The 166,169-nt window shown below is 72.4% G+C and carries 146 protein-coding genes, 3 tRNA genes, 1 other RNA gene and 1 pseudogene (1 of these 151 only partly in view); 80 read left to right on the forward strand and 71 right to left on the reverse strand.

Annotation, left to right across the window (positions count from 1 at the left end):
• The 3 genes from ACZ7KX_RS10925 to ACZ7KX_RS10935 all read right to left on the reverse strand — a co-directional run.
• Nucleotides 1–829 carry the 5' portion of a hypothetical protein gene (locus ACZ7KX_RS10925; protein ID WP_470326182.1) on the reverse strand. The gene continues 698 nt to the left of window position 1, outside the view, so the window shows 829 of its 1,527 coding nt (coding positions 1–829); it begins with the start codon at nucleotides 827–829; the stop codon falls past the left edge of the window.
• 204 nt (nucleotides 830–1,033) lie between these two features.
• Nucleotides 1,034–2,548: a GT4 family glycosyltransferase PelF gene (gene pelF / locus ACZ7KX_RS10930; RefSeq protein WP_470326183.1), complete on the reverse strand. Its 1,515-nt coding sequence runs from the start codon at nucleotides 2,546–2,548 to the stop codon at nucleotides 1,034–1,036.
• A 111-nt stretch (nucleotides 2,549–2,659) separates the two neighbouring features.
• Entirely contained in the window at nucleotides 2,660–5,008 is a 2,349-nt protein-coding gene (locus ACZ7KX_RS10935; RefSeq protein ID WP_470326184.1) for a hypothetical protein, read from the reverse strand.
• A gap of 447 nt (nucleotides 5,009–5,455) precedes the next feature.
• Here ACZ7KX_RS10935 and ACZ7KX_RS10940 point away from each other — a divergent pair, with 447 nt between their 5' ends.
• Entirely contained in the window at nucleotides 5,456–6,310 is an 855-nt protein-coding gene (locus tag ACZ7KX_RS10940; RefSeq protein ID WP_470326185.1) for a tyrosine-protein phosphatase, read from the forward strand.
• A 114-nt stretch (nucleotides 6,311–6,424) separates the two neighbouring features.
• Here ACZ7KX_RS10940 and ACZ7KX_RS10945 read toward each other — a convergent pair whose 3' ends face one another.
• From ACZ7KX_RS10945 to ACZ7KX_RS10980, 8 genes are all read right to left on the reverse strand, one after another.
• Complete coding sequence (locus ACZ7KX_RS10945; protein ID WP_350519721.1) at nucleotides 6,425–7,330, reverse strand: RNA polymerase sigma factor SigF; 906 nt, start codon at nucleotides 7,328–7,330, stop codon at nucleotides 6,425–6,427.
• Nucleotides 7,331–7,474: 144 nt separating this feature from the next.
• Nucleotides 7,475–8,314, reverse strand: coding sequence for an RNA polymerase sigma factor SigF (locus ACZ7KX_RS10950; RefSeq protein ID WP_396545244.1), 840 nt, complete (start codon nucleotides 8,312–8,314; stop codon nucleotides 7,475–7,477).
• A gap of 307 nt (nucleotides 8,315–8,621) precedes the next feature.
• Complete coding sequence (locus ACZ7KX_RS10955) at nucleotides 8,622–8,915, reverse strand: Dabb family protein (protein WP_470326186.1); 294 nt, start codon at nucleotides 8,913–8,915, stop codon at nucleotides 8,622–8,624.
• Nucleotides 8,916–9,044: 129 nt separating this feature from the next.
• Nucleotides 9,045–9,209, reverse strand: coding sequence for a hypothetical protein (locus ACZ7KX_RS10960; RefSeq protein WP_350519723.1), 165 nt, complete (start codon nucleotides 9,207–9,209; stop codon nucleotides 9,045–9,047).
• 450 nt (nucleotides 9,210–9,659) lie between these two features.
• Nucleotides 9,660–9,749, reverse strand: a tRNA-Ser gene (locus ACZ7KX_RS10965).
• Between the two features lie 66 nt (nucleotides 9,750–9,815).
• Nucleotides 9,816–10,394 carry a nucleoside deaminase gene (locus ACZ7KX_RS10970; RefSeq protein ID WP_470326187.1) on the reverse strand — a complete coding sequence of 193 codons (579 nt, stop codon included), beginning with the start codon at nucleotides 10,392–10,394 and terminating at the stop codon, nucleotides 9,816–9,818.
• A gap of 26 nt (nucleotides 10,395–10,420) precedes the next feature.
• Nucleotides 10,421–10,978, reverse strand: a complete 558-nt coding sequence (locus ACZ7KX_RS10975; protein WP_396545186.1) for a tRNA adenosine deaminase-associated protein — start codon at nucleotides 10,976–10,978, stop codon at nucleotides 10,421–10,423.
• Nucleotides 10,979–11,269: 291 nt separating this feature from the next.
• Nucleotides 11,270–11,506 carry a hypothetical protein gene (locus ACZ7KX_RS10980; RefSeq protein WP_350519726.1) on the reverse strand — a complete coding sequence of 79 codons (237 nt, stop codon included), beginning with the start codon at nucleotides 11,504–11,506 and terminating at the stop codon, nucleotides 11,270–11,272.
• Between the two features lie 163 nt (nucleotides 11,507–11,669).
• Between ACZ7KX_RS10980 and upp the strand changes: the two genes are divergently transcribed.
• The gene (gene upp / locus ACZ7KX_RS10985; RefSeq protein ID WP_350506235.1) at nucleotides 11,670–12,305 is read left to right on the forward strand and encodes a uracil phosphoribosyltransferase; all 636 of its coding nucleotides are present in this window, start codon (nucleotides 11,670–11,672) and stop codon (nucleotides 12,303–12,305) included.
• A 78-nt stretch (nucleotides 12,306–12,383) separates the two neighbouring features.
• Here the strand turns inward: upp and ACZ7KX_RS10990 are convergent, their stop codons facing one another.
• Both ACZ7KX_RS10990 and ACZ7KX_RS10995 read right to left on the reverse strand, forming a co-directional pair.
• Nucleotides 12,384–13,073, reverse strand: coding sequence for a LytR C-terminal domain-containing protein (locus ACZ7KX_RS10990; RefSeq protein WP_396545182.1), 690 nt, complete (start codon nucleotides 13,071–13,073; stop codon nucleotides 12,384–12,386).
• 268 nt (nucleotides 13,074–13,341) lie between these two features.
• Nucleotides 13,342–13,638 (reverse strand): type II toxin-antitoxin system VapB family antitoxin, encoded by a 297-nt coding sequence (locus ACZ7KX_RS10995; protein ID WP_030061387.1) that lies wholly within the window; start codon nucleotides 13,636–13,638, stop codon nucleotides 13,342–13,344.
• Between the two features lie 255 nt (nucleotides 13,639–13,893).
• Between ACZ7KX_RS10995 and ACZ7KX_RS11000 the strand changes: the two genes are divergently transcribed.
• Nucleotides 13,894–15,477, forward strand: coding sequence for a helicase HerA-like domain-containing protein (locus ACZ7KX_RS11000; RefSeq protein WP_470326188.1), 1,584 nt, complete (start codon nucleotides 13,894–13,896; stop codon nucleotides 15,475–15,477).
• Nucleotides 15,478–15,481: 4 nt separating this feature from the next.
• Here ACZ7KX_RS11000 and ACZ7KX_RS11005 read toward each other — a convergent pair whose 3' ends face one another.
• Together ACZ7KX_RS11005 and ACZ7KX_RS11010 are read right to left on the reverse strand one after the other, a co-directional pair.
• On the reverse strand, nucleotides 15,482–16,648 hold the full coding sequence (locus ACZ7KX_RS11005) for a hypothetical protein (RefSeq protein ID WP_470326189.1): 1,167 nt from the start codon (nucleotides 16,646–16,648) through the stop codon (nucleotides 15,482–15,484).
• Nucleotides 16,649–16,737: 89 nt separating this feature from the next.
• Nucleotides 16,738–17,403 (reverse strand): rhomboid family intramembrane serine protease, encoded by a 666-nt coding sequence (locus ACZ7KX_RS11010; protein WP_470326190.1) that lies wholly within the window; start codon nucleotides 17,401–17,403, stop codon nucleotides 16,738–16,740.
• An 83-nt stretch (nucleotides 17,404–17,486) separates the two neighbouring features.
• Here ACZ7KX_RS11010 and ACZ7KX_RS11015 point away from each other — a divergent pair, with 83 nt between their 5' ends.
• Nucleotides 17,487–18,005, forward strand: a complete 519-nt coding sequence (locus tag ACZ7KX_RS11015; RefSeq protein ID WP_470326191.1) for a YbhB/YbcL family Raf kinase inhibitor-like protein — start codon at nucleotides 17,487–17,489, stop codon at nucleotides 18,003–18,005.
• Between the two features lie 6 nt (nucleotides 18,006–18,011).
• Entirely contained in the window at nucleotides 18,012–18,914 is a 903-nt protein-coding gene (locus tag ACZ7KX_RS11020) for a hypothetical protein (protein WP_470326192.1), read from the forward strand.
• Nucleotides 18,915–18,925: 11 nt separating this feature from the next.
• Here ACZ7KX_RS11020 and ACZ7KX_RS11025 read toward each other — a convergent pair whose 3' ends face one another.
• Nucleotides 18,926–19,903, reverse strand: coding sequence for a helix-turn-helix transcriptional regulator (locus ACZ7KX_RS11025; RefSeq protein ID WP_470326193.1), 978 nt, complete (start codon nucleotides 19,901–19,903; stop codon nucleotides 18,926–18,928).
• A gap of 111 nt (nucleotides 19,904–20,014) precedes the next feature.
• On the opposite strand from ACZ7KX_RS11025, the gene ACZ7KX_RS11030 reads away from it, so the two are divergent.
• Nucleotides 20,015–21,493 (forward strand): MFS transporter, encoded by a 1,479-nt coding sequence (locus ACZ7KX_RS11030; RefSeq protein ID WP_350519733.1) that lies wholly within the window; start codon nucleotides 20,015–20,017, stop codon nucleotides 21,491–21,493.
• Between the two features lie 105 nt (nucleotides 21,494–21,598).
• Complete coding sequence (locus ACZ7KX_RS11035; protein ID WP_402802787.1) at nucleotides 21,599–21,820, forward strand: KTSC domain-containing protein; 222 nt, start codon at nucleotides 21,599–21,601, stop codon at nucleotides 21,818–21,820.
• Between the two features lie 172 nt (nucleotides 21,821–21,992).
• Here ACZ7KX_RS11035 and ACZ7KX_RS11040 read toward each other — a convergent pair whose 3' ends face one another.
• Nucleotides 21,993–22,637: an HhH-GPD-type base excision DNA repair protein gene (locus tag ACZ7KX_RS11040; protein ID WP_350519735.1), complete on the reverse strand. Its 645-nt coding sequence runs from the start codon at nucleotides 22,635–22,637 to the stop codon at nucleotides 21,993–21,995.
• Nucleotides 22,638–22,900: 263 nt separating this feature from the next.
• Here ACZ7KX_RS11040 and ACZ7KX_RS11045 point away from each other — a divergent pair, with 263 nt between their 5' ends.
• From ACZ7KX_RS11045 to ACZ7KX_RS11060, 4 genes are all read left to right on the forward strand, one after another.
• Nucleotides 22,901–23,248 carry a DoxX family protein gene (locus ACZ7KX_RS11045; protein ID WP_470326194.1) on the forward strand — a complete coding sequence of 116 codons (348 nt, stop codon included), beginning with the start codon at nucleotides 22,901–22,903 and terminating at the stop codon, nucleotides 23,246–23,248.
• 317 nt (nucleotides 23,249–23,565) lie between these two features.
• Nucleotides 23,566–26,037: a terpene synthase family protein gene (locus tag ACZ7KX_RS11050; RefSeq protein ID WP_470326195.1), complete on the forward strand. Its 2,472-nt coding sequence runs from the start codon at nucleotides 23,566–23,568 to the stop codon at nucleotides 26,035–26,037.
• A gap of 145 nt (nucleotides 26,038–26,182) precedes the next feature.
• On the forward strand, nucleotides 26,183–26,980 hold the full coding sequence (locus ACZ7KX_RS11055; protein WP_470326196.1) for a VOC family protein: 798 nt from the start codon (nucleotides 26,183–26,185) through the stop codon (nucleotides 26,978–26,980).
• A 43-nt stretch (nucleotides 26,981–27,023) separates the two neighbouring features.
• The gene (locus tag ACZ7KX_RS11060; protein ID WP_470326197.1) at nucleotides 27,024–27,536 is read left to right on the forward strand and encodes a DinB family protein; all 513 of its coding nucleotides are present in this window, start codon (nucleotides 27,024–27,026) and stop codon (nucleotides 27,534–27,536) included.
• A gap of 91 nt (nucleotides 27,537–27,627) precedes the next feature.
• Here the strand turns inward: ACZ7KX_RS11060 and ACZ7KX_RS11065 are convergent, their stop codons facing one another.
• The gene (locus tag ACZ7KX_RS11065; RefSeq protein WP_470326198.1) at nucleotides 27,628–28,392 is read right to left on the reverse strand and encodes an ArsR/SmtB family transcription factor; all 765 of its coding nucleotides are present in this window, start codon (nucleotides 28,390–28,392) and stop codon (nucleotides 27,628–27,630) included.
• A gap of 64 nt (nucleotides 28,393–28,456) precedes the next feature.
• Between ACZ7KX_RS11065 and ACZ7KX_RS11070 the strand changes: the two genes are divergently transcribed.
• Both ACZ7KX_RS11070 and ACZ7KX_RS11075 read left to right on the forward strand, forming a co-directional pair.
• Nucleotides 28,457–29,884 carry a cytochrome P450 family protein gene (locus ACZ7KX_RS11070; RefSeq protein WP_470326199.1) on the forward strand — a complete coding sequence of 476 codons (1,428 nt, stop codon included), beginning with the start codon at nucleotides 28,457–28,459 and terminating at the stop codon, nucleotides 29,882–29,884.
• A 110-nt stretch (nucleotides 29,885–29,994) separates the two neighbouring features.
• Nucleotides 29,995–30,768, forward strand: coding sequence for an isocitrate lyase/PEP mutase family protein (locus tag ACZ7KX_RS11075; protein ID WP_470326200.1), 774 nt, complete (start codon nucleotides 29,995–29,997; stop codon nucleotides 30,766–30,768).
• Nucleotides 30,769–30,827: 59 nt separating this feature from the next.
• Here the strand turns inward: ACZ7KX_RS11075 and ACZ7KX_RS11080 are convergent, their stop codons facing one another.
• Nucleotides 30,828–31,613, reverse strand: coding sequence for a TetR/AcrR family transcriptional regulator (locus tag ACZ7KX_RS11080; protein ID WP_470326201.1), 786 nt, complete (start codon nucleotides 31,611–31,613; stop codon nucleotides 30,828–30,830).
• A 286-nt stretch (nucleotides 31,614–31,899) separates the two neighbouring features.
• On the opposite strand from ACZ7KX_RS11080, the gene ACZ7KX_RS11085 reads away from it, so the two are divergent.
• Both ACZ7KX_RS11085 and ACZ7KX_RS11090 read left to right on the forward strand, forming a co-directional pair.
• A complete protein-coding gene (locus ACZ7KX_RS11085; protein WP_470326202.1) occupies nucleotides 31,900–33,420 on the forward strand; it encodes an MFS transporter in 1,521 nt (506 codons plus the stop codon).
• A 187-nt stretch (nucleotides 33,421–33,607) separates the two neighbouring features.
• Entirely contained in the window at nucleotides 33,608–34,318 is a 711-nt protein-coding gene (locus ACZ7KX_RS11090; RefSeq protein ID WP_470326203.1) for a helix-turn-helix domain-containing protein, read from the forward strand.
• A gap of 30 nt (nucleotides 34,319–34,348) precedes the next feature.
• On the opposite strand, the gene ACZ7KX_RS11095 is transcribed toward ACZ7KX_RS11090, so the two are convergent.
• From ACZ7KX_RS11095 to ACZ7KX_RS11115, 5 genes are all read right to left on the reverse strand, one after another.
• Nucleotides 34,349–34,753: a VOC family protein gene (locus ACZ7KX_RS11095; RefSeq protein ID WP_470326204.1), complete on the reverse strand. Its 405-nt coding sequence runs from the start codon at nucleotides 34,751–34,753 to the stop codon at nucleotides 34,349–34,351.
• Between the two features lie 150 nt (nucleotides 34,754–34,903).
• On the reverse strand, nucleotides 34,904–35,218 hold the full coding sequence (locus tag ACZ7KX_RS11100) for a hypothetical protein (protein ID WP_470326205.1): 315 nt from the start codon (nucleotides 35,216–35,218) through the stop codon (nucleotides 34,904–34,906).
• Nucleotides 35,219–35,454: 236 nt separating this feature from the next.
• A complete protein-coding gene (locus tag ACZ7KX_RS11105) occupies nucleotides 35,455–36,660 on the reverse strand; it encodes a hypothetical protein (protein WP_470326308.1) in 1,206 nt (401 codons plus the stop codon).
• Nucleotides 36,661–36,863: 203 nt separating this feature from the next.
• A complete protein-coding gene (locus ACZ7KX_RS11110) occupies nucleotides 36,864–37,268 on the reverse strand; it encodes a carboxymuconolactone decarboxylase family protein (protein ID WP_470326206.1) in 405 nt (134 codons plus the stop codon).
• A complete protein-coding gene (locus ACZ7KX_RS11115; protein ID WP_470326207.1) occupies nucleotides 37,265–37,930 on the reverse strand; it encodes a class II aldolase/adducin family protein in 666 nt (221 codons plus the stop codon). Before ACZ7KX_RS11115 ends, ACZ7KX_RS11110 begins: the two co-directional genes overlap by 4 nt.
• 141 nt (nucleotides 37,931–38,071) lie before the next feature.
• On the opposite strand from ACZ7KX_RS11115, the gene ACZ7KX_RS11120 reads away from it, so the two are divergent.
• Nucleotides 38,072–38,455 (forward strand): MerR family transcriptional regulator, encoded by a 384-nt coding sequence (locus ACZ7KX_RS11120; RefSeq protein ID WP_350519753.1) that lies wholly within the window; start codon nucleotides 38,072–38,074, stop codon nucleotides 38,453–38,455.
• A gap of 178 nt (nucleotides 38,456–38,633) precedes the next feature.
• On the opposite strand, the gene ACZ7KX_RS11125 is transcribed toward ACZ7KX_RS11120, so the two are convergent.
• The gene (locus ACZ7KX_RS11125) at nucleotides 38,634–40,166 is read right to left on the reverse strand and encodes a serine hydrolase domain-containing protein (RefSeq protein ID WP_470326208.1); all 1,533 of its coding nucleotides are present in this window, start codon (nucleotides 40,164–40,166) and stop codon (nucleotides 38,634–38,636) included.
• 88 nt (nucleotides 40,167–40,254) lie between these two features.
• Nucleotides 40,255–40,884 carry a TetR/AcrR family transcriptional regulator gene (locus ACZ7KX_RS11130; protein WP_470326209.1) on the reverse strand — a complete coding sequence of 210 codons (630 nt, stop codon included), beginning with the start codon at nucleotides 40,882–40,884 and terminating at the stop codon, nucleotides 40,255–40,257.
• Between the two features lie 113 nt (nucleotides 40,885–40,997).
• On the opposite strand from ACZ7KX_RS11130, the gene ACZ7KX_RS11135 reads away from it, so the two are divergent.
• From ACZ7KX_RS11135 to ACZ7KX_RS11155, 5 genes and pseudogenes are all read left to right on the forward strand, one after another.
• Nucleotides 40,998–41,660, forward strand: a complete 663-nt coding sequence (locus ACZ7KX_RS11135) for a hypothetical protein (protein ID WP_470326210.1) — start codon at nucleotides 40,998–41,000, stop codon at nucleotides 41,658–41,660.
• 473 nt (nucleotides 41,661–42,133) lie between these two features.
• On the forward strand, nucleotides 42,134–43,330 hold the full coding sequence (locus ACZ7KX_RS11140) for a PP2C family protein-serine/threonine phosphatase (RefSeq protein ID WP_470326211.1): 1,197 nt from the start codon (nucleotides 42,134–42,136) through the stop codon (nucleotides 43,328–43,330).
• Between the two features lie 155 nt (nucleotides 43,331–43,485).
• A pseudogene (locus ACZ7KX_RS11145) lies at nucleotides 43,486–43,779 on the forward strand (DUF5994 family protein); the annotation flags it as partial.
• A 249-nt stretch (nucleotides 43,780–44,028) separates the two neighbouring features.
• Nucleotides 44,029–44,274: a hypothetical protein gene (locus ACZ7KX_RS11150; protein WP_470326310.1), complete on the forward strand. Its 246-nt coding sequence runs from the start codon at nucleotides 44,029–44,031 to the stop codon at nucleotides 44,272–44,274.
• Between the two features lie 43 nt (nucleotides 44,275–44,317).
• Nucleotides 44,318–44,569 (forward strand): hypothetical protein, encoded by a 252-nt coding sequence (locus tag ACZ7KX_RS11155; RefSeq protein ID WP_470326212.1) that lies wholly within the window; start codon nucleotides 44,318–44,320, stop codon nucleotides 44,567–44,569.
• A gap of 44 nt (nucleotides 44,570–44,613) precedes the next feature.
• Here the strand turns inward: ACZ7KX_RS11155 and ACZ7KX_RS11160 are convergent, their stop codons facing one another.
• The 3 genes from ACZ7KX_RS11160 to ACZ7KX_RS11170 form a co-directional block, all read right to left on the reverse strand.
• Nucleotides 44,614–45,192, reverse strand: a complete 579-nt coding sequence (locus tag ACZ7KX_RS11160) for a DUF5994 family protein (protein ID WP_470326213.1) — start codon at nucleotides 45,190–45,192, stop codon at nucleotides 44,614–44,616.
• 210 nt (nucleotides 45,193–45,402) lie between these two features.
• Entirely contained in the window at nucleotides 45,403–46,671 is a 1,269-nt protein-coding gene (locus ACZ7KX_RS11165) for an ATP-binding protein (RefSeq protein WP_470326214.1), read from the reverse strand.
• A 187-nt stretch (nucleotides 46,672–46,858) separates the two neighbouring features.
• Nucleotides 46,859–47,230 carry a DUF5994 family protein gene (locus ACZ7KX_RS11170; protein WP_470326215.1) on the reverse strand — a complete coding sequence of 124 codons (372 nt, stop codon included), beginning with the start codon at nucleotides 47,228–47,230 and terminating at the stop codon, nucleotides 46,859–46,861.
• Between the two features lie 332 nt (nucleotides 47,231–47,562).
• On the opposite strand from ACZ7KX_RS11170, the gene ACZ7KX_RS11175 reads away from it, so the two are divergent.
• The gene (locus tag ACZ7KX_RS11175; protein WP_387752406.1) at nucleotides 47,563–47,988 is read left to right on the forward strand and encodes a CBS domain-containing protein; all 426 of its coding nucleotides are present in this window, start codon (nucleotides 47,563–47,565) and stop codon (nucleotides 47,986–47,988) included.
• On the opposite strand, the gene ACZ7KX_RS11180 is transcribed toward ACZ7KX_RS11175, so the two are convergent.
• The 7 genes from ACZ7KX_RS11180 to ACZ7KX_RS11210 all read right to left on the reverse strand — a co-directional run bounded on the left by ACZ7KX_RS11180 (nucleotide 47,925) and on the right by ACZ7KX_RS11210 (nucleotide 55,663).
• Nucleotides 47,925–48,317, reverse strand: a complete 393-nt coding sequence (locus tag ACZ7KX_RS11180; protein WP_470326216.1) for a DUF6296 family protein — start codon at nucleotides 48,315–48,317, stop codon at nucleotides 47,925–47,927. The genes ACZ7KX_RS11175 and ACZ7KX_RS11180 overlap by 64 nt on opposite strands.
• A gap of 19 nt (nucleotides 48,318–48,336) precedes the next feature.
• Nucleotides 48,337–48,741 carry an STAS domain-containing protein gene (locus ACZ7KX_RS11185; protein WP_470326217.1) on the reverse strand — a complete coding sequence of 135 codons (405 nt, stop codon included), beginning with the start codon at nucleotides 48,739–48,741 and terminating at the stop codon, nucleotides 48,337–48,339.
• 91 nt (nucleotides 48,742–48,832) lie between these two features.
• Nucleotides 48,833–49,189: a MarR family transcriptional regulator gene (locus ACZ7KX_RS11190; RefSeq protein ID WP_470326218.1), complete on the reverse strand. Its 357-nt coding sequence runs from the start codon at nucleotides 49,187–49,189 to the stop codon at nucleotides 48,833–48,835.
• 121 nt (nucleotides 49,190–49,310) lie between these two features.
• A complete protein-coding gene (locus ACZ7KX_RS11195) occupies nucleotides 49,311–49,754 on the reverse strand; it encodes an ATP-binding protein (protein WP_470326219.1) in 444 nt (147 codons plus the stop codon).
• Nucleotides 49,755–50,305: 551 nt separating this feature from the next.
• On the reverse strand, nucleotides 50,306–53,032 hold the full coding sequence (locus tag ACZ7KX_RS11200; protein ID WP_470326220.1) for an ATP-dependent DNA helicase: 2,727 nt from the start codon (nucleotides 53,030–53,032) through the stop codon (nucleotides 50,306–50,308).
• A gap of 517 nt (nucleotides 53,033–53,549) precedes the next feature.
• Entirely contained in the window at nucleotides 53,550–54,887 is a 1,338-nt protein-coding gene (locus tag ACZ7KX_RS11205) for a hypothetical protein (RefSeq protein ID WP_470326221.1), read from the reverse strand.
• A gap of 14 nt (nucleotides 54,888–54,901) precedes the next feature.
• Complete coding sequence (locus tag ACZ7KX_RS11210; protein WP_470326222.1) at nucleotides 54,902–55,663, reverse strand: hypothetical protein; 762 nt, start codon at nucleotides 55,661–55,663, stop codon at nucleotides 54,902–54,904.
• Between the two features lie 18 nt (nucleotides 55,664–55,681).
• Between ACZ7KX_RS11210 and ACZ7KX_RS11215 the strand changes: the two genes are divergently transcribed.
• A complete protein-coding gene (locus ACZ7KX_RS11215) occupies nucleotides 55,682–56,554 on the forward strand; it encodes a glycosyltransferase family 2 protein (RefSeq protein ID WP_470326223.1) in 873 nt (290 codons plus the stop codon).
• Here the strand turns inward: ACZ7KX_RS11215 and ACZ7KX_RS11220 are convergent.
• Nucleotides 56,551–57,558 (reverse strand): NAD-dependent epimerase/dehydratase family protein, encoded by a 1,008-nt coding sequence (locus ACZ7KX_RS11220; RefSeq protein WP_470326224.1) that lies wholly within the window; start codon nucleotides 57,556–57,558, stop codon nucleotides 56,551–56,553. The two genes, ACZ7KX_RS11215 and ACZ7KX_RS11220, sit on opposite strands and share 4 nt — an antisense overlap.
• A 40-nt stretch (nucleotides 57,559–57,598) precedes the next feature.
• Nucleotides 57,599–57,724: a hypothetical protein gene (locus tag ACZ7KX_RS11225; protein ID WP_470326225.1), complete on the reverse strand. Its 126-nt coding sequence runs from the start codon at nucleotides 57,722–57,724 to the stop codon at nucleotides 57,599–57,601.
• Between the two features lie 502 nt (nucleotides 57,725–58,226).
• Between ACZ7KX_RS11225 and ACZ7KX_RS11230 the strand changes: the two genes are divergently transcribed.
• Together ACZ7KX_RS11230 and ACZ7KX_RS11235 are read left to right on the forward strand one after the other, a co-directional pair.
• Nucleotides 58,227–59,633, forward strand: coding sequence for a hypothetical protein (locus tag ACZ7KX_RS11230; protein WP_470326226.1), 1,407 nt, complete (start codon nucleotides 58,227–58,229; stop codon nucleotides 59,631–59,633).
• A gap of 23 nt (nucleotides 59,634–59,656) precedes the next feature.
• Nucleotides 59,657–60,232, forward strand: coding sequence for a GNAT family N-acetyltransferase (locus tag ACZ7KX_RS11235; protein ID WP_470326227.1), 576 nt, complete (start codon nucleotides 59,657–59,659; stop codon nucleotides 60,230–60,232).
• 770 nt (nucleotides 60,233–61,002) lie between these two features.
• On the opposite strand, the gene ACZ7KX_RS11240 is transcribed toward ACZ7KX_RS11235, so the two are convergent.
• On the reverse strand, nucleotides 61,003–62,553 hold the full coding sequence (locus ACZ7KX_RS11240; RefSeq protein WP_470326228.1) for a DnaB-like helicase N-terminal domain-containing protein: 1,551 nt from the start codon (nucleotides 62,551–62,553) through the stop codon (nucleotides 61,003–61,005).
• A gap of 257 nt (nucleotides 62,554–62,810) precedes the next feature.
• Between ACZ7KX_RS11240 and ACZ7KX_RS11245 the strand changes: the two genes are divergently transcribed.
• The 3 genes from ACZ7KX_RS11245 to ACZ7KX_RS11255 all read left to right on the forward strand — a co-directional run bounded on the left by ACZ7KX_RS11245 (nucleotide 62,811) and on the right by ACZ7KX_RS11255 (nucleotide 65,193).
• A complete protein-coding gene (locus ACZ7KX_RS11245; RefSeq protein WP_470326229.1) occupies nucleotides 62,811–63,332 on the forward strand; it encodes a helix-turn-helix domain-containing protein in 522 nt (173 codons plus the stop codon).
• A gap of 330 nt (nucleotides 63,333–63,662) precedes the next feature.
• A complete protein-coding gene (locus ACZ7KX_RS11250; RefSeq protein ID WP_470326230.1) occupies nucleotides 63,663–63,962 on the forward strand; it encodes a helix-turn-helix domain-containing protein in 300 nt (99 codons plus the stop codon).
• Between the two features lie 10 nt (nucleotides 63,963–63,972).
• Complete coding sequence (locus ACZ7KX_RS11255) at nucleotides 63,973–65,193, forward strand: tyrosine-type recombinase/integrase (RefSeq protein ID WP_470326231.1); 1,221 nt, start codon at nucleotides 63,973–63,975, stop codon at nucleotides 65,191–65,193.
• A 156-nt stretch (nucleotides 65,194–65,349) separates the two neighbouring features.
• Here ACZ7KX_RS11255 and ACZ7KX_RS11260 read toward each other — a convergent pair whose 3' ends face one another.
• The 3 genes from ACZ7KX_RS11260 to ACZ7KX_RS11270 all read right to left on the reverse strand — a co-directional run bounded on the left by ACZ7KX_RS11260 (nucleotide 65,350) and on the right by ACZ7KX_RS11270 (nucleotide 67,732).
• Nucleotides 65,350–66,651: a GNAT family N-acetyltransferase gene (locus ACZ7KX_RS11260; RefSeq protein WP_470326232.1), complete on the reverse strand. Its 1,302-nt coding sequence runs from the start codon at nucleotides 66,649–66,651 to the stop codon at nucleotides 65,350–65,352.
• The gene (locus tag ACZ7KX_RS11265; RefSeq protein WP_470326233.1) at nucleotides 66,648–67,448 is read right to left on the reverse strand and encodes an HNH endonuclease; all 801 of its coding nucleotides are present in this window, start codon (nucleotides 67,446–67,448) and stop codon (nucleotides 66,648–66,650) included. The genes ACZ7KX_RS11260 and ACZ7KX_RS11265 overlap by 4 nt, the downstream gene beginning before the upstream one ends.
• A gap of 199 nt (nucleotides 67,449–67,647) precedes the next feature.
• Nucleotides 67,648–67,732, reverse strand: a tRNA-Ser gene (locus ACZ7KX_RS11270).
• A gap of 108 nt (nucleotides 67,733–67,840) precedes the next feature.
• On the opposite strand from ACZ7KX_RS11270, the gene ffs reads away from it, so the two are divergent.
• The 10 genes from ffs (at nucleotide 67,841) to ACZ7KX_RS11320 (ending at nucleotide 78,025) form a co-directional block, all read left to right on the forward strand.
• Nucleotides 67,841–67,937, forward strand: an RNA gene (gene ffs, locus ACZ7KX_RS11275) — signal recognition particle sRNA small type.
• A 77-nt stretch (nucleotides 67,938–68,014) separates the two neighbouring features.
• Nucleotides 68,015–70,180 (forward strand): DNA polymerase III subunit gamma and tau, encoded by a 2,166-nt coding sequence (locus tag ACZ7KX_RS11280; RefSeq protein ID WP_470326234.1) that lies wholly within the window; start codon nucleotides 68,015–68,017, stop codon nucleotides 70,178–70,180.
• Nucleotides 70,181–70,337: 157 nt separating this feature from the next.
• Nucleotides 70,338–70,676, forward strand: coding sequence for a YbaB/EbfC family nucleoid-associated protein (locus ACZ7KX_RS11285; protein ID WP_148644036.1), 339 nt, complete (start codon nucleotides 70,338–70,340; stop codon nucleotides 70,674–70,676).
• 241 nt (nucleotides 70,677–70,917) lie between these two features.
• Nucleotides 70,918–71,517 carry a recombination mediator RecR gene (recR, locus tag ACZ7KX_RS11290; protein ID WP_350575393.1) on the forward strand — a complete coding sequence of 200 codons (600 nt, stop codon included), beginning with the start codon at nucleotides 70,918–70,920 and terminating at the stop codon, nucleotides 71,515–71,517.
• A complete protein-coding gene (locus ACZ7KX_RS11295) occupies nucleotides 71,510–72,172 on the forward strand; it encodes a DUF5063 domain-containing protein (protein WP_470326235.1) in 663 nt (220 codons plus the stop codon). The genes recR and ACZ7KX_RS11295 overlap by 8 nt, the downstream gene beginning before the upstream one ends.
• Before the next feature lie 387 nt (nucleotides 72,173–72,559).
• Nucleotides 72,560–73,840: an aspartate kinase gene (locus ACZ7KX_RS11300; RefSeq protein ID WP_350519761.1), complete on the forward strand. Its 1,281-nt coding sequence runs from the start codon at nucleotides 72,560–72,562 to the stop codon at nucleotides 73,838–73,840.
• A 28-nt stretch (nucleotides 73,841–73,868) separates the two neighbouring features.
• Nucleotides 73,869–74,939 carry an aspartate-semialdehyde dehydrogenase gene (locus ACZ7KX_RS11305; RefSeq protein ID WP_470326236.1) on the forward strand — a complete coding sequence of 357 codons (1,071 nt, stop codon included), beginning with the start codon at nucleotides 73,869–73,871 and terminating at the stop codon, nucleotides 74,937–74,939.
• Nucleotides 74,940–75,216: 277 nt separating this feature from the next.
• Nucleotides 75,217–75,762, forward strand: coding sequence for a SigE family RNA polymerase sigma factor (locus tag ACZ7KX_RS11310; RefSeq protein WP_350519763.1), 546 nt, complete (start codon nucleotides 75,217–75,219; stop codon nucleotides 75,760–75,762).
• A 244-nt stretch (nucleotides 75,763–76,006) separates the two neighbouring features.
• Nucleotides 76,007–77,095, forward strand: coding sequence for a hypothetical protein (locus ACZ7KX_RS11315; protein WP_470326237.1), 1,089 nt, complete (start codon nucleotides 76,007–76,009; stop codon nucleotides 77,093–77,095).
• 129 nt (nucleotides 77,096–77,224) lie between these two features.
• Nucleotides 77,225–78,025 carry an SURF1 family protein gene (locus tag ACZ7KX_RS11320; RefSeq protein WP_470326238.1) on the forward strand — a complete coding sequence of 267 codons (801 nt, stop codon included), beginning with the start codon at nucleotides 77,225–77,227 and terminating at the stop codon, nucleotides 78,023–78,025.
• Nucleotides 78,026–78,084: 59 nt separating this feature from the next.
• Here ACZ7KX_RS11320 and ACZ7KX_RS11325 read toward each other — a convergent pair whose 3' ends face one another.
• The 4 genes from ACZ7KX_RS11325 to ACZ7KX_RS11340 form a co-directional block, all read right to left on the reverse strand.
• Entirely contained in the window at nucleotides 78,085–78,819 is a 735-nt protein-coding gene (locus ACZ7KX_RS11325; protein ID WP_470326239.1) for a hypothetical protein, read from the reverse strand.
• Nucleotides 78,816–80,678 carry a S9 family peptidase gene (locus tag ACZ7KX_RS11330; protein WP_470326240.1) on the reverse strand — a complete coding sequence of 621 codons (1,863 nt, stop codon included), beginning with the start codon at nucleotides 80,676–80,678 and terminating at the stop codon, nucleotides 78,816–78,818. Before ACZ7KX_RS11330 ends, ACZ7KX_RS11325 begins: the two co-directional genes overlap by 4 nt.
• Nucleotides 80,679–80,896: 218 nt before the next feature.
• Nucleotides 80,897–82,426 (reverse strand): MFS transporter, encoded by a 1,530-nt coding sequence (locus ACZ7KX_RS11335; RefSeq protein ID WP_470326241.1) that lies wholly within the window; start codon nucleotides 82,424–82,426, stop codon nucleotides 80,897–80,899.
• A gap of 139 nt (nucleotides 82,427–82,565) precedes the next feature.
• On the reverse strand, nucleotides 82,566–82,943 hold the full coding sequence (locus ACZ7KX_RS11340) for a nuclear transport factor 2 family protein (protein ID WP_402802813.1): 378 nt from the start codon (nucleotides 82,941–82,943) through the stop codon (nucleotides 82,566–82,568).
• Nucleotides 82,944–83,217: 274 nt separating this feature from the next.
• Here ACZ7KX_RS11340 and ACZ7KX_RS11345 point away from each other — a divergent pair, with 274 nt between their 5' ends.
• The 5 genes from ACZ7KX_RS11345 to ACZ7KX_RS11365 all read left to right on the forward strand — a co-directional run bounded on the left by ACZ7KX_RS11345 (nucleotide 83,218) and on the right by ACZ7KX_RS11365 (nucleotide 91,317).
• Nucleotides 83,218–86,046, forward strand: coding sequence for an ATP-binding protein (locus tag ACZ7KX_RS11345; protein ID WP_470326242.1), 2,829 nt, complete (start codon nucleotides 83,218–83,220; stop codon nucleotides 86,044–86,046).
• Nucleotides 86,047–86,803: 757 nt separating this feature from the next.
• Nucleotides 86,804–87,883 carry a hypothetical protein gene (locus tag ACZ7KX_RS11350; protein WP_470326243.1) on the forward strand — a complete coding sequence of 360 codons (1,080 nt, stop codon included), beginning with the start codon at nucleotides 86,804–86,806 and terminating at the stop codon, nucleotides 87,881–87,883.
• Between the two features lie 245 nt (nucleotides 87,884–88,128).
• Complete coding sequence (locus ACZ7KX_RS11355; protein WP_470326244.1) at nucleotides 88,129–88,689, forward strand: hypothetical protein; 561 nt, start codon at nucleotides 88,129–88,131, stop codon at nucleotides 88,687–88,689.
• A gap of 76 nt (nucleotides 88,690–88,765) precedes the next feature.
• A complete protein-coding gene (locus tag ACZ7KX_RS11360; protein ID WP_470326245.1) occupies nucleotides 88,766–90,367 on the forward strand; it encodes a helix-turn-helix domain-containing protein in 1,602 nt (533 codons plus the stop codon).
• The gene (locus ACZ7KX_RS11365; protein WP_470326246.1) at nucleotides 90,337–91,317 is read left to right on the forward strand and encodes an NAD-dependent epimerase/dehydratase family protein; all 981 of its coding nucleotides are present in this window, start codon (nucleotides 90,337–90,339) and stop codon (nucleotides 91,315–91,317) included. Before ACZ7KX_RS11360 ends, ACZ7KX_RS11365 begins: the two co-directional genes overlap by 31 nt.
• 1 nt (nucleotide 91,318) lies before the next feature.
• Here the strand turns inward: ACZ7KX_RS11365 and ACZ7KX_RS11370 are convergent, their stop codons facing one another.
• Nucleotides 91,319–91,741, reverse strand: coding sequence for a winged helix-turn-helix domain-containing protein (locus ACZ7KX_RS11370; RefSeq protein ID WP_470326247.1), 423 nt, complete (start codon nucleotides 91,739–91,741; stop codon nucleotides 91,319–91,321).
• A gap of 949 nt (nucleotides 91,742–92,690) precedes the next feature.
• On the opposite strand from ACZ7KX_RS11370, the gene ACZ7KX_RS11375 reads away from it, so the two are divergent.
• From ACZ7KX_RS11375 to ACZ7KX_RS11455, 17 genes are all read left to right on the forward strand, one after another.
• Nucleotides 92,691–92,957, forward strand: a complete 267-nt coding sequence (locus tag ACZ7KX_RS11375) for a hypothetical protein (RefSeq protein WP_470326248.1) — start codon at nucleotides 92,691–92,693, stop codon at nucleotides 92,955–92,957.
• A complete protein-coding gene (locus ACZ7KX_RS11380) occupies nucleotides 92,954–93,331 on the forward strand; it encodes a WhiB family transcriptional regulator (protein WP_470326249.1) in 378 nt (125 codons plus the stop codon). The genes ACZ7KX_RS11375 and ACZ7KX_RS11380 overlap by 4 nt, the downstream gene beginning before the upstream one ends.
• 131 nt (nucleotides 93,332–93,462) lie before the next feature.
• A complete protein-coding gene (locus ACZ7KX_RS11385; protein ID WP_470326309.1) occupies nucleotides 93,463–94,365 on the forward strand; it encodes a hypothetical protein in 903 nt (300 codons plus the stop codon).
• Nucleotides 94,362–94,736, forward strand: coding sequence for an RRQRL motif-containing zinc-binding protein (locus ACZ7KX_RS11390; RefSeq protein WP_470326250.1), 375 nt, complete (start codon nucleotides 94,362–94,364; stop codon nucleotides 94,734–94,736). The genes ACZ7KX_RS11385 and ACZ7KX_RS11390 overlap by 4 nt, the downstream gene beginning before the upstream one ends.
• Before the next feature lie 79 nt (nucleotides 94,737–94,815).
• Complete coding sequence (locus ACZ7KX_RS11395) at nucleotides 94,816–94,983, forward strand: hypothetical protein (protein WP_470326251.1); 168 nt, start codon at nucleotides 94,816–94,818, stop codon at nucleotides 94,981–94,983.
• A 17-nt stretch (nucleotides 94,984–95,000) separates the two neighbouring features.
• A complete protein-coding gene (locus ACZ7KX_RS11400; protein WP_470326252.1) occupies nucleotides 95,001–95,546 on the forward strand; it encodes a hypothetical protein in 546 nt (181 codons plus the stop codon).
• A gap of 20 nt (nucleotides 95,547–95,566) precedes the next feature.
• Entirely contained in the window at nucleotides 95,567–96,187 is a 621-nt protein-coding gene (gene traA, locus ACZ7KX_RS11405; protein WP_470326253.1) for a plasmid transfer protein TraA, read from the forward strand.
• 125 nt (nucleotides 96,188–96,312) lie between these two features.
• Nucleotides 96,313–98,373 carry a plasmid transfer protein TraB gene (gene traB / locus ACZ7KX_RS11410; protein ID WP_470326254.1) on the forward strand — a complete coding sequence of 687 codons (2,061 nt, stop codon included), beginning with the start codon at nucleotides 96,313–96,315 and terminating at the stop codon, nucleotides 98,371–98,373.
• A gap of 229 nt (nucleotides 98,374–98,602) precedes the next feature.
• Nucleotides 98,603–98,794, forward strand: coding sequence for a hypothetical protein (locus tag ACZ7KX_RS11415; protein WP_470326255.1), 192 nt, complete (start codon nucleotides 98,603–98,605; stop codon nucleotides 98,792–98,794).
• A 30-nt stretch (nucleotides 98,795–98,824) separates the two neighbouring features.
• Entirely contained in the window at nucleotides 98,825–99,256 is a 432-nt protein-coding gene (locus ACZ7KX_RS11420; RefSeq protein WP_470326256.1) for a hypothetical protein, read from the forward strand.
• A 13-nt stretch (nucleotides 99,257–99,269) separates the two neighbouring features.
• Complete coding sequence (locus tag ACZ7KX_RS11425; RefSeq protein WP_470326257.1) at nucleotides 99,270–99,581, forward strand: hypothetical protein; 312 nt, start codon at nucleotides 99,270–99,272, stop codon at nucleotides 99,579–99,581.
• A 181-nt stretch (nucleotides 99,582–99,762) separates the two neighbouring features.
• A complete protein-coding gene (locus ACZ7KX_RS11430) occupies nucleotides 99,763–100,353 on the forward strand; it encodes a hypothetical protein (protein WP_470326258.1) in 591 nt (196 codons plus the stop codon).
• A complete protein-coding gene (locus ACZ7KX_RS11435) occupies nucleotides 100,350–101,114 on the forward strand; it encodes a DNA methylase (protein WP_470326259.1) in 765 nt (254 codons plus the stop codon). Before ACZ7KX_RS11430 ends, ACZ7KX_RS11435 begins: the two co-directional genes overlap by 4 nt.
• A 184-nt stretch (nucleotides 101,115–101,298) precedes the next feature.
• Nucleotides 101,299–102,168, forward strand: a complete 870-nt coding sequence (locus ACZ7KX_RS11440; protein ID WP_470326260.1) for a bifunctional DNA primase/polymerase — start codon at nucleotides 101,299–101,301, stop codon at nucleotides 102,166–102,168.
• Nucleotides 102,169–102,248: 80 nt separating this feature from the next.
• Nucleotides 102,249–103,508 (forward strand): DUF3631 domain-containing protein, encoded by a 1,260-nt coding sequence (locus tag ACZ7KX_RS11445; protein ID WP_470326261.1) that lies wholly within the window; start codon nucleotides 102,249–102,251, stop codon nucleotides 103,506–103,508.
• A gap of 172 nt (nucleotides 103,509–103,680) precedes the next feature.
• Nucleotides 103,681–104,019, forward strand: coding sequence for a DNA-binding protein (locus ACZ7KX_RS11450; RefSeq protein ID WP_470326262.1), 339 nt, complete (start codon nucleotides 103,681–103,683; stop codon nucleotides 104,017–104,019).
• Between the two features lie 62 nt (nucleotides 104,020–104,081).
• Complete coding sequence (locus ACZ7KX_RS11455) at nucleotides 104,082–105,605, forward strand: tyrosine-type recombinase/integrase (RefSeq protein ID WP_470326263.1); 1,524 nt, start codon at nucleotides 104,082–104,084, stop codon at nucleotides 105,603–105,605.
• A 116-nt stretch (nucleotides 105,606–105,721) separates the two neighbouring features.
• On the opposite strand, the gene ACZ7KX_RS11460 is transcribed toward ACZ7KX_RS11455, so the two are convergent.
• The 6 genes from ACZ7KX_RS11460 to ACZ7KX_RS11485 all read right to left on the reverse strand — a co-directional run bounded on the left by ACZ7KX_RS11460 (nucleotide 105,722) and on the right by ACZ7KX_RS11485 (nucleotide 115,673).
• Nucleotides 105,722–105,795: transfer RNA gene (locus ACZ7KX_RS11460), tRNA-Pro, on the reverse strand.
• A 99-nt stretch (nucleotides 105,796–105,894) separates the two neighbouring features.
• Complete coding sequence (locus ACZ7KX_RS11465) at nucleotides 105,895–106,839, reverse strand: metallophosphoesterase (RefSeq protein WP_470326264.1); 945 nt, start codon at nucleotides 106,837–106,839, stop codon at nucleotides 105,895–105,897.
• 311 nt (nucleotides 106,840–107,150) lie between these two features.
• Entirely contained in the window at nucleotides 107,151–107,522 is a 372-nt protein-coding gene (gene panD, locus ACZ7KX_RS11470) for an aspartate 1-decarboxylase (RefSeq protein ID WP_350628587.1), read from the reverse strand.
• A gap of 112 nt (nucleotides 107,523–107,634) precedes the next feature.
• On the reverse strand, nucleotides 107,635–108,894 hold the full coding sequence (locus tag ACZ7KX_RS11475) for a beta-ketoacyl-[acyl-carrier-protein] synthase family protein (RefSeq protein ID WP_470326265.1): 1,260 nt from the start codon (nucleotides 108,892–108,894) through the stop codon (nucleotides 107,635–107,637).
• A complete protein-coding gene (locus tag ACZ7KX_RS11480; protein ID WP_396545038.1) occupies nucleotides 108,891–109,109 on the reverse strand; it encodes an MbtH family protein in 219 nt (72 codons plus the stop codon). The genes ACZ7KX_RS11475 and ACZ7KX_RS11480 overlap by 4 nt, the downstream gene beginning before the upstream one ends.
• A gap of 114 nt (nucleotides 109,110–109,223) precedes the next feature.
• Nucleotides 109,224–115,673, reverse strand: a complete 6,450-nt coding sequence (locus tag ACZ7KX_RS11485) for an amino acid adenylation domain-containing protein (protein ID WP_470326266.1) — start codon at nucleotides 115,671–115,673, stop codon at nucleotides 109,224–109,226.
• Nucleotides 115,674–116,164: 491 nt separating this feature from the next.
• Here ACZ7KX_RS11485 and ACZ7KX_RS11490 point away from each other — a divergent pair, with 491 nt between their 5' ends.
• The gene (locus tag ACZ7KX_RS11490) at nucleotides 116,165–116,557 is read left to right on the forward strand and encodes a hypothetical protein (RefSeq protein WP_470326267.1); all 393 of its coding nucleotides are present in this window, start codon (nucleotides 116,165–116,167) and stop codon (nucleotides 116,555–116,557) included.
• A gap of 56 nt (nucleotides 116,558–116,613) precedes the next feature.
• On the opposite strand, the gene ACZ7KX_RS11495 is transcribed toward ACZ7KX_RS11490, so the two are convergent.
• Nucleotides 116,614–118,233 (reverse strand): AMP-binding protein, encoded by a 1,620-nt coding sequence (locus tag ACZ7KX_RS11495; RefSeq protein WP_470326268.1) that lies wholly within the window; start codon nucleotides 118,231–118,233, stop codon nucleotides 116,614–116,616.
• Between the two features lie 276 nt (nucleotides 118,234–118,509).
• On the opposite strand from ACZ7KX_RS11495, the gene ACZ7KX_RS11500 reads away from it, so the two are divergent.
• The 4 genes from ACZ7KX_RS11500 to ACZ7KX_RS11515 all read left to right on the forward strand — a co-directional run bounded on the left by ACZ7KX_RS11500 (nucleotide 118,510) and on the right by ACZ7KX_RS11515 (nucleotide 133,438).
• On the forward strand, nucleotides 118,510–124,830 hold the full coding sequence (locus ACZ7KX_RS11500) for an amino acid adenylation domain-containing protein (RefSeq protein ID WP_470326269.1): 6,321 nt from the start codon (nucleotides 118,510–118,512) through the stop codon (nucleotides 124,828–124,830).
• On the forward strand, nucleotides 124,827–131,342 hold the full coding sequence (locus ACZ7KX_RS11505) for an amino acid adenylation domain-containing protein (RefSeq protein WP_470326270.1): 6,516 nt from the start codon (nucleotides 124,827–124,829) through the stop codon (nucleotides 131,340–131,342). Before ACZ7KX_RS11500 ends, ACZ7KX_RS11505 begins: the two co-directional genes overlap by 4 nt.
• 144 nt (nucleotides 131,343–131,486) lie before the next feature.
• Nucleotides 131,487–132,545 carry a guanitoxin biosynthesis L-enduracididine beta-hydroxylase GntD gene (gene gntD, locus ACZ7KX_RS11510; RefSeq protein WP_470326271.1) on the forward strand — a complete coding sequence of 353 codons (1,059 nt, stop codon included), beginning with the start codon at nucleotides 131,487–131,489 and terminating at the stop codon, nucleotides 132,543–132,545.
• A gap of 116 nt (nucleotides 132,546–132,661) precedes the next feature.
• A complete protein-coding gene (locus tag ACZ7KX_RS11515) occupies nucleotides 132,662–133,438 on the forward strand; it encodes an SDR family NAD(P)-dependent oxidoreductase (protein WP_470326272.1) in 777 nt (258 codons plus the stop codon).
• 103 nt (nucleotides 133,439–133,541) lie between these two features.
• On the opposite strand, the gene ACZ7KX_RS11520 is transcribed toward ACZ7KX_RS11515, so the two are convergent.
• A complete protein-coding gene (locus tag ACZ7KX_RS11520; protein ID WP_470326273.1) occupies nucleotides 133,542–135,278 on the reverse strand; it encodes an acyl-CoA dehydrogenase family protein in 1,737 nt (578 codons plus the stop codon).
• A 202-nt stretch (nucleotides 135,279–135,480) separates the two neighbouring features.
• Here ACZ7KX_RS11520 and ACZ7KX_RS11525 point away from each other — a divergent pair, with 202 nt between their 5' ends.
• Complete coding sequence (locus ACZ7KX_RS11525) at nucleotides 135,481–136,497, forward strand: ferritin-like domain-containing protein (protein ID WP_470326274.1); 1,017 nt, start codon at nucleotides 135,481–135,483, stop codon at nucleotides 136,495–136,497.
• 44 nt (nucleotides 136,498–136,541) lie between these two features.
• Nucleotides 136,542–137,801, forward strand: a complete 1,260-nt coding sequence (locus tag ACZ7KX_RS11530; RefSeq protein ID WP_470326275.1) for a beta-ketoacyl-[acyl-carrier-protein] synthase family protein — start codon at nucleotides 136,542–136,544, stop codon at nucleotides 137,799–137,801.
• A gap of 179 nt (nucleotides 137,802–137,980) precedes the next feature.
• Here the strand turns inward: ACZ7KX_RS11530 and ACZ7KX_RS11535 are convergent, their stop codons facing one another.
• Entirely contained in the window at nucleotides 137,981–138,316 is a 336-nt protein-coding gene (locus ACZ7KX_RS11535; RefSeq protein WP_470326276.1) for an acyl carrier protein, read from the reverse strand.
• 303 nt (nucleotides 138,317–138,619) lie between these two features.
• Between ACZ7KX_RS11535 and ACZ7KX_RS11540 the strand changes: the two genes are divergently transcribed.
• Nucleotides 138,620–139,195 (forward strand): hypothetical protein, encoded by a 576-nt coding sequence (locus tag ACZ7KX_RS11540; RefSeq protein WP_470326277.1) that lies wholly within the window; start codon nucleotides 138,620–138,622, stop codon nucleotides 139,193–139,195.
• A 92-nt stretch (nucleotides 139,196–139,287) separates the two neighbouring features.
• Here ACZ7KX_RS11540 and ACZ7KX_RS11545 read toward each other — a convergent pair whose 3' ends face one another.
• The 3 genes from ACZ7KX_RS11545 to ACZ7KX_RS11555 all read right to left on the reverse strand — a co-directional run bounded on the left by ACZ7KX_RS11545 (nucleotide 139,288) and on the right by ACZ7KX_RS11555 (nucleotide 143,059).
• Nucleotides 139,288–140,301 (reverse strand): class I SAM-dependent methyltransferase, encoded by a 1,014-nt coding sequence (locus tag ACZ7KX_RS11545; RefSeq protein ID WP_470326278.1) that lies wholly within the window; start codon nucleotides 140,299–140,301, stop codon nucleotides 139,288–139,290.
• 67 nt (nucleotides 140,302–140,368) lie between these two features.
• Nucleotides 140,369–141,538: a class I SAM-dependent methyltransferase gene (locus tag ACZ7KX_RS11550; RefSeq protein WP_470326279.1), complete on the reverse strand. Its 1,170-nt coding sequence runs from the start codon at nucleotides 141,536–141,538 to the stop codon at nucleotides 140,369–140,371.
• 213 nt (nucleotides 141,539–141,751) lie between these two features.
• A complete protein-coding gene (locus tag ACZ7KX_RS11555) occupies nucleotides 141,752–143,059 on the reverse strand; it encodes a helix-turn-helix domain-containing protein (RefSeq protein WP_470326280.1) in 1,308 nt (435 codons plus the stop codon).
• A 565-nt stretch (nucleotides 143,060–143,624) separates the two neighbouring features.
• Between ACZ7KX_RS11555 and ACZ7KX_RS11560 the strand changes: the two genes are divergently transcribed.
• Nucleotides 143,625–144,077, forward strand: a complete 453-nt coding sequence (locus ACZ7KX_RS11560) for a GatB/YqeY domain-containing protein (protein WP_350519790.1) — start codon at nucleotides 143,625–143,627, stop codon at nucleotides 144,075–144,077.
• Between the two features lie 186 nt (nucleotides 144,078–144,263).
• Here the strand turns inward: ACZ7KX_RS11560 and ACZ7KX_RS11565 are convergent, their stop codons facing one another.
• Complete coding sequence (locus ACZ7KX_RS11565; RefSeq protein ID WP_470326281.1) at nucleotides 144,264–146,591, reverse strand: transglycosylase domain-containing protein; 2,328 nt, start codon at nucleotides 146,589–146,591, stop codon at nucleotides 144,264–144,266.
• 423 nt (nucleotides 146,592–147,014) lie between these two features.
• Between ACZ7KX_RS11565 and ACZ7KX_RS11570 the strand changes: the two genes are divergently transcribed.
• Nucleotides 147,015–147,338: a WhiB family transcriptional regulator gene (locus tag ACZ7KX_RS11570; protein WP_030240986.1), complete on the forward strand. Its 324-nt coding sequence runs from the start codon at nucleotides 147,015–147,017 to the stop codon at nucleotides 147,336–147,338.
• A gap of 163 nt (nucleotides 147,339–147,501) precedes the next feature.
• Here the strand turns inward: ACZ7KX_RS11570 and bagB are convergent, their stop codons facing one another.
• Together bagB and bagA are read right to left on the reverse strand one after the other, a co-directional pair.
• A complete protein-coding gene (gene bagB / locus ACZ7KX_RS11575) occupies nucleotides 147,502–148,671 on the reverse strand; it encodes an ATPase BagB (protein WP_470326282.1) in 1,170 nt (389 codons plus the stop codon).
• On the reverse strand, nucleotides 148,668–149,756 hold the full coding sequence (gene bagA, locus ACZ7KX_RS11580; RefSeq protein WP_470326283.1) for an ATPase BagA: 1,089 nt from the start codon (nucleotides 149,754–149,756) through the stop codon (nucleotides 148,668–148,670). Before bagA ends, bagB begins: the two co-directional genes overlap by 4 nt.
• 213 nt (nucleotides 149,757–149,969) lie before the next feature.
• Here bagA and ACZ7KX_RS11585 point away from each other — a divergent pair, with 213 nt between their 5' ends.
• The 5 genes from ACZ7KX_RS11585 (at nucleotide 149,970) to ACZ7KX_RS11605 (ending at nucleotide 152,710) form a co-directional block, all read left to right on the forward strand.
• Nucleotides 149,970–150,128: a DUF4177 domain-containing protein gene (locus ACZ7KX_RS11585; RefSeq protein ID WP_094743074.1), complete on the forward strand. Its 159-nt coding sequence runs from the start codon at nucleotides 149,970–149,972 to the stop codon at nucleotides 150,126–150,128.
• On the forward strand, nucleotides 150,125–150,592 hold the full coding sequence (locus tag ACZ7KX_RS11590) for a RidA family protein (protein WP_350519794.1): 468 nt from the start codon (nucleotides 150,125–150,127) through the stop codon (nucleotides 150,590–150,592). Before ACZ7KX_RS11585 ends, ACZ7KX_RS11590 begins: the two co-directional genes overlap by 4 nt.
• Nucleotides 150,593–150,655: 63 nt before the next feature.
• On the forward strand, nucleotides 150,656–151,522 hold the full coding sequence (locus ACZ7KX_RS11595; protein WP_470326284.1) for an NUDIX hydrolase: 867 nt from the start codon (nucleotides 150,656–150,658) through the stop codon (nucleotides 151,520–151,522).
• Between the two features lie 149 nt (nucleotides 151,523–151,671).
• Nucleotides 151,672–151,845 carry a hypothetical protein gene (locus ACZ7KX_RS11600; protein WP_350519796.1) on the forward strand — a complete coding sequence of 58 codons (174 nt, stop codon included), beginning with the start codon at nucleotides 151,672–151,674 and terminating at the stop codon, nucleotides 151,843–151,845.
• Nucleotides 151,846–151,879: 34 nt separating this feature from the next.
• Nucleotides 151,880–152,710: an MBL fold metallo-hydrolase gene (locus ACZ7KX_RS11605; protein ID WP_470326285.1), complete on the forward strand. Its 831-nt coding sequence runs from the start codon at nucleotides 151,880–151,882 to the stop codon at nucleotides 152,708–152,710.
• 143 nt (nucleotides 152,711–152,853) lie between these two features.
• Here ACZ7KX_RS11605 and ACZ7KX_RS11610 read toward each other — a convergent pair whose 3' ends face one another.
• Nucleotides 152,854–153,528 carry a Crp/Fnr family transcriptional regulator gene (locus ACZ7KX_RS11610; protein ID WP_030240972.1) on the reverse strand — a complete coding sequence of 225 codons (675 nt, stop codon included), beginning with the start codon at nucleotides 153,526–153,528 and terminating at the stop codon, nucleotides 152,854–152,856.
• Between the two features lie 183 nt (nucleotides 153,529–153,711).
• Nucleotides 153,712–154,728: an ArsR/SmtB family transcription factor gene (locus tag ACZ7KX_RS11615; protein WP_470326286.1), complete on the reverse strand. Its 1,017-nt coding sequence runs from the start codon at nucleotides 154,726–154,728 to the stop codon at nucleotides 153,712–153,714.
• 112 nt (nucleotides 154,729–154,840) lie between these two features.
• Here ACZ7KX_RS11615 and ACZ7KX_RS11620 point away from each other — a divergent pair, with 112 nt between their 5' ends.
• A complete protein-coding gene (locus ACZ7KX_RS11620) occupies nucleotides 154,841–155,665 on the forward strand; it encodes an isocitrate lyase/PEP mutase family protein (protein WP_470326287.1) in 825 nt (274 codons plus the stop codon).
• 58 nt (nucleotides 155,666–155,723) lie between these two features.
• Here the strand turns inward: ACZ7KX_RS11620 and ACZ7KX_RS11625 are convergent, their stop codons facing one another.
• Nucleotides 155,724–156,341, reverse strand: a complete 618-nt coding sequence (locus tag ACZ7KX_RS11625; protein WP_470326288.1) for an RraA family protein — start codon at nucleotides 156,339–156,341, stop codon at nucleotides 155,724–155,726.
• Nucleotides 156,342–156,434: 93 nt separating this feature from the next.
• The gene (locus tag ACZ7KX_RS11630) at nucleotides 156,435–157,223 is read right to left on the reverse strand and encodes an alpha/beta fold hydrolase (RefSeq protein WP_350519801.1); all 789 of its coding nucleotides are present in this window, start codon (nucleotides 157,221–157,223) and stop codon (nucleotides 156,435–156,437) included.
• 187 nt (nucleotides 157,224–157,410) lie between these two features.
• Between ACZ7KX_RS11630 and nth the strand changes: the two genes are divergently transcribed.
• The 4 genes from nth (at nucleotide 157,411) to ACZ7KX_RS11650 (ending at nucleotide 161,229) form a co-directional block, all read left to right on the forward strand.
• Entirely contained in the window at nucleotides 157,411–158,307 is an 897-nt protein-coding gene (gene nth / locus ACZ7KX_RS11635; RefSeq protein ID WP_470326289.1) for an endonuclease III, read from the forward strand.
• Nucleotides 158,304–159,038 carry an NUDIX hydrolase gene (locus tag ACZ7KX_RS11640; RefSeq protein WP_470326290.1) on the forward strand — a complete coding sequence of 245 codons (735 nt, stop codon included), beginning with the start codon at nucleotides 158,304–158,306 and terminating at the stop codon, nucleotides 159,036–159,038. The genes nth and ACZ7KX_RS11640 overlap by 4 nt, the downstream gene beginning before the upstream one ends.
• An 82-nt stretch (nucleotides 159,039–159,120) precedes the next feature.
• The gene (locus ACZ7KX_RS11645; RefSeq protein ID WP_350519804.1) at nucleotides 159,121–160,305 is read left to right on the forward strand and encodes a MarP family serine protease; all 1,185 of its coding nucleotides are present in this window, start codon (nucleotides 159,121–159,123) and stop codon (nucleotides 160,303–160,305) included.
• Between the two features lie 219 nt (nucleotides 160,306–160,524).
• Nucleotides 160,525–161,229, forward strand: a complete 705-nt coding sequence (locus ACZ7KX_RS11650; RefSeq protein ID WP_350519805.1) for a metal-dependent hydrolase — start codon at nucleotides 160,525–160,527, stop codon at nucleotides 161,227–161,229.
• A gap of 64 nt (nucleotides 161,230–161,293) precedes the next feature.
• Here the strand turns inward: ACZ7KX_RS11650 and ACZ7KX_RS11655 are convergent, their stop codons facing one another.
• The 5 genes from ACZ7KX_RS11655 to ACZ7KX_RS11675 form a co-directional block, all read right to left on the reverse strand.
• Nucleotides 161,294–161,503, reverse strand: a complete 210-nt coding sequence (locus tag ACZ7KX_RS11655; RefSeq protein ID WP_470326291.1) for a hypothetical protein — start codon at nucleotides 161,501–161,503, stop codon at nucleotides 161,294–161,296.
• Between the two features lie 155 nt (nucleotides 161,504–161,658).
• On the reverse strand, nucleotides 161,659–162,765 hold the full coding sequence (locus ACZ7KX_RS11660; protein ID WP_470326292.1) for an alpha/beta fold hydrolase: 1,107 nt from the start codon (nucleotides 162,763–162,765) through the stop codon (nucleotides 161,659–161,661).
• Between the two features lie 91 nt (nucleotides 162,766–162,856).
• Nucleotides 162,857–163,333, reverse strand: coding sequence for a phage holin family protein (locus ACZ7KX_RS11665; RefSeq protein ID WP_470326293.1), 477 nt, complete (start codon nucleotides 163,331–163,333; stop codon nucleotides 162,857–162,859).
• Between the two features lie 323 nt (nucleotides 163,334–163,656).
• The gene (gene nhaA, locus ACZ7KX_RS11670) at nucleotides 163,657–165,132 is read right to left on the reverse strand and encodes a Na+/H+ antiporter NhaA (protein WP_470326294.1); all 1,476 of its coding nucleotides are present in this window, start codon (nucleotides 165,130–165,132) and stop codon (nucleotides 163,657–163,659) included.
• Between the two features lie 404 nt (nucleotides 165,133–165,536).
• On the reverse strand, nucleotides 165,537–166,169 hold a 633-nt coding region (locus ACZ7KX_RS11675), incomplete at its 5' end, for an AMP-binding enzyme (RefSeq protein WP_470326295.1).

The following is a 166,169-nucleotide window of genomic DNA, read 5'->3' on the forward strand; positions in this document are numbered from 1 at the left end:
CGAGCAGCACGACCGTACGCACCGCTTGCGGGACGTCCGTCGCCAGCACCACGCCCGCGCCGACCGAGGCCGGGGCCAGCGCCAGCAGCAGGAACTTCTCCCGCCCGAGCACCAGCAGCACGGTGGCCGCCGCCAGGTAGCAGGACTGCCCGGCGGCGAAGCACAACGCCCCGAGCGGCCCGCCCACCACGTACGCGGCAGCGGCCGCGATCAGCGCGCCGAGCGGTGCGCCGACCGCCAGGCAGACCGCGGCCTCCCGGCGGCGCAGCCGGCTCAGCCAGCGGTACGCGCGGTGCGCCAGGGCCTGGTTGAAGCCCCAGCTGACCAGCGTGGCGATCGACAGCGCGAGCATGCCCGAGGGCAGGCCGAAGCGCATCCGGGTGGTCGCGAACAGGTTGGCGCCGAGCAGGTAGCCGAGGCCGGGCAGGGCGAACACCAGGCCGCGCACCACGCAGCGCCAGGGGTCGGCCCGCCAGGGGTTGGCGAACTCGGAGCTCGGGCCGGGGTAGCGGCGCTCGACCTTCTCGAACAGCTCCTCGGCGACGGTGAACGCGTCGGGGCGGCCGTACAGCAGCGCCGCCTGCTCGTCCGAGAGACCGTCGGACTCCAGGAAGGCCGCGATCTCGTACGGGTGGACGGCGTCGGCGCAGACGTCCCGCAGGCGCTCGGCGAGTTCGTCGAGCGGGTCCGCGGAGAGGCCGAGCTGCTGCTCGGGCCCGGGCTCGGGGTCCGTCGGGGCGGGACGGCGGAGCTTGAGCGGCAGCGTGCGCAGCTGCATCGTCCGCTCGGAGCCGCCCTCGTCCGGAACCAGTCTCAGAGGACCGCTCATGCGTCCACCTCGCAGCGCTCGGCGGCCGCTTCGCGGGACACGCACCTCTTGATGGTTCTCTCTCCCCCAGCCTTCGGCCGGGGGTACCCCCACCGCTCGCTCACGCGCCCACCTCGCAGCGCTCGGCGGCCGCTTCGCGGGACGCGCACCTCTTGATGGTTCTCTCTCCCCCAGCCGTCGGCCGGGGGTACCCCCACCGCTCGCTCACGCGCCCACCTCGCTCGGCTCGGGCCGGGAGGAGGCCAGCTGCTGGCCCCAGTCGGGGCTGGGGGCCTGGTCGGTGACGGCCACCATGCCGCCGGGCATCCAGCGGGAGGTGCCCAGGAGTTCGGTGTAGATGCCGCGGAAGCCGTCGATGTTCTGGCGCAGCGTGAACTGCTCGATCACCCGCAGCCGGGCCCCCTCGCCGAGCCGGGCGCGCCGTTCGGCGTCGCGCAGCAGCTCGATCGCGGCGGCCGCCATCGGCTCGGGCTCGCGCGGGGGGACGACCAGACCGGTGTCGCCGACGGCCTCGCGGACGCCGCCGACGTCGGTGGAGACGGTCGCGCGGCCGCAGGACATCGCCTCGATCAGGGTGAACGGGAAGCCCTCGCTGATGCTGGAGAGCATGACCACGTTGCCCGCCGCGTACGCGTCGGTGATGTCGGCGACGCGGCCCTCGAAGGCCACCGACTCGGCTATGCCGAGCTCGGCGGCCAGGGCTATGCAGCGGTCCCGGTACGCTTCGCCGCCCTTGGGAGTGCCCCCGAAGAGCCGCAGTCGCGCCTCGGGGATCTCGCGGTGGACGATGGCGAAGGCCCGGATCAGCGTCTCCAGGTCCTTGATCGGGTCGACCCGGCCGGCCCAGCTGAGGGTCGGGGTGTCGGGCTCGGGGCCGGCCGGCGGGAAGGCCGCCGGGTCGACCCCGTTGTAGACGGTGCGGATGTGCGCGGACGGCGTGCCGCCGCGCTCCTCCCAGCGCCGGTTGTACCGGTTGCCGGGGGTGACCAGCGCGGCCACCCGGTAGCTCTCCTCGGCGAGCATCCGGTAGAAGCCGAGCAGCAGCGCCTTGACCGGCCAGCGGTACGGGCCGGTGCGGTAGCCGAGGTAGCGCTCGCGCAGGTAGATGCCGTGCTCGGTGAGCAGAAACGGTACGCCGTACTGCTGGGCGGCGATCAGCCCGGGCAGGGTGGCGAGGCCGCCGCTGGCCGCGTGCGCGACGCCGTCCTTCGGCGGCTCGACCGCGAGCGGCCGCAGGGCGTGCTCCAGCAGGTCGGTCGCGTTCAGCGCGTCGTGCAGGGTGGGCCGGGAGACGGCGGTGGGCAGGTAGTCGCGGGTCCACACGTGCTGCAGGGTGCGCAGGGCGCGTTCGCTGCGCAGCGCCGGGCTGAGCAGCCCGCGCCGGGCGAGGTCGGCGAAGCCGTACAGCTCGGTGCCGAAGTGCGTGGTGTAGACCGGGTCGAGGATGGAGTGCAGGAAGCGCTCGTACGCGTTGAGGAAGCGCCGCAGCTCCTTGCCGCGGGGTGCCCTGGCCTCGGAGGCCGGGCCCCACAGCGGAGCGGTCGTGACCGACTTGACGTTGGCGGGCAACTCCCAGGCCAGCGCTTCGTGGCCGGTTCCGGTGACGGCGATGACGTCGAAGTCGACGTCCGGCATGCCTTGAACGAGCTGGTCGCACCAGACGCTCACGCCGCCGTGCTGGTGCGGATACGTCCCCTCGGTGAGCAGGGTGACGCGCATTCCTGTCCCCCCTCCTGTTCTTGCGTAGGTTCCGGCCTGGGTGGCCGGAACGGGAGCCGTGGCGGGGTCGGGCCGGTCGCCCGGTCCGACCCCGCCGGCGGGTGTTACGGGTTACCGCTTGCCGGAGCGTCCGGCGGTGCTGCTCGGCGTGGCCGTCCCCCCGGAGGCCTTGCCGCTGTTCGCCGCGCCCTTGCCGCCGTGACCGTTGTTATCAGTGGTCACGCCCTTGCCGGGCACCGGGGTCCCGCTGCCGGGCACCAGGGACGGCGCCGGCTTGCGGGTGATGTCGCTCGGGCCCACCGGGACCGGAGTGGCGACGCCCTGCGGGACGACCTTCTTGTCCGCCGGCACCGCGGCCGGGACGGACTTGGCCGCGACGCTCGGCGCCACCGCGGCCGGGGCGGCCGGAGCGGACGGGAGCTGCAGGGTGACGTTGCTCTGCAGGGAGCCCGGGGACACCCAGCCGGAGAGCGTACCGGCGTAGGACGAACCGAACCCGGTCGATCCGATGACCAGCTTCTGAGAAGTGCCGGTCGGCATGGTGGCCTGGACCTGAACACCGGACGGCGCGCTGACCGTGACGGTGTTGCCGACCCGGTAGGCGGTGACCTTGCCGGCGGCGACGGCCGCGTTCCAGGCCGCGCGCTTCTGGAACTCCTGGCCGATCTCGCGCTCGCCGAGGTTCACGATCGGGGTGTTGTCGGCGTGCAGCGACCGGTAGGTGCCGAGGATCTTCTCCAGCACCGGGTAGAGGATCTTGTCCTCGGACAGGTTCGACTGGTGGATGAAGTGCGGCCGCGGGTCGTTGTTCAGCACGTGGCCGAGGTCGATCCGGGCCTCCAGCGGAACGATGTACGACTGGAAACCGGTGTTGACGTCCAGCGGCGCCGGCAGGCAGGTCGAGTTGGCGTTGTTCTCACAGACGCCGCTGCCGCCGTTGGCCGCGCTGGTGTAGATCCAGTTGTACTCGTCGGTCTCCTCCTTCGCCGTGCCGGCGTTGTAGAAGACGTTCATCGGGTACCGCGGCACGGTCAGCGTCGAGGAGCCGACGGCCCGCTGGGCGGGCTCGCGGGAGGCGTCGCTGCCGGTGAACTTGATGCCGTTGGCGGCCAGCGCCGGGGCCAGGTACGGGTTGTCGCTGGTCTCCTGCGGAGCGGTCAGCAGACCGGAGTGCTCGCCGGTGACCAGGACCTGCGGGTCGACGTTCAGGCCGTTGGTCTTGGCCCAGTCGAAGTTGTTCTTGATCTGGCTGGAGACGGTGTTCTGGTCGGTCCAGACCGTGTTGCCCGCGGCGTCCTTGGTGCACTTCCACGGCACCACCGAGACGTCCTGGACGCAGCCCAGGTACGGGTGGGTGTACGTGTGGTTGACCCAGCGGTAGCTGTTCTGGTCGGCGATCATCTGGCTCGCCGTGGGGTCCACGGTGGTCTCGTGGTCGGCCTTCCAGTCCTCGCTGCCGCCACCGTTGAACACCATGTCCAGGGTGAAGTTGTTGGCGGTCTGCCACTGCTTGAGGTACTGGGCGTCCGCCTGGGTCATCCGGATCGGGTTCGCGGTGTCCGGGGTGCCGGGCGGGCAGGTGACGTCGCCGGGGGTGCACTTCAGCGTGGTGTCCCAGCGGTCGTCGGCCAGGAAGACGTCGTCGACGTGGGCCGCGAAGTAGTTGCGGTCGTAGCCGAGGTGGACGCCCTGGGTGATCCAGTCGACCATGCCGCGGGCGAGCAGGCGGTACTGCTGCTGGTACTGGTTGTAGACGAACGTGACGACCAGTTCCTTGCGGCCGTCGTGGGTGTACTCGCCGACCAGCGACCCGCGCGAGGTGTCGCCGGGTATCGGCGCGTCGACCAGCGGGACGAAGGAGGCACCGGCCGGGAGGCTCGCGAGCGGGGTGGCGAGGTAGCCGTAGCTCTCGCTGACGCTCGGGTCGTTGTCCTCGAACGGGACGCTGCCCTTGAGGTACCCGAACGATCCCGACGTTCCGGCCGCGGTGGTGGCGCCCTGGAATCCGTCGAGAGTGCCGACGAATCCGGGATTCTGCGCGTAGTTCAGCCCCACCGCCGGACTGGCCCACGTGTACGCGTCGATCTGACGGACGTTGAAAGCGGCTTCGTAGCTCGCGATGGCCGTCATCTCGGCCGCGCTGTTGGGGAAGGGGTTTTCGTTGGGCAGCACGATGCCCTGGAACTTCCCGCGCGGCTGGCCGTTCACCGTGTCGCTCAGGAAAGCCGCGTTGATCACGGGACGGTTGGGGTCATTGAGGCTGACGACCTTGTACGGCGTGCCCTGGCTCTTGAGCTCGGCGGTGATGGCCGCGACCGAGGGACCGCCGTCGTCGACGACCAGGATGGTGAGGTCGATCCTGGGCGGCGTGGTGTCGCCAAAGGCCAGGGTGGTCTGCAGGCCGCCGGCCAGCAGGACTGCCGCCGCGCACGCGGCGACTCTTCGGGTCGCTCGACCCATGGTTGATCCTCCCCTTGGGCCAGGCAACGCGCTGCTCGGCGCTCGCCTGCCCGTGTAGCTGTTCGCGGGCAGCAGGCTGCCCGGCGCCCATCCTGGTCGAGGGTCGGCCGTGCGAGGGACCAAATGGGCGAGAGTGCAGCGAACCTGTTACCAACGTTCATGGCGTTGCCATGAAGGCGCTGATTGTGACCGGAACCGGACCGGTGACGCAAATAATGAATTGAAAATGAAAAACCGGAAGCTGAGCGCTACAGGTGGTTACCGACGGTGTGGCCCGATGGGGTGGGTGGGACACCTACACTGTCGTCGTTGCGCATGACACTCTTGCACATCTCCCCGGTCCATTGGGCAGGTTCATGCAATATCGGGCACCGCTGTGCCATGTGACAGTCCGAATATGCAATGGAGGCGCGCGTGACCGATCGGCAGACCCGGCCCGGAAGAATCGTGAACGCACGGAATTCGGTGCCGGAGGGGGGCGGAACGGAGTCGGTCGGGCGCAGCCTCGGTCTGCGCGGCGCGGTGAACGCACGGGATCTGGGCGGTTACCGGGCGGCCGACGGACGGGTCCTGCGCCGCGGAGTGGCCCTGCGCAGTGACGGCCTGAACCACGTCACCGCCGAAGACCTCGGCCCGCTGGCCGAGTTGGGCCTGCGCCGGGTGGTGGACCTGCGCAGCATGGACGAGGTCCGCGAGGCCGGCCGCGACCGGCTGCCCGATGGGGTGGCGCTGCACCACTTCCCTTTGCTGGCAACGGACTTCGACATCTACGTGATGATCAGGAATGCGCTGTCCGACGCCGGCGCGCAGCGGCAGCGGGCACTGCTCGGCGACGGCCGGGCGGGCGCGATGATGACCGGCCTGTACCGATGGTTCGTCACGGACCGGGTGGCGCGCGAGCGCTTCGCCGCCCTGCTGCGCCTGCTGGCCGCCCCGGAGGGGCCGCCGCTGCTGTTCCACTGCTCCGCGGGCAAGGACCGCACCGGCTGGGCCGCCGCGCTCCTGATGACGGCCCTGGGGGTGGACCGCGCGACGGTCCTCGACGACTACCTGCTCACCAACGAGCGCTCCGCGGCGGTCGTCGAGCGCGTGCTGGGCGACTTCGCGGCCCGCGGCCTGATGCGCGAGCCCGAGCTGCTCCTGCCGGTCTTCCGGGCCGACCGTGCCTACCTGGACGCCGCCTTCGCGGAGATCGAGGCCGGCTGGGGCGGCTTCGACCCGTTCTGGCGGGAGGGGCTCGGGCTGGACGACGACGTGCTGGCCGGACTGCGCGTCAACCTGCTGGACGGCAGCGACAGCTGAGGGGACCGATCGACCCGTGTCGATCGGCCCCCTGCTCGGCCTCCGTCGATCGGCCCCTGCTGGGCCCCCTGCTCGGCCTCCGTCGATCGGCGTCCGCCGGTCGGCCCGGTCCGGTCAGCCCTCGTTGATCAGGCCCTCGCGGAGCCGGGTGAGCGTCCGGGTGAGCAGCCGGGAGACGTGCATCTGCGAGATCCCGATCTCCTCGCCGATCTGCGACTGGGTGAGGTTGCCGAAGAACCGCAGCATGATGATCCGGCGCTCGCGCGGCGGCAGCTTGGCCAGCAGCGGCTTCAGCGACTCCCGGTACTCGACGCCCTCCAGCGCGAGGTCCTCGTAGCCGAGCCGGTCGGCCAGCGGGCCGTCGCTGTCCTCCTCGCCGGAGCCCGAGTCGAGCGAGCTGGCGGTGTACGCGTTGCCGACCGCGAGGCCCTCGACCACGTCCTCCTCGCTGACGCCCAGGCAGGCGGCCAGCTCGGCGACGGTGGGGGAGCGGTCCAGCCGCTGGGACAGCTCGTCGCCGGCCTTGGTGAGTGCCAGGCGCAGCTCCTGGAGCCGCCGCGGCACCCGGACCGACCAGCTGGTGTCCCGGAAGAAGCGCTTGATCTCGCCGACCACGGTGGGCATCGCGAAGGTGGGGAACTCCACCCCGCGCTCCGGGTCGAAGCGGTCGATCGCCTTGATCAGGCCGATGGTGCCGACCTGGACGATGTCCTCCATCGGCTCGTTGCGGCTGCGGAAGCGCGCCGAGGCGTACCGGACCAGCGGCAGGTTGAGCTCGATCAGGGTGTCGCGGACGTACGTGTGCTCCGCGCTGCCGGGCTCCAGCGCGGCCAGCCGCAGGAACAGCGAGCGGGAGAGCGTCCGGGTGTCCAGCCCGGAGCCGGCCGGCGGCTCCGGTGCCGCGTCGGGGCCGGGCGGCCGGACGGATTCGACCCGCTGCCGCGGGACCAGGTCCTCGGCGACGGCCGTGCCGTTGGCGTGACCAGCGTGGATCTCCGCAGTGCCCAGCTCTCCGGACATGCACCCACCCCCTTGTGACTGACGGTTGAACGGGGGCCCTCGCACGGAGGTTCCCGGCGGGGCCCTCCCCCCTCCATACCGGAACACGGTGCACGGCAAACCCGAACGTCGCAAGATGTCACGCGGGGGTAACGCGCTGCAATCTCACTCTTCCCAGGAGTTGCCGGTCCGAAGCCGGTTGAGGATCCGGGAGAGCAGCCGGGAGACGTGCATCTGGGACATCCCCAGCTCGGTGCTGATCTGGGACTGGGTGAGGTTGGCGAAGAACCGCAGCATCACGATCCTGCGCTCCCGCTCGGGGAGTTGGACCAGCAGGTGGCGGACCATGTCGCGGTGTTCGACCTCGGCCAGCGCGGCGTCCTCGTAGCCGAGCCGGTCGAGCAGGGCGAGCCCGCCCTCGTGTTCCTGGGCGGCCTCCAGGGAGGCCGCGTTGTAGGCCCGCCCGGCGTCCAGGCAGGCCCGGACGTCCTCCTCGGGGATCCGCAGGCTGGCGGCGATCTCCGGCACCTTGGGGGCCCGCCCGTGCAGCACCGTCAGCTCCTCCATCGCGCCGCTGACCTGGACCCACAGCTCCTGGAGCCGGCGCGGGACGTGCATGGTGCGGACGTTGTCCCGGAAGTAGCGCTTGATCTCGCCCAGGATCGTCGGCAGCGCGTAGGTGGGGAACTGGACGCCGCGGCTGGGGTCGAAGCGGTCGATCGCGTTGATCAGGCCGATGGTGCCGACCTGGACGACGTCCTCCATCGGCTCGCTGCGGCTGCGGAAGCGGGTGGCCGCGTAGCGGACCAGGGGGATGTTCACCTCGATCAGGGCGGCCCGGACGCGTTCCCGCTCGGGGGCGTCCGGGGGCAGCTCGGCGAGCCGTTCGAACAGCACCCGGGTCAGCGTCCGGACGTCCACGACGGGCCGCCCGCCGGGGCCGCGCAGCCCGTCCGGGCGGAGCTCGCCGGCCGGGCTGATGATCGCAGCCAGCACCTCGTCCACGGACACGTCACCCCTCCCAAAGTCGACAACGGCGGGCCCTGCGGATCGGGTGTCGCGGCTGGTTCATCACCTCGCCATGTCCGGCAAAACCGGTCATAGCATCACAAGGTGGGCGCAGGTCGGGCAAGCACCCGGTGGAGGTGTGTTGGTAGGCCGTTCGACCCGTGCCCGGCCGGCCGGCGGGGAACGGCGGGGATCGTTCCGGGACGGAGCAAGGCGCCCCGCCCGGAGGTCGGACGGGGCGCCGCGGTCCGTCCGGGGGAAGGGCCCGTGACGGGCTCCGGACGGGGCGGGGTCGGACGGGTGGTCAGACCTCGATGTCGGCGATCACCCAGGTCGCGAACTCGCGCCACAGGGTCGCCGCGGCCTGGTGGGCCGGGTGGGTCAGGTAGGCCTGCAGGGCGTCGCGGTCCTCGACCAGGCTGTTGATCGCGTAGTCGTACGCGATGTCCCGCTCGGTGGTGTTCCAGTCGCACTCCCACTCGCGCAGCTCGGGGATGACCGAGCCGAGTTCGGAGAAGGCCTTGGCGCCGGCGAGCGCGCGCTCGTCGTCCTTGCTGACGCCTTCGTTGAGCTTGAACAGGACCAGGTGCCGGATCACGATTGCCGCTCCTCGCGGACGGGGGTGGGGTCCCGCCCACCGTAGCCGGTGCACCGGTGCCGCCGGACGGCCGTCCGCCGGTCGGGCGCGGGCCGGGTGCCCGGGCAGGTCACCCCGGGTCGGGCCGGTCTACTTGATCAGGCCGGTCATGAAGGTGCCGACCGCCTTGGCCGCGTTCGAGATGCCCTCGAACCCCAGCTGGACGAGCTCGGCGGAGCGGGCCGGCGACGTGATGATCGAGTAGAGCACGAAGACGAGCAGGAGGACCATGCCGATCTTCTTCGCCTGCGCCATCGGGTGACCTTCCTCCCAGCGGTGGGCCGCCGTCATCCGGTCCCCGAGCGGCCTGCAGGGGGCAGCTTATCCACCCGGACGGGCTATCAAGTGTGCGACGCGTTCGGCCGGCGGGACGAAGGTCCCCGCGAGTGGGGCCTTTCTCCGGGTGCCCGGCCGCGAGCCGGGCGGCAGGATGGATGACGTACCGAGGATCTGGCAGGAATCCCCGGTGCGTGGATCCGGAGCTCCCCGCTGTGGGACCGGCCGCCGCGGCTTCCCCCCCGACGCGGTGCCGGTTGTGGGACTCCGCCGGGGGAGCGGTCAGTCCCCCCGAGCCGCTCCCCCCTCCAGGCTCCGTACGGACCGGGCGTCGGTGGTCGTCGGCCCGGTGTACGGGGCCGCTTCCGTGTCCGAGGGTGCGCGGAAACGCCGAGGGCCCGTCCGGATCGGACGGGCCCTCGGGCTTTCTGGCGGTAGCGGTGGGATTCGAACCCACGGTGGAGTTGCCCCCACACACGCTTTCGAGGCGTGCTCCTTTGGCCGCTCGGACACGCTACCGAGGGGAACTCTACCGGACGGGTGGCTCGGGAACGAAATCCGTACCGGGAGGGCAGTCGGACGGGCTCAGCGGTGGGTGTCGAAGAAGGCCCGCAGCTGCTCGCCGCACTCGTCGGCGAGGACGCCCCAGATCACCTCGGGGCGGTGGTTGAGCCGGCGGTCGCGCATCACGTCGAAGAGCGAGCCGGCCGCGCCGGCCTTCTCGTCGAGGGCGCCGTAGACCACCCGGTCGATCCGCGAGAGCACGATGGCGCCGGCGCACATCGTGCACGGCTCCAGGGTGACGACCAGGGTGCAACCGCTGAGCCGCCAGTCGCCCTCCCGTCGCCCGCCGCCACCCGTGGCCGACGCGCTGCGCGCGCCCCCTCTCAAGGCGGCGGCCGCCTGCCGGATCGCGACCACCTCGGCGTGCGCGGTCGGGTCGCCGACCGCCTCGCGCTCGTTGTGGCCGCGTCCGATCACCTCGCCGTCCGGGCCCAGGACGAGCGCCCCGACCGGGACGTCCCCGGTGGCCGGCGCCAGGGCGGCCTCGGCCATGGCGAGGCGCATCGGCGCCGCCCAGCGGTCGCGGACCGGGTCGGGGCGGACGGGGGCGGGCAGTGGGGGGACGTGCGGGACGGTCAGGGCGGTGGATGCGGGCTGCATGGCATCCAGTGTCGGGCATCCGGCCGCTACCGGACGGCCTCCAGGACCTCACCGCAGCCGAGGGCCTCGGCGATCTCCTCCAGGGCGTCGCCCGGCACCGCGCCCTCGCCGCTGAGGGCGAGCAGTTCGTCGGAGGCCAGGCCGAACTCGGTGAGCAGGTGGGCGTCGCCGAGCGGGCCGACCGGGACGCCGCCGCGGGGCTCGGCGTCCTCGTCGTCCTGGGCCTGCGCCTCCGCTTCCTCGTCCAGCAGGTGGTCCAGGTCGCCGAACTCGCTCTCGCCGGCCTGGTCGACCAGCTCGTCGGTGAGGACGGAGCCGTACGAGCTGCGGGCGGCGGCGGCGCCGTCCGACACGAAGATCCGCGGGTCGTCCTCACCGTCCACGCGGACGACGGCGAACCAGGAGTCCTCCTGTTCGATGAAGATCAGGACGCTGTCGTCGTCCTGCGCGGAGTTGCGGGCCAGGTCGGCCAGATCGGCCAGGGATTCGACGTCGTCGAGCTCCGTCTCGCTCACATCCCACCCGTCCTCGGTGCGAGCAAGCACTGCAGCGAAGTACGCCACCAGGGACACTCCCAAGATCATCGGTCTCGGCTGTCGGCGCGCCGGGCAACGCGGAATCTGGCCGCCCCCGCGCCAGAGGCGGTCCGCTTGTTCGGACCGTCCCATCGGAATCGTGACAGAAAGCCCGCCCTCGCGGGGGGTGTTCGGCAGCGCGTCTTTGCAGGTCGTGTCGGAAGGGCCGGGCGGCGGAGGGCCGAGTCGTGGCGGGACGGTCCGAAGCCGGTCGAAATTTGCTCCGAACGCCCGCCGGGGCCGATCGCGCCCCGCCTCCGGCCCGTCGCGAGCCCTGCCGCGGACCCGCTCGGAGGCCCGTCAGATCCGGAAGGTTCGCATCCGCATCGCCTCGCGCATCCGCCGTTCCTTGGTCCGGCGGGGCTGCACCCGCTCCCGCAGTTCGCGCGCCTCGGTGAGCTCGCGCAGGAAGACGGCCCGCCGCTTGCGGCGCTCCGCCTCGGTCTCCGGGGGGTCGTCCGGCGGGCCCGCGCGCCGGCCCGCCCCGCCGACGGGCTCGTCCGCCGAGCCGTCCCCGGCCTTCGGGTTGCTCGTCATAAGACGTGACATTCCCAGAACGGCCCGGTTGATACCACAGCAGCCGCTTCCGTCCGGACATTCACCCCGCGTCACGGCGTGTCACGGGTTCGTCACCCGGTCCGGCACCCGGGTCGGGCCCGGCATGTCGTACAGGCGTCCAGACGCGGGCTAACCTCGGTACATGCGTCTCCACGTCGTCGACCACCCCCTGGTCGCCCACAAGCTCTCCACCCTGCGCGACGAGCGCACCGACTCGCCGACCTTCCGTCGCCTGACCGACGAGCTGGTGACCCTCCTCGCCTACGAGGCCACCCGGGACGTCCGCACCGACGAGGTGGAGATCACCACGCCCGTGGCGGTCACGCTCGGTACCCGGCTCAGCTACCCGCGCCCGCTGGTGGTGCCGATCCTGCGGGCCGGCCTCGGCATGCTGGACGGGATGACCCGCCTGCTGCCGACCGCCGAGGTCGGCTTCCTCGGCATGGTGCGCAACGAGGAGACCCTGGAGGCCTCCACGTACGCCACCCGGATGCCCGACGACCTCTCCGGCCGCCAGGTCTACGTGCTCGACCCGATGCTGGCCACCGGCGGCACCCTGGTCGCCGCCATCAAGATGCTGATCGAGCGCGGCGCCACCGACGTCACTGCCGTGGTGCTGCTGGCCGCCCCCGAGGGCGTCGAGGTGATGCGCCGGGAGCTGGCGGACCTGCCGGTCACCGTGGTCACCGCCGCCCTGGACGAGCGGCTCAACGAGAACGGCTACATCGTCCCCGGCCTCGGCGACGCGGGCGACCGGCTGTACGGCACCGCGGGCTGAGTCCCCGACGGAGAACGGACCCATGGGAAGGGCCCTGCGGCAGCGCGCCGCAGGGCCCTTCCGTGTCCGTACCGGGCGTCAGCAGCTGCCGGCCGCCGTGGGGGTGGGGGAGGGCTTGGTGGCCAGGGCGAGGGCGGCGGCCGCCTGGGTCTCGTCCAGCAGGGCGTTGTAGCTGTCGCCGATGACGAAGTCCACGGTGGCGTCGGTGCGGGCGTCCGCGGTGACGGTGGCGCCGGCGATCTGCGAGCCGACCAGGGTGCCGGCCCCGGCGCCGGTCGGGCCGGCGATCACCTGGGCGGTGCCCGGCACCTTCTTGTCCAGCTCGGCCGGGGCGTTGCCGACCTTGCCGATGACGAAGCCGCGCTTCTTGAACTCCTCGGCGGTCCGCCCGGCCAGGCCGGCCTTGGTGGTGGCGTTGTAGATGTTCACGGTGACCGCGGTGGGCTGCGGGACGGCGTGCGGGTCGCCCTGGGCGGCGGCGGGCGCGCCGGAGGCCGCGGGGGCGCCCGGCGTCGCGCCCGGCGTGGGGGCGGCCAGCGGCTTGCCGGAGGAGGTCGCGCACGCCTGGGCGGAGGAGTTCTTGTTCCGGCCCGTGAAGATGTCGTAGAGCTGCACGCCGCCGAGGCCGATCAGGGCCAGGGCGAGCAGGCCGGCGAGCGCGGCGATCACCTTGCGGCTCTTCTTCGGGGGCCGGCCCAGCCGCGGGTAGGAGTTGCCGGTGACGCGGTACTGCTTCCCCTTGAGGCCTTGGGGAGTCAACATGCTCATGGTTTGTCTCCCCCTCGTACCGGGGCGGGGTCGGGATGACGGGTCGGCCGGGTAGGGGCGTCCCCCGGGTGCGGGCGGATCCCCTGGTCGCGGCCGTAGTCAGCAGCGTAGTGCCGTACAGCTGCGAAGGTACTAAATGATCATCATCTGGAGTACCCCGGTACCCGAATGGGGGTACCGGGGTACGCGCGGACCGCCCACCGCCGGGTGGCGAGGGGGCGGTCCGGAAGCCTGCGGCGGGTCCGACGGGGCCGGTGCCGGGGGCCCGTCACTCCATTTCGAGGACGCGGGCGTGCAGCACCTGGCGCTGCTGCAGCGCGGCCCGTACGGCCCGGTGCAGCCCGTCCTCCAGGTAGAGGTCGCCGTGCCACTTCACCACGTGGGCGAAGAGGTCCCCGTAGAAGGTCGAGTCCTCGGCCAACAGGGTTTCGAGGTCGAGTTGGCCCTTGGTGGTCACCAGCTGGTCGAGCCGCACCGGACGCGGGGCGACGTCAGCCCACTGTCGGGTGCTCGTCCGGCCGTGATCCGGGTACGGCCGCCCATTGCCGATGCGCTTGAAGATCACACGGAAAGCCTACCGTTTGGGCGGCGAATGACGCAGCAGCCGCGACGCCGCCACGCGCACCGGTGTGAACTGCGGGTGGACGAATGCGGCTGTTTGATGGGAAATGTCGCGAACATCGCCCGGTGTCGACCGGTTCGAGTCGATCGGGTTCCGGTTCCGGTGGCGAAGCGTTCCGATGCGATCCGATGCGATCCGATGCGTGCCGGTGCGTGGCGACGCGTGCCGATTGGTTCCGATCCGCCCAGGAGTGTGCCGATGTCCTCCGCCCCCACCCCGCAAGCCGTCCGGGAGATCGCCGACGGGTACGCCTTCACCGGGCCCGCCCTCGACCTCGGCGCGGTGCTGCTGGACGGCACCGCGTACCCGGACGCCCAGGTGCGCATCCCGCTGGGCGTGCTCAACCGGCACGGGCTGGTCGCCGGGGCCACCGGCACCGGCAAGACCAAGACCCTCCAGCTGATCGCCGAACAGCTCTCCGCGCAGGGCGTGCCGGTGTTCCTGGCCGACATCAAGGGGGACGTCTCCGGCGTCGCCGCGCCGGGCACGGCGAGCGAGCGCACCACCGCCCGGGCCGCCGAGGTCGGGCAGCAGTGGGCGGCGCAGGGCCGCCCCGCCGAGTTCTACGCGCTCGGCGGGCAGGGCACGGGCATCCCGATCAGGGCCACCGTCACCAGCTTCGGACCCCTGCTGCTCAGCAAGGTGCTGGACCTGAACGAGACCCAGGAGTCCTCGCTCAGCCTGGTGTTCCACTACGCCGACGGCAAGGGCCTGGAGCTCTACGACCTTAAGGACCTGACCGCGGTGATCGCCTTCCTCGCCTCGCCCGAGGGCAAGGAGGAGCTGAAGACCCTCGGCGGCCTCTCGGCGGCCACCGCCGGGGTGATCCTGCGGGCGCTCACGGTGCTGGAGAACGAGGGCGCCGGGCAGTTCTTCGGCGAGCCCGAGTTCGACACCGCCGAGCTGCTGCGGACCACGCCGGCCGGCGAGGGCGTGGTGTCGGTGCTGGAACTGCCCGCGGTGCAGGACCGGCCGCGGCTGTTCTCCACCTTCCTGATGTGGCTGCTCGCCGACCTCTACCAGGAGCTGCCCGAGGTCGGCGACCTCGACCGGCCGAAGCTGGTGTTCTTCTTCGACGAGGCGCACCTGCTGTTCAAGGGCGCCTCCAAGGCCTTCCTGGAGGCGATCACCCAGACCGTGCGGCTGATCCGCTCCAAGGGCATCGGCATCTTCTTCGTGACCCAGACCCCGCGGGACGTCCCGTCCGACGTGCTGGCGCAGTTGGGCAACCGGGTGCAGCACGCGCTGCGCGCCTTCACCCCGGACGACGCCAAGGCGCTCAAGGCCACCGTCTCGACCTTCCCGCGCTCCTCTTACGACCTCGGCACGGTGCTGACCTCGCTCGGCACCGGCGAGGCGGTGGTGACCGTGCTGTCCGAGAAGGGCGCGCCGACGCCCGTCGCGGCGACCAGGCTGCGGGCGCCGCAGTCGCTGATGGGACCGATCGAGGCGGGGGCGCTGCGGGCGGCCGTGGACGGCTCGCCGCTGACGGCGCGCTACCGGGACGCGGTCGACCGGGAGTCGGCGTACGAGAAGCTCGCGGCGCGGGCGCCCCGGCCGGAGGCGGCGTCGACGGAGCCCGAGCGCTCCGGGGCCGGGACCCGTGGGACGCATGAGGCCGACGGGTCCCGGAAGGCTTCGGGGGACAAGGAGGGTGTGGGCGGGCTGCTCGGGTCGCTGTTGAGCAATCCGACCGTGAAGTCCTTCGCCCGCTCGGCGGGGCGCCAGCTGGGGCAGGAGATCTCGCGCAGCCTGTTCGGGACGTCCAAGCGGCGGCGGTGACGGCTCAGCCGCGGAGGGCGGCGCCGATCCGGTCGAGGGAGGACAGGCGCATCAGGCCGTAGTGGTAGAACCCGACCTCGGGGACGCCGAGTCCGCGCAGCAGGGAGACCTTGGCGGCGAGGTTCTCCGCGCCGTCGCAGTCGGAGGACATCGGGCGCAGGATCACCGCCAGGTCCTGCTGGCGGACGCCGTGCAGGGCGAAGGCGGCGACCTTCTCCCGGACGGCCTCCGGCGTCGTGGCGTAGCCGAGCGTCTCGATCCGGTCGGCGGCCCGGGCGAGGGCGGGCAGGTCGATCCCGGCGAGCCAGCCCTTGCCGGGGCCGCCGCCGTCCATGAAGCTCAGCCGCATGCCGTGGCGGCGGGCCTGCTCGGCCAGGTCGGCGGCGAGCGAGGTGACGGTGGCGGCGGAGGCGTCCACGTACGCGGCGAAGGCGCCGTCGGCGAGGGCGCTCAGGTCGGCGGGCTCGGCGGCGGCTGATTCGTCGGCCAGCCGGCGGCGCAGCTCGGTGCGGACCGCCTCGGCCGCCTCCTCGGCCGGGACGCCGGCGGCCGTGGCGGCGGCGCGGCAGTGCGGGCAGAAGCAGACCCCGAGCAGGGCCTCGGCGACGGGGCCCAGCTCCTCGAAGTAGCGCTCGTGGTGGTAGCCGTGGCGCAGCCCGTGGAAGTGCAGCGACTCGGCCCGGATCGCGTCCACGCCGTACCGGGCCTGTTCGGCGACCAGGGTCAGCGCGTACTCGCGGACCTCCGGGTTCGCCGGGCAGAGCTCGGTGAGCAGGCGGTCGCCGAAGACGTTGGCCGGGGCGCAGTCGGGGTGGGCGAAGCCGAGCCGGTCGTTGTGGCAGAAGACCGTCCAGGCGTGCAGCTTCAGGCCGCGGCGCTGGGCCTGCGCGGCGGCCTCGGCGAAGGGGTCGCGCTCGCCGATGGCGGTGGACGGGGTGGGTGCCAGTCGGCGGCCCCGCCAGGCGGCCGGGTCGGGGCGGAAGTACGCCGCGCCCGGCTCCAGGTAGCGGATCACCCGGCGGGGGTTGTGCGGGAAGACGTCACGGGCCGCGTGGTAGACCGAGGCGAGGGTGACGCCGCCGACCCCGGCGCGGTCGGTGAGGTTGCCGAAGAAGGTGTCGGGGCCCTCGTCGAGCAGGTCGGTGGCGAAGGCGAGGACGGACGACTCCACGGTGCGGCTCCGGGGCTGGGGGCAGGTGCGCCGTTCACGCTAGCCGCAGGGGTGGGATTGGTCTATACCTGGCAGGGCCGGCCGGTGGCTCAGATGCCCAGGTCGTCCAGCTGCTTGAGCAGGGCGGTGCCGGGGCTGTTCGGAGCTGCAGCTGGGGCCGGAGCCGGGGCGACGGGCCCGGGGGTCCGGTTGCGGAGCAGGACGGCGGCGGCCAGCCCGCCGATCAGCCCGCCCAGGTGGCCCAGCCAGCTGACGCCCTGTGCGACCGGCAGCACGCCGATCAGCAGGGAGGAGTAGAGCACCGCGACCACGACGCCGACGACCGCGTCCAGCACCTTGCGGTCGAGGAGCCCGCGCAGCACCACGTAGCCGAGGTAGCCGTAGACCATGCCGCTCGCGCCGGCCGTCACGGTGTTCGAGCTCTCCAGCAGCCAGACCGTCAGCCCGCCGGACACCATGATCACCAGGCTGGCCAGCAGGAACTTCTGCATGCCGCGGACGGCGGCCAGGAAGCCGAGCACGAACAGCGGCCAGGAGTTCGCCTCGATGTGCTCCCAACTGAAGTGCAGGAAGGGCGAGGTGAACATCTCGGGCAGGTCGCCGAGCTGCTCCGAGCGCAGGCCGAACTCCCGCGACAGCCCGTAGTCGTCCAGCCAGTTCAGCACCTGCACCGACCAGATGACGGCCTGGATGCCGAGCATCGTCAACAGCGCGGTGCGGGAGTCGGAGAGCAGACGGGTCATCCGGGTGGCCATGACCCGACTGTACGGGCCGCCGGATCGGACGTGCACCCCATTACAGTGACCGGTGTCATTCCGACTGCGAGAGGTGACCACCCATGAGCAAGCGTCCACCGCTGCCCTACGAGTTCCTGCCGCAGGTGCCGTCCTTCGAGCTGAGCAGTCAGGACGTCACCGAAGGCGGCACGCTGGCCCGGGAGTTCATCCACGCCGGCGGCAACCTCTCGCCGCAGCTGGCCTGGTCGGGCCTGCCGGAGGGCACCCGGAGCATCGCCGTGACCTGCTACGACCCGGACGCGCCGACCGGCTCCGGCTGGTGGCACTGGATCGCCCTCAACCTGCCCGCCGACACCGCCGGGCTGCCGCGCGGCGCCGGATCCTCGGACGACGGCCTGCCGGGCGCGGCCTCCTTCCACGGCCGCAACGACTTCCCGGGCAACAAGTACGACGGCGCGGCCCCGCCGCCCGGCGCCCCGCACCGCTACGTCTTCGCCGTGCACGCCCTGGACGTGGAGAAGCTGGACGTCTCCGCCGACACCCCGGCCGCCCAGATCGGCTTCCACCTCACCTTCCACACCCTCGGCCGGGCGCTGCTGACCGGCGAGTACGGGGTCTGAGGCCCGGTGTCGACACCCGATCGTCCGGTCGAGGTCTGGCGGCTGCCCGAGGAGGAGCGGCGGGCCGGGCGCAGGGCCCTGACCTGGACGGTCGGACCGGACGGCGAACTGGCCGTCCTCGTGGTGCCGGAGCCCTACGCGGCACCGCCCGGCGCCTGGCCCGCCGTCCGGCTGCCGTTCGACGGCGAGGTGGTGGTGCAGGGCCGGCACGGCGAGTGGCGGGTGCCGCTGGCCGCGGTCCCGGCCCCGCCGGACCACCTGGCGCTGCTGCCGGGCAACCGGATCCTGCTCGGCGGGGCCCGGGCCGACCGGGACGGCGAGGAGTGGTTGCCCAACGCGGTCGTGCACGGCCCCGACGGGACGCCGGACCGGGACCTCCTCCTCGGCGACGACATCGGCGTGCTGGTCACCGACCGGGACGGCCGGATCTGGATGGCGTACGGGGACGAGGGCGTCCACGGCGACCACCCGATGGCGATCCCCGGGCTGCTGGCCGCGGACTCCAGGGGCCGGCCGGTGTGGAGCCCCCGGGACCGCCCCCAGGACCGGCTGCCGGACCACCCGCTGGAGGGCCTGGCCGGCGCCACCGAGGGCCGGTACGCCTGGCTGGCCTGGTACCCGAGCTCCTCGGGCAGCCACCTCACCCGGATCGATCCGGTCGACGGCTCGTCCACGACGGTGCCCTGCCCGGTGCGGCTGCCGGCCGGGTTCGCGATCCGCGGCCGGGAGGGGGTCTTCCTCTCCCAGGGGGGTGAGCTGACCCGGCACCTGCTGGTCGGCAAGACGTGGAAGCGGACCGGCGGGCAGAAGCTCCACCTGCCCGGCGGGGCCGGTCCCGGCCCCGCCCACGGCCGGGACGGGACGCTCTGGTTCCGCAGCGGCAACGGCTGGTACCGGGTCGGGGTCTGAGCCCTCCCCCCTTACCTTCCCTCCTGGGTCTCCTTCCCGGCCGCGTGGGCGGCGCGCGCCGCCAGCCTGCGCAGGTGCTCGCGAAGCTCCGGCGGCTCGTGCACCCGGAAGGCGCGGTCCAGCGACAGCAGCCGCACCGCCGTCCACTCCAGGGAGTCGGAGCGGGACCGCAGCCGGCAGCTGTGCTCGTCGATCGGCTCGATCTCGGAGTCGCCCGGCCTGAAGCGCTGCCGGACCAGCGCGGCCGGCGCGTGCACGGTGGCGACCACGGTGCCGCTCGGTGACGCGGGGCGCAGCTTGGCCGCCACGTACGCGGCGGCGTCCTCGGCGGGGAGCGGGCGCGGGGTGAAGCGTGCTCCGGTGGCGAAGGGCTCGCTCAGCCGGTCGACCCGGAACAGCCGCCAGTCCTCGCGGTCCAGGTCGTAGCCGACCAGGTACCAGCGGCGGCCGACCGAGACCAGCCGCTCGGGCTCGACCAGCCGCCTGGTGCCGGTGCCGTCGTAGGCGCGGTAGGCGAAGCGCAGGCGTTCGTGGTTGGTGACGGCGCCGGCGATCAGGGTGAGGTCGTCCGGGTCGACGGTCGGGCCGTCCCCGGTGAGCAGCGGGACGGTGGCGTTGTTGAGCGTGCCGACCCGGTGCCGCAGCCGGCCCGGCAGCACCTGGAGCAGTTTGCCGAGGGCCCGGACCGAGGCCTCCTCGATGCCGACCACGGCGTGCCCGGCGCCCGCCCGCAGCCCGACCGCGATGGCCACCGCCTCCTCGTCGTCCAGCAGCAGCGGCGGCATCGCCGTGCCCGCGACCAGCCGGTAGCCGCCGACCGCGCCCATGGTGGCCTGCACCGGGTAGCCGAGGTCGCGCAGCCGGTCGATGTCGCGCCGGATCGTCCGGGGGCTGACGCCGAGCCGCTCGGCGAGTTCGCTGCCGGGCCACTCGCGCGGGGTCTGCAGCAGGGACAGCAGGTTCAGCAGCCGGGCCGGGGTGTCGGTCATGCCGTCCAGCATGCCGGATGAACTGGGACAGCTCCTGACCTACATGGCCGTTACCGTCGTGGGCGTCGAGAAGAAGCGGTCAGAGCGAGAAGTCGAGTCGAGGAGTACGGAATGAGCGCGGCGGGAGCCGACCGGCGGAGGTGGATCGCCCTGGCGATCGTGATGGTGGCCTCCTTCATGGACCTGGTGGACGTCACCATCGTCAACATCGCCATCCCCAGCATCCAGGCGGACACCGGCGCCTCCTTCAGCGCCGTGCAGTGGGTCACCGGCGGGTACGCGCTGGCCTTCGCGATCGGGCTGATCACCGGCGGGCGGCTGGGCGACATCCACGGCCGCAAGCGGCTGTTCCTGATCGGGATCGGCGGCTTCACCGTGGCGTCCGCGCTGTGCGGGCTGGCCTCCGGGCCGGAGATGCTGGTCGCGACCCGGCTGCTGCAGGGCGGGACGGCGGCCCTGATGGTGCCGCAGGTGCTGTCGATCATCCACGCGACCTTCCCGGCGGAGGAGCGCGGCAAGGTGTTCGGCATGTTCGGCGCGGTGGTCGGACTGGGCGCCGTGTCCGGTCCGATGATCGGTGCGCTGCTGACCGAGTGGGACCTGTTCGGCCTGGCCTGGCGGCCGATCTTCCTGATCAACCTGCCGGTCGGCATCGCAGGCCTGCTGCTCGGCCGCCGCTTCATCGACGAGTCGAAGGCCGACCAGGCGCTGAAGCTCGACCTGGTGGGCGTGCTGCTGGCCAGCCTCGGCCTGCTGATGCTGATCTACCCGCTGACGCACGGACGGGAGGCCGGGTGGCCGCTCTGGGGGTACCTGTCGATGGCCGGCAGCCTGCCGGTGTTCGCGCTGTTCGTGGCGTACGAGAAGGTCAAGACGCGGCGGGACGGCTCGCCGCTGGTCGAGCTGGCGCTGTTCCGGGTGAAGTCCTTCGCCGCCGGGATCTGCGTGCAGCTGGCCTTCGGCGTGGCACTCGGCATCTTCTTCCTGGTCTGGACGCTCTACATGCAGGTCGGCCTGGGCTGGAGCCCGCTCAAGGCCGGTGCGACCGGCATCCCGTTCTCGCTCGCGGTCTCCACCGCGGCCGGGCTGTCGGTGCAGAAGCTGGTGCCGCGGTTCGGGCGGAAGGTGCTGCAGGCGGGCGCGCTGGTGATGGCGGCGGGCGTGCTCACCTACATCTGGGAGGCCGACCGGTACGGCACGGCGATCTCGCCCTGGCAGATGGCACTGCCGCTGGTGGTGATGGGCCTCGGCATGGGGCTGATCGTCGCGCCGATCACCGACGCGGTGCTGGCGGAGGTGCCGCGCGAGCACGCCGGCTCGGCCTCCGGGCTGATCAACACCGTGCAGCAGGTGGGCAACGCGCTCGGGCTCGGCCTGGTCTCGGTGGCGTTCTTCGGGGCGATGGACGACGTGGTCGCGCCGGAGGCGGTCGGGACGGCGTTCGGCGGGGCCTTCGTGCACGCGCTGTGGTGGGTCGCGGGCGTGCTGGCGGCGGTGTTCCTGCTGATGTTCGCGCTGCCGCGGCGGCGCAAGGCGCTCGACGCCGGCGCCGCGGGCGCGGTGGAGGAGCGGGAGTCCGTCCTGGTCTGAGGGCCGGTCGCTGATCCGCCGCCGACCCGACGGACGGAACGCACCCGGAGCGAGGGCCCCGGTCGCACTGCGCGACCGGGGCCCTCGTCGCACACTGGGAGGGCCATGGACCGTACGGCGGTGGACTCCTCGGTGCTGCGCTCGGTCGGGTACGACCCGGCGGCTCGGCTGCTGGAGCTGGAGTTCACCGGCGGTCCGGTGTACGAGTACGCGGGCGTACCGGCCCGGGTGCACCGGGAGCTGTTGGCCGCGGAGAGCCACGGGCGGTACTTCGTCCGACGGATCCGCGGCCGGTACGCCTACCGGCGGTCGGCGACCGGCCGGTAGCTGCTGCCGTCCCGGAGGCGGACGTCGGAGGGGCGGGCCGGGAGACGGTCCCGGCGGGCTGCCCTGCGGGGGACGGTGATCGGGCGCCGGCCCTGCGGTCCGGAGGTCCGGCGTGGGTTCGGCGGTCCGGCGGTCCGGTTCGGCGGCTGCGGTCGCGTCGGGGCTACCGGTTTCAGCGCGCGCCGGTCGGCGTGGGCGCGGCCGTCGAACGGGTGGTGGTGCGCGGCTTGGCCGCCGCCTTGGCCTCCTTCGCGGCGCGCTTCACCTCCTGCTTGAACTCCCGCACCAGGACGAGGGAATCGGGGCCGGTGATGTCGGCGACCGAACGGTGCGCGCCCTCCTCGCCGTACGCGCCGGCCGCCTCGCGCCAGCCCTCGGGCCGTACGCCGTACTGCTTGCCGAGCAGGGCGAGGAAGATCTGGGACTTCTGCTTGCCGAAGCCGGGCAGCGCGTTGAGGCGGCTGAGCAGCTCCTTCCCGGTGCGGACGTTCTTCCACAGCGCGGCGGCGTCGCCGTCGTACTGCGCGACGAGGAACTGGCAGAGCTGTTGGACGCGTTTGGCCATCGCGGCGGGATAGCGGTGGACGGCGGGTTTCGCGGAGAGGAGCGCGACGAACTCCTCCGGGTTGTAGGTGGCGATCTCGTGGGCGTCCAGGTCGTCCCGGCCGAGGCGCTGGGCGATGGTCAGCGGGCCGGTGAACGCCCACTCCATCGGCACCTGCTGGTCCAGCAGCATGCCGACGAGCGCGGCGAGCGCACTCCGTCCGAGCAGTTCGTCGGCCTCGGGCTGCTGTGCGAGCCGAACGGTGACGTTCATGGGCTTGCCCTCCTCGGAGTTGACGTCGGGTCGGCGCCCAGTCTGGTGGACGTGCGGGGGGCGGAGGCGGTCAACACGCCCGTATCGTGGGAAGTCTTGGTGTTCCAGGCCTTGGCATGCCTGCTTTGTTCGTTGGCGGAGCGGTTGTTGGGGGTCTTCGGGGCGTGGCGCGGAATATTTTTTGCCCGCGTCTGTCACATCCGTCGGTGGCGTCGGGTCAGAGGGGTGTCGAACCGAACAGCCATCGAGTGGGGAGCACTTCAATGTCCGTCGCCTACACCGTCGTCACCGTCCTCGGCGCCCTCATGGTCGGCTTCTCGGCCTACTCGGTCTTCGCCGGCGCCGAGTACGTCGTCAAGCCGCTCGCCGACTACGGCGTCCCGCGCGCCTGGTGGACCTGGCTCGGCGTGGCCAAGGCGGCCGGCGCCCTCGGTCTCCTGGTCGGCCTCGCCGTCCCGGCGATCGGCTACGCGGCCGCCGTCGGCGTGATCCTCTACTTCCTCGGCGCCGTCCTCACCGTCGCCCGCGCCCGGGCCTACGCCCACATCCCCTTCCCGCTCATCTACCTCGCCCCGGCGGCCGCGTCGCTGGCCCTGGGACTGGCGGCCTGAACGAGGGGGCGGCGCCACGGGGGCGGGCCGATCGCGGCCCGTCCCCGTGGAGTTGGGGCGGGTGGTGCGGGTGGGGAGCAGGGGCGCGGGTGGGTGTGGGTGCGCTCGGCCGGGCGGGTGGTTCCGGCGGGATCGGGTGGACTCGTGGGGCGGGGCCGTACGTACGATCCGGGGCCGGGCCGATGCTCGGGCGGCGGGTCGCGCTGGGGTTCGAGTGACTTGGTCATCTCATATGACTGTTCTTGTTGTGCCGGTGCGGCGTCCCGGTCGCGGGTCATTCTTGGTCCAATCGACGCGTCCAGAAAGGCTCGCCCGCCGTGACCCAGCCGTTCGAACTGCCGTCCTTCTACGTGCCGCACCCGGCACGCCTCAACCCCCACCTGGACGACGCACGGGCCCATTCCACCGGCTGGGCCCGGGAGATGGGCATGTTGGAGGGTTCCGGCATCTGGGAACAGGCCGATCTGGAGGCCCACGACTACGGGTTGCTCTGCGCCTACACCCACCCCGACGCCTCCGCCGAGGCGCTGTCGCTGGTCACCGACTGGTACGTCTGGGTCTTCTTCTTCGACGACCACTTCCTCGACATGTACAAGCGCACCAACGACCGCGAGGCGGGCAAGGCGCACCTGGACCGGCTGCCGCTGTTCATGCCGGCCGACCCGGCCGACCCGGCCGCCGAGATGCCGGAGCCGCAGAACCCGGTCGAGGCGGGCCTGGCGGACCTCTGGCGGCGCACCGTGCCGGCGATGGGCGAGGACTGGCGGATCCGGTTCGCCCGGAGCACCCGCAACCTGCTCGACGAGTCGCTCTGGGAGCTCGCCAACATCGACGCGGGCCGGGTGGCCAACCCCGTCGAGTACATCGAGATGCGCCGCAAGGTCGGCGGTGCGCCGTGGTCCGCGCAGCTGGTCGAGTACGCCGCCGGTGCCGAGGTGCCGAAGGAGGTGTCGGGCTCGCGCGCGCTGCGGGTGCTGATGGACGCCTTCTCCGACGGCGTGCACCTGCGCAACGACATCTTCTCGTACCAGCGGGAGGTGGAGGACGAGGGCGAGCTGAGCAACGGCATCCTGGTGCTGGAGCGGTTCCTGGAATGCACCACCCAGGAGGCCGCCGAGGCGGTCAACGACCTGCTCACCTCGCGGCTCCAGCAGTTCGAGAACACCGTGTTCACCGAACTTCCGGTGCTGTTCGCGGAGACCGGGCTCGACCCGGAGGGCGTCGCGAAGGTCATGGCGTACGTCAAGGGCCTGCAGGACTGGCAGGCCGGCGGGCACGAGTGGCACATGCGCTCCAGCCGGTACATGAACGGCGGTGGGGCGTCGGCGGGTTCGGCCGGCGAGGTGGCGCCCGGGTCGGGCGGAGCGCTGCCGGGGCTGCCGGGGCTGCCCGGTTCGGGGAACTGGTGGGACCAGTACGCGATCGGCGGGATCGGCACCTCGGCGCTGGACATCCTGCGGAGCGGTGCGACGGCGGGAGCGGACGGCGGCGCGGCGACCGCCGGTGCGGCGGACGGGGCGGTGAAGGGTGCGGTGAAGGGCGGGGCCCGCCCGGCCGAGCGGCGGGCGCGTTCGCTCGGGTACGTGCCGTTCCAGGCCGTCGGCCCCTCCGTGCTGCCGGAGTTCAGGCTGCCGTACGCCCTCTCGCTGAGCCCGCACCTGGACGGTGCCCGGGAGCGGGTGGTCGAGTGGGCCGAGCGGATCGGCCTGCTGGCGGCGGACCCGGCGATCCCCGGATCCGGCATCTGGGACGCCGCGTCGATGCGCGACCACGACCTCGCGCTCTGCGCGGCCGGCATCCACCCCGACGCCGGAGTCGAACAACTCGACCTCAGCTCCGCCTGGTTGGCCTGGGGCACCTGGGCGGACGACTACTACCCGGCGGTCTTCGGCCCCACCCGCGACCTGGCCGGCGCCAAGCGCGCCAACGAGCGGCTGGCACTCCTCATGCCGGTGGACGGCACCCGCGCCCCCGAGCCCGCCAACGCCCTGGAGCGCGGTCTCGCCGACCTCTGGGAGCGCACCGCCGGGCCGATGACCGTCGAGGCGAGGACCCGGTTCCGGGCGGCCGTCGAGTCCATGACGGAGAGTTGGGTCTGGGAGCTCGGCAACCGCATCCAGAACCGGATCCCGGACCCGGTGGACTACCTGGAGATGCGGCGCGCCACCTTCGGATCCGACCTCACCACCAGCCTCAGCCGCCTCGGCCACGGGCAGCAGGTCCCGTCCGACGTCCACCGGCACGGCTCGGTGCGCGCGCTGGAGAACTCGGCCATGGACGTCGGGGCCATGGTGAACGACCTCTTCTCGTACCGGAAGGAGATCGAGTACGAGGGCGACCTGCACAACCTCGTCCTGGTGGTGCAGAACTTCTTCGACTGCGACTACCCGTCGGCGGTCCGGATCGTCGACGACCTGATGCACTCGCGGCTGGGGCAGTTCGAGCACGTCGCGCAGAAGGAACTCCCGGTCATGTACGAGGACTTCGGGCTGGACGCCGAGGCGCGGAAGCTGCTCGACGGGTACGTGAAGGAGCTGGAGGACTGGCTCGCGGGCGTCCTGAACTGGCACCGGGAGTGCCGCCGTTACGGCGAGGAGGACCTTCGGCGGCACTTCGGCGCCGACCGGGACCTGGTGGCGGCGACGGAGGCCCGGCGGGTGGCGGCGGGGGCTCCGGAGACGGCGGTGGCGGGCTCGGCCGGGGCGGCGGGCGTGGTGCCGCTCGGACCGACCGGCCTGGGCACGGCGTCGCTGCGACTGTCGCCGACCGGGGCGGCGCCGGGGCACTGAGCGGGTCGTGGCGGCAGGCGGACATCCGGCTGCACCCGGGCGGGGCCATCCCGCGCGGGTGCGCCGCGTCGTGGCTAGGCTGGCGAGTCGGGGGCCGGCGTGCGTCTTCCGGCGTGCGCACTTCGCCGCACACGGAGGCAGAGATATGGCTGCGCTACCTGAGGGCACACCCTGTTGGGCCGACGCGATGTTCACCGACGTGGAGGGCGCGAAGGCCTTCTACGGCGACGTGCTGGGCTGGACCTTCGGCGAGAGCTCGTCGGAGTTCGGCAACTACACGCAGGCGTACTCGGACGGCAAGGCGGTCGCCGCGGTCGTCCCGCCGATGCCCGGCCAGGAGGCCCAGTCCGCCTGGTGCCTGTACCTCGCCTCGCCGGACGCCGGAGCCACCGCCGCGCGGATCCGCGCCAACGGCGGTGAGGTCGTCATGGGCCCGATGCAGATCGGCGACTTCGGCACGATGGTGATCGCCAAGGACCCGGGCGGCGTCGTGTTCGGCGTCTGGCAGGCCGGGCGTCACGAGGGTTTCGAGAAGCAGGGCGAGCCCGGGGCGTACAGCTGGGCCGAACTGGTGACCCGCGAGCCCGCGAAGGCGGACGCATTCTTCCCGGCGGTCTTCCCGTATGGCGTGAAGAAGATGGACTCCGAGGAGTTCGACTACCGGATGTTCCAGGTCGGCGGCCGGCCGGTGCTCGGCCGGATGGGCGCGGAGGGTGACTTCCTGCCGCCCGAGGCGCCCTCGTACGTCAGCGTCTACTTCGCCGTGGACGACACCGACGCCGCGATCGAGCGGCTGACGGCGCGCGGCGGCAAGGTGTACTTCGGGCCGATGGACAGCCCGTTCGGCCGGTTCGCGGCGGTCGGCGACCCGCAGGGCGCGGCGTTCGGGCTGATCGACCTCGGGCGGACGAGCGGCGAGCCGCCGAACACGGTGGACGTCTGATGGCGGCGGACCGGCCGGGGAAGCGCTCGCCGGGGTGCGCGGGATGAGCGAGCGCGAGGACTTCATCGAGACGCTGGACAAGCACCGCGAGCTGCTGCGCCGCACCGTGCGCGACCTCACCGACGCGCAGGCGGCCGAGCGCACCACCGTCAGCGAACTCTGCCTGGGCGGTCTGATCAAGCACGTGGCGGCGGTCGAGGCGCGCTGGGCGCGGTTCATGACCGGCGGCGCGGAGGCGATGCGGGCCGGGGGCGAGGACCCGGGCCGGGCCGGCGGTGCCGAAGCGTGGGCGGACCAGTTCCGGATGGCGGAGGGCGAGACGCTGGCCGGACTGCTCGCCGAGTACGAGCGGGTGGCGCGCGGGACGGACGAGCTGGTCCGCACCGCGCCCGACCTCGACCTCGCCCACCCGCTGCCGCCGGCTCCGTGGTTCGAGCCGGGAGCGACCTGGTCGCTCCGGCGGGTGCTGCTGCACATGGTCGCCGAGACCGCGCAGCACGCCGGGCACGCCGACGTCATCCGGGAGTCGCTGGACGGGGCGAAGTCGATGGGGTGAGGGCCTGAGTGCCGCCGTGCTGCCGCAGGAGGGGGCGATCGAGCAGCGTTCCACGGCGGGGTGTTCACAGCGGCCGGAGTAATGCGTCGGTTCAGGGGACGTCGACGCCGAGCAGTTCACGCAGCGCCCGGCCGCCGTCCGGAGTGACCCGCAGGGCCCGGCCGGAGCCGATCCGCTCGACCCAGGCGCGGTCCAGGGCGGTCCGGCAGAGGGCCGCGCCCAGCGCCCCGCCGAGGTGGCTGCGGCGCTCCGTCCAGTCGAGGCAGCTGCGCACCACCGGGCGGCCGCCCCGGCGGCCCGCGCGCGACGGCAGCTCGATCGCCTGCGCGGCCAGCCAGTCCCGGCCGCGCTCGGTGAGGGCCGGCCCGGCCTCGTCGGCGACGAGGCCGCGCGCCAGCAGCGCGTCGGCGACGGCCACGCCGAGACGGCCGGCCAGGTGGTCGTAGCAGGTCCGGGCGCGGGCCTCGGCGCTCAGCCGGGTGGCCTCGCCCAGGCTGCGGGGTGCCGAGGTGTCGCGGCCGCCGGATTCGGCGAAGGAGGTCAGGTCCTCCAACAGCGTCGCCACGGCGGGCGTGGCCAGCCGGACGTAGCGGTGCCGGCCCTGCCGTTCCTCGGCCAGCAGCCTGCCGGCGATCAGCCGCGACAGGTGCTCGCTGGTCGTGGACGGCGCGACGCGCGCGTGGCGGGCCAGCTCGCCGGCCGTCCAGGCGCGGCCGTCGAGCAGGGCGGAGCAGAAGGCGGCGCGAGTGGGGTCGGCGAGCAGGGCGGCGAGGGCGGCGAGCGCCGCGCCGCCGTGGTCGGAGCGCCGGGTCGCGCGGCCGGTCGGGGGAGGGGCGGGGTGCGGTTGCGCGGGCATGCCTCCATGGTCGCTCCGGCACAGTTCGGCGGGGGCCGAAACGAGCCGGGGCCACGATGACGGCATGAGCGAACCGACGGTGATCTCCGGCTCCGCAACCATGACCTTCTCCCGCTACGACGACGTCACGGCGGCCCTGGCCGACCCGGCGCTGGTCCCGCTGCCCGCGGCGCCAGTCGCCCCGGGCGGGCCCGCCGGGGTGGCCCGGCTGCGGGCCGCCGTCGCCCGGTTCAGCTCGGGCGAACCGCACGTCCGGCGTCGGGCGCTGGTGCTCGCCGACCTGGAGCGGCTGGACCCGGCCGCGCTGCGGGTGGCGGCGGCGGGCGGTTTCGAACCGGACGTACGGCTGCGGGTGGTCCGGGTGCTGGCGGCGGCCTTGGGCCTGGCCGATCCGGAGGCCGTGGCGCGGGACGTCCTGACGGTCGCCCGGTCGTACTTCGCCGACGCGCCGGACGATCCGGAGGCGGACGCGGCGGTGGGCCGGCTGCTGCCCGCGATGTCGGGCACGGTGTGCGGTCCGGAGGGCCCGTGCGATTCCGAGCGCCCGCACGATCCGGAGGGCGCGTGCGGCGGGGAGGCCGTGTGCGGCGCGGACGAGGAGACGGCCGCCAACCGGATCGGGCTGCTCGTCCAGGCCTGCGACGCGACCGCCGCGCTGGTCGAGCGCGTCCGCCGGAACGGGGGCGGACCGGTCGGCGCGCTGCGCGAGGACCCACGGCTGCGCGAGGACCCGCCGGTGCGGGTGATGCGACGCGTCGCCGCCCGGGCGACCGGAGTCGGCGGGGCCGCCGTACCGGCCGGGACGCACGTGGTGCTGGACGTCGCGGCCGCGCAGGCGCAGGCGCCGGAGGGCGTGCTGCTCACCTTCGGCGCCCCGCCCCGGATCTGCCCGGGCCGGGCGCACGCACTGGCCATCGCGGAGGGCATTGTGTTCGGGGCCTCCGATCCTGCCGACCCGGATCTGGTGGGCGCCGACTCCGCGAGCCCCGACGCGGCGGTCGGGCAGGGCCTCGGCAAGGCCGAACTAGCCTCACTCGTACCGGAGATGGTCGACAGGGTGCTCGCCCTGGCCGCCACCTGGACGGCCTGGGACGGGCAGCCGATCGTGAACGAGGACGGCCGAACCTACGCGCCGCACAAGGCGGTTCGCCGCGTCACCGACCATCTCGTCGACCACCTGGCCGAGTTGGACGCCAGGCTGGCCGGCGAGCCGACCGAACCCGACCACTGGCACGCCTCCGGCGTCACCACTCCGGCCGACCTCGCTCCGTTCACCGCCGCCGACCTGGACGAGGCCCGCAGCCGTCTCACCCGGCTGGCCGGGATCTGGTCCCGCCGGGTGGCCGCGCTGCCGGACGCCGCCCTGGACGATTCGCCGGGCACGGGCTGGAGCTTCCGGCGGATCGTCTGCCACGTCGCGGGGTCCGGGTACTACGCGGACTCGGTGGGGGACCTCGGGCGGTCGGCGGCGGAGGCGGTGGGGCAGGTATGACCCCGGGTCGGCCGCACCACCCCGGGCCGCCGCAGCGCCCCGGCACGGACGAGCACGTATGCACAGCACCTCGGAGAACCGGAGGACACGTGAACCACGGAGACCACGCCATGACCCCCTTCGCCGCCCTGCACCACCGCCCCGGCCGCCCCCTGCTGCTCCCCAACGCCTGGGACCACGCCTCCGCCGCCGCCCTCGCCGCCGCGGGCCACGTCGCGATCGGCACCACCAGCCTGGGTGTGGCGGCCGCCGCCGGGCTGCCCGACGGCGCGGCGGCGACCCGCGCGGAGACCGTACGGCTGGCGCGGCGGCTCGGGCGCGACGGTTTCCTGCTCAGCGTCGACGCGGAGTCCGGCTTCAGCGACGACCCGGACGAGGTCGCCGTGCTGGCCGTCGAGTTGGCGAAGGCGGGGGCGGTCGGCATCAACCTTGAGGACGGTCGGGCGGACGGCACGCTGGCGCCGGTCGCCGTCCACGCGGCGAAGGTCGCGGCGGTGAAGGCGGCGGTGCCGGAGCTGTTCGTGAACGCCCGTACCGACACGTACTGGTGTGCGCAGGACGACCCCGAGCCGGAGACCCTCCGGCGCCTGGAGGCGTACCGGCGGGCGGGCGCGGACGGCGTGTTCGTCCCCGGGCTGGCCGAACCGGCGGCGATCGCCCGGGTGGTCGGTGCCGTCGCCGCCCCGCTCAACATCCTCTGGACGCCGAACGGCCCGGGCCTCGCCGAGTTGGCCGCGCTCGGGGTGGCCCGGGTCAGTCTCGGCTCGCTGCTCTACCGCTCCGCGCTGGCGGCGGCGGTGGCCACGGCGGCTGCCGTGGCCGCGGGCGAGCCGGTCGGTCCGGTGCCGGGCTACGCGGAGGTGCAGGCCCTCAACGAGTGCTGATCCGGGGGGAGTCGGCGGCCGGCCGCCCCGGTGCCGCGCGGTCGGAGCCCGGCTGCCCCTCAGGCCCGGCCGGTGCGGTCGGCGGCCCGGGCCGCCCAGGAGGCCTCGATCCCGTCCAGGATCAGCCGGACTCCGCTGAGGAAGGCGGTGTCCCGGCCGGCCGCGATCTCCTGGTCGACCTGTGTGGTGTACAGCCGGTGCAGCCGCGGGTGCTCCTTGGTGGCCTCGATGACGGCGGGCAGGAGCTGCTCCATCCACTCCTGCTCCTCCCGGCCGCGCTTGGCGAGCGCGCTCAGCCAGGCGGCCTCCACGGTGGCCGCGCCGATGGTGTAGCCGATGACGACACCCATCGCCTCGTTGGCGTCGGAGAGGTCGAGCCCGGACGTCTCCAGCAGCGTCAGGAAGGCCTCGGACAGGCGCATCCAGCTGGGGCCGAAGTAGACCATCCCGACGTCGCCGATCACCGAGACCATCCAGGGGTGGCGCAGGATGACCGCGCGCACGCCCTCGGCGCACCCCTCGACGGCCGCGCGCCAGACCTTGGGGTCGTCCCCGGGGGTGGCGGTGGTCTCCGGCAGCGGGAGCTCGGCGAAGACCTGGTCGACGGCGAGCGCGAGCAGTTCCTCCTTGTTGGCGACATGGGTGTACAGCGAGGTCGCGCCGGCGTTGAGGCGGGCGCCGAGCTTGCGCATGCTCAGCGCCTCGATGCCGTCGCTGTCCAGGAGGGCGAGGGCCTCGGTCACGATCTGCTCGCGGCTGAGGGCCGGCTGCTCCCGGCGGGGTCGCTGGGGTCGGGTCCACAGCGTCGGGATGCCCGACGTTCCGTCCTCCGGCTTGGCCGCCATCGGCCCTCCTCGTCACTCGTGATCGCTCGCCGTCGCCCGTCCTGGCTCCGTGGGCTTCAGCATAAGTGGCGCCGCACGGCGTTCGGCGTTGCGTACGGTGTTCGGTCTCCGTACAGTGTTCGGAGCGGCGCACACCGTACCCGTGGGGACGGAGAGCGGTGTGCCCGCACGACTTCCGCCCGCACGACTTCCGCGTGCACCGACTTCCGCGTGCACCGACGCCGCGCGGCCGTGTTCAGGAGGTCCTAGCTGTTCGAGAAGTCCGAGAGTTTCAAGGGGGAACGCGGTGGAACGGAATCCGCGACGCTGGCTCATCCTGGTCGTGCTCTGCCTCAGCAGCCTGGTGCTGGTGATCGACAACATGGTGCTCACGGTGTCGATCCCGCCCATCGCGGAGGACCTCGGGGCCGGCGCGCAGGACATCCAGTGGATCATCGACTCGTACATCCTGGTCTTCGCCGGCCTACTGCTCACCTCGGGCAGCCTCTCCGACCGCTTCGGGCGGCGGAAGGTGATGATCGTCGGACTGGCGCTGTTCGGCGCCGCCTCCCTGGTCGCGGCCGTCGCCGACAGCCCCGGCCAGCTGATCGCCGGCCGCGTCCTGATGGGCGTCGGCGGCGCGCTCGTCATGCCGAGCACGCTCTCCATCCTGATCACCGTCTTCGACGACGACGAGCGGCCGAAGGCGATCGCGGCCTGGACCGCGGTGGCCATGGTCGGCCTGGTCGGCGGGCCGGTGCTCGGCGGCGCGCTGATCGCGCACTTCTGGTGGGGCGCGGTCTTCCTGCTCAACGTGCCGGTCGCGGCCGTCGCGATCCTCGCCGCGGTGCTGCTGATGCCGGAGTCCAAGGGGCCGTGGCGCCGGCCCGACCTGCCGGGCATGGTGCTGTCCATGGTCGGCATGACGGCGCTGGTCTGGTCGATCATCGTGCTGCCCCGCGACGGCCTCAGCAGTCCGGGCACGCTCGGCGCGCTCGTCGTCGCCGTGGCCGCGCTGGCCGGGTTCGCCGTCCGACAGGTCCGCACCGACGCGCCGATGGTCCCGCTCAAGCTGTTCCGCAACCGGGTGTTCACCGGTGCCAGCCTCTCGCTCGTCCTGCTGACCTTCGCCACCGGCGGACTGATGCTGGTGCTCACCCAGTACCTGCAGTTCGTGCTGGAGTTCTCGCCCACCGACACCGGGCTGGCCTTCATCCCGCTGGCCGTCGCCTCGCTGGTGTTCAACGGGATCGGCGCCGCGCTCGGCAAGAAGGTCCCCGCGCGGGTGCTGACGGCGGTCGGCATGCTCGTCATCGCGGGCGGGTTCGGCCTGCTGGCCACCCTGTCCGTCGGCGACGGCTTCACCAAGGTCGCCCTGGCGATGCTGGTGCTGGGCGTCGGCTCCGGCCTCGGCATGCCCGCCGCCGCCAACGCCCTGATGAGCGCGATCCCCGGAGAGCACGCGGGCGTCGGCTCCGCACTCAACGACACCATCCAGCAGTCCGGCGCCGCGCTCGGCGTCGCCGTTCTCGGAACCGTGCTCTCCAGCACCTACACCGGCGCGATGCCCGACGCCGCCCCCGCCGCCGCGCGCCACGACATCACCGGGGCGCTGGCCGTCGCGGGCTCCACGGGGGACGGCGGGCTGGCGGCGGTCGCCCGCGAGGCGTTCAACACCGCCACCTCCACCACCTTCACGGCGGGCGGCATCGCGGTGGTGGCGGCCGCGGCGCTCACCCTGGTGCTGATGCGCGGGGGCAGCGGGGCGACCGCTTCCGCCGGGGAGACTGCGGAGCCGGCGGCCGAGGCGGCCGAAGCGGTCGGCTGAGCCTCCGGTGCCCTGCCGGGGTGCCTGGGCGCGCTGTCCGGCCGGTCCGCCCTGACGGCCTCGACGGCCTCGACGGACTCGGCTGCCTCGTGCGGCCGGGGCCGTCGGCGTGCGGTCCGTCGTCCGTCCGGTCGTCCGGTCGGCCGCGCCGGGACGCTCCCCGGCGCGGAGGCGTAGCCTTCGCCCCATGGCCCCCGAGTACGCGGAGCGCACGTCCCGGCTGCCCGGCGCGGTCGTGTGGACGAAGCAGGCCCTCGTCGGGCGTGCGGGTGCCGGCGCGGCCGGGCTCGTGCTGCCCGACGGCTGCATGGACCTGCTGTGGACGGAGGGACGGCTGCTCGTCGCCGGCCCGGACACCACGGCCTTCCGCCCCGGCCCCGGGCTGCGCGGCCCGTGGGCGGGCGTGCGCTTCCGCCCCGGCGCAGCACCCGCGCTGCTCGGCGTCCCCGCGCACGAGCTGCGGAACCGCAGGGTCGACCTGGCCGACCTGTGGCCCGGTGCCGAGGTCCGGAGGCTCACCGAACGGATCGACGCGGCACCCGACCCGGCCGTCGCGCTGGAGTCCCTGGCCGTGCGCCTGGCGGCCGCGGCACCGCCCGAGGACCCGCAGGTCAGGGCCGCGGTCGCCGCCCTCTCGGCCGGGCGGACCGTCGCGGCGACGGCCGAGGCGGTCGGCCTCGGCGCGCGGCAGCTGCACCGCCGCTCGCTGGCCGCCTTCGGCTACGGTCCCAAGACGCTCGCCCGCATCCTGCGTCTGCAACGCGCCCTCGCGCTGGCCCGCCGCGGCGTCCCGCTGGCCGACACGGCGGCCCGGACGGGCTACGCGGACCAGGCCCACCTGTCCCGTGACGTACGGGAGTTGGCGGGCGTGCCGGTGACGTCCCTCCTGGGTTCCTAGGGCCCGCTCACGTGGGTTCCCAGGGCCCGCTCACGCCAGCGGCGCGAGCAGGTCCACCCCGTTGCCGTCCGGGTCGTGCACCACGGCGTACCGCTGGCCCCAGAAGGCGTCCCACGGCTTGAGCTCCCCGTGGTACCCGGCGGTGGTCAACTCCTCGTACAACGCGTCCACGTGGGCGGGGCTCCCGCAGCGGAACGCCAGTGCCGTGCGCCCGCCGCCGGTCGGTGGCTGCCAGGCCGGGTGGAACGAGCGGATGGTGGACTCGGCGTCGAGCACCAGGAGCAGCCCGCCGGGCAACTCGGCCTCGACGTGCGGCTCGTGCTCGACGCCCGCGGGGAACTCGATGCCGAGCCGCCGGTAGAAGGCGATCGACGCGGCCACGTCGGAGACGGCGAGCCCGATGAAGGCGAACTGCGGTGCCGGTGTGCTGGTCATGCCCGCCACGCTAGGCGGCGCAGGTCCACCGGGTCTTGAAGGAATCGGACACCCGTGGGCGCGCCGCAGAGGTGGTCGACCCCCGGTAGGAGATGCAGAAAGCGCCGGGCCCGATCGGTGCTCGATCGGGCCCGGCGCTCACGTGTGGCGTCAGGCGGCCGCGTTGACCTGCTTGACCAGGTCGACTGCGGCCGCGAGGCCGAGGCCGGGAACCGCGCGGCGCAACTCGCGGATCGCGACGACCTCCTTGGCGCGCGGGTCGATCCCGGCCTGCTCCAGCAGGCCGGTGGCCCACTTCGCCTTCAGCTGCTGCTCGGTGCCGCCCATGCCGTCGAGGACCGACAGGGCACGCTCCAGACCGGGACGCTCCTCGGCGGTGGCGGCGGCCAGGGCCTCATGCAGGGCGGTGCGGGCGTCGTCCAGCTCGCGCAGGACGATCACATGGGTCTCACGGGAAGAAAACATGATCAACTCCTTGTACCGGGCAACCTACCAGACTGGCCGTCAGGCGGCCGGGGCGGCGCACTCCCCCGTCCGTGAGCGCGGCGAACCGCCTCCCTTGAACGCGCAGTCGGCCGTCCGGACCCATGTGCGCGACGAGGCCCCGGCCGTGTGGAGCCGGAACCTCGTCGTCATGGTGGCCGTGCCGTGCCGTGCCGTTGCCCCGTTCCCGCGCCCCGGCCCGGGTGCGGGTCCGGTGCTCAGCCGCCGCCGTAGGTGGCCTGGGTGACCGCGAAGACGTTGCGTCCGCCCGCGGGTTCCTGCAGCGACCAGAGCAGGTCGGGGTCGGTGGTGTCCTCCCAGTAGGAGAGGCTCTCGCCGCCACTGACCCAGGCGAAGGTCGCGGGGCCCGCGGTCGGGGTCCAGTAGTAGAGCTTCTTCTGCCCCGAGGAGTTGAACCACCACCGGCCGTTGTGGGACGCCACGCCGTTGAGGTTGTACCAGGGCAGTTGGAGGGCCTGAGCGGCGGTCGTGGTCGCGGCGAACGTCGTCGCCCCGGCCGCGAACGGGAAGCGCACCGCCCTCGGCGGGCGGTTGGGGTAGTCGGTGCAGTCCGCCTGGCAGGTGTACTCCGTCATCACGATCGACTTGCTCACCCGGTCGAGGGAGACCGACGACCACACCAGGTCCTTGCCGGGGGGCGTGTGCGAGGTGATCGTGCCGACCTGGGGCAGCACGTAGGCGTAGTTGTGGGCGTAGTAGACCGTGCCGGACTGGCGGCCGATCTGGTCGGCGGTGCCGCCGGAGTCGGTGTTGAGGATCTTCCGCATGTCGAAGACGCGCATGCCGCGCCCGGTGTCGGCGACGTAGAGGTAGTCGCCGTACCACGAGACGCCGCCGGCGTGGATCGGGATGTCCTTGAAGTCCGGCGCCGCGGCGGTGCCGGTCGGCTCCACCAGGAGGATCTTCCGGTACGTGTTGGGGTAGGTGGCGTCCCAGTCGGCCAGGGTGATCCGGCTGCGCTGCTGGGCGCCGTTGCAGCCGTCCTTGGTGTACCAGCTCACCAGTACGAGCTGGTGGCCGTCGTAGTTGCCGCTGTTCGCGGTCCCCACGGCGTCCCGGCTCGTCGTGATGCCCTGCGGGAAGCTCTGGCAGTCGGAGTCGTCGCCGTCGTCGAACCGGAAGCCGGTGGACAGGCCGGCGACGGAGAAGGACGAGGGGAGCGCCTGCCGCTGGTGGTTCGCGTTCTCCATCACCGTGTGCACGGCGGAGGTCCCCAGCGTCGTGACGAGCGCCGAGTTCAGCGCGTCGTACCGGTGGTAGTCCGCGGTGAGGGTGTAGTCGGACGCGGGCAGGGCCGTCGGCGCCGCAGCCGCCGCCGCCGGCGACGCGCCCGCGAGGGTCCCGCTGACGAGCAGGCCGGCCGCGAGTAACGCCCGCGCGGCGGTCCTGACGTGACGCAACATCAAGGTGTGCCTCTCCAGGTGAACGGATCAAAGGGGTCATTCACGCTAGGCGCGCATTGAGCATGTCCGCAACACCCGGTGGACGGTGGGCTCCGGCCCTCAGCGGGCAGTGCGTCGGTACTCGGCGGCGGCAGACGCGCCACCAGCCCGGCCTGCGGGCGGGCGGGGACTTCACGCGTCCCGCGTCGCCCGTGCGCGGGTGGTCAGCCGTCCTGGCCGTGGTCGTCCGGCAGGAGCTCGACGATGATCTCGATGCCGAGCGCGTAGGCCGGCGTGCCCGAGGTGATGAGCGCGGTCTCCGCGACTCCGATGAGGTCGGCGATTCCGGCGCCCGCGTGGAGTGCTCCCCGGGCGTGGATCCGGGCCGGTTCCGCCCGGCCGAGGGCCAGCAACTGCCCGAAGTGGACCAGCTGTTGGACTCGACCGCCGAGTGGGCTGTCGGCCAGCACGATGTGGCGCAGGGCCGTGAACGCCTCCTCGGTGGAGAGCCGCCCGAAGGACTGGGCCACCCGCAGACGGTCCTCCACCGCGGGAGGGACCGCTCCGAGCGTTGTGCGGTAGCGCTCCCGCAGGGCTTCGGAACGCTCGGCGAAGGTGAGGTCGGTCATGACGAGACCCGTGCGATCGAAGCCCGGACGGCCTCCAGGGCGCCCTCGGGGAAGTCCACGGCCCCGCCGATCGCCGCAGCGGCGATCTCGGCCTCGGCGCTCTCCTCGATCGCCACCACGAGGTGGCCGGCGGCCGCCGCGTCCGGGCCGAACACCAGCAGCCCGTGGTTGGCCAGGAGGACCGCGGACGTCGTCGGGCGTCGCTCCAGGACGTCGGCGATGCCCCGTACCGACACGTCCGACCCGCGCGGCCCCCAGGGCACCACCGGTACTTCCTCGGGCTGTCCGAAGCGGAGCATCGGCTCGGTGCGGCACGGCAGCGGCCGGTGGGCCACCGCGAAGGCGGTCGCGGCGGGCGAGTGGGTGTGGATGATCGCGCCCACGTGCGGGCGGGCGCGGTAGACGACGCTGTGCATGGTGATGATCTCGGCGCTGACGGAGCGCAGTTCTCCTTCCAGGACCTGCCCGTCGAGACCGATGGTCGCCAACTGGTGGGGCTCCAGGTCGCGGACGAACCCCGGGGTCAGCAGGAAGCGGTCGGCGTCGAGCCGGACACTCAGGTTGGCGTGCCCGGAGTGTGACATCACCCCTGCCACGAAGAGCTGCCGGGCGGCTTCGACGAGCTGGTGGGCCAGGCTCTTCACTGCGGGCGCGTCTGTCATCTCTTCGTCTCCGATTCCCTGTCGGCGGCGGCCGGTTCGCCGCCGCTGCACGTGTCGCCCACTCTGTGACTTGAACTAAGGTTCAAGTCAAGCCTCGGCCCGGCACGCCGGGACGACGACGGGGAGAGGAGTCGCCGGAGCATGCGCATGACGATCGGCCGGCTCGCCGAGATGACCGACGTTCCGGCGTCGGCCATCCGGTTCTGGGAGCGCCACGGCCTGCTGCCGGCGCCCGAACGCGAGAGCGGGCAGCGGCGCTATCCGCCGCAGGCCGCGGAGCGGATCGTGCTGCTGCGCAAGTTCCAGCAAGCCGGGCTGAGCCTGGCCGAGGTCAGGGAGTTCCAGCAGGACCAGCCGCGCAGGCAGGCGATGATCCGCGCCAAGGTCGCCGAGATCGAGCAGCGCATGGTCGATCTCGACCACGCCCACCAGCTCCTGACCCACGCCCTCCAGTGCGGCGAAACGGACATCGTCAGCTGCCCGACCTTCCGGGAGCAGATGGCGACGTGGAGCCCGTCCGGCTGACGTCGATCGACGGCACCGGGCGCATCGGCGCCTGCTCCGGTTGTCCGGGGCGGTGGGCCGGAGGGGCGGGCAGGGCCGCACGGCGGCCGGCTGCTCCTCGACGGGTGGGGCGGGGCGGCGAAGGCCCGGACCGTCCGAGACGGTCCGGGGCTTCGATCATCGCGGAGGGTGAGTGGGATCAGGCCGTCCTGGCGGTGGCGCGGACGCCGAAGTGGACGTAGCGGGTGCCGTCGGGGAGGGCGTAGAAGACGACGGGGATCCAGGCGTCCTTGTCGTTGCGGCGGCCGGCGAAGACGGTCTTGGCGGGGGTGTCGGAGACGGGGGTGAGGTGCCAGACGAGCGGGTCGAAGGTGCCGGCGAGGCCTTCGACACCTTCGTAGCGCAGGCTCAGTACGCCGCCGCCGCCGCCGTCGTCGCTGCCGCCGCTGGCAGGGGCGGTGATCGTCATGAGGAAGCCCTCGCGCTTGTAGCGGCCGATGAAGGGCTCGGTGTCGACGGTCGGGGGGTTGTCGCCCGGCCCGAACGCGGGCATCGCGACTCCGGCGAGCTCGGCGCTCAGTTCGCGGCAGAGGGCCTCGTGGACCTTCGGTGCGGCGCCTCCGCCGTTGGTGAGCAGGGCGATGGCGAGGCCCTTCTCGGGGATGGCCCGCAGGTAGGCGAGCTGGCCGAAGGTGCTGCCGTCGTGGCCGAAGCCGCGGGCGCCGTCCCACTCGAACAGGCCCCAGCCGAGGCCCCAGTGGGCGCCGAGGAACCACTGGTCGGGCATCTCGACCTCACGCGTGAGCATCGCCTCCACCGCCGCGGCGGAGAGCACCCGGGTGCCGTCGGGCGCGGTTCCGCCGTCGATGAACATCCGGGCGAAGCGGACCACGTCGGCCGCCGTGGCGCTGATGCCGCCGTACGGTCCGGCGGAGCGCGGCAGCATGTTCCACAGCGGGGTGGGCACCGGCTCCTCGCCGGGCTCGCCCATGTGCCCCATCGCGGCGCGGAAGCGCAGCACCTCCTCGGGCAGCGTCATGGTGTGCCGGAGCCCGAGCGGCTCGCAGATGAGTTCCCTGAGCGCCTCGTCCCAGGTCAGGCCGGTGATCACCTCCACGATCCGGCCGAGGACGTTGTAGGCGGTGCTGGAGTAGGACATGGTGGCGCCGGGCGGGTTGGTGAGGCCGACGTCGCGCGTGCCGTCGACGTAGCGGGCCAGGCAGTCGTCGCCGCGGCCCGTGTCGTTGACGTGGTCGCCCTCGATCCCGCTGGTGTGGTTGAGCAGTTGACGCGGCGTGATGGTGCGGGCGGCCTCGGCGTCGGCGAGCGCGAATTCCGGCAGGACGGCGACGACCGGCCGGTCCAGGTCGAGCTTGCCGGCGTCGGCGAGGGCCAGGACCAGAGCGGCGGTGTAGCCCTTGCTGACCGAACCGATCTGGAAGACGGAGTCGGTGGTGGTCTCGACCCCGGTGCCGGTGTGCAGGATGCCGCCGGCCAGCTCGTGGATCTCACCGTCGGCGAGGACGGCCAGCGCGGCGCCGGGGATGCGGTGCGTGGCGAGCAGTTCGTCGAGCCGGCGCTGCCAGTGGGCGGTGTCGAACGCCCGCGCGGCACCCGTCCTGCCCAGTGCCCGGTCGACGGCCCGCGCGGCCTCCCGGTTGGTGCGGTCCACGAGCTTCGCGACCTCGCGGTCGACGCTGTCCGAGAACTCCTTGTACACGTCCTTCGACACGGTTTCCCTCCCCGGTGACGGGTGGCGCGATGGTGCCCCACCTTTTCGAACATCGTTTGAAACGATCTCGAAGTGATCCCGGTTCCCGTCATTCGAGGACGGTCGCGAAGCCGGCGCAGAGTAGGTGGACGCTCTGCGCGAACTTCTCGTCCTGGCTCAGGCGCGGGATCAGCGGGCCCGTGATCAGCGGGAACTGCTCGCACAGCTCGGCGTAGAGCTCGGCGGTGACGGTCGGCGGGGTGGCGGGCTGGTTCTGCTCCTGGAGGACGAAGCCGGTGACGTGGCTGAGCAGGGTGTCGGCGGCGATGCCGCACCGGCCGGCGGGCAGGCCGGCGTCGAGGAGGGTGCGCAGGAGGCGCTCCATCAGGGACAGGGCGCCGGTGCTGAGCATGCCCGGGCTCTCGGCGAGGAGTTGGGCGCCGCCGGCGTGCTGCTTGATGCTCAGGCGCAGCGCGGTGGCCTGGGCCTCGATGCGGTCCTGCCAGGTGGCGTCGGGCGGGAGGGCGGCGAGGGCTTCGGTGCCGGTGTCGTGGGCCCGGCGGCAGACGCGGTCGGCCATCAGGGCGAGCAGCTCGTCCTTGCTGCGCACGTGGTAGTAGAGGCTGCCCGCGTGGGCGTCGAGGCGGTCGGCGACCTGGCGCATGGACAGGTTCTGGTAGCCGACCTCGGCGAAGACGGCCATGCCCGCGTCGACGATGCGGTCCTTGGTGAGCTTCATGCGATCCACCGTACAACGCTTTTCCAACACCGTTCGAAAACTGTGCTAGCTTTGCGTCATCAGGTTTTCGAACGGCGTTGGAAAAGGCGCCGCAACCGGGGGGAGGGGCCGACATGGGGGCGATCGTCTTCAACGTGACCACGGCCGCGCTGATGGTCATGATGGTCAACTGCGGGCTCGGCGTGGTCGGCCGCGACACCCTGCGCGGACGGCCGCTCCCGTGGGCGGCGATCGCCCTGACCGCGGTCGCCGTCGGCGGCGTGCTGCTCCAGCTGGTCTGGTCCGGTGCCATGGACGCGCTGGACGCCGACCCCGCCAAGTCCGGCTGGTGGCGCGAGTTCACCTCGGTGTTCATGCAGAACGGCGGCCTCTTCGGCGGCCTGTGGAACCTCGTCACCCTCGCCGCCGTCGCCGCACTCGCCCAGTGGTACTGGGGCGGCCCGCTCACCCTCGCCTTCTTCCTCACGGGCATCCTGCTGCCCGGCCGCCTGGACACCCTGCTCGGCCTCGGCGACGGCCCCAGCACCGACCCCCGCAACTTCGCCGGCAGCTCCGGCGCCACCTACTTCCTCGGCGCCACCCTCGCCCTCGCCTTCCTCACCCGCACCCGCCTGCCCAAGGAGATCGCCCTGGCGGCCGGCGTCCCGGCGCTCGGCCTCGCGATGTGGATCGCCCAGGACAACGGCCACGGGCTCGTCTCCGTCTACGGATTCGCCCTCGGCGGAGCGGTCTGGGTGGCCCGGCGCCTGGTCCGCCCCGCCGGACGGGCGGCCTGACCCGCACCGCCGTGGCCGCCCGCGACACGACGGGGGACGCCGACCGGTTTCCCCTGCCGGATCGCCGGGCGGCCTCGGAGTCCCCGGCGGACCGCATCCCCTAACACGACGAAGGCCCCGACCGGCGAACCGGTCGGGGCCTTCGTGAAGGCGGAGGATACGAGATTCGAACTCGTGAGGGGTTGCCCCCAACACGCTTTCCAAATGTTCGTCCGGCTGTCCGAAGAGGTCCGCGTCTGTCCTGACCTGCGGCGGAGCGATCCGTCAGTCGATCTCTGAACGGGGCCGGACGGGGGTGAATGCAACCAGAACTGCAACCGCTGTCGGCCGTGCTGCGGGGCAGCCCGAGGTCATGACCGGGGGCGCAACGCGCTGCCGTCGGGCGTAATGGAAGGACCGGTTCGGCGAACCGCGCCGGGGTCCGGGGTCGATCGCGCCCGCGCCGGTGGTGCGCGGGCAGGGAGGACGCGGCGGTGAGCAGCGATGGCGAGGGCCGACCGGGCCGGGTGGGAGGACTGGGCGAGTACTTGCTGGGGGCGTTGCTCGATCAGGTCCATGAGCTGCCGCCCCGGCTCATCGGTCCGTTGGTCGCCGAAGCGGCGGCGAGGGTCGGCGGTCGTGGCCCGGTGCTCCTGCTGCAGGACTACGGCCAGCTGGCCCTGGTGCCGCTGCCCGGTCAGGGGCTGGCCGCCGGGGAGCCGGTGCCGGTCGACGGGTCCCCCGCGGGTGCGGCCTTCCTGAGCGGTGCCCCCGTCGAGGAACCGCTGGCCGATGGGGTGCGGGTGTACCTGCCGTTGCTGGACGGCGGTGACGAGGTGGGGGTGCTGGCCCTCACGCTGGACGCCGTCGATGACGACGATCGGCTGTTCTTGTGGCGCCTCGCCGCGCTGGTCGCCGATCTGCTGGTCACCAAGAGCGGCTACACCGACCGGATCTTCCAGGCCCGGCGCCTGGAACCGATGACCGTGGCGGCGGAGATCCAGTGGTCGCTGCTGCCGCCGCTGTCGATGACCGTCCCGCGGGTCGCGGTGGCGGGCATCCTCGAGCCCGCCTACCGGGTGGCCGGCGACAGCTTCGACTACGCGCTCAACGACGACGTGCTGCACGTGGCCACGATCGACGCGATGGGCCACGGGCTGGACGCCGCGACCATGGCGACCGTGGCCATCGGCGCGTACCGCCACGCCCGGCGCGCCGACATCGGACTGGCCGAGATCTACGCGTTCATGGACCGGGCCGTCGCCGAGCAGTTCGGCCCCGACCACTTCGTCACCGCGCAGATGATGCGGCTGGACACCGGGACCGGGCACCTGCAGTGGGTGAACGCCGGCCATCCCCGGCCGTTGCTGATCCGCGACCACGTCGTCGTCGAGCGGTTGGAGAGCGCCACCACCCTGCCGGTCGGGTTCGGCGGCGAGCAGCCGGTGATCAGCGAGCGGGCGCTGCGGCACGGTGACCGGGTGCTGTGCTTCACCGACGGCCTGGTCGAGGAGCGCGAGCCCGGCGGGGAGCAGTTCGGGGAGGACCAGCTCATCGACTGGGTCAACCGCGTCGAGCGCTCGCAGGTCGGGGTGCGGGCCGTGGTGCGCGCGCTCTCCCACGTCCTGAAGGAGAAGCGGGGCGGGCGCACGAGCGACGACGCCACCCTGTTTCTGATCGAGTGGCGCTGAGAGGGACCACGCTGGGCCGGCTCTCGTACCGCGCCGGGTCGGTGCGGTGCGGGCGGAGTACCGTGGGGATATCGGGGCGGCCCGAGCCGCCGCTCCCCGACGGTCGGCGCTCGCTCGGCGGGGTCGGCGTGCGTCCACGGAACAGGTGGCGAGCCATGTCGGACGAAACCGGTGCCGCGCGCCCAGGACTTCTGCCGGACCGGTTCCGGCAGGCCGCGAAGCCGGGGACAGTCCTGTTGCGCCTGGAGACCACCCGGTCGCGCGAGGGGGTGCTCGACGGCGCGTGGTGGCCGCGTTCACGGGATGTCGAAGCCGAACTGCCCGGTCCGGTCAGGGCGTTGACCGAACACCTCGGCCCCGTGGCGAGCGTCGCGCTGGACGCTGAAGCCTGGGACGACGTCCCAGCACGGCTGGTCGTAGACGGCCGGTCGGTGCACATCGACCGGTACCCGGTCGGCGACGACCCGGTGATCGTCACACGGGGCGACCACGATCACTTCAGCCTGCTCGCCCCCCGCGGGCGAGCCGCGAGGCGGCCCTGGCCGCGATGGCACGTGCGGTCGAGGCCGGTGGAACCGACTCCGCGCGGCAGATCCTCATCACCACCGGCATCGGCTCCGAACCACCAGGCGAGGAGTCCTGATGGCCGGGCTCGCGGGCCGGGCTCCTCGGGCAGACAGGAAGGGTGGAACGCGGAGATGTCCGTCTACGTGAAACTCTCGGTCGAGGCCCGGGCGCCGGCGGAACCGTCGAAGGGGCCGCTGGACCTGCAGTACGAGGACGGTGCGGACGGCGTCACCTTCGAGTACGACCTGCATCCGAGCGGCGCGCTGCGCGTCCTGCGGGTCTTCGAGGACACGCCGTACCGGATCGAGGTCTGCTTCGGCCCCGGGGCGTGGCTCCAGGTCGTGGGCAACTACCTGCGAAGCGGCGCCGAGTACTGACGGCGCCGAGTACTGGGCGGGAACGTCGGCACGGGAGACCAGGATGCGGCACTACCGATGGGTTCTGGAGACGCAGGACGACGACGGCCGCTGGTCCCGGCAGGACGGCACAACCATGCAGGATCCGCTGGAGTACGACGGGCCGCCCCAGCAGGCGGCCAACCACCTGCGGGACGTGTTCGTGCGCACGCTCTCCCGGCCCGCGCCCGGCCCCCGGGCGATCAGGATCCGCCTCTGGGACGGGGACGCCGCCGTCGGCCCGCCCCAGGCCGAGGCCGAGTGGTCACGCGAGTGACACACCCGGCCCTGCGGCCGTAGCGGGCACCGCCCGTTCCGTCGCTACGCGGCCACCGGCCAGGAGGCGGCCCGGCTGCGGGCGACATCCGCCCGTCTGCTGGCCTCACCGGCACCGTCGGAGGGGACGACTGCTGATGGCAGGAAGTCGGAACCGGGCCTCTGCCGCTGTGCGCCGCCGCCCGTCTCCACGGTGAGGAGACCGCTCGCGGCCATGGTGTTCGCGGGGCTGGCGGCTTCGGCCATCAGCCGGGCGGCACCGACGGCATCCGTCTCCGGCGGGACGACCAGCAGGTTCAGCCGACGCGGGGCGTACGAGAACACCGCGATCGTGTGCTCGTCCTGTTCGGTGGTGAACCAGCCCGCGTGGACGGTGTGCCCGGCGACCGGGATCCGGCGGGGGACGACGGGCCACTGCGCGGGGTTCACGGTGATCCGGGTGACCCGCCCCCACCGCTCGTCGATCTCGGCGGCCAGGGCGGGGAGTTCGAGAAGAAGATCACGCGAGCGCGGCCACCAGGCTCCGTCCAGGCGGCCGGGCCGCACGCCACTGGGCGTGAGGGAGAGCCGTGCCGAGGAATCCGGGGCGGCGGGCGCCGTCGCACGATCGAGGGTCGTGGTCATGATCAAGGACCTGTCCCCGGGCCCGGCCCACGAGGTCGGGTCCGGCATTGCGGTTCGCCGGAGACGACGCCAGTATCCGGTGCCGGCATGCGAAGTGCCTTCGGTGATGTCCAGGCTACTCCGCGTTCCGCCCGGACGCGGCGTCGTCGCGGTGGTCGGGTCCGATGCCCGGCACCTTCGGACGGACACCCCGCAACGGCGAGGTGTCCATCAGACGCGCCCGTAGCGGACCGCCTGGTCGGCGAACTCCCGGGCCATTTCGTCGGAAACGGTCGGACGGGTGCGGTGGATGGCGTCCAGGTAGTCCTGGGTACTGGGCTGGATCCGCTCCCCGGTGTCGAGCGTGCGCTCGAACGCGCTCTGGGCGACGGCCATGGCGACCTGCCTGATGTCGGCGGGAGTGAAGCCCTCGCTGGCCCCGGCGAGGACCGCGGTGTCGGCGGCGGTACCCGTTTTCGCCGTGTAGCCGGCCCACAGCACGTCGCGGGCCACGGAGTCGGGTGGCCCGACCGGCAGGACGTAGTCGAACCGGCCGTGCCGCAGGAACGCCGGGTCCAGGGCGGTCACCGAGTTGGTGGCGCAGACGAGCAGCCGGCCGTCGCGGTCGCGGAACCGCACGATCGACTTGAGGAGTTCGTTGACCACGCCAACCGACGCGGGGGCGGCGAGGCTGCGCGTACCGGCGACCTCCTCGACCTCGTCGATGAAGAGCAGCACGTGGTCGAGCTGCGCCACCTCCTCGAAGCGGCGGCCGAGACCGGTGGCCAGCCCGTCCTCGGATGCGAGCCGGGAGGGGAAGAGCTCGACGAACGGCCAGCCCAACCGGCCGGCCACGGCCTTGGCGAACGTGCTCTTGCCCGTGCCCGGCGGACCGAACAGCACCACCGCGCGGGGTGGTTCCACCCCGTGGGCGTCCGCCAGCTCGGGATTCGCCAGGGGCAGCACCAGGCGCCGTTCGATGAGCCGCTTCTCGTCGGCCATGCCCGTGAGCTGCTCCCAGAGGCTGGCTTCGGGCATGACCGCGCCGAGCACCGCCAGGACCGCCGCGCCCTGAGCACTCACGACCTCCGACTTCTCGAAGTACGTGAGCCCCCGGTGGGGGTGGAATCCGGAGTTGACCAGTGCGGTGGCTCCGGTCTCCTCGTCGGGCAGCAGCGCCGCGACGATCCTGGCACCGGCGTCCCGCAGACGGTGCTCCAATGCCGACAGCAAGGCGGAGCCGATGCCCAGGTTCCGCCAGGCGGGGTGCAGGGCGATGCGCAGCACCCACGCCCGGTCGCCGTCCACCCGGCCCACCGCCGCGCCCACGAGATGCCCGTCGGCCACCACGACGACGCTCGGATTCCGTGCCTGCAGAGCGGCGACCACGTCGGAGAGCCGGAAGACGGCGGCCTGGCCCGTGGTGGTGCTCTCGGCGTCGATCCGGACCACCGCTTCGAGGTCGTCCGGCGTGAAGTCCCGGACATGCCACACGGCCATACGCCGCCTCGAACGTTGCGCGCCCCTTGGATCCATCATCGGCCGACCCCGGTGCGGCCGCCTGCCCGGACGAGGGGCGGCGGCCGCTCAATGCCGGAGACCCGGTACAGGCGACAGGTCCCCGCTCCCCGCCGCGTCGACCCGGAGTGGTCCGGTGCGCGGCGGTGTCGGCGTGTGTCCGGGTTGCTCAGCCGAGCAGGAGTTCTGCCGCCGGGGTGTGGTTTCCGGTTGCTGAGGCTCCGGTCATCGCCGAGGCGGCCGTTGCCGACTTGGTGCCGGGCGGTACCACCAGGAGTAGGAAGTGGTCCTGGAATCCCCGGGTGACGCTGATCGTCGCGTCGCTGCCGGTGAACCAGTTGATCCTGACCGTCAGGCCGTTTGCCGCCACGGACCGGGGCACGCCGTCCCAGGCCGAGGTGTCGAGGCCGACCCGGACGATGCGCCCGAAGTGGGCGCCGAGCGCGGTGATCAGGTCCGGCAGTTCGGCGAGGACGTGGTTCGAGCGGGGCCACCAGGCGCCGTCGAAGACGCCCTCCCGGGACATCGTCGGTTCCAGCACCAGGCGAGGCAGAAGCGGGGCGCCGGGCGCCGTCCACGGCCCAGGAGAGGAAGAGGTGGGGAAAGGAATCGGCATCATGCGAAGCCGCCCGTCCGGTCCGCGAGGGACCCGTCATGACCCAGGGCGACGTCGACGCTGATGCCGGTGTGCGATATGTCCTCGGTTGTCTCCCAGGCTACTCCGCAGCGGTCTGCTCCGGTCCGCTCGCCACCGGAGTAGGGTCGTAGGCATCCAGGGCATCACGCATTCCGGTACCCGTTCCGGCCTCGTTCTGGGTGAAGGAAACTCGGCAGCCCCCCAGAGGGCAGCCGGAGACGGGAACGGTGAGCACCGTGACCACCCACTCCCCGCAGTCGGTACGGCCCGGCCACGGCCTCACGGTCGCCGACGCCATGGACCCCTGCGACTACCAGATAGCCGACGACAGCACCGTTGACCAGGCCGACGACGTCCTTCGCGGCGCCCACCTCGATTACCTGCTGGTCCGCGACCACGACGGCCGGTGCGAGGGGCTGGTCACCCGCACCGGACTCCATCCGTTCCTGAACCGATCCTGGTACACCGGACGGACCGCGATCAGTGCCACCACCCACCAGCGCGGCCCGTTCGCCTGGCCGACCATGGGCCTGGCCCTGGCCGCGATCGCCATGCGGGTCAAGCGCCTGGCGGTCTGGCCCGTCGTCGACGAGGACGGCTACATCCTCGGTGTCCTCATGGCTGACCGTGTCACCAGCCTCCTCGCGGGCAAGGCTGCCTGAGGCTGAGTGCCCGCGTTCGAGAGTCCTGGGTTGTTTGCGCCGGTCAGGAATCGAGCATGGTGACAGGTCGGGCCACGCCCGGAGCGAAGCCGCGGCGAGGTCAGGGCAGTGGCGTGCAGGCAGGTGTGCCGTCCCTGACCGGTCGGCTCGGCGAGCGGTCGGGCCGTCTCCCCGATGATCTCTACGCGGAGGGTGCCTGCCTTGTCCGCGTAGACCGGGGTCCCGTCCGCGGTCACCTCGTCCGTGGCATGAACGACGACGACCTCGAGCGGACTGTGCCTTCCGGGCACACCCGGAAGGGTCACCGCGTAGCGAGACGGAGTGTCCATCCGAAGCTCCTCACCCGACCTACCTGGCGCCTGCCAGGGCGGCGCGCACACTGCTCCGGACGGCGAAGAGTTCGTCGGTGCCGGTGATCTCCAGCAATCGCATGGTCTGGGGCGGCGGGGCGGCCAGCACCATCTCCACTCCTGCGGCCCTCGCGTCCATACGGGCGGCGAGCAGGGCGTTGAGGCACACGGAGTAGCAGAAGGTCTGGCCGGCCAGGTCGATGACCAGCCGGGGTGGGCGGTCCTGGAGAGCGCGGGAGAGGGCGTCGTTCAGCTTGCGGCGGTCTTCCTGGTCCGCTTCGCCGTCGAGGCAGACGATCACGGCCGTCCCGGGGAGCTTCGTGGTGGTGATCCGCAGGTGCGGGGTGGGAACGCGCGGGGGGTCGGGGCAGTCGTGCCGGGTGGATCCGATGGGGTCGGGCACTGGACTCACCGCCTCAACGGGAGGGGTGGTGGCAGGGCGGCCGGGACGCGCACAAGGTGCGGCGGGGTACGGGAGACGGGTTGGCGCGGGGTCACGGATGCTCATCATGATGATCACCGGTGGTGGTCGCAGGCTGGTGGCCGGCGTCGGGGGCGAGATCGGCGAACAGGGCCAGCAGCCCGGCGATCTCGTGGTGGCCCTCGGCGGGATGACGGAAGTGCGTGCCGCGAACTACCTGGTAGCGGTTGCGGCGTCCGTGCCGGGAGTGGGTCAGGTAGCCGGCCTTCTCCAGGTCCGTGACGATCGCCCGCGCGGCCCGTTCGGTCATGCCGCACATCGTGGCCAGGTCCCGCAAGCGGACGTCCGCGTCCCGCGAGATCATCAACAGCACACGCGCGTGCTGCGTCAGGAACGTCCAGCTCGTTCGCGGCTCTCGCTCATCCGACATACCACAAGTATGAACCGGGATTCCGCTTTTGCAATGCCTGACTTGAGGATCGGCCGACGGGCCACACCGTGGAACGCGGGGTCGAGTTTTCGCCCGCCTGCCCGTGTCACGGCGCGGGGTTTCAAGGCGATGGTGGTGGTTGTTCGGAGGGGACGAGGAGTTCGGCCCATACGGCCTTGCCGCCGTCGTTCGGGAGGGCGCCCCAGCAGAGGGCGAGGCGGTCGACGATGAACAGGCCATGGCCGCCGACCCGGGTCGGCTGGTGTGCGCCGGGATCGGGCAGCGCGGTACCGGAGCGGGGGTCGGTGACGGTGATGCGCAGGCACGGGCCGTTCTGGTCCAGATCCAGTGCGAGTGGGCCCGCCGTGTACCTGGCGGCGTTGGTGAGCAGTTCCGAGACGATGAGCTGGACGTCGTCGCCGAGAACGGATGGGGCGAGATGCCAACCGGACAGGGTTTGGCGGGTGAACGCCCGACCTTCGCTGACGGGGGACGCTCCACTTCCGGCGGTGAAATCCAGATGGCAGTGACGGCGGACTGCTGCTGGGCCGAGGTGACTCTCCACGGCGGTTCGCCTGCTTCCCATTGCAGCTCCTCGAACCATGCGGCTACCCGTTTAGGTGGGGATCATGTGCGTGGCAGCGGTCGGGCCTCCGGGGCTGCGGTGCCGCCAGGGTGGTCCGAAGTAGTTGCTCACCCGGTGCCGACGAACTGAGACCGGAACTGAGACCATGACACGAAGAAGGCCCCGACCAGATTCCCGGTCGGGGCCTTCAACTGCCTTGCTAGGCAGAGGCGGAGGATACGAGATTCGAACTCGTGAGGGGTTGCCCCCAACACGCTTTCCAACTGTTCGTCCGGCTGTCCGAGGACGGTCGGAGAGGTCCTGACTTGGGGCGGAGCAGCCTGTCGGCTGACTTCCGAACGGCGATGGACGAGGGTGAATGCAACCAGAACTGCAACCAAGCCAGCGTCGATCGCCGCTGGTCGTGGGCGACGGCTTCGCTCAGTGCGGTTCAGTGCCCGCCTATCGTGACCTTGATCGCTGCGATCCGACCGAGCGCATCGAAGGTGAGGCCAGCAATCGACTGTTGGCCTCTGTTTCCAACCCCGTGGCTATGGTAGCTGGCGCGTCTTACCTCGCTTCGGTCGCTTCTCAACAGGGGCCAAACCTCGGCGGATCTTCATCAGATGCTCGTCTTTCGTGTTCTCGCGTACTGCGAGACGACTCAGGATTCGATGCTGTGTCTCTGGAGTCCAGAACACTTCAAGACGTTCCCGAGCGCGGGTGATCGCGGTATAGAAGATGCTATGGGAGATGCTTTCCTCGTTGGCGTCCGTGATAACAACCTTGACTGACTTGTACTCAACGCCCTGTGCTTTGTGGATCGATACGGCGTAAGCGATCTGAAACGGAACCATGGTAGTGACCGAGTCATCGTCATCGTCACTGTCGCCACGTTCGAAGACATCGAACTGGACCGTCGAGTCTCCTGCCCAGCGCAAACCTGAGAAAATTGCCTCGGCTTCAGTGAAATCCCGTTCGAGATTCACATCGAAAGTGATACGGCCGGGCGTGCGAATGATCTTGACGATCCTGCCCTTCAAGTTATTGAAGATGACCGGGCTGAACCGATCGGACTCGTTGAAGAGTACGGGATCGCCGACCTTGTACGTAGACTCGCTCCACGCCACGGCTGGATTCGGGTTGCTCGCCTGTAGGAACCGGTTGACGTTGTTGATGCCGTAAAGGCCGTCATAGTTCAGGCAGAGTACGATCTCATCGTCGCTTCGATGCTGAAACAGCGAGTCTCCCAGAACCGTAGAGTAGCCATTCTTGGAGAGTGACTCTTCGATGCGGTCGTCCAGGTTCCGCACCCTGTCCCATAGTGTGAGAAGGCTCTGATCGGTCGTCCTGAAGGGCTCTGTAAGTTCGAAGACGGACTCGCTCGGGATGTACGACCGGATGATGCTGAACCAGTTGCCAAACTCGATCGACTCGATCTGGTAGACATCGCCAACGAGTACGAGCAGATCGAAGGATGTCTTCTCAAGTACATCGAGCAGGCTTGCGTTGCTTACTGTGCTGCACTCATCGATCACCAATACGTCGTACTTTGCGCCGAGCGACGTACCTTTGCGCACGTGCTTGCTGATCGTGCTGAACTCGACGTTCGGCGCTTGTACTCGCCTCTTCAGATTGTCGACGGCCGGATTAGTGTGTGCCAAGAATAGCTTCCGGGCGCCACTGAAGTAGTTTGCAATGTGATTCACCATCGTGGACTTTCCAGTACCGGCTGCGCCGTAGACGAGGGCGATCTTCGAGTGCTCAAACAATTCCGTCAGTGCCTTGGCCTTCAAAGGGTCATCGATGGCACCTGGGTTCGCATCAATCCATGCCTGTACATCGCTGCTGTGTTGAGAGACGCCACTGGCAGACATCTTTCGGAGTTCGTTGATGATCGAGACCGTGTCATCCTCGTATCCGACGATAAAAACGTGCCCATTTTCATGAGCCAGCTTCCGCGGCTTGTGCCGTTCAGTGGGTGGCAGCATCCGATTGTGGCGCGCGATCAGATCGTCGACGTCACCGAGGTCCTCCAGCTCGGCTGCCGGCGTATAGATCACGCCGCGCTGCTCGACGTTGCTCCGGACTCGTCTGGCCAGCAGCTCGTGAGGTCGGGTCCTCGCGTCCAGACTCTCGGTAAGGTCCCCAAAGCGCGGGTTGTGTCCGCGCGGTGATGTGCAGAACGGCATCGTGTCGAAGGGCCTGCAACTCCAGGAAACGCGCAGCCCGGAGAGTGCAGAACACTGGTCAGCATCGAACTGTGCCTTGATGACACGATTGTTCATCCGCAGCATGAGGTACCGCAACAGACGAGAACCTGGCTGGTCGTTGCGAACGAGTGATCGTGCACGGTCAAGAATGGGGAAGATAACCGCATCTCGTTGGGCTCCGGTTAGCACCCAGGAGCGGAACGAGCCGTATGCTGCGTCGGTCATATCCATGAGATCAAGCAGACTTGATCGTGTTGTCGTGAGGTACCGCATCAGGTTTCGGTACTCGGAATTCGACGCTCTGACCTTGCCGTGAGAGGCGTCGAAGAGGCGAGCGAAATTGTCGAACTCGCACGGCCGGATTGACACCTCCCATGAGCGGATCAGCGTGATCGGCATCGTCTGTCCGAGGACCTCGATCGTGTCGCTGGCCAGCTCCAGGCTAGCCGCATATTTGTCGGTGACGTCGATTTCGGTGAACCCAATGATGCGATCGAACTTACTCGTCCGATTGTGGGCGAGATAAAACGTCACTTCGTAGTAGATGCGGCCGGAGATGAAGAAGGGGCGAGAACTGTGAATGTAGTACCGCTCGCGACGTGCGCTTGAGGACGTTACCGTCTTTTGCTGCTGGATGCGGGCGGCAATCCTCTCGTAGTACTCATGCAATGAGGGGTCGAGATCGATTGGAAACTGTTCGATGCTGTGCAGGATTTTGATTCCGAGGAGATCCTGTGCCAGGTCGCGTGTGCGGAGCAGGTACTCGTAGTACTTCAGCATCAACCGCTCAGACGGATCGCGATCCAGCGTGTAGTGCGAGACGCTGGCCTGGAGCAATCCATGGAATCTGCTCAGGAGCCTGAACTTGGCGAGCGCTCTGACAGCATCCAAGGCCGGCCCGACCTGGTTGTAGTGAAACTCAGTCGAGCGATCGCCGAGGTGCGCCCAGACAGCAAGCCCCTCGACGAGATTCCGGAGCTGCCCCAACACGTTCTGCGAGAGGAAGCCCCGGTCGCCTGCTAGGTTGGCTAGGTTTTGGCAGATCACGCTGTCGGCGCTCTTCACTTGCTGTTCTACTGACGCCATCGTTCCCGCTCCACTCCCCGAAGGCTCGCGCCTCACCTGTGATCGGGGTGAGAAGTCCTGGCTGCTCCCGCCCCGGGCGTTGCCGAGGCGGACCGGGCAGCATGCACGAAGGCGGTCTGGCTGCCGCTGAACAGCGGACCCGGCCCCGGTCCACATCATCAGGCAACAATGGAACCACTCAAGAGCCCACAAGCGGGCCTTTTTTAAGATTGTCCGGCCTGATGTGCTGGCTCCTGACCTGACCTGTACATTCCCGGGTGAACTCCCCGCCGTGCCTGCTAGTTCCGGGCCAAGGTCTTCCTGGAGAAGGTTGGTCTGGCCAGACACCGGTCATCTCCACGACGGTCGCGCCGAACAGTCGGAGTTCAAGCTCCAGCTCCCGCCCGGTGGCCTGCCGGTGCAGCGCCGACCTGCATTTAGTTCGCGGTGAGCGCGAGTTCGCTCCAGGGCAGCAGGTGCTCGCGAGCCTGGGACGAGCCTTGAGACGCCGCTGGGATCAGTGCGCCGAGGTCTGCCGCAGGTGTCCGGCGGCCTTCCCCGTCTGGTCCCTGCGCATTGCCGTCATGGATAGCTCGGCGAGGCGGGGGAGGAGGGTGGAGTCGAGCTGCTCGATCGGGTGCAGCAGGCCGCGTTCGCAGGTCTCTGCCGTCCATACCGTGTGGCTGGCTCGCGGGTAGGCCGTGTTGATGCCGATCTCGCCCTTCGGGATTGTGCCGTTAAAGGGTGCCGGGATGCCCTCGGTGTTCCAGTAGGCCCATGCTTCCAGGGCCTTGGCCTGTTCGAAGGCGAGGTAGAGCTGCGGGTAGCGGTCGATGATCCGCATCTCGCGGAAGATGAGCTGGCCCAGCAGGCACGGCGCGGTTGCGGCGAAGGTGTCGAAGTCCAAGTTGTGGAAGGTGAAGGATGCTACGTCCTGGGCGGGCGCGAGCGCCACGGTCGCGAACAAGTGTGACAAGCGCTGCCTGGTGAAGCGGGCCACTCCGGACGCCAGGCCGGCATCGATCTGCCCGACGAGTTGGAGGAGGCGTTCGTGTCCCGGGTTGAAGCGGGACAAGTCAAAGAGCTGGTCCATGCCTTGGACCGCGGAGAAGGCGAGCCGCTTGTAGAGGCGGTTGTTCATCTCCCCGAGCTGGGCGTACGCCTTTGTCTCGGAGGTCGTGGAGTGGAGCATCAGGTACTCGGACAGAACCTCGAAGTAGAGGTAGCCGAGGAACGGAAAGGCGGGCACGGTGGCGGTGAGTTGGTCGATGAACTCGGCTTCCGGCGTCGGCTTACCTGCGGCGTTGGCGAGAAGGGTGTCGAGTAAGGGGGCCGCTGCGCGGATCCGCTTTTGCACCGCCCGGCGGAGCTGGGCGTCCTCGGCCTCGGTGAGGAAGCTGCGGTGGGTGAGGTAGGTCCGCAGGTGGATGGCGCCCAGCCGGAGGTAGTCGATGCCCTTGGGCGGTACGGGAGCGTCGGGTGTGATCTCGAAGACCAGGGTGCGGGTGTGCTTTTTGGTCTCCAGCAGGTAGCTGCCCAGATTGTGGGGGCGTAGGCCGTCGGGCTCGGGGGTGAGGGGCGCGCAGTAGAGGGCGGCCACGAGGCAGCCGCTGGAGGCGTAGAGGTGTCCGCTGGCGCGGATGGCGTCGAGGGCGACGGTGGTGTGCATCAGGTGGATGGGGCGGCCGGAGACGAGCGTCTCGGTCATGGCGTTGCCGCGTAGGAGCCAGCCGTTGGGGGTGTCGTGTTCGAGGTGGGATCGCCAGTCGGCTTCGGTCTCGGTGAGGCCGACGGGTCCGGGGCGGGTGGGGGTGGTGGTGTGGTCGGTGTGGGCGTTATCCCATTCGGCGTGCATGGCGCGGCCTCCTTCTAGCAGGTGGGGTCGAGGATCTGGCGGGCGTGGATGAGCGCTCCGCGGTTGCTGGCGCCGTCGAGGCGGGCCTGTTCGCTGCGGACGACCAGGTCGTGGGCGACGGCGTGGAGCCAGGCGGGCGGCACGAGCCGCAGGTGGGACGGGTCGGGCCACCAGCGGGCGAGGGGGAGCCGGTAGCGGTCCAGGCAATCGGCGGCCTTGAGTAGGTCGATCAGGTGCGGTGCTCGCTGGTAGACGCGGTTCTGCTGCACGGTGAAGCGCTCGTACGGCACGTCGTGGAGGCTGATGGCGGCAGCGGCCTGCGTGAGGGCGTCCTGCGGCAGCTCCCGGCCGACCAGGCCGGTGACGGCGGCCTGGTTGCGGGTGAACCATGCAGCTGCCCGCCGGCCGTGGCCGGGATCGTCCCGGTCGTTGTGGCGCTGGCAGTCGTGGACGGCTGCGGCGACGCACAGCGCGGCTCTGTGGTCGCGGTCGAGCCCGTACTCCTGGGCGAGGATCGACGAGAGCAGCGAGACTCGGGCGTTGTGACGGACGCCGTGGATGGAGTCGGCGCACCGGGGCTCCGTGAACCAGGTGACGTCCGGTACCAGCATGAGCGGCGGGTGTGGCAGGGTGGGCGGCGCGGCGGAGACCTCGGGCCGCATCCCGGCGATCCAGGTCAGTGTGGATTGGTCCATGACCTGGTGGTCCGGAAGCATCCGGTTCTCGGCGAGTTCTCTGAGCGACGCGGCGCCCGAGCGGTGTGTTCGCTGGGCCATGTCTGTTTCCTCGAAGGGATGGGTTCGGTGGGCTTGAAGCTGGGCGTGGCGGTTCTGACCATGGGCACGCGGCCGAAGGAACTGGCCGAGCTGCTGGCCTCGGTGGAGATGCAGACCGTCCCGGCCGCGAGGGTCGTGGTGGTTGCCCAGGGTTGCCCCCTGCCGGAGCTACCGGCGTGGGTGGAGGGCGTCGAGCTGGCCGAGAACCTCGGAGTGACCGGCGGCCGGAACGTGGCGCTGGAGCATCTGCGTGACGTGGACGTGGTGATCGACCTGGATGACGACGGCCTGCTGGTTGCCGACGACGTGTTCGCGAGGATCGAGGCCCTCTACGAGGCCGACCCCCAGCTGGGCATCGTGTCCTTCCGGATCGCCGACGAGACTGGGCTGACCCAGCGCCGCCACGTTCCCCGGCTGCGGGCCGGCGATCCGATGCGCGGTGGCGAGGTGACCACCTTCCTCGGTGGCGGCCATGGGCTGTCGACAAAGATGCTGGCGCAGGTCGGGGACTGGCCGGACGAGTTCTTCTTCGCGCACGAGGAGACCGACATGGCCTGGCGGGCGCTCGACGCTGGCTGGAGGGTGCTGTACGCGCCGGAGCTGCTACTGCAGCACCCGCGGACCAGCCCGACCCGGCACTCGTTTTTCTACCGGGTGAACGCCCGCAACCGCGTGTACCTCGCGCGCCGTCACCTGCCCGCTGCGCTGGTGCCGGTCTACCTCGGCGTGTGGGTGGCGCTCACCGTCGCCCGTACGCGGAACGCGGCCGGTCTGAAGGCGTGGTTCGCGGGCTTCGCCGAGGGCTGGCGCACACCGTGCGGTCGGCGCAAGCCGATGCGCTGGCGCACCGTGTGGACCATGGCCCGGCTCGGCCGGCCCCCGATTATCTAGGCCGCAGCCGCCCGGCGCATCCACTCCGGGATCGCGCTGGGGTTCGCCCGCAGCCAGGCTACGTAGCGGGCGACGCCCTCCTCGATGGTGGTGGTCGGCCGCCAGCCCAGCAGCTCCTCCATCCGCTCGACCGAGGCGTACCCGCCCTCGGGGTCGCCGGGTGGCATCGGTGTCTCGACGAGCTGCGTGTCGGGGTAGTGGGCGCGGACCAGTTCGGCGACCTGCCGGATCGAAGTCCCGGTGCCGGTGCCGATGTTGACCGTCTCGTTGTGCGCGCGGGGCGAGGTCAGCGTGTGCAGGGTGCCGGTGGCGATGTCGTCGACGTGGACCAGGTCACGGATCTGGTGGCCACCACCGTTGAGCTGCAGCGGCAGGCCGAGCGCCGCCCGCATGGCGAACCAGGCGACCACCCAGGAGTGGCTGTTCTCCTTCACGATCTGCGGTTCGCCGTAGACCGAGAAATACCGCACGATCGCGTAGGAGTGGCCGGCCTTTCCGAGCATGGCAGCGGTCTGGTACTCGCCCCAGACCTTGCTGTTCCCGTACACCGACACCGGTGAGACGGCCGCGTCCTCGACGAACTTCGGACTGCCGTTGCCGTAGACGCTGGCCGAGGAGACGAACACCATGCGTTGCACCCGGGTCGAGGCGGCGACGGCGTCGAGAACGTGCTGTGTGCCGATGATGTTGGAGTCGATGGCGTCCAGCGGCCGGCGCGTGCAGGCGGCGACGTCGGCCAGCGCAGCGGCGTGGATCACATAGTCGCATTCGGTGATCACTCGGTTCATCAGGCCCGGTTCGGCGATGTCGCCGACGATGAAGTCCGGGTTGAACGTGTCGATGCCGAAGCGCTCGCGGTACACCTCGGGCGGGTAGGCGTCGAGCTTGCACACCGAGATGGCGCGTGCGCCAAGTTGGCGGAGCCGGCCCGTGATGCGGCTGCCGATCAGGCCGCCGGCCCCGGTGACCAGGATGGTCTTCCCGGCGAGCTGTTCAAGGGACATGAGGTGCTCCCTCCTGTAGTGAGCGTGGAGTGTGGGCGAATCAGTTAGCGCGGTGCTGCGGGCAGGCGCAGTCGGGCCAGACCTCGATCCGGGCGACGTACTCGTCGGGGCCCGGGTTGGCGGCGATCACGCCGGAGTCGTCGTAGCGGGTGCCGTCCTGCGCCACCCTGAACGTGCGGATGGTCAGACCCGGACGGCGCCTGACGCGAGCGGCGCGGCCCTCTTCAGCAGTTGCGCTCGCCTCGCTATCCGCCGAGGGCCGCGCTTCCGCCGTTCGTCGGGTCGTGACGTTGTCCATCGGATCCCTCCCATTGCCGGCCGCGGGTCGGTGCGCCGGTGGTGCTGGACGGGGTGATCGGCAGGTGTTTCAAGCCGCCCCGATCTCACTCTTCGCTGTCAGCTGTGCGCGGATTGCGAAGTGCCGTCAGCATGGCGGCGGGCGGCCACGCATCGATACGACGTCGCTGCCGTCATGGCCGCGTCGTCGCCGGGCGCTGGTTGGCGTGGTCGACGACGTGGTGCGTCATGACCACCGTCATGGCTGCCGTCATCTGGCCTGAGAGTCCTCCGGACGGGTTTCCTGTGGACCAGCCACGGCTATCGTCAGAGCAGACGAACGGGGACGGAGGGGATCCGCGGTGGCCGAAACTCCCACGCTCTTAAGGGTCTTGACGCTGCAGCGCCACTGGCAGGTCTACGAGACCTTCCGCCTTCGGTTCGAGGCAACGGCGAACTCGGCCGCCGAGCAGGAAAACGACCCCCGGCTCCGGGGCCTGTCGGTCTCCAAGCGGCAGTTCGAGCGCTGGTACGGCGGCGCGGTGAAGACTCGCCCCTACCCGGACCAGTGCCGGGTGCTGGAGGCGATGTTCGGCGTCAGCGTCGACGTGCTCCTCGCGCCTGCACCGGCCGCTTCCCTGCCGGCGCCTGCGGTCGCCGGCTCGTTCGTCGTCCCGTCGCCACGGTCGGGCCCTGTCCTTCTCCCATCCGAGCAGGCAGCGGTGCCGCCTGCCGGCGGCCCGTCCAGCAGCGAGACCCGCTTCGACGCGGGCACGATGGAATTGGAAAGGCAGGTCGCAATGGCGGCTCGTCGTGCACTTCGGTTCACCGCGATGGCGGAGGGTAGCAGCATCGGCCCGGAGACCCTGGGACAGATCCACGACGAGGTACGGCGGCTGACCGTCGCCTACCCGAAGCTGGCGCTGCCGACCCTGCTCGGTGACCTGGTCGAGGTCCAGGACCTCACCTTCCGGCTGCTGGAGCACGGCCGCGTCAAGCCGCTGCAGGCTCGGGAGCTGTACCTGCTCGCCGGGATCACCTCCGGCATGCTCGCCAAGGCCAGCCACGACCTGGGCAACCCGAACGCGGCGATGATGCAGGCCCGCACCGCCTTCGTCTGCGCCGACAACGCCGACCACCACGCCATGCGCGCCTGGGTCCGCTCGCTCCAGTCGCTCATCTCCTACTGGGCGGGCCGCCCCGGCGAGGCCGCCGACTACGCCGCCCTCGGGCAGAGCGCGGCCGGCGACGTCCGCGGCACCACCAGCGTCTGGCTGGCCTGCCTTTCCGCCCGCGCCCACTCCCTCCTCGGCGACGGCGAGGCCACCCGCACCGCCATCCAGCAGGCCGAGGACGCCCGCGCGGCCGCCGAACCCGACGACCTCGACGCCTTCGGCGGCATCATGACCTTCCCCGTGCCCCGCCAGCTCTACTACGTCGCCGAGGCCACCGTGCAGCTCGGCGAGGACGCCGCACTCGGCGAGAGCCAGTCCGAGGCCGCCGTCGCCGCCTACCGCGACGCCTCCGAGGACGACTGGGCCTTCGGCGACGAGGCCGGCGCCCAGACCGACCTCGCCCTCGCCCGCATCGCCCGAGGCGAGGTCGAAGGTGCCGTTGAGGCCGTCCGCCCGGTACTCGACCTCCCCATCGAGCAGCGGAACTTCGGCATCGTCAGCAGCGCTCAACGCGTCCACGCCGCGCTGAGTGCCGATGGCCGTCGCAACGGCATCGTGGGCGTCAACCTGCAGCAAGAGATCGAGGCATTCACCGCCACCCCGACCTCGGTCCTCGTCCGGTGACCCCACGGATAGGCTCCGCAGCCATGACCCCAGTCCACCTGGCCGGCCCCCGCCTGGCACTGCGCGAAGTCGAACCCGAGGACACCGACGCCCTCCTGGCCATCTACGGCGACCCCGAGGCCACCCGGCACCTCAGCTTCGAACCCCGCACCCGCGACCAGGTCCAGGCGATCACCGCCCGCTCCATCGCCTCAGCGAACGCCACCCCACGAACCGAGTACTGCCTCGCCATCACCCGGCTCGGCGAGCACCAGCTGATCGGCTACGCCCGTCTGGCCACCGAGCCCCAGCAGGCCGCCACCATCGGCTTCGCCCTCCATCCCGCCGAGTGGGGCAAGGGCCTTGGCACGGAGACCGTCCACCTGCTGTGCGCCCTCGGCTTCAACGTCCTCGGCCTGCACCGCATCTGGGCCGCCCGCTCCCCGCTCAACGAGGCCTCCGCGCGCACCCTGCTGAGGGCCGGCATGACGGAGGACGGGCGGATCCGCGACCATGTCTTCGTCCACGGCGCCTGGCGCGACTCGATCACCTACTCGATCCTGGAGCACGAGTGGCCACCGAACGGCGTGCTGGGTGCCGTCGCCGATCGCGAGAGCTGAGCCCCCGGGGATCTGTTCCTGCGGGCCCGGCAGCGCAGCGCCTCCGCGATCTCCCCGCTGGCGCTTGACTCCGGGACCTGCCCTCGCACCCCTGGGCGAGGGCAGATGCGTGCGGCGGGCGGTAAGACCGTCCTATGCGACAACTTGCTCCGTCAGGAGCGGGCCGGGGTAAGGATGACTTACCCCACAACTTGCTCCGGTTTCCGGTGGTCTGACTTGGGTTCGGTCACAGGTGATCTCTTGCGGCCAGGAGCTGCCGATGCGCTGGCAGTGCTGTTCCTGGCCTTATGCAGAGCAGGTCAGGGGACGTTACGGCGTGCGGTGGAAGCTCGGAAATCTGCTTGAAGGCAGGGCGTTCACGGCGGGGCGTACACGCGAGCCCCCTTCTAGAGGGGGGCTCGCGCGTGAACGCTGGGTCGCGTGGACGGTGTGTACGCCTTCGTGATCGCTCTGCCTGCGGTTTCTTCGTCGAGCGTGGACGGTGTGAGCGGCTCTCGCAGGGTCCTGTGCGGAAGGCGTGCGTGGACGGTCCCGTGTGCGGTCCACGCCCGGCAGGTGCCCCGTGGTGGCGATCGTCTGCCTGTTCACCGGAGGGCTGGTTGCGACGGTTGGCGCTGCCCGCTGGCCGACGCGGTCACCCCGGTCAGTCCGGTCGGTCGCAGCCACCGGGGTGACCGGAGCTCCGGTCACTGCGGTCGGTCAGTACGACGGACTGACCGGAGACTCGGTCACTGCGCTGTCCCCGGTCACTCCTGTCGCTGCGGCGGCTGTCAGGAGACGGCGGTGATGTGCCGGGCGGAGGGGCGGTAACGGGCCTGCTGGCCGCCCCCGGCGCCGCCGGCGGTGCCTTCGGCCTTGACCGCCAGCCCGCTCTTGACCAGGCGGTCAAGGTGGCGGCGGGCCTTCTCGATGTCGGCGCGGTCGGGGTTGGCCTCGCCGGTCAGGGCAGTCGCCAGGTCACGGGCGGTCAGACCGTCTGTGGCGGCGCGCAGGAGGGTGACCGGGTCCAGGGTCGGCTCGACGTAGGTGGTTCCGCGCTGGTGGTCGTGGACGACTGGTAGCGGGCCGATCTCGCCGGTCACGGTCTTGAGGTGGTGAATGGTGACCGCCGGGTCACCGGCCTCTCCAGCGATGAACAGGACACTGCCCGCTCCGGCGGTCAGCCAGGTCGAGCCGTACACGCGGTCCAGGGTGGGGCGCTGGCCGCGTGGCGCGTCGGCGGTGGCCTTGCGCTGGTGGTGGAGCTCCATGATCTGGACGCCTGCGCGCAGGGCCCGCATGCGGGCGTTGTTGAAGGCGACGGCCAGGGAGTCGTCCACGAGGGTGCTGACCGCGTCCTTGAGGCTGTCGATGACGATGGTGTCGGCGTGGTGGGCGGCGGCGAGTTCGGCGAGGAGATCGGGTTCCTTGTCGAGGGTGGCGGGGAGCGGTCCTTGCCACACGGCGAGGCGGTCGCGCAGGTGGGCCTCGTCGGCAGGCAGGATGCGGCGGGCCATGGCGCGGGCGATCTGCTGGGGGCGGTCCATGGCGAGGTAGAGGACGCGTTCTCCCTCTGCGACGGGGAGGTCGAGGACGGCGGCTTGGAGGCCGAGGCGGGCGAGGACGACCTGGTGGGCGATGGTGGTCTTGCCGACGCCGGGCGCGCCGACGATCATCAGGCTCTCGCCGGAGGCCCAGGCGGTCTGTTCGCGGGTGCCCCACAGAGGTTCCTTGTCCGCGCCGGTTTTGGTGACGAAGTCCCAGCCGTTGACGATGTAGCGAGACAGGCGGCTGTTGCCGGAGGCCAGGGCGCGTTCGCGCTCGGCGCGGATCTCGGCCTCGACGGTGGTGCGGATCTCGTCTGGGTCGGCGCCCGGAGTCAGCGCGTGCTGGACCGTGCGGATGCCGGTGGCATGCAGGGTCCGCAGTTGGGCGTCACGACGCACGATCTGCGCGTAGTGGTCGGCGTTGTCGGCCGAGGGCGGCGCGACGGCGACGAGCTTGTGGAGGTACGACGCGCCCCCGATGCGGGAGAGATCTCCCGATCCCCGCAGGTGGTCGGTGAGGGCGATGGGGTCAGTGGGCGCGTCCTCGGCGCGCAGGGCCAGGATCGCGCGCCAGATGGTCTCGTGGGCGGGCCGGTAGAAGTCGCCCGCGTCCAGAGCGCCGCGGACCTTCTCCACCGCCTGGTGGTTCAGCATGCAGGCACCGAGGACCGCCTGTTCGGCGTCGACGTTGTGCGGTGGTTCCCCGAGGGCGGGGCCAGCGTGAGCGTTCGACGCGTCGCCCCGTCGCCGGTCGTTGGATGACGGCTTTGACGGCGGGGCCGTAGGCTTGTCCACAGCGGTGTCCTCACTCGGAGGCGCTGGGCGGCTACCCGGTTCCTCCGTTGTCGACTGTTCCAGGGATGGGCGGTTTCGAGGTTCTGCTTCGGCCCTCGGCGTTCGTAGCGCCGGGGGCCTTTGTGTTGTCGCGACGCGGGGTGGCTGGCCCGGCATCGCGATGCGGTTCGGCTTAGTTGCGTTTCGCTTTGCATCACGTTAACGTCGTGCTCGACGCATTGCAAATGGGCTTAACGACGATGCATGGAGGGTTGACCGTGGCTGACGAGGACCGGCGACAACGGCTGGAAGGGGAGGAGAACGTCGCCCGGCGGATCAAGATGGAGCGCGAGGCGCGTGGGTGGAGTACCGCCACGCTCGCCGATCGCCTGACCGAGGCCGGCTACCCGCTCAACCAGTCGGCGGTGTGGCGCATCGAGAGCGGCGAGCCGCGCCGTAGGGTCAACCTGGACGAGGCCATCGGCTTTGCCAAGGTCTTCGACATCTCCCTGGACAACCTGGTCGGACCGCCCGAGATCGCCGCCAACGCCCACGTGAAGCGGCTGCTGGCCGAGTTCGCCGAGAGCTGGCAGAAATCGGTCGCCGCCCGCAAGGAGATGGACCGCGCCCGCGAGGCGCTCGACTCCTACGGCCGTGCCCACCCGAACCTCGAAGAGCTCATCAGAGCGATGATCACTCGGGTCGTGACGGATGCGGTCGGTGACGACTACCGCTCGCCGAACTTCCCGCCCGGCTCGCCCGGCGCTGAGGGTCTTGCCGACCCGGGAACCGAGGCATAGCCAGAGCACCCTAGGGCATGCTCCGGCCGCCCGAGAGCGCCTGCTGCATGCCGCTGGTTCCGCACGTCAGTCCCTTCGCCGATCCGATGATGACCGGAATCATGCCGGGTGACCGGCGGTTTGGTGCGGCCGGAATCTGCGGCTAACGTCCCGTCCCGCCGGTCCGAACACAGGCTTCGCCAGCCCGTGAACCCTCATCAGCCATGCCCTCCGCAGTCCCTCGGTGCTACGAACGCCGGGGGTGCTGTACGGACCCGAACCCAATCGCCCATCCCTGGAACATCGACAACGGCGGCGCATAGCCGAAAGCGCCGCTGGGATAGGACACCCATGTCCGAAACACCGTTCGAGCTTTCCCAAGTGGCTCATGCCCTCGGTACCACCGAGAACGTACTCCTCCGCCTGATCGCTGATCAGGACAGTTCTGCGGCTGACCCCACTCTGGTCGCGCTCACAGTCGAGGAAGCTGCCCGCCGACTCGGTATCGGGCGTACGAAGATGTACGAGTTCGTCGCCTCCGGCGAGATTCCCTCCGTGAAGATCGGAAGTCTCCGCCGGATACCCGCCGAGGCGGTGGGCGCGTTCCTCGCGAAGCGCCTCCGCGCCGCCGGCCTCGACCTTGCGGCCTAAGGGAGCGGACATGACGAACTCCCGTCAGCCCAACGGAGCCTCATCCATCCACCAGGCCAAGGACGGCCGTTGGCACGGCTACGTCACTGTCGGTGTCAAGGACGACGGTCGTCCTGACCGCCGTCACGTCACCCGTAAGACACGAGGTGACGTCACCAAGGCGGTCCGAGAGCTGGAACGTCAGCGCGACTCCGGCGCGGTGCGAAAAGCCGGTCAGACCTGGACGGTCAAGACCTGGCTCACCCACTGGGTCGAGAACATCGCCGCTCTGCACGTCTCCGAGAACACCATCGACGGCTACCGCGTAGCCGTGAATCACCATCTCATTCCCGGCCTCGGCGCTCACCGCCTCGAGAAGTTGGAGCCAGAGCACCTGGAGCGCTTCTACAAGAAAATGCGGGACAACGGCAGTGCCGCCGGCACCGCGCACCAGGTTCACCGCACATTGCGCGCGGCGCTCAACGAGGCGAAGCGACGTCGGCACATCACCGAGAACCCGGCGACGATCGCCAAGGCCCCGCGGTTGGAGGAAGAGGAAGTCGAGCCGTACTCGGTCGAGGAGGTGCAGCGGCTTCTCCTCGAAGCGGAGCGCCAGCGGAATGCCGCCCGGTGGGTGATCGCCCTGGCCCTCGGCCTGCGGCAGGGCGAGGTGCTGGGCCTGCAATGGACCGACGTCGACTTCGAAGCCAGCGTCATCCGCGTGCGGCGTGGACGGTTGCGGCCCCGCTACCAGCATGGTTGTGGTGACCGATGCGGGCGTAAGCCGGGCTACTGCCCGCAGAAGATCAGCATCCGTCGCGAGACCAAGGACACCAAGTCCCGGGCGGGCAGGCGCCCGATCGGTGTCCCCGACGAGCTGATGAAGCTGCTTGTGCGGCACAAGGTCGAGCAGGACCGAGAGCGGCGGCTCGCCCGCGACCTGTGGGAGGAGAAGGGGTACGTCTTCACCTCTCCGACTGGCCAGCCGCTGAACCCCAACACCGACTACCACCGGTGGAAGGACCTCCTAAAGGCGGCGAACGTCCGCGATGGGCGGCTTCACGATGCCCGGCACACTGCCGCGACCGTCCTGCTGATCCTGGGCGCCCCCGACGCGATCATGGGGTGGGAGCCTGGCAAGTCCGCTCGGATGCGACGGCGGTACCAGCACCTGACGGGCCCCATCCTCAAGGACACCGCCAACAAGATCGGCGGCTTGCTCTGGTCTGGTGTCTCCGGGAGGACTGAATAGAGCCGACCCAAGCGGAGCCGTGCCCTTGGCTGATGTCCAGTGGAGGGCACGGCTCCGCTTCGGTCCGTTTGGCGTTATCGCAGACCGCGCGGCACGGTCGCTGGCGCGGAGTCGCCGCTCCCGCCGGGGCCTGTCACCGGGATGTCGCTTGCGAGGTCAGCTGACCCAGATGCCCTCGGGTGAGATCCGGCGTGCGAGGCGCCGACCAGCGTCGCTGACTGGAGTCGACCAGGACACATCGGTGGCCGCGCACCCGGAGTCGTCTGCGAGGGTTTGTACGAGCGTTGCGCCAACGCCCTTTTGGCGGTAGGAGTCTGCCACCCAGATCAGGTCGATGCACGGACGTAGGGTGTCGTCCTGGTCGCCGTACTCCGACTCGTCGAGCAGGTCCCAGCGGCGGTGCTCGCTGACGTCGTGGGTCGTCAGGTAGCCGATGACGTATCCGTTGGCCTGCAGCAGGTATGCGCGTACGTTGTCTGGGGTCTGCTCAGGTTCACCAAGGTGCGACCACGAGTTGACGTCGTAGCCGTTCTCTCTCTGAGGCATCCGCCCCACCTGGTAGGTCAGCTTCCGCCAGGCGATCGGCGATTCGGTCGTCACCACCGCCAGGTCGCCCCACCACTCCAGGTTCTTGGGTGCCCGAACGCCGATCGCCCACATCGCATGGTGGGCGGCGTGTTCATTCCCGCCGTCCTCAGGAGCTCGCAGGGCCAATCCGCAGGGGCATTTGCTGCCACTCGGCGTCTGTACATGCCGGAATTGGACAGGGGCCGCGCGGTAACTGAGGTTCTGTCCTCTGCTACCCACCCATGGCCGGTCAGGCGCGTCCTCTGGCTCGACATATCCGGTCCATCGGTCCACCCAGTCGGGGTGCTGCTCGGGAAACAGCTCCCGCTTTTGCTTCTCGGCGAGCGGCAGTGTCGGGCGAACCCACACACTGCCTGGGGCTGCCCGACCGTTGCGGCGTACTCCGTGCCGCTTGGCCTTGCCGCGCAGGAACCGCAGAAACACGCCAGGTGGTGCGGAAAAGTCGACGCCGCGGACCAGTTCCCGCTCGCCGGGGGCGAGCCAGTCCTCGATGGGAAGTGCCAGTCGGTCGGCGAGGGCGTGAAGTCCGCTGTAGTCGTGGTTGAGCTCGGCATCGCGCAGTGCTTCGGCTGCCGCTCCAACCTGGGCGAAGGGAACAGTCAGACTGACCCAACCTGGTCCGCTGCTCCACGAGAGCATGCCCAGGTACCCGTCGTACCTGAGTCGATCGACGGAAGTGTTCTGCGCCCTGGCAACGGCCTCTGTATAGGTGGCGGGTAGATCTGGGGTGTCTCCCCGCCAGTTCAAGGCATCGACGTACCCATCGCGGTCGAGTTCGACCGTGGCGTACCAACGGTGGGCCCGGACATTGATCTTCCGAGAGCCGGGGTCGCGTCGATCGGGGTCGAGGTAGATCGTTCGCTCAGTCATGCGCTCTGCTCCTCGTCAGGTACTCCCGTGCTCGGCTGCTTGTTGGGATAGGGCCTACCGCTCCCGTCCGTGATCGTGGCGTGCGAAGCTGGCTGGACCTCGACGCGGAGCATGGGCCAGGGCGTGCCCTCCTGACCGGAGCCATCGATCAAGAGCATGTGGCGTACGAAGGCGCCCACCAGGAAGTTGTGCTCGGCGAGTCTGCTCAGGTAGCTCTGCAACCCCTTCTCGGCGTCGCGGTTCTCGCGCACACTGTGCAGCCCGGCTGCGATGTCGCAGTAGTCCTGGACCGCGTCCAGGAACTCCAGAATGAGGTCTTCATCCTCCTCGGGGAGACCGTCTGGCAGCGCGTACTCGAAGGTGACGCTGGACTTGATCATGTTCCACAACGGGTTGCCGCGGGTGATCAGCTTCAGGATCCGAGGTTGCGGGAACTCTGGGTCGGGCACCAACTTCAGCCGGCCTGGCGTTGTCTCGCCGAGCGAGCGCATCCATGCGGCGTGCTTGGCCTTGATCTCGCGCAGTCGATCCACCGTGAAGTGGCCTGGCTGGTCATCGATTTGCTTGTGATGCTTGCTACACAGCAGGACCATGTTCGTATGGCTGTCGATGGATGCGTCGTCCAGCAAGCCGGCTCTCGGTCCGCCCTTCGAGCGGGCGACTATGTGGGCCTCCTCGCCGAAGACCGAGGGGTCGTCGCAGTCAGTCCCGGGTGTCACCACCTGCGCCCGGCAGATCGCGCACCTGCCGCCTGCTTCACACCAGATGATCTTGCGGGTCTTTTCGGACACGGCCATGGATTGCACCCTGCCAGAGGAGTGGTTCCCAGCGGGCGCGAATGCGATGGCTCGGTCAGAGAGGCCGTCAGTCGGATGCGGTCGTGCGGCCGCCCCATCCGGTGGATCCCGGCAACTGCAACCAAAACTGCAACCACGAGACGACGAAGGCCCGGACCGCTGAGCGGTCCGGGCCTTCGTTTGCCCAGGTGGGCAGAGGCGGAGGATACGAGATTCGAACTCGTGAGGGGTTGCCCCCAACACGCTTTCCAAGCGTGCGCCCTAGGCCTCTAGGCGAATCCTCCGAGGGAGAGCTTAGTACATGTTTCGGGGTGGTCGCGACCACCTATCCCGCAGGCCGGGGGGTGGGGGTGGCCTGTGGATCGTCGGGGCCGGAATCCGGTAGTGTGGGGGTCAGCCCCTCGTGTGGCGTCATCTCTCTGAACCCCCCCAGGGCCGGAAGGCAGCAAGGGTAGGAGGGCTCTGGCGGGTGCACGGGGGGTCTTTGCGTTCCCCGGGCCCGTGGGCGCGGGGTCGTGGGGTGCGGGGCGACGCGTTTGTCGGTCCGTCCCGATATCGTCGGTGGTGTGTCCCTAGCCCTGTACCGCCGCTACCGCCCCGAGACCTTCGCGGAGGTCATCGGGCAGGAGCACGTGACCGCTCCGCTCCAGCAGGCCCTGCGCAACAACAGGGTCAACCACGCGTACCTGTTCAGCGGGCCGCGAGGCTGTGGCAAGACGACGAGTGCGCGCATCCTGGCCCGCTGTCTCAACTGCGAGCAGGGGCCGACGCCCACGCCCTGCGGGGAGTGCCAGTCCTGCCGGGACCTCGCGACCGGCGGGCCCGGCTCGATCGACGTGATCGAGATCGACGCCGCCTCGCACGGTGGTGTGGACGACGCGCGCGAGCTGCGCGAGCGGGCCTTCTTCGCGCCGGTGCACAGCCGGTACAAGATCTTCATCCTGGACGAGGCGCACATGGTGACCTCGGCCGGCTTCAACGCGCTGCTCAAGGTGGTCGAGGAGCCGCCGGAGCACCTCAAGTTCATCTTCGCGACCACGGAGCCGGAGAAGGTCATCGGGACGATCCGGTCCCGGACGCACCACTACCCGTTCCGGCTGGTCCCGCCCGGCACGCTGCGCGACTACCTCGCGGAGGTCTGCGGCCGCGAGGGCATCCAGGTCGAGGACTCGGTGTTCCCGCTGGTGGTCCGGGCCGGGGCGGGCTCGGTGCGTGACTCGATGTCGGTCATGGACCAGCTGCTGGCCGGGGCCGCCGAGGGCGGCGTGACGTACCAGATGGCGACCGCGCTGCTCGGGTACACCGACTCCGCGCTGCTGGACGAGGTGGTGGACGCCTTCGCCGCGCACGACGGGGCGACGGTGTTCCAGGTGATCGACCGGGTGGTCGAGGGCGGGCACGACCCGCGCCGCTTCGTCACCGACCTGCTGGAGCGGCTGCGCGACCTGGTGATCCTGGCCACCGTGCCGGACGCCGGGGAGAAGGGGCTGATCGACGCCCCGGCCGACCGGGTCGCGGTGATGCAGGCACAGGCCGACGCGTTCGGCGCGGCCGAGCTGAGCCGGGCCGCGGACATCGTCAACACCGGGCTCACCGAGATGCGCGGCAACGCGGCGCCGAGGCTGCAGCTGGAGCTGATCTGCGCCCGGGTGATGCTGCCCGGCGCGTACAGCGACGAGCTGTCGCTGCAGGCGCGCCTGGACAAGCTGGAGCGGCGGGCGACGGCGGGCGGGTTCGCCGCGCCGATGGCGGTACCGGGAGCGGTAGCCGGGGCGGCTCCGCCGGGCGTGCCGGCGGCCGTACCCGCCGCCGCGCCCGCGATGGAGGCGCCGGTGGCGGCTCCCGTGCAGGCCGGGCCCGTGGCGGCGCCGGTGCAGGCTCCGCCGCCCGCGGCCGCGCCCGCCGCGCCCGCCGGGCCCGCGCCAGGGGCGTGGCCGATCCCGCGCAGCTTCCCGCCCGCCGGTGGCGGTGCCCCCGCCCAGGCTCCCGCCGCGCCGGTGGCTCCCGCCGAGCCGCAGCCGCAGGCCGCGCCGGTCCCGGCTCCGGCCGCTGCTCCGGTGCCCGCGCCGGCCCCCGCCCCCGTGGCGGCGGTTCCCGGCGGGCAGCCGTCGGCCTCCGCGCAGCAGGGCGCGGCGCAGGTCCGGCAGCTGTGGCCGCAGATCCTGGAGGCGGTGAAGAACCGCCGCCGCTTCACCTGGATCCTGCTCAGCCAGAACGGCCAGGTGGCCGGGTTCGACGGCAGTGTGCTCCAGGTGTCGTTCATCAACGCCGGCGCCCGGGACAGCTTCGTCGGCAGCAACAGCGACGACGTGCTGCGCGCCGCGCTGGCCGACGCGCTCGGCGTGGACTGGCGGATCGAGTGCATCGTCGACCCGTCCGGCGGTGCCGGGGCCGCCCCGAGCGGTGGTGCTCCCGGGGGCGCCCAGGGCGGTGGGGGCTGGGGAGCCCCGGCTCGTCCGGCCGCCGCCGCGCCGGCAGTGACGGCGCCCGCTCCGGCGCCCGTGGTGGCGCCCGCGCCGGTGCAGGCTCCGCCCGTGCGGTCGGCCCCCGTGCAGGCCCCGCCGCCCGCCGCGGTTCCGCCGACCCGCCCGGTGCAGTCGGTGGCCCCGGAGGACGACATCCCGGAGGAGGACGACCCGGACCTCAACGAGGAGGCGTTCTCCGGCCAGGAGCTGATCATCCGCGAGCTGGGTGCGACGGTGCTGGAGGAGATCCACCACCGGGGCGGCTGAGCCGCCGGGCACCCTGGCCGCCGAGCCGGCTGAGTCGCCGAAGCAGCCGGGCCGCGGGGGCAGCCGAGCCGTCGAGGCACCCGAGCAGGACGCAGCACGTAGGCTCGGCGGTGACGTACGACTCACCGCAGACAGCCGTGACAGCAAGGAGAGAGCCGTGTTCCCCGGTGGTGGCCAGCCCAACATGCAGCAGCTGCTGAAGCAGGCGCAGAAGATGCAGCAGGATCTCGCGAAGGCCCAGCAGGAGCTGGCCGAGGCGAAGGTGAACGGTTCGGCGGGCGGCGGCCTGGTCGAGGCGACGGTGACCGGCGCCGGTGAGCTGGTGGCGCTGACCATCGCCCCGGCCGCGGTCGACCCGGAGGACACCGAGACCCTGGCCGACCTGATCCTGGCTGCGGTCCGGGACGCGAACCAGACGGCGCAGAAGATGCAGGCCGAGCGCATGGGCCCGCTGACCCAGGGCCTCGGCGGCGGCATCCCCGGTCTGCCGTTCTGAGCCCACTGCTCCGAGCCCACTGCTCCGAGCCCGGACTCCGGGCTCACCGCTTCGGGCTCACCGCTCCGAGCCTGCCGTTCCGGCCCCGCTGCTCTGAGTGACCGGGCCGGAAGGGTCTGAAGTTCAGACGACAGACCCATGTGATTTATGTGGGAGTCGGGCGTCGGGCGCTGTGTCCGACGCCCGATTCGTTGGATGATGGCACCGGAGCACCACCGACCATCCGAAGGAAGGCGCGACGTTGTACGAGGGCGTGGTTCAGGACCTGATCGACGAACTGGGCAGGCTGCCCGGCGTCGGGCCCAAGAGCGCCCAGCGGATCGCCTTCCACGTGCTGCAGGCCGACCCGACGGACGTGCGCCGACTCGCGCACGCGCTGCTGGAGGTCAAGGACAAGGTCCGCTTCTGCGTGGTCTGCGGCAACGTCGCGGAGGCCGAGCAGTGCCGGGTCTGTCTGGACCCCCGCCGCGACCTCGCCGTCATCTGCGTGGTCGAGGAGCCCAAGGACGTCGTCGCCATCGAGCGCACCCGTGAGTTCCGCGGCCGCTACCACGTGCTGGGCGGCGCGATCAGCCCCATCGAGGGCGTCGGCCCGGACGACCTGCGCATCCGCGAGCTGCTGTCGCGCCTCGCGGACGGCACGGTCACCGAGCTGATCCTGGCCACCGACCCCAACCTGGAGGGGGAGGCGACCGCCACCTACCTGGCCCGGCTCTGCAAGCCGATGGGCCTGAAGGTGACCCGTCTGGCGAGCGGCCTGCCCGTCGGCGGGGATCTGGAGTACGCGGACGAGGTCACCCTCGGCCGCGCCTTCGAAGGGAGACGACTGCTCGATGTCTGACCGGACGATCAACCCGCAGCACACCCACGCCCACGGCTCGGAGCCGGACGACTTCGCCGTGCAGATCGCCGACTCGGTGGAGAGCTTCGTGCTCGCCGTCACCGAGGTCGCCAAGGGCGACGAGCCGGGCAGCGCGGTCTCGCTGCTGCTCCTGGAGGTCTCGCAGCTGCTGCTGGCCGGCGGCCGGCTGGGCGCCATCGAGGACGTCGTCCCGGAGGACCGCTTCGAGCCCGACGCCGGTCCGGAGCCGGACGGCGAGCAGCTGCGCGAGCGGCTGGCCGAGCTGCTCGCGCCGATCGACGTCTACCACGAGGTCTTCGACCCGTACGGCCCGCCGGAGAAGCCCAACGCCTTCCGGATCTCGGACGACCTGGCCGGTGTGGTCAGCGAGCTCCAGCACGGGCTGACGCACTACCGCGAGGGCCGGGTCAGCGAGGCGCTGTGGTGGTGGCAGTTCTCGTACCTCTCCAACTGGGGCACGACCTGCACCGCGGTGCTGCGGGCGCTGCAGTCGTTGATCGCGCACGTCCGGCTGGACAGCCCGATGGGCGCCGCGCTCGACGGTGCGGACACCGACGACGACGGGCTCACCGACGAGCAGCTGGAGCAGCAGGCGGGCGACCTGATGGCGGCCGAGCTGGGGCTCCAGCGCTGAACGGGTGAGGCGCTGAACCGGTGAGGCGCGGACGGAGCGCGGTGCCGAGGAGGTGCGGCGGTGAGGCCGCGAGCGGACGGAAGGGCCGGGCCGGGGCGGGTGGCGTCGATTGTGACGAATGCCTCAGCGATCCGCCCGGAAAGGAAATCCGGCCGGATCGCCGTCCGCGGATCCGCGTTTCTCCGGGCCCGTACCGGATCGCCCGCAGACCTGCCTGTCCGGCCACCCACCCCGCCGGTCACCTGCTGAAACAGGTGTCTCATCATATGGAAAGCGCCGGTCGGAGCACCCCTGCTCGGTAGACTGGCGCCGACCGCACACCCCCCTCCCCCCGGGGGGTGCGGGGGCCCGGAGCCCCCGGAAGACGACACGAGTCGAGGAGCGCACGTGGGCCTTGTCGTGCAGAAGTACGGCGGCTCATCCGTTGCGGATGCCGAGGGCATCAAGCGCGTGGCCCGTCGAATCGTTGACGCCAAGAAGGCCGGCCATGAGGTCGTCGTCGTGGTGTCCGCGATGGGCGACACGACGGACGAGCTCATCGAACTCGCGGAGCAGGTGTCACCGATCCCTGCCGGCCGTGAGTTCGACATGCTGCTGACCGCCGGGGAGCGCATCTCCATGGCGCTGCTGGCCATGGCGATCAAATCCCTGGGTCACGAGGCCCAGTCCTTCACGGGCAGTCAGGCCGGCGTCATCACCGACTCCGTCCACAACAAGGCGCGCATCATCGACGTGACGCCGGGCCGCATCCGCACCGCCCTGGACCAGGGCAACATCGCGATCGTGGCCGGCTTCCAGGGCGTGTCCCAGTCCAGCAAGGACATCACCACGCTGGGCCGGGGCGGCTCGGACACCACCGCCGTCGCCCTCGCCGCCGCCCTCAAGGCCGAGGTCTGCGAGATCTACACCGACGTGGACGGCGTGTTCACCGCCGACCCGCGCGTGGTGAAGAAGGCCCGCAAGATCGACTGGATCGCCTACGAGGACATGCTGGAGCTGGCGTCCTCCGGCTCCAAGGTGCTGCTCGACCGCTGTGTGGAGTACGCCCGGCGCTACAACATCCCGATTCACGTACGCTCGTCCTTCTCGGGTCTCCCCGGGACGATCGTCAGCAACGACAACCCGAACAAGCCCGAAGGGGGCGAGATGGAGCAGGCCATCATCTCCGGAGTCGCCCACGACACCTCCGAGGCCAAGGTGACCGTCGTCGGCGTGCCCGACAAGCCGGGCGAGGCCGCCCGGATCTTCCGCGCCATCGCCGACGCCGAGGTCAACATCGACATGGTGGTGCAGAACGTCTCCGCCGCGTCGACCGGCCTGACCGACATCTCCTTCACCCTGCCCAAGACCGAGGGCCAGAAGGCCATCGACGCGCTCGGCCGGGTCAAGGAGGGCATCGGCTACGAGTCGCTGCGCTACGACGACGCGATCGGCAAGATCTCGCTCGTCGGCGCAGGCATGCGCTCCAACCCGGGCGTCACCGCGACCTTCTTCGAGGCGCTGTCCGCCGCGGGCGTCAACATCGAGCTGATCTCCACCTCGGAGATCCGCATCTCGGTGGTCACCCGCGCCGATGACGTGCCGGAGGCCGTCCGCGCCGTGCACAGCGCCTTCGGCCTGGACAGCGAGACGGACGAGGCCGTCGTCTACGGCGGCACCGGGCGATGACCCGGGAGCGGAGCGGGAGCACCGGGCGATGACCCGGCGGCCGAACCTCGCCGTCGTCGGCGCCACCGGCGCGGTCGGCGAGGTGCTGCTCGGCCTGCTCTCGCTCCGTCAGGACGTCTGGGGCGAGGTCCGACTCGTCGCCTCCCCGCGCTCGGCCGGGCGCAAGCCGGTCGTGCGCGGCGAGGCCGTCGAGGTCGTCCCGCTGACCGAGGAGGCCTTCAGCGGGATCGACGTCGCCGTGTTCGCCGTCCCGGACGCGGTCTCCGCCCAGTGGGCGCCGATCGCGGCGGCCAAGGGCGTCGTGGTGGTCGACGACTCCGCCGCCTTCCGCACCGCCGAGGACGTGCCGCTGGTCGTTCCCGAGGTGAACGCGGCCGCCCTGCGGATCCGCCCGCGCGGCATCGTCGCCAGCCCGGCCAGCACCACCCTGGCGATGATCGCGGCGGTCGGCGCACTGCACGCCGAGTACGGGCTGGCCCAGCTCGTGGTCGCCTCCTACCAGGCCGCCGACGGCGAGGGCCGCGCCGGGGAGGCGGCCCTGCGGGAGCAGACCGCGCTGGTGGCGGGCACGGATGTCGGCCGGCAGACCGGCGACCTGCGCGCGGTGATCGCCGACCACGGGCCGTTCGCCGCCCCGCTCGCACTCAACGCCGTGCCCTGGACCGGCGGACTGCGCGAGGGCGGCTGGGCCGCCGAGGAACTGGGCATCCGCGACGAGTCCCGCAAGATCCTCGGCCTGCCCGCCCTGAAGGTCTCCGCGACCTGCGTCCACATCCCGGTCGTCCGCACCCACGCGCTGGCCGTGCACGCGCGGTTCGAACGGGAGGTCACCCAGGAGCACGCGCAGGAGATCCTGCGGGACGCGCCCGGCGTGGTCCTCTACGACGACCCGGCGGCGGGCGAGTTCCCGACGCCGAACGACGTGGTCGGGACCGACCCGGTCTGGGTCGGGCGGGTGCGCCGGGCCCTGGACGAGCCGGACGCGCTGGACCTGTTCCTCTGCGGGGACAACCTGCGCAAGGGGGCGGCGCTCAACCTGGTGCAGATCGCCGAGTTGGTGGCGGGTGAACTGACGGTGGAGCAGGACGTCGAACCCTGACGCCGCTTCCGATCTGCCCGCTTATGGACGCACCTGTGTCCATACCTGTGTCCGCTCCTCGACACAATCTGTCCGGAATCCCGAGGGAATCCCCTGGAGGCCTCTTCCGCCCATGCGGAAGAATGGTCCCCGGGCCGGGCAACCATGACAGGGGATCGAGTGTCCAACGGGCGTGGCGAACGTGATGGTGGGGGCAAGGGCGGGCATCCCGGCGAGGGCCGCGGTGTCGTTCCCCTCGCGCGCCCCGTGGCCTGCGAGTAGGCCGGAAGACGACCAGATGACGGCGGCCGCACCCGGTGCGGCGGACTCCGGCGCCGGTACCGACGCGGGTACCAGCGAGGACCTGCTCACCGAGACCTACCAGGCGCACTACCGCTCGCTGCTGCGGCTCGCCGCGCTGCTCCTGGACGACCTCTCGACCTGCGAGGACGTCGTCCAGGAGGCGTTCATCCGGGTGCACGCCGCCCGGCGCCGGGTCCGCGAGCCCGAGAAGACCCTGGCCTACCTGCGGCAGACGGTCGTCAACCTGTCCCGCTCCACACTGCGCCGCCGGATCCTCGGTCTGAGGCTGCTGCAGAAGCCCATGCCTGACATGGCCAGTGCAGAAGAAGGTGCCTACGATGCCCTGGAGCGCGACCAGTTGAAGGCCGCGCTGCGTGGTCTGCAACGCCGTCAGCGGGAGGTTCTGGTGCTCCGTTACTTCGTGGACATGACGGAGGCGCAGGTCGCCGACACCCTGGGCATCTCGCTCGGCTCGGTGAAGGCCTACGGATCGCGCGGACTCGCCGCCCTGCGCGCGCAGATGGAGGCCGGTCATGGCTGAGGCGGCGGCGGGCGGCGGGCGACGGGGGACGGACGGCGTACCGTCCGAGGGCCCGGGCGCACCGGCGGCCTGCCCGGCCGCTCAGGCCGCCCCGGCGGCGTCGGTTTCCCCGACGGGGTCGGTGACCTCGGCGGTCGCGGAGCTCTCGGGACGGGCCGCAGGGGCCTCGGGACGGGCCGCAGGGCTCTCGGCAGGGGCCGCGGAGCTCTCGGGACCGGTCGAGCTGTCGCCCGACGAGCGGGCGGTGCGGGAACTGATGCACCACGCCGTCGCCGGGATCCAACCCTCGGCCGCCGGACTGCCCCGGATCCGCCGGGCCGTACCCCGCCGGCGGACCGCCCGGCGCGGAGCCTGGACCGGCGCAGCCGCCCTCGCGTTCGCCGTCGCGATCGCCCTGCCCGTCCTGCACGAGGGCGAGCACCTCGGACTCTCCGGCGGCCCCGGCTCGGCCGACGCCAAGAGCCCGGCCGCCACCGCCCCCAGCGGCGCCGTCGTCGGCGCCACCGGCACCGGCAGCGCTCCGCGCACCGGCCCGAGCGGCACCGGGGACGCCTCGCCCGCCGCCGGCACGGCCGCCGCCTCCCGCACTCCCGGCACCGGGGCCACGCGCACCGACGGCACCGTCCCGCCCACCGGGACCTCCGGGGCCGGCGACGGCGGCATCATCCCGCTCTGCACCCGCACCGACCTCGGCGACGGCGCCGCGCAGGTCGGTGCGGCCGACGCGGCGGGACGGATCTTCGGCTCGTTCACCGTCTACAACGTCTCCGGGCACAGCTGCCGCCTCGGCGGGCCCGGTGCGGTCGCCGTCACCGGCGTCAGCGGCGGCGACCGCAACCGCATCCGCACCGCCGACCACTCCCCGGGCGATCCGGCCGGCGGCCTGACCGCCATGGACGCCGAACCGCCGGTGCTCGCCCCGCAGGGCGGCTACCGGCTGCCGTTCGCCTGGATCCCCGACCCGAGCTGCACCGTGGCGGGCAGCGCCACCAGCGCCCCGACCGGCGGCAACCGGGTGTCCCTGACCACGCAGGTCCCCGCGGCCTCGGGCGGGCCGGTCTCCGGCGCCTCCGCCGCCCCCAGCTCCAACCCGCAGGCCACCTCGTCCCCCTCGGCGGGCCCCACCTCGGCCCCCAGCCCCACCGCCACCCCGACCACCGACCCCACCGGTCCGGCTCCCACCGCCACCATCGCCCACACCCCCGCCCCGGGCAGCCCCACCGCCGCCACGGCGACGCTGCCGCTGGCCTGCAGCGGGACGCTGTACCGGGGCGGTGTGCAGGCGGTGCCGGGTGCGGTGCCGCAGCCGTCGGGCTCGCCTTCGGCGGGGTGAGGGGCCTTCGCCCCCGCCGGGCCGGCGTGTCCGGGGCAGGGCGAAGGGGCGGGCCGACGGGGTGGGCCGACGGGGCCAGGGCCGGGCCCGGGGGCCGGACGGGTGTGAGGAGTGGTTACCGTGGGGGGTGTGTACCGGTTCCTCCTGACTCCGCGCTGGCTGGGCGGCACTGCTCTGGCCGTGGCGGCCGTGGCGGTGTGCGTGTGGCTGGGCTCCTGGCAGCTCGGTCGGTTCGAGGACCGGGTGTCCACGCACAACGAGACCAAGCAGGCGCTCGCCGCATCGGGTGACGCCAGGCCGATCGACGCCCTGCTCAACCAGGTGACGCCGCAGGTGACCACGGAGACCGTCGGCAAGTCCGTCACCGTCACCGGCAGCTACGACACCGAGCACCAGCTCCTCGTCCCCAACCGGGTGGTGGACGGCAAGCAGGGCTACTACGTGCTCACCCCGCTGCGCACCGCCGACGGGCACGCCGTGGCCGTGGTGCGCGGGTGGGCGCCCGGGGCGCCGGGCACGGGGGCCGCCGGGGCGACCGCCGTCGGGCCGCCGCCGGACGGATCGGTGACGCTGTCCGGGCGGCTGCAGGCCAACGAGGCCGTGGGCAGCAACGGCGCGGTGGCCGGCGGCCTGCCGGCCGGGCAGCTCGGCATGATCAACCGGGCCTCGCTGCTGAACGTGCTGGAGTACGACGGCTGGTACGACGGCTGGGTGGCCGCCGACGAGGCGCCCGCCGGGCTGACCCCCGTACCGACCGTGCAGCCGCAGGGCGGGGACGGTCTCACCCTGCGCGCGTTCCAGAACCTGGGCTACACGCTGGAGTGGTTCGTCTTCGGCGGCTTCGTCGTCTTCATGTGGTACCGCCTGATGCGCCGTGAGGCGGAGGCGGAACAGGACCGGGCCCTGGGACTGGACCCGGTCCTGGAGTAGCGGCTGACGGTGACGGCTGCGGGCCGGCCGGGGGATGACCTCCCGGCCGACCCCCGGCCTCAGCGCTTGGTCGGCAGCGGCGGCGCCACCGTCGGCTTGACCGGCGGCAGGGTCGGCAGCGCCGGTGCCGTCGGGGCCGGCGTCGGTATCAGCGGTTGGGTCGGTGCGGTCGAGGCGGTCGGCACCGGCGTCGGGTTGCCGGAGCAGTGGCTGTGGTTGCTGCCGGTGTTGTCGTCCGAGTCGTAGTGGTCGATGTGGTGGTGCACGGTGCGCCCGGTCTTCGAGCCCTTGGAGCCGGACGAGCCGGAGGACCCCGACGAGCCCGATGAGCCCGATGAGCCCTTGGAACCGCTCTTGCCCTTCGAGCCCTTGGCGAGCTGGACCGTGCCCTCCCCGTCGGCCGGCTCGTGCGAGGTGCGGGTGGCCCCGGCGTCGTACAGCCCGTACGGCTCGTACGCCTGGTACGCCGTGTACGCCGCCGGTACCACGGAGGTGGAGGTGCCCGGTCCGACCGCGCTCGCCCGGGTCGCCGTGGCGCGCGGCGTGGCGGGTGGTGCGGCCGGTGGCGTGGCGGGTGGTGCGGCCGGTGGTCCGGCCGGGACCGCGGGCGCGGTGGTGGGTGCGCCCGGGACGCCCGGGACGCCCGGCACGGCCGGCAGGGCGGCCGAGGGGCTCGGCGCCGGCGGACCGGCCGGGGGCGGGCAGGCCGCACTGTCGCTGCGCGAACCGGAGCAGCCGGTGAGCACCAGGGCCCCGGCCACCACCGCCCCCGCGAGCATCAGCACACGTCTCACGCCGACTCCCCGTCCCCGTCGCGCCCGGCCGGGGCCAGGTGCCGTCGGACGAAGTCGATCTCCAGCCGCAGCTGCTTGATCCGCTCCTCCACGACCAGCGACCCGTGTCCGGCGTCGTACCGGTACACCTCGTGCGGCTTGCCGAGCTGCTCCAGCCGCTCGACGTAGTTGTCGATCTGCCGGATCGGGCAGCGCGGGTCGTTGACCCCGGCGCTGATGTACACCGGCACCCGCACCTGCTCGACGTAGGTCAGCGGCGAGGAGGCGGTGAAGCGGTCCGGAACCTCCTCCGGCGTGCCGCCGAAGAGCGTGCGGTCCAGCGACTTGAGCGCCTCCATCTCGTCGGCGTACGCGGTGTGGTAGTCCGCGACCGGCACGGCGGCGACGCCGAGCGCCCAGACGTCGGGCTGGACACCGAGGCCGAGCAGGGTCAGGTAGCCGCCCCAGCTGCCGCCGGTGAGCACCAGCCGGCGCGGATCGGCGAGGCCGCTGTCGACCGCCCACTCCCGGACCGCCGCGATGTCCTCCAGCTCGATCAGGCCGACCCGCTCGTGCAGGGCGTCGGTCCAGGCCTGGCCGTAGCCGGTCGAGCCGCGGTAGTTGACCCGGACCACCGCGAAGCCGTGGTCCAGCCAGGCGGCCGGGCCGGCCGCGAAGGAGTCGCTGTCGTGGTGGGTCGGGCCGCCGTGGACCTCGAAGACGGTCGGGAGGGGGCCGTCCTCGGGGCTGCTCCCGGCCGGCCGCTGCACGAGGGCGTGCACCCGGCCGCCGGGCCCGTCCACCCAGACGTCCTCGACGGGGACCGACCCGGGCGGCACCGCGCCGGGCGCACGCAGCACGACCGTCCCCGCGGTGGAGCGGACGGCCGACGGCTCGGCGGCGGAGGACCACAGGTACTCGACGGTGCCGTCCGGACGGGCGGTGGCGCCGCCGACGGTGCCGCGCGGAGTGTCGAGGCGGGTGAGCCGACCGTCGGCGAGCGCGTACGAGAACAGCTCGCTGCGCGCCTCGTACTCGTGCTCGACCAGCAGCTCACCGGCGCCGGGGCGCCACTGCGCGGAGACGTCGCCGGGCAGTTCACGGCCCTGCTCGTCGCGCAGCGGCAGCGCGGTCTCGGCACCGGTGGCCACGTCCCAGATCATCGGCTCCCAGCGGCCGGTGCGCTGGTGCGCGACCAGCAGACGGGTGTCGCCCTCGACCGGGGCGAAGCCGAGGCAGGCCACGCCGCGCGGCTCGTCCCGGCCGGTGACCTCGTCCAGTTCGGCGACGGTCTCGACGGTGCCGGTGCCGCTGATGCGGACGACCCGGATCGCGGAGTGCATCGCGTCGCCGTGCTCGGTGTGGTCGATGGCCAGCAGCGTGCCGTCGTGGCTGAGGTCGCCGACGCCGCCGTACTCCGCGTGCCGGTAGATCTCGACCGGCTCGGAGGCGCCGGGGAGGCGCAGGTGCAGGGTGGTGCCGTCCTCGTCGGTGGAGCGGCCGACGACCACGGTGCCGTTGCGGCCGAGGGCCAGGCCGGCCGAGTAGGAGGGGGCGAGGCCGGGCACGGCCTCCTCGTCCGGGCCGCCGGCGAACGGCTGGCGGCGCCAGACGCCGAACTCGTCGCCGTCGTGGTCGTCGAACCACCAGACCCAGTCGCCGTCGGGGGACAGCTCGGCGTCGGTGGTGCCGTTCGGGCGGTCGGTGACCCGGCGGTGGGCGCCGGTGGCGCGGTCCCAGGCGTAGACCTCGTAGGTGCCGGTCGCGTTGGACACGTACAGCGCCCGGTCGGGGGCGTCCTCGGCCCAGTCGGGCAGTGACACCCGGGCCGCCCTGAACCGCTGCTCCCACGCCGGGACGGCGCTCTTCTCCTCGCTCATCCGACCATCCAACCCGATCGGGGGGAGGGAATGGAACGGGCGGGTGGGCCTGAGGCCCACCCGCCGGGTGGTTCGGGGGTGTTCACGAGGGTCGCGCCCGTTCGTGCCCGCCCGGTCCCCCGGGGTGCCGGGTGCCGGGCGTGTCCTGCGGGGTCGGTCCGCGGGGCGGCTCCTGCGGGGTGGTTCGGTTTCTGCGGAGCTTCCCGTCGCGCCGGGCTTCAGGTCCGGCGGGGCAGCAGCCGGACCAGGCCCACGAGCACCAGCTCCAGCACCGCCAGCACCAGCACGCTGCGGCCGAAGGCCGCGGTCGGGTCGTCGGCACCGTAGTAGACGAGGCCGATCAGCGCGATCCCGAGCGCCCCGCCGACCTGTTGCACGGTGGACACCACCCCGGCGGCGGAGCCGGCCAGCCGCGGCTCGACGCCCTCCAGGACGACGGCGGTGACCGGGGCGATCACCAGACCCATGCCGAGGCCGTCCACGAACAGGCCGGGGGCCAGCCACCAGACGCTGCCGTCCGCGACGTCGTACGCGGCGAGGGCGAGCAGGCCCAGCCCGGCGGCCATCAGCAGCCCGCCGACGGTGATCGTGCGGCGGCCGCCGAGGCGGGCGGTGACCCGGTGGGTGGTGTTGGAGGTGATCAGGTAGCCGAGGCCGATCGCGGTGAAGACCAGCCCGGCGCCGAGCGCGTCCAGGCCGCGGCCGAACTGCAGGTGCAGGGCGAGCACCAGGAAGAAGGAGCCCTGGCCGAGCCAGAAGGCGAGTTGGGCGAGCACACCGGCGCTGAAGGCGCGGCTGTGGAAGAGGCGGGTGTCGACCAGCGGGGTGGTGGTGGCGGTGGTGGCGGCGGTGGTGGCAGTGGTGGAAGTGGTGTCGCGCGGGGTGGCGCGGTGCTGGTGCACGGCGAACGCGGCCAGCAGGACGAGCGAGGCACCGAGGCAGAGCACCGTCCACAGCGGCCAGCCCAGCTGGGGTCCCTGGATGAGCGGGAGCACCAGGGCGGTCATCGCGGTGGAGACCAGCAGCACGCCGACCGGGTCCAGCCCCGGCCGCTGCGGGGCGCGGGACTCCGGCAGGGAGCGGCGGACCATCGCCAGGGCGACCAGGCCGATCGGCAGGTTGATCAGGAAGCAGCTGCGCCAGCCCAGGCCGAAGAGGTCAGCACGGATCAGCAGCCCGCCGATCAGCTGCCCGAACACCGCGCCGACGCCCATCGTCAGCCCGTACCGGGCGAAGGCCCGCGCCTGCGCCGCGCCGCTGAACGCGGTCCGCAGGATCGCCAGCACCTGCGGTCCCATCAACGCCGCCGACAGGCCCTGCACCACCCGGGCACCGACCAGCGCGGCGGCGGTGGGGGCGAAGCCGCAGCCCGCGGAGGCCAGGGTGAAGAGGGCCAGGCCGAGGCCGAACACCCGGCGGCGGCCGTAGCGGTCGCCGAGCCGCCCCGCGGTGACCAGGCCGGCCGCGAGGGCCAGGCTGAATCCGGCCATCACCCACTGGACGGCGGCCGGGCCGGCGCCCAGGTCGGCCTGGAGGGAGGGGAGGGCGACGTTGACGACGAAGACGTCGAGGGCGGTCATGAAGGTGGCGGTCAGGACGACCGGCAGCAGGCCCCTGGGGGGCGTGGCCGCCGTGTTCGGGGCGGGCGGGGCCGTGGCCGGCGGGGCTGCGGTGGTCGGGGCCGTGGCGGTCGGGGCTGTGGCGGGTGGGGCCGTGGCGGGCCGCCGGGCGTCCAGGGCGGTGCTCATCTCGGGCTCTCCTCAAGGGGTCGGTGGGGGCGGCGGGCCGGAGGCCGGTTCGGGACGGCGGTGGGCTCGGGGCAGCGGGCCGGCGAGGGGCGGGCCGAGGGGGAAGGGCCCGCCCCTCGCGCAGGCGGGGGGCAGTCGCTCAGGCGCCCGGCACGCGGTCGAGGAAGCCGTACACCGCGCCGATCCGACCGTCCGGGGTCGCCGTCAGCACGTCGAAGCCGATCACCACCGGCTCCGCGCCGGCCGGACCGAGGTTCCAGGTGAAGCGGGCGATGTCGTGGTGCGCGTCCACCGGGCCGAGGGTGAACTCCAGCCCCGGGAACTGCGCCTGGGCCGCGCCGATCAGCGCGTCGATCGCGTCCCGGCCGGCGACCGCGGCCAGCGGGTCGGTGTAGCGGCCGTCCTCCGCCCACACCTCGTCGATCAGCTTGCGGCGGGCCGCCGGGTCCGTCTCGTTCCACACCGCGAGGTAGCGCTCGGCGAGCTGCTGGAGGGCGGCGGTGGTGATCTCGGTCATCGTCATCTCCTGTGTTCCGGTGGGGTGTTGGCCGGTCGTTCCCGGTGCTCACAAAGGTAGGGAGCGGCGCGCGGCGGCGAATCAGTCACGTATAGGCATGGGGGTACGTAGGTCGGTGGTCGGTGGTCGGTGGTCGGTGGTCGGTGGTCCGTACCGACGTACCGACGTACCGACGTACCGACGTGCCGGGGTGCCCGTGCCGGGGGCGCCGGTTTCCCCGCCCGCCGTGGTTCCGCGCTGGGGTGGCGCGGGCCGGATGGGTAGGGTCGAGGGCATGCTGTACGGGAGGGAACACGAACAGTCCGTCGTGGACGGACTGTTGGACGCGGCACGGGCCGGCCGCAGCGGCGTCCTGCTGCTCCGCGGCGAGGCCGGCATCGGCAAGACTGCGCTGCTGGACGACGCCGTCGCGCGGGCGGGGGAGACGTTCCGGGTGATCCGGGCGGCGGGCGTCGAGTACGAGGCCGAGCTGCCGTACGCCGGGCTGAGCCTGCTGCTCGCGCCCGGCCTCGACCGGCTGGACGCCCTGCCGGGGCCGCAACGGCGGGCCCTGGAAACGGCGTTCGGGCTGGCCGACGGCGGGGTGGGCGAGGCGGGCGGGGCGGCGGAAGCGTCCGGGCAGGCCGTCGACCAGTCGGGCGGCCAGTCGGCCGGACGGCCGACCGACCGGTTGCTGGTCGGGCTCGCCACGCTCGCCCTGCTCGCCGAACTCGCCGTCGATCAGCCGCTGTTGTGTGTCCTGGACGACGTGCAGTGGCTGGACCGGGCCTCGCTGGACGCGCTGCTGCTGGCCGCGCGACGGTTCCAGGCCGAGGGGGTGGCCCTGCTGCTCGCCTCCCGTACCGGCGGTGGAGCCGGTGCCGGGGCCGGCGCCATGGCCGCTGTCGGAGCCGGCCCCGACATCTCGTCGGAGCGCCGGCTCGGCCTCCCCGAGCTGGAGGTGACCGCCCTGGCCGCGGCCGACGCCACCCGGCTGCTGGCCCGGCGGACCGGCCCCGACCTGCCCGCAGCCGCCCGCGAGCGACTGCTCGCCGAGGCCGCCGGCAACCCGCTCGCCCTCACCGAACTCCCCGTCGCCGCAGGCCTGCAGGCGCACACACCGGGCGGCCTGCCGCTCACCAGCAGGCTGCTGATCGCCTTCCACGGGCAGGTCACCGGGCTGCCCGCGGCCACCCAGACGCTGCTCCTGGTCGCCGGTGCCGAGGAGCGTGGTGAACTCGACGTCATCCTGCCCGCCGCGGTCGCGCTCGGCGTCACCGCCGAACACCTCACCCCCGCCGAAGAGGCGGGCCTGGTGACGGTCACGGCCGACCGCCGGATCGCCTTCCGGCACCCGCTGCTACGCTCCGCCATCCTCCAACGTGCGCCGCACCAACAGAAGTTGACCGTGCACCGGGCGCTGGCCGACGCGCTCCCGGACGGCGACCGCCGCACCTGGCACCTCGCCCTCGCCGCCACCGCCCCCGACACCGACCTCGCCGACGCCCTGGAACGCGCCGCCGTCCGCGCCGAGCGCCGCGGCGGCCACGGCGGCGCCGCCGCGTACGAGCGCGCCGCCCGGCTCACCCCGGACCGCGACGGCGCCACCCGGCGCCTCGTCCTGGCCGCCGAAGCAGCCACCGAGGAAGGCGAGTTGGCCCGCGCCGAGGCGCTCGCCGACGAGGCCGCCGGCCGTACCGACAACGTGCTCGCCCACGCCCTGCTCGACCAGGTCCGGGCCACCGCGCACTTCTGGCGCGGCTCCTACCCCACCGCGTACCGGCTGCTGCTCGACGCCGCCGGCACCGACATCGACCCGCAGCACGCCGCCCGGATGCTGTTCCAGGCCTTCCACACCGCCTGGTACGCCGGGGAGGGTCCGGTGACCGCCGTCCTCGACCGCCTCGCCGCCCTCCCCCTGGCCGACGGCGACCCCCTCGCGCCGCTCGCCCGCCACCTGCCCGCCGCCGTCCTCCCCGCCCTCGGCCGGCCCGTCGCACCGCCCCCACCCGCCAGGGAGGCCGCCGAGGCCGCCCGCCGGGCCGGCGCCGAGAGCCCGGTCGACCTCGTCCAGCTGTGCGGCGCCACCCTCATCCTCGGCCGCGACGACGAAACCGCCGAACTCGGCGCCGAACTGATCGCCGAAGCCCGCGCCAAGGGCACCGTCGGCGTGCTGCCCACCCTGCAGTTCTTCCTCGCCGAAGCCGAGCTCTTCCACGGCCGCCACCGCGACGCCGAACTCACCGCCACCGAGGCCCTCGGCCTCGCCCGCGACACCGGCCAGCACCAGTGGGTCAGCCAACTCACCGCGCTGCTCGCCTACCTGGCCGCACTCGACGGCCGCAGCGACCACTGCACCGACCTCGCCGCCACCGCCCTCGCCACCACCGGCCCGCAGAGCGCCGCCCCCGCAGCCGGCCTCCCCTGGGCCCAGTGGGCGCTCGCCCTCCTGGACCTCGGCCAGGGCCGCGCCGGCGACGCCGCCGACCGCCTGCACACCCTCACCACCGGCCCCCACCGGCACCACGTCAGCGCCACCCGGGCCGTCCCCGACCTGGTCGAGGCCGCCGTCCGCCTCGGCACCCCCGACCGCGCCGCCGAACCGTACGAGCGCTACGCCCGCTGGGCCGCCGCCGCCGACCGCCCCTGGGCCGAAGCCCTCCGACTGCGCTGCCAAGCCCTCCTCGGCCCCGACGAACTCGCCGAATCCGCCTACCGCGCCGCCCTCGACCTCCACGAACCCGGCCACCGCCCCTTCGAACAGGCCCGCACCGCCCTCCTCTACGGCGAATGGCTGCGCCGCACCCGCCGCCGCACCGACGCCCGCCCCCACCTGCGCGCCGCCCTCGAAACCTTCGACCGCCTCGCCGCCCACCCCTGGGCCGCCCGCGCCCGCACCGAACTCTCCGCCACCGGCACCCCCGCCCCCACCCCAGCAGGCACCGCCCAGTCCCCCCTCACCCCCCAGGAACTCCAGATCGCCCGCCTCGCCGCCCAGGGCCTCACCAACCGCGACATCGCCGCCCAGCTCTTCCTCAGCCCCCGCACCGTCGCCCACCACCTCTACAAGGCCTACCCGAAGCTCGACATCACCTCCCGCACCGAACTCACCACGGTCCTCTGAGCCCCGGTCCGGGGCCGAACCGGCCCGGCCGACCGCTTCTACGGGTTCCTGCCGATCGGGGCGTCGGCACGCCGGCCGTGGTCGGGGATGGGTGCCGGCCGGAGGGGGCGTCAACCGCGACGGCTTCCCGCGCCCGGAGAGTTCCGGGTCCGACGGGAGCCGTACGGCCGGGCTGCCCGGGAAGGGTGCGATGTGGTGCGGCTTCGAGACCGTCCGCCGCTGCCACGCCCGGAGCCGGACGAGCACGTACGGGAAGAGGTCCCGCCGAGTGATCCGTGCCGCGACGGCCGTGGTCGGGGAACGAGTGCCACCGGACGGGCGGCGCGTGAGCCGCGTCACGGCTCCGTCGTCCATGCAGGGGGCTGAGGCCCAGTCACCCCGGCGGGTACGCAAAACGACAGAGGCCCTGCCGGATTTCTCCGGCAGGGCCTCTGCACTGGGTCGGGGTGGCGGGATTTGAACCCACGGCCTCTTCGTCCCGAATGAGGTCCGGGGTGGCGGCCGACCTGCATGTGTGAATGAATGCCCAGGTCGGAGCGTTGGTGTACGTGGGCTACGCCCTGCTTGGAGGGGCTCCGATCTCAAGATCTTCTCCCGGGCTTCTCCCAGCCCGGGGAGCGGACCGCACTGGGGAGCACGGACGTGCCATCCGGTGCCAGTCGCGGCTTGGCGCTGCCCGCTGTGGCGGATCTGTCGATCAAGCTACCGAGTGTCCGTGCCACCCCCTAGCCTTGGTCCAGTTGAGGACGGAGGCAGCATGTCTGTGGGAGTCAACAGCGGGGTCAACCTGCCGGAGTGCTGGGCAGCGATCTTGGCGGCGGTTAAGGATCGCCGACGCTTCGCTTGGATACTGCTCGCGCAAAACGCCCAGCCAAAGTCCTTTGACGCCTCCGTTCTGGTGGTGGGCTTCGAAAATGACAACTCTCTCGAATCATTCACTAATGCCAACTGCATGGACGTTCTCGACGAGGCAGTTCAGGCTGTAGTGGGCGCTAAGTGTGAGATTGTGGCCGTCGGACCTGATGGGAAAATTCCCCCAGCTCTCCCGCAGGCTATTCCTGTGACGCCAATGCCAATGCCCAAAAAGGCGCCCTCGGATCTAGAGGTGATGCTAGGGCAAACGGCGTTTCTTTTGCATGAACAGGGAAATTCGCGAGTGGCGGCGCTCATGCTTGACGTTGAGCGAATTGAAATTGTGCAAAGAGGGGAGGGCTTTGGGAAATGGCAGGAAGCAAACCTTGTAGTCCCGGCCTTCCTTGTCCAGCTGTTCACTGAAGCTGTACTTGATGATTTGAAGCCAGTCCTTCGTACTGTTGCAGATCGGCGAGGGATCGATATCGGCACGGTTGTGGCTATTCCAGCCCTTCCATCGATCGGGGCTGACTGGCGTGAGCGTCTCCAGAGCCAGCTCGCTGAGGGGGCGGCATCAAACCAGGCCAGGCGGTCTAGGGGTCAGGCTGGCAAGCTGCTGATTATGCGCGACGGGTGCGTATTTGACTCCCTAGAGGAGGTGCGAGTCTACGATGCCCTGAAGCGAGCACAGGCGGCCCTTTCGAGTGACACGACAATCTCGATCTTTCCCCTTCCTGTCGGTAGGGTGGGAGCTGGAAACATGTGGACTCCCGACTTTGTCGTAATTCGCGGTGGGCGTGCGGGGATTATCGAAGTTGACGGGCCGCATCATTCGGGACGGCGGGGGGCGGATGGCACTCGGGATCGCCACTGGCGAAATAGTGGAGTGGTCCACATTGAGCGGATCCTGGTGGAAGAGACCAGTGATGACGCGGAGCTCGACAAGCTGGTGCAGGTATTTCTTAAGCGGCTCCGGGAGCACTAGGAGAGCAGGCCTGCGGCCGGACCGCCCTAGCTAGCTTGCCTGCGCGTGATGGGTTCGCCCAGCCCGGGTCGACAACCAAGCCTCTTGGCGAAGATGGGCGAACGTTGCCGGGCGCAGCTTCAATACGTCCTGGGCCCGGCTTCTCAGGCAGGCCGGACGCCACTTACCAGAAAATCCCTGCAGCGCTAGGCAAGCTGTCGGCATGATGGGAATTCTAGTGTTGCGCCCTAGGGGGAGGTGTGCCCATGAGGATTGACTTCGTCGATGACGCTGGACTGGCTCTAGCTATTGGAAAAGTGGCAATAGAGAGTTCCAAGGTTGACGAACTTATTCGAGAGATGATCACGGATCTCATGGAGGAAGCTGGAGATCTGGCATGGATTCTCTTCGAAGGGCAAACTAGTGAATGGCTGATAGAGACATTCAAGGCAATGCTGGATCACGTAGATAGCCATGACAAGACTTGGAGTGGGGAAACAAAGAGTGAGCTCGTTTCCATGCTGGGAGAGCTCGCGCCACTTCGGCGCATGAGGAACTCGATAATTCATGGAATCTGGCGATATGAAAACTTCTATGACGAATGGCCGGATCGCCCATGGGGGGATGTGGATGATGGCTCGCCTGTTTACTTCTGCTACAAGAGTAGGGCTAGGAGGTTGAGTGAGATTAGAATTCTTTCTGTGCGTGACGTGGAAGTGGTGGCTGAGAAGATTTCGGAGGTCCGGGGGAGGGTCGTTCGGCATTTCCGCTCTATGTGCTACGCGGCTGGTGCTGCAGGCGCTCCTGGTCCCCTTCCTCGTTGGTAGCGAAATTTGGCGAGAGTGGGATTTCTGCAGATCCTGATGATCAATGGACTCGAACTCTCGGAGGGATGGACGCCCCGTGACCACTGCGGCCAATAAACCTGTCGATTGCGCTCGATGTGGCGCCAAGCTAAGCCGTAGTAACACCGACACGGTGTGCAGCCCGTGCCGCCGCGCTATCGGGCCGGCCGCTGCAGTCGCGCAGGCCACCCCGGGGGCCAAGCCGGTCAGCTGGCTCCCCGCCCCCGCCGAGCGCACCGCGCCGCCGGACGGGTCCAACCTCGGAAGCGTCCTGAAGGCCTACCGCGCGCTCCACAAGCTGAAGCAGCAGGACCTTGCCGACCTGCTGGGCTACGACCAGTCGTACGTCTCGCTGTTGGAGCGCGGGAAACGGGTGATCAAGGACATGGACGAACTCCGGCGCCTGGCCCAGGTGCTGGGGTTGCCCGAGGACGAGTTGGGCCTGTTGCCGACCGTCGAGCCGACCGTCGTCTCGGCTTCCAGCGGCGAGACCGCTCCGCAGGACGCGGCCGAGGAACAGCGCCGTTGGCGGATGATCCGCCGGGACCTGAACCGGCACCGGAGCGAACTCACCAGCGCCGCCGCCCGGCTGTACCCGAACGCGGCCCGCGCGGGGAACAGCCCCGTGCTCACGACGGCCGGCTGGATGTGGCCGGAGCCCTTGGACTTCGGCGACATCCACCTCACGTGGTTGGCGCAGACGGTGCCGCCGGAGATCGTCGGCGCCGAGCCGGAGTCCGAGGGCGTTCGGCCCTTGGCCGCGACCGGCGGGCGGTTCGCCCGGTACTCGCAGGCCATCCGCATGGTTGACCGGCCGTCGCTGTTCGTGAACCGTCCGAGCTTTCGGCTGCTCGACGTCGACCAGGTCGGCGGCCGGCCCAAGCTGTCCTTCGGCTACACGACCTACTTCGACATGGCGGACGTCTGCGAGGGAGTGGCTCACGAGCTGGCTGGCGCGTGGCTCGCGACCGGCAGCGACCCCGCGTGGATCGGGAAGCCGAACTGGGACGCGCTCCCGTTCCGCGCGCTGGTCGGCGACCCGTTCGACCTCGGCCGTCGTCCGCTGCTGCCGTCCATCGACACGCTGACCATCCGGCTCGCTGCGGACGGCACGGCGTCGTTTCCGCTGCACCATCGGGCGGCGAGCAACGTGGCGCTGGCCGGCGGGACGTACCACATCATGCCCGCCGGGGTGTTCCAGCCGTCCTCGGTGATGCCGTGGGACCAGTCGAACGACTTCGACCTTTGGCGCAACGTGCTCCGCGAGTACGCGGAGGAGTTCCTGGGCGACCCGGAGGCGGACGGCAGCAGCGGCGAACCCATCGACTATGACGGGGTTGAACCGTTCCGCACGCTCAACGAGGCCCGGCGCGCGGGCAAGGTGCGGCCCTACTGCTTCGGGATCGGCTTGGACCCGCTCACGCTGGCGGGGGAGATCATCAGCGCCGTGGTGATCGACGCCGACGTCTACGACGCGGTGTTCTCCGGCATGGTGGCCCGCAACACCGAGGGCAGCATCATCTCGGGCACGGGGAACGCTGGTGGGATCAACTTCACCGAGGGCAACATTCGCCACCTACTGGAGAATGAACCGCTCGCGTCTGCCGCCGCCGCGTGCCTCGACCTGGCGTGGCAGCATCGCGGACTGATCCTGAACTGAGGAGGAACACCGTGCGCGTACTCGTGACGGGTGCCTTCGGCTTCGTCGGCAACGCGGTTGTCCGACGACTCGCCGAGGCGGGCCACGAGGTGGTTGCCCTGACCCATCGGCTCAAGCGCGCCCCGCGCCCTGAGCTGCCGGTGGCCGAGGTGGTCTACGGTGACATCCGCGACGAGCACGCTGTTGCATGGGCCGTGCGCGGTGTGCATGCCGTATGTCACCTGGCCGCGCTCACACGGGTGCGCGAGTCCTTCGAGATGCCGGACGAGTACCACGACGTCAACGTCAACGGCACTGCGGCCCTGCTGGCGGCGCTGCCCGGCCGAGCTGCCACGGAGCGCCCCGTGGTCGTGCTCGGTTCGACGGCGGCGATCTACGGCGCCCCTGAGCAGCAGCCGATCGGTGAGGACGTCGTGCCTGCTCCGGGCAACCCGTACGGCGCCTCCAAGCTGGCCGCGGACGAGTTGCTCAGGCGCGAGGGTGAGCGCGGCAACGTTCGGGCGGTGAGTCTGCGGTGCTTCAACATCGCAGGCTCGGTGGGCGGGGTGGCGGACGCCGACGAGTCCCGGATCATCCCGAAGGCGCTCGCCGTGGCGGCCGGCCGCTACCCGCACCTGGAGATGAACGGCGACGGGAGTGCCATCCGGGACTTCGTTCACGTGGATGACCTGGCCCGCGCGTACGTGTTGGCGCTGCACGCTGGGGACTTCGCGCACCGGGCGTACAACGTGGGCGCAACGCCGGCGAGCATGCGCGAGATCGTCGACGCTGTGGAGCAGGTGACGGGGCGACCGGTGCCGGTGGTTCACCGCCCGCCACAGCCGGAACCGCCCCGGCTGGTCGCCGACCTCACCCGGATCACGACGGAGTTCGGATGGAAGCCCGAACGGTCTGGACTTCACGACCTGATCCGAGACGGGTGGGCGGCGACCAGCCGCGACGGACTCTGACCTACTCCGCCAAGCGGCTCTTCACGCTGTCGGGAAGCGCGTCAAACGCAGCCTGCCAGCGCTGGAGAGCCGCTTCGGCATCTGCCCCCTCCCCTTCGGTGTGGACCAAGTCGCGGAGGGCCTGCTCGATCGCCTGGCCTGCTTGCAGCACGGGGACAGCCCAATCGGCGGCGCCCCGGGAGTGCCCGGCCAGCCGCGGCGGGAACTGGGCGAACACCCCCTTCCCCTGATGTCCAATCACGTAGCCCTCGGTGCGGAGCAGGGATACGGCGTTCTTCACGACGGTGCTCGACACGCCGGAGCTGTCCATCAACTCCTGCGTCGACGGCAGTGCGGCACCTGCGGCCAGCTTGCCGCTGCGGATTCGTTCCCGCAGGTCATCGGCTAGCTGGAGATAGGCCGGCGCGCCTTGGAACTCGGTCACCAGTGATCCTCCAGTCGACGTCTCGCACTTAGTGCACAGTGTGCCGCAGCGCGCCGAAGGCGAAGCACTTGCCAACTTAGGACACTAGGTGCACCATGTTTGTTGTGAGGGCAACGCCACGGCGTAGGACCTCATATGACAGGCCGTCATTGGTTCGGCGCCATGCGTCGGAGCAGGCTTGTCGCAGCAGGACGGTCCGCAAGCAAGCCGGACCGCCGCAATCTCCATCAGCTCTTGGGGCCCTTCTTTGGGCTGCCCTGAGCTGGACAAATGCGCCCGGAAGTTGGCCCGCCAGGGTCGGCCAGGGAAGCGCAGTTCCTTGAGAACTGAACAGTGATCGTGCGGGACCGACGCGAGGGCAGCGATGCTCTCCCCCTACGCAGTGGCATGCCATCCCTCCGGGGATGTGGGGCCGAACGGGACGCTGACCATGCCGATTCGTACGGCTGGGTGGCGAAACCGGGAGTACAGCGGAGTCCCAACGCACGTGGCGGGATGAGACAGACCGCCCCCGTGGTGACCGGGTGATGTCGCCGGCGGCAGCGAGCCACGCAGCACCCCGTTCCGGGTGCGCCGCCCTGCTGGTGCTGAGCAGAGACGAAGCACCGGACCAGGCCCGAGAGACCTGACGCCCGTAGGACGGGCAACCCCAACCACCAGCCCCGGCAGGGGCTTCGATCTGAGGAGGGCGCGCCCATGGGCATGCCCCAGATCTGTATCCGGCCCCGCCGCTGACAGCGGGCGGGGCTCACCGCTTCCGGTCGCGTTACCAGCGATCACGGTCCCCGGCGCGCGTCGGCCGCCCTCACGGCGGCGGGCCCGCGTCGGGTTCCGCGGCTGCTCGTGAACGACGAGAAGCCCAGCCCGCATGAGTCGGGCCGCCGCGCTCCCGGCCAAGGTAGGCGCGGCGGCCCTGCGGGCTCACCCCCAGATTGGACGAGGTGAACCCATGAAACTGATTGTTGCAGGCCAGCAGGCCGCGACCCCTGAGGAGTTCGCGGAACTGGCCTTCGGGACCGGAGCCGACTTCGGCTTCGGCGTCGACACCGAGCTGTTCGACGGCACCACGGACAGCTCCGACGAGGACCGGCAGGTCCGGCTCGACGTCGCCCGCGCGGTCCTGCGGGACCTGCCCGCGCCGGCGGCCCGGTTCGCGTCGGCCTTGATGCGCACCGCCGAGCGCCGCCGGGTGCTGACCTGGAAGGCGGCGGCATGATGGCACAGCTCCGCACGATCGTCAGCGGTGCGACCCGCACCCCGCACCTGGCCGCGCGTCCGGCAGCGACCGTGCTGGCCGAGTACCGCCCGAACCCGGACAGCGACCTGCGCGGCGCTGCCTGCGCGGGCAGTGACACGAACCTGTTCTTCCCGGACCCCGAGGAGATGGGGCCCGCGGCCGCCGAGTGGGCCGAGCGCCGCGCCAAGATGATCTGCGCCGGCTGCCCGGTGAAGTCTCTGTGCCTCGCCGACGCGTTGGAGCGGCGCGAGCCGCACGGCGTCTTCGGTGGCCTGAACGAGCGCGAGCGCAACCGCGTGATGCGGCGGGCGGCCCGCGACCGGGCCCGGGTGAACGCCGGGGGTGCCGGGTGAACGTTCACCGCACCGGCGGGGGTGTTCACCCGGTGCTCACCGAGGTGCCCAGCCCGGCCCAGATCCGCCGCACGTCGCTCGTGATCAGCGTCGGCACGTGGGTGTTGACGGGGGCGGTGGTCGCGGTGAGCATGTCGACCGCCGCACCGTTCATCGACGCCCATTCGACCGTCGGCACCGGCCCCGTGATGGCCGTCGCCGCCGACGGCTGCTTCATCCTGAGCCTCCAGGCGGACAGCACCCTCTCCCGCTTCGGGGTGAGCGCCGGACGCTGGCCGGCCCTCTTCCGGTGGGTCACCGGGCTGGCCACGGTCTGGCTCAACATCGGTGCCGCCGCGCTGGCGAAAGACCTGGTCGGCGTGGTGATCCACCTGATCCCGCCGCTGTTGCTGCTGCTCGTCGCCGAGGCTGGACCGGCCTACCGCCGGGCTCTGGCCCGTCTTGCCCGTGGCTCTCAGCCGCCGCTGCGGACCCGCCCGGCGACGATCCCGCGTGCCGCCCGGCAGGTGGTGAACGTGCCGTTGTTCACCCTCCCGACCGCGCCGTTCACTCCCGCCCCGCAGGCCGCCCCAGTCCTGCCGTCCAGCCCCGTTGCGGAGGGCCGGGAGGCGCTCCCGGCGGGCGGGGTGAACGCGGTGAACACCGAGCCCGTTCACCCGCCGCTCACCCCCGTTCACCCCGCTCCGACGGACCCCGCCGAACCGACCGTCGCCCCGGCCGCGGACACCGTCGACGACGTGATCGACGGCCCGGTCTACCCGGAAGGACCGCGCCCGGTGAACACCCCGACGCGCGAGGCGTTCACCGCCGAGGACGAGGTGAACGCCTCGGCCGACGAGGTGAACACCGGCCCGCAGGAACCGGCCCGGCTGGACGGCGCAGAGGCCGCCCGCGTGATCGAGGAGTGCTGGCGCGACGGCATCTCGCAGCGCGAAGCCGCCCGTCGCTCCACCCGCTCCCCGGCCTACGTCAGCGTCGTCTACAAGCGGCTCAGCGAGCAGCAGGACGGCGGCACCGAGGCGGTGGCCGCGTGAGCCGCCCCCGCCACTGGGACCCCGACGGCGTCCGCCACGGCGGCACGCCCACCTACCCGTGGCGCATGGCGCCGCGTGGCCTCTTCACCCGCCGGCAGCTCCGCGCCAAGGGCCTGCGCCCCGGCGGTCAGGACGTCGCCGCGCAGATCATGTGGCGCTCCCGCTACGGCGGCACCCGCCCCGCCTACCTCTACCGCCTCGCGCTGGCCAAGCCCGTGCGGCCCATGACCCCCGCGAAGGCCGCCGCCCTCGCCAAGGCCAACGCCGCCCGCCGCACCTGCCCCGCCTGCGGGCAGGACGCCGGCTACGTGCTCCCCGCACGCCTCGACACCTGCCTGAACTGCGCCGACAACGCGTCGGCCGCCGCCTGACCGGAGGAACCGTGTCCGACACCACCACCCCCCGGCCGCCGAGCCCACCCACACCTGGCTGATCACGCTCCAGTACCCGGTGCACAACGGCTACGCCGTCGTCACCCACAACGGCAGCATCACCGCCGCCCCCGGCGGCAACCGCGAGCGCGCCTACCTGGACATCCGGGACTGGCTGACGCAGCAGAGGCCCGAACTCGCGGCCGGCAACGTCCTGTTCTTCTCGCTGGAGCCCTACCGGCTCTGACCGCCTCGGAGGTTCGCATGGCCCGCATCCGCACCACCAAGGTTCAGATACCGGCCCAGCGCGGCCGTGGGCGCCGTCGAGGGCCCGCCGCGCACGTGGTCGATCTCGGCCGGGGCACCGCCCCGGTCGTGCTCGTCGTCCCCCACCAGCCGTCGCTGAGCGGCCGGTTGGCTCTCGCGACCGGGCGTGCGCTGTGGCGTGGCCGGGTCGCGTGGGCCCCGGTCTGGGCCGGGATCGGCGTCTTCGGGGCGGCCGGTGTGCTGTCCGCCGTCCCGGCCGCCGCGCTCGCCCTCGCCGTCCCGGCGGTGCTGCTGCCCGCCGGGTGGCAGCTGGCCGTGCGCCGTCACCCGCGCTCGGCCGTGCGCCGCAAGGCCCGCGCCCGCACCCGCTCCGTCGCCGCCTGGTCGACCGGCCTTGCCTGGTCGGCGCTGGCCGTCTGGTTCGGCCCCGCGAACGGCCTGCTCGCCCTCTTGTGGCTGGCCGGCACCGCCACCGCCCAGACGCTCTGGTGGCAGCACCGCCGCACCCGCGCCACCACCCCGCTCACCGCCGAGACCGACTGAACTCCCCGAGGAGACAGCAGATGAGCACCCCTCCCAACAACGCCGGAAGCCCGTTCCCGCCCCCGCGCCGCTCCGGCAACCCGGCCGGGGGCGGGAAGACGCCACCGCCGCCCGGCGGCAACTCCCGGACCCGCGTCGGGCCGAGCTACCACTTCTCCTACACCCGCACCACCGCCGCCGGCGGTGGCATGGGCGGCGCCGGGTACGGCGGCGGCCGGGGCCCCGGCGGGCCCGGTCCGGCGTCCGGCCCGATCGGCACCCCGTCCGGCAGCGGGCAGGGCGGTGGCGGGCGCGGCTACTCCCCGCTGGGCGACCCGGAGTTCTTCACCAACGCCGACGTGCGCGAGTTCTGCGAGCGTGGCCGCGCCACGTTCGCCCAGCTCTCCTTCGACCTCGCTATGGCCTTCGAGATCCTTCAGGCCGTGCTGAAGGAGGTCCCCGACGCCGACGGCCGGCCGTTCGGCTCGCTGACCCGTGCCCGCCGGGTGTCCAAGCACCTGAAGAAGGCCGCCGACGACGCCAAGGACTGCGCCGCCGAGATCGCCCGCACCTACGCCGCGTTCCAGCGCGAGTACGACCCCGAGATCTCCCGCGTGGCCAAGCCCCGCCAGCCCCGCCGCCGCTTCGACTTCGGCGGCTGATCCCGCTCTGATCCCCGACCCGGGGCAGGGCGCGCGCCCTCGCCTCCCATCGGTCGGGTGAGCTGTGCCGCGCGCTGCCCCGGGCCGGGCCCCACCCCACGCCCCGCAGCCCCGGGAGGCCGCCCATGCGCCGCCAGCCTCAGCCCCAGATCGCCCAGTTCGACACCGGCCAGCACGCCGGATACCTGCACCTCGACCCCAACCAGCACGCCGGCGGCGTCGGCGAGTACCTGCTCCACCGCGCCAAGCCCTACCTGCCACCGTGGCTGGTCGCCGCCGGCACCGGCATCCTCTCCCTGCCCGCGAACCTGATGTGGAACGAGTCCGCCGCCGGCGCGGTCGGACTCACCCTCGCCTCCCTCGGCCTGACCGCCGCCACCTGGTGGGCGGGCAAGCCCACCAGCCAGCAGCGCCGCCTCCACTCCGCCATCACCGTCGCCGCGGGCACGTCCTGGTTCACCGCCGCCGCCCTCGCCGGACCCGCCGCCGGCCCCCTGCCCAGCCTCTACCTGATAGGGGCACCGGCCCTCGCCGCGACGTGGAACATCCGCCAGCTGCTGCGGGTCAACCCCGACGGCGCCCCGAACGACGGCGACAAGGGACTCCTGGAGAAGGTCGGTCTCGCCAAGACCCTGGTCACCTCCGCGAAGGTTCAGCCCAACAAGGCAGAGTTCGAACTGCAGCTTCCCGGCGGGGAGCTGACGCCGGACGACGTATCGAAGGCGCTGCCCAAGCTGGCCGGCGCGCTGCGGGTCGCCAAGAACGCCCTGCGCACGACCCCGGACCCGGACGACTCCTCCCGCACCACGCTCACCGTCGTGCCCCATGACCTGCTCAAGGCCGGCGCCTCCTACCCGGGCCCCTCGCACCCGGGCGGGTCGATCGCCGACCCGGTCCACCTGGGCATCTATGAGGACGGCGCCGACATGGCGGCCTTCTTCCCCGGCAATCCGGACGCGCACCGCAACGCCATGCACCTGCTGATCATGGGGATGACCGGCTCCGGCAAGTCCGAAGGCGGCCTGACCGCGCTGACCGAGGTCATCACCCGACGCGACGTGATCGTGTGGGCGTCCGACCCGGCCAAGGCCGAGCAGACCCTCGGCCCGCTGCTGCCCGCCCTCGACTGGGCCGCGCTCACCATGGACGACACCAAGGCCATGATCACGGCACTCAAGGCCGTCATCCCGGCCCGCACGTCCTGGCTGGCGAAGTACGGCTACAAGCAGTGGGAACCCGCCTGCGCCGAGACGCAGGCCGACGGCTCCCCGGGCATGCCCTACCTCATCGCCTGGTTCGAGGAGGCTGCCAAGACCCTCCGTGAAACGGACGACGACGTGTTCACCGGCCCCGCGCAGGAAGCCCGTTCCGCCGGGATGTCCCTGGTCGTCTCGATGCAGCGCGCCTCCCACACCCAGATGAGCACCGACACCCGCGCCTCGCTCGGCTCGTCGTGGGTGTTCGGCCTGCGTGACGACCGGGACGCGCAGTTCGCCCTCCCGGACGAGGCCATGGACGCCGGCGCCGCGCCGCACGTCTGGAAGGACAAGAAGCCTGGCTACTCCTACCTGGTCGCCAACGGCATCCCCGAGACGTTCTGGGCCACCCCCGGCCGCGCCTACCTCACCCCGGTGGACGCCATGAACTGGGCCGTCGCCGAGTTCGCCGGGATCCGGTCCGCCTGCGACCCGGTCACCGCCAAGGCCGCCGCGAACGCGGTCGGTCCCGCCTTCACCCAGCGCACCCGCTACCCCCTGCCCACCCTCACCGCCGACAGCTGCGACGACGGCGGGATCTACGACCAGGAGAACGCCCCGGTGCACTACGACTACGACATCGACCCCACCGACGACGCCGACGGCGACGAGGACGGATGGATCGACCCGGACGCCGAACTCCCGCCCGTCGACCGGGTCGTGGAGATCGCCCCGCCCGAGATCCCGCCGCGCACCCGCGTAGGCAAGGCCGAGGCCAAGAAGATCATGGCCGAGCTGCTGGCCGAGTTCGAAGCCGCGGGCCTCACCGAGGTCGGCCCGGCCGACTTCATGGAGCACTGCGACCGCTTCCACCGCTCCCGCAGCTGGGTGTCCGGACAGGTCGCCGAGATGGTCGAGACCGGCCGTCTGCGGGAGACCGACGAGGCCGGCCGCTACGCGATCGTCCCGCTCCGGCTGGCCGCCGCCTGAACCGCTCCCGGCCCGCTTCTGACAGCCCTGACGCGTCTGACGCGTCAGACGGCCCTGACACCGAACGGGCCGTTTTCCCCAGGTAACGCGTGCGCGCGAGGGGTGTCTGACGCGTCTGACACCCACTCCTGACGCTTCTGACACCCCCAACCCGCACGCCCCTGACACCCCTCCCTCACCGCTCGACCACGCCCCGGAAACGCCCCGGGGCGCCCGGAAGGACCCCGCTGTGATCGTCTCCGTCTCCTCCGCTCTCCTGTTCGCCGTCATCACCGTTGTCCTCGTCCGCGCCCAGCGCGTCAGCGCCGGATCCGCCGTCCTGGTGTGGCTGTCCGGCTTCACCGTCGCCGGCACCGGTCTCGCCGCGCCCGTGAACAGCGCCCTCGCCTCCCTCGCGCACTACGTCTCCACCATCCACTGACCCCCAGGCCCCGCCGACAGGAGAAGCACCGTGGACCACACCACCAACCCGCAGCCGTTCGCCGCCCCGGTGCTCTACACCCAGGACGGCACCCCCTACTACGCCGCCCAGCCCGCCCCGGCACCCCTCGCGCTCTACCAGCCGGCCGCGCAGCTCCCCGCCCCGATCCACCCCGCATTCGGCTACGCGCCCGCCCAGCACACCGCCGCACCGCTCCCCGTGCCGGTTCCGGCACGGGACCCGTGGCCCGCCCGCCTGCTCGCCGGCGGCATCGGCATCGGCGGCGCCGGACTCGGCGTCGGCTTCCTCCTGCAGACCCTCGCCGCCGCCACCACCGGCCTCGGCCTGCTCGTCGCCGCCCTCGGCGTCATCTACCTCCTCAAGAACAGCAGCGGCGGAGGCGGTCGGGGCGGGCAGGGCGCCGTGAACGTGAGCGTCAACGTCACCAACCGCAACCGCTGACCCGGAGAACCACATGCTTGAGAGCACTTTCGCCCAACTCGTGGACACCCATCTCTCCACCCTCAAGGCCGCGTTGAGGAACAACGACCTGACCATCTCCGACGAGGACGAGCTACTCCACGCCATCGAGCAGGCAGCGGAGATCGCAGCCCAGCGCGCCGACACCGACGACCTCATGCGCGTGGACGCCCACCTGCTCAACAAGGCGGCCGTCTACGTCTACGACGCGGCCGAGCTGCACGAGAGCGAACACGCCAAGCGCATCCTGCTCGGCTACGCCAACAAGTGGCTGCGCTACATCGAACCGCGCGACTTCGCTGACTGACCGCCTGCCCGACCCACCGTGCCGCCCGGACCACCGCCGCAGCAGAGGCTGGGGCCCGGACGGTGCGAGGGACCGGCAGACCCGCTGCCGCACAGCACGAAGCCCCACACCAGCCTCCATTTCTTGGCAGAGAGTCGGCTGGTGCGAGGCCGTGCATCCCCTTCACAGAGATGGGACCAGCATGCCCCAGTTCGACCACTCCACGCTCGTCGTCGTCGACGACACCGCCGACCGCGAGGACGCCAGCGACGGCCACTCCCGCTACGGCGCCTACATCGCCCACCACGCCGACGAATTCCACGAGGACGGCCAGCCGCTCCTCCCGGTGGAGTTCGCCGTCGCCGCGTGGCGCGTCGCCACGAGCCCTGTCATGGCCCCCGGCTACGCGGCCGTCCGACCCGACCTGCACCAGATCGAGGTGTTCGTCGACTACGACGACTGCGCCCACTTCTGCGCGAAGGTCGGTCTGCGGCACAGCGCTCTCACCCACCGCCCCGCCAGCCGGCCGCTGGACTGGGAGCGCGCCCCGTGGTCCCGCTCGAACGAGCAGTGGCCCGTGCTGGTCAGCCCGGAGCGCACCGACCGCCCCGCCGTCCTGGTGACCGCCACCGTGCTTCTCCCGATCCCGGACCGCATCCTCATCACGCCCACCACGACCCGGCCTGGCCACACGCTCACCCACGAGGCCAAGGCCGTGGTCCACGCCCTCGCCGAGTACGCCAACCGGCACCTCGCCCCGCTCGTCGCCGACCTGCTCGGCGGTACCCGGTGAACGCCCCGGGCCTCTCCCTGGCCCTGCGCCCGGCGGCCGAGTGGCTGCCCGCGCGGCCGTGGAACGGCATGACCGTGCTGGACGCCTACTGCAACATCGGCGGCGCCGGCATGGGGTTCTGGCTGGCCGGGTTCGACGTCGTCGGCGTCGACATCCTCGACCAGCCCAACTACCCCTTCCCGTTCCTGCGCGGCGACGCGGTCGAGACCATCACCGCCCACGGCCGCAGCTTCGACCTGATCTCCGCCGGACCGCCCTGCCAGTTCGACTGCACGCTCACCGCGGGGACCAACGCCGCCCGCCGCGACCGGTACGCGGACCTGCTCGACCCCACCCGCGACGCCCTCGAAGCCACCGGCCGCCCCTACGTGATCGAGCAGCCCCCGGGCCGCGCCTCCCGCCGCATGAGGATCGACCTCACGCTGTGCGGGGAGATGTTCGGCCTGCGCGTGCTCAGGCACCGCAACTTCGACGCCGGCGGCGGCCTCGTCCTCGACCAGCCGCCACACGTCCCGCACCGGGGCCTGACCATCGGCTACCGCCACGGACGGTACGTCAGCCCCGCACAGGGCCGGTACTTCCAGGTTTACGGCAGCGGCGGCGGCAAGGGCAGCGTGCCCGAGTGGCAGGACGCCATGGGCATCCACTGGACCACCGTGCGCCGCGAGATCGCCGAGGCCATCCCCCCGGCCTACACGGAACTGATCGGCCGACAGGCCGCCGCCCAGCTGCGTGCCGTACCCGCCGCGCAGGCCGCGTAGGACACCGTCGTGGCGACCGTCCTGGACTGGCGCGACGCCCACCACTACGACCGCACCGGCCCCCGCCCCTGCCGCTGGTGCGGCCGTCCCACCCCGCTTCGCGACGAGCAGCGCAGGCCCGCACACAAGGTCTGCGCCGAACAGCACGCCGCAGAGCAGCCCCCGCCGACGTCTGGAGACCGGCGTGAACCCCATCCTGCAACTCGCCCTCGAACTGGCCCGGCTCGGCCTTCCCGTCCTGCCGTTGCGGGTCGGGAAACGGCCGGTCGGCAACTGCCCGGCCTGTAAGGACAACGCCTGCGGCGGCCGGCCGACCATGAAAGTCCCGGGCCCGTGCACCTGCCCGGCGCCCTGCCACGCGTGGGCCGCCGCCACCACCGACCCCGCCGTCCTGACCAGCCCCCCGTGGCTGCGGGCGTGGCGGGAGGCCGAAGCGGTGGCCTACCACCCGGGCGGCGCCGACTTGACCGTGGTCGACCTCGACAGCGCCGACGCCGTCACCTGGGCCCGCACCGCCCTGCCGCCGACGCTCACCGTGCCCAGCACCCGGGGCGAACACTGGGTCTACCGGGGCGCGATGGCCTCTGCCAACAGGGTCCGCCCCGATGTGGACGTCAAGTCCACCATGGCGTACGCCCGTTGGCGCGGCTACGGCATCGGAAGCATCACCTCGCTGCCCGACGCCGTCCGCGCCCTGGTCGACAAGGAAGAGGCCACCCCGCCGCCGAGCGCGGCGCGGGTGGCCTCTTCACCCCCGCCGACCTGGACCCGCACCGTGGCCCACGGCTGCCGCCACACCGACCGCTACATCAACACCGGGCTGCAACGGGGCCTCGCCAAAATCGCCGACTGCCCCGAGACCGGCGCCGGATCGCAGGCCTTCGGCGTCGCCCGCTTCCTCGCCGCCCAGCACACCCGCTGCCCCGGCCCCTGCGGACTCGACACCATCGCCCAACGACTCATCGACACCGCCGTCGCGGTCGGCGTCCCGCACGACTACGCCAGCCGCGCCGTCGCCCGCGGCTTCACCGCCGCCGGCGCCCACGCCGCCTGACCTGCTCGAAGCGGGCCGCCCCTCTCACCAAAGACCGGCGGCCCGCTCCCATCCAGCCCTACCGAACCGGAGAGGCCAGCATGACCGATCCCAACCCGCCCGTCACCACCACGACCGAGGACGGCGCCGCCCTGCTTGACGCCGTCGAAGCCCACCACCGCCGCTTCAACGTCTTCCCCAGCGAAGCCGCCTACGTCGCCGTCGTGCTCTGGGACGCCCACACCCACCTGCTCGACTGCTTCGAGTCCACCCCGCGCATTGCGTTCCTCTCCCCGGAACCCGGCTCCGGCAAGACCCGCTCTCTGGAGATCATCGACGGACTCGTCCCCCGACCGATGATCACCACCGACGTCAGCCCGGCCGCACTGTTCCGCTCGATGTCCGACGCCGACGCCCGCCCGACCGTCCTGCTCGACGAGATCGACACGGTCTTCGGCCCCAAGGCGGCGGGCAACGAGGATCTGCGCGGCCTCATCAACGCCGGCCACCGTCGCGGCGGGGTCGTCTACCGGTGTGTCGGGGACGGCTCCACCCAGACGGTTCAGCCGTTCCCCGTCTACTCCGCCCTCGCGACCGCCGGTCTCGGCGATCTTCCCGACACCATCATGAGCCGCTCCGTCATCATCCGGATGCGCCGCCGTGCCCCCAACGAGCGGGTGGAGGCGTACCGGGAGCGCATCCACAAGGCCGAGGGCAACGCCCTGCGCGACCGCCTCGCCGCCTGGGCCAACACCGTCCGCGACCAGCTCCACGACGCGTGGCCCGAGCTACCCGAAGGCATCAGCGACCGCCCCGCCGACGTGTGGGAGCCCCTGCTCGCCGTCGCCGACGCCGCCGGCGGACACTGGCCCCAGCGCGCCCGCGCCGCCTGCGTCCAGCTCGTCACCGCCGCCAAGGCCAACGACAAGGGCAGCATCGGCATCCGCCTCCTGACCGACCTGCGCGACATCTTCGACGGCGCCGAACGCATGCTCAGCGCCGACCTGCTGAACAAGCTCGCCGAGATGGACGACGCCCCGTGGGCCGACCTCGACGGCAAGCCCGTCACCGCCCGCGCCCTCGCCCGCATGCTCGGCGACTACGTCACCGCCGACAACGACCCCATCAAGCCCCGCAACATCAAGACCGGCCCCAAGAGCAGCGCCAAGGGCTACTACGCCGCCGATCTCGCCGACGCCTGGCTGCGGTACTGCCCGCCCCGTCCCCCTCGCTCCCAGGAATCCGCTACTGCCGCTACTGCCGCTACCGCGCAGGTCAGGGCCCTGTTTCCGGTAGCGGATACGCCCGAGGTAGCGGATACGGAACCGCTACCCGCCCCGCCGGCCGCCACCGCGACGTAGGCCTCCCGCCGCTCCCGCCCACCCCGGCGGGAGCGGCACCAATCCGCTACCGCTACCAAATCCGCTACCAAAAACATGCCCCTGACCAGGGAGGTAGCGGCAGTAGCGGCAGTAGCGGATCCCAGAGAAGGAAGGGGCGAAGCCCCACCGAGGTCGATCCGGAGGAGTCCGCATGCCCAAGGAACCGGGAGCACTGCCGCCGCTCTACTACCCGGCCGACATCGCCAAGGCGATCGGCATGTCCGAGTGGTGGGTGAAGGAGCAGGCGCGTCGGGGGCGAATCCCGTTCACCAAGCCCGGTCGGGCCTACCGCTTCACGGCCGAGCAGTTCGCCGAGATCGTCCGCATGTACGAGGTGCGGCCCGCCATCGTGACCGCACCGCACACCACCGTCGCCGCCGTTGCGGTCCTGAAGAAACCGGACCGTGAGCCGCAGCAGACCCGATCGGGTGTCCGGCTCCGGGCGCGGATGCCGCGTAGGGCGGCGCTTCACCAGCCGGACGCTGCCTGACCACCCCCACATGCCCCGCCCGGCGCCACCGTCGGGCGTGGCCCTGCCACAGAGAGAACACATTGGGATACGGCGAGAACCGGGGCGACTACTGGCGCGCCCGGTACAAGATCGCGCCCGGCAAGTACGGGACCGTCCTCGACGCCAACGGGAAGGCGGTCCGCTACAAGACCAAGCGCGCTGCCGAGAAGGCTGCCGGGATTGCTGAGGACGAGGTAGCCAAGGAGGCGGCTCAACCGCCAGCCGCTCCGGAGCCTGAGCGGATGACGTTCGGCGAGTACGCGAGTGGCTGGTACGAGGGCCAAGACCTGGCCGCGTCCACCATGCAGAACTATCGCCGCCACATCGAGGAGCACCTGCTCCCTGAGTTCGAGAACGCCCTGATCGGTGAGATCACCAAGGGCGGCATCGACGCCTGGGAGCGCAAGGAGCGCGAGCGCGGCTACGCGGCCAGCAGCATCAAGACGTGGCGCGGCACCCTGCACCTGATCCTCGCGGACGCCGTGGACGAGGGGCTCCGGGACTCCAACCCGGCGACCCGTCGTCGCGGCCGGGGCAAGCGCGCCGGTCGCTCGCGCAACCGCGGACCCGAGAAGGTGGTGACCGATGCCCTCGGCATCCTGCTGATCGCCGAGCGGGCGGCGTTGCTCTCGGGCCGCGACGACGAGTTCGTTGCCCTCGTCCTCAAGGGCTACACGGGCATGCGCTGGGGTGAAATCGTCGGCCTGGAGACCGAGTTCGTCAGGTCGGCCGCCGTCCGGGTCGAGCACCAGCTGTACGAGCTGGACTCCGGCGAGCTGCACCGGTGCCCGCCCAAGGACGACTCCTACCGCACGATCGACACGCCTGAGTTCCTCTCCGAGCTGCTCGCGGGGCAGCTCGCGCGGGCTAGCCAGACGCCCTGCGAGTGCCACGGCCTGCGGTACGTCTTCAGCGGCCACGGGGCCGCCAACGGCGCGGCCCACCGGCCCGGCGCGAAGCTGGTCGACGTCGCGCGAGCCGCCGGCGTCTCCACCGGGACCGTGTCCAACGTGCTCAACCGCCCGGCGGCGGTGGCCGAGGCCACCCGGGTGCGGGTGGAGAAGGCCATGGCCGAGCTCGGCTACGTCCGCTGGCAGGCGTCCGGGGAGAACGCGGCGCACTGGCGGAGGAACGGGTTCGCCACCTGGCTGTTCCACCCGGCCGCCACCGGCTGGTACCCGAAGAAGGCGCCGGAGGAGGCCCGCCCGGTGCCGGTACTGGCCGAGCCGTGGCCCGGGATCCCGACCCGTGGTCGGGGAGCCGCCGGCCGGGCGCAGGCCTGCTGGCTGCCGATCGCGCGCGGCCTCACCCCACACGGGCTGCGGCACGCGCACAAGACGATGATGGACGAGCTGCGGACGCCGCCGAAGCTCAAGGACGAGCGGATGGGGCACGAGGACGGCTCGGTCCAGGCCCGCTACTCCCACATCACGCCGGAGATGCGCCGGGACCTCATGGAGGGGCTGACCCGGATGTGGCTCGCGTCACTCGAAGCCCGTCGTCGGATGTCGCCCGGCTCGCCCGTGGCGGTTCTCGACGCGCTGCTGAGGACGCCTCAGCGGTAGCCCCGGGAGATCTGTTTTCCGGCGGTTTTCTCCCAGGATTCTCCCGAGAGCCCCCGGAAAGCCAGTCAGGGCCGGTCTCCCTTGCGGGAGACCGGCCCTGAGCTGGTCTTACTGGGTCGGGGTGGCGGGATTTGAACCCACGGCCTCTTCGTCCCGAACGAAGCGCGCTACCAAGCTGCGCCACACCCCGGTCTTGCGGTTTGTCGCTCCGTCTCCTTCGCGACGAGTAGAACTCTACCGGACGCTCGCCGAGACACGAAATCCGGTTTCGGGCGGGCGTCCGGTGGGGTCAGCGGGGGGCCGGGGTGAGGGTGAGCAGGGTGGCTTCGGGGGGGCAGGCGAAGCGGACGGGGGTGTAGCGGTTGGTGCCGCAGCCGGCGGAGACGTGGAGGTGGGAGCGGTGGCCGCCGGCGGTGTGGGTGGAGAGGCCCTTCACCCGGCGGGTGTCGATGTCGCAGTTGGTGACGAGCGCGCCGTAGAAGGGGATGCAGAGCTGGCCGCCGTGGGTGTGGCCGGCCAGGATCAGTGGGTAGCGGTCGGCGGTGAAGGCGTCGAGGACGCGCAGGTAGGGGGCGTGGACGACGGCGAGGGAGAGGTCGGCGTCGGGGGAGGGGCCGCCGGAGACCGCGCTGTAGCGGTCGCGGCGGATGTGCGGGTCGTCGAGGCCGGTGAATTCGAGGTCGAGGCCGTTCACGGTGAGGCGGCCGCGGGTGTTGGTCAGGTCGAGCCAGCCGGCGGCGTCGAAGCCGTCGCGGAGCTTCTCCCACGGGTTGTGGACGGCGCCGCTGATGCCGCGGCCGGCGGTGCCGTCGGGGTTGTTCATGCCGTGGACGCCGCTGCGCATGGCCTGGAGGTAGCGCGCCGGGTTCTTGCGGGCCGGACCGTAGTAGTCGTTGGAGCCGAAGACGTAGACGCCGGGGAACTCCATCAGCGGCCCGAGCGCGTCGAGGGTGGCGGGGACGCCGAGCGGGTCGGAGAGGTTGTCGCCGGTGTTGACCACGAGGTCGGGGCGCAGGGCGGCCAGGCTCTTCAGCCAGCGCTGCTTCTTGCCCTGGCCGCTCACCATGTGGATGTCGGACACCTGCAGGATCCGGAGGGGGCGGGCGCCGCGGGGGAGGACGGGGACCTCGACCCGGCGGAGGCGGAAGGCCCGGACCTCGTACCCGGCGGAGTAGGCGAGGCAGGCGGCGCCGGCGGCGGCGATGCCGAGGGGAACGGAGTACAGCGGTCGCATCAGCCCATGCTCTCAGACGGTCGATCAGCCGGTGAACGTCCGGCCGGGGCGGCGGCGGGCGCGGAGACCGGCCGGGAGCCGTCGGCGGGCAGTGGGGCGGTGGGGCGGTGGTGCCGTCGGGGGGCGGGTGGGGACCGGTGGGGACGGGCGGGGGCGGGTGAGGGGCCGGTGATCGGGACGGCCGCCGGGGCCGAACCGGGTCGGCGGGTTACGGCATCCGGGGGGCGAGGGGGAGTGACAGGGGAACGAGGGGGAGAAACAGGGGTGCCCGCCGGCTCGTGCGCGGCGGGCACCCGGGGGCGGGGTGGCGGTCAGGACGCCGGGTCGACGCCGACCTTCACCACCGCGTTGGACTTGTCCACGAAGACGACGGCCGGCTTCAGGTCCGCGGCCTCGTCGTTCTCGACCGAGGCGTAGGCGATGATGATCACGGTGTCGCCCGGGTGGACCAGGCGGGCGGCGGCGCCGTTGATGCAGACCACGCCCGAGCCGCGCTCGCCCTCGATGACGTAGGTCTCCAGGCGGGCGCCGTTGTCGACGTCCACCACGTGGACCAGCTCGCCGGGCAGCAGGTCGGCGTTCTCCATCAGTACCGGGTCCAGGGTCAGCGAGCCGACGTAGTGGAGCTCGGCCTGGGTCACGGTGGCGCGGTGGATCTTCGACTTCAGCATGGTGCGTCGCACGTTCTCAACCTCACAGGTGTGGTTTTCGACAGGGGAGGGGCGGTACGGCGGGCAGGCGGGGCGGTACGGCGGGCAGCGGAGCGGGTACGGCGGGCCGGGGTGCGGGCGGGTCTCAGCGGGTGAAGGCGAGCGACACGTTGTGACCGCCGAAGCCGGAGGCGTTGCAGAGGACGGCCGCGGGGCCGGCGGGCAGCTCGCGCGGGGTGTCCCGGACCAGGTCCAGGTCGAGGCCCTCCTCCGGGTGCTCCGCGTTGACGGTCGGCGGGAGGACGCCGTCGGACAGGGACAGGACGGCCGCGACCGCCGCGAGCCCGCCGGCGGCGCCCAGCAGGTGGCCGGTCATCGACTTGATCGCCGAGACCGGGACGGCGCCCGGCCCGAACACCGCGCGCAGAGCCGCGGCCTCGGCCGCGTCGCCGGCCGGGGTGGAGGTGGCGTGCGCCTGGACGTGCCGGACCGCCGCCGGGTCGAGCCGGGCGTCGGCCATGGCCCGGCGCAGCGCGGCGGCGAGGCCGCCGCCGTCCGGGCGCGGGCCGGTGGGGTGGTGCGCCTCGGAGGCCAGGCCGGCGCCCGCGAGGACGCCGTACCGGTGCGCCCCGCGGGCCCGGGCGTGGCGCTCGCGCTCCAGCACCAGGACGCCCGCGCCCTCGCCGAGGACGAAGCCGTCCCGGTCCCGGTCGAACGGCCGGGAGGCGCGGTGCGGCTCGTCGTTGCGGCCGGAGAGTGCGCGCATGGCGGCGAAGGCCGCGGCGACCAGCGGGTGGACGCCCGAGTCCGCACCGCCGGCCACCACGACGTCGGCGCGGCCGAGCCGGATCAGGTCCAGGGCGGTGGCGATGGCGTCGGCGCCGGCCGCGCAGGCGGTGACCGGGGCCGATGCCTGCGCCCGGGCGTTGACGTCGAGGGCGGCCAGCGCGGCGGTGTGATTGCCCATCAGCATCGCCACGGCGTGCGGCGAGACCCGGCGCGCCCCACGGGTGCGCAGCTCCTCGTGGTTGTTCACGACGGTGTGCACGCCGCCGATGCCGGTGCCGAGCACCACCGCGACCCGCTCCGGGTCCGGGGCGCCGGGGGTGCCGGCCGGTCCGGCGTAGCCGGCGTCCGCCCAGGCCTCGCGGACGGCTGCCAGGCCGAAGGCGCCGACCCGGTCCACCCGGCGGGCGAGCACCCGGTCCAGTAGCTCCCCGGGTTCGGCCGCGGCCCGCGCCGCGATCCGGACCGGGAGCTCGGCCGCCCAGGGGTCGTCCAGGGCCGCAACGGCTCCGCGCCCGGCGAGCAGCGCCGGCCAGGTGTCCTTGGCCGTCGCTCCGAGGGGGGTGACCGCGCCGAGTCCGGTCACCACCACGGCGTCACCGCTGCGGTCGTCCGTCATGCCGGCTCGGACTCCATGGCGGCGACCAGGCTCTGCGGCCGGATGTCGGTCCAGTTGCGCTCGATGTAGTCCAGGGACTCCTGGCGCCCGGCCTTCTCGTGGGCCACCGTCCAGCCCGCCGGGACCTCGGCGAACGCCGGCCAGAGGGAGTGCTGCCCCTCCGCGTTGCGCAGGACCAGGAACGTGCCGTCCGGGTTGTCGAAGGGGTTCTGCATCAGACTCGTGCCTTTCGTTGCGGGTCGCTCTGCGGGTCTTGTCGCTCTGCGGGTCTTGTCGCGGTGCGGGCTTGTCGAGGTCGAGAGGGTGGGGCCGGCCGGGTGGCGGGGTGGTCAGTCGGCGTCGGGGTCCGTGAAGCCGGGGGAACCGGGGGCGGCGTCGCTCGGGACGCACAGGGCGGCCAGGCGGCGCGGGGTGCGCTGCTGGAAGACCGCGCGGATGTCGACCGGGCGGCCGAACACGGCCTCGATCCGGCCGGACAGCCGTAGCGCCGCCAGTGAGTCGCCGCCGCGGGCGAAGAAGTCGTCGTCCGCGTCCAGCGGCTCGACGTCGGCGGTCGGGCCGGACGCGGCCCCGATGGCCTCGGCCGCCAGCGTCGCCAGGGTGTCCCGGGCGGCCCGCAGGGCGTCGGGGTCCGGCAGCAGCTCGCCGACCTTCGCCGTCGGCCGCTGCGCGACGGCGTGCAGCAGTGCGAGCAGCAGGTCGCCGGCCCGTTCCGCGAGTGCGGTCGGGACCAGCTCCGGCCGGTGGCTGAGCGCGAGGTGCAGCCGCTGCTCCGGGGTGACGGTCAGCCGGACCGGGTAGTGGTACGGGTCATGGCCGTGGGTGTCGGTGATCCGCAGACCACCCGAGGACCCCGCCGGCCCGCCGGCCCCCGGCTCACCGGACCCCGGCCCGCCGGCCCCCGGCCCGCCGGCCCCCGGCCCACCGGCCTCCGCCCCACCGGACCCGGGCCCGCCGGCCTCCGGCCCGATCGGCTCGGCGGCCGCGTAGTTCTCGAACACCAGGCAGCTGTCGAAGACTTCGCGCTGCCCGGCGCGACCGGCGGCGCGCAGGATCTCGCCGAGCGCCAGGTGCCGGTGCGGGGCCAGCTCGGTCTGTTCCCGGTGGAGGTCGCGCAGCAGGGCGTCCAGTCCGGCGTCCGGGTCCAGCCGTACCGGGACCGGCACGGTGTTGACGAGCAGGCCGACCAGGTCCTCGTGGCCTGGCAGTTCCGGCGTGCGGATCGACCCGGTGGCGCCGAAGACCGGCCGGCGGGAGCCGGTGAGCCGGTGCAGGGTGAGCGCCCAGGCCGCCTGGACCACGGTGTTGAGGGTGACGCCGTGGTCGCGGGCCGCCCGGCGGAGCGCCTCGGTGGTCTCCTCGGGGAGTTCCGCGGTGCGCCGCAGCGGCCGGGCGTGCACCTGTGCGGGGTCGGTGTCGGGCGCCAGCAGGGTCGGTTCGGCGCCGGACAGGGCCTTCTGCCAGGCGGCGCGCGCGGCTTCGCCGTCCTGCCGCTCCAGCCAGTCGAAGTGCCGCCGGTAGGGGACGGTGTCGGGCAGGCCCGCGTCGTCGCCGCGGTGCCGGTACAGGTGTGCCAGGTCCCGCAGCAGGATCGCGCTGGACCGGCCGTCGACCAGGATGTGGTGGAGCGTCAGCACCAGCTGGTGGCGGCGTTTGCCGAGGCGGACCAGCAGGCCGCGGACCAGGGGGGAGCGGGCCGGGTCGAACGGCTCCTGGCGCTCCCCGGCGAGCACCTCCCGCCGTCGGGCCGCGTCGGCGCGGCGCAGGTCGAGTGCGCGCCAGGGGGCCTCGGCGTGCTCGTCCAGGACCTGTACGGGCTCGCCGGAGGGCAGCAACTCGAACCGGGCGCGCAGTGCCTCGTGGCGCCGCACCACGGCCCGGAACGCGGTGCGCATCCGGTCGGCGTCCAGCTCGCCGTCGAGTTCCAGCACGGTCTGGACGGTGTGCAGGTCGGGGGCGCCGTGCTCGTAGCGGGCGTGGAACAGCAGGCCCTGCTGGGTGGGGGTGAGCGGGAGGACGTCCGTGACCGGGCCGTCCTGGGCGAGGGCGTCCAGCTCGTCCTGGGTGATCCGGACCAGCGGTACGTCCGAGGGGGTGATCCCGTGCGCGGCGGGCCGGCCGGCGAAGGCGGCCAGGGCGCGCAGTGCGGTGGCCCACTCCTCGGCCAGCGCCCGGACCTCGGGTTCGGTCAGCAGGCCGGGGGCCCAGGACCAGGTGGCGGTCAGCCGCAGGCCGTCGCCGCCGTCCTCGGCCACCGCGTTGACCTCCAGCGGGTGGGCCATCGGCTGGTCGGGGTGGACGGGCGGGGCGGCGCTCTCGCCGGCCGGGCGCCAGTCCGCTTCGGGCCCGGCGGTGAACCGGCCGAGGTAGTTGAAGGCGACCTGCGGGTGGGGGAGGCCGCCGAGGGTGGCGCGGCCCCGTTCGTCCAGGTAGCGCAGCAGCCCGTAGCCGAGGCCGTGGTCGGGCACGGTGCGCAGCTGTTCCTTGACCGCCTTGAGGGCGCGGGCCAGCACGGCGTCGTCGAGTGCCGCGTCGCCGAGTGCCGCGTCGTCGAGTGCCGCGTCGTCGCGCGCGGCGGTGCCGGGGGTGAGCAGCACGGGGTGCAGGGTGGTGAGCCAGCCGACCGTCCGGGTGAGGTCCAGCCCGTCGAGGTCGCGGCGGCCGTGGCCCTCCAGGTCGACCAGCAGCCCGCCGGTGCCGCGGGTGCGGGCGGCGGCCAGCGCCAGGGCGGTCAGCAGCACCTCGTCGGGGCCGGCCCGGAAGGCCGTGGGCAGCGTGGTGAGCAGCGCTTCGGTCTCGGCGGGGGTGAGCTCGACGGTCAGGCTCCGGGCGGCGCCGTGCACGTCGCGGGCCGGGTCGGCGGCGCGGTCGGTGAGCTGGGGGCCGGCCTCGGCGAGGGTGCGCCGCCAGTGCTCCAGCTGCGCCACGACGTGCGGGCGTCCGGAAGCGTCGGCCAGCGTCTCGTACCAGCGCCGGAGCGAGGTCGGCACCGGGTCGAGCCGGGCCGGGGCGCCGGTGCCGGCGGCCAGCCAGGCGGCGTGCAGGTCGGGGAGCAGGACGCGCCAGGAGACGGCGTCCACGGCCAGGTGGTGGACGACGACGAGGAGGCGGCCGGGGGCGGTGCCGGCGTCGAACCAGACCGCCTGGAGCAGGTTCCCGTTGCGTGGGTCCAGCCGGCCGGTGGCGTCGGCGGCGTGCTCGGTGACGGCCGCGGCCAGGGCGTCGGGGGCGAGCCCGGCGACGTCGACCCGGCGGACGCGGTCGGCGGCGGTACTGCTGCCCGTGCCGGCGTCGGTACCGCCGCCGGTACCGACGGCCGGGACGGTCAGCGACCAGTCCTCGGTCAGGCGCATGCGCAGCGCGCCGTGCCGGTCGAGCAGGGCCTGCACCGCGCCGGTCAGTCGCTCCAGGCCGAGCCCGGCCGGGACGGTGAGCAGCGTGGACTGGTTGAACGAGTCGACGGGGCCGCCGAGTTCGCGCAGCCGGTGGACGATGGGCGGCGCCGGGAAGTCGCCCACGCCGTCGTCGTGGGTGACCGGGGCCGCCGTGCCGGCCGTGGTGCCGGACAGCGTGGCGAGCGCGGCCGCCGTACGGTGCTCGAAGACCTGCTTGGCGGTGAGGTCGAGGCCCGCGCCGCGCGCCTTGGCGACCAGCTGCAGGGAGGTGATGGAGTCGCCGCCGAGTTCGAAGAAGCCGTCGTGGACGGAGCGCACGTCGCGGTTCAGCACCTCGCCGAACAGCTTGACCAGCAGCTTCTCGACCGGGTTGCGCGGCGCGCGGCCGGTGGTGCGCTCCTCGGCCGGGTCGGGCACGGGCGGCAGCGCGGTGCGGTCCAGCTTGCCGTTGGGCGTGAGCGGGATCTCCGGGACGGGGACGAAGGCGTCCGGCACCATGGCGGCGGGCAGCCGGGCGGCGACGTGCTCGCGCAGCTCCTCGACCCCCGGTGCGCCGTCCAGGACGAGGTAGGCGACCAGCCGGTCGGCCTGCGGGCCGCTCCGGACGACGACCACGCAGTGCCGCACCGCCGGGTGCCGGCAGAGCTCCGCCTCGATCTCGGCGGGTTCCACCCGCTGGCCGCGGATCTTGACCTGGTCGTCCGCGCGGCCGAGGTAGACGAGTTCGCCGTCGGCGCCCCACCGGGCGACGTCGCCGGTGCGGTACATCCGCTCGCCGGGCGCGCCGAACGGGTTGGCGACGAAGCGCTCGGCGGTCGCACCGGGGCGGCGGACGTAGCCGCGGGCCAGGCCCGGCCCGGCGATGTAGACCTCGCCGGGCACGCCGACCGGGACGGGGCGCAGCCAGGTGTCGAGGACGTGCATCGCGGCGCCCGGGATCGCCCTGCCGATCGGGACGGCGCCGGGGGCGATCCCGTCGTCGGGCCCGCTGCGGAACTCCATGCAGCCGACGGTGGCCTCGGTCGGGCCGTACTCGTTGACGGCGGTGGCGGTCGGGTTGCCGGACCGCCAGGCGCGCAGCATTGCGCCGGACAGCTGCTCGCCGCCGACCACCAGGTCGCGGGTGGGCGAGAGCCAGGCGTGGGTGTCGGCGAGCAGCGGCATCTGGCTGGGCGTCACCTTGGCGAAGGTGGCCGGGCCGAGGCCGGTGGGCGCGGCTTCGGTGAGCTCCGCCATGTGCACCCGGCCGCCGGCGGTGAGGCCGCCCCAGACGCCGGTGACGGTGAAGTCGAAGGAGATCGGTGACTGCACGATCGCCGTCCCGGCCAGGCCCGGGTAGGTGTGCCGGGCGAAGTCCAGGTAGACGCCGACGGAGCGGTGCTCGACCTGGACGCCCTTGGGGCGGCCGGTGGAGCCGGAGGTGTAGATCAGGTAGGCGCCGTTGCCGGGGCGCAGCGGGCGGACGCGCTCGGCGTCGGTGACGTTCCCGTCCGGGTGCGGCTCGGCCAGCAGGTCGGCGGGCCGCAGGTGGGCCGGCGCCGGGCCGGCGGGGAGCGGGTCGGTGGGCAGCGGACCGGTTGGCGACGGGCCGGCCGACGCCGGTTCGGCGGGCCGGGGCTCCTCGGCCGGGAGGGTGGGGCCGCGGTCGGTGAGCAGCGCGGCGGGCCGGGCGTCCCGGAGCATGAAGGCGACCCGTTCCGCCGGGAGCGCCGGGTCGATCGGCAGGTAGGCGGCGCCGGACTTCAGCACGCCGAGCAGCGCGACGACCAGCTCGGCGTCGTGCGGCAGCAGGACGGCGACCACGGACTCGGGGCCGATGCCGCGGGCGATCAGGGCGCGGGCGATCCGGTTGGCGGCCGCGTTGGCGTCCCGGTAGCTGAGCGCGCGGTGCCGGTCGGAGAGCGCGACGGCGTCCGGCGCCCGGTCGACCCGGGCCTCGAACAGCGCGGGCACGGTGGTCTCGGGCACCGGGCCGCGGGCCGGGACACCGGGGACGGGGAGGGCCGCCCGGGCGGCGTCGTCGAGCAGGTCGAGGGCGGCCACCGCGGTGTCCGGGGCGGTGGCGAAGGCGGTGAGCGCGGCCTCCAGCCGGCGCAGCACGCCGCGGGCCGTGTCGGCGTCGAACACCTCGCGGCGGTGGGTGAGTTCGAGGACCAGCCGGTCGCCGGGGACGACCACCAGGCTGAGCGGGTAGTGGGTGGAGCCGCGGGCGCCGTCCGGGCCGGCGGCCGCCGGGTCGTCGGTGAGCGGGGAGATCCGCAGGCCGGCCAGGGGCCGGTCGGCCGCGTCGTCGCCGCTGCCCGGGTCGGCGAGGGCCAGGAAGGTGTCGAAGAGGGTGCCGTGCCCGGCGGACCGCTGGATCTCGGGCAGCGGGAGGTGGTGGTGGTCGGTGAGTGCGGACTGTTCGCGCTGCACCCGGTCCAGGAGGGCGTGCAGCGGCTCGGCCGGGTCCAGGCGCACCCGTACCGGGACCGAGTTGATGAGCAGTCCGACCATCTCCTCGACCCGCGGGGCGGCGGCCGAGCGCACCGAGACGGTCTGCCCGAAGACGACGTCGGTCTTCCCGGTCAGCGAGGCGAGGGCGAGCGCCCAGGCGGTCTGGGCGACGGTGTTGAGGGTCAGGCCGCGGGCGCGGGCGGCGTCCCGGACGGCTGCGGTGAGCTCGGCGGGGAGTTCGGCGGCGACCAGGTCGGGGAGGTCCTCGGCCGCGCCGGTGTGCTCGGGGCCGGTCAGCGTGGGCGCGTCGAGCCCGGCGAGGGCCTGCCGCCACGCCTGCCCGGACACCCGGGCGTCGCGCTTGGCGAGCCAGGCCAGGTAGCCGGTGGGCGGGACGGCCTTCGGCAGGGCGGTGTCCTCGCCTCCGGCCGCGTAGATCGCCACCAGGTCGCGCAGGACGGTCGACAACGACCAGCCGTCGAGCAGGATGTGATGGTGCGTCAGCACTAGGACGTGTGACTCGGGGGCCGTCCGGACGATCGAGAAGCGGACCAGCGGCGGGGCGCCGAGGTCGAAGCCGCGCAGTCGCTCCTCGGCGAGGTGCCGGGCCAGTCCGGCGTCCGCCCCGCCGGCCGGGTCGGGTGCGGCTTCCGCCCCACCGGCCAGGTCGAGTTCGGTGATCGGCACGGTGACCTTGCGGTGCACCAGCTGCACGCCCTGCCCGTTCTTCCGCTGCTGGAAGGAGGCGCGCAGTGCGGTGTGCCGGCGGACCACGGCCCGGCAGGCGGCGCGCAGCCGCTCGCCGTCGAGCGGGCCGTCCAGGCGCAGCGCGGCCTGGCTGACGTACTCGTCGATGCCGCCCTGGCCGAGCAGCGAGTGGAAGAACAGCCCCTCCTGCAGGGGCGCGAGCGGAAGGACCGCTTCCAGCGGTGAGTCGTGGGCAGGCACTGGGTGATCTCCAACCGGGGCGGGTTGCGGTCGCACGGTCCGCGGGCGACGTCCGGCGCGGACCGGCCGGGATCGCCGGGGGGACGGGAGCTGCGGGGCCGTCCGGCCGGCCCGCGTCGGCCATGCTTCCGGCTGCCGCACGGCCCGGCCAGGCAAGTGCCCGGCAATCGGAATTGCATTCCAGCTGCCGATCGGGTGTAACGGTCTCCACCAGGGGAATTCGGTTCTGCGGAGACGTCCGGAAGACTTCCGCAAGGCGTCCCTATTCCACCGGCGGGGGCTGCAGTAGGGTGCCTCTGCGCCGTTCCGACCGCCGTTCTGACCACCGTTCCGATCGCCGTTCTGACGAGGCCGCGCCCGTGCTCACGGCGCCGGTGCCGATGCGGGCGCCTCACACACGATGGGATTTCCCCGTGAAAGACAACATGGTCGAGATTCTGACCGCAGCCGTTCTGGTGCTCGGACTTCTCCGTGAGTTCAGGGATCAGAGATTGACCCTCGTGCCGTGGCTGCTTCCGGTGATTCCGATCGTGGTCGGAGCCCTCCAGGACGACCTGATCGACCACGACAGGAGCGGCGCCTCGATCGGGCTCGGCGCCGCGATCACCGGGGTCGGTCTGGTGCTCGGCGTGGCGTACGGCGCGCTGCTGCCGGTCAGCCGGGACGCCGCCGGGCACACCGTGTTCAAGGGGGGCCTGTACGCCGTGGCGGTCTGGGCGGGCCTGTTGGTCTCCCGGACGGCCTTCTACAAGGTCGGGCAGAACCAGGACATCGAGACCGGGTTCGGCTTCCTGGCCATCTCGTTCGGCGCAATGCTCCTGGCGCGCACGCTGGTTGTGACCGTCCGGTCCCGCAAGCGCCTCCCCGCCGGCTCGCCGGCCTGAGGCGGCGGGCGGCGCCCCGGGCCCGGCCGGCCCGGGGCGCCCCCGGGACCGGCCGGTCAGGCCGGCGTGAGGCTCCGGACGTCGCCGCCCAGTTCGCCGGCGGTCAGCGCCGCCCACATCACCCGGCGGCGCGGCTTGCCGCTGGAGGTGACGGCGAGGCCGCCGCGCGGCACCTCGACCGCGAGCAGGTCGGCCTCGGCGCCCAGGGCCTCGGAGAGCACCGTGTGCGCCGCGGCCTGCCACTGCGGGTCGGGCTTCTCCAGCACCACCACGCCGGTCGCGCGGTCCTCGCGGTGGCCCAGCAGGACCGCCACCCGCCGCTGGGGGATGCCGAGTTCGTGCAGCTTGGCCTCCAGGCTCTCGGCGAAGACCATCTTGCCGCGGACCTTGACGCCGTCGCCGAGGCGGCCGACCACGTAGAGCTGGCCCTCGTGCAGGAAGCCGGCGTCGCCGGTGTGCAGCACCCCGCCGTCGAGCACCGTGCCGGAGGCGGTGCCGGCGGCGCCCTGGTATCGGGTGCCCAGGGTGTTCCCGCTCACCAGCACCTCGCCGACCGTGCGGTCCGGCACCTCGGTGCCCTCGTCGTCCACCACGGTGACCGTGACGCCGCGCAGCGGGCGGCCGCAGCCGACGAAGCGTCCGGCCTGGTCGCCCTCCAGGGTGACCTCGCTCCAGCCCTCGCCGATCGGCAGGCCGGTGACCGCCAGGGTGGCCTCCGCGCCGCCGTACGCGGGCAGCAGCGCGCGCCGGTCGAAGCCGTGCGGGCCGAGCAGCGCCTCGAAGCCCTCCAGCACCTGCGGGTCGATCCGCTCGGCGCCGAGGATCAGCGAGCGGAAGGACGAGAAGTCCAGGCCCTCCAGCTGGGCCGGCTTCACCCGGTGCAGGATGTACGCCAGGCCGAAGTTGGGCATGGCGGTGAGGCCGACCGCGTTGTCGCTGATGCAGCGCAGGTAGCGCAGCGGGGAGCGGATGAAGTCCTCCGGCTGCATCATCCAGCCGTCGCAGCTCATCGTCACGAAGTTGACCATGCAGCCGATCAGGCCCATGTCGTGGTGGACCGGCAGCCAGGAGATGCCCGAGTACTCCGGGTACCACTCCAGCCAGCGGTGCATCGCGTTCACGTCGTTGGTCAGCGCCTCGTGGCCGACCAGCACGCCGCGGGAGCGGCCGCTGGACCCGGAGGTGAACTGGAGCAGCGCGAACTCGGCCGGGGGGTAGGGCTTCGCGGCCGGCTCGACGCCGTCGATGAACGCGTCGAAGACCACCGGCTCGGGCAGGTCGAGGCCTTCGGTGACGGTGCGCACCGGGGCCTGCGACTCCTCGTCGCAGACGATCGCCCGGGGCTGCGCGGTGTCGAAGAGGGCCCGTGCGTGCTCGGCGTAATCGCTGCCGCGCTGGAACGCGAACGGCGGCGCGATCGAGCACGGCGTGCAGCCGGCCGCGATGGCGCCGAAGAACGTCGCCACGAAGCCGGGGCTGCAGCGCTGGACGACCGCCACCACGTCGCCGTCCTGCGCGCCGGCGGCGCGCAGCGCCTCGGCCGTGCGCAGCACCTTGTCGGCCAGCTCGGCGTAGCTGTGGAACTCCCAGGAGTCACCCGGACCGGCGAAGTGCAGGCCGCGCTCCTCCGAGGCCTCCTCGACCCAGTCCAGCAGGGCCCTGTCGGGGATGCTCATTGACCGATTCCTCCCAGATCCTTGCGTTCGTCGGAGCAACGTGGCTGCCGCCCACGGCCGCATCCTCCGGTTCGTACGGGCGGGAGGCCAGGAATCGAGCGGGCAACTCCGGTCCGCCGCACGGCCGGTACCAGCAAGGCCGATTGCCGGTCAGTTTCCTGGTCGGATCACTGCGCGCGCGCAAGCATCGGCGGCGAGAACCGTCAGAGCGGTCCCCGGGCAGCGGCCGGGGGGCCGCCCGTGCCGCCGGCCGACCGCCGTGGAGAGGAGCCAGGTGTGTACCGGGCAAGCGATCGAGAAGGATCCGGTTCGCACTCGCCGACCCGCGGGGCCGGGAACCGCACGCCGCTGACCGCCGCCGGCCGGGCGCTGTGGCTCGCCCAGCAGTTCGCGCCGGACTCGCCGAGGTTCAACCTGGTGCGCCGCTTCGAGATCCGCGGCCCGCTCGACCCCGAGTTGTGGCACCGGGCGATCCGGCAGGCGCACGCGGAGAGCCAGGTCTTCGAGGTGCGCCTGGGCGAGGACGCCGACGGCCCGTACCAGGAGCACCTGGGCCGCTCGAACGCCGGCTGGGACGTCGTCGACCTCGCCGACCGGGCCGACCCCGAACTGGCCGCCCACCGCTGGATCGCCGACCGGATGAGTACCACCTACGACCTGCGGCGCGGCCCGGTGGGCGAGGACGTGCTGCTCCGGCTCGGGGCCGGCCACTGGTTCTGGTACAGCAGCTACCACCACGTGCTGACCGACATCCAGGGCCTGGCCATCCTCACCGAGCGGATCAACGGGCTCTACAAGGCGATGGCGGCCGGCACCGGGCCGGGCGGCCGCCCGCTGCCGTCCTCCCTGCTGCTGCCGCTGGAGGAGGCCGCCTACCTGGCCTCGGAGCAGTACGAGGCGGACCGCGCGTACTGGCTGGAGCGGATGGCCGACCGGTCCGAGCCGGTCACCGTGGCCCCGCGCGCCGCCGACCGGGTGGGCGACGTGCTGCGCGCGCAGACCCTGCTGACCTCGACCCACGCGACCGCCCTGCGCAAGCTGGGCCGGCGCCGGCGCACCGACTGGACGGCGGTGGTCGCGGCCGGGGTCGCCGCCTACCTCGGCGGTCTGAGCGGCCACCAGGACCTGGTCCTCGGCCTGACGGCGACCGTCCGGCGCACCGACACGGCCCGCGCGACCCCGGGCATGCTCGCCAACGAACTCCCGCTGCGCGTCCGGCTGGAGCCGGACATGACGGTGGGCGAGCTGATCGACCACACCTCCGCGCGGCTCGGCGAACTGCTCACCCACCAGCGCTTCCCGCACGAGCACATCCGCCGCGAGCTGGGCATGCGGGACGCGGGCGACCGGCTGTTCCACGCGGCGCTCAACCTGGTGCCCACCGGCGACCGCACCGAGCTGGCCGGCTTCCCGGCCACCGTGACCGGCCTCAACGCCGGCCAGGTCCCCGACCTGGTGCTCACCCTGTTCCCCGACCCGGCCGGCGGGCAGCACGTCCGCCTGGAGGGCAACGAGGCCCGCTACGACCAGGCGGACCTGGACACCCACACCGTCCGGCTGCTGGCCTTCCTGCACCGCCTGGCCGAGGCCGACCCGGACACCCCGCTGGCCCGGCTGCAGCTGGCGACGGCCGTCGAGCAGGACCGGGTGCTGAACGACTTCAACGACACCGAGTGGCCGACCGAGCGGATCACCCTGCCGGCGCTGTTCGAGCGCCAGGCCGCCCGCACCCCGGACGCCGACGCGGTGGACTTCGAGGGGCGCACCCTCACCTACCGGGAGCTCGACGCCCGGGTGAACCGCCTGGCGCGGATGCTGCTCGAACGCGGTGTGCACCGCGGCGGTTTCGTCGCCGTCGCCCTGCCGCGCGGCCTGGACAACCTGGTGGCGCTGCTCGCGGTGATGAAGGCCGGCGCCGTCTACTTCCCGGTGGACCCGGGCTACCCGGCGGACCGGGTGGACGGGATGCTCTCCGACGCCCGGCCCGACCTGATGGTCACCCGGCACGCCGACGGGCTCCCGGCCCGCGACGGCCTGGCCGCGGTGCACCTCGACGACCCCGCGGTGGCCGCCGAGCTGGACGCCGCCGACCCCGCCGAGCCGGCGCCCCCGACCGCGCCGACCCCGGCCGACATCGCGTACATGATCTACACCTCGGGCTCCACCGGCCGCCCCAAGGGCGTGCTGGTGCCGCACACCGGCCTGGCCGACTTCGCCGAGTCCCAGCCCGGCGTGCTGGCGCTGCGCCCGGGCGAGCGGGTGCTGATGATCAGCTCGCCCAGCTTCGACCCGTCGATGTGGGAGCTGTCGGTCTGGCTGATGAGCGGCGGCTGCGCGGTGATCGCCCCGCCGAAGCTGATGCCCGGCCCGCAGCTGGCCGAGTTCATCGCCGAGCACCGGGTCAGCTGCGTGGGCACCGTGCCGTCGGTGCTGGCCGCGTTCCCGCCCGGCTCGCTGCCGGACGACCTGATCATCGCGGTCGGGGCGGAGGCGCTGCCCGCCGAGCTGGTCCGCCGCTGGGGCGGCGCGCACCGGCTGCACAACGTGTACGGCGCCACCGAGAGCACCGTGTTCACCACCATGACCGGCCCGCTGAGCGGGCCCGGCACGCCGTCGATCGGCTCGCCGCTGCACAACGCCCGGGTGTACGTCCTGGACGCGCTGCTGCGCCCGGTGCCGCCCGGTGTCACCGGCGAGATCCACCTGGCCGGCCCCGGCGTCTCGGTCGGCTACCACCGCCGGCCCGACCTCACCGCGCAGCGCTTCGTCGCCGACCCGTGGGGCCCGCCCGGCAGCCGGATGTACCGCACGGGCGACAACGGCTCCTGGGGGCCGGACGGCAAGCTGCACTTCGTCGGCCGCAGCGACCACCAGGTGAAGATCCGCGGCTTCCGGGTCGAGCTCGGCGAGGTGGAGAGCAGACTCACCGCGCACCCCGCGGTCGCCCGGGCCGCCGCGGTGGCCCGGGCCGCGCAGGGCAGTGCGCGCCGCCTGGTCGCCTACGTGGTGCCCGCACCGGGCGCCGCCGTCGAGCCCGCCGAGCTGCGGGCCTGGGTCGGCCGGACCCTGCCGGAGCACATGGTGCCCGCGGCGGTCGTCGTGCTGGACGCGTTCCCGCTCACCTCCAACAACAAGATCGACCGGGACGCGCTGCCGGAGCCCGACATCCGCGGCGGCGCCACCCGCCGGCCGCCGCGCACCCGCACCGAGACCCTGCTGTGCGAACTGCTGCACGAGGTGCTCGGCGCGGAGGGGATCGGCATCGACGACGGCTTCTTCGACCTGGGCGGCGACTCCATCACCGCCGTCCAGCTCGCCGCCCGGGCGGTCAACTCCGGGCTCGCGCTCACCCCGCAGGACGTCCTGACCTACCGCACGGCCGCCACCATGGCCGCGGTCGCCGACGGCGGCCGGGCCGCGGACCTCGACCGGTCGCTGCTGACCGACGCCGGCGGCCCGGCCGAGGGGCTGCCGCTGACCCCGCTGCAGCGCGGCATGCTGTTCCACTCGCTGTACGCCGACGACACCGGCGCCGACCCGTACATCGGCCAGATGGTGTTCGACCTGACCGGCGAGGTCGCGCTCGACCGGCTGCACGCCGCCTGCGACGCCCTGGTCGCCCGGCACGACGCGCTGCGCGCCCGCTTCGACCTCGACGAGCTGGGCGAGGCCCGGCAGAGCGTTCCGGCCCGGGTCACGGTGCCGTGGGCCGAGCACGACCTGCGCGGGCTGGACGCCGAGGAGCAGCGCACCCGTACGGCCGAGCTGCTGGCCGCCGACAAGGCGACCCGCTTCGACCTGGCCCGGCCGCCGCTGCTGCGGTTCGCGGTGGTCAGCACCGCCGACGACCGGCACCTGCTGGTCTTCACCAGCCACCACGTGCTCTTCGACGGCTGGTCCGTCGGGATCATGCTGAAGGACCTGTTCGCGGCCTACTCGGAGGTCTCCGAGCCGTCCGAGCAGGTGTCCTTCGCGGCCTACCTGCGCTGGCAGGACCGCCAGCCGAAGGAGAGCGCCGCGGACGCCTGGAAGCGCGCGCTGGCCGGGGTCGAGCAGCCCTGCCTGGTCGCTCCCGGGGCCGCGCTGACCACCGAGATGCCCGCGCTGACCCGCCGGGCGCTGTCCGGGAAGCTCTCCGCGGACCTGGCCCGCACCGCCCGGACGGCCGGCCTGACCGTCAACACCGTCCTCCAGGGCGCCTGGGCGGCCCTGCTCGGGCAGCTGACCGGCCGGGACGACGTGGTCTTCGGAACCTCGGTCTCCGCCCGGCCGCCGCAGCTGGCCGGGATGCAGGACCTGGTCGGCCTGGTGATGAACACCGTCCCGGTGCGGGTCCGGCTCTCCGCCGAGCGGACCCTGGCCGAGCTGCTCACCGAGGTGCAGGCCGAGCAGGCCGCGCTCGGCGCGCACCACCACCTGGGCCTGGCCGACATCCAGCGCGGCCTCGGCCTGGGCGAACTCTTCGACACCACCATGGTGTTCGAGAACGCGCCGGCCGACCGCGAGGCGATCCGCCGCGCCCTGCCGGGGGTGGAGATCGCCGTCGCCGAGTCCGACCGCACCGGCGTCACCCACTACCCGCTCAGCCTGATCGTCCACCCCGGCCGGCAGCTGCGCCTGGAGCTGACCCACCGCCCCGACCTCTACTCCGCCGAGCAGGCCGAGGCGCTGCTGGGCCGGTTGGAGCGGTACCTGCAGGCCTTCGTCGACTCGCCCGAACTGCCGCTCGGGCGCGTCGGGTTGGTCGACGAGGAGGAGCGCCGTGCGCTGGTCGGGGACGGCGGCTCCACGGCCGTGCCGCACGAGGGGGGCACCCTGCACGGCCTGTTCACCGCGCAGGCCCGCCGCACCCCGGACGCCGAGGCCGTGGTGTACGGCGAGCGCCGGGTCAGCTACGCCGAACTCGACGCGCTCTCGGGGGAGTTGGCCGCCACCCTGGCTGCCGACGGGATCGGCCCCGGCGACGTGGTCGCGGTGGCGCTGCCGCGCGGCGTGGACCTGGTCGTGGCGCTGCTCGCGGTGCTGCGCACCGGCGCCGCCTACCTCCCGCTGGACCCGGAGTACCCGCCGGAGCGCGTCCGGGCGATGACCGAGGACGCCCGCCCGGCGCTCACCCTGGACGAGCGGAGCTTCGCCGAGCTGTCGGCGCGCGAGACCCCGGGCCCGGCGCCGGACCGCGCGGTCGACCCGGTGCACACCGCGTACGTGATCTTCACCTCCGGATCCACCGGCCGCCCCAAGGGCATCGTGGTCGCCCACCGCGGCATCGTGAACTACCTGCGCTGGATGCAGCGCCGCTTCCCGCTGACGCCCGGCGACCGGGTGCTGCAGCGCACCTCGATCAGCTTCGACCCGTCGGTGTGGGAGATCTTCTGGACCCTGCACGCCGGCGCGACGATGGTGGTCGCGCTGCCGGAGGCCGACCAGCACCCCGGCTACCTGCCGGAGCTGATCCGCACCGAGCGCATCCACACCGCGCAGTTCGTGCCGTCCACCCTGGAGCTGTTCCTGCTGGAGCCCGGCGCCGCCGCGTGCGACAGCCTGCGCCAGGTGTTCTGCGGCGGCGAGAAGATGACCGCCGGTCTGGTGGAACGTTTCCGCAAGGCCTGCGACGCCGGTCTGCACAACCTGTACGGCCCGACCGAGGTCTCGATCTACACCACCGGCTGGCAGGCCGGGTCGGAGACCGGCACCGCCGACGTCCCCGTCGGCAGCCCGGCCGACAACCTGCGGGTGTACCTGCTGGACGGCGCCCTGCGCCCCGTCCCGGTCGGCACGCCCGGAGAGATCTACATCGCCGGCACCGGCGTGACCGACGGCTACACCCGCCGACCGCTGCTGACGGCCGAACGGTTCGTCCCCGACCCCTTCGGCCCGCCCGGCACCCGGATGTACCGCACCGGCGACCTCGGCCTGCGCCGCCCCGACGGCGCGGTGCGCTACCTCGACCGCGCCGACCACCAGGTGAAGATCCGCGGCCACCGGATCGAGCTCGGCGAGATCGACTCGGCACTGTCCGCGGTGGACGGCATCCGGCAGGTCGCCACGGTCGTCCGCGAGGACGTCCCCGGCAGCCCGCGGATCGTCTCGTACGCGGTGCCGCAGCCGGGCGCGGTGCCTGATCTGGAGACCGCCCGCAAGCAGGTCGCGGAACAACTGCCCGCGTACATGGTCCCGTCCGCGATCGTGTCGCTGACCGCCCTGCCGCTCACCCCCAACGGCAAGCTCGACCGGACCGCCCTTCCCGCCCCGCAGGCCGGCCGGCGGGAACGGCGCGAGCCGCGCACCGACCGCGAGCGCCTGCTGTGCCGCCTCTTCACCGAGGTGCTCGACGGACAGCAGGTGGGCATCGACGACAACTTCTTCGACCTGGGCGGCGACTCCATCGCCTCCACCCGGCTGGCCGGGCGGGCCCGGATCGCCGGCCTGTCCCTCACCCCACGGGACGTGTTCCGTCACCGCACCGTGGCGGCCCTGGCGGAGGTCGCCACCGGGATCGAGCCCGAGGCGGCCGTCGCCCCGCCCGCGGCGCCGCAGCTCGAACTCGACGCCGACGAGCTCGCCGAACTCGAAGCGCACTGGAGAAGTGGGAAATGAAGCCGACCTCGTTCGACGCGATCTGGCCGTTGACACCGCTGCAGGAGGGCATGCTCTTCCACGCCCTGTACGACGGCGGGCAGGACGGCGTCGACCACTACAACATGCAGCTCCCGATCGAGCTCACCGGAGCGCTGGACCGGGACGCGCTGCGCCGCGCCTGCGAACTGGTCGTGGCCCGGCACCCCGCGCTGCGCGTCGGGTTCCTCCAGCGCCGCTCCGGCGAACCGTTCCAGGCCGTGGCGTCCCGGGTGGAGCTGCCGTGGGCCGAGGTCTCCCTCACCGGCCTCGACCCCGCCGAGCAGCAGCGCCGGCTGCGCGAGGTGCTCACCGGGGAGCGCCACCGCCGCTTCGAGATGACCCAGCCCCCGCTGCTGCGCTTCACCCTGGTCGCGCTGGCCGCCGACCGGCACGTCCTCGTCCTCACCAACCACCACATCCTGATGGACGGTTGGTCGATGCCGGTGGTCGTCGAGGACCTGTTCCGGATCCTCCACCACGGCGGCGACGCCACCGCCCTGGATCCCGCGGTCTCCGTCGGCGACTACCTCGGCTGGCTGAGCACCCGCAACCGCGACGCCACCGAGGCCGCCTGGGGCAAGGCCCTGGCCGGCCTGGAGGGCCCCACCCTGCTCGGCCGCGGCGCCGAACTCGCCGGCGGCGACGTCGCCCAGCACCGGATCCGCCTGGAGCTGGACGAGGAGCGCTCCCGCGCGCTGACCGAGGCCGCCCGCGGCCGCAACCTCACCGTCAACACCGTGATCCAGGGCGCCTGGTCGCTGCTGCTCGCACTGATGACCGGCAGCGACGACGTGGTCTTCGGCTGCACCGTGGCCGACCGCCCGGCCGCCGTCCCCGGCGTGGACCGGGTCGTCGGCCTGCTGATCAACACCGTCCCGGCCCGCGTGCGGATCGACCGCACCGAGCCGTTCGGCGCACTGCTCGACCGCGTCCAGGACGAGCAGGCCGCCCTCGCCGAGCACTCCTGGCTCGGCCTGGCCGACATCCACCGCATCAGCGGGCACGACAGCCTCTTCGACACCACCGTCGCCTTCGAGAACTTCCCGCTGCCGGCCTCCGCCCGCGGCGTCGAGGTCGCCGGCCTGCGCCTCGCGCTCGCCGGTGACGCCGTCGACGAGGTGCCGGAGGGCACCCACTACCCGCTCAGCCTCGCCGTCTTCCCCGGCCCGACCACCGTCTTCGAGCTCAACTACCGCGCCGACCTGTACCCGAGGGCCCGGGCCGAGGCGCTGCTGGAACGCCTGGGCCTGCTGGTCGGGCACGCCGTCGAGCGGCCGGACACCCCGGTCGGCCGGCTCCCGCTGCTCACCGGGGAGGAGCGGCGCCGCATCGAGCGCGCCGCCGCCCCGGCCCCGGTCGCCACACCGCCCGGCACCCTGGTCGAGCTGTTCGAGCAGCAGGCCGCCCGCACGCCGGACGCGCCCGCGGTCGGCTGCGGCACCGAGCGGCTCACCTTCGCCGAGCTCGACACCGCCGCCAACCGGCTGGCCCGGCAGCTGGTCGCCCGCGGCGCCGCCCCCGAGCGGCCCGTGGTGATGGCCCTGCCGCGCACCGCCCAGGCCGTCGTCACCCTGCTGGCGATCCTCAAGTCCGGCGCGGTGTACGTCCCGGTGGACCTCGAACAGCCCGCCGAACGGATCGCCGCCGTCTTCGCCGAACTGCGCCCGCACCTCGTGGTCACCACCGGTGCGTCCGCCGCCCGGCTGCCCGGGGGGACCGAGCGGGTGCTGCTGGACGAACTGCCGCACGAGCCCAACGGCACCGCCCTCACCGACGACGAGCGGATCGCCCCGCTGCGCCCGGAGAACCTGGCGTACACCATCCACACCTCCGGCTCGACCGGCCGCCCCAAGGGCGTGGCGGTCGAGCACCGGTCGCTGGCCAACATGTTCCACAGCCACCGCAACCACCTGTTCGAGCCCGAGCAGGCCGCGGCCGGCCGGCCGCTGCGCGCCGCACTGACCAACTCCCTGGTGTTCGACGCCTCGTGGAGCCAGCTGCTGTGGATGGTCGGCGGGCACGAGCTGCACATGATCGAGGAGGAGCTGCGGGCCGACCCGCACGCCCTGCTCGACCACGTCACCCGGCACGGCATCGAGGTGCTCGACACCACGCCGAGCTTCGCCCGCCAGCTGATCGCCGAGGGACTGCTGGACGAGGGCCGTACGGTCCGCGTGCTCGCGCTCGGCGGCGAGGCCGTCGACGAGCCGCTGTGGCAGCGGCTGCGCGCCGCCGAGGGCCTTTCCGCGTACAACCTGTACGGCCCGGCCGAGTGCACCGTCGACCCGATGTACGCCCGCCTCGCGGCGCACGAGCACCCGGTGATCGGCGGTCCGGCCGACAACCTGCGCGCCCACCTGCTGGACGACGCGCTGCGGCCCGTCCCGCCCGGCGTCACCGGCGAGCTGTACCTGGCCGGCGCCGGCCTCGCCCGCGGCTACCTCGGACAGCGGGTGCTCACCGCCGAGCGCTTCGTCGCCGACCCGTTCGGCGAGCCGGGCGCCCGGATGTACCGCACCGGCGACCGTGCGCAGCGGGACGACGACGGCACCCTGGTCTTCCTCGGCCGCACCGACGACCAGATCAAGATCCGCGGCTTCCGGGTCGAGCCCGGCGAGGTCGAGGCCGTGCTGGCCGCCGACCCGGCCGTGCGGCACGCCGTCGCGGTGGCCCGCGAGGACGGCCCCGGATCCCCGATGCTGGTCGCCTACGTGGTCGCCGCGCCCGGCGCCACCGCGGACGGCGCGGCGCTGCGCGCCCGGGCCGCCGAGGTGCTGCCCGGCTACATGGTGCCGTCCGCCGTGGTCGTGCTGGACGAGCTGCCGGTGACCGTCAACGGCAAGGTGGACAAGGCGGCGCTGCCCGCGGTCCGCTTCGGCGGCGGCGGCGGCGGCGAGGGCGGCGAGCCGCGCGACGAGCAGGAGGAACTGCTCCGCGGGCTGTTCGCCGAGGTGCTGCGGGTCGAGCGGATCGGCATCCACGACAACTTCTTCAACCTGGGCGGCGACTCGCTGCTGTCGATGCGGCTCTCCGCGCTGGCCCGCCGGGCCGGGCTGGCGCTGAGCCCCCGGGACGTCTTCCTGCACCGCACGGTGGCGGCCCTGGTCGCCGCCGCCCGGGATGCCGACCCGGAGTCCGGCGACGCCACCGCCACCGCCACCGCCACCGCCGCCACCGCCACCGCCACCGCCGCCGCCGTCACCGGTGCCGCGGACGAGCCGCTGCCCGAGGGCCCGCTGCTCGACCTGACCGCCGAGGAGAGCGCCGAGATCGAGGCCGCCCACCCCGACGCCGTCGACGTGTGGCCGCTGACCCCGCTCCAGCAGGGCATGAGCTTCCACGCCCTGCTCGCGCCCGACCGGGTCGACCCGTACGTCACCCAGCAGGTCTTCGACCTGGACGGCGAGGTGACGCCCGCCGTCCTGCGCGCCGCCTTCGACACCGTCCTCGCCCGGCACGCCAACCTGCGGGCCCGCTTCGTGCGGCTGCGCTCCGGCCGGGCCGTGCAGGTGATCCCCGAGCGGGTCGGGGTGCCGTGGCAGGAGGTCGACCTCGGCGGCCAGGCCGCCCCGGAGCAGGCCCGCCGGGTCGAGGAGCTGGTGGCCGAGGAGCACGACCGCCCGTTCCCGCCGGGCTCGGCCCCGCTGCTGCGGGCGCTGCTGGTCCGGCTCGCCGACGACCGCCACGTACTGGTCGTGACGGACCACCACATCCTGCTGGACGGCTGGTCGGTGCCGCTGGTCTTCCGCGAGGTCTTCGCCGCGTACGCCACCGGCGGCTCCGCAGAGGGGCTGCCGGAGCCGGTGCCGTTCCGCCGGGTGCTCGCCTGGCTCTCCGGCCGGGACGGCGCGGCGGCCGGCACGGCCTGGGCCGGTGCCCTGGCCGGCCTGGACGAGCCCACGCTGGTCGCCCCGCACGCCGACCTGTCGGTGCTGGCCGGGCAGGGCACCGTCCACCAGGTCCTGGACGCGGAGGCCTCCGCCCGGATCACCGCCGCGGCCCGCGCCGCCGGGATCACCGTGAACACCCTGGTGAACGGCGCCTGGGCGATCGCCCTGGAGCGGCTGACCGGCCGCGGCGACGTCGTCTTCGGCGCCGCGGTGTCCGGGCGCACGCCCGAGCTGCCGGGCGTCGAGGACGCGATCGGCCTGGTCATGAACACCGTGCCGTTCCGGGCCGTGCTCGATCCGGCGGAGCCGCTGTCCGCCGCTCTGGTCCGGATGCAGACCGAGCAGTCCGAGCTGATCGCCCACCACCACCTCGGGCTGCCGGAGATCCAGCGGGCCGTCGGCCTCGGCGAACTCTTCGACACCATCGTCGGCTTCGAGAACGCCGGGGTCCACCACCCCGAGGTGCGCCGGCCGGTGCCCGGACTGGACATCGGGCTGCGCGAGCCGTCCGTCCCCGGCTCCGCGCACTACCCGCTGCGGCTGCTGGCGCGCCCGGGCGAGCACCTGGACCTCAAGCTCCACTACCGCACCGACCTCTACGGCGAGGCCGAGGCGGGCGACCTGCTGGCCTCGGTGCTGCGGGTGCTGGAGACCTTCGCCGAGGCGCCGCGGACCCCGCTCGCCGCGCTCGACCTGCTGTCCGCGACCACCCGGGAGACCGTCCTGGAACGGTGGGCCGCGACCGCCCCCGCCGCGCCCGCGGCCACCATCCCGGAGCTGTTCGCCCAGCGGGTCGCCGAGCACCCCGGGGCGCCGGCCGTGCTGACCGGCACCGAGGAGCTGAGCTACGCCGAACTCGACGCCCGGGCCAACCGGACGGCGCGCGTCCTGCTGTCGCACGGGGCCGGCCCGGAGCGCATCGTCGCGGTGCTGCTGCCCCGCAGTGCCGAGCTGGTCACCACCATCCTGGCGATCTGGAAGAGCGGCTCCGTCCACATGCCGGTGGACACCGACTACCCGGCGGACCGGATCGGGTTCATGCTCACCGACGCCCGGCCGGACCTGATCCTGGCCGCGCCCGAAGCCGTCGCGAAGATCCCGGCCGGACTGCGCGACCGGGTCGTCACCACCGACGGGCTCGCCGCCCCGGCGGACACCCCCTCCGGCGAGGTGACCGACGTCGAGCGCGGCCGCCCGCTGCTGCCCGGCTGCGGCGCGTACGTCATCTTCACCTCGGGCTCCACCGGCCGCCCCAAGGGCGTCCTGGTCACCCACGCCGGCCTGGCGAGCTTCCTGGCGACCCAGCGTCGGCACCTGGACCTCGGCCCCGGCCGCAAGGTGCTGTGGTTCGCCTCGCCCAGCTTCGACGGCGCCATGGGCGAGCTCAACACCGCGCTGCTGAGCGGCTCCTGCGTGGTCGTCGGCAGCTACGAGGAGATGCTCCCCGGGCAGCCGCTGGCCGACTGGGTGGCCCGGACCGGGGTGCAGACCCTGACCGTCCCGCCGTCCTCGCTGGCCGCCATGGCCGACGGCAGCCTGCCGGAGGGGATCACGATCGTCACCGGCGGCGAGGTCCTGCCGCCCGAGCTGGTGGCCCGCTGGGCCCCGGGCCGGCGGATGCTGAACATCTACGGCCCGACCGAGACGACGATCATCGCGACGGTCGGCGGCCCGCTGGAGCCCGGCGTCGCCGTGTCGATCGGCGTCCCCGTCGTCGGCGCCCGGATCCGGGTCCTGGACCACTGCCTGCGCCCGCTGCCCGCCGGGGTGCCCGGCGAGGTGTACATCTCCGGAGCCGGCCTGGCCCGGGGCTACCTGCACCGCGCCGACCTCACCGCGAGCCGCTACGTCGCCGACCCCTTCGGCGGGCCCGGCGCCCGGATGTACCGCACCGGCGACATCGCCCGCTGGCTGCCGGACGGCCGCCTCGACTACGTGCGCCGGGCCGACGACCAGGTGAAGCTGCGCGGCTTCCGGATCGAGCCGGGCGAGATCGAGGCCGTGCTGGCCACCGACCCGGGCGTGCGGCACGCCACCGTGCAGCTGCGCGAGGACACCCCCGGCGCGCGGCAGCTGGTCGCCTACGTCGTCCCGGCCGGGCCGGCCGGCACCGACCCCGCCGCGCTGCGCGAGCTGGTCGCCGCCCATCTGCCCGAGTACATGGTGCCGGCCGCCGTGGTCGAGATCCCCGAGCTGCCCACCACCCCGCACGGCAAGCTGGACCGCGCCGCGCTGCCCGCCCCCCGCTTCGCCGGCGCCGAGGGCGGCCGGGAGCCGCGCACCCCGCGCGAGGAACTGCTGCGGCAGCTCTTCGTGGACGTGCTCCGGGTCGAGCGGATCGGCATCGACGACAGCTTCTTCGCGCTCGGCGGCGACTCGATCATGTCGATCAAGCTGGTCACCGCGGCGCGCGAGGCCGGGCTGGAGATCTCCCCGCGGGACGTCTTCACCCACAAGACCGTCGCCGAACTGGCCGCCGTGGCCGGCGAATCGGTGCCGGAGGCCGCCGACGGGGAGGCGGAGGAGGCCGAGGAACCGCTCGTCGACCTCGACCAGGACGAACTCGACGAGTTCATCGCCAGGTTCGCCGACGAGGACTGACCGACCCGGGCGGAGGAGCCAGCCGGGACCCTGCTCGGCCCTCCGCCCGTGACACCACCCGCCGCCCGCCCCGCGCCGACGGCACAGGACCATCCGCCCGCCCCACCCGGCCGACCCGGTCGGAGAACAGCAAAGGAACGCCTGATGCTCCGTCAAGAACCGTCCGCTGCCACCGCTCCGACCCGGTTCGAGGGCCGCCTGGCCGAGTACGCCCTGAGCCCGGACGAGGCCGCCGAGCTCGCCCGGGCCGCCCACAAGACCGCCGACGACTGCGGCAACCCGCTGGACGAGGAGTTCTACGACCGCGCCTGGCAGTTCGACCGGATGCTGCCGGTCGGCCTGCAGTCCTTCCTGGCCGACTTCCGCCGCCGCGAGCCCGCCGCCGCCTGCCTGGTGCACGGCCTCCCGGTGGACGACGTCGAGCTCGGCCCGACCCCGGCGCACTGGCGCGACGCCATCGCGGCGGAGACGGCCCGCACCCAGGAGGCCATGCTGGCGCTGGTCGGCCTGGCGCTGGGCGAGCCCTTCGGCTGGGCCACCCTCCAGGAGGGCAGCATCATCCAGAACGTCCTGCCGATCCGCGGCGACGAGGACCGGCAGAGCGGCTACGGCAGCGAGGCCCTGCTGGAGTTCCACACCGAGGACGGCTTCCACCCCAACCGCTGCGACTACCTGATCCTGCTCGGCTTGCGCAACGCCGACCGCGTGCCGACCATCGTCGCCTCCGTCCGGGACGTCGAACTCGACGACTGCACCCGGGAGGTGCTCGCCCAGGACCGCTTCCACATCCTCCCGGACACCGAGCACGTCCGGCAGCTGGAGACCTCCGACCCGGACCACCCGGCGCTCGCCAAGCTCCGCCGGATGGCCGACGACCCCACGCCGACCAGCGCGCTGTTCGGCGACGGCCTCTCCCCGTACCTGCGCATCGACCTGCCGTTCATGCGCTGCGTCGGGGACGACCCGGAGGCCGTCGAGGCCCTGGACCGGCTGATGGCGGAGCTGACCCGGGTCCAGCAGGAGGTGGTGGTCGGCCCCGGCACCCTGCTGGTCGTGGACAACTACCAGGCCGCGCACGGGCGGCGCTCCTTCAAGGCCCGGTACGACGGCACCGACCGGTGGCTGAAGAAGATCACCGTCAGCCGCAACCTCCGCCGCAACATGGCCGGTTACGCCCCCGACCGGCACCGGGTCATCGTCTGACCCGGGCAGCGGCCCGCACCCGCCGCCCGCTCCGCACCCGCTCCGCACCCGCACACCCAGCCGGGACCCGGCCGCTCCGGCGGCCGGGCCCGGCGTCCTCCGAAAGGCCCCCGTCCATGCGCACAGTCATCGTCTCCGGCGCCTCCAGCGGCATCGGGAAGGCCACCGCCGAGCGGTTCGCCGCCTCCGGCGACCACGTGGTGAACCTCGACATCACCGAGCCCGCGGCCCCGGCGGCGGGACTGGACGGCGGCCCCGGGTCGGTGAGCTTCCTGGAGGTCGACGTCGCCGACTGGCAGGCCGTCAAGGTGGCCGTCGACACCGTGCACGCCGCCCGGGGCGGCCTGGACGTGGTGATCGCCAACGCCGGCATCAGCATCCGCAGCGGCGTGCTCGAACTGACCGAGGCCGACGTGCGCCGCGCCGTCGACGTCAACCTGGTCGGCGTGCTGGCCCTGTGGCGGCACTCGGCCCCGTACCTGCTCGGCCAGGGCCACGGCGTGCTGCTCGCCACCGCCTCGGTCAACGGCAGCCGCGGCTACCCGCTCTACGCGCCGTACAACGCAACCAAGGCCGGTGTGGCCTCGCTCTGCCAGACCTTCGCCATGGAGCTCAGCCCGCTGGTGCGCACCGCGTGCGTCACCCCCGGCGCGGTGCTGACCCCGATGCAGCGCGCCGAGTACACCGACGCCATGCTGGACGAGGTCAACGAGCGCATCCCGGCGCGCCGGCACGCCTCCCCGGAGGAGATCGCCGAGGTCTTCCACTTCCTCGCCTCCGACCGGGCGAAGTTCGTCACCGGCCAGGAGTTCGTGGTGGACGGCGGCGAGACGGCCGGCGCCACCACCGCGTTCTTCCCCGGCCCCCTCGCGCCCGGTTCCGCCCAGGTCTAGGGAAGGCCGGCGCAAGGAGGGCGGTGTCGACCCCGTGGTCGGCACCGCCCTCCGTCGTCCTGCTGTTGTCCTCCCGCCGTTCCGGCCCGCCCGCCGGCCCTGCTCAGACCCGCGCGCCGTGCTCCAGCACGGCCTCCAGGCCGAAGTACCGCCGGCTGACCCGGCACTCCTCCATGACGGCCTCCAGCCCCGGCAGGTACGCCTCCTGCTCGTCCAGCACCACGTCCCGGTCCAGCCGCTGCAGCAGTCGGCGGAGCACCAGGACGAGCCAGCCCGCGTCCGGCGCGGAGCCACGGTTGTGCAGCCAGACGTGCACGCAGGAGGCGGCGGCGTGGAAGACGCAGTGGTCCTCCGCGGTGCGCGAGCCGGCCACCGAGGCCGCGTCGATGCCGTGCTCGGCGACGCGGCCGTAGAGCGCGGCCCGGCGGCGGTCCAGCTCGGCGACCGCCTCGGCCAGGTCGCGGGCCTGCCCGGGGGCGCACTCGGCCGCGGCCACCCGGTCCAGCCGCTCCGCCGCGGTGCGCCAGCCCCGGGTGATCTCGTCCTGCCCGTTGGTCGCCAGGGCCAGCCCGTTGCCGTCCGGCTCCCAGACCGGGGCCTCGACGGAGAGGTCGAACAGCCGCTCCAGCAGATCCTCGGAGCCCTCGGCGGCCCGGTCCACGAGCGGGGCCAGCGCGGCCAGCTGGGTCGCGATGTTGAACAGGTTGACGTGCGTGGTGCCCTCGAAGATCGAGGTGATGCAGTGGTCCCGGCGGATCTTCTGGAAGGCGCCGGAGGCGACCAGCTCGCGCAGGTAGCCGCGCGCCGCGAGGACCTTGGACATCTGCTCCATGGTCTCCTCGCCGATCACCGGCACCAGGTACTTCACCACCGAGGACCAGAGCGCCAGCCGTGCCGGGGCGAGGGTCAGCGCCCGGGCCACCGGGATCGTCACGCAGTCGGCGACCAGCAGGTCCAGGTGCGCGTCGACGAGGTGCCGGCGGACCACCGGGAGGCGGTGGATCGCGGCGCCGTAGAGCCGGCGCTCGTGCGCGTAGTCCAGCCCGATCCGCAGCACGGCGTCCATGCTGCCGAGGGACATGCCGCCGATCGCGGTGCGGGTGATCTGCAGGGTGCGGACGGTGTCGATCAGTGCGCGGCCGGGCCGGCCGATGACCGCGCCGGCCGCGGGCACCCGGGAGCCGGTGAACCGGATGCCGCTCACGTCGTGGCCGCGCAGGCCGAGGGCGCGGACGATCGGCTTCGGCTCGACGCTGTCCGGGTCCAGCTCCCGCCGGTCGACGAGCAGCAGCACCGGTCCGCGCGGGCCCTGCGCCAGCACGGTGTAGAAGCGGGCCCGGTTGCCGTTGCCCACCGGCCACTTCTCGCCGTCCAGCACGTAGTCCTCGCCGTCGGGAACGGCGGTGGTGGCCGTGGTGGTGAGGTCGCTGCCGACCTCCGCCTCGGAGACGGCGAAACACAGCTTGTCCCCGGCGGTCACCGCCTCGGCGATCCGCTTCTGCTGGTCGGGCGTTCCCCACAGCCAGACCGGCTGGCAGCCGAGCATGCTGGAGCCGAACATCACCGCCATGGTCAGGTTCCGCCGGGCCAGCGAGCGGGTCACCGCGAGCACCGATTCGAGGTTGAGCATCGTCCCGCCGGCCACCGCCGGGACGAGGCGCTCCGGCAGGCCCCAGTCCAGGAGCAACCGCTCGGCGCCGGGCGGGACTTCACCGATTTCCTCGTGCTCCACGACCTCGGCGAAGGCGAACGGGCCGGACGCGGCCAGCGGGTCGCCCAGCAGTCCCTCCAGCTCCGCGGTCAGTCGACGGGTCGGGCGGGGAACGGAATTCGGTTCCATACGACTGGCTCCTGTGCACGGGAATACGGAACGCCCAGCGTGTTCCGGTGCAGTGTCGTCAGGAGGTCTTCCGCACTTCCAGGCAGCGGCGCAGGCAACTCGTCATGCCTGCAAGTTGCCCAGTGAGTGCCTAGGTTCTGCGGGTTGTCCGTCCGAGAGTATCCGGTGTGGCAGTACGTCAATCCGAAGGAGCCCGGCGGCGATGAACACCGAATTCCACGACGAGCGGGAAACCGTGCTGTTCACCCTGGACCGGACCAGGGAGAGTCTGATGGAGGTCGACGCCGCGTTCAAGGCCAATCTCAACTGGAACTACGGCGAGCGCAACAACCGGCTCTGGGCGCTCTACGAGAAGAGCAAGATCGTGCAGTGGAATGCCGCGACCGATATCGACTGGAACCACGAGGTCCGGTTCGGTGCGCTCCTGGACGAGGGCCAGAGCACCGGTCTGCAGAACTTCCGTGGCCCGGGCAGCCCGGTGCCCGAGGAGCTGATCAACCAGTTCCGCTGGGAGTACCTGTCCTGGATGATCAGCCAGTTCCTGCACGGTGAACAGGGCGCGCTGGTGACCACCGCCCGGCTGGTGGAGACCGTGCCCGACATGGAGGCCAAGATCTACGCGGCCGCCCAGGTCGCCGACGAGGCGCGGCACGTCGAGGCGTACGCCAAGTACATCGACGAGAAACTGGGCAACTGCTACCCGATCAATCCGGGGCTCAAGTCGCTGCTGCGCGACCTGCTCTCGGAATCCGACTGGGACATCGTCTACCTCGGCATGCAGGTGATCGTCGAAGGCCTCGCCCTGGCCGCGACCCGACTGGCGGGCACCGGATTCGGCGAGCCGATCATCACCCAGATCACCCGGATGATCGCCCGGGACGAGGCGCGGCACATCGGTTTCGGCGTGGTCTCGCTCACCGGAATGTACGAGCAGATGAACAGCAAGGAGCGCGCGGAGCGGGAGGAGTTCCTGCTGGAGTCGATCTTCCTGATGTCCCGCCGGTTCCTGCTGCGCGAGGTGTGGGAGCGCATGGAGCTGGACGTCGAGGCCGGCATCACCTTCGCGATGAACGACCCGATGATGTTCGGCTACCGCCAGCTGCTGTTCCAGCAGGTGATCCACATCCTGCGGCAGGTCGGCCTGCTCAGCCCGAAGCTGCGCGACCTGTTCCTGAGCGAGCAGCTGGCCAAGCCGGAAGCCTTCGTCGGCGTCAACTGACCCGGACGACGAGAACGAAGTCGAGAACGAATCGGAGGAGCCGCATGCCTGCGCAGCGCGACGACGTCGTCATCACCGGGCTCGGCGCCACCACGCCGCTGGGCGGCGACGCCCGGTCCACCTGGACGGCACTGCTCGACGGGGTCTCGGCGGCGGTCGCGATCACCGAGCCCTGGGCCGAGGGACTGCCGGTGCGGATCGCCGCCCCGGCCGCCGTGGAGCCGGCCCCGCTGATCGACCGGGTCCAGGCCCGGCGCACCGACCGTTCCGCGCAGTTCGCGCTGCTGGCGCAGCGGGAGGCCTGGCAGGACGCGGGCTTCAGCGCCGCCGCGGGCGCACCGGGGCACCCCGAACCGGAGCGCCTCGCGGTGGTCGTCGGCAGCGGCATCGGCGGCCTGAGCACCCTGCTGCCGGCGCACGACCTGATCCGGGCCGGGGACACCCGCCGGGTCTCGCCGTTCACCCTGCCGATGCTGATGAACAACGCCGCGGCCGCGCTGTGCGCACTGGAGCTGAACGCCACCGCGGTGGCCCACGCGCCCTCGACGGCCTGCGCGGCCGGCGCCGACGCCCTCGCGGCGGGGCTGGACCTCATCCGCCTGGGCCGGGCCGACGTGGTGGTGGCCGGCGGTACCGAGGCGGTCATCAACCCGATGGCGATCACCGCCTTCGCGGCGATGAAGGCGCTGTCCCGCAACAACGACGCCCCGGCCTGCGCCTCCCGGCCCTTCGACAAGAAACGGGACGGCTTCGTCCTGGGCGAGGGCGCGGCGGTGCTGGTGCTGGAGTCCGCCGAGCACGCCCGGCAGCGCGGGGCCCGGGTCTACGCCGGGTTCGCCGGGGCCGGGGCGAGCGCCGACGCGCACCACATCACCCGTCCGCACCCGGAGGGCGAGGGGATGGCGCGGGCCATCCGGCGCGCGCTCGCGGACGGCGGGTTGGAGCCGGCCGAGGTCGGCCACGTCAGCGCGCACGCCTCCTCCACCTCGGTGGGCGACGCGGCGGAGGCGCTGGCGATCCGGACCGCGCTGGACGGCGTGCGGCCGGCCGTGTCGGCGGTCAAGTCGTCCGCCGGGCACCTGATCGGCGCCTCCGGCGCACTGGCCGCGCTGACCACCGTGCTGGCCCTGCACCACCGCACCGCGCCGCCCACCATCAACCTGGACGACCTGGACGACGCGATCGACCTGGACGTGGTCCGGGTCGCGCCCCGCCCGCTGCCCGCCGGGCCGCTGGCGGCGCTCACCCAGAGCGCGGGCTTCGGCGGGCACAACACCGTGCTGGCCTTCCGCGCCGGGGCGTGAGCTCCCCGCACCGCGCGCGAGACGGCCCGGGGCGTGCGCCCCGGGCCGTCTCGCGCGCCCGCTACCGGGCATGAGTCCGCCCCCGGTCAGGTCGGCTCTCCTGACCCGGGGGCGGTGGCGGGGCGTGCGGGTGGGTGCGGTGCGGGCGGGTGCGTGCGGTGTTCCCGGCTGTCCCGCGGTCAGGACGCCGGCGGCCAGTCGCCGCCGAGCGGGACGACGATGGACTCCAGGTGGTCGACGGTCGGCAGCGCGCCCTCGCCCTCGTCCAGCAGCTCCCGGACGAGCTCGACGAGCTCGTGGACGGTCTCCAGCGACGAGGCCCGCTCCTGGGGCAGGCCGTCGAACTCGAAGACGTCCTCGATGGTGAGGCCCAACTGGACCATCGCGAGCGAGTGGTAGCCCAGTTCGCTGACGAGCTTGGTGTCCGGACCGATCGGGTCCTTCTTGGCCGGCGCGATGAGGAGGACCAGCTGGCTGATCACAGCAGGGATCTGGTCGGAGGCGATGTCGGTCATACAGGGATCGTCGCCGCGCGGGGGTCCGACATTCCAGGCATCGCCTCCGGCAACGACTCGGCAAGATCGCACCTTGGGTGACCGCGCCGACCCGGCGGGTGACGGGATTGCCGCCGGTTTGCCTGGAGACCGGCCGGGCCGGCCCCCTATGCTCGGAGCATGGGCACCCGTGCGCTCCCTGAGCCACCGTCAACAGTCGTGACGGTCAACCCGGTTGGGGCTCGGCGGCGGCGACTGCGGGGGGTCCGCCTGCCGCACGGCACGTGGCCCGACCATCACCCCTGACACCACCGAGGTGGCTCTATGACGCTGTTGGCATCCTGGGGATCCCTGGCCGCTCAGCCCTCGCCCGCGGACGACACGCTCTTCGCCGTGATCAACGTGGCGTTCATCGTCCTCATCACGGCGATCGTCCTCGTCTCCCAGTTCAGCGTCCGCGACGTCAGGGCCCAGACCTTCCTGTGGGTCGCGATGCTCGTGCTGCGCGGCTTCCTGCCGCCGGGCCCCGCCGAGGCGACGGTGACCGGCGTCGTCTTCCTGGTCATCGGCCTGGCGTTCTCACTGGTCTTCGGCTACTACCGAGGTCTGACGATGCCCATGTGGCGGGACCAGACCGGCCGGCTGCTGCGCAAGGGCGGCCGGACGACCGCCAAGCTGTGGGTGGCGAACCTGGCCGAGCGGCTGGTCGTCGGCGGCGTCGAAGCGGTGTTCTTCCACGGCCGGTTCAACGGCAACGGGGTCTGGCTCGGGGTCGGGGTGACGCTGGCCGTGCAGCAGGCCGTGATGATGCGCCGCGCTCCCGGCATCACCGAGGTCCGGCCCACCGGTCCGGGTCGCACCGTGCCCGCGGTCGAGCAGCCCGACGCCCGGACGAACTGACCCGCGGGCCGTACCGGCCGGCCGCGGGCCGATTCACCGCGCGTAGCGAGAAGTGCTCCGAGGCCCACGGCCCCGGAGCACTTTCCGTGTCGTCAGTCGGCGAGCGGTTCGAGCTCGAAGATCACGCTGTCCGCCGGGGTCACCACGCGGTGCGCCTCGACCAGGCGCCAGCCGCCCTCCTCGAACACCCCGTGCCACTCCTGGAGGGTCGGCAGGTAGGCACCCATCATGCGGTGCGCGACCTCGAAGCCCAGCGTGAAGACCGGGATCTCGGGGTCCGGGATGTCGGTGGTCATCGCGGTGTCGCCGAGCAGGAAGCGCTTGACGTTGGGGAACGCCTTGCGCAGCCCGCGCAGGGAGGTGACGCAGTTCTCCCGCGGCCAGAAGTCGTGGCCCATCAGGAAGGAGGTCAGGAGGTCGACGTCGGCGAACTCGGGGTGCGGCTGGGGGTTGGTGGCGTCGTCCTTGACGAAGGACACCTTGCCCTCGAAGCCGGCCTCCTTGGTCGAGGCCCGGGCCACGCCCAGCGCGCCCTCGGCGATGTCGATGCCGAGGCCGGTCGCGTCCGGGTTCTGCCGCAGCACGCTGATGATGCGCTCGCCGCTGCCGCAGCCGAGGTCGGCGATCTTGCGGAACCCGCCGACCGAGCCGAGGGCCTTCTTGAACACCGGGTCGAAGAAGTTGGCGTTGATGTCGCGGCAGGCGATCGCGATGGCGGCGGAGTCACGGCGGTAGAAGCTGCCGACCCGGTTCTCGTTCTTCAGTACGGCGGGCATGTCGGCGAAGAGCGCCGCGCAACCGCGGGACAGCCAGTGGTAGAAGGCCTTGGCGCGGTACACCTCGGCGAAGTTCACATCGGTGGTGATCAGGGTGCCCTGCCGCTGGACGACGCGGACGCTGGCCAGGGCCTGGAACATCCCCTCGACCGCGTACTGGTCGAGGCCGTTGCGTTCGGAGAACTCGGCGACGTCCAGCTTGTCCTGGTCCGCCAGCTCTTCGAGCGCCCCGGCCTCCCAGGCGGCACCGATCGCCGAGGAAGCGACGGTGGCGTTGAAGATGTCGGCGGCGGTCATTCTCGCCGCTCCGAGCACGAGGTTGTCGGTCACGTCCTGGTCCCCTCTGAGGAATGGAATCCGGCAGGCCGGACGGGAGGTCCGGCCGGGCTGGTGGTGATCACGGGCGCCGGGCGAGCAGGATCCGGTGCATCGGGGTGTCGACCAGCGCCGTCCTCACCAGGCCGGCCCGGTCGAGCCATTGGTCGTAGTCCGCCAGGGAGAAGGAGTCTCCGCCGCCGGTGACGAGCATCGACGCGGCGAACAGTCGGAAGAAGCGGTTCTGGATCGACTGGGCGTCGGTCTCGTCGTCCACGATGTGGTCGACGACGGCGACCACACCGCCCTCGCGCACCGCCTGCGCCGCCCGTCGCATGAGCTCCTCGGAGCCCTCGGCGGTCTGCAGGTGGAAGATGTTCACCAGGAGGACGAGGTCCTGACCGGTGTTCCACTCCTCGGTGAAGAAGTTGCGCTCCACCGGTTCGAACCGGTCCTGCACGCCCAGCCGTTCCGCCTGTCCGCGGGCGATGGGCACGATCCGCGGGTGGTCCAGGCCGGTGGCCCGCAGCCCCCGGAAGCGCTGCAGGAGCAGCTGGCTGTAGATGCCGGTGCCGCAGCCGACGTCGAGCATCGAACGGTCCGCCTCGCCCTTCCAACCCTCCTCCTCCGCAAGGAGGTTGGCGAGCGATTCGACGATCGGCGGGGCCCAGAAGTTGATCCCGCGGGCGACCTGCTCGTAGTCCTCGGCGGACAGCTGGTTGGCCTGGTAGTCGCCGTCCGCGCCGCGGGCGGGCCGCTTGACGTGGTCGGCGAGGTTGCGCCACACGTCCCAGCCGATCGCCCGGTCGTAGCCGATCCGGCCGGCCAGGCTGTAGAGGCCGCCGGGCAGCAGGCACTCGGCCATGCCGTCCGCCAGCCGGTAGACGTCCTGACCGTCCTCGGTGCGCACGCGCTGGACGATCTCGTAGCAGTACAGGCCGTCGAGCAGCACCCGCAGGCCGTGCGCGTCGGCGTCCAGCCGGGCGGCGAGGTCGGCCGGGGTGGCCGGTCCGTCCGCCAGGGCGACGAAGACGTCGAGGTCGAACGCGGCCTCGATCATGCCGGGCGCGAACATCGCGATCAGGTGTTCGTAGACGCGGTGCGAGGCCCGGACGACGGCGCCGTCCCGGGGATCGCCGATCAGTTTCGAACCGTCCACCAGGGGCGCCACACCGGTGTCCGGCAGCGGAGTGTTCTCGTCCGACGTTTCGCCGGTTCTGTCGTCGTGGACGGAGGCGTCTATCGTGGTCATCGATCCCCATTTGCGCTCAAGGCATTAAGCCGGGCAGTGCTGAATGACCCGCGGAGGAGTTTCCCGAATGGACCGGAGAAGTTAACCCGTCGATTCGATCGAATTCGATCGCCCGTCGGCCGGGTCGCATCCGGAACCGATTCCGGGCGCGACAGTGCGGCCGACGCGACGGAAAACGCCCCGACGAGCGGACGGTGTGCGTGCGGGCCGGCCTCAGGCCGGAATGGCGTTGACGTACTCGCGCATCATCCGGGGAACCCGGTACGCGTACTGGTGGCCACGTTTCACCTGGACGACGGAGAAATCCACGAGATCGGCCAGCACATCGATATTGCGGGAGGGCTCCCGGCCGCCGTCGACCGGTTCCTGCCGGACATCGTCGATGGAGAATTCATCGGGAAAGCGGGAGAGTTGTCTGAGGGCCCGGCGCTGCCGGTCGTCGAGGAGTCCGTAGGCCCAGGCGAGGCTGCGGTGCAGCGAGCGGTGGTGGGACAGCCCGCCCACCTCGTCCTGGCCCAGGATCGGCAGCACCTGGCACTCGTCCACCAGGACGTGCAGGGGCACCGAGCGCATCCGGAAGGCGGCGTTCTCGATGGCGAGCGCGAGACCGCCCAGCCGGCGGCAGAGCTCGACCACCTGCGGCATCTGGTCGCCGAGGTCCAGCGTCGGGACGACGGAGTGCACCCGGCGGCAGAACAGCTCGGCGGCGGGCGGGCAGCCGTAGCTGCCCTCGGGGTAGTCGACGGACAGCGGCGACACCTCCCACAGGTCCGCCGGGATGGAGGCGGGCGCCCGCAGCGAGGTGATCAGGATGTGGAGCGCGGGATGCCGCTCCAGCATCATCCTGACCTGCCTGGTCACCGCGCCGATGACGTGCTCGGCGTTGTCGATGACGACCATCATCTGCAGCTCGGGGTTGGTCCTCGGGTCCCGTTCGCAGCCGTGCAGCAGGGTGTCGAGCGAGCGCTGCACCTCCGCCGAGGCCGCGGCGGCGTCGACGCTCTCGGGGGTCACCGAGCCGAGTTCGAGCACCACCACGCCGTCCCGGAAGCGGTCGAGCAGGTGCGCGGCGGAGTCCAGGGCCAGCCGGGTCTTGCCCACACCGGCCGGGCCGGTGAGCACCAGCGGCCGGCCCGGCCGGAGGGTGGTCACCACGTGCAGCAGGTCGGCCTGGCGCCCGACGGTGATGTCCGTCTTGGGACGCAGCCCCTGCCACCGGGCGTTGTCCGGGACCTCGACGACGTTGGTCAGCAGACCGGTCTCCAGGCGGGAGGGGAGCACGCCGGTCGGGGTGCCCGCGTGGGCCACGTGGGACATCAGCGTGTCCTGGCTGGTCGCCGCGGACAGCAGGGCGCCGACCAGGAGTTCCACGGAGCTGCGCCGCGGATTCTTGATGGCCCCGGTTTCCAGATTCCTAATGGTCCGCACACTGACATTGGAATGCTCGGCTAACTGCTCTTGGCTCCAGCCGACCATCTTCCGCTGGGTTACTAACATGGAGCGAAGCTGATTGTTGTCCATTCCCCCGCGCTTCCTGCTGTTGTGAGCAGAATTCAAGTCAGAACTTAACACGCCGACTTGCGGCGCCAATCACTCCAGAACGATCATTACGTGCCGCGCGGTCATGGCGGAGCGCATGCGAGAGCGCCCGCGCCGAGCGTGGGTCGTGATGTGTCAGAACCGTGGAAAAATGAGTTGGGGACGTTCCGCTGCTGCTCGGGAGCGGCCTTTGAGGGTGAGGTGACCACAGCCCGTTAGGCTACTCAAGCTACATGTGAACGAGTGTACTACGCGGACTATTTCTGCGAACCTGCCGCTACGTTCGATTTGCCCCTTTTGGCACCGGCAACTCCCCGGTGCTCCCGGCAATATCCGGCTGTTCTGCCGAGAGTATGCAGGCATTGTCGGCCAGGTTGGCCGGATCGCACTGCCCCTTCCCGGCCGTGATCGACCGTCGGGCCGGCGGGGCGTCAGGCGACGACCGCCCGCTCTTGACACGGCATACTCGTTCACCTGCGCAGACCGCAGTGGATGCCCGGTGGAAACCTGGTTGAGACCGCCCACAGCCGAAGGATAAGAAGAGGAAATGACAACGCTCAAGGAGCAGCTGCAGGAGGACCTCACGGCTGCCATCAGGGTCCGGGACGAGCTTCGCGCGTCCACCATCCGGCTCACCCTGGCCGCCGTCACCAGCGAGGAGGTGGCGGGCAAGCAGAAGCGCGAGCTGTCCGACGCCGACGTGCTGAAGGTGATCGGCCGCGAGGCGAAGAAGCGCCGGGAGGCCGCCGAGGCCTTCGACGGGGCGGGGCGCACCGACCAGGCCGCCCGGGAGCGGGCCGAGGGCGAGGTGCTGGCGACCTACCTGCCCAAGCAGCTCTCCGACGAGGAGCTCGCCGCGATCGTGGCGGACGCCGTGGCCGAGAGCGGCGCGACCGGCCCGCAGGCGATGGGCGCCGTGATGAAGCTGGTGAAGCCCAAGGTCGACGGCCTGGCCGAGGGCGGCCGGGTCGCCGCCGCCGTCAAGGCCGCGCTGTCCTGACCGCGGACCGCCCGGGTCCGTCGGGTCAAGCCGGCTCTGGCCGGAATCGAGCGGCCCTGTAGGGCCCGCGAGGGGCTCCCGCGGCCCCGACGGCCCGTCACCCGGCAACACGACGCCGAAGGGGCGCCCTCCGAACCGGAGGGCGCCCCTTCGTCACTGCTGCGTGGCTCGTGCCGGGTGGCGCGGTCAGCCGTTGCCGTTGCCGCCGCCGTGCCGGCCGCCGTTCCCGCCGCCGATCATCCCGGGCGGGAAGGTGAACCCGCCGCCGATCATCCCCCCGGGGCCGCCGCCGGGGTTGCCGCCGCCCTGCGGCGGCGGGGGGTTGCCCGCGGGCGGCTGGGGGTTGGGGTCGGCCGGCGGGGTGGCCGGCGGGGTGGCCGGCTGCGGGTCCGGGATGTCGACGGTCTGGATCGGCTCCATCGGCGTGCCCTGGAGCGCCTGGTTCATCGCCATCTGCCAGATCGGGCCGGGGCCGTCGGCGCCGAACACCTCGTCGAAGTGCTTGCCGCCGATGTTGATGTTCTTCATCTTGACGCCGCCGGCCGGGCCGCCGAGCCAGACCGAGGTGGCCAGCGACGGGGTGTAGCCGCTGAACCAGGCGGCCTTCTTCTCGTCGGTGGTACCGGTCTTGCCGGCGATCTTGCGGCCGCCGTCCAGGCCGAGCGCGGCCGCGGTGCCCTTCTCGGTCACGTTCAGCAGGACGGTGTTGAGCTTGTCCGCGGTGTCCTCGGAGAAGGCCTGGCTGCACTGGGTCTGCGGGACCTGGAGCTCCTTGCCGTCCACCGTGCTGATCTTGTTGATCGCGATCGGGGTGCAGTACTTGCCGCGCGCGGCGAAGGTCGCGTAGACGTTCGCCATGGTCAGCGGGGAGAGCTCCAGGGTGCCCAGGACCATCGAGGGCACCTCCCGGAAGGCGTCGCCCTTCGCGGACTGGGTGATGCCCAGCTTGTTCGCCATCTGCTTCATCGCGCAGAGGCCGACCTGCTGCTCCATCTGCACGAAGTAGGTGTTGACCGACAGCGCCATGGCCTGCTTCAGCTGGTACGGGCCCTTCTCGGACTCGGACTCGTTCTTGACCGTGGCCTTCTGCTCGCCGGGCGCCGGGACGTTCTTCCAGGTGCCCGAGCAGGTGGACATCTGCGGGTAGTCGATCTTGTTCTCGGACGGGAACGCCTGGGTCGGCGACATGCCCGACTCCAGCGCCGCCGCGGCCAGGATCGGCTTGAAGGTCGAACCGGTCTGGAAGCCGTTGCCGCCGCCCATCGAGGCGTCCACGTTGAGGTTGACGACGGTCTGGTTCTTGTTCGAGTCCAGGCCGTACGGGCGGGTCTGGGCCATCGCCAGGATCTTGCCGGTGCCCGGCTCCATCATGGTCGCGGCCGCCGACACCTGGTCGGTCACGTTGACCTTCTTGGTGACGGCGTTCTGGGCCGCGGCCTGCTTGTCCGGGTCCAGCGTGGTGTAGATGTTCAGGCCGCCGGTGTCCCAGAGCTTCTTGCGCTCGTCGGCGCTCTTGCCGAACGCCGGGTCCTGCTTGACCACGTGGCGGACGTAGTCGCAGAAGAAGCCCATCCCGGCCTGGGCGGTGATGCAGCCGTTCTGCGGGTCCTTGTACTTCAGACCCAGCGGGGCGGCCTTCGCCTCCTTCGCCTGGTCCGCGGTGATGTGCTTGTTCTCCAGCATCTTGTCGATCACGACGTTGCGGCGCTTGACCGTGTTCTCGGGGTAGCGCACCGGGTCGTAGGACGACGGGTTCTGCACCATGCCGGCCAGCGTGGCGGCCTCGGCGACGGTCAGGTCCTTGTTGCTCTTGCTGAAGTAGCGCTGGGAGGCGGCCTCGACCCCGTAGGCCTGGTGGCCGTAGAAGGTGATGTTGAGGTAGTTGGTGAGGATCTGGTCCTTGCTCAGGTCCTCCTCCAGCTTGATGGCGACCTTGAGCTCCTGGATCTTGCGGCCCAGGGTCTTGCGCTGCGCCTCCAGGACGGCGGCCTGGTCGTCGCCGGCCTTCTCCACGTTGACGTTCTTCACGTACTGCTGGGTCAGCGTCGAGGCGCCCTGCGAGGCGGTGCCGCTCTCGGCGTTCTTGCTGGCCGCGCGGAGGATGCCCTTGAGGTCGACGGCGCCGTGCTCGTAGAAGCGGGCGTCCTCGATGTCCACCTGGGCGTGCCTCATGAACGGCGACATCTGGTCGGCGGTGAGGACGGTGCGGTCGCGCTCGTAGACCTTGGCGATCAGGCCGCCCTTGGCGTCGAAGATCTGGGTGGCCTGGGTGAGCGGCGGGGTCTTGAAGTCGTCGGAGATGTTGTCGAAGCTCTCCGCCGTGTCCTTGGCGGTCAGCCCGATGGCGCCGACGGCGGGCAGGGCGAGTCCTGCCAGCAGGACTCCGGAGAGCACGCTGACGCCCAGGAACTTCACGCCGTTGCCGACGTGGTCCAACGGTGATCCGCCGCTGCCGCCGCGCGGAGCTCCGGTGTTGCCTGGGGGCTGGGATGCCTGTGGGCGCTTCGGTGCCATGGGGAGAACCCTACGTCGCGGATTCCCGTACATAGGGGCACGTGTTCGCCTAGGCTTGTCACAAGCTTGGTACAGCTTCGGTGCGTCAGCATCATTCACTCTTGTGGGCGAGGAGAGTTGCCCGAATCGCCCGGGAATGTCCGGGCTTTGAGGCAGCTGGGGCCTGTTGTGCCCGGGTGAATGGTTGCGCTCCGTGATGACGCCTGCGGCGAGAGTGGGGGCTCCGCGCTTGGCAAGGTGTGCGACCTGCGATCACTCCAACGAGTGAGCTGACCGATACCCATAGTCCAATCGGGTCATTCGAGATTGAGCCCGAAGGGGCTGTTGCAAGCTGTCGTTCTTCCGTAACGTCCTCAACTGGCAACGGTGAATATGCCGTTGCCGCCGTGGGGGAGCCTCGATACGGGAGAGGACGGCGCCGGCATGGGCTGGGTTGACGACTGGAGTGCGCAGGCCGCCTGCCGCACGAGTGATCCGGACGAACTGTTCGTCCAGGGGGCGGCGCAGAACCGCGCGAAGGCGGTGTGCAGCGGCTGCCCGGTGCGCACGGAGTGCCTCGCGGACGCCCTGGACAACCGGGTGGAGTTCGGGGTCTGGGGCGGGATGACGGAGCGCGAGCGCCGGGCGCTGCTGCGCCGCCGCCCGACGGTCATCTCGTGGCGGAGGCTGCTGGAGACGGCCCGCACCGAGTACGAGGAGTCCCTCGCGACCGGTGTGATACTGACGGACTACGCCCAGGCGGGCTGAGCCGGGGCGCACCGGCTGCACAGGCCGAACCGGCCGTACCGGGGGGTCCGGGCCGGTCGGCCCCGGGCGGGCGCCCACGCCGCACCGCCCGAGCCGTCCGACGGCGTTCCGCGCCGTCCCGCGTCCCGCGTCCCGCGTCCCACGTCCTGCGTCGTCCGCCGTCCTACGCCGTGCTGCTGAGCCGGTCGCCGATGGCCCGCAGGCCGTCGAGGTCGTGCACGTCACCCGGCAGCGCCGGGACCTCCACGATCGGCACGTCCGGGTAGACCGAGACGAAGCGGTCGCGGGTGCGGCGCTCCCGCCCCATGATCTGCATCCGCTCGGCGTGCAGCCGCAGCAGCCCGGCCGCCAGCAGCTCCGCCTCCGGCGAGGAGTGCTCCGAGCCGTTCTCCTCCAGCGCCTCTGCCGCCGCCAGCGCCCGCTCCGCCGTGAGCTGCGGGGCGCCCGAGCCGTGCACCCGGTTGAGCACCAGCCCGGCCAGCGGCATCCGGTCCGCGGCGAGCCGGTCCACGAAGTACGCCGCCTCGCGCAGCGCGTCCCGCTCCGGCGCGGCCACCACCAGGAACGCCGTGCCCGGCGCCTTGAGCAGCTGGTACGTGCGGTCCGCGCGCTCGCGGAAGCCGCCGAACATCGAGTCCATCGCGCTGACGAAGGTCTGCACGTCGGTGAGCAGCTGGGCGCCGAAGATCTTGCCCAGGGTGCCGGTGAGCAGGCCCATCCCGGCGTTCAGGAACCGCATGGCGCTGCGCCCGCCGACCTTGGCCGGGGCGGTCAGTATCCGGATCACCCGGCCGTCCAGGAAGGACCCGAGCCGGTTGGGCGCGTCCAGGAAGTCCAGCGCCGAGCGGGACGGCGGGGTGTCCACGACGATGAGGTCCCACTCCTCGGCGTCGCGCAGCTGCCCGAGCTTCTCCATCGCCATGTACTCCTGCGTGCCCGCGAAGCCGGCCGACAGGGACTGGTAGAACGGGTTCTCCAGGATCGCCCGGGCCCGTTCGGGCTCCGCGTGGGCCAGCACGACCTCGTCGAAGGTCCGCTTCATGTCCAGCATCATCGCCTGGAGCTCCCCGTCGCCGGTCACCCCCTTGACCACCCGGGGGGTGTTGTCGAGCTCGGTCAGGCCCATCGACTGGGCGAGCCGGCGGGCCGGGTCGATGGTCAGCACCACGACCTTGCGGCCCCGTTCGGCGGCCCGCAGGCCGATCGCCGCGGCGGTGGTGGTCTTGCCGACGCCGCCGGAGCCGCAGCAGACGACGATCCTGGTCCCCGGATCGTCGATCAGCTCGTCCACCGCGAGCCGCTTCCCGGTGCTCCGCACCCCGTTCGAGGTCATGCCGCCCCCTGCCGCTTCAGGTCGCCCGCCAGCCGGTACAGCCCGCCGAGGTCCACGCCCTCGCCCAGCAGCGGCAGTTCGTACGTCGGGATCCGCAGCTGCTGCAGGTCGGCCCGCTGCGCGCGCTCCAGCTCGACCCGCTCGGCGTGCTCCCTGGCCTGCTCCAGCAGCGGGTCGATCAACGGCTCCACCGCCGCGCGGACCGTCTCCGGCTTGCGCGAGCGGCCGCCGAGCCCGGCCTCCCCGAGCGCCAGCGCGACCTCCTCGCGGTGGTTGCCGTCCACCGCGGCCACCGCGGCGGCGTCCAGCACCGGCGGGCGGACCATGTTGACCATCACCCCTCCCACCGGCAGCTTCGCCTCGTTCAGCTCCGCGATGCCGTCGACCGTCTCCTGCACCGGCATCTCCTCCAGCAGGGTGACCAGGTGCACCGCGGTCTCCGGGGACTTCAGCACCCGCATCACGGCCTGCGCCTGGGTGTGTATCGGGCCGATCCGGGCCAGCCCGGCGACCTCGGCGTTGACGTTCAGGAACCGGGTCAGCCGCCCGGTCGGCGGGGCGTCCATCACCACCGCGTCGTAGCGGCGCCGGCCGTCCGGGTCCTTGCGCCGGGTCGCCTCGCAGGCCTTGCCGGTGAGCAGGACGTCCCGGACGCCGGGCGCGATGGTGGTGGCGAAGTCGACGAAGCCGACCTTCTGCAGCGCCTTGCCGGCCCGGCCGAGCTTGTAGAACATCTCCAGGTATTCGAGCAGCGCCTGCTCGGTGTCGATCGCCAGCGCGAACACCTCGCCGGGCTGCGCCGCCTCCGCGGGCGCCTCCGCGGCCGGGAGCCCCAGCTGCCGACGGGAGACCGAGGCGATCCGGCGCTCCTCGTAGGGCAGTGCGGCGATCCCGAACAGTTCGGCGATGCCCTGCCGGCCCTCGACCTCGATCAGCAGGACCCGACCGCCGTCGGCGGCGAGCGCCAGGGCCAGCGCTGCGGCCAGCGTGGTCTTCCCGGTGCCGCCCTTGCCGCTGACCACGTGCAGCCGGACGCCCTCCCAGTCGGGGTCGCGCCGGTCCGCCTGGCCGGGGGTGCGTGCCACGCTCCGTCTCCGTCCGTCTCCGTCCTACGGGCGTCCCCTCCTGACGAGGGTGCCCCTCGCCAGGGTGCCCTCCCGCGAGGGTAACCAGGGACCGCGCCGGATGCCCGGAGCACCTGGGGTTGCCAGGCCTGATCATGCCCTCTTTGTGCCCCACCTCACACGCCGCCCGCCACGCGGCGCCGATCCCCGCGGCGGCTCGTCTAGAGTCTGGCCATGACCAAGTGGGAATACATGACGGCGCCCCTGCTCGTGCACGCCACCAAGCAGATCCTGGACAACTTCGGCGAGGACGGCTGGGAGCTCGTCCAGGTCGTGCCCGGCCCGAACCCGGAGCAGCTGGTGGCCTACTTCAAGCGGGAGAAGAACGCATGAGCGCCGTCGAGTCGAAGCTCGCCGAGCTGGGCCTGACCCTGCCGCCGGTGGCTGCGCCGGTCGCCGCGTACGTGCCGGCCCTGCAGTCCGGCGAGTTCGTCTTCACCTCCGGCCAGCTCCCGGTGGTCGAGGGCAAGCTGCCGAGCACCGGCAAGGTCGGCGCCGAGGTGTCGCCGGAGGAGGCCAAGGAGCTCGCGCAGATCTGCGCGCTGAACGCCCTGGCCGCCGTGAAGTCGGTGATCGGCGACCTCGACCGGATCGAGCGGGTCGTGAAGGTCGTCGGCTTCGTCGCCTCCGCCCCCGACTTCACCGGCCAGCCCGGCGTCGTCAACGGCGCCAGCGAGCTGCTCGGCAAGGTGCTCGGCGCAGCGGGCGTGCACGCCCGCAGCGCCGTCGGTGTCGCGGTGCTCCCGCTGGACGCCCCGGTCGAGGTCGAGCTCCAGGTCCGCGTCAAGACCGTCTGAGTCCGATCACGAAGGCGGGATCGGCCCTGGCCGAGCCCGCCTTCGTGCGCTTAGCATCCGGGCATGGACCATCGAGCAACGACGCTCCCGATGCCGCCCGGTTGGCCTGCCCGCATCCGGGCGGTCGACTCCGGCGTGCTGACGCCGCCGGTGCCCAGGCAGGCGGCCACCGTCGTGCTGCTGCGCGACGCCGACGCCGGGCCGGAGGCCTACCTGCTGCGCCGGCGCACCTCGATGGCCTTCGCGGCCGGGATGTACGCCTACCCGGGCGGCGGGGTGGACCCGCGCGACGCCGAGGTCGAACCGGGCTGGGCCGGGCCCTCGCCCGAGGAGTGGGCGCGCCGCCTCGGGGTGGACGTCCGGACCGCCCGGGCGGTGGTCTGCGCGGCCGTCCGCGAGACCTTCGAGGAGGCCGGCGTGCTGCTGGCCGGCCCGGACGGGCGGAGCGTCGCCGCGCCGCGCGACTGGACCGCCGAACGGGCCGCGCTGGAGGCGCACGAGCTGTCCTTCGCCGAGTTCCTCCGGGACCACGGCCTGGTGCTGCGCAGCGACCTGCTGGGCGGCTGGGCGCGCTGGATCACCCCGGAGTTCGAGGAGCGGCGCTACGACACCTGGTTCTTCGTGGCGGCCCTCCCGGCCGGCCAGCGCGCGGCGCTGGAGGTCGGCGAGGCCGACCGGGTCGCGTGGCTGAGCCCGGCCGAGGCGGTCCGGGGCCACCAGGAGGGCCGGTTCGGCATGCTGCCGCCGACCGTGACGGTGCTGCGCGAGCTGTCGCCGGTGCGCACCGCCGCCGAGGCGCTGGCCGCGGCCGCCGAGCGCCGGCTGGAGCCGGTCCTGGGCCGGGCCGAGGTCCGCGGGGACCGCATGACGGTCCGCTGGCCCGGGTACGACGAGCTGACCATCGACGGGGAGTTCCCCGAGGACTCCTGAGGCCGTCCGCCCGCGCCGCACCACCACCGGCGTGGCCGGCCGGCCCGGGGAGCGAATCCCCGGGAAGCCTTGTCCGCAGAGGACCCATCCGAAGAAGATCCATCCGAAGAAGATCCGCCGCACCACCGCAGAGAAAGGACCGACGCCCGATGACCCACAACGACGTGGCTCGCCGGACGGCACCCGAGATGCCCGCCCGCCGTCTGAACCCCCGTACCCCGGCCTGTGACAGCCCGGTCCCGTTCGTCGAGGTGGCGCAGCGCGCCCTCGTCCGGGCACTGCCGCTGCGGGCCCTCCAACGCGACGCCGAGGGCGGCCGGTGAGCGCGCAGCGCGAGCGATTCGTCGAGGTGGGTGCATGAGCCTCCTCCCGGGTGACCCCGCCGCCGTCGTCGGCGGCGAGGCCACCTCCCGGGCGCTGTGCGTGCTGGCACCGAACCCGTCGCCGATGACGCTGGACGGCACCAACACCTGGCTGCTCTCCGAGCCCGGCTCCGACCTCGCCGTGGTGATCGACCCGGGCCCGCTGCACGAGGAGCACCTGCGCCGGGTGATCGACCTCGCCGAGGAGCGGGGCAAGCGGATCGCGCTGACCCTGCTCACCCACGGTCACGCCGACCACTCCGAGGGCGCGGCCCGGTTCGCCGAGCTCACCGGCACCGGGGTCCGGGCCCTGGACCCGGCGCACCGGCTGGGTTCGGAGGGCCTGGTGGGCGGCCAGCGCCTGGACGTCGGCGGCCTGGACCTGCGGGTGGTGGCCACCCCCGGCCACACCTCGGACTCGCTGACCTTCCACCTGCCGGACGACGGCGCGATCCTCACCGGGGACACCGTGCTCGGCCGCGGCACCACGATGGTGGCCCACCCCGACGGCCGGCTGGGGGACTACCTGGACTCGCTGCGCCGGCTGCACACGATGGCCTCCGAGCACGGTGTGCGGACCGTGCTGCCCGGGCACGGCCCGGTGCTCGCGGACGCGCTCGGGGCCGTCGACTACTACCTGGCGCACCGGGCCGCCCGGCTCGCGCAGGTGGAGACGGCGGTCGAGGCGGGCTTGCGGACCGCTCCCGAGGTGGTGGCGCGGGTCTACGCGGACGTGGACCGGGCGCTCTGGCCGGCCGCGGAACTCTCCGTCCGGGCCCAGCTGGAGTACCTGGAGGAGCACGGGCTGACCCCGGAGCTCGACTGACCCCGGCGCTCGGCCGCTCCCGGAGCCCGATCGACCCGGGCCGCCCCCGGAGCCCGACGGCCGGGCGGCTCGTGAACGCCGAAGGGCTCGTGAACGCCGAAGGGCCCGTCCGGACGGACGGGCCCTTCGGCGTGTTCGGGGTGTCAGCGCGAGCGGCGGGACAGCCGCTCGACGTCCATCAGGACCACCGCGCGTGCCTCCAGCTTCAGCCAGCCGCGGCCGGCGAAGTCGGCGAGCGCCTTGTTGACCGTCTCGCGGGAGGCGCCGACCAGCTGGGCCAGTTCCTCCTGGGTGAGGTCGTGGGCGACGTGGATGCCCTCCTCGGACTGCACGCCGAAGCGGCGGGAGAGGTCCAGCAGGGCCTTGGCGACGCGGCCGGGCACGTCGGAGAAGACCAGGTCGGACATCACGTCGTTGGTCCGGCGCAGTCGGCGGGCGATGGCCCGCAGCAGCGCGATGGAGACCTCGGGGCGGGCGTGCAGCCAGGGCTGCAGGTCACCGTGGCCCAGGCCCAGCAGCTTGACCTCGGTCAGCGCGCTGGCGGTCGCGGTGCGCGGGCCCGGGTCGAACAGCGACAGCTCGCCGATCATCTCGCTGGGGCCGAGGACGGCGAGCATGTTCTCGCGGCCGTCCGGGGATGCGCGGTGCAGCTTGACCTTGCCCTCCGCGACGACGTACAGCCGGTCGCCCGGGTCGCCCTCGTGGAACAGCGACTCCCCACGGGCGAGGGTGACCTCGGTCATGGAAGCGCGCAGCTCGCCGGCCTGTTCGTCGTCGAGTGCCGCGAAGAGTGCGGCGCGCCGCAGAACGTCGTCCACGTGCTTCCTCCTTCTCGGCCGTACGGCGGGTGGGCCGTCCGGCGCAAGTTCCGTTCAGTGTTCTGCATCACCAAGCATGGCGCATGTCGCTCCGATCATATGAGGAGGGGGTGTGCCGAGGTGTGCCGTGCGGGGCCATTCGTACCGGTTGGTCATGGGGCGGGCCGGGCCGCGGGGGCGCCCTCACATGCCCTGATCGAACTCCTGCTCGTCCTGATCGAACAGCGAATCGCCGATCGCGGTGCGGGCGTGCAGGACGGCGTGGCCCGCGCGGTGGGCGCTGGTGAGGCCCGCCGTGCGCAGCGCGGTGAGGTGCTGCGAGGCCCCGGCCGGGGAGAGCCCGGTGCGGTCGGCCAGCTCGGTGGTCGAGGCCGGGGAGTCCAGCTCGGCCAGCAGCCGGGCGCGGGAGCGGCCGAGGACGCCGGCCAGCGCGTCCGTTCGGGCCGCCGTGCCCGCCCGGCGCTCCCACAGGGCGGCCGTGCCCCGTGCCGGGTAGATCAGCTGCGGCGGGTCGGGCGGCAGCACCCGGGTGAGCACCCGCGGCCAGGCGAAGGCCGAGGGCAGGAGCACCAGCCCGGAGCCGGCGGTCAGCCGGGTGACGGCGCAGTGCCGCTGCTCCAGCAGCAGTGCGGTGCCGTCCCAGCGGACCGTGTCGTGCAGCTCGCCCAGCATCCGCGCGGTGCCGTGCTCGGCGGCCTGCCGGGAGCGGTGGAAGACGTCCGCCGAGAGCAGCGCCCGGATCCGGGCCCAGTAGGGGGCGAGCGCCAGCTCCCAGTACGCCCGGACGTCGGCGGCCAGCCGGGGCAGCTGGGCGGCCGGGTCGCGGTGCAGCGGGGCGAGGACGGCGGGCAGCCGGCCGCCCGCCTCGGCCGCCATGATGTCGAGGTCGGCCCGGACCTGTTCGGCGCCGGTGGCGGCGATCGCGGCCAGCTCTTCGGCGAGCGTGGGGGAGTAGCCGGCCGGGGCGGGGTTGAGGAAGTCCGGCAGGTGGCCGGTGGGTGGCACCAGGGCGGCCAGCCGGTCCATGGTCGGCGCGGCGGCGGCCAGCCGCCCGCGGACCTCCGCGGCCCAGCGGCGGTGCAGCGCCGGCGCGGGGTGCCGCGCGAGGGCGCGCAGGCTGGTCACCACCTCCTGCATCGGGGAGACGGCGAACCGGGTCAGTGCCAAGTCCTGCGCGGAGAAGTGCAGTTCGGATCGCATGCGGCCCCTCCCCGGGAAAGATTCAGCCTCAGCTTAATCACTGGTACGGGTGGGGGAGCCGGGCGCAGGATGTCTGCGTCCCCACCGATCCGTACGAAAGCCGGTGACACCCATGTCCACCACCCCCGAGTCCCGCGAGCGGGCGCTGCGGCTGCGCGAACTGGTCGCGGACGGCGGGCTCGTCCTGCCCAACGCCTGGGACGCGGGCAGCGCCGCCGTGATCGCCTCGGCCGGCGCCCGGGCGGTCGCCACCACCAGCGGCGGCGTCTCCTGGTCGCTCGGCCACGGCGACGGCCAGCGCCTCGGCCGGGCGGCCGCGGTCGAGGCGGCCCGCCGGATCGTCGCCGCGGTGGACCTGCCGGTCACCGTCGACGCCGAGGGCGGGTACGGGCCGCTGCCCGCCGACGTGGCCGAGACCGTGACCGCCCTGGTCGGGGTGGGCGCCGTCGGCGTCAACCTGGAGGACTCGACGGCCGTCGGCGGCCCGCTCTTCCCGGTGGCCGAGCAGGCCGAGCGGCTGCGCGCGGCCCGTACGGCGGCCGCCGCCGCGGGGCTGCCGGAGCTGGTGGTCAACGCCCGGACGGACGTCTTCCTGTTCGGACTGGGCGGGCTCGACGACGTGCTGGTCCGGGCCGAGGCCTACGCGCAGGCGGGCGCCGACGGCCTGTTCGTCCCCGGGCTGCTGGACCCCGACGCCCTCACCGAGCTGTGCCGGCGCTCGGCGCTGCCGGTGAACGCGATGGCCGTCCCGGGCGGGCCGAGCGTCGCCGAACTCGCCGCCACGGGGGTGCGGCGGATCAGTGTCGGTACCGGCCTCGCCCAGCTCGCGTACACCGCGGCCCGCCGTGCCGCCGCCGAGCTGCTCGGCGCCGGGACGCTGACGGAGCTCGACGGGGCGCTGGGCTTCGGGGAGCTGGACGGGCTGTACCGGGGCTGACGGCGGCCGGCTCACGGCAGCCCCGCCGCAAGTCAGCCGCCGTGGGCCCCGCCGCGGGTCAGCCCTGGAAGCCCAGCTCGGCGAGGGCCCGCTCGATCCGGTCGCGGTGCTCCGCCGCCCACTCGTCCAGGGTCTGGGCGGCCTCCTTGGCCAGCTTCGCCCGGGCCGCCTCCAGGACCCGGTCCCGCTCGGCGGCGGGCACCGCCACGACACCCTCCTCGTCGGCCACCACGATGTCGCCGGCCGCCACCAGCACGCCGCCGCAGCGCACCGGGGCGCCGTGCGTGCCCAGCGCCTTCTTCGCCCCGGGGATCGGGATGACCCCGCGGGCGAAGACCGGGAAGCCCGCCTCCCGGACCTCGCCGAGGTCCCGGATCAGGCCGTCGGCCACGAAGGCCACCACGCCCCGGCGCTGCGCCACGGCGCACACGTTGCCTCCGGCCAGTGCGTAGTCCAGGTCGCCGGACTCGACCACGATCACCGAGCCGGGCTCGGCCCGGTGGATCGCGGCGTGCAGCATCAGGTTGTCCCCGGGCGGGCACTGCACGGTGAAGGCCGGGCCGGCCACCCGGGGCATGCCGTCCCAGAGCGGGCGCAGGCCGATGTCCATGACCCGGTCGCGGCCCAGGATGTCGGCCAGGGTGGTGGTGGGGATGTCCTTGAAGTCCGCGTCCATGCTCCCTCGTTCTCCGCTCGTCGGTTCGTCAGTTCGTCGATTCGTCGGTTCGTCGGAAGACTAGTGACCGCGGGGCGGGGCGCGGACCGGTGGTCAGGCGAAGAACTCCACCAGTTCCGGCACCAGCGCCCCGGCCGCCACCTCGTGGGTCTGGTCGGCCAGCGTCCGGTACTCGGCGTCCGGCACGGCCGCGGCCACCGCGGCGGACGGTGCCCGCAGCAGCTCCGGGCTGGCGCCGCCGTCCAGCACCAGGGTCGGCACCGCGATCCGGGCCAGCACGTCGACCGGGACGGTCCCCCCGGTCCGCGCGCCGAGCGCCGCCGCGTCGTACGCCAGCGTCGGCGCGACCGCCTCGAACAGCGGCCACACCGGGGCGGCGCGCATCCCGTCCACCGCTTCGGCGGGCATCCCCACGAAGGTCATGAAGGCCGCCACGGCGTCCCCGCGGCGTCCCTCGGCGAGCGCCGCCTCCAGTTCGCCGGCGTACCCGACGAAGCGCTCGCTCTGCCCCTCCGCGGTGCTGAACGGCGGCTCGTAGACGGCGAGTCGGCGCACACCGACCCCCGCGGCGGCCGCCCGCAGCGCGAGCGCGGCGCCCGAGGAGATGCCGTACACCGCGGCCGAGCCGCCGGCCGCCGCGATCACCGCGGCCAGGTCCTCGATCTCGCGCTCCACCGCGAACGGCGCGGTGTCCCCGCTGCCGCCCCGGCCGCGCCGGTCGTACGCCCACACGGTGTGGTGGGCCGAGAGCTGCTCGGCGACGGCGACGCCCGGGTCGAAGGCCCGGTGGCCGATCGCCCCGTCCACCAGCACGACGGCCGGGCCGGAGCCGGTGACGGTGCAGGCGATGGTGGTGCCGTCGGTGGAGACCACGGTGCTCATGGGAGTTCCTTCTGTCGTCGTGCGAGCCGGTCACAGGGGTAGACCGGCGCCCGCCGCGAAACTCATCGCACCCGCCGGGGAATCCCGAGGAATTCCGAGGAATCCCGCGGAGGAACTCGCCCCGGCCGGGCCCGCTTCCGCGCATGATCGCCCCCGGGCCACCCTTCGCTCGGCGTAGCCTTCGTGCATGGCAGAGAGCAAGGTCCGGAAAGCGGCGGCGCCGAAGGCCGAGCCGGCGGTGAAGCGGGCGGCGAAGCGGCCCGTCGTGAAGCCGAGGAAGCCCGAGTCGCACCTGGCGATGGTGCGGCGGGCCCGGAGGATCAACCGTGAGCTGGCGGAGCTGTACCCGTACGCGCATCCGGAGCTGGACTTCGAGAACCCCTTCCAACTGCTGGTGGCCACCGTGCTGTCGGCGCAGACCACCGACCTCCGGGTGAACCAGACCACCCCCGCGCTGTTCGCGAAGTACCCGACGCCGGAGGACATGGCGGCGGCGGACCCGCAGGAGCTGGAGGAGATCATCCGTCCGACCGGCTTCTTCCGGAACAAGGCGAAGTCGCTGCTCGGCCTCTCGATCGCGCTGCGTGACGAGTTCGGCGGAGAGGTCCCGGGGCGCCTGGCCGATCTGGTGACGCTGCCGGGTGTCGGCCGCAAGACCGCCAACGTCGTGCTGGGCAACGCCTTCGGGGTCCCCGGGATCACGGTCGACACCCACTTCGGCCGCCTGGCCCGGCGGTTCGGCTGGACGACCGAGGAGGACCCGGTGAAGGTCGAGGCGGCCGTCGCGGAGATCTTCCCGAAGTCGGAGTGGACGATGCTCTCGCACCGCGTGGTCTTCCACGGCCGCCGGATCTGCCACTCCCAGAAGCCGGCCTGCGGCGCCTGCCCGGTCGCGCCGCTCTGCCCCGCGTACGGCGAGGGCGTGACCGACCCGGAGAAGGCGCGCAAGCTGCTCAAGTACGAGATGGGCGGCCAGCCGGGGCAACGGCTGAGGCCCCCGGCGGACTACCCCGGTGAGGCGGCCGCCCGTGCGGACGCCGCCGCCCACCACGGGCAGGTCGCGGACCTGGCGGTGGCGGAATGATCACGAGCGGGATCGAGCGGGACGACCTGCCGACCTGGCTGGAGCCGGTCCGGGAGGCTGCCGAGCGGGTGCTGCCGGAGCAGCTGAGCCGCTTCCTGCCGCCGGCCGACGGCGGCCGGGCGGCGGCCGTGCTGATGCTGTTCGGCGAGGGCCCGGAGGGGCCGGACCTGCTGCTGATCGAGCGGGCCCGCTCACTGCGCTCGCACGCCGGCCAGCCGTCCTTCCCGGGCGGCGCGCTGGACCCGGAGGACGGCGACCCGGACGGTCCGGGCCCGATCGCCGCGGCGCTGCGCGAGGCGTGGGAGGAGACCGGACTGGACCCGGCCGGGGTGCAGGTGTTCGCGGCGCTGCCGCGGCTGTACATCCCGGTGAGCCGCTTCGTGGTGACCCCGGTGCTCGGCTGGTGGCGCGAGGAGTCGCCGGTGCACCCGGTGGACCAGGGCGAGACCGGCGCGGTGTTCCGGGTGTCGATCGCCGACCTGGCCGATCCGGCGAACCGGGTGCGGCTGCGCCACCCGTCGGGGCACATCGGTCCGGCCTTCGCGGTCGCCGGGCGGCTGGTCTGGGGCTTCACCGCCGGGGTGATCGACCGGGTGCTGCACCACAGCGGTCTGGAGCTGCCCTGGGACCCGTCCCGGATCGTCGACCTCTCGGACGACGCGCTGGCCCTGGTCCAGGGCGACCTCGAACACTCCCGCGTCCTGCCGGGCGGCGACGCCGGAGCCCCGTGAGCCGGCGGCGCCCCGTGAGCCGGCAGCGTCCCGTGACAGGTCGTCGGTACACCCGGCCGCCGGGCCGTGGGAGGGTGTCGTGGTGAACGTCCTGGATGTCCTGCTGATCATCGCCGCCGTGGGGTTCGCCGTGTCGGGCTACCGGCAGGGCTTCGTGGTCGGCGTGCTGTCGCTGGTCGGCTTCCTCGGCGGCGGCCTGCTGGCCGTCGAGCTGCTGCCGCTGCTGCTGGACCACCTGAGCCCCGGCACCACGGCCTCGGTGGTGGCGGTCGTGGTGGTGATCGTCTTCGCGGCGATCGGCCAGGCGATCACCGCGCACTTCGGCTGGAAGCTGCGCGGCCACATCGACCGCCGTCCGGCCCGGGTGCTGGACGCGGCCGGCGGGGCGGTGGTGAACGTGCTCTCGATGCTGCTGGTGGCCTGGCTGATCGGCTCGGCACTGGCCGGTGCCTCGCTGCCGACGGTCTCCAAGCAGGTCCGCTCCTCGGCGATCCTCGGCGGCGTGCAGAACGCGCTGCCGTCCGACGCACCGAACTGGTTCTCCGACTTCTCCAAGGTGCTCGCCCGCAACGGCTTCCCGCAGGTCTTCAACCCCTTCGAGCACGAGCCGATCACCCAGGTCGACACCCCGGACCCGGCGCTGGCCGCCAGCCCGGCGGTGGCGCGGGCCAAGCAGAGCCTGGTCAAGGTGGTCGGCACCGCGCCCTCCTGCGGCAAGACCCTGGAGGGCAGCGGCTTCGTCTTCGCCCCGCACCGGGTGATGACCAACGCCCACGTGGTCGGCGGTGTCAACGAGCCGACCGTGCAGATCGGCGGCGTCGGCCAGCTGTACGACGCGACGGTGGTCCGCTACGACTGGCAGCGCGACATCGCGATCCTGGACGTGCCCAAGCTGAACGCGCCCGCGCTCACCTTCGCGGGCGAGGCGAAGACCAACGACAGCGCGATCGTGGCCGGCTTCCCGGAGAACGGCGCCTTCAACGTCCAGCCCGCCCGCATCCGCGGCCGGATCCAGGCCAACGGCCCGGACATCTACCACCGCGGCCAGGTCGTGCGCGACGTCTACTCGGTGCGCTCGACCGTCCGCCAGGGCAACAGCGGCGGCCCGCTGCTCACCCCGGACGGCCAGGTGTACGGCGTGGTGTTCGCCAAGTCCCTGGACAGCGCCGACACCGGGTACGTGCTGACCGCGGCCGAGGTCCGCGAGGACGCCCAGCAGGGCGGCGCCGCGACCGCCCGGGTGGACACCCAGGGCTGCGCGCTCTGACGGGGGCGCCCCGGGCCGGATGGGCCCGGGGCGGCGCGTGCAGGCCGGATGGGTCCCGGGGCGGGGCGGCGTGACGGGGCGCGACGGCACGCGCCGGGCCGGGCCGTGCGATATCCGTCGCACCGTCAGCCCGCCCTGGTAGCGTCGGCCGCGCTCACCCGTTCGGCTCAACCGGGCGCCGTCCCGGAGTGGGCCTTGCGGGGAGGTCGTGGCAGTCCGATGATGGGTCACTCGCACGCGGTGAGCGGGGCGATGCTGTATGCGGCCTCGGCCCCCTTCCTGCCCCCGCTGCTGCTGCACACGACGCTGAAGCCGGCGGACATACTGATGGGCACGGTGCTGTGCGCGGGCGCCGCCCTGCTGCCGGACCTCGACCACCACGACGGCTCGATCGCCAACTTCCTCGGCCCGGTCTCCAAGGCGCTCTGCCGCGTCGTGGCCTGGGCCTCCGGCGGCCACCGGCACGCCACCCACTCGCTGCTGTTCGTCGCCCTGATGGGCGCCGGCACCTGGGCGGGCGTCACCTACCTGGGCCGCAACTTCACGCTCGCGCTGACCTTCTTCCTGCTGGCGCTCGCGATCAGGGCGCTGCGGCTCTGCCCGCCGAGCAACGGCCCGGAGGCGTGGATCACCGTCATCGGGCTGTCCGCGCTGGGCACCTTCGGGATGAACACCTGGATGCCCAACTCGCCCGGCTGGCTGCCGTACGCGGTGGCGCTGGGCACGCTGGCGCACCTGCTGGGCGACTGCCTGACCAAGAAGGGCGCGCCGCTGCTCTGGCCGCACAAGGAGCGCTACGAGGTCGTGCTGATCAAGCGCAGCGGCAACAACGTGGAGACCAAGGTGCTGGTGCCGATCATGTCGGTGGCGACCTTCGTCCTGCTCTGGTTCACGGCGCTGTCGCCGATCACGATCACGAACTGAGCGGCGCGGGCCGGGCGGCCGTCGACGGCCGCCCGCCACCTCCGGACAGACGCGGCGCGAGGTCTCAGGTCTCGCGCCGCAGCCGTGCGCCCACCCAGCGGGCGCGCCGGCCGAGGATGCGCGGGATGCCGAGCTCCCGCCGTTCCGCGCGCGGGCGGCCGTCGAGGCCGTCGAAGCCGAGGTCGTCCGCCCGGTCGGGGCGGTGGGCGGAACGCTGGGGGCTGTTCTGGCGTCGGCCGCGCGGGGCGGCGCCGCGATCGGGCATCCAACTCATACCGGAATGGATGCCCCTGGGCCGGTGGGGGAAACCGTCCGGGCTGTGCCGAAATTGGCCTATGCGATTGTCATATGAACTCAGCGTCAGGGCAGTTGGACCCGGGGGACCCTCCGCGACGTCGCACGGCCGGCCGCCCCGGGTGCCTCCGTCCGTCACTCCTTGTGGCGCCCGACCCAGTCCAGCAGCTCGGCGGTGAACTCCTCCGGCGCCTCCTCGTGCGGGAAGTGTCCGACCCCCGGCAGCAGCCGCCAGCGGTACGGCGCGGCCACGTACTCGCCGCCGCCGAGCGCGGTGTGCGACAGCAGCACCGGGTCCGCCGCGCCCTGCACGTGCAGGGTCGGCGCGGTGATCGGCTTCTTCATCCGCCGGGCGAACTGGATGCCGTCCGGCCGGGCCATCGACCGCATCAGCCAGCGGTACGGCTCGATCGAGCAGTGCGCGGTGCTGGGGATCTGGATCGCCTGCCGGTACGCGTGCACCGCGGCCTCGTCCAGGCCGTTCGGGCCGGTCCAGGAAGTCAGGTAGCGGCCGACCAGCGCGGCGTCGTCGGCCACCAGCCGGCGTTCCGGTATCCACGGCCGCTGGAAGCCCAGGACGTGCTCGAAGGCCGCGAACTGGCGGCGGTCGGTCAGCAGCGCCCGGCGCAGGTCCCTCGGGTGGGCGGCGGAGACCGCGGTCAGGCTCTGGATGACGGACGGGCGCATCACCGCCGCCACCCAGGCCAGGGTGCCGCCGGAGGCGTGCCCGACGAGGTGCGCCCGGCGCTCGCCGAGCGAGCGGATCACGCCGGTGATGTCCAGGGCGAGGTTGCCCGGGTCGTACCCGCGCGGGGTGCGGTCGCTGCCGCCGATGCCCCGCAGGTCGAGCGCCACCGCCCGGTAGCCGGCCTCGGCGAGCGCGATCAGCTGGTGGCGCCACGCCCACCAGTACTCGGGCCAGCCGTGCACCAGCAGCACCAGCGGGCCCGAGCCCAGCTCGGCGATGTGGAAGCGGGCGCCGTTGGCCGCGAGGTCGCGGTGCGTCCACGGGCCGGCCTGCCGGATGCTCCACGCCTCGGCCCCGGCTCCGGCCCCGAAGGCGCCCCCGCCCGCGGCTGCCGGCTCGGCCCCGGTGCCCGCCTCGACGGCCGCTCCGGCGGTCTCCCGTCCGGGGGTCGGGCCGGTGCCCTCGGGGACGGGGCCGGGCCCGGAGTCTGGCTCGGAGTCGGGTCCGGAACCGGCGGACGGCTGCGCGGGTACGGGCTTCTGGTCAAGCGGCATACCGAGAGCGTGTCACATCCGCGCACCGGACACGTGCCCGGCACTCACTGTCGGGTGGTTCGCCCAGGGGGTGTCCGTTGACGCGGGTGCTTTACGGGATGCGGCCCAGGGCCCGGTCGATCTCCTCCTTGGTGGCCGGGCGCGGTCGGGCGTTCTTCAGCACGTCGGCGGTCTTCTGGGCGCCCTCGATGGTGCGGTGCGGCGGCTCGATCTTCCTGAACGAGCGGTACGCCAGCACCCCGAGCAGCGCCGCGAGCAGCAGGTAGGCGCCCGCCACGATGAGGAAGGACCAGCCCAGCGACAGACCCAGCGCGTGGATGCCGAAGGCCGCCGCGGCGCTCAGCATCGGGATCGAGAACAGCGCCACCACACCGGCCACCGTCAGCGAGACGCCGCCGGAGACACCGCGCTTGACGTCCGCGCGGATCTCGGCCTTGGCGAGTGCGATCTCGTCGTGGACCAGCGCGGACAGGTCGGCGGTGGCCGCCGCGAACAGCTGCCCCACCGAACGCTCGCCCTCGTAGGGCGCCCGGCCGTTGCTGGACGGGTCTGCGGCTCCTGCGGGCATCAGCGGTTCTCCTCTGCGGCTGTGCGGCGTGACGCCACCGCGGGTCTGCGGTTCCGGGGGCCGGTGGGGGGTCCCGGGGCGTCAGTGGATTGTCGACAGCTCAGAATCATGCCTCTACCGGTCAGTCGGACACCACTCCGGGGCCCCGCCGGAGGGACGTGTCCGGCCGCCTGCGGCCTCCGAGGGCTCCCGGAGGGGGTTGCCGGAGGGGGCTGCCGGAGGGATTCCGGGAAGGTTCCGGGGCGGGGCTCCCGTGAGAGTTCCGGCGGGAGCGAAGCCGGGGTGGGCCCCGGGGTCCGTTGTGTGGGGTCCCGGAGGGACCGTCAGTGCTCCGCCGGGGAGTCCCCGGAGGTCCGGGAGTCCGGGGACTCCTCGGAATCCGGGGAGGCCCCGGGAGTGCCGGAGGCCTCGCCGGGCAGCGGTCGGGCCCGCTCCGTGCCCCGGGCCTGCTCCGAGCCGCGGGCCCGCTCCGAGACCCGAGCCCGCCAGGCCGGGTCGTCCTCCTGGTAGACGTCCGGGACGCCGTCCTCGTCCACGTCCCGCTCCTCCTCCTCGCACAGCGCGCGGTAGTGCTGGTTGCGCAGCTTCAGCAGCACCGTCGCGACGGTCGCGCAGAGCAGTGAGCCGACCAGCACGGCGGTCTTGGCCCGGCCGGCGAGCGTCGGGTCGTCCGGGAAGGCCAGTTCGCTGATGAGCAGCGAGACGGTGAAGCCGATGCCCGCGACCACCGAGACGGCCATCATGTCGGCCCACTTGAGCTGCGGGTTCAGTTCGGCCCGGGTGAACCGGGCGGTCAGCCAGGTGCCGCCGAATATGCCCACCGACTTGCCGACCAGCAGACCGATCACGATGCCGATCGGGACGGCCTGGGTGAACACCTCGCGCAGCGCAGTGCCGGAGATCGTCACCCCGGCCGAGAACAGCGCGAACAGCGGGACGGCCAGGCCGGCCGAGAGCGGGCGGACCAGGTGCTCGATGTGCTCGCCGGGGGAGTGCTGCTCGTCGCCCTCCCGGTGGCAGCGCAGCATCAGGCCCATCGCGACGCCCGCGACCGTGGCGTGGATGCCGCTCTCGTGCATCAGGGCCCAGGTCACCAGCGCCAGCGGCACGAACAGGTACCAGCCGTGCACCCCGCGCCGGTGCAGGAACCAGAACAGCACCAGCCCGGCGAGGGCCAGTCCGAGCGCCCAGAACTTGATGCCGGAGCTGTAGAAGATCGCGATGATCAGGATGGCGATCAGGTCGTCCACGACGGCCAGGGTGAGCAGGAAGGCGCGCAGCGCCGAGGGCAGGTGGCTGCCGACCACGGCCAGCACGCCGAGGGCGAAGGCGATGTCGGTGGCGGTCGGGATCGCCCAGCCGCCGGGGTGTCCGCCGCTGCCGGAGTTCACCAGGGCGTAGAGGATCGCGGGCAGTGCCACCCCGCAGACGGCGGCGATGACGGGCAGCACCGCGGCGCTCGGCGTGCGCAGCTCGCCCGCGACGAACTCGCGCTTGAGCTCGATCCCGGCGACGAAGAAGAAGACCGTCAGGAGCCCGTCCTTGGCCCAGGTGGCCAGGGTGAGGTCGAGGTGGAGCGGGGTGGAGGGGCCGATGGTGTAGTCGAGCATGCTCTGGTACGCCTGCGGCCAGACGTTGGCCCAGATCAGCGCGATGACGGCGGCGCCGAGCAGCAGCACACCGCCGACCGTCTCGGTGCGCAGGGCGTCGGCGATGAAGGTGCGCTCGGGCAGTGGCAGCCGGCCGAGGAACTGCCGGCGGCGGGTCGTCGGCTCTTGGACGGGCGGCTGGTCGGTCACGCGGGACCTCCTGGGGCGGGGAGCGGCAACGGATGCACGGGTGGTGCAGTTGCCGACCAGACTTCCCGGCTCGCCCTGTGACGCCCGGATCCCCGGCGGGGGGATCTTGATGCGTCGTTAACAGTCTAGCGGGGTGTTCGGGTGACATCCGGATTGTCTTGATAAAGGACTTAAGCCCTGTGGGCCGGTCCTGCACTCCGGAGGACGAGCGGCCCGGCGCCCGTACGGCCCCGGTCGCCTGCACCCGGGTGAACGCGGAGGAGCCCGCCCCACGCCCGGAGGCGTGACCGTTGCCGGTTCCCCGGCCGCCCCCGTCGGTGACCGCCCCTGCCGGCGCGGCCCTGCCGACGACTGTGCCCCGGGCGGTGACCACCGCCCGGGGCACAGTCGCCGTCTCAGTCGGATCAGCCGTTGCCGTTCTCCGAGGGCGGCAGCTGGGCCTGGATCTGGCTCATGACCGAGCTGTCGGCCAGCGTGGTGGTGTCGCCGACCTCGCGGCCCTCGGCGATGTCGCGCAGCAGGCGGCGCATGATCTTGCCGGAGCGGGTCTTCGGGAGCTCGCCGACGACCTTGATCTGCTTGGGCTTGGCGATGGGGCCCAGGGTGCGGCCGACGTGGGCGCGCAGCTCGTCGACGAGTTCGGGGCTCTCGGTGACGCCGCCGCGCAGGATCACGAAGGCGACGATGGCCTGGCCGGTGGTGGCGTCGGTGGCGCCGACGACCGCGGACTCGGCCACGGAGGGGTGGCCGACCAGGGCGGACTCGACCTCGGTGGTCGAGATGTTGTGGCCGGAGACGAGCATGACGTCGTCGACCCGGCCGAGCAGCCAGATGTCGCCGTCCTCGTCCTTCTTGGCGCCGTCGCCGGCGAAGTAGCGGCCCTCGAAGCGGGACCAGTAGGTGTCGATGTAGCGCTGGTCGTCGCCCCAGATGGTGCGGAGCATGGAGGGCCAGGGCTCGGTGAGGACGAGGTAGCCGCCGGAGCCGTTGGGGACCTCGACGGCGTTGTCGTCGACGACGGTGGCCGCGATGCCGGG

Source organism: Kitasatospora sp. NPDC038210, from assembly GCF_055600605.1.

Coding starts and splice junctions, on each gene's coding strand:
- pelF (WP_470326183.1), bottom strand. CDS start 2,548: ATGCGCGTCACCCTGCTCACCGAGGGGACGTATCCGCACCAGCACGGC.
- ACZ7KX_RS10935 (WP_470326184.1), bottom strand. CDS start 5,008: ATGGGTCGAGCGACCCGAAGAGTCGCCGCGTGCGCGGCGGCAGTCCTG.
- ACZ7KX_RS10945 (WP_350519721.1), bottom strand. CDS start 7,330: ATGTCCGGAGAGCTGGGCACTGCGGAGATCCACGCTGGTCACGCCAAC.
- ACZ7KX_RS10960 (WP_350519723.1), bottom strand. CDS start 9,209: ATGGCGCAGGCGAAGAAGATCGGCATGGTCCTCCTGCTCGTCTTCGTG.
- ACZ7KX_RS10970 (WP_470326187.1), bottom strand. CDS start 10,394: ATGCAGCCCGCATCCACCGCCCTGACCGTCCCGCACGTCCCCCCACTG.
- ACZ7KX_RS10975 (WP_396545186.1), bottom strand. CDS start 10,978: ATGATCTTGGGAGTGTCCCTGGTGGCGTACTTCGCTGCAGTGCTTGCT.
- ACZ7KX_RS10980 (WP_350519726.1), bottom strand. CDS start 11,506: ATGACGAGCAACCCGAAGGCCGGGGACGGCTCGGCGGACGAGCCCGTC.
- upp (WP_350506235.1), top strand. CDS start 11,670: ATGCGTCTCCACGTCGTCGACCACCCCCTGGTCGCCCACAAGCTCTCC.
- ACZ7KX_RS10990 (WP_396545182.1), bottom strand. CDS start 13,073: ATGAGCATGTTGACTCCCCAAGGCCTCAAGGGGAAGCAGTACCGCGTC.
- ACZ7KX_RS11000 (WP_470326188.1), top strand. CDS start 13,894: ATGTCCTCCGCCCCCACCCCGCAAGCCGTCCGGGAGATCGCCGACGGG.
- ACZ7KX_RS11010 (WP_470326190.1), bottom strand. CDS start 17,403: ATGGCCACCCGGATGACCCGTCTGCTCTCCGACTCCCGCACCGCGCTG.
- ACZ7KX_RS11015 (WP_470326191.1), top strand. CDS start 17,487: ATGAGCAAGCGTCCACCGCTGCCCTACGAGTTCCTGCCGCAGGTGCCG.
- ACZ7KX_RS11025 (WP_470326193.1), bottom strand. CDS start 19,903: ATGACCGACACCCCGGCCCGGCTGCTGAACCTGCTGTCCCTGCTGCAG.
- ACZ7KX_RS11030 (WP_350519733.1), top strand. CDS start 20,015: ATGAGCGCGGCGGGAGCCGACCGGCGGAGGTGGATCGCCCTGGCGATC.
- ACZ7KX_RS11035 (WP_402802787.1), top strand. CDS start 21,599: ATGGACCGTACGGCGGTGGACTCCTCGGTGCTGCGCTCGGTCGGGTAC.
- ACZ7KX_RS11040 (WP_350519735.1), bottom strand. CDS start 22,637: ATGAACGTCACCGTTCGGCTCGCACAGCAGCCCGAGGCCGACGAACTG.
- ACZ7KX_RS11045 (WP_470326194.1), top strand. CDS start 22,901: ATGTCCGTCGCCTACACCGTCGTCACCGTCCTCGGCGCCCTCATGGTC.
- ACZ7KX_RS11055 (WP_470326196.1), top strand. CDS start 26,183: ATGGCTGCGCTACCTGAGGGCACACCCTGTTGGGCCGACGCGATGTTC.
- ACZ7KX_RS11060 (WP_470326197.1), top strand. CDS start 27,024: ATGAGCGAGCGCGAGGACTTCATCGAGACGCTGGACAAGCACCGCGAG.
- ACZ7KX_RS11065 (WP_470326198.1), bottom strand. CDS start 28,392: ATGCCCGCGCAACCGCACCCCGCCCCTCCCCCGACCGGCCGCGCGACC.
- ACZ7KX_RS11070 (WP_470326199.1), top strand. CDS start 28,457: ATGAGCGAACCGACGGTGATCTCCGGCTCCGCAACCATGACCTTCTCC.
- ACZ7KX_RS11075 (WP_470326200.1), top strand. CDS start 29,995: ATGACCCCCTTCGCCGCCCTGCACCACCGCCCCGGCCGCCCCCTGCTG.
- ACZ7KX_RS11080 (WP_470326201.1), bottom strand. CDS start 31,613: ATGGCGGCCAAGCCGGAGGACGGAACGTCGGGCATCCCGACGCTGTGG.
- ACZ7KX_RS11090 (WP_470326203.1), top strand. CDS start 33,608: ATGGCCCCCGAGTACGCGGAGCGCACGTCCCGGCTGCCCGGCGCGGTC.
- ACZ7KX_RS11095 (WP_470326204.1), bottom strand. CDS start 34,753: ATGACCAGCACACCGGCACCGCAGTTCGCCTTCATCGGGCTCGCCGTC.
- ACZ7KX_RS11100 (WP_470326205.1), bottom strand. CDS start 35,218: ATGTTTTCTTCCCGTGAGACCCATGTGATCGTCCTGCGCGAGCTGGAC.
- ACZ7KX_RS11105 (WP_470326308.1), bottom strand. CDS start 36,660: ATGTTGCGTCACGTCAGGACCGCCGCGCGGGCGTTACTCGCGGCCGGC.
- ACZ7KX_RS11110 (WP_470326206.1), bottom strand. CDS start 37,268: ATGACCGACCTCACCTTCGCCGAGCGTTCCGAAGCCCTGCGGGAGCGC.
- ACZ7KX_RS11115 (WP_470326207.1), bottom strand. CDS start 37,930: ATGACAGACGCGCCCGCAGTGAAGAGCCTGGCCCACCAGCTCGTCGAA.
- ACZ7KX_RS11120 (WP_350519753.1), top strand. CDS start 38,072: ATGCGCATGACGATCGGCCGGCTCGCCGAGATGACCGACGTTCCGGCG.
- ACZ7KX_RS11130 (WP_470326209.1), bottom strand. CDS start 40,884: ATGAAGCTCACCAAGGACCGCATCGTCGACGCGGGCATGGCCGTCTTC.
- ACZ7KX_RS11135 (WP_470326210.1), top strand. CDS start 40,998: ATGGGGGCGATCGTCTTCAACGTGACCACGGCCGCGCTGATGGTCATG.
- ACZ7KX_RS11150 (WP_470326310.1), top strand. CDS start 44,029: ATGTCCGTCTACGTGAAACTCTCGGTCGAGGCCCGGGCGCCGGCGGAA.
- ACZ7KX_RS11155 (WP_470326212.1), top strand. CDS start 44,318: ATGCGGCACTACCGATGGGTTCTGGAGACGCAGGACGACGACGGCCGC.
- ACZ7KX_RS11160 (WP_470326213.1), bottom strand. CDS start 45,192: ATGACCACGACCCTCGATCGTGCGACGGCGCCCGCCGCCCCGGATTCC.
- ACZ7KX_RS11165 (WP_470326214.1), bottom strand. CDS start 46,671: ATGGCCGTGTGGCATGTCCGGGACTTCACGCCGGACGACCTCGAAGCG.
- ACZ7KX_RS11180 (WP_470326216.1), bottom strand. CDS start 48,317: ATGGACACTCCGTCTCGCTACGCGGTGACCCTTCCGGGTGTGCCCGGA.
- ACZ7KX_RS11190 (WP_470326218.1), bottom strand. CDS start 49,189: ATGTCGGATGAGCGAGAGCCGCGAACGAGCTGGACGTTCCTGACGCAG.
- ACZ7KX_RS11205 (WP_470326221.1), bottom strand. CDS start 54,887: ATGCACGCCGAATGGGATAACGCCCACACCGACCACACCACCACCCCC.
- ACZ7KX_RS11210 (WP_470326222.1), bottom strand. CDS start 55,663: ATGGCCCAGCGAACACACCGCTCGGGCGCCGCGTCGCTCAGAGAACTC.
- ACZ7KX_RS11215 (WP_470326223.1), top strand. CDS start 55,682: ATGGGTTCGGTGGGCTTGAAGCTGGGCGTGGCGGTTCTGACCATGGGC.
- ACZ7KX_RS11220 (WP_470326224.1), bottom strand. CDS start 57,558: ATGTCCCTTGAACAGCTCGCCGGGAAGACCATCCTGGTCACCGGGGCC.
- ACZ7KX_RS11235 (WP_470326227.1), top strand. CDS start 59,657: ATGACCCCAGTCCACCTGGCCGGCCCCCGCCTGGCACTGCGCGAAGTC.
- ACZ7KX_RS11250 (WP_470326230.1), top strand. CDS start 63,663: ATGTCCGAAACACCGTTCGAGCTTTCCCAAGTGGCTCATGCCCTCGGT.
- ACZ7KX_RS11255 (WP_470326231.1), top strand. CDS start 63,973: ATGACGAACTCCCGTCAGCCCAACGGAGCCTCATCCATCCACCAGGCC.
- ACZ7KX_RS11260 (WP_470326232.1), bottom strand. CDS start 66,651: ATGACTGAGCGAACGATCTACCTCGACCCCGATCGACGCGACCCCGGC.
- ACZ7KX_RS11265 (WP_470326233.1), bottom strand. CDS start 67,448: ATGGCCGTGTCCGAAAAGACCCGCAAGATCATCTGGTGTGAAGCAGGC.
- ACZ7KX_RS11295 (WP_470326235.1), top strand. CDS start 71,510: ATGTCTGACCGGACGATCAACCCGCAGCACACCCACGCCCACGGCTCG.
- ACZ7KX_RS11305 (WP_470326236.1), top strand. CDS start 73,869: ATGACCCGGCGGCCGAACCTCGCCGTCGTCGGCGCCACCGGCGCGGTC.
- ACZ7KX_RS11310 (WP_350519763.1), top strand. CDS start 75,217: ATGACGGCGGCCGCACCCGGTGCGGCGGACTCCGGCGCCGGTACCGAC.
- ACZ7KX_RS11330 (WP_470326240.1), bottom strand. CDS start 80,678: ATGAGCGAGGAGAAGAGCGCCGTCCCGGCGTGGGAGCAGCGGTTCAGG.
- ACZ7KX_RS11335 (WP_470326241.1), bottom strand. CDS start 82,426: ATGAGCACCGCCCTGGACGCCCGGCGGCCCGCCACGGCCCCACCCGCC.
- ACZ7KX_RS11340 (WP_402802813.1), bottom strand. CDS start 82,943: ATGACCGAGATCACCACCGCCGCCCTCCAGCAGCTCGCCGAGCGCTAC.
- ACZ7KX_RS11345 (WP_470326242.1), top strand. CDS start 83,218: ATGCTGTACGGGAGGGAACACGAACAGTCCGTCGTGGACGGACTGTTG.
- ACZ7KX_RS11350 (WP_470326243.1), top strand. CDS start 86,804: ATGTCTGTGGGAGTCAACAGCGGGGTCAACCTGCCGGAGTGCTGGGCA.
- ACZ7KX_RS11355 (WP_470326244.1), top strand. CDS start 88,129: ATGAGGATTGACTTCGTCGATGACGCTGGACTGGCTCTAGCTATTGGA.
- ACZ7KX_RS11375 (WP_470326248.1), top strand. CDS start 92,691: ATGAAACTGATTGTTGCAGGCCAGCAGGCCGCGACCCCTGAGGAGTTC.
- ACZ7KX_RS11380 (WP_470326249.1), top strand. CDS start 92,954: ATGATGGCACAGCTCCGCACGATCGTCAGCGGTGCGACCCGCACCCCG.
- ACZ7KX_RS11385 (WP_470326309.1), top strand. CDS start 93,463: ATGTCGACCGCCGCACCGTTCATCGACGCCCATTCGACCGTCGGCACC.
- ACZ7KX_RS11400 (WP_470326252.1), top strand. CDS start 95,001: ATGGCCCGCATCCGCACCACCAAGGTTCAGATACCGGCCCAGCGCGGC.
- traA (WP_470326253.1), top strand. CDS start 95,567: ATGAGCACCCCTCCCAACAACGCCGGAAGCCCGTTCCCGCCCCCGCGC.
- traB (WP_470326254.1), top strand. CDS start 96,313: ATGCGCCGCCAGCCTCAGCCCCAGATCGCCCAGTTCGACACCGGCCAG.
- ACZ7KX_RS11425 (WP_470326257.1), top strand. CDS start 99,270: ATGCTTGAGAGCACTTTCGCCCAACTCGTGGACACCCATCTCTCCACC.
- ACZ7KX_RS11430 (WP_470326258.1), top strand. CDS start 99,763: ATGCCCCAGTTCGACCACTCCACGCTCGTCGTCGTCGACGACACCGCC.
- ACZ7KX_RS11445 (WP_470326261.1), top strand. CDS start 102,249: ATGACCGATCCCAACCCGCCCGTCACCACCACGACCGAGGACGGCGCC.
- ACZ7KX_RS11450 (WP_470326262.1), top strand. CDS start 103,681: ATGCCCAAGGAACCGGGAGCACTGCCGCCGCTCTACTACCCGGCCGAC.
- ACZ7KX_RS11465 (WP_470326264.1), bottom strand. CDS start 106,839: ATGCGACCGCTGTACTCCGTTCCCCTCGGCATCGCCGCCGCCGGCGCC.
- ACZ7KX_RS11475 (WP_470326265.1), bottom strand. CDS start 108,894: ATGACGGACGACCGCAGCGGTGACGCCGTGGTGGTGACCGGACTCGGC.
- ACZ7KX_RS11480 (WP_396545038.1), bottom strand. CDS start 109,109: ATGCAGAACCCCTTCGACAACCCGGACGGCACGTTCCTGGTCCTGCGC.
- ACZ7KX_RS11495 (WP_470326268.1), bottom strand. CDS start 118,233: ATGAGCATCCCCGACAGGGCCCTGCTGGACTGGGTCGAGGAGGCCTCG.
- ACZ7KX_RS11505 (WP_470326270.1), top strand. CDS start 124,827: ATGAAGCCGACCTCGTTCGACGCGATCTGGCCGTTGACACCGCTGCAG.
- gntD (WP_470326271.1), top strand. CDS start 131,487: ATGCTCCGTCAAGAACCGTCCGCTGCCACCGCTCCGACCCGGTTCGAG.
- ACZ7KX_RS11515 (WP_470326272.1), top strand. CDS start 132,662: ATGCGCACAGTCATCGTCTCCGGCGCCTCCAGCGGCATCGGGAAGGCC.
- ACZ7KX_RS11520 (WP_470326273.1), bottom strand. CDS start 135,278: ATGGAACCGAATTCCGTTCCCCGCCCGACCCGTCGACTGACCGCGGAG.
- ACZ7KX_RS11525 (WP_470326274.1), top strand. CDS start 135,481: ATGAACACCGAATTCCACGACGAGCGGGAAACCGTGCTGTTCACCCTG.
- ACZ7KX_RS11530 (WP_470326275.1), top strand. CDS start 136,542: ATGCCTGCGCAGCGCGACGACGTCGTCATCACCGGGCTCGGCGCCACC.
- ACZ7KX_RS11535 (WP_470326276.1), bottom strand. CDS start 138,316: ATGACCGACATCGCCTCCGACCAGATCCCTGCTGTGATCAGCCAGCTG.
- ACZ7KX_RS11540 (WP_470326277.1), top strand. CDS start 138,620: ATGACGCTGTTGGCATCCTGGGGATCCCTGGCCGCTCAGCCCTCGCCC.
- ACZ7KX_RS11550 (WP_470326279.1), bottom strand. CDS start 141,538: ATGACCACGATAGACGCCTCCGTCCACGACGACAGAACCGGCGAAACG.
- ACZ7KX_RS11555 (WP_470326280.1), bottom strand. CDS start 143,059: ATGGACAACAATCAGCTTCGCTCCATGTTAGTAACCCAGCGGAAGATG.
- ACZ7KX_RS11560 (WP_350519790.1), top strand. CDS start 143,625: ATGACAACGCTCAAGGAGCAGCTGCAGGAGGACCTCACGGCTGCCATC.
- ACZ7KX_RS11565 (WP_470326281.1), bottom strand. CDS start 146,591: ATGGCACCGAAGCGCCCACAGGCATCCCAGCCCCCAGGCAACACCGGA.
- ACZ7KX_RS11570 (WP_030240986.1), top strand. CDS start 147,015: ATGGGCTGGGTTGACGACTGGAGTGCGCAGGCCGCCTGCCGCACGAGT.
- bagB (WP_470326282.1), bottom strand. CDS start 148,671: ATGACCTCGAACGGGGTGCGGAGCACCGGGAAGCGGCTCGCGGTGGAC.
- ACZ7KX_RS11585 (WP_094743074.1), top strand. CDS start 149,970: ATGACCAAGTGGGAATACATGACGGCGCCCCTGCTCGTGCACGCCACC.
- ACZ7KX_RS11590 (WP_350519794.1), top strand. CDS start 150,125: ATGAGCGCCGTCGAGTCGAAGCTCGCCGAGCTGGGCCTGACCCTGCCG.
- ACZ7KX_RS11595 (WP_470326284.1), top strand. CDS start 150,656: ATGGACCATCGAGCAACGACGCTCCCGATGCCGCCCGGTTGGCCTGCC.
- ACZ7KX_RS11600 (WP_350519796.1), top strand. CDS start 151,672: ATGACCCACAACGACGTGGCTCGCCGGACGGCACCCGAGATGCCCGCC.
- ACZ7KX_RS11605 (WP_470326285.1), top strand. CDS start 151,880: ATGAGCCTCCTCCCGGGTGACCCCGCCGCCGTCGTCGGCGGCGAGGCC.
- ACZ7KX_RS11615 (WP_470326286.1), bottom strand. CDS start 154,728: ATGCGATCCGAACTGCACTTCTCCGCGCAGGACTTGGCACTGACCCGG.
- ACZ7KX_RS11620 (WP_470326287.1), top strand. CDS start 154,841: ATGTCCACCACCCCCGAGTCCCGCGAGCGGGCGCTGCGGCTGCGCGAA.
- ACZ7KX_RS11625 (WP_470326288.1), bottom strand. CDS start 156,341: ATGGACGCGGACTTCAAGGACATCCCCACCACCACCCTGGCCGACATC.
- ACZ7KX_RS11630 (WP_350519801.1), bottom strand. CDS start 157,223: ATGAGCACCGTGGTCTCCACCGACGGCACCACCATCGCCTGCACCGTC.
- nth (WP_470326289.1), top strand. CDS start 157,411: ATGGCAGAGAGCAAGGTCCGGAAAGCGGCGGCGCCGAAGGCCGAGCCG.
- ACZ7KX_RS11640 (WP_470326290.1), top strand. CDS start 158,304: ATGATCACGAGCGGGATCGAGCGGGACGACCTGCCGACCTGGCTGGAG.
- ACZ7KX_RS11650 (WP_350519805.1), top strand. CDS start 160,525: ATGATGGGTCACTCGCACGCGGTGAGCGGGGCGATGCTGTATGCGGCC.
- ACZ7KX_RS11655 (WP_470326291.1), bottom strand. CDS start 161,503: ATGAGTTGGATGCCCGATCGCGGCGCCGCCCCGCGCGGCCGACGCCAG.
- ACZ7KX_RS11660 (WP_470326292.1), bottom strand. CDS start 162,765: ATGCCGCTTGACCAGAAGCCCGTACCCGCGCAGCCGTCCGCCGGTTCC.
- ACZ7KX_RS11665 (WP_470326293.1), bottom strand. CDS start 163,333: ATGCCCGCAGGAGCCGCAGACCCGTCCAGCAACGGCCGGGCGCCCTAC.